This is a genomic window from Paenibacillus sp. FSL H7-0940, assembly GCF_037979415.1.
Taxonomy (GTDB): Bacteria; Bacillota; Bacilli; order Paenibacillales; family Paenibacillaceae; genus Paenibacillus; species Paenibacillus amylolyticus.
This window is the reverse complement of record NZ_CP150280.1, coordinates 3,806,315-4,037,000: the sequence shown is the minus strand read 5'-3', so window position 1 is coordinate 4,037,000 and position 230,686 is coordinate 3,806,315. Positions and strand designations below refer to the sequence as shown.

General features: G+C 44.9%; 248 protein-coding genes, 2 pseudogenes and 2 riboswitches (2 of these 252 cut by a window edge). Of the genes and pseudogenes, 204 read left to right on the top strand and 46 right to left on the bottom strand.

Annotation, left to right across the window (positions count from 1 at the left end; all coding sequences use genetic code 11):
* From cysA to clpP, 6 genes are all read left to right on the top strand, one after another.
* Nucleotides 1–209 carry the end of a sulfate ABC transporter ATP-binding protein gene (gene cysA, locus MHB71_RS17945; protein ID WP_036610770.1) on the top strand. It extends 856 nt beyond the left edge of the window, so 209 of the gene's 1,065 nt are visible here — the last part of the coding sequence; its start codon lies off the left edge, out of view; its stop codon occupies nucleotides 207–209.
* Nucleotides 210–235: 26 nt separating this feature from the next.
* Nucleotides 236–1,300 (top strand): sulfate ABC transporter substrate-binding protein, encoded by a 1,065-nt coding sequence (locus MHB71_RS17940; RefSeq protein ID WP_036610768.1) that lies wholly within the window; start codon nucleotides 236–238, stop codon nucleotides 1,298–1,300.
* A 156-nt stretch (nucleotides 1,301–1,456) separates the two neighbouring features.
* On the top strand, nucleotides 1,457–1,903 hold the full coding sequence (locus tag MHB71_RS17935) for a hypothetical protein (RefSeq protein WP_340027165.1): 447 nt from the start codon (nucleotides 1,457–1,459) through the stop codon (nucleotides 1,901–1,903).
* 284 nt (nucleotides 1,904–2,187) lie between these two features.
* A complete protein-coding gene (locus MHB71_RS17930; protein ID WP_340027164.1) occupies nucleotides 2,188–2,994 on the top strand; it encodes an MBL fold metallo-hydrolase in 807 nt (268 codons plus the stop codon).
* Between the two features lie 117 nt (nucleotides 2,995–3,111).
* Nucleotides 3,112–3,984 carry an RNA polymerase sigma factor gene (locus MHB71_RS17925; RefSeq protein WP_340027163.1) on the top strand — a complete coding sequence of 291 codons (873 nt, stop codon included), beginning with the start codon at nucleotides 3,112–3,114 and terminating at the stop codon, nucleotides 3,982–3,984.
* 18 nt (nucleotides 3,985–4,002) lie between these two features.
* Complete coding sequence (gene clpP, locus MHB71_RS17920) at nucleotides 4,003–4,584, top strand: ATP-dependent Clp endopeptidase proteolytic subunit ClpP (protein ID WP_017689971.1); 582 nt, start codon at nucleotides 4,003–4,005, stop codon at nucleotides 4,582–4,584.
* 71 nt (nucleotides 4,585–4,655) lie between these two features.
* On the opposite strand, the gene MHB71_RS17915 is transcribed toward clpP, so the two are convergent.
* A complete protein-coding gene (locus tag MHB71_RS17915) occupies nucleotides 4,656–6,077 on the bottom strand; it encodes a PLP-dependent aminotransferase family protein (RefSeq protein WP_340027162.1) in 1,422 nt (473 codons plus the stop codon).
* 120 nt (nucleotides 6,078–6,197) lie between these two features.
* Between MHB71_RS17915 and MHB71_RS17910 the strand changes: the two genes are divergently transcribed.
* Nucleotides 6,198–7,136, top strand: a complete 939-nt coding sequence (locus MHB71_RS17910; RefSeq protein WP_340027161.1) for an EamA family transporter — start codon at nucleotides 6,198–6,200, stop codon at nucleotides 7,134–7,136.
* A gap of 64 nt (nucleotides 7,137–7,200) precedes the next feature.
* On the opposite strand, the gene MHB71_RS17905 is transcribed toward MHB71_RS17910, so the two are convergent.
* The gene (locus tag MHB71_RS17905; protein WP_340027160.1) at nucleotides 7,201–7,770 is read right to left on the bottom strand and encodes a TetR/AcrR family transcriptional regulator; all 570 of its coding nucleotides are present in this window, start codon (nucleotides 7,768–7,770) and stop codon (nucleotides 7,201–7,203) included.
* A 156-nt stretch (nucleotides 7,771–7,926) separates the two neighbouring features.
* On the opposite strand from MHB71_RS17905, the gene MHB71_RS17900 reads away from it, so the two are divergent.
* Nucleotides 7,927–9,453, top strand: coding sequence for an FAD-dependent monooxygenase (locus MHB71_RS17900; protein ID WP_340027159.1), 1,527 nt, complete (start codon nucleotides 7,927–7,929; stop codon nucleotides 9,451–9,453).
* A gap of 327 nt (nucleotides 9,454–9,780) precedes the next feature.
* On the opposite strand, the gene MHB71_RS17895 is transcribed toward MHB71_RS17900, so the two are convergent.
* Together MHB71_RS17895 and MHB71_RS17890 are read right to left on the bottom strand one after the other, a co-directional pair.
* Nucleotides 9,781–10,584, bottom strand: coding sequence for a Cof-type HAD-IIB family hydrolase (locus tag MHB71_RS17895; RefSeq protein WP_062833159.1), 804 nt, complete (start codon nucleotides 10,582–10,584; stop codon nucleotides 9,781–9,783).
* Between the two features lie 289 nt (nucleotides 10,585–10,873).
* The gene (locus tag MHB71_RS17890; protein ID WP_133386795.1) at nucleotides 10,874–11,878 is read right to left on the bottom strand and encodes a lipoate--protein ligase; all 1,005 of its coding nucleotides are present in this window, start codon (nucleotides 11,876–11,878) and stop codon (nucleotides 10,874–10,876) included.
* Nucleotides 11,879–12,067: 189 nt separating this feature from the next.
* Between MHB71_RS17890 and cobD the strand changes: the two genes are divergently transcribed.
* The 11 genes from cobD to MHB71_RS17835 all read left to right on the top strand — a co-directional run bounded on the left by cobD (nucleotide 12,068) and on the right by MHB71_RS17835 (nucleotide 23,589).
* Nucleotides 12,068–13,219, top strand: coding sequence for a threonine-phosphate decarboxylase CobD (cobD, locus tag MHB71_RS17885; RefSeq protein WP_340027158.1), 1,152 nt, complete (start codon nucleotides 12,068–12,070; stop codon nucleotides 13,217–13,219).
* Entirely contained in the window at nucleotides 13,216–14,046 is an 831-nt protein-coding gene (locus MHB71_RS17880; protein ID WP_340027157.1) for an adenosylcobinamide amidohydrolase, read from the top strand. Before cobD ends, MHB71_RS17880 begins: the two co-directional genes overlap by 4 nt.
* Nucleotides 14,047–14,090: 44 nt before the next feature.
* Entirely contained in the window at nucleotides 14,091–15,071 is a 981-nt protein-coding gene (gene cbiB, locus MHB71_RS17875; RefSeq protein ID WP_340030189.1) for an adenosylcobinamide-phosphate synthase CbiB, read from the top strand.
* A complete protein-coding gene (locus tag MHB71_RS17870) occupies nucleotides 15,062–15,748 on the top strand; it encodes a histidine phosphatase family protein (RefSeq protein ID WP_340027156.1) in 687 nt (228 codons plus the stop codon). The genes cbiB and MHB71_RS17870 overlap by 10 nt, the downstream gene beginning before the upstream one ends.
* A gap of 148 nt (nucleotides 15,749–15,896) precedes the next feature.
* A riboswitch (cobalamin riboswitch) is annotated at nucleotides 15,897–16,046 on the top strand.
* A gap of 410 nt (nucleotides 16,047–16,456) precedes the next feature.
* Nucleotides 16,457–17,455: an ABC transporter substrate-binding protein gene (locus tag MHB71_RS17865; RefSeq protein WP_047842049.1), complete on the top strand. Its 999-nt coding sequence runs from the start codon at nucleotides 16,457–16,459 to the stop codon at nucleotides 17,453–17,455.
* Entirely contained in the window at nucleotides 17,452–18,498 is a 1,047-nt protein-coding gene (locus tag MHB71_RS17860) for an iron chelate uptake ABC transporter family permease subunit (RefSeq protein WP_036610733.1), read from the top strand. The genes MHB71_RS17865 and MHB71_RS17860 overlap by 4 nt, the downstream gene beginning before the upstream one ends.
* On the top strand, nucleotides 18,495–19,307 hold the full coding sequence (locus tag MHB71_RS17855; protein WP_036610732.1) for an ABC transporter ATP-binding protein: 813 nt from the start codon (nucleotides 18,495–18,497) through the stop codon (nucleotides 19,305–19,307). Before MHB71_RS17860 ends, MHB71_RS17855 begins: the two co-directional genes overlap by 4 nt.
* A gap of 45 nt (nucleotides 19,308–19,352) precedes the next feature.
* Nucleotides 19,353–20,474: a nicotinate-nucleotide--dimethylbenzimidazole phosphoribosyltransferase gene (gene cobT / locus MHB71_RS17850; protein ID WP_340027155.1), complete on the top strand. Its 1,122-nt coding sequence runs from the start codon at nucleotides 19,353–19,355 to the stop codon at nucleotides 20,472–20,474.
* On the top strand, nucleotides 20,471–21,031 hold the full coding sequence (gene cobU / locus MHB71_RS17845) for a bifunctional adenosylcobinamide kinase/adenosylcobinamide-phosphate guanylyltransferase (protein ID WP_047842052.1): 561 nt from the start codon (nucleotides 20,471–20,473) through the stop codon (nucleotides 21,029–21,031). The genes cobT and cobU overlap by 4 nt, the downstream gene beginning before the upstream one ends.
* Nucleotides 21,028–21,918 (top strand): adenosylcobinamide-GDP ribazoletransferase, encoded by an 891-nt coding sequence (gene cobS / locus MHB71_RS17840; RefSeq protein ID WP_340027154.1) that lies wholly within the window; start codon nucleotides 21,028–21,030, stop codon nucleotides 21,916–21,918. The genes cobU and cobS overlap by 4 nt, the downstream gene beginning before the upstream one ends.
* A gap of 126 nt (nucleotides 21,919–22,044) precedes the next feature.
* On the top strand, nucleotides 22,045–23,589 hold the full coding sequence (locus MHB71_RS17835; protein WP_340030188.1) for a cobyric acid synthase: 1,545 nt from the start codon (nucleotides 22,045–22,047) through the stop codon (nucleotides 23,587–23,589).
* A 126-nt stretch (nucleotides 23,590–23,715) separates the two neighbouring features.
* Here MHB71_RS17835 and MHB71_RS17830 read toward each other — a convergent pair whose 3' ends face one another.
* Nucleotides 23,716–25,416, bottom strand: coding sequence for a methyl-accepting chemotaxis protein (locus tag MHB71_RS17830; protein WP_047842054.1), 1,701 nt, complete (start codon nucleotides 25,414–25,416; stop codon nucleotides 23,716–23,718).
* 352 nt (nucleotides 25,417–25,768) lie between these two features.
* Between MHB71_RS17830 and MHB71_RS17825 the strand changes: the two genes are divergently transcribed.
* The 3 genes from MHB71_RS17825 (at nucleotide 25,769) to MHB71_RS17815 (ending at nucleotide 28,787) form a co-directional block, all read left to right on the top strand.
* Complete coding sequence (locus tag MHB71_RS17825; RefSeq protein ID WP_127544144.1) at nucleotides 25,769–27,166, top strand: L-cystine transporter; 1,398 nt, start codon at nucleotides 25,769–25,771, stop codon at nucleotides 27,164–27,166.
* A gap of 380 nt (nucleotides 27,167–27,546) precedes the next feature.
* Nucleotides 27,547–28,230 (top strand): queuosine precursor transporter, encoded by a 684-nt coding sequence (locus MHB71_RS17820; protein WP_340027153.1) that lies wholly within the window; start codon nucleotides 27,547–27,549, stop codon nucleotides 28,228–28,230.
* Between the two features lie 203 nt (nucleotides 28,231–28,433).
* The gene (locus MHB71_RS17815; RefSeq protein ID WP_340027152.1) at nucleotides 28,434–28,787 is read left to right on the top strand and encodes a hypothetical protein; all 354 of its coding nucleotides are present in this window, start codon (nucleotides 28,434–28,436) and stop codon (nucleotides 28,785–28,787) included.
* A 140-nt stretch (nucleotides 28,788–28,927) separates the two neighbouring features.
* On the opposite strand, the gene MHB71_RS17810 is transcribed toward MHB71_RS17815, so the two are convergent.
* The gene (locus MHB71_RS17810; RefSeq protein WP_340027151.1) at nucleotides 28,928–30,016 is read right to left on the bottom strand and encodes a Xaa-Pro peptidase family protein; all 1,089 of its coding nucleotides are present in this window, start codon (nucleotides 30,014–30,016) and stop codon (nucleotides 28,928–28,930) included.
* A gap of 262 nt (nucleotides 30,017–30,278) precedes the next feature.
* Between MHB71_RS17810 and MHB71_RS17805 the strand changes: the two genes are divergently transcribed.
* Complete coding sequence (locus tag MHB71_RS17805; protein WP_340027150.1) at nucleotides 30,279–31,490, top strand: PQQ-dependent sugar dehydrogenase; 1,212 nt, start codon at nucleotides 30,279–30,281, stop codon at nucleotides 31,488–31,490.
* Nucleotides 31,491–31,692: 202 nt separating this feature from the next.
* Here the strand turns inward: MHB71_RS17805 and MHB71_RS17800 are convergent, their stop codons facing one another.
* From MHB71_RS17800 to MHB71_RS17785, 4 genes are all read right to left on the bottom strand, one after another.
* On the bottom strand, nucleotides 31,693–32,556 hold the full coding sequence (locus MHB71_RS17800) for an IS3 family transposase (protein WP_340027149.1): 864 nt from the start codon (nucleotides 32,554–32,556) through the stop codon (nucleotides 31,693–31,695).
* A gap of 11 nt (nucleotides 32,557–32,567) precedes the next feature.
* Nucleotides 32,568–32,885 (bottom strand): transposase, encoded by a 318-nt coding sequence (locus tag MHB71_RS17795; protein WP_340027148.1) that lies wholly within the window; start codon nucleotides 32,883–32,885, stop codon nucleotides 32,568–32,570.
* A gap of 668 nt (nucleotides 32,886–33,553) precedes the next feature.
* Nucleotides 33,554–34,285: an MBL fold metallo-hydrolase gene (locus tag MHB71_RS17790; RefSeq protein WP_340027147.1), complete on the bottom strand. Its 732-nt coding sequence runs from the start codon at nucleotides 34,283–34,285 to the stop codon at nucleotides 33,554–33,556.
* A gap of 56 nt (nucleotides 34,286–34,341) precedes the next feature.
* Nucleotides 34,342–34,884 carry a hypothetical protein gene (locus MHB71_RS17785; protein ID WP_340027146.1) on the bottom strand — a complete coding sequence of 181 codons (543 nt, stop codon included), beginning with the start codon at nucleotides 34,882–34,884 and terminating at the stop codon, nucleotides 34,342–34,344.
* A gap of 104 nt (nucleotides 34,885–34,988) precedes the next feature.
* Between MHB71_RS17785 and MHB71_RS17780 the strand changes: the two genes are divergently transcribed.
* Nucleotides 34,989–35,852 carry an SDR family oxidoreductase gene (locus MHB71_RS17780; RefSeq protein ID WP_340027145.1) on the top strand — a complete coding sequence of 288 codons (864 nt, stop codon included), beginning with the start codon at nucleotides 34,989–34,991 and terminating at the stop codon, nucleotides 35,850–35,852.
* Between the two features lie 47 nt (nucleotides 35,853–35,899).
* Here MHB71_RS17780 and thrS read toward each other — a convergent pair whose 3' ends face one another.
* The 3 genes from thrS to MHB71_RS17765 all read right to left on the bottom strand — a co-directional run bounded on the left by thrS (nucleotide 35,900) and on the right by MHB71_RS17765 (nucleotide 40,891).
* Nucleotides 35,900–37,900: a threonine--tRNA ligase gene (thrS, locus tag MHB71_RS17775; RefSeq protein ID WP_340027144.1), complete on the bottom strand. Its 2,001-nt coding sequence runs from the start codon at nucleotides 37,898–37,900 to the stop codon at nucleotides 35,900–35,902.
* A 472-nt stretch (nucleotides 37,901–38,372) separates the two neighbouring features.
* Nucleotides 38,373–40,133 carry a HAMP domain-containing sensor histidine kinase gene (locus tag MHB71_RS17770; protein WP_340027143.1) on the bottom strand — a complete coding sequence of 587 codons (1,761 nt, stop codon included), beginning with the start codon at nucleotides 40,131–40,133 and terminating at the stop codon, nucleotides 38,373–38,375.
* Entirely contained in the window at nucleotides 40,130–40,891 is a 762-nt protein-coding gene (locus MHB71_RS17765) for a response regulator transcription factor (protein WP_340027142.1), read from the bottom strand. The genes MHB71_RS17770 and MHB71_RS17765 overlap by 4 nt, the downstream gene beginning before the upstream one ends.
* Nucleotides 40,892–41,111: 220 nt before the next feature.
* Between MHB71_RS17765 and MHB71_RS17760 the strand changes: the two genes are divergently transcribed.
* Both MHB71_RS17760 and MHB71_RS17755 read left to right on the top strand, forming a co-directional pair.
* Nucleotides 41,112–42,212: a M23 family metallopeptidase gene (locus MHB71_RS17760; protein ID WP_340027141.1), complete on the top strand. Its 1,101-nt coding sequence runs from the start codon at nucleotides 41,112–41,114 to the stop codon at nucleotides 42,210–42,212.
* 132 nt (nucleotides 42,213–42,344) lie between these two features.
* Nucleotides 42,345–42,848, top strand: coding sequence for a GNAT family N-acetyltransferase (locus MHB71_RS17755; protein ID WP_211084090.1), 504 nt, complete (start codon nucleotides 42,345–42,347; stop codon nucleotides 42,846–42,848).
* A 114-nt stretch (nucleotides 42,849–42,962) separates the two neighbouring features.
* Here MHB71_RS17755 and MHB71_RS17750 read toward each other — a convergent pair whose 3' ends face one another.
* Nucleotides 42,963–43,454, bottom strand: a complete 492-nt coding sequence (locus MHB71_RS17750; protein ID WP_340027140.1) for a DinB family protein — start codon at nucleotides 43,452–43,454, stop codon at nucleotides 42,963–42,965.
* A 287-nt stretch (nucleotides 43,455–43,741) separates the two neighbouring features.
* On the opposite strand from MHB71_RS17750, the gene MHB71_RS17745 reads away from it, so the two are divergent.
* The 10 genes from MHB71_RS17745 to MHB71_RS17700 all read left to right on the top strand — a co-directional run bounded on the left by MHB71_RS17745 (nucleotide 43,742) and on the right by MHB71_RS17700 (nucleotide 53,701).
* Complete coding sequence (locus tag MHB71_RS17745; RefSeq protein WP_036669157.1) at nucleotides 43,742–44,161, top strand: hypothetical protein; 420 nt, start codon at nucleotides 43,742–43,744, stop codon at nucleotides 44,159–44,161.
* The gene (locus tag MHB71_RS17740; protein WP_211084088.1) at nucleotides 44,158–45,447 is read left to right on the top strand and encodes an ammonium transporter; all 1,290 of its coding nucleotides are present in this window, start codon (nucleotides 44,158–44,160) and stop codon (nucleotides 45,445–45,447) included. The genes MHB71_RS17745 and MHB71_RS17740 overlap by 4 nt, the downstream gene beginning before the upstream one ends.
* A 149-nt stretch (nucleotides 45,448–45,596) precedes the next feature.
* Nucleotides 45,597–46,538, top strand: a complete 942-nt coding sequence (locus MHB71_RS17735) for a YwqG family protein (RefSeq protein ID WP_340027139.1) — start codon at nucleotides 45,597–45,599, stop codon at nucleotides 46,536–46,538.
* A 363-nt stretch (nucleotides 46,539–46,901) separates the two neighbouring features.
* Nucleotides 46,902–47,360: a DinB family protein gene (locus tag MHB71_RS17730; protein WP_083684499.1), complete on the top strand. Its 459-nt coding sequence runs from the start codon at nucleotides 46,902–46,904 to the stop codon at nucleotides 47,358–47,360.
* A 107-nt stretch (nucleotides 47,361–47,467) separates the two neighbouring features.
* Nucleotides 47,468–48,421, top strand: coding sequence for an aminoglycoside phosphotransferase family protein (locus MHB71_RS17725; protein ID WP_315372359.1), 954 nt, complete (start codon nucleotides 47,468–47,470; stop codon nucleotides 48,419–48,421).
* Between the two features lie 29 nt (nucleotides 48,422–48,450).
* Entirely contained in the window at nucleotides 48,451–49,155 is a 705-nt protein-coding gene (locus MHB71_RS17720; protein ID WP_026081203.1) for a response regulator transcription factor, read from the top strand.
* Between the two features lie 55 nt (nucleotides 49,156–49,210).
* A complete protein-coding gene (locus MHB71_RS17715; RefSeq protein WP_340027138.1) occupies nucleotides 49,211–50,344 on the top strand; it encodes a HAMP domain-containing sensor histidine kinase in 1,134 nt (377 codons plus the stop codon).
* A gap of 99 nt (nucleotides 50,345–50,443) precedes the next feature.
* Entirely contained in the window at nucleotides 50,444–51,184 is a 741-nt protein-coding gene (locus MHB71_RS17710) for a hypothetical protein (protein WP_340027137.1), read from the top strand.
* Nucleotides 51,178–53,046 (top strand): PBP1A family penicillin-binding protein, encoded by a 1,869-nt coding sequence (locus MHB71_RS17705; protein ID WP_340027136.1) that lies wholly within the window; start codon nucleotides 51,178–51,180, stop codon nucleotides 53,044–53,046. Before MHB71_RS17710 ends, MHB71_RS17705 begins: the two co-directional genes overlap by 7 nt.
* Before the next feature lie 109 nt (nucleotides 53,047–53,155).
* Nucleotides 53,156–53,701, top strand: coding sequence for a DUF2569 domain-containing protein (locus MHB71_RS17700; protein ID WP_340027134.1), 546 nt, complete (start codon nucleotides 53,156–53,158; stop codon nucleotides 53,699–53,701).
* Between the two features lie 140 nt (nucleotides 53,702–53,841).
* Here the strand turns inward: MHB71_RS17700 and MHB71_RS17695 are convergent, their stop codons facing one another.
* The 14 genes and pseudogenes from MHB71_RS17695 to MHB71_RS17630 form a co-directional block, all read right to left on the bottom strand.
* The gene (locus MHB71_RS17695) at nucleotides 53,842–54,300 is read right to left on the bottom strand and encodes a threonine/serine exporter family protein (protein WP_047842069.1); all 459 of its coding nucleotides are present in this window, start codon (nucleotides 54,298–54,300) and stop codon (nucleotides 53,842–53,844) included.
* 18 nt (nucleotides 54,301–54,318) lie between these two features.
* Entirely contained in the window at nucleotides 54,319–55,080 is a 762-nt protein-coding gene (locus tag MHB71_RS17690; RefSeq protein WP_036669533.1) for a threonine/serine exporter family protein, read from the bottom strand.
* A 233-nt stretch (nucleotides 55,081–55,313) separates the two neighbouring features.
* The gene (locus MHB71_RS17685; RefSeq protein WP_036669286.1) at nucleotides 55,314–55,619 is read right to left on the bottom strand and encodes a hypothetical protein; all 306 of its coding nucleotides are present in this window, start codon (nucleotides 55,617–55,619) and stop codon (nucleotides 55,314–55,316) included.
* 64 nt (nucleotides 55,620–55,683) lie between these two features.
* Nucleotides 55,684–56,727 (bottom strand): S66 peptidase family protein, encoded by a 1,044-nt coding sequence (locus tag MHB71_RS17680; protein ID WP_340027133.1) that lies wholly within the window; start codon nucleotides 56,725–56,727, stop codon nucleotides 55,684–55,686.
* A 111-nt stretch (nucleotides 56,728–56,838) separates the two neighbouring features.
* Nucleotides 56,839–58,158: a DUF4179 domain-containing protein gene (locus MHB71_RS17675; RefSeq protein ID WP_340027132.1), complete on the bottom strand. Its 1,320-nt coding sequence runs from the start codon at nucleotides 58,156–58,158 to the stop codon at nucleotides 56,839–56,841.
* Nucleotides 58,155–58,670, bottom strand: a complete 516-nt coding sequence (locus tag MHB71_RS17670; protein ID WP_340027131.1) for a sigma-70 family RNA polymerase sigma factor — start codon at nucleotides 58,668–58,670, stop codon at nucleotides 58,155–58,157. The genes MHB71_RS17675 and MHB71_RS17670 overlap by 4 nt, the downstream gene beginning before the upstream one ends.
* Nucleotides 58,671–58,887: 217 nt before the next feature.
* Nucleotides 58,888–59,415: an ankyrin repeat domain-containing protein gene (locus MHB71_RS17665; protein WP_340027130.1), complete on the bottom strand. Its 528-nt coding sequence runs from the start codon at nucleotides 59,413–59,415 to the stop codon at nucleotides 58,888–58,890.
* Between the two features lie 68 nt (nucleotides 59,416–59,483).
* Nucleotides 59,484–60,347 carry a helix-turn-helix transcriptional regulator gene (locus tag MHB71_RS17660; RefSeq protein WP_340027129.1) on the bottom strand — a complete coding sequence of 288 codons (864 nt, stop codon included), beginning with the start codon at nucleotides 60,345–60,347 and terminating at the stop codon, nucleotides 59,484–59,486.
* A gap of 18 nt (nucleotides 60,348–60,365) precedes the next feature.
* The gene (locus MHB71_RS17655) at nucleotides 60,366–60,818 is read right to left on the bottom strand and encodes an NUDIX domain-containing protein (protein ID WP_340030187.1); all 453 of its coding nucleotides are present in this window, start codon (nucleotides 60,816–60,818) and stop codon (nucleotides 60,366–60,368) included.
* Between the two features lie 159 nt (nucleotides 60,819–60,977).
* Nucleotides 60,978–61,466 (bottom strand): annotated as a pseudogene (locus MHB71_RS17650) (GNAT family protein); the annotation flags it as partial.
* Nucleotides 61,467–61,614: 148 nt separating this feature from the next.
* Nucleotides 61,615–62,025 carry a flagellar basal body rod protein FlgB gene (flgB, locus tag MHB71_RS17645; protein WP_036610664.1) on the bottom strand — a complete coding sequence of 137 codons (411 nt, stop codon included), beginning with the start codon at nucleotides 62,023–62,025 and terminating at the stop codon, nucleotides 61,615–61,617.
* Between the two features lie 183 nt (nucleotides 62,026–62,208).
* Nucleotides 62,209–63,024 carry an adenosylmethionine decarboxylase gene (gene speD, locus MHB71_RS17640; RefSeq protein ID WP_036610662.1) on the bottom strand — a complete coding sequence of 272 codons (816 nt, stop codon included), beginning with the start codon at nucleotides 63,022–63,024 and terminating at the stop codon, nucleotides 62,209–62,211.
* Nucleotides 63,025–63,181: 157 nt separating this feature from the next.
* Nucleotides 63,182–63,760, bottom strand: a complete 579-nt coding sequence (locus MHB71_RS17635; protein WP_340030186.1) for a DUF1273 domain-containing protein — start codon at nucleotides 63,758–63,760, stop codon at nucleotides 63,182–63,184.
* Between the two features lie 72 nt (nucleotides 63,761–63,832).
* Nucleotides 63,833–64,981, bottom strand: a complete 1,149-nt coding sequence (locus MHB71_RS17630; RefSeq protein WP_340027128.1) for an RluA family pseudouridine synthase — start codon at nucleotides 64,979–64,981, stop codon at nucleotides 63,833–63,835.
* A gap of 190 nt (nucleotides 64,982–65,171) precedes the next feature.
* Here MHB71_RS17630 and MHB71_RS17625 point away from each other — a divergent pair, with 190 nt between their 5' ends.
* Complete coding sequence (locus tag MHB71_RS17625; RefSeq protein ID WP_076327225.1) at nucleotides 65,172–65,579, top strand: hypothetical protein; 408 nt, start codon at nucleotides 65,172–65,174, stop codon at nucleotides 65,577–65,579.
* 217 nt (nucleotides 65,580–65,796) lie between these two features.
* Here MHB71_RS17625 and MHB71_RS17620 read toward each other — a convergent pair whose 3' ends face one another.
* Nucleotides 65,797–66,507, bottom strand: coding sequence for a GT-D fold domain-containing glycosyltransferase (locus MHB71_RS17620; RefSeq protein WP_100527935.1), 711 nt, complete (start codon nucleotides 66,505–66,507; stop codon nucleotides 65,797–65,799).
* A 312-nt stretch (nucleotides 66,508–66,819) separates the two neighbouring features.
* Between MHB71_RS17620 and MHB71_RS17615 the strand changes: the two genes are divergently transcribed.
* The 6 genes from MHB71_RS17615 (at nucleotide 66,820) to MHB71_RS17590 (ending at nucleotide 72,802) form a co-directional block, all read left to right on the top strand.
* Nucleotides 66,820–67,509 carry a glycosyltransferase gene (locus MHB71_RS17615; protein ID WP_340027127.1) on the top strand — a complete coding sequence of 230 codons (690 nt, stop codon included), beginning with the start codon at nucleotides 66,820–66,822 and terminating at the stop codon, nucleotides 67,507–67,509.
* A gap of 18 nt (nucleotides 67,510–67,527) precedes the next feature.
* On the top strand, nucleotides 67,528–68,517 hold the full coding sequence (locus MHB71_RS17610; protein WP_340027126.1) for an SDR family NAD(P)-dependent oxidoreductase: 990 nt from the start codon (nucleotides 67,528–67,530) through the stop codon (nucleotides 68,515–68,517).
* A 75-nt stretch (nucleotides 68,518–68,592) separates the two neighbouring features.
* Entirely contained in the window at nucleotides 68,593–69,996 is a 1,404-nt protein-coding gene (locus MHB71_RS17605; RefSeq protein ID WP_340027125.1) for a nucleotide sugar dehydrogenase, read from the top strand.
* Nucleotides 69,983–70,729 (top strand): methyltransferase domain-containing protein, encoded by a 747-nt coding sequence (locus tag MHB71_RS17600; RefSeq protein ID WP_340027124.1) that lies wholly within the window; start codon nucleotides 69,983–69,985, stop codon nucleotides 70,727–70,729. Before MHB71_RS17605 ends, MHB71_RS17600 begins: the two co-directional genes overlap by 14 nt.
* Nucleotides 70,730–71,180: 451 nt before the next feature.
* Nucleotides 71,181–72,311: a glycosyltransferase family 2 protein gene (locus tag MHB71_RS17595; RefSeq protein WP_340027123.1), complete on the top strand. Its 1,131-nt coding sequence runs from the start codon at nucleotides 71,181–71,183 to the stop codon at nucleotides 72,309–72,311.
* Between the two features lie 149 nt (nucleotides 72,312–72,460).
* Entirely contained in the window at nucleotides 72,461–72,802 is a 342-nt protein-coding gene (locus MHB71_RS17590) for a hypothetical protein (protein ID WP_340027122.1), read from the top strand.
* A 351-nt stretch (nucleotides 72,803–73,153) separates the two neighbouring features.
* Here MHB71_RS17590 and MHB71_RS17585 read toward each other — a convergent pair whose 3' ends face one another.
* The gene (locus MHB71_RS17585) at nucleotides 73,154–73,678 is read right to left on the bottom strand and encodes a DUF5412 family protein (protein ID WP_340027121.1); all 525 of its coding nucleotides are present in this window, start codon (nucleotides 73,676–73,678) and stop codon (nucleotides 73,154–73,156) included.
* Between the two features lie 23 nt (nucleotides 73,679–73,701).
* Nucleotides 73,702–74,595: a helix-turn-helix domain-containing protein gene (locus MHB71_RS17580; protein WP_339198055.1), complete on the bottom strand. Its 894-nt coding sequence runs from the start codon at nucleotides 74,593–74,595 to the stop codon at nucleotides 73,702–73,704.
* Between the two features lie 114 nt (nucleotides 74,596–74,709).
* Here MHB71_RS17580 and MHB71_RS17575 point away from each other — a divergent pair, with 114 nt between their 5' ends.
* From MHB71_RS17575 to MHB71_RS17375, 41 genes and pseudogenes are all read left to right on the top strand, one after another.
* On the top strand, nucleotides 74,710–76,530 hold the full coding sequence (locus MHB71_RS17575) for an ABC transporter ATP-binding protein (protein WP_340027120.1): 1,821 nt from the start codon (nucleotides 74,710–74,712) through the stop codon (nucleotides 76,528–76,530).
* The gene (locus tag MHB71_RS17570) at nucleotides 76,523–78,463 is read left to right on the top strand and encodes an ABC transporter ATP-binding protein (RefSeq protein WP_340027119.1); all 1,941 of its coding nucleotides are present in this window, start codon (nucleotides 76,523–76,525) and stop codon (nucleotides 78,461–78,463) included. The genes MHB71_RS17575 and MHB71_RS17570 overlap by 8 nt, the downstream gene beginning before the upstream one ends.
* Nucleotides 78,464–78,486: 23 nt before the next feature.
* Nucleotides 78,487–78,621, top strand: coding sequence for a hypothetical protein (locus MHB71_RS17565; protein ID WP_340030257.1), 135 nt, complete (start codon nucleotides 78,487–78,489; stop codon nucleotides 78,619–78,621).
* Nucleotides 78,622–78,934: 313 nt separating this feature from the next.
* Complete coding sequence (recQ, locus tag MHB71_RS17560; protein ID WP_340027118.1) at nucleotides 78,935–80,815, top strand: DNA helicase RecQ; 1,881 nt, start codon at nucleotides 78,935–78,937, stop codon at nucleotides 80,813–80,815.
* 405 nt (nucleotides 80,816–81,220) lie between these two features.
* Entirely contained in the window at nucleotides 81,221–83,263 is a 2,043-nt protein-coding gene (locus MHB71_RS17555; protein ID WP_340027117.1) for a B12-binding domain-containing radical SAM protein, read from the top strand.
* 371 nt (nucleotides 83,264–83,634) lie between these two features.
* Nucleotides 83,635–84,072: a phage integrase N-terminal SAM-like domain-containing protein gene (locus MHB71_RS17550; RefSeq protein ID WP_340027116.1), complete on the top strand. Its 438-nt coding sequence runs from the start codon at nucleotides 83,635–83,637 to the stop codon at nucleotides 84,070–84,072.
* Nucleotides 84,073–84,104: 32 nt separating this feature from the next.
* Nucleotides 84,105–84,749, top strand: a complete 645-nt coding sequence (locus tag MHB71_RS17545; protein WP_340027115.1) for a tyrosine-type recombinase/integrase — start codon at nucleotides 84,105–84,107, stop codon at nucleotides 84,747–84,749.
* A gap of 169 nt (nucleotides 84,750–84,918) precedes the next feature.
* Nucleotides 84,919–86,040: a hypothetical protein gene (locus MHB71_RS17540; protein WP_340027114.1), complete on the top strand. Its 1,122-nt coding sequence runs from the start codon at nucleotides 84,919–84,921 to the stop codon at nucleotides 86,038–86,040.
* A gap of 166 nt (nucleotides 86,041–86,206) precedes the next feature.
* Nucleotides 86,207–86,674: a hypothetical protein gene (locus MHB71_RS17535; protein WP_340027113.1), complete on the top strand. Its 468-nt coding sequence runs from the start codon at nucleotides 86,207–86,209 to the stop codon at nucleotides 86,672–86,674.
* Between the two features lie 184 nt (nucleotides 86,675–86,858).
* Complete coding sequence (locus MHB71_RS17530; protein WP_340027112.1) at nucleotides 86,859–87,977, top strand: DUF6602 domain-containing protein; 1,119 nt, start codon at nucleotides 86,859–86,861, stop codon at nucleotides 87,975–87,977.
* Between the two features lie 176 nt (nucleotides 87,978–88,153).
* A complete protein-coding gene (locus MHB71_RS17525; RefSeq protein ID WP_340027110.1) occupies nucleotides 88,154–89,128 on the top strand; it encodes a hypothetical protein in 975 nt (324 codons plus the stop codon).
* 213 nt (nucleotides 89,129–89,341) lie between these two features.
* A complete protein-coding gene (locus MHB71_RS17520) occupies nucleotides 89,342–90,298 on the top strand; it encodes a hypothetical protein (RefSeq protein WP_340027109.1) in 957 nt (318 codons plus the stop codon).
* Nucleotides 90,299–91,134: 836 nt separating this feature from the next.
* A complete protein-coding gene (locus MHB71_RS17515) occupies nucleotides 91,135–91,590 on the top strand; it encodes a DUF3024 domain-containing protein (protein ID WP_340027108.1) in 456 nt (151 codons plus the stop codon).
* Between the two features lie 139 nt (nucleotides 91,591–91,729).
* On the top strand, nucleotides 91,730–92,374 hold the full coding sequence (locus tag MHB71_RS17510) for a DUF3885 domain-containing protein (protein ID WP_036610627.1): 645 nt from the start codon (nucleotides 91,730–91,732) through the stop codon (nucleotides 92,372–92,374).
* A gap of 115 nt (nucleotides 92,375–92,489) precedes the next feature.
* Nucleotides 92,490–92,969, top strand: a complete 480-nt coding sequence (locus MHB71_RS17505; protein WP_036610624.1) for a hypothetical protein — start codon at nucleotides 92,490–92,492, stop codon at nucleotides 92,967–92,969.
* A 48-nt stretch (nucleotides 92,970–93,017) separates the two neighbouring features.
* Nucleotides 93,018–93,584 carry a histidine phosphatase family protein gene (locus MHB71_RS17500; protein WP_340027106.1) on the top strand — a complete coding sequence of 189 codons (567 nt, stop codon included), beginning with the start codon at nucleotides 93,018–93,020 and terminating at the stop codon, nucleotides 93,582–93,584.
* Between the two features lie 87 nt (nucleotides 93,585–93,671).
* On the top strand, nucleotides 93,672–94,022 hold the full coding sequence (locus MHB71_RS17495) for a hypothetical protein (protein ID WP_340027105.1): 351 nt from the start codon (nucleotides 93,672–93,674) through the stop codon (nucleotides 94,020–94,022).
* A gap of 46 nt (nucleotides 94,023–94,068) precedes the next feature.
* Nucleotides 94,069–94,665, top strand: a complete 597-nt coding sequence (locus MHB71_RS17490; protein WP_340027104.1) for an AAA family ATPase — start codon at nucleotides 94,069–94,071, stop codon at nucleotides 94,663–94,665.
* Nucleotides 94,666–94,819: 154 nt separating this feature from the next.
* A complete protein-coding gene (locus MHB71_RS17485; RefSeq protein ID WP_340027103.1) occupies nucleotides 94,820–95,329 on the top strand; it encodes a hypothetical protein in 510 nt (169 codons plus the stop codon).
* 180 nt (nucleotides 95,330–95,509) lie between these two features.
* Nucleotides 95,510–95,767 (top strand): hypothetical protein, encoded by a 258-nt coding sequence (locus tag MHB71_RS17480; RefSeq protein ID WP_036669338.1) that lies wholly within the window; start codon nucleotides 95,510–95,512, stop codon nucleotides 95,765–95,767.
* Nucleotides 95,757–96,128: a retropepsin-like aspartic protease gene (locus MHB71_RS17475; RefSeq protein ID WP_074094074.1), complete on the top strand. Its 372-nt coding sequence runs from the start codon at nucleotides 95,757–95,759 to the stop codon at nucleotides 96,126–96,128. Before MHB71_RS17480 ends, MHB71_RS17475 begins: the two co-directional genes overlap by 11 nt.
* A 409-nt stretch (nucleotides 96,129–96,537) precedes the next feature.
* On the top strand, nucleotides 96,538–97,578 hold the full coding sequence (locus MHB71_RS17470; RefSeq protein ID WP_340027102.1) for an iron-siderophore ABC transporter substrate-binding protein: 1,041 nt from the start codon (nucleotides 96,538–96,540) through the stop codon (nucleotides 97,576–97,578).
* 1 nt (nucleotide 97,579) lies between these two features.
* Nucleotides 97,580–98,356 (top strand): (2Fe-2S)-binding protein, encoded by a 777-nt coding sequence (locus MHB71_RS17465; RefSeq protein ID WP_340027101.1) that lies wholly within the window; start codon nucleotides 97,580–97,582, stop codon nucleotides 98,354–98,356.
* Between the two features lie 45 nt (nucleotides 98,357–98,401).
* On the top strand, nucleotides 98,402–100,123 hold the full coding sequence (locus MHB71_RS17460) for a helix-turn-helix domain-containing protein (protein WP_340027100.1): 1,722 nt from the start codon (nucleotides 98,402–98,404) through the stop codon (nucleotides 100,121–100,123).
* A 330-nt stretch (nucleotides 100,124–100,453) separates the two neighbouring features.
* Nucleotides 100,454–101,059, top strand: coding sequence for an oxidoreductase (locus MHB71_RS17455; RefSeq protein WP_340027099.1), 606 nt, complete (start codon nucleotides 100,454–100,456; stop codon nucleotides 101,057–101,059).
* Nucleotides 101,060–101,203: 144 nt separating this feature from the next.
* The gene (locus MHB71_RS17450; protein WP_340027098.1) at nucleotides 101,204–101,695 is read left to right on the top strand and encodes a GNAT family N-acetyltransferase; all 492 of its coding nucleotides are present in this window, start codon (nucleotides 101,204–101,206) and stop codon (nucleotides 101,693–101,695) included.
* 279 nt (nucleotides 101,696–101,974) lie between these two features.
* Nucleotides 101,975–102,661, top strand: coding sequence for a hypothetical protein (locus MHB71_RS17445; RefSeq protein ID WP_340027097.1), 687 nt, complete (start codon nucleotides 101,975–101,977; stop codon nucleotides 102,659–102,661).
* A 131-nt stretch (nucleotides 102,662–102,792) separates the two neighbouring features.
* Complete coding sequence (locus MHB71_RS17440; protein WP_340027096.1) at nucleotides 102,793–103,101, top strand: hypothetical protein; 309 nt, start codon at nucleotides 102,793–102,795, stop codon at nucleotides 103,099–103,101.
* A gap of 263 nt (nucleotides 103,102–103,364) precedes the next feature.
* A complete protein-coding gene (locus MHB71_RS17435; RefSeq protein ID WP_340027095.1) occupies nucleotides 103,365–103,694 on the top strand; it encodes a hypothetical protein in 330 nt (109 codons plus the stop codon).
* A 314-nt stretch (nucleotides 103,695–104,008) separates the two neighbouring features.
* Entirely contained in the window at nucleotides 104,009–104,518 is a 510-nt protein-coding gene (locus tag MHB71_RS17430; protein ID WP_340027094.1) for a DUF4279 domain-containing protein, read from the top strand.
* A gap of 171 nt (nucleotides 104,519–104,689) precedes the next feature.
* Nucleotides 104,690–104,920 (top strand): hypothetical protein, encoded by a 231-nt coding sequence (locus MHB71_RS17425; RefSeq protein ID WP_036610572.1) that lies wholly within the window; start codon nucleotides 104,690–104,692, stop codon nucleotides 104,918–104,920.
* An 81-nt stretch (nucleotides 104,921–105,001) separates the two neighbouring features.
* Complete coding sequence (locus tag MHB71_RS17420; RefSeq protein WP_340027093.1) at nucleotides 105,002–105,214, top strand: hypothetical protein; 213 nt, start codon at nucleotides 105,002–105,004, stop codon at nucleotides 105,212–105,214.
* A 6-nt stretch (nucleotides 105,215–105,220) separates the two neighbouring features.
* A complete protein-coding gene (locus tag MHB71_RS17415; protein ID WP_340027092.1) occupies nucleotides 105,221–105,637 on the top strand; it encodes a hypothetical protein in 417 nt (138 codons plus the stop codon).
* Nucleotides 105,638–105,741: 104 nt separating this feature from the next.
* Nucleotides 105,742–106,116: a hypothetical protein gene (locus tag MHB71_RS17410; RefSeq protein ID WP_340027091.1), complete on the top strand. Its 375-nt coding sequence runs from the start codon at nucleotides 105,742–105,744 to the stop codon at nucleotides 106,114–106,116.
* Between the two features lie 111 nt (nucleotides 106,117–106,227).
* Nucleotides 106,228–108,033 carry a serine hydrolase domain-containing protein gene (locus tag MHB71_RS17405; protein WP_340027090.1) on the top strand — a complete coding sequence of 602 codons (1,806 nt, stop codon included), beginning with the start codon at nucleotides 106,228–106,230 and terminating at the stop codon, nucleotides 108,031–108,033.
* 677 nt (nucleotides 108,034–108,710) lie between these two features.
* Nucleotides 108,711–108,869, top strand: a pseudogene (locus tag MHB71_RS17400) (tyrosine-type recombinase/integrase); the annotation flags it as partial.
* Between the two features lie 177 nt (nucleotides 108,870–109,046).
* A complete protein-coding gene (locus tag MHB71_RS17395) occupies nucleotides 109,047–110,048 on the top strand; it encodes a hypothetical protein (RefSeq protein WP_340027089.1) in 1,002 nt (333 codons plus the stop codon).
* Nucleotides 110,049–110,213: 165 nt separating this feature from the next.
* A complete protein-coding gene (locus tag MHB71_RS17390; RefSeq protein ID WP_340027088.1) occupies nucleotides 110,214–110,717 on the top strand; it encodes a hypothetical protein in 504 nt (167 codons plus the stop codon).
* A gap of 221 nt (nucleotides 110,718–110,938) precedes the next feature.
* The gene (locus MHB71_RS17385; protein WP_340027087.1) at nucleotides 110,939–111,277 is read left to right on the top strand and encodes a hypothetical protein; all 339 of its coding nucleotides are present in this window, start codon (nucleotides 110,939–110,941) and stop codon (nucleotides 111,275–111,277) included.
* Nucleotides 111,278–111,992: 715 nt separating this feature from the next.
* Complete coding sequence (locus MHB71_RS17380) at nucleotides 111,993–112,946, top strand: hypothetical protein (protein ID WP_340027086.1); 954 nt, start codon at nucleotides 111,993–111,995, stop codon at nucleotides 112,944–112,946.
* A 504-nt stretch (nucleotides 112,947–113,450) separates the two neighbouring features.
* A complete protein-coding gene (locus tag MHB71_RS17375; protein ID WP_340027085.1) occupies nucleotides 113,451–114,755 on the top strand; it encodes a hypothetical protein in 1,305 nt (434 codons plus the stop codon).
* A gap of 481 nt (nucleotides 114,756–115,236) precedes the next feature.
* Here the strand turns inward: MHB71_RS17375 and MHB71_RS17370 are convergent, their stop codons facing one another.
* On the bottom strand, nucleotides 115,237–115,482 hold the full coding sequence (locus MHB71_RS17370; protein WP_340027084.1) for a helix-turn-helix transcriptional regulator: 246 nt from the start codon (nucleotides 115,480–115,482) through the stop codon (nucleotides 115,237–115,239).
* 625 nt (nucleotides 115,483–116,107) lie between these two features.
* The gene (locus tag MHB71_RS17365; protein WP_249911404.1) at nucleotides 116,108–116,359 is read right to left on the bottom strand and encodes a helix-turn-helix transcriptional regulator; all 252 of its coding nucleotides are present in this window, start codon (nucleotides 116,357–116,359) and stop codon (nucleotides 116,108–116,110) included.
* A gap of 164 nt (nucleotides 116,360–116,523) precedes the next feature.
* Here MHB71_RS17365 and MHB71_RS17360 point away from each other — a divergent pair, with 164 nt between their 5' ends.
* Together MHB71_RS17360 and MHB71_RS17355 are read left to right on the top strand one after the other, a co-directional pair.
* Nucleotides 116,524–116,709 (top strand): aspartyl-phosphate phosphatase Spo0E family protein, encoded by a 186-nt coding sequence (locus tag MHB71_RS17360; protein ID WP_289391630.1) that lies wholly within the window; start codon nucleotides 116,524–116,526, stop codon nucleotides 116,707–116,709.
* 36 nt (nucleotides 116,710–116,745) lie between these two features.
* Nucleotides 116,746–117,072 (top strand): hypothetical protein, encoded by a 327-nt coding sequence (locus MHB71_RS17355; RefSeq protein WP_340027083.1) that lies wholly within the window; start codon nucleotides 116,746–116,748, stop codon nucleotides 117,070–117,072.
* Between the two features lie 105 nt (nucleotides 117,073–117,177).
* On the opposite strand, the gene MHB71_RS17350 is transcribed toward MHB71_RS17355, so the two are convergent.
* The 3 genes from MHB71_RS17350 to MHB71_RS17340 all read right to left on the bottom strand — a co-directional run bounded on the left by MHB71_RS17350 (nucleotide 117,178) and on the right by MHB71_RS17340 (nucleotide 122,841).
* A complete protein-coding gene (locus MHB71_RS17350) occupies nucleotides 117,178–118,857 on the bottom strand; it encodes an ABC transporter substrate-binding protein (RefSeq protein WP_340027082.1) in 1,680 nt (559 codons plus the stop codon).
* 134 nt (nucleotides 118,858–118,991) lie between these two features.
* Entirely contained in the window at nucleotides 118,992–120,602 is a 1,611-nt protein-coding gene (locus tag MHB71_RS17345; protein ID WP_340027081.1) for a response regulator, read from the bottom strand.
* A 427-nt stretch (nucleotides 120,603–121,029) separates the two neighbouring features.
* Entirely contained in the window at nucleotides 121,030–122,841 is a 1,812-nt protein-coding gene (locus MHB71_RS17340) for a histidine kinase (RefSeq protein ID WP_340027080.1), read from the bottom strand.
* Nucleotides 122,842–123,115: 274 nt separating this feature from the next.
* Here MHB71_RS17340 and MHB71_RS17335 point away from each other — a divergent pair, with 274 nt between their 5' ends.
* The 6 genes from MHB71_RS17335 to MHB71_RS17310 all read left to right on the top strand — a co-directional run bounded on the left by MHB71_RS17335 (nucleotide 123,116) and on the right by MHB71_RS17310 (nucleotide 128,894).
* On the top strand, nucleotides 123,116–123,973 hold the full coding sequence (locus tag MHB71_RS17335) for an ABC transporter permease subunit (protein WP_175623691.1): 858 nt from the start codon (nucleotides 123,116–123,118) through the stop codon (nucleotides 123,971–123,973).
* A gap of 16 nt (nucleotides 123,974–123,989) precedes the next feature.
* A complete protein-coding gene (locus tag MHB71_RS17330) occupies nucleotides 123,990–124,862 on the top strand; it encodes a carbohydrate ABC transporter permease (RefSeq protein ID WP_017689839.1) in 873 nt (290 codons plus the stop codon).
* Nucleotides 124,863–125,056: 194 nt separating this feature from the next.
* Entirely contained in the window at nucleotides 125,057–125,713 is a 657-nt protein-coding gene (locus MHB71_RS17325; protein WP_340027079.1) for a hypothetical protein, read from the top strand.
* 42 nt (nucleotides 125,714–125,755) lie between these two features.
* Nucleotides 125,756–126,223, top strand: a complete 468-nt coding sequence (locus tag MHB71_RS17320; RefSeq protein WP_340027078.1) for a GNAT family protein — start codon at nucleotides 125,756–125,758, stop codon at nucleotides 126,221–126,223.
* Nucleotides 126,224–126,343: 120 nt separating this feature from the next.
* A complete protein-coding gene (locus tag MHB71_RS17315) occupies nucleotides 126,344–127,960 on the top strand; it encodes an FGGY-family carbohydrate kinase (protein ID WP_340030185.1) in 1,617 nt (538 codons plus the stop codon).
* 292 nt (nucleotides 127,961–128,252) lie between these two features.
* Nucleotides 128,253–128,894 (top strand): FusB/FusC family EF-G-binding protein, encoded by a 642-nt coding sequence (locus MHB71_RS17310; protein WP_340027077.1) that lies wholly within the window; start codon nucleotides 128,253–128,255, stop codon nucleotides 128,892–128,894.
* Nucleotides 128,895–129,023: 129 nt separating this feature from the next.
* Here MHB71_RS17310 and MHB71_RS17305 read toward each other — a convergent pair whose 3' ends face one another.
* Nucleotides 129,024–129,611, bottom strand: a complete 588-nt coding sequence (locus tag MHB71_RS17305; protein WP_127544886.1) for an NAD(P)H oxidoreductase — start codon at nucleotides 129,609–129,611, stop codon at nucleotides 129,024–129,026.
* Between the two features lie 247 nt (nucleotides 129,612–129,858).
* Between MHB71_RS17305 and MHB71_RS17300 the strand changes: the two genes are divergently transcribed.
* The 4 genes from MHB71_RS17300 (at nucleotide 129,859) to MHB71_RS17285 (ending at nucleotide 132,251) form a co-directional block, all read left to right on the top strand.
* Complete coding sequence (locus MHB71_RS17300; RefSeq protein ID WP_036669406.1) at nucleotides 129,859–130,245, top strand: helix-turn-helix domain-containing protein; 387 nt, start codon at nucleotides 129,859–129,861, stop codon at nucleotides 130,243–130,245.
* A 36-nt stretch (nucleotides 130,246–130,281) separates the two neighbouring features.
* Nucleotides 130,282–130,758 (top strand): NUDIX domain-containing protein, encoded by a 477-nt coding sequence (locus tag MHB71_RS17295; protein WP_340027076.1) that lies wholly within the window; start codon nucleotides 130,282–130,284, stop codon nucleotides 130,756–130,758.
* Between the two features lie 60 nt (nucleotides 130,759–130,818).
* Nucleotides 130,819–131,208, top strand: a complete 390-nt coding sequence (locus MHB71_RS17290) for a hypothetical protein (RefSeq protein ID WP_340027075.1) — start codon at nucleotides 130,819–130,821, stop codon at nucleotides 131,206–131,208.
* 179 nt (nucleotides 131,209–131,387) lie between these two features.
* A complete protein-coding gene (locus MHB71_RS17285; RefSeq protein ID WP_340027074.1) occupies nucleotides 131,388–132,251 on the top strand; it encodes a DUF4085 family protein in 864 nt (287 codons plus the stop codon).
* Between the two features lie 146 nt (nucleotides 132,252–132,397).
* Here the strand turns inward: MHB71_RS17285 and MHB71_RS17280 are convergent, their stop codons facing one another.
* Both MHB71_RS17280 and MHB71_RS17275 read right to left on the bottom strand, forming a co-directional pair.
* Entirely contained in the window at nucleotides 132,398–134,014 is a 1,617-nt protein-coding gene (locus MHB71_RS17280; RefSeq protein ID WP_340027073.1) for an AraC family transcriptional regulator, read from the bottom strand.
* A gap of 111 nt (nucleotides 134,015–134,125) precedes the next feature.
* Nucleotides 134,126–135,133: an ABC transporter substrate-binding protein gene (locus MHB71_RS17275; RefSeq protein WP_340027071.1), complete on the bottom strand. Its 1,008-nt coding sequence runs from the start codon at nucleotides 135,131–135,133 to the stop codon at nucleotides 134,126–134,128.
* Nucleotides 135,134–135,416: 283 nt separating this feature from the next.
* Between MHB71_RS17275 and MHB71_RS17270 the strand changes: the two genes are divergently transcribed.
* From MHB71_RS17270 to MHB71_RS17230, 9 genes are all read left to right on the top strand, one after another.
* Nucleotides 135,417–135,854, top strand: coding sequence for an oxidoreductase (locus MHB71_RS17270; protein ID WP_340027070.1), 438 nt, complete (start codon nucleotides 135,417–135,419; stop codon nucleotides 135,852–135,854).
* Nucleotides 135,855–136,139: 285 nt separating this feature from the next.
* Entirely contained in the window at nucleotides 136,140–136,394 is a 255-nt protein-coding gene (locus tag MHB71_RS17265) for a hypothetical protein (protein ID WP_340027068.1), read from the top strand.
* A 43-nt stretch (nucleotides 136,395–136,437) separates the two neighbouring features.
* Nucleotides 136,438–136,986 carry an HAD-IIIA family hydrolase gene (locus MHB71_RS17260; RefSeq protein WP_340027067.1) on the top strand — a complete coding sequence of 183 codons (549 nt, stop codon included), beginning with the start codon at nucleotides 136,438–136,440 and terminating at the stop codon, nucleotides 136,984–136,986.
* A 20-nt stretch (nucleotides 136,987–137,006) separates the two neighbouring features.
* Nucleotides 137,007–137,480, top strand: coding sequence for an NUDIX domain-containing protein (locus tag MHB71_RS17255; protein ID WP_340027066.1), 474 nt, complete (start codon nucleotides 137,007–137,009; stop codon nucleotides 137,478–137,480).
* A gap of 91 nt (nucleotides 137,481–137,571) precedes the next feature.
* The gene (locus tag MHB71_RS17250; RefSeq protein ID WP_340027065.1) at nucleotides 137,572–138,435 is read left to right on the top strand and encodes a phosphotransferase; all 864 of its coding nucleotides are present in this window, start codon (nucleotides 137,572–137,574) and stop codon (nucleotides 138,433–138,435) included.
* A gap of 70 nt (nucleotides 138,436–138,505) precedes the next feature.
* A complete protein-coding gene (locus MHB71_RS17245) occupies nucleotides 138,506–139,060 on the top strand; it encodes a MepB family protein (RefSeq protein WP_340027064.1) in 555 nt (184 codons plus the stop codon).
* Between the two features lie 326 nt (nucleotides 139,061–139,386).
* A complete protein-coding gene (locus MHB71_RS17240) occupies nucleotides 139,387–140,427 on the top strand; it encodes a hypothetical protein (RefSeq protein ID WP_340027063.1) in 1,041 nt (346 codons plus the stop codon).
* An 88-nt stretch (nucleotides 140,428–140,515) separates the two neighbouring features.
* Complete coding sequence (locus tag MHB71_RS17235; protein ID WP_179088632.1) at nucleotides 140,516–140,899, top strand: hypothetical protein; 384 nt, start codon at nucleotides 140,516–140,518, stop codon at nucleotides 140,897–140,899.
* A 63-nt stretch (nucleotides 140,900–140,962) separates the two neighbouring features.
* The gene (locus MHB71_RS17230; RefSeq protein WP_340027062.1) at nucleotides 140,963–141,259 is read left to right on the top strand and encodes an SHOCT domain-containing protein; all 297 of its coding nucleotides are present in this window, start codon (nucleotides 140,963–140,965) and stop codon (nucleotides 141,257–141,259) included.
* Between the two features lie 141 nt (nucleotides 141,260–141,400).
* On the opposite strand, the gene MHB71_RS17225 is transcribed toward MHB71_RS17230, so the two are convergent.
* Nucleotides 141,401–142,384 carry a cation diffusion facilitator family transporter gene (locus MHB71_RS17225; RefSeq protein ID WP_076252671.1) on the bottom strand — a complete coding sequence of 328 codons (984 nt, stop codon included), beginning with the start codon at nucleotides 142,382–142,384 and terminating at the stop codon, nucleotides 141,401–141,403.
* A gap of 291 nt (nucleotides 142,385–142,675) precedes the next feature.
* On the opposite strand from MHB71_RS17225, the gene MHB71_RS17220 reads away from it, so the two are divergent.
* The 9 genes from MHB71_RS17220 (at nucleotide 142,676) to MHB71_RS17180 (ending at nucleotide 149,873) form a co-directional block, all read left to right on the top strand.
* Nucleotides 142,676–143,353 carry a response regulator transcription factor gene (locus MHB71_RS17220; protein ID WP_282322204.1) on the top strand — a complete coding sequence of 226 codons (678 nt, stop codon included), beginning with the start codon at nucleotides 142,676–142,678 and terminating at the stop codon, nucleotides 143,351–143,353.
* Complete coding sequence (locus MHB71_RS17215; RefSeq protein WP_340027061.1) at nucleotides 143,350–144,726, top strand: HAMP domain-containing sensor histidine kinase; 1,377 nt, start codon at nucleotides 143,350–143,352, stop codon at nucleotides 144,724–144,726. The genes MHB71_RS17220 and MHB71_RS17215 overlap by 4 nt, the downstream gene beginning before the upstream one ends.
* 67 nt (nucleotides 144,727–144,793) lie before the next feature.
* On the top strand, nucleotides 144,794–145,924 hold the full coding sequence (locus MHB71_RS17210; protein WP_340027060.1) for an ABC transporter permease: 1,131 nt from the start codon (nucleotides 144,794–144,796) through the stop codon (nucleotides 145,922–145,924).
* Nucleotides 145,921–146,598, top strand: coding sequence for an ABC transporter ATP-binding protein (locus MHB71_RS17205; protein ID WP_340027059.1), 678 nt, complete (start codon nucleotides 145,921–145,923; stop codon nucleotides 146,596–146,598). The genes MHB71_RS17210 and MHB71_RS17205 overlap by 4 nt, the downstream gene beginning before the upstream one ends.
* A 164-nt stretch (nucleotides 146,599–146,762) precedes the next feature.
* Nucleotides 146,763–147,323, top strand: coding sequence for an NUDIX domain-containing protein (locus MHB71_RS17200; RefSeq protein WP_340027058.1), 561 nt, complete (start codon nucleotides 146,763–146,765; stop codon nucleotides 147,321–147,323).
* Between the two features lie 22 nt (nucleotides 147,324–147,345).
* Nucleotides 147,346–147,858, top strand: coding sequence for a DUF4275 family protein (locus MHB71_RS17195; protein ID WP_243391489.1), 513 nt, complete (start codon nucleotides 147,346–147,348; stop codon nucleotides 147,856–147,858).
* A 58-nt stretch (nucleotides 147,859–147,916) separates the two neighbouring features.
* The gene (locus MHB71_RS17190) at nucleotides 147,917–148,510 is read left to right on the top strand and encodes a DUF4304 domain-containing protein (RefSeq protein WP_340027057.1); all 594 of its coding nucleotides are present in this window, start codon (nucleotides 147,917–147,919) and stop codon (nucleotides 148,508–148,510) included.
* 42 nt (nucleotides 148,511–148,552) lie between these two features.
* Nucleotides 148,553–149,560 carry a phosphotransferase gene (locus tag MHB71_RS17185; protein ID WP_340027056.1) on the top strand — a complete coding sequence of 336 codons (1,008 nt, stop codon included), beginning with the start codon at nucleotides 148,553–148,555 and terminating at the stop codon, nucleotides 149,558–149,560.
* Nucleotides 149,561–149,579: 19 nt separating this feature from the next.
* Nucleotides 149,580–149,873 (top strand): RNA polymerase alpha subunit C-terminal domain-containing protein, encoded by a 294-nt coding sequence (locus MHB71_RS17180; RefSeq protein WP_340027055.1) that lies wholly within the window; start codon nucleotides 149,580–149,582, stop codon nucleotides 149,871–149,873.
* Between the two features lie 19 nt (nucleotides 149,874–149,892).
* Here MHB71_RS17180 and MHB71_RS17175 read toward each other — a convergent pair whose 3' ends face one another.
* The gene (locus tag MHB71_RS17175) at nucleotides 149,893–150,831 is read right to left on the bottom strand and encodes a hypothetical protein (RefSeq protein WP_340027054.1); all 939 of its coding nucleotides are present in this window, start codon (nucleotides 150,829–150,831) and stop codon (nucleotides 149,893–149,895) included.
* 352 nt (nucleotides 150,832–151,183) lie between these two features.
* Here MHB71_RS17175 and MHB71_RS17170 point away from each other — a divergent pair, with 352 nt between their 5' ends.
* From MHB71_RS17170 to MHB71_RS16925, 50 genes are all read left to right on the top strand, one after another.
* Nucleotides 151,184–151,690 (top strand): DUF2569 domain-containing protein, encoded by a 507-nt coding sequence (locus MHB71_RS17170; protein ID WP_340027053.1) that lies wholly within the window; start codon nucleotides 151,184–151,186, stop codon nucleotides 151,688–151,690.
* Between the two features lie 127 nt (nucleotides 151,691–151,817).
* Nucleotides 151,818–152,432, top strand: coding sequence for a histidine phosphatase family protein (locus MHB71_RS17165; RefSeq protein WP_340027052.1), 615 nt, complete (start codon nucleotides 151,818–151,820; stop codon nucleotides 152,430–152,432).
* Nucleotides 152,433–152,473: 41 nt separating this feature from the next.
* Nucleotides 152,474–153,130, top strand: coding sequence for a pyridoxal 5'-phosphate synthase (locus MHB71_RS17160; protein ID WP_340027051.1), 657 nt, complete (start codon nucleotides 152,474–152,476; stop codon nucleotides 153,128–153,130).
* A gap of 81 nt (nucleotides 153,131–153,211) precedes the next feature.
* Nucleotides 153,212–153,787, top strand: coding sequence for a GNAT family protein (locus MHB71_RS17155; RefSeq protein ID WP_340027050.1), 576 nt, complete (start codon nucleotides 153,212–153,214; stop codon nucleotides 153,785–153,787).
* Between the two features lie 29 nt (nucleotides 153,788–153,816).
* On the top strand, nucleotides 153,817–154,449 hold the full coding sequence (locus MHB71_RS17150) for a hypothetical protein (protein WP_340027049.1): 633 nt from the start codon (nucleotides 153,817–153,819) through the stop codon (nucleotides 154,447–154,449).
* 167 nt (nucleotides 154,450–154,616) lie between these two features.
* Complete coding sequence (locus tag MHB71_RS17145) at nucleotides 154,617–155,573, top strand: radical SAM protein (protein ID WP_338708126.1); 957 nt, start codon at nucleotides 154,617–154,619, stop codon at nucleotides 155,571–155,573.
* A 429-nt stretch (nucleotides 155,574–156,002) separates the two neighbouring features.
* Nucleotides 156,003–157,016 carry a phosphodiester glycosidase family protein gene (locus MHB71_RS17140; protein ID WP_340027048.1) on the top strand — a complete coding sequence of 338 codons (1,014 nt, stop codon included), beginning with the start codon at nucleotides 156,003–156,005 and terminating at the stop codon, nucleotides 157,014–157,016.
* Nucleotides 157,013–158,026, top strand: a complete 1,014-nt coding sequence (locus tag MHB71_RS17135) for a bifunctional glycosyltransferase family 2/GtrA family protein (protein WP_340027047.1) — start codon at nucleotides 157,013–157,015, stop codon at nucleotides 158,024–158,026. The genes MHB71_RS17140 and MHB71_RS17135 overlap by 4 nt, the downstream gene beginning before the upstream one ends.
* Nucleotides 158,027–158,153: 127 nt before the next feature.
* Nucleotides 158,154–158,414, top strand: coding sequence for a DUF962 domain-containing protein (locus tag MHB71_RS17130; RefSeq protein ID WP_076252634.1), 261 nt, complete (start codon nucleotides 158,154–158,156; stop codon nucleotides 158,412–158,414).
* A 21-nt stretch (nucleotides 158,415–158,435) separates the two neighbouring features.
* Nucleotides 158,436–159,146: an AAA family ATPase gene (locus MHB71_RS17125; RefSeq protein ID WP_036611058.1), complete on the top strand. Its 711-nt coding sequence runs from the start codon at nucleotides 158,436–158,438 to the stop codon at nucleotides 159,144–159,146.
* Nucleotides 159,147–159,213: 67 nt separating this feature from the next.
* On the top strand, nucleotides 159,214–159,702 hold the full coding sequence (locus MHB71_RS17120) for a cysteine hydrolase (protein ID WP_340027046.1): 489 nt from the start codon (nucleotides 159,214–159,216) through the stop codon (nucleotides 159,700–159,702).
* Between the two features lie 32 nt (nucleotides 159,703–159,734).
* Nucleotides 159,735–159,971, top strand: a complete 237-nt coding sequence (locus MHB71_RS17115) for a hypothetical protein (RefSeq protein WP_036669455.1) — start codon at nucleotides 159,735–159,737, stop codon at nucleotides 159,969–159,971.
* 191 nt (nucleotides 159,972–160,162) lie between these two features.
* Nucleotides 160,163–160,684, top strand: a complete 522-nt coding sequence (locus MHB71_RS17110) for a GNAT family N-acetyltransferase (RefSeq protein WP_340019752.1) — start codon at nucleotides 160,163–160,165, stop codon at nucleotides 160,682–160,684.
* Between the two features lie 24 nt (nucleotides 160,685–160,708).
* The gene (locus MHB71_RS17105) at nucleotides 160,709–161,119 is read left to right on the top strand and encodes a hypothetical protein (protein WP_340027045.1); all 411 of its coding nucleotides are present in this window, start codon (nucleotides 160,709–160,711) and stop codon (nucleotides 161,117–161,119) included.
* Nucleotides 161,120–161,424: 305 nt separating this feature from the next.
* Nucleotides 161,425–164,136 (top strand): YDG domain-containing protein, encoded by a 2,712-nt coding sequence (locus tag MHB71_RS17100; RefSeq protein ID WP_340027044.1) that lies wholly within the window; start codon nucleotides 161,425–161,427, stop codon nucleotides 164,134–164,136.
* Between the two features lie 239 nt (nucleotides 164,137–164,375).
* Entirely contained in the window at nucleotides 164,376–164,858 is a 483-nt protein-coding gene (locus tag MHB71_RS17095) for a hypothetical protein (protein ID WP_340027043.1), read from the top strand.
* Between the two features lie 47 nt (nucleotides 164,859–164,905).
* On the top strand, nucleotides 164,906–165,541 hold the full coding sequence (locus MHB71_RS17090) for a hypothetical protein (RefSeq protein WP_340027042.1): 636 nt from the start codon (nucleotides 164,906–164,908) through the stop codon (nucleotides 165,539–165,541).
* 464 nt (nucleotides 165,542–166,005) lie between these two features.
* Nucleotides 166,006–166,458, top strand: coding sequence for a hypothetical protein (locus MHB71_RS17085; RefSeq protein WP_340027040.1), 453 nt, complete (start codon nucleotides 166,006–166,008; stop codon nucleotides 166,456–166,458).
* 33 nt (nucleotides 166,459–166,491) lie between these two features.
* Complete coding sequence (locus tag MHB71_RS17080; protein ID WP_340027039.1) at nucleotides 166,492–166,995, top strand: DUF4188 domain-containing protein; 504 nt, start codon at nucleotides 166,492–166,494, stop codon at nucleotides 166,993–166,995.
* A 25-nt stretch (nucleotides 166,996–167,020) separates the two neighbouring features.
* Entirely contained in the window at nucleotides 167,021–167,521 is a 501-nt protein-coding gene (locus MHB71_RS17075; RefSeq protein WP_340027038.1) for a hypothetical protein, read from the top strand.
* A 170-nt stretch (nucleotides 167,522–167,691) separates the two neighbouring features.
* A complete protein-coding gene (locus MHB71_RS17070) occupies nucleotides 167,692–168,090 on the top strand; it encodes a hypothetical protein (RefSeq protein WP_340027037.1) in 399 nt (132 codons plus the stop codon).
* A gap of 33 nt (nucleotides 168,091–168,123) precedes the next feature.
* Nucleotides 168,124–168,516, top strand: a complete 393-nt coding sequence (locus MHB71_RS17065; RefSeq protein ID WP_340027036.1) for a hypothetical protein — start codon at nucleotides 168,124–168,126, stop codon at nucleotides 168,514–168,516.
* Between the two features lie 5 nt (nucleotides 168,517–168,521).
* On the top strand, nucleotides 168,522–168,869 hold the full coding sequence (locus MHB71_RS17060) for a hypothetical protein (RefSeq protein ID WP_340027035.1): 348 nt from the start codon (nucleotides 168,522–168,524) through the stop codon (nucleotides 168,867–168,869).
* 310 nt (nucleotides 168,870–169,179) lie between these two features.
* Nucleotides 169,180–169,476, top strand: coding sequence for a hypothetical protein (locus MHB71_RS17055; protein WP_340027033.1), 297 nt, complete (start codon nucleotides 169,180–169,182; stop codon nucleotides 169,474–169,476).
* Nucleotides 169,477–169,535: 59 nt separating this feature from the next.
* Nucleotides 169,536–170,378 carry a hypothetical protein gene (locus MHB71_RS17050; RefSeq protein ID WP_340027032.1) on the top strand — a complete coding sequence of 281 codons (843 nt, stop codon included), beginning with the start codon at nucleotides 169,536–169,538 and terminating at the stop codon, nucleotides 170,376–170,378.
* Between the two features lie 220 nt (nucleotides 170,379–170,598).
* Nucleotides 170,599–171,090, top strand: a complete 492-nt coding sequence (locus MHB71_RS17045; protein WP_340027031.1) for an NUDIX hydrolase — start codon at nucleotides 170,599–170,601, stop codon at nucleotides 171,088–171,090.
* Nucleotides 171,091–171,104: 14 nt separating this feature from the next.
* Nucleotides 171,105–171,674 carry a histidine phosphatase family protein gene (locus tag MHB71_RS17040; protein ID WP_340027030.1) on the top strand — a complete coding sequence of 190 codons (570 nt, stop codon included), beginning with the start codon at nucleotides 171,105–171,107 and terminating at the stop codon, nucleotides 171,672–171,674.
* A gap of 93 nt (nucleotides 171,675–171,767) precedes the next feature.
* The gene (locus tag MHB71_RS17035) at nucleotides 171,768–172,283 is read left to right on the top strand and encodes a nucleoside deaminase (protein WP_340027029.1); all 516 of its coding nucleotides are present in this window, start codon (nucleotides 171,768–171,770) and stop codon (nucleotides 172,281–172,283) included.
* Nucleotides 172,284–172,309: 26 nt separating this feature from the next.
* Entirely contained in the window at nucleotides 172,310–172,852 is a 543-nt protein-coding gene (locus MHB71_RS17030) for a GNAT family N-acetyltransferase (RefSeq protein WP_340027028.1), read from the top strand.
* Between the two features lie 20 nt (nucleotides 172,853–172,872).
* Complete coding sequence (locus tag MHB71_RS17025; protein WP_340027027.1) at nucleotides 172,873–173,538, top strand: Type 1 glutamine amidotransferase-like domain-containing protein; 666 nt, start codon at nucleotides 172,873–172,875, stop codon at nucleotides 173,536–173,538.
* Nucleotides 173,531–174,424 (top strand): PhzF family phenazine biosynthesis isomerase, encoded by an 894-nt coding sequence (locus MHB71_RS17020; RefSeq protein ID WP_340027026.1) that lies wholly within the window; start codon nucleotides 173,531–173,533, stop codon nucleotides 174,422–174,424. Before MHB71_RS17025 ends, MHB71_RS17020 begins: the two co-directional genes overlap by 8 nt.
* Nucleotides 174,425–174,464: 40 nt before the next feature.
* Complete coding sequence (locus MHB71_RS17015; RefSeq protein ID WP_340027025.1) at nucleotides 174,465–174,917, top strand: GNAT family N-acetyltransferase; 453 nt, start codon at nucleotides 174,465–174,467, stop codon at nucleotides 174,915–174,917.
* 53 nt (nucleotides 174,918–174,970) lie between these two features.
* Nucleotides 174,971–175,549, top strand: a complete 579-nt coding sequence (locus tag MHB71_RS17010; protein WP_340027024.1) for a GNAT family N-acetyltransferase — start codon at nucleotides 174,971–174,973, stop codon at nucleotides 175,547–175,549.
* The gene (locus tag MHB71_RS17005; RefSeq protein WP_340027023.1) at nucleotides 175,506–175,820 is read left to right on the top strand and encodes a GNAT family N-acetyltransferase; all 315 of its coding nucleotides are present in this window, start codon (nucleotides 175,506–175,508) and stop codon (nucleotides 175,818–175,820) included. Before MHB71_RS17010 ends, MHB71_RS17005 begins: the two co-directional genes overlap by 44 nt.
* 23 nt (nucleotides 175,821–175,843) lie before the next feature.
* Nucleotides 175,844–176,434: an HD domain-containing protein gene (locus MHB71_RS17000; protein ID WP_127544656.1), complete on the top strand. Its 591-nt coding sequence runs from the start codon at nucleotides 175,844–175,846 to the stop codon at nucleotides 176,432–176,434.
* Nucleotides 176,435–176,479: 45 nt separating this feature from the next.
* Entirely contained in the window at nucleotides 176,480–176,935 is a 456-nt protein-coding gene (locus MHB71_RS16995) for an NUDIX hydrolase (RefSeq protein WP_340027022.1), read from the top strand.
* A gap of 175 nt (nucleotides 176,936–177,110) precedes the next feature.
* On the top strand, nucleotides 177,111–177,269 hold the full coding sequence (locus MHB71_RS16990) for a hypothetical protein (protein WP_340027021.1): 159 nt from the start codon (nucleotides 177,111–177,113) through the stop codon (nucleotides 177,267–177,269).
* A 108-nt stretch (nucleotides 177,270–177,377) separates the two neighbouring features.
* Complete coding sequence (locus MHB71_RS16985) at nucleotides 177,378–178,157, top strand: hypothetical protein (RefSeq protein ID WP_340027020.1); 780 nt, start codon at nucleotides 177,378–177,380, stop codon at nucleotides 178,155–178,157.
* Nucleotides 178,158–178,294: 137 nt separating this feature from the next.
* Nucleotides 178,295–178,975: a zinc dependent phospholipase C family protein gene (locus MHB71_RS16980; protein WP_340027019.1), complete on the top strand. Its 681-nt coding sequence runs from the start codon at nucleotides 178,295–178,297 to the stop codon at nucleotides 178,973–178,975.
* Nucleotides 178,976–179,078: 103 nt separating this feature from the next.
* Nucleotides 179,079–179,501, top strand: a complete 423-nt coding sequence (locus tag MHB71_RS16975) for a hypothetical protein (RefSeq protein ID WP_340027018.1) — start codon at nucleotides 179,079–179,081, stop codon at nucleotides 179,499–179,501.
* Between the two features lie 27 nt (nucleotides 179,502–179,528).
* On the top strand, nucleotides 179,529–180,089 hold the full coding sequence (locus MHB71_RS16970) for a GNAT family N-acetyltransferase (RefSeq protein WP_340027017.1): 561 nt from the start codon (nucleotides 179,529–179,531) through the stop codon (nucleotides 180,087–180,089).
* Nucleotides 180,090–180,220: 131 nt separating this feature from the next.
* A complete protein-coding gene (locus MHB71_RS16965; RefSeq protein WP_339188785.1) occupies nucleotides 180,221–180,718 on the top strand; it encodes a PH domain-containing protein in 498 nt (165 codons plus the stop codon).
* Entirely contained in the window at nucleotides 180,715–182,277 is a 1,563-nt protein-coding gene (locus MHB71_RS16960; RefSeq protein ID WP_340027016.1) for a PH domain-containing protein, read from the top strand. The genes MHB71_RS16965 and MHB71_RS16960 overlap by 4 nt, the downstream gene beginning before the upstream one ends.
* An 81-nt stretch (nucleotides 182,278–182,358) precedes the next feature.
* The gene (locus tag MHB71_RS16955) at nucleotides 182,359–183,135 is read left to right on the top strand and encodes a Cof-type HAD-IIB family hydrolase (RefSeq protein WP_340027014.1); all 777 of its coding nucleotides are present in this window, start codon (nucleotides 182,359–182,361) and stop codon (nucleotides 183,133–183,135) included.
* Nucleotides 183,136–183,244: 109 nt separating this feature from the next.
* Nucleotides 183,245–183,415, top strand: a complete 171-nt coding sequence (locus MHB71_RS16950) for a YHYH domain-containing protein (RefSeq protein WP_094030640.1) — start codon at nucleotides 183,245–183,247, stop codon at nucleotides 183,413–183,415.
* 94 nt (nucleotides 183,416–183,509) lie between these two features.
* Nucleotides 183,510–183,704, top strand: a complete 195-nt coding sequence (locus MHB71_RS16945; protein ID WP_340027011.1) for a hypothetical protein — start codon at nucleotides 183,510–183,512, stop codon at nucleotides 183,702–183,704.
* Nucleotides 183,671–183,970, top strand: a complete 300-nt coding sequence (locus MHB71_RS16940; RefSeq protein ID WP_340027010.1) for a GNAT family N-acetyltransferase — start codon at nucleotides 183,671–183,673, stop codon at nucleotides 183,968–183,970. Before MHB71_RS16945 ends, MHB71_RS16940 begins: the two co-directional genes overlap by 34 nt.
* Nucleotides 183,957–184,619 (top strand): HAD family hydrolase, encoded by a 663-nt coding sequence (locus MHB71_RS16935; protein WP_340027008.1) that lies wholly within the window; start codon nucleotides 183,957–183,959, stop codon nucleotides 184,617–184,619. The genes MHB71_RS16940 and MHB71_RS16935 overlap by 14 nt, the downstream gene beginning before the upstream one ends.
* A 240-nt stretch (nucleotides 184,620–184,859) precedes the next feature.
* Entirely contained in the window at nucleotides 184,860–185,399 is a 540-nt protein-coding gene (locus tag MHB71_RS16930; RefSeq protein ID WP_340027006.1) for an NUDIX domain-containing protein, read from the top strand.
* Complete coding sequence (locus MHB71_RS16925) at nucleotides 185,386–186,057, top strand: DUF3298 domain-containing protein (protein WP_340027003.1); 672 nt, start codon at nucleotides 185,386–185,388, stop codon at nucleotides 186,055–186,057. Before MHB71_RS16930 ends, MHB71_RS16925 begins: the two co-directional genes overlap by 14 nt.
* Before the next feature lie 300 nt (nucleotides 186,058–186,357).
* On the opposite strand, the gene MHB71_RS16920 is transcribed toward MHB71_RS16925, so the two are convergent.
* Complete coding sequence (locus tag MHB71_RS16920) at nucleotides 186,358–187,518, bottom strand: glycosyltransferase family 1 protein (protein WP_340027002.1); 1,161 nt, start codon at nucleotides 187,516–187,518, stop codon at nucleotides 186,358–186,360.
* Nucleotides 187,519–187,904: 386 nt separating this feature from the next.
* Between MHB71_RS16920 and MHB71_RS16915 the strand changes: the two genes are divergently transcribed.
* The 7 genes from MHB71_RS16915 (at nucleotide 187,905) to MHB71_RS16885 (ending at nucleotide 195,852) form a co-directional block, all read left to right on the top strand.
* Nucleotides 187,905–188,474 carry a hypothetical protein gene (locus tag MHB71_RS16915; protein WP_340027001.1) on the top strand — a complete coding sequence of 190 codons (570 nt, stop codon included), beginning with the start codon at nucleotides 187,905–187,907 and terminating at the stop codon, nucleotides 188,472–188,474.
* 27 nt (nucleotides 188,475–188,501) lie between these two features.
* A complete protein-coding gene (locus tag MHB71_RS16910; RefSeq protein WP_340027000.1) occupies nucleotides 188,502–188,786 on the top strand; it encodes a hypothetical protein in 285 nt (94 codons plus the stop codon).
* A gap of 235 nt (nucleotides 188,787–189,021) precedes the next feature.
* Nucleotides 189,022–189,477, top strand: a complete 456-nt coding sequence (locus MHB71_RS16905; protein ID WP_036669587.1) for a PTS sugar transporter subunit IIA — start codon at nucleotides 189,022–189,024, stop codon at nucleotides 189,475–189,477.
* Entirely contained in the window at nucleotides 189,477–189,794 is a 318-nt protein-coding gene (locus tag MHB71_RS16900; RefSeq protein ID WP_017689749.1) for a fructose PTS transporter subunit IIB, read from the top strand. Before MHB71_RS16905 ends, MHB71_RS16900 begins: the two co-directional genes overlap by 1 nt.
* 29 nt (nucleotides 189,795–189,823) lie before the next feature.
* Nucleotides 189,824–190,942 (top strand): PTS fructose transporter subunit IIC, encoded by a 1,119-nt coding sequence (locus tag MHB71_RS16895; RefSeq protein ID WP_340026999.1) that lies wholly within the window; start codon nucleotides 189,824–189,826, stop codon nucleotides 190,940–190,942.
* A gap of 211 nt (nucleotides 190,943–191,153) precedes the next feature.
* Nucleotides 191,154–193,832 (top strand): mannosylglycerate hydrolase, encoded by a 2,679-nt coding sequence (gene mngB / locus MHB71_RS16890; RefSeq protein ID WP_340026998.1) that lies wholly within the window; start codon nucleotides 191,154–191,156, stop codon nucleotides 193,830–193,832.
* A gap of 52 nt (nucleotides 193,833–193,884) precedes the next feature.
* Entirely contained in the window at nucleotides 193,885–195,852 is a 1,968-nt protein-coding gene (locus MHB71_RS16885; protein ID WP_340026997.1) for a BglG family transcription antiterminator, read from the top strand.
* Between the two features lie 168 nt (nucleotides 195,853–196,020).
* On the opposite strand, the gene MHB71_RS16880 is transcribed toward MHB71_RS16885, so the two are convergent.
* Nucleotides 196,021–196,794 carry a sporulation protein gene (locus MHB71_RS16880; protein ID WP_074094224.1) on the bottom strand — a complete coding sequence of 258 codons (774 nt, stop codon included), beginning with the start codon at nucleotides 196,792–196,794 and terminating at the stop codon, nucleotides 196,021–196,023.
* 181 nt (nucleotides 196,795–196,975) lie between these two features.
* Between MHB71_RS16880 and MHB71_RS16875 the strand changes: the two genes are divergently transcribed.
* From MHB71_RS16875 to MHB71_RS16770, 22 genes are all read left to right on the top strand, one after another.
* Nucleotides 196,976–197,653 carry a class I SAM-dependent methyltransferase gene (locus MHB71_RS16875; RefSeq protein WP_340026996.1) on the top strand — a complete coding sequence of 226 codons (678 nt, stop codon included), beginning with the start codon at nucleotides 196,976–196,978 and terminating at the stop codon, nucleotides 197,651–197,653.
* A gap of 6 nt (nucleotides 197,654–197,659) precedes the next feature.
* A complete protein-coding gene (locus MHB71_RS16870) occupies nucleotides 197,660–197,821 on the top strand; it encodes a hypothetical protein (RefSeq protein WP_340026994.1) in 162 nt (53 codons plus the stop codon).
* 97 nt (nucleotides 197,822–197,918) lie between these two features.
* Nucleotides 197,919–198,467, top strand: coding sequence for a hypothetical protein (locus tag MHB71_RS16865; protein WP_340026993.1), 549 nt, complete (start codon nucleotides 197,919–197,921; stop codon nucleotides 198,465–198,467).
* A complete protein-coding gene (locus tag MHB71_RS16860) occupies nucleotides 198,467–199,006 on the top strand; it encodes a GNAT family N-acetyltransferase (protein ID WP_340030184.1) in 540 nt (179 codons plus the stop codon). The genes MHB71_RS16865 and MHB71_RS16860 overlap by 1 nt, the downstream gene beginning before the upstream one ends.
* A gap of 47 nt (nucleotides 199,007–199,053) precedes the next feature.
* Nucleotides 199,054–199,578, top strand: a complete 525-nt coding sequence (locus MHB71_RS16855; protein ID WP_036610311.1) for a YfiT family bacillithiol transferase — start codon at nucleotides 199,054–199,056, stop codon at nucleotides 199,576–199,578.
* Nucleotides 199,579–199,611: 33 nt separating this feature from the next.
* Nucleotides 199,612–200,127 (top strand): GNAT family N-acetyltransferase, encoded by a 516-nt coding sequence (locus tag MHB71_RS16850; protein WP_340026991.1) that lies wholly within the window; start codon nucleotides 199,612–199,614, stop codon nucleotides 200,125–200,127.
* 50 nt (nucleotides 200,128–200,177) lie between these two features.
* Nucleotides 200,178–200,259, top strand: a riboswitch (ZMP/ZTP riboswitch).
* Nucleotides 200,260–200,319: 60 nt separating this feature from the next.
* On the top strand, nucleotides 200,320–200,922 hold the full coding sequence (locus tag MHB71_RS16845) for a DJ-1/PfpI family protein (RefSeq protein WP_340026990.1): 603 nt from the start codon (nucleotides 200,320–200,322) through the stop codon (nucleotides 200,920–200,922).
* Nucleotides 200,923–200,933: 11 nt separating this feature from the next.
* A complete protein-coding gene (locus MHB71_RS16840; RefSeq protein ID WP_340026989.1) occupies nucleotides 200,934–201,407 on the top strand; it encodes a GNAT family N-acetyltransferase in 474 nt (157 codons plus the stop codon).
* A gap of 175 nt (nucleotides 201,408–201,582) precedes the next feature.
* Nucleotides 201,583–201,966: a VOC family protein gene (locus MHB71_RS16835; protein WP_076327101.1), complete on the top strand. Its 384-nt coding sequence runs from the start codon at nucleotides 201,583–201,585 to the stop codon at nucleotides 201,964–201,966.
* A gap of 192 nt (nucleotides 201,967–202,158) precedes the next feature.
* A complete protein-coding gene (locus MHB71_RS16830) occupies nucleotides 202,159–202,905 on the top strand; it encodes a class I SAM-dependent methyltransferase (protein ID WP_036610302.1) in 747 nt (248 codons plus the stop codon).
* Between the two features lie 49 nt (nucleotides 202,906–202,954).
* Nucleotides 202,955–203,719 (top strand): SDR family NAD(P)-dependent oxidoreductase, encoded by a 765-nt coding sequence (locus MHB71_RS16825; protein WP_340026988.1) that lies wholly within the window; start codon nucleotides 202,955–202,957, stop codon nucleotides 203,717–203,719.
* 189 nt (nucleotides 203,720–203,908) lie between these two features.
* Entirely contained in the window at nucleotides 203,909–204,598 is a 690-nt protein-coding gene (locus MHB71_RS16820) for a response regulator transcription factor (RefSeq protein ID WP_017689733.1), read from the top strand.
* Nucleotides 204,595–205,599 (top strand): sensor histidine kinase, encoded by a 1,005-nt coding sequence (locus tag MHB71_RS16815; RefSeq protein WP_340026987.1) that lies wholly within the window; start codon nucleotides 204,595–204,597, stop codon nucleotides 205,597–205,599. The genes MHB71_RS16820 and MHB71_RS16815 overlap by 4 nt, the downstream gene beginning before the upstream one ends.
* 116 nt (nucleotides 205,600–205,715) lie before the next feature.
* Nucleotides 205,716–206,471: an ABC transporter ATP-binding protein gene (locus MHB71_RS16810; protein ID WP_076327097.1), complete on the top strand. Its 756-nt coding sequence runs from the start codon at nucleotides 205,716–205,718 to the stop codon at nucleotides 206,469–206,471.
* Nucleotides 206,468–208,393: an ABC transporter permease gene (locus tag MHB71_RS16805; RefSeq protein ID WP_340026985.1), complete on the top strand. Its 1,926-nt coding sequence runs from the start codon at nucleotides 206,468–206,470 to the stop codon at nucleotides 208,391–208,393. Before MHB71_RS16810 ends, MHB71_RS16805 begins: the two co-directional genes overlap by 4 nt.
* 198 nt (nucleotides 208,394–208,591) lie before the next feature.
* Nucleotides 208,592–209,137: a ClbS/DfsB family four-helix bundle protein gene (locus tag MHB71_RS16800; RefSeq protein ID WP_340026984.1), complete on the top strand. Its 546-nt coding sequence runs from the start codon at nucleotides 208,592–208,594 to the stop codon at nucleotides 209,135–209,137.
* Nucleotides 209,137–209,667, top strand: coding sequence for a CDP-diacylglycerol--glycerol-3-phosphate 3-phosphatidyltransferase (pgsA, locus tag MHB71_RS16795; RefSeq protein WP_340026983.1), 531 nt, complete (start codon nucleotides 209,137–209,139; stop codon nucleotides 209,665–209,667). The genes MHB71_RS16800 and pgsA overlap by 1 nt, the downstream gene beginning before the upstream one ends.
* Before the next feature lie 16 nt (nucleotides 209,668–209,683).
* Nucleotides 209,684–210,109 (top strand): GNAT family N-acetyltransferase, encoded by a 426-nt coding sequence (locus MHB71_RS16790; RefSeq protein WP_340026982.1) that lies wholly within the window; start codon nucleotides 209,684–209,686, stop codon nucleotides 210,107–210,109.
* 37 nt (nucleotides 210,110–210,146) lie between these two features.
* On the top strand, nucleotides 210,147–210,584 hold the full coding sequence (locus tag MHB71_RS16785; RefSeq protein ID WP_340026980.1) for a GNAT family N-acetyltransferase: 438 nt from the start codon (nucleotides 210,147–210,149) through the stop codon (nucleotides 210,582–210,584).
* 108 nt (nucleotides 210,585–210,692) lie between these two features.
* Nucleotides 210,693–211,115, top strand: coding sequence for a hypothetical protein (locus MHB71_RS16780; RefSeq protein ID WP_076252533.1), 423 nt, complete (start codon nucleotides 210,693–210,695; stop codon nucleotides 211,113–211,115).
* 178 nt (nucleotides 211,116–211,293) lie between these two features.
* Nucleotides 211,294–212,514, top strand: coding sequence for an RtcB family protein (locus MHB71_RS16775; protein ID WP_127544562.1), 1,221 nt, complete (start codon nucleotides 211,294–211,296; stop codon nucleotides 212,512–212,514).
* A 12-nt stretch (nucleotides 212,515–212,526) separates the two neighbouring features.
* A complete protein-coding gene (locus MHB71_RS16770; RefSeq protein ID WP_340026978.1) occupies nucleotides 212,527–213,714 on the top strand; it encodes a DUF4272 domain-containing protein in 1,188 nt (395 codons plus the stop codon).
* 118 nt (nucleotides 213,715–213,832) lie between these two features.
* Here MHB71_RS16770 and MHB71_RS16765 read toward each other — a convergent pair whose 3' ends face one another.
* Complete coding sequence (locus tag MHB71_RS16765; protein WP_340026977.1) at nucleotides 213,833–214,873, bottom strand: LacI family DNA-binding transcriptional regulator; 1,041 nt, start codon at nucleotides 214,871–214,873, stop codon at nucleotides 213,833–213,835.
* Between the two features lie 527 nt (nucleotides 214,874–215,400).
* Between MHB71_RS16765 and MHB71_RS16760 the strand changes: the two genes are divergently transcribed.
* The 10 genes from MHB71_RS16760 to MHB71_RS16715 all read left to right on the top strand — a co-directional run bounded on the left by MHB71_RS16760 (nucleotide 215,401) and on the right by MHB71_RS16715 (nucleotide 229,291).
* Nucleotides 215,401–216,780 (top strand): extracellular solute-binding protein, encoded by a 1,380-nt coding sequence (locus MHB71_RS16760; protein ID WP_100529658.1) that lies wholly within the window; start codon nucleotides 215,401–215,403, stop codon nucleotides 216,778–216,780.
* A 125-nt stretch (nucleotides 216,781–216,905) separates the two neighbouring features.
* Entirely contained in the window at nucleotides 216,906–219,833 is a 2,928-nt protein-coding gene (locus MHB71_RS16755; RefSeq protein WP_340026975.1) for an extracellular solute-binding protein, read from the top strand.
* 75 nt (nucleotides 219,834–219,908) lie between these two features.
* Complete coding sequence (locus tag MHB71_RS16750) at nucleotides 219,909–220,820, top strand: sugar ABC transporter permease (RefSeq protein ID WP_047842211.1); 912 nt, start codon at nucleotides 219,909–219,911, stop codon at nucleotides 220,818–220,820.
* Between the two features lie 2 nt (nucleotides 220,821–220,822).
* Nucleotides 220,823–221,686 carry a carbohydrate ABC transporter permease gene (locus tag MHB71_RS16745; RefSeq protein WP_017689719.1) on the top strand — a complete coding sequence of 288 codons (864 nt, stop codon included), beginning with the start codon at nucleotides 220,823–220,825 and terminating at the stop codon, nucleotides 221,684–221,686.
* 11 nt (nucleotides 221,687–221,697) lie between these two features.
* A complete protein-coding gene (locus MHB71_RS16740; protein WP_340026974.1) occupies nucleotides 221,698–223,164 on the top strand; it encodes an NHL repeat-containing protein in 1,467 nt (488 codons plus the stop codon).
* Nucleotides 223,145–223,765, top strand: a complete 621-nt coding sequence (locus MHB71_RS16735; protein WP_076209262.1) for a YIP1 family protein — start codon at nucleotides 223,145–223,147, stop codon at nucleotides 223,763–223,765. Before MHB71_RS16740 ends, MHB71_RS16735 begins: the two co-directional genes overlap by 20 nt.
* Before the next feature lie 14 nt (nucleotides 223,766–223,779).
* Complete coding sequence (locus MHB71_RS16730; RefSeq protein WP_340026973.1) at nucleotides 223,780–226,365, top strand: DUF5696 domain-containing protein; 2,586 nt, start codon at nucleotides 223,780–223,782, stop codon at nucleotides 226,363–226,365.
* On the top strand, nucleotides 226,362–227,261 hold the full coding sequence (locus MHB71_RS16725) for a sugar ABC transporter permease (RefSeq protein WP_076209260.1): 900 nt from the start codon (nucleotides 226,362–226,364) through the stop codon (nucleotides 227,259–227,261). The genes MHB71_RS16730 and MHB71_RS16725 overlap by 4 nt, the downstream gene beginning before the upstream one ends.
* 28 nt (nucleotides 227,262–227,289) lie before the next feature.
* Complete coding sequence (locus MHB71_RS16720; protein WP_081745928.1) at nucleotides 227,290–228,300, top strand: carbohydrate ABC transporter permease; 1,011 nt, start codon at nucleotides 227,290–227,292, stop codon at nucleotides 228,298–228,300.
* A gap of 28 nt (nucleotides 228,301–228,328) precedes the next feature.
* Nucleotides 228,329–229,291, top strand: coding sequence for a glycosyl hydrolase (locus MHB71_RS16715; protein WP_340026972.1), 963 nt, complete (start codon nucleotides 228,329–228,331; stop codon nucleotides 229,289–229,291).
* Nucleotides 229,292–229,438: 147 nt separating this feature from the next.
* On the opposite strand, the gene MHB71_RS16710 is transcribed toward MHB71_RS16715, so the two are convergent.
* Nucleotides 229,439–229,705 (bottom strand): hypothetical protein, encoded by a 267-nt coding sequence (locus MHB71_RS16710; RefSeq protein ID WP_017689713.1) that lies wholly within the window; start codon nucleotides 229,703–229,705, stop codon nucleotides 229,439–229,441.
* A gap of 223 nt (nucleotides 229,706–229,928) precedes the next feature.
* On the opposite strand from MHB71_RS16710, the gene MHB71_RS16705 reads away from it, so the two are divergent.
* Nucleotides 229,929–230,537: a DUF1349 domain-containing protein gene (locus tag MHB71_RS16705; RefSeq protein ID WP_340026971.1), complete on the top strand. Its 609-nt coding sequence runs from the start codon at nucleotides 229,929–229,931 to the stop codon at nucleotides 230,535–230,537.
* A 26-nt stretch (nucleotides 230,538–230,563) separates the two neighbouring features.
* On the opposite strand, the gene MHB71_RS16700 is transcribed toward MHB71_RS16705, so the two are convergent.
* Nucleotides 230,564–230,686, bottom strand: partial view of an MFS transporter gene (locus tag MHB71_RS16700; RefSeq protein ID WP_101313291.1) — the final stretch only. It continues 984 nt past the right edge of the window; the window shows 123 of its 1,107 coding nt (coding positions 985–1,107); the start codon falls outside the window, past its right edge — the gene reads right to left on this strand; it ends in the stop codon at nucleotides 230,564–230,566.

Below are 230,686 nucleotides of genomic sequence, written 5' to 3'. Positions count from 1 at the left end.
AACATCTTCATTTCCGCGGCAGTGAATGGATGGTAGAGGTGGATGTACAGGGTCATAAGTTAATCACATATCGTTCCCTGGAGAAAACGACATTGGAGATCGGTCAACAAATTCGCGTCCTTGTACACCGTGCATACCTGTTCAATGACTCCAACAGTTGGGTGGTTGAGAACCGACTGAAGGAAGATCCGATGCCGGTGATGATTTAGTATCAAGTGGAAGAAAGGGGCTGCCCATGCAGACGAGGAAGAAGAAAGCCATACTCTTATATGTTGCCCTCATGCTTCTGCTCGTCTGCATGACCGCTGGATGCAGCAAGCAGGAGGAGTCAAGCGAACAGAACGAGCCCTCTGGTAACGATTCATCCAATACGCTGGTGATTGGTGCTTATAGTGTAGCGAAAGATGCTGTAGGCGAATTGCTACCCAAGTTCCAAGAGGAGTGGAAGGCAAAAACCGGACAGACGATTAACTTTCAAGAATCCTATGAAGCTTCGGGCACACAGGCAAGAGCCATCGTTGGTGGATTCGAGGCTGATGTAGCCTTGCTCGCGATGGAGAGTGATATCGAGAAGTTGGTCAAAGCCGATCTGGTTAGCTCTGATTGGAAACAGACCCCTAATGAGGGCATGATCACCCGTTCAATTGTTGTTCTGGGCACAAGAGCGGGCAACCCGCTCGGTATTCGTGATTTTCAGGACTTAACCAAGCCAGGAGTGAAGGTACTGTACCCCAATCCAAAGACATCCGGAGGCGCACAATGGGACATTAATGCCATTTATGGTGCCGGATTGAAACTGTCGGAGGAGCAAGAGGGGAAGAAAGATCCTGCCGCAGCCAAGGCTTTTCTCGAACAGGTACATCGTAACGTTGAATCATTGGACAAGAGTGGGCGTTCTTCGATGGCGGCATTCGAATATGGTGTGGGTGATGTCATCGTCACGTATGAAAATGAATTGCTTGCCCGGATCGCCAAAGGTGTAGATTATGACATCGTCATTCCAAAAAATACGATCCTGATTGAGAACCCGGCAGTTGTGGTGAATAAATATGCCGATAAACATGGAAATCGCGAACTGGCAGAAGCCTTTGTCGCATATCTGCGTACACCAGAAGCGCAGCGTATTTTTGCCAAGCATGGTTTTCGTTCAGTAGATCCGGATGTATTTGCACAGACGGAGTCGACATTCCCAACGCCAGAAGGACTATTTGATATCAACTATCTGGGTGGATGGGACGAGGTACGCAGTACGTTGTACTCCAAACGCGGCGTGTGGTATCAAGTGCTCGCTGGATTATGAGTATTGCTGATGTAATCGAATAGGTAAGCGAGCATGTAGATACTAAACCTTCATTTCAATGGAAGTAGAGATGGAGGTTTTTTACTGCCAAAAGGTTATAATAGAGGTATACTGAATCATGATTGTTACATAGTACTAGCAGGAAGGTGTGATAGTATGAACACAGAGATCAAATTATCCCAAAGTACAGCGATTCGACTGGAGCAGGCCCGTGGTAAGGGTATGACTGAGGAAGAAATTTTAAAAGCTATTCAAGCGAAAGACGTTTCCGCTTTTGACGCCGTGTCTGAAGAGGAATACCGATATACCGAATTTTTCTCGTATGCGGATGAACATGGTGAAAATCTGGAGGCAGCAGTGAGAGACGGCTACCGGATTACCTTTAACACGCGTGGTGGACTCGGAATCTGGTTGGAGAAAGCCTTCAAGGTACAACCCGAGAAAGACTTCACAGTGGGTGAAGGAATCATCACCGGATTACAGTTGAAACCGGAGCAGGCAGAGGTACTGGCGAAGCGGCTTGCATCGAACTGGGTCATTACGGATTCGAAGGATGTACCTGCGGGTCAGGAACTGACGTTGAAGCTGCGGGCACTGGTATAGTTCCAGCGCGGAGTGGATGTGACTCGAATTAATTGGTCGTGGCCTGTTTAAAAGGTAAGGCCTGATCTTCATGCGGATGACCCGCTTATAAGGTTGCATCACATGCTGACGAAGCGTCGCTCCCGAATGGAGCGAAGCATGGAATTAAAGTCTGACGGTGAACGGTCAGACCACAGACTGTCCCGAATTGCAGTGGAGAACTGCAGCGGGATGGTCTTTTTTTTTTGCAAAAACAGAGGTTGACGATTACAATCTACATATCATTAATTCAGGGGGAATGCGGATTGAATCAGCTAACATTTCTGGGCACTGGCGATGCGATGGGCGTTCCACGTGTGTATTGTGATTGCGAAATATGTACAGAGGCGAGGCTTACGGGAGAGAATAAACGGAAACGCTCTTCTGTTCTGATTGACGGTGGTGGGGATGGTGCGGGTGAACAGTTCATGATTGACTGCGGACCAGACTGGAGATCACAGATGGAGGATCAGGGATTGCGTATGGTGCATACGCTGCTCATCACTCATGCGCATTTTGACCATATTGGAGGATTGCCGGAATGGGCGGATGCATGCCGCTGGTTGGGTGTAAAGGGGCGTTTGTATGCACCACGCGAAGTGATTGCTACCATTCAGGGACAGTTTCCCTGGTTGGGTCGTCATATGGACTTTCTTGAAACGGATGATGATATTGAACTAGGCTGCTGGAAGGTACATTCCTGGAAAGTGTGCCATGGACATAACGGGTATTCTTACGCCTATCGATTGGATCAGGGTGGGTATAGCTGGGCGTACTGTTCAGATGCTATTGACCTGAAGGATGCCGAGAAAGAGCCTTTGCACGGACTGGATATGCTGGTGCTTGGAACAAGCTTTGTGCATGAGCTTGCGGAATTCTCAACACGTTCCGTGTACGATATGCGTGAGGCGCAGGAGCTGCTGTGGGAACTGAAGCCGGGTCATACTTATTTTACACATATGTCTCATGACGTCGATGTACGGCAGAATTATAATCTGGATCAAGGTATTACGATTGCCCTTACCGGGATGAAGGTGCCGCTTGGAACATTAAAGCTGGAAACGAAAGCGTAACTCAACTTAACTAGCGTAACAAAATAAATTCAGAAGAGCGTATCCTTTACAAGGGGTTCTTCGTTTACATAGTGTAAGTCAAAATCAATCAGGAACCAGCAAAGGGGGGCCCCCAAGATGGCCTTTGTGAAGTCCGTGGATTGCAGAATCAACAGACCACATGATGATGGTAAACAAGATAAATTCAATATTGAATTTAATGGCAACGACAGAAAAAATCAATTGAACCCAAGCATCCATACCGTACTACCCGATCTGATGGGTTCGTTGTATGCGTATTGTCTATCTCTGACGAAATCAGTTCCAGACACGGAGGATCTGGTTCAGGAGACCTGTCTCAAAGTGTTGTCGTCGAGAGTGGTTGGAACTTCCGGGATGAATAAAGATATAAACTGGGAAGCTTATCTGATTCGTATTGCTCGCAACAGCTGGATTGATATCTTACGTCAGCGGGAGAGATTGGCTTATAAACTGGATAGCTTGAAGCCGCTCCTACACGAAATGGAGGAGGAAAGGCGATTCGAGGAATTGGAGTCTGCCGTACAACTTCTTGTAAATACGCTACCACCGTGGCAGCGAGTGATATATGTATTACGTGAATTAATGGGTTATAGGGCGGCAGAGACTGCGGAAATGCTGGATACGACTGAAGGCGCTGTGAAAGCAGCGTTAAGTCGTGCACGCTCTGCCATAGCTGAAGTGAGGCACAGGTTGGAACAATCGGACGCTGAATTGCAGTATGAGGAAGGCGCAGTGGAGGACAATCGGGAGGAACTGCGCAGCTATCTGCTGGCATTTCGTAATGGGGATACAGCCCGAATCATTGATCTGTGCCTGAACCGGACCGATGATCCGATGGCTGTGGCGGGCACGATTTTGCAGCAGACTTTGCCGTCTCCATCCATGCAGCCAATGATGTACGGGTACTCCACTTCTGGCATGAACTCGATGTCGTATGGAGGCGGATACACGGTCAACATGGTTGCCTAAACCGAGGAGGCGACACATATGAATGTAGTGCCGTATGTAGTGGAACAGACAGCTCGCGGAGAGCGGAGTTATGATATTTATTCACGTTTGCTCAAAGATCGGATCATTATGGTGTCCGGAGAAATTGAGGATCAGATGGCAAATGCCATCGTGGCCCAGTTGTTGTTTTTGACTGCAGAGGACCCGGAAAAGGATATCCAGATGTACATCAACAGCCCTGGTGGGTCGGTGACTGCGGGATTTTCGATCTATGACACGATGCAATTTGTGAAGCCGGATATCTCCACGATCTGTACAGGGATGGCGGCAAGCTTTGGTACGATATTGCTGGTAGGTGGAACAAAAGGTAAACGTATGGCGCTGCCCAACAGTGAGATCATGATCCATCAGCCACATGGCGGTACGCGAGGGCAGGCGTCGGATATGCTGATTCATGCTAACCGCATCATTCAGCATCGTCAACGTCTTAACAAGCTGTTAGCCGACCATACAGGACAGTCAATTGAGCGGATTGAGAAGGACTCGGATCGAGACTATTTCCTGACCGCTGCGGAAGCAGTCGAATATGGATTGGTGGATAAGGTCATATCCAGCTCATAATAGTAGCCCGGAAGGTCATGTGACCTTTCGGGCTTTTTTCGATTTATAACTAAACCTTACATTTCTTTACCTTACATTTCTTTCGCAAGCGTAATGAGCCTGCTCATCCCTTCCCGAATCTGCTGCTCATGTGCATAAGAGAAGGACAGGCGCAGCTTGCGACTGGCTGAATGATCCGAAGAATCAAATACCGTTCCGGGTACAAAGGCAACGGATTGTTCCATGCATCGGTGAAGCAGTCTCCCTGTATCCACACCCTCAGGAAGCTCTACCCAAAAGTTAAGTCCGCCCTCCGGCCGGGTCCACGTCCAGTCCGTTTCCAGCAGAGATTGTTCCATTACTTCCATCCGTAGCTGGATAGCGGTCCGTAGCTTGGACAGATGTTGATGCATACGTTCTGACTGAAAATAACGGAGAAAAAGCTTCTGGTTCAGAAGGGGCGATCCGTTATCTGTCAGTGATTTTACAGCCTGTAGTCCTGGCATGAATCGCTGGCGGCATATGATGGCTGCAATCCGTAGCCCGGGTGCAACATACTTGCTGTAACTGCGGATGTACAGAGTGTGTCCAGTAGTATCGTAGGTGAAAATGGGTGCAGGAGGTTTCTCCTTAAAATAGATATCATAGGTACTGTCGTCTTCGAGCAGAAAACAACCATACTGTTCTGCAAGTTCAGGTAACTGCTTACGCTGTTCTACGGGAACATTAAGGCCGGTTGGATTCTGAAAGGTCGGTGTCATATAAAAGAGGCGCGGCTTCTCACTCTTCATCAGATGTTCGATCTGCTCCAGATCATACCCGTCCGAGTGAATATCCGTAAAGATCAGACGAGCACCTTGTTTGCGGAAAATCTCCATTGCCGGTCCATACGTAGGCCGTTCCATCAACACCCGATCCCCGGGTTTGACCAGTGTCCTCGAGATGACGTCAATCGCTTGCTGGGCCCCCGAAGTAATAAGCACTTCGTCTGCAGAGAGATAGAAGCGTTCTTTTTTCGTTAGATGGCTTGCCAGCGCAGTTCGCAGTTCCAGATCTCCCTGAATCGTGGAATACGTTCCGAGCAAACGGGGATATTGATCCAGCAGATCACGCATTAGTTCACCCCAATACCGGTTGGGCAACAGAGAGGGATCGATTAACGATTTGGAAAATTGGTATTCTGCTTCAAGGGACTGTACCCGTGCTAGTGAATCCCAATGCAGCCAGGCAGACACGGCGGGATCATCCGCCTGATCCGTTACTGAGAAGGGAGTTGCTGGACTGACATAATAGCCGGACTTGTCCTTCACATAAACACTCCCACGTTCCTTTAACTCCTGATAGGCTTTGAATACGGTCAGACGATGTACGCCGAGTAGCTCGGACAGGCTTCGTACAGATGGCAGTTTTTCATGTTCGGCCCACTCTCCCGCTTCTATACGTACAACGAGATAATGGATTACTTGCTCATATAATTTCAGGCTGTTATCTGTCATCATCATGGTTCTGCCCACCCGGCTCACACTCCTTTTGAACTCTATTGTAACAGCTAATGGGAGAAAACTGTTCTGTTTTGTTCATTCTGTTCTGTAGACCATGAGATATGATGGAGAACAGATAAAGGAGTGGTTATCATGGTGGGGATTGCATTTACGGTCATGTGTCTTATTTTCGGTACAACATTTCTGGCTATTAAAATTGGAGTAGAGGCAGGCATGCCGCCTTTTCTGTCAGCCGGATTGCGATTTTTAATCGCGGGAGCGCTGATGTTTGCATGGATGAGGATGAAGGGCAAAGTGAGCTGGTCGCTCCTGTTCCGCAAGGAGATGTTGTTAACGGGAGCGGGGCTGACCTTCGGCACTTTTGCCACATTATATTGGGCTGAACAGCATGTGAGCTCGGGTGTGGGTGCCATTCTGTCAGCGACAGGGCCGCTGATGATTATGTTGATGCAGACGGCGCTGTTGCGGCAAAAAACATCTGCCCGTATGATTGTAGGCTGCCTGATCGGGTTCACCGGTGTGGTACTGGTTGTGTTGCCAGGTGTATCGCTTGGTGCAGGTTCCCTGTTCATGTGGGGTTGTATCGCGGTACTAGTGGGGGAGGTCTGTTATTCAGCAGGTGCATTGTACTCCAAAAAGGTCATTCATCAGTTCAAGGAGGCGAGTCCTGTAGCGATCAATGCGGTGCAGATGATGTATGGGGGACTGCTGTTATCCCTGCTCTCGGTCGGAACGGAATCGTGGAATATGTCTGCTCTGGACTGGGTGCCTGCCGTCTCGTCGGTGATCTATCTGACTGTTATTGGCTCCATGGTGGGGCATAGTCTGTTCTATTGGATTATGTCGCGTACCAACCCGTTATTCCCGGCAACCTGGTTATACATTTCTCCGCCCATTGCCGTGGGGCTTGGCGCTGTAGTCTATGGTGAGCATGTCAGCTGGGTTACGTGGGTCGGTGTGGTTCTGGTTGTTTCAGGTCTACTGGCGATGAATGAGAAGGTGAGCGGCTGGTTGAAGAAAAGAAGTCGTGCGAGGATGACAGTGCAGGCTTCCGAATCTGTTTTAAAATAGGTGAAGTTTGAAGGTATGCAGCTCAATCTCAAAATCAGCCCTTGATTTTAGGTTGAGCTGTTTGTTATTTCAACATGATATTTTCGTTAACCAGTAGGTAGTAATATTCATCCATCTGTTCTGCCGTAACATTTTCTTCGAAATGTTGTATCCACCACATCACAAGTAAACGAATCACCCCCGAGTGAAACTCGGCTACCAGTTCTATGGGAAGTGAAAATTGTTTACCTCTTCTCTTCAATTCCAGAAAATCTCGTCTGAATATCTCTCCGATATAATGTATGAAAAAGTTGTTAAACCCCTCATCTTTCTGCTGGTTCTGCACAATTGTCTCCAGTACATTTCCGAACAGAATTTTAGATACGCTTTGCAAAGGCTGCTGTAACCGGTCTTCTACATTCATGTGTAAATAATCCCGAAGGACCCAAGTTAGGGTGGTGGACAGTAGAGCAAATTTATCCTTGAAATGTTTGTAAAACGTTGTTCGGTGAACCATAGCTTTGTCACATATTTCATTAATTGTGATGTTGCTGAATAGCTGACCTTTCTCACATAACAGATCGAGTAGCGCCATCGTTAACAATTTATGAGTTCGGGTAACTCTCAAATCCACCTTTTTATCAATCATTTTCATCTACATCATTTCCTTATTGTAGTTTAGCTATATAGTATCAACACATTGATTCTTACATGATACGAGATTCCAAGTGTATATTGGTATTATAAGTAATTTTTAGATAGAGCTACAAGTGTAGATGAAATATGATGGATTGGAGAGGATGAAGTGGCAATGTCCGACATGAAAAAAGCTGTGGTAATTGGGGCAGGTATTGCAGGGTTAATCACTGCAAGGATGTTATCTGATTATTATGATGAGGTATGTATCATTGAGCGAGATGAATTGCCTTCTGAGCCGGCAAATCGGCAGGGTGTGCCTCAATCCTTTCATCCACATCGTGTATTACCGCGCGGCGGACTCATTCTGGAACATTACTTTCCCGGATACAATGATGAATTGGTCGCGCTTGGCGCCATTCCTTCGCATGAAGAGAAAATTGTGATTGCCAATCGCTATGGTACATTAGTCAATAAGGCGAATGCCGCTTCCTCATTCAAAATTGCATCGAGCAGCAGAGCACTGCTGGAATGGGTATTGCGTCAGCGAGTCCAGAGCATAGATCATATAAGCTTCTTAACGAGTACGGAAGTTACCGGGTTAATGGCATCAGAAGATCAGCGTTTGATTACAGGCGTGTATACCAAAGAAAGAGGTCGGGATAATCGGGAAGCAATGCTTGCAGCAGATGTGGTTATTGATGCCGCGGGACGTTCTTCCAAATTGATCAGATGGCTTGAACAGATAGGGTTGTCCGTGCCTGAGCCGGAAGTGCTGAAGGTGTCTCTTGGTTACAGCACCCGCTATTATAAGATACCATCCTCTATTCAAAATGATTGGGGAACGGTGATAACAGAGTCCGATCCTGTGCAAGGAACTCGTGCAGGCATGTTGTGGCGCATTGAAAATGATATCGCTGGACTATTACTGTTCAACGCAGGAGGAGATGAATATCCTCCAACCCATCCGGATGAGTTTCAAGAGCAAATCAAACATCTGTTTGCTTCGGATGAAATCGTAGCGTTGGCAGAACAGCTGGAGCCTTTTCAAGGACCGCGTGGATACCGTATTTCCGAGTCTGTCCGTCAACATTTTGAACTGATGGAGAATTGGCCCTCCGGGTTACTCGTCCTTGGCGATGCATTTTGCAGCTTCGATCCAATCCATGGCCAAGGCATGACGGTTGCTGCAATTGAAGCCGAGACCATAGCGAAATGTTTGAATGAGCAGCGAATGCATCCTGAGCCGCAGTTTGAGCGTCAAGTGCTGCTTCGTATGCAGCAGGCTATTGAACCGGCCTGGTGGCTTAGTTCTGTGGCTGATCTGCGTTGGAAAGGGGTCGAACATGTTGGGCCTTCCCGAATGAAAGGGGTTGCGTTTGCTCAGAAGTATATAAACTTGTTTACTAAGCAGGCGATGAAAAAGGCGAGTCAGGAAAATAATAAACATCTCTTTTTTACCCAGTTCCTGATGAATGCTCTAATCCTTCCTCCAAGTGAATACTTTAAAGGTGAAATCCTGAACATGATCCTGAACGACAACGGTTCCGAAGAAGAAATGGAGTTAAGAGCAGAGCTTGGTCTCCAAGATCCGGAGTTATTCCAGCAAAGAATAGATGAGATCATTCCGTCATTTCAACTGGAATGTGATGGGCAAATAAAAAAACTGCTTGAGTCTTTCCAGCATGCCATGAGCAAGTAAAACAATGAATCGTGGTGTGTGAAAGTAGGCAAAACATGAAACGAATAATTTTAAATTTCATAGCTAGCATTGTCATCTCATTTATTGTATTTTTTATTGTTTTATTTTTTGCCGATGTCCCAGATACTGATCGTGTCATCTTATCTATGGCGATTACGATTTCACTACAATTATCCTTGATTACCGCATTGTTGCTCTCTAAACATAAAAAATAACAGAAAAATATACCTAATATAATCGCTAAATAGGATAATGAACATATTTTTAAAATCAAAAAAACAGCCCTGCACGGCGAAATTCGCCGACTGGGCTGTTCGTTGATCTTATTTACTCTGCGTTCAGCACAAACTTCTCGATAACTTCTTTCACGCCGTCTTCGTTATTACTTGCCGTAATGTAATCCGCCAGCTCTTTCAGGGCAGGGATGGCATTTCCCATCGCTACACCAAGACCAGCAACTTCGAGCATCTCATGGTCATTCCAGGAGTCGCCGATGGCAATACACTCGCTGAGCTGGTGACCGAAATGGTCAGCCAGGAAGGTCAGGGCGTGGCCTTTAGTTCCTTCGTTGTGCATGATCTCCAGGAAGTAAGGTTTGGACTTTGTGATATGCACTTGAGGTCCGAGCAATTCACGCAGGTCAACGGCAACCTTATCCAAGTAGTCTGGCTCATCGATAATAAGCAGCTTTGGTGTTTTTTGTTCGATGACTTTGATGAAATCAGATTCGATGTAATATTGGGTGCCGTTTAATTTGGCATAATCACGCAGCTTGTCGTTTTCCTCACGGGCATACAACTTGTCGTCAATGTATGTTTGCAGGTGGAGATTGTTCTCCAGGCAGTAATCATACAATTTGCGGGAAGCTTCCTGTGGAACGTAGCGCTCATAAAGTACTTTTTCGTCCAGCAGGTTTTTCACCAAAGCGCCTTGATACGTAATGATCGGCACGTTAAGTCCGGTTTGACGAGCAAGCGCTTGTGCGGAAGCATAAGCACGTCCAGTCGCCAGCGTTACAGTTACACCATGGGCAACCGCTTGTTCCAGTGCAGTCTGTGTAGCAGGGGTTACTTCCTTGTTGTCGTTGATCAGTGTGTCATCAATATCGATTGCGATTAATTTGTAGGTCATCTGTATTTCTCTCCTTTTTTATCTGTATCTATCTGGTATCTATACCCGACTTAATCTATATCAGTTCAACTAAACGTTTTACACGAGAACGGAGAGGACAGAAAAAACCTGAAGAAGCGGAGCGTTCGCCTGAAAGCTTTCTAAAAGAAAGCTACATCGGAAGCATAAGCTATCACCGGATTTTCCCTTTGAAGAAGGGAATCAAAAAAATCTGGGGATAACAGCGATCGGAAGGTTATTCTGTCATCGGAGTGGCAGGTGTAAACATTCTTGGGTTGAACTTATATACTTACTCTTCCAGGAAAACAAGGCCGATAAAGTCTTCCAGCTCAAGGTTGCCGAAGTAATGTTTTACATCCAGGCCCTCAAGTGCAGTACGCACCTCGGATTCCTCATACCGCTTGCCGCGCAGCATATTTTCGATATCCGCCACATCACCTACACCGAAGAAGTCGCCAAAGATTTTGATATCTTCGATGCGTCCATCCTTGATGTTCATGCGCAGATCGATGATGCCTACAGGGAATTTGCGAGTGTGCTTCACATTGCTTTCCGGAGACAAGCCATAGTTCCAGTCCCAGTTGTTATAACGCTCAGCGGAGATTTCCTTGATTTTGTCCCAGTCTTTGTCAGTGAGGGTGTACTGTGGAACGTCCTTAGGCTCCATCCGGAAAATGTGACGTAACAGCTCATCGCGGAACTGCTCAATCGTCAGGTTGGTGTCAATCAGATCCCGTATGTTGGCGACCCGGCTGCGCACGGACTTGGTGCTCTTGGATTTGAATTTCTCAGGATTGACGTTCAGGGAAGCCTGAACATGCTCCAGATTCAGATCAAACATCAATGTGCCATGACTGAACATGCGCCCACGTGTGGAAAACTGGGCGTTGCCCGAAATTTTCTTTTCGCCGACTTGCAGATCATTACGCCCGGTCAACTCGGCATTTACACCAAGCTCGTGCAAAGCTTCAACCACAGGCTGGGTGAACTTGCGGAAATTGTGGAAGGATTGACCGTCATCCGCTGTAATAAAGCTGAAATTCAGGTTGCCCAGATCGTGATATACCGCTCCGCCTCCCGAAAGACGACGAACCACCTGCACACCGTTATCCTGAACGTACTCAATATTAATTTCTTCAATCGTATTTTGATGTTTTCCGATGATAATCGATGGACGGTTAATGTAGAACAGCAGATAGCTGTCATCCTCCATCGGCAGATGCTTCAGAATGTACTCCTCAATGGCAAGGTTTACAGAAGGATCTGTAATGCCCTGGTTGTCTACAAACAGCATGGTCATTCCTCCATTAATGTATGTGAGGGATTGCTAGTCCCTTATGTAGTGAACCTTGTATATCAAAAGGAACCGAAATTCCTCTTCTATTGTAAACGAATTATGGTTGGGACACAAAGAAAACAGGATTGACCCACACCTCCCGTGCCATCCATAATAAAAAGGACATACAGAAAGGATGACGGAAGAATGACCGGTTATATCGAAGTGTTCGGACATGGCGGGGACGTGGAGACGGCTGCGTCACGATTTGGGAGGGAAGCTGCTGATTTTTTGGATTTCAGTGCCAACATTAATCCACTCGGTCCGCCCAGAGGGGTGCTGGAGGCTATACAGCAAGGATCGCAGTCGGTGATTCGGTATCCCGATCCGGCGCACCGGGGATTCAAAGCACTGCTGAGCGAGCGTCTTGGTGTGATGCAGGAGCAGATTTCCGTGGGCAACGGCGCAGCCGAAAGCATGGCGCTCATTCTGCTTGGGCTTGCCCCGCGCAAGGTGGGTACGGTGGAACCGGGATTTTCGGAGTACCGGTCGTTGGCACGACAATTCGGTGCCGAGGTTGTACATACGAAGGGAAGAGAAGAACTGGTGTGGCGAGCGGAACCCGAGGACATCGAGCAGCTCATGGAAAAGGTAGACCTGCTCTTCCTCGGCCAGCCCAACAATCCAAACGGTGTACAATATCCACTTGAGGTATTACAAAGGCTTGCACGCAAAGCGGAAGAAACGGGAACCGTACTTGTCATTGACGAGGCCTTTATGGATTTTATTTCGGTAGACCGGCGTCAGTCCCTGGCAGCACATCTGAATGACTATCCGAATGTAATCATCATTCGCTCGATGACGAAGTTTTATGCCATTCCGGGCTTGCGTCTTGGATATGCTCTGGGCCGTGCCGAATACATTCAGGCGATGACAAAGAAACAGGTGACCTGGAGTGTCAACGGTCTGGCGCTCATGGCAGGGGAAGCCTGTCTGCGTAGCGGAGAACGGTACGAACAGGAGACCATGTCACAGATCACGCGGGAACGGGGGCGTCTCATCGAAGGTCTGAAGGCGTACGGATGTGCGGTGACACCGGGAGAGGCGAACTTTATTTTGGCACGTGTGCCGGCCCCTTGGACAGCGGCATCAATGCAAGAGGAGCTGGGCCGAAGGGGCATTCTGATTCGCAGCTGTGCCATGTATCCGGGGCTTGACAAAGGGCATGTACGTTTCGCGGTCAAGGATGCAGATGCCAATGCTACATTACTCGAAGTGCTGGGCAGCGTGCTGGAAACCAAGGGATATCCGAATGTTGATCAGACGAAAGATGAGGAACAGGGAGGGAAGCGGCAATGACACTCCCGTTTTATAACTACTTTACGAATGGAGAAACAGACGAGAATGAATATGCTTCCTCTTCCTGGCCGGGACTAAACATATCTGCACATGAACGACATATCAAAGCTCAGAGCCCAAGGTCTGCCCAAGCGCTGTCGAGTGCGGTATATGGCGGTGGGATGCTTGAACTGGATCGCATATTTAACATCTATGTGGACAGGCATTACCGCTGTGATGATCCGCCGCGTGATATCGAGCAAGCGCTGAAAGAATGGTATGAGCCACGCGATCAATGTGCCGGATTATTGACGGCCGTAAGGCTGGAGCATACCTCCATTCAGGAATATACAAGTGATGAATTTGGCCTTCTGTGCTGCACCACTGCGGGTGTATCAAATGCCGCACGAGCGGGGTCGGAGAGAACGGTATTTGATACGGCGGGAAATAAGACGATGTCTTCCAGCAGGGAGCGCTCTGCTCCTCCAGCACGGAATCTAACGATGCCCCCCTATGTCCCGGGTACAATTAACATTATGCTCTGGTTGAACGGACGCATGACCAGCGGGGCAATGGTGAATGCAGTACAGACGGCGGTGGAAGCCAAAGCAGCAGCGCTGGCGGATGCGGGTGTTCTGGATTCGGAGAACGGGTTGCCCGCCACCGGCACCACAACCGACGCCATTGTGATTGCGGTAGGTCAGGCAATGGAGGAACCTCAGCCGATGATTACTTATGCCGGGACAGCGACTACGGCAGGGGCGGCGATTGGCAGATTGGTATACGACACGGTAACGGAGAGCCTTCAGGCCGGACTGTTATGGAAAGAGAGGGTCAGGCACAAATGACTTTTGAGCTGGAGCATCTATGGACCTGGCCGTTCTGGACAGACATGGCGGGAGCCTGGATTATTATACTTGCGTACCTGTTGGACCGATGTATCGGAGATCCGCGCTGGATTCCCCATCCGGTGATTGGCATGGGAAAAGGCATCTCGGCGTTGGAGCGTGTCATTCGCTCGCGTGTACGCACAGATTCGGGGCTGAAGAGAGCCGGGCTTTTGTTCCCGATTGTGATTGCAGGGGGTTCTTTTGCCATCACCTGGGGACTCATATATGTGCTTGGGCTGATTCATCCTGTCATTGCAGCGGCAGCTGAAGTGGTGCTCATTGCAACGACCATTGCTTCAAAAGGGCTGAAGGATGCAGGTATGGAAGTGTATCGTCATCTGAAGCAGCAGGATTGGCCGGCGGCCAGACGTTCACTGGGCATGATTGTTGGACGTGATACGGCGCATCTGGATGAACCGGAGGTTGTGCGGGGAACGGTAGAGACAGTTGCCGAAAATATCGTTGATGCCATTGTATCACCGTTATTCTATGCACTCATTGGAGGCGCTCCACTAGCCATGGCTTATCGCGCAGTCAACACGCTGGATTCCATGGTCGGATATAAAAATGACAAGTATCTGCATCTTGGCTGGGCCTCGGCCCGTCTGGATGATGTGGCGAACTGGATACCTGCGCGGCTGACCGCGATTCTGTTAATCGTGGGTGCCTGGGTCATGAAGCTGGACGCCAAAGGAGCAGCACGCATGGTTGCACGGGATGCAAGACTACATCCAAGTCCGAATAGCGGTTTTCCCGAATCAGCGGTGGCTGGAGCACTGGGCATCCGGCTTGGCGGACATAACGTGTATCACGGCGTTGCTTCATTTCGTGCCTACATGGGTGAAGCCACACGGCCGATGGAGGCCGAGGATATTGTGCAAACGTCACGTCTGATGTTCTGGTGTGCAGGGGCTTTTGTGGTACTATGCGTGTTCATAACGCTGGGTGTGTGGCTGGCAGGAGGGACGCTGTTATGGCCGTAAATGAAGAGAATGCAGGCAATGAAGTACATAGGGATCAACCCGGGCCGCTGAAACGAAACATTCTGTGGGTCCGTCATGGGACAACGTTATGGAATGTGGAAAAAAGATATCTGGGGCATACCGACATCGGTCTGCTGCCAAATGCCAAAGAAGAACTGGCTCCGCTTCATGAACAATTGAGCGGTATTTCGTGGCACGAGGTATATTGCAGTGATCTGCTTCGCTGCCGACAGACGCTGGAGAAGATTCTTCCTGATGCCATCGGACAGGTGAAGTTCGACTCGCGCCTGCGCGAGAATGATTTTGGAGAGTGGGAAGGGCTGACGTATGATCAGCTTAAGGATAACCCTGTGTACCGAAGCTGGATTGATGCGCCGCAGGAGGTCACTCCGCCCGGTGGGGAATCGTGGCAGGAGTTTACCGGACGGTTGGATTCCTTTCTCCAAGAGATGTTGTTGGAGGGCCGTTCTTCGATGCACGTTGATGAGGGGCGCGAGTCAACCATAGTTGTGGTTACGCATGGTGGTGTCATCCGGTATGCCTTGTCCCGTCTGATTGCGGGGCTTGGGTTCTGGGATACACATGTCGTACCGGGACAGGTGATTCAGGTTCAGCTTGATCAACAGGGAAACCAGTGGTTTGGCAGCAGAGTTACTTTTCCGCCGATCGGGTTGTAAGGATGTACAATATACCCTATAATCACAACAGAAGTGTGACTTCAGCATGGATGCAGATTCGCTGTAGGCTGTGAAGCCTGAACGAGTATGTAGTATGCAGAAATTACACGACAATGGTTTACCATATCAGCGACCAAGGGTCCCGCGTGTGAAGGCTGTTTTTCACGGCAATTAGTACGAGTCATGAAACACACATGGGTGAAATGGGGAAGCCGGTGCAAATCCGGCACGGTCCCGCCACTGTAAAACAGGATGATTCCTGTAAGTCAGGTTACCTGCCCTGGACGTACAAACCGGTGTTCCTTCGAGGAAAGGACAGCGTTTCGGGCTATTCTATGCGCATGGACAACCCTTGGTTGAACATGTACAGATCGCCATATGCGAGACGTCATCCCTGATCCTGGACGTATGGATTGGGGATTTTTTATTGTTCATGTAAGCTGAACGAGACCAATTTTACACGAGGTCACTACGATTGCAGTACCATCTTCCGATCGCTGTTATCCCCAGATTTTTTGATGCCCTTTCTTGAAAGGGAAAATCCGGTGATAAAGGCGAACACTTCGTTTCTTCAGATCGGTTCTGCACTCTCCGTTAACGTGTAAATGTTGCAGTTCAAACCTTATACAGGAACACCAAGGCATGGGTAGTAAAAGTTCGAGCACGATGCAAGAAAATAGTACAAATAGAGAAGGGGAGAATAACAGAATGAATTTCAAAAATTGGAAAAACGTAGCGTCCCTGCTAAGTGCAGCGGCACTCGCACTGGCTTTGGCCGGATGTGGCAATGCAACAACAAACGAGGGCACAGGTACTTCACAGCAACCGGCACAGGAGCAGTCCCAAGGCCAGGCGCAGACGGACCTCAAAACACAATATCCACTGACAGTTACGGATGCAACGGGGGAATCGTTCACCTTTGAAAAGGCACCAGCCAAAATCGTATCCGTGTCTCCGGCTGAGACGGAATCCCTGTTTGCCCTTGGATTGGACGATCAGATCGTTGGTGTATCCGACTATGACGATTATCCGGAAGCGGCAACAACCAAAGCTAAAATGGGCGGTATTACCAAGCCCAATGAAGAGTCCATTATTGCCGCTGAAGCCGACATTGTCTTCACAGGTATCTCGATGAGTGAGGATGCGGTGAAAAAACTGCGTGAGCTGGGCATTACCATTTTCAAAACGGATCCTAAATCCATTGACGATGTAATGAACAATATCGAAACCTTCGGTAAAATCACCGATCATCAGGAAAAAGCACAAGAAATCATCACCCAGATGAAACAGGACGTGACGGATGTAACCGAAGCGGTGAAGGCAGTTAAACCGGAAGAGAAGAAAAAAGTATACGTTGAATTTTCCCCAGGCTGGACTGTGGGTAAAGGCGAATTCATGGATGAACTCATCACTGTAGCCGGTGGTAGCAATATTGCTTCGGACAAAGAGGGCTGGTATGAAATTAACGAAGAGAACGTGATTGCCTCCAACCCGGATGTGATCCTGTATGCCAACGATGTAATTGACGAAAACTCTAAAACACTGGATCAGATCATCAAGGCGCGCAGCGGCTGGGATCAAATTACGGCTGTGAAAAATGACGCGGTTATTGGCCTGGATGCCAACCTGCTGAGCCGTCCGGGTCCACGTGTAACTCAAGGGTTGAAAGAAGTAGCCAAAGCGATCTACCCTGACTTGTTCCAATGAGTAAAAAGCTGATCCTGTTCGGAACGACGGGCATGGTGCTGCTGGTGCTCACCGTGCTCATCTGCACGGGCATTGGTTCAGTAGCGTTGCCGATCCGGGATATTGCAGGCATCCTGATTCACAAAATTCCTTGGGTGGGCGATTGGATTACACCGGATTGGAATAAGGCAGCCGAACAGATTATCTGGAAAGTCAGATTCCCACGTGTACTGCTTGCCGTGCTCGTGGGCGCATCGTTGGCGATTGCCGGTACGGGATTCCAGGGGGTTCTTCGGAACCCACTGGCAGACCCGTTCACCTTGGGCGTGTCATCCGGTGCTTCGGTGGGTGCAGCCTTTCTGATTTTCTTCGGATTGCAGTATGCACTGATCGGAATCTGGACGTTGCCACTGGTGGCGTTTTTGACGGGTGTAATCACGTTATGGTTTGTTATGGCACTGGCTCGTGAAGGGCGTAAAATACCTACACACAGCCTCATTCTGGCTGGTGTGGTCATGCAAAGTTTCCTGGGCGCAGTTGTTTCCTTCCTGTCGACCATGTCGAAACAGACGATTAATGAAATTATATACTGGACGATGGGAAGTCTGGCTCTGCGTGGGTGGTCGTATACGGCCATCCTTTTCCCGTATTTTCTGTTAGGGCTGGTCTTTCTCTGGAGCCGCGCACGCTCGTTGAATGTGCTTGCACTGGGAGAACGTCAAGCCGCACATATCGGGATCGGAGTGGACAGACTCAAGCTGTCCGTGCTGGCAGTTGGCACACTGCTGACTGCTGGGGCTGTCTCGGTATCGGGTGTCATCGGATTCGTTGGATTGGTGATCCCGCATATGTTGCGGCTGCTGGTGGGACCGGATTACCGACTGTTGGTACCTTTGTCTGCCATTGGTGGAGCGATCTTCATGGTGTGGGCCGATACCATCGCAAGGTCGTTGCTGGCACCAACTGAGATTCCGCTCGGTGTTGTCACCGCCTTTGTTGGTGCGCCGTTCTTTGCTTACCTGCTGAACCGGAACAAAAAGTTGCAGAAGGGGATGATGCCATGAATTCCAGTACCAGTTCCAACTCGACTTCACTTATCTCCATTAAGGGAGCAGGGAAGTCATATGGCAATCATCAGGCACTGCACAATGTAGACTGGCATGTTGGCGAAGGTGACTGGTGGGGAGTTGTCGGACCAAACGGCAGTGGCAAGTCCACCCTGATCCAGCTTATTGCCGGAACGGAACAGTTAAACGAAGGTCAGATTCGTATCGATGGTCGAGACATCGGCTCTTACAGCCGTAAGGACCTATCGCGCATGATCGCTGTATTGCAGCAGGATGGCTTACCAGCCATCTCCTATCCCGTGCGAGACGTGGTGGAGATGGGGCGATATCCATACCAGAACTGGCTGGGGCGGGAAGTGGGCGATGGGGCACTTGTGGTGGACAGGGTGCTTGAAGACCTGGGATTGACAGAACTGGCGGACAGACCGCTGGATGCACTCAGCGGCGGGCAACGGCAGCGGGTCGCACTAGCCAAAGTTATGGCTCAGGAGCCGAGGTTACTGCTGCTGGACGAGCCGACCACGTTTCTGGATATTAAATATCAATTGCAATTCATGGAATTGTTATCGGCATGGCGACAGAGAAATAACATTACGATTGTGGCTGTGCTGCATGATCTGAATCTGGCCGCGTTATTTTGCGATCACATTCTGGCGCTGCGTGAGGGCATGGCGGTTGGAAAGGGTACACCTCATACGTTGATCAACGATGAGAATATCCAGGATATATTTCGCGTCAAACCCGCGATTGTCTCTCATCCCGACCATGCCATACCTCAACTGCTGCTGCGGCGGGACATCGATTAAATGAAACGGGGCAACCCATATTTTGATGAAGGAAGTGCTGGTTGTATGAATAATGAACAGGTGTTGGAGCATTTAACAAGTAAGATTACTGCTCCTGATCAGGAAGTGGCGGCAGAAACCTCTGCGCACGTGGATTCGTTGACGAAGCCGCCGGGGAGTCTGGGCAAATTGGAAGAGCTGGTGATCCGCCTAGCAGGCATGACTGGCAATGCACGTCCGCGTTTTGATCACAGGGCGGTCATTGTCATGGCCGCGGATCACGGTGTAGTGGAAGAGGGCATCAGTGCTTTTCCTGCCGAAGTGACCCCGCAGATGGTCCTGAATTTCCTCGCTGGAGGTGCGGCAGTGAATGTGCTTGCCCGTCACGCCGGAGCTGGTGTGATCTGTGTGGATATCGGTGTGAATGCCGATCTTGAACATCCTGACCTGCTTTCCCGTAAAATTCGCAAAGGCACGGCCAACATGGCCCGAGGGGCAGCGATGACCCGGGATGAGGCAGTTCGGGCTATCCTTGCAGGAGCCGAAGTTGTAGCGGCAGAGGTGGCGAAGGGAACACAGCTGTTTGTCACCGGGGAGATGGGAATTGGCAACACTACTGCAAGTGCTGCGGTAATGAGCGCGTTAACCGGAGTTGCACCAGCTGCCGCCGTGGGGCGAGGAACCGGCATTGATGATGCAGGCTTGCAGCGCAAGGCTGCTGTAGTCAGCCGGGCGCTTAGCGTAAACGCACCAAACCCGGAAGATGCACTGGATGTTCTGTGCAAGGTGGGTGGACTGGAGATTGCCGGACTCACGGGGGTTATCCTAGCAGCAGCTGCTCATCATTGCCCGGTCGTTGTAGATGGGTTCATCTCTACCGCGGCAGCACTGGTGGCGAGACAACTTGCACCTCTGAGTACAGCTTATATGATCGCTTCTCATACCTCACACGAAAATGGACATGAAGCGCTGCTGCGTGAACTGGACCTGAAAGCGATGCTGGATCTGGACATGCGTCTGGGTGAAGGCACAGGCGGCGTGCTTAGTCTTCATCTGATTGACGCAGCATGTCTCATTCTGAACGAGATGGCGACCTTTGCAAGCGCGGGTGTCTCGGACGGGGCAAGCCATGCTTCGGACTCTGCTGCGTCGGTGGATTCATCCCTGCAAGGAGAGAGTTCCCGATGAGCGTATTGGTGACAGGCGGCGCACGCAGTGGCAAAAGCTCCTTTGCCGAGCGACTCTGCATGCAGCGTTCCTCGGAGGCGTGGTATGTGGCGACAGCTCAGGCGTACGATGATGAAATGCGTGAGCGCATCGCCATGCATCAGCATCAGCGGGAGGCATCAGGGTATCTGTGGCATACAACAGAAGAGCCGATACATCTACCTGCTTTGATAAGCCGCATGGGTGAAGGGCATACAGGGACTTCTGCACCCACCATTCTGGTGGATTGCCTGACGCTGTGGCTGACAAATGTTTTGTTAGCGCATGAGCATGACGAGAAGCAGGTGTTACAGGCACATTTAGACGCGTTGGTTGAAGCGATTCGAACCTATCCCGGTTTGCTTGTTTTGGTTACAAATGAAGTGGGAGATGGGATCGTACCGGAATATGCCCTTGGCAGGAAATATCGGGATTTGGCCGGTGTACTGAATCAGCGTATTGCGGCGATATGCGGTGAAGTGTTTCTGGTGACCGTAGGCATTGCAATTGAACTAAAAAGCAAGGAGTACCGCTTATGAAGGATGGCACGCCTGCTCCTCAGCGCAAACATGCGGCGGCAGCTGCTTTTCAATTTTTGTCCCGTTTCCCTGTCAAAATGCAAATCGATTTTGTCCCGCCATTGCTGCGGGAAAGTGTAGTCTTTTATCCGTTGGTCGGTGCAGCGATTGGTCTGTGTGTCTGGCTCGCGGGAGCCTTAAGTGGTGCAGTGCTTCCGGCCTTTCCGGCTGCCGTCCTGACCCTGACGTTATGGGTATGGCTAACCGGAGGGCTCCATCTTGACGGATGGATGGATACGGCGGATGGCTTGCTCAGTTATCGTACCCGTGAGCGGATGCTGGAGATTATGAAGGACAGCCGTGTCGGGGCAATGGGCGTGATCGCCTGCGTGTTGCTTCTGATGATGAAGGCTGCGCTGATCGCCGATTTTATTGCCCGGGGCCAGTGGGTGTACGGTGCGCTGCTGATCCTGCCCATGATCTGGAGCCGCTGGTTCATGGTGTATGCGATGTCGGCCTGGCCGAATGCGCGCGAAGATGATGGACTTGCCGTATTGTTTAAAGGTCTGGGTGAGCGGAAGGAGGTCCAGCGTGCACGAAGTTCAGCTGTGGGCCTGACCTTGGTCGCAGGGGCACTTACGTTTGCCTCGGTGTGGATTTTCAAGCCGGATATGGGGATTGCGGATGCGATGGTGAGTGGGCTGGGAACACTGCCATGGTGGCTATACCCGGTGACGGCAGTTATTATACTGCCTGTGGCGTGTTATTATATCGGCCGATTCGTGGCTGCCCGGATCAGTGAACGGCTCGGTGGTTTAACCGGGGATACGTATGGTGCCATGAATGAGCTGCTGGAGGCGGCTTTGTTGACCGTGCTGAGTGTGCTTCAAGGACTGTTCTGGCTGTAACTTTTGAAATATGAAGCAGTATGGAAAGTGTTACCCATGAGGTTGGGAGTAAGGTGATCTGGATATAACATGGAGACAGGGGGAGAGAGCGTGGAAGATAAGCCATCACAACCAGCGGCGGTACTGATGTTGCAAGGAACGGCTTCCGATGTGGGCAAAAGTGTCATCACAACGGCATTGTGCCGGATTTTTAAGCAGGATGGCTTCAAGCCTGCTCCGTTCAAGTCACAGAATATGGCACTGAATTCCTATGTGACGGAAGATGGCAAGGAGATTGGTCGGGCCCAGGGGGCACAGGCCGAAGCCTGTGGTATTGAGGCGACAACCGATATGAATCCAATCCTGATCAAGCCGGTGAGGGACATGCATTCGCAGATCGTGGTACATGGTGTACCTTTTGCCCAGATGAGTGCATCGGACTACCGTCAGCATTTCCTGCCTGAAGCAAAGCAGACGGTGATGGATGCGTTGAATCGGCTACGGGATACCTATGATATTGTGCTGATGGAAGGAGCGGGCAGTCCGGCCGAGATCAATCTGAAGGACCGGGATATCGTTAACATGAATCTGGCAGGCTGGGCCGATGCGCCGGTGATTCTGATCTCCGATATTGATCGGGGCGGAGTGTTTGCTTCCATTGTAGGTACGCTGGAGCTGCTGGAACCCCATGAGGTGGCGCGAGTCAAAGGGTTCATTATCAACAAGTTCCGCGGTGATCTGTCCCTGTTGCAGCCAGGACTCGACTGGCTCGAAGAACGGACAGGCATTCCAGTATTAGGTGTTTTACCTTACATAAGAGATATTCAGATTGAAGCAGAGGATTCAGTGGTGCTGGACTCCATGCGTCATGGGAAATCCGGCAAAACCGAGCTGGATCTGGCGGTGATCCGATATCCGCGAATTTCCAACTTTACAGACTTTGATGCACTTTCCCGTGAACCGGATGTGAATGTGCGTTACGTGACCTCGCCAGAGGAATTGGGCAGTCCTGATGCCATTCTTCTACCGGGTACGAAGGACACCATAGGTGACCTGGCATATCTGCGTGAGTCTGGGCTGGAGCAGGCGATTGCCAGTCAGACCGAGCGTGAGCATGTTCAGCTCGTAGGAATATGTGGCGGATACCAGATGCTGGGACGTCATCTGAAGGACCCGTTTGCTGTGGAGGCGAATCAGATCCAGGAAGCAAAAGGACTTGGCTGGCTCCCGCTATCGACAACGTTTCTTCAGGAAAAGCAGACCGTCAGAGCTTCCGGACGGGTGCAGCCTGATCACCCGATTCGTCTGTATGGTGAGCAAGATGTAGCAGATGCTTCATTACCCATTAACGGATATGAGATTCATATGGGCGTTACGGAGTGTCACGAGCCTGAACGTGTAACGGCGTTGTTTGAAATCTCGCATCCAGGTGGTCAACCTTTCCAAGAAGGCTGGGGCTCAGTAGATGGCAGCGTGTGGGGAACCTACCTGCATGGTTTGTTTGAAAGTGATCAATTCCGACGTTCGTGGCTGAATGCCTTGCGTGCAGGAAAGGGACTGGCTCCACTTCAGGAGACGTATAGTGCGCTTGAACGTAAGGAGATGGAGTTTGATCGGGTAGCTGAATCGTTGCGTTCGGCATTGGATATGAAGCGTGTGTACGAGATTATGGGTGTTCAGGCACCCGAGTGAAACAACAATACCCCCATGTCCGACAAACCGTTCTATAGAAACGGAATGTTAGCGACATGGGGGTATTGTATATCCTATGATTAAATGAGGTTTAAAACAGGTGATGATAGGTTAATGGTTAACCTGTTAGTTTATTTTGAAATTTTTCATAGCGGATTGCAGCTCTACAGCTTGTTCATGCAGATGACGAACTGTATTGGAATGTGAATCCATCTCGCTGAGCTGCAGATCTGCTGTTGAAGCAATCTGTAACATGCTTTCACGGGATTTGGTCGTAATCTGTGCCGTTTCTTCAACGGATGCACTCACTTCTTCAGCACCAGCAGATACTTGTTGTGTAGAAGCCGAGACGGTCTGAATGGTCAGATTCACGTTCTGAATCAATTCATTCAGTTGCTGGAAGGCTGAGCCTGCTTGTTGAACAACAGTTGTGCCTGAACCAATCTCCTGGGTTACACGGTTCATGGCATCAACCGAGCGTTCAGCATCTTCACGAATGGTACCCAGATAATCCGAAATTTCTTCGGTGGCTGTCTTGGATTGCTCGGCAAGTTTGCGAACTTCTCCAGCAACAACAGCGAATCCGCGGCCATGCTCTCCGGCACGTGCTGCTTCAATGGAGGCGTTGAGTGACAGCATGTTAATCTGTTTGGTGATTTCAAAAATGGAAGCAACAATGGTGCCGATGGCTACCGAACGTTCATTCATAGTTTCAACATATCGCAACGATTCGCTTGCTGTCTGGCCTACACGCTCCATCTGCTCAATGGCATTCTGAGCCAGTCGGTTACCGTTAACTGCCTCGTTGGCTGCTTCACCAATCTGGTCAGACACTTCAGCAGAAGAAGAAGCAATATGCATGATACCTTGCGTAATTTCTTCCATAGCTCTGGCGTTCTCGGATGCGCTTGACGCAATGCTGATGCTGCCTTTTTCTGCATCTTCTGCAGAGCGGCTGGAGTTTCGAACCATACCGGACATCGATTCAACCCGCTGAAGCAGGTCATTGGAGCCTGATACAACTTCATTGGACGTGGACAAGGCACGGCTAATCATTTCTTTCAGGTTATGCGTCATCGTCTGGAAGCTTGCGGCAAGCTGGGCAATTTCATCTTTACCTTTGATCTCTAGTTCAGCGGTCAGATCACCCTGGGATATTTGTTTGCTATGTTGGACGAGCTTGATGATTGGTTTGGTCACTCTTTTGATCATACTAGTGGAGATAAGCCAGCCGAGCACAAACACTAATGCTGTAATCCCAAGGCACAACCAGAAAATCTGGGTAATCTTGTCTTGAATGAACTGGGCATCCATGCTCACAGCCATAATCATGTTACTTCCTGCAATGGGGATAAAGGCTGCTTTATGTACACCAAAGGAATCGGAGTAGACCTCGCTGATTACCATTTCTTTGTTCTCAATAGCTGCATTCATTGCGGGTTCTACACTAATCTCATCCTGGGCTTTCATGTTTGAAGAAGGGTTGGCCACAACGACTTTGGCTGAGCCATCTTGAATAGCAACAACGTAAGCCGCATCCAAATTATGTTCTTTTGCTTTATCTGCCAGGTACGATTCCACGGTCATGGCAGCACCTTCAGAACCGGCTCCGCCACTCTGTACCTGTAGGATTTTGGATGCTGAAGTATTCTTGTATATATCCTGAATGGACGTGTTTAGGACTTTGTCAAACTGCGGTAGCACGTAGCTTTGAATAATATTCATTGATACGGCATAAAAACTAATACTGAACAACAGGGAAGCAACCAGCAGAACGAGGAACAAGGTGCCTCTGATTTTACCGGCAACGGTGCGATTACGAAACATATGATCATCCTTTCACGTCAAGTTCATTAACATTGTCGCTTTTCCGTAATCCTAAGACCTATCTACCAATGAAGAAAGACCTAAATTGAACATTGAGAAAACTTGGGAATAAGCGGATATACCTATATTACAAAATTAACCGGAGGTTGAATAGAACAATTTTCACGATTTGGTGTATTTTTTTCAGAAATAGATGAATCTGTTACATGCATATTACATAATATCAATTAATACCTACCAGAATAGTTTGTTATATGTTATATTGTAAAATGTCTTTGTCGGAAGTACAAAAGATAGAAGAGAAAACCGGATATGTTCCGGTTACACACATGCCTGAGGAGGATTTAAAGAAATGGATACTTTTCTAGTCATATTGAATGTAGTGGTTATACTTGCCTTACTTGGTATCCTCTACTGGATGCAGAAAAAGCATATCTCCTTTACGAAACGCGTATTTGCGGGTCTGGGACTGGGGGTTGTTTACGGGGTTATTCTTCAATTGGTGTACACATCAGGTTCTGATGTAGTTACGAAATCAGTCGATTGGTTCAATCTGGTCGGTTCAGGATATGTTCGTTTGTTGCAAATGGTCGTGATCCCATTGATCATGGTGTCGATCATTTCGGCCATTATGAATCTGAAGGGCAAACAAAATCTCGGCAAGATGAGTGTTTCCATTATTGCCATTCTGTTGATCACCACAGCGATTGCCGCAGGTGTCAGCATTGTAACGAGCCTTGGCTTTAACCTGACTTCCATTGAGATTCAAGGAGGAGACCGGGAGAATGCGCAGATTCAGAAGGTGGAGGAACGGCTTGTTGATGTGAAGGATCAGACAATCCCGCAACAAGTGCTGGAATTCATTCCTTCGAATCCATTTGCAGATATGACAGGAGAACGTCGTACATCCACACTGGCGGTGGTTATCTTCTCCGCGTTCATCGGTGTAGCCGTACTTGGACTGGATCGCAAAAAACCTCAGCAGGCGGAGACGTTCCGCGGTATGGTTAATGCGGTATATGCGGTGGTTATGCGAATTGTTACGCTGGTGCTGAGGCTTACGCCTTACGGGATTTTAGCACTGATTACAAAGGTAACGGCGACAACCAATGCGGAAGAGATATTAAAGCTCATCAAATTCGTCATTGCGTCCTACGTGGCCCTCATCGTGATGTTTATTATTCATCTGATCATTATCTCTCTGTCCGGCTTCAACCCGGTTACGTATTTGAAGAAGGTGCTGCCAACACTGGTATTTGCCTTTACGTCCCGTTCAAGTGCAGCGGCGATCCCGCTGAATGTGGAGACACAGACGAAGAAACTCGGCGTATCGGACGGCATTGCGAACCTGTCTGCAAGCTTTGGGGCTACGATTGGGCAAAACGGCTGCGCCGGGATCTATCCGGCCATGCTGGCGGTGATGATTGCTCCGACGGTCGGCATCGACCCGCTGAGCTGGGACTTCATTGTGACTTTGATCCTCGTAGTCATGATCAGTTCGTTTGGTGTGGCTGGCGTTGGCGGCGGGGCAACCTTCGCTTCCCTGATCGTATTGTCCACCATGAATCTGCCTGTGGCTCTGGTTGGACTACTCATTTCCGTGGAGCCGCTGATCGACATGGGTCGTACAGCGCTTAACGTGAACGGGTCGATGACATCAGGACTCGTGACGAGCAGAATTTTGAAGGAAAACGATCGGGACACGTTTAACGATCAGAGCCGTGAGCTGGATTCTGCGGCTCAGGCTTAATACAGAATGGATTAGATAGAAGCTCACATTAAGATAGCTAGAGCCGTCTATTAGCCAAGTGAGAATAGCCGTCCTTCGGAGGAATCCGGAGGGCGGTTTTTTTTTTGTGTGGCAATCAAATTATACTGTGCACGGTGTGTGAAGCCGTCTTCTTTTTCGATACACGGTGCAAGGGGAATAGAGGTAGGAAAAACTAGTATGGTAGAGAGGGACATGGGAGGAATATAGCAGGGATCGTAGTCACTCAGGCACACTTGGAGTTATTTAGTTCTGTTCATGGGACGAGAAATGTGATAGAGTATTCATGTTTTGGCCCTGAGCCAAACCGCGGTTCGTAACCATCCCGCGTAATCAAAACTAGGAAGGCAGTGTATGTATTTATGTTTAACTTAGGGTGGGGAGCAGTTTTTGTTCTCGTAACTTATGGATTTTTCCTGTTGTGTTACCGCTTGTTCGGTAAAAAAGGTCTCTATGCCTGGATTGGTGTGGCTACGGTTATAGCCAACATTCAGGTGACCAAAACGATAGATATCATGGGAATTGTGCTGACGCTTGGTAACACGATGTATGTCAGCATGTACTTGACCAGTGACCTTCTTAATGAAAAATATGGACCAGGTGAGGCACGCAAAGCCGTATGGTTTGGATTCTTCACGCTCATCATGACAACGGTTCTGATGCAGATGGTGTTGTACTTTGACCCGGCACCGACGGACTTTGCACAGGATTCGATGAAAGCATTATTTGGTCTGCTGCCACGTCTGGCACTCGGAAGTCTGACGGCGTACTTCATCAGTCAGTTCCTGGATGTTCGATTGTACTCTTGGCTACGCAAGGTGGCTCCAGGGCGCAATCAGTTGTGGATTCGCACCAACGGTAGTTCGATCATCAGTTCATTCGTGGATACATTGGTGTTCTGCACGATCGCGTTTGCATTCATCTATCCTTGGGATGTTTGGCTGGAAATCTTCCTGACGACGTATATTATCAAATTTGTATTAACTGCGGTTGGAACGCCGTTTCTGTATGCGGCACGTAGCTTTAAGTTTAAGGATGAGGCTTAGACAATATTCAAAGAGTATCACTTAAAAAAAACCTCTGCGCAGTCCATTGTAATTCGGACTCTGCAAGGTTTTTTTTTCATAGAAAAGACCCGAAACAAGAAAAATCCTTTTTACATTTTTATGAAATAGTTATAATATAAACGACCTGTCGTTATGAGCGTGTATCAATAGGAACGATCATTTCATACAAAGGGGAATCGCACATGTACTCTACACTGCGTTATACACTGGAAAGCAATGGCACAACCTACGAGAATGATAGCATTAATGCCTCGTTATTGGTGGAGTTGATCTCCAATCTGGAATTGCAGGAATACGTAGTACTTCAACCTTCGGAGCTGGTGGAGGGAAGTATGTATATGCAGGCTGCTGCGCTTGAGGAACCAGGGCAGATGGTGGCGGAGATTCGTTTGCAGGAAGGCGAGGACGGTTTCCGACATTACAGCTGCAGAACAACAGATACGACTGGGATTATTCAATGGTTTCTGGATTACTGGGGGAAGCAACAGCTGCCACAGCTGGAGTCTTGGCAGGATATCACGCATGAGTTTGACTAATGGTAAATGAGTGAGCAGGAATAAAATTACGTAGAATGCAGACGGAGTAATTTAGGATATGCTTTGTATTAATTAAAATCCCGCAACCCATGATATTCATGGATTTGCGGGATTTTGTTTTTGACATAGATCCAATTGGATTAGTCAGTAAGGATTTGCAGTTCTTTTGGATATGTTGTCAGAACTTCGACACCCGTCTCGGTCACAATTACATCATCTTCGATACGGACGCCGCCTGCTGCGGTATAGATGCCCGGTTCAATCGTGAATACGGTACCTTCATGCAGGATGTCCATATTCTCTCCATGGAGAGAAGGATACTCATGTACGTCAATACCCAATCCATGGCCTACTCTATGCATAAAGCGCTCGCCGTATCCGGCTTCTTCCGTGACCTGGCGTGCTGCACGATCCACTTCGGCGCAGGTAATGCCTGGTTTCACGATTTGGATAGCAGCTTCGTTCGCTGCGAGCACAGTGTTATAGATAGTTTTGAGTTCAGGTGAGATATCACCAAAAGCGAATGTACGTGTGATATCCGAGGCATACCCTCCAGCATACACACCCATGTCAAACATCAACAGGTCACCATGTTGCAGTTTCCGTTCACCCGGTGTACCGTGTGGCAGACCTGTTTTGGGTCCCGTGAGCACCATGGTATCAAAGGAAGGACCATCGGCACCCAGCTTTTTCATCTGATACTCCATCTCGGCGACAAGTTCGATCTCGGTTACGCCTGTGCGAACATGAGAGAGTCCTTGACGCAATGTTTCTTCAATCAGATATATGGCGTGGCGAATGCGGGCTACCTCATCCGGTGTTTTTTTCACACGTAATGTGCGAAGCAGGGGGCCAACATCTTCAAAGCTGGCAGCACCTAGCGCGGCGGTTAGTTGTTCATAACGTGCGACCGTCACGTATTCTTTTTCGAGACCAACCCGGCCCAAGCGCCCCTGATAACGATCAAACAAAGCGTATGGATTATCCGTATCCGTGTGAGTAGCAATGTTGGATACCGAGGAAGCGGCTGCGGCAGCTTCAGCATCAAGCGCAGGTACAATCAACAGGGGCTCTTCGCCACGTGCGAGAACCAGACCGAGGAAGCGTTCATGCGGATTGCTCGCAAATCCAGTTAAATAGTAGATATGTTTTGGATCTGTGATCAGCATGGCGTCCAATCCTTGCCCGGACAGATCGGCTTCAAGACGAGATAAAGGGTTTTGATTCATAAGTGTAGTTGTCCACCTTTCCATTCATACTATCCTTCTATTATAAAAGATTATGATGGAATTCCAAACTGCGGTGATTTCATATCCTCGGAATACCTTGAATTCTCGGTTTAAGCGGCTGGTATGAAGGGTAATACAGGGCGAAACCGCTTTACAGATGAGTAATAACACCACAACAATAGAGAGCAATCCATTAATAATACGTTGAAGCTTGACTTATTTATTTTATACAGAAGAACGAAATACGAAGGGAGATGTAATCATGAATAATCGAGTAACCGTTCCGCTGTATGCTTCATTATTAAGTGTGGCACTGTTAACCGCGTCATGTTCTTCAGGCGAACCTTCTACGGGAGGAACAGAGCAAACGTCTCAGGGTCAGGGAACAGGTCAGGGACAGACGGCCAACGGAGGCAATACCGGTGCAAGTGGAAATGAGAGTGGAGCGCAGGGAGAGACGGTTATTCCGTATCAGGCGTCCGTTCTGGTTGAAGGATTGAATGCACCATGGGAGATTGTAAGTGTGCCTGATGGTCGGATGTTTGTAACGGAACGCCCTGGTGCAATTCGAGTCATTGAGGATGGAAAACTAGCCCCTGAACCACTGATTGAATTCTCAGCCCCATTTAATGAAGAAGGTGAGGGAGGTCTGTTGGGTCTTGCAGCTGATCCGGACTTCGAGGATAACGGTTATTTGTATGCATACCACTCCTACCTGGAAGGAGACGACATTGCGAATCGAGTGTTACGTCTCAAGGTGAATGATGGCAAAGCGGTCATAGATCAAGAGTTGCTTGGTAACATTCCAGGCGGAACGAATCATAACGGTGGGCGGATTAAAATTGGCCCGGACAAGTTGCTCTATATCACGACAGGTGAGCGTTATGAACCGGAATTGTCACAGAACGAAGATAGCCTTGGAGGTAAAATATTGCGGATAGGTCTCGACGGATCGATCCCAGCAGACAACCCATGGCCGAATTCACCTGTATATAGTATGGGACACCGTAACGCACAGGGACTGGCATGGAATCCGGACAACGGTTACCTCTATTCTACCGAACATGGTCAGCGAAATCATGATGAGATTAACCGGATTGTGGCCGGGGAGAATTATGGCTGGCCCGAGGTAGAAGGAGACGACGATGACAATGGCGCATATCAGGCTCCGCTTGCAAATAGTGGGAACGATACATGGGCGCCGTCTGGTGTAGCTTTTGTAGAAGAAGGACCTTGGGCTGGATCACTGATTGCTGCAAATCTGCGTGGAGAGCAGCTGCTGAAGGTTACTCTTTCGGAAGATGGCACACAGGTGGAGCAGGTGGAACCGATCTTCGAAGATGAATGGGGTCGAATTCGCAATGTGAGTGCTGGTGAGGACGGAAAGTTATACGTGCTTACGAACAATCGGGATGGACGAGGATCGCCACGTGATGGGGATGACAAGCTGATTGTACTTACTCCGGAGAGCTAAGTCGGGGTCAAAGGAGATAAAATCAGTGTTACAGGACAGCGTCGAACCGGATTGGTATCCCCGTAAGGTTGAGGATGGAGTAAGTTTAAAACGAACGGTTGCCGCTTAACTTTAAGCCAAAGCCCTGAAGTGCCCTAATCTGAATCGCTCTAAATAAAATTATTCTAACGAACCTGATGGACCTATGTCAAAAAAGTAGACACTACGCTGCGGATTTGTCCGTAAATTTCATCGCAAAACGAGCAGGGGAAAGATACCCTAGCGCGCCATGCATTCGCTTGCGGTTGTAATAGAACTCAATGTACTGGTAGATGGCAGTATACGCCTCTTCCGGCGTCTTAAAACGAGGGTTGCAGTAAATGAGTTCCTTCTTTAAAATACTGTGCCATGACTCAATACAGGCGTTATCATAACAGTTTCCTCGGCGGCTCATGCTTGATTCCATTCCGTATGATTTTAGTTGCTCCACGTATTCTTTTGACGTGTATTGAGAGCCGCGATCCGAGTGATGGAGTAATCCCGGAGCGGGGCGTTTGGCCTTGTAAGCTTCCTCCAGTGCACCCATCACCAAACTGGTTTCCATATGGTTATATAGACGCCAGCCTACAATTTCACGTGTGCACAAATCCAGAACGCTGGCGAGATATAGACGACCTCCTCGGCAAGGAATGTAGGTGATGTCGGTAACCCATACTGTATTCGGTTTGGACGTTCTAAATTGTTGATTCAGCGTATTCGGTGCAATGGGATGATCGTGTTTGGAATCCGTAGTTTGAACGCGATATTTGGGCATGACCACAGAACGTAGATTCATTTGACGCATGTATATACTGACGGTACGGGAAGAGATTCGCAACCCTTCTAAATGGAGCAGATACGTAATTTTAGGGCTTCCACACCGCATCCGGTGGTCGTAAAAATGATAGCGAATACGCTTCATGACCTCGTCTTTACGGTTCTGCCGCATGCTGGTTCGGCCCATTCGCCATTTGTAATATCCGCTCCGTGATACTTGAAAGGTTCTGCACATCTTCTCCAAAGAAAACTCGGAGCGATGATCTTCCACAAACTGAAATCTTAGCTCTTTGGTTTGCTGAAGATGTGCACTGCTTTTTTTACAATCGCCAGTTCTTCTTGTGTATGCGCAAGCGTGTGATCTTTCTCTTGAAGCAACCGGCGCATCTCTTGAAGCTCTGCTTCCAGTTCCTTCACTCGATCTACGCTGGCAACAGGCTCATGTTTTAGTTCGCGGTACTTACTCATCCATTGGTGCAACGTACTTTTTGGAATGTTGAGTTCTTCTGCCAAATCTCCAAGTGTCTTCGTCTGCTCTTGAATGAATTTGACCGTTTGTTTTTTGAACTCTTCGTTATATCGTTGCCGCTGTTCTCCCATGTGGACACCTCCGTTAGTCTTATTATCCTTCCGTCCGTTAACGGGTGTCCACTTTTTATTCTAGCTCCATGACGCACCTTAAATAGAGGTTTGGTGACGATCGTAGGATTTAAAGAACCTCAGCCACGCTATATCGCCAAAATTCACCAGAAACCTGCCGAAAAACCAATGAAATGAGTAACTAGGGTGTCTGGAGTTCGTTAGAAAAACTTGATACTCAAAATACTGCGTATAGGGTGTCTGAGATTCGTTACAAAACAACTATAGCGTTTAGACTGTGCCTAATTCATTAAAGGTGAAACTCTGTGAAGAAAGTAGACACTTACGTTACGGATTTTCCGGTGAATTGTTTTGCCAAACGGGCAGGGGAAAGATGCTGTGCACATGTCGTAGTTCAATATAAGATACTGCGTGCATACTGTATGAATAGCGTGCGCAATAGGTGCTACCATACGATCAACACCAGTGCAGTAGAGTAGTAGAAGTGCGTGGTTAATTAATTAAAGGAGCTGTCCCCGTCAAGTTCATGACATTGGGACAGCTCCTTGATTGTAATGTATGTGTCATCCTAATCTTGAATGAGCTACAACGCACAATGCCGCACGAAGAGAAACAGCGTTAATAGGATGCGTTATCGTTCCAAAAAACTCACAGCTCCGCGTTCTTTACTATTCTGCGCTCTCCGCAAGTGTGGCAATACGCTGAGCCGGATCATTCATGTACTCTCCACCGTGATAACAGAGAACCTTATTGAGCTTAAGGTTGGTCAGTTTCTTCAGGCTTCGCAGCGCTTCAGGCATGTCCGGTGTCGCTTGTGGTGCAGGGCCAACCAGTTCATCATCGACCACACGAAGTTCATCGGCAGCGAGCAGGAACTGTTGCTCCCCGAAATACAGGCAGATATGACCTGGCGTATGTCCCGGTGTATGAATGACCTGTGTACCACCTTGAAGGGGTAATATGTCCCCGTCTGCCAGCGTTCTGCTAATGTTCACTTCAGGCAACTGCAAGAGCAGTTGATCTGCCAGTGCCAAAACGGGCGCGGGCAGCAGAGCACGACGTTCAGGTGTGAATTTGATCAAAGGCTTCTCACCGGTTAGATATGGAATCTCATCGGCATGTGCCCAGATTTCCAGATCAGGGATGGCATCCAGCAGAGCTCCCAAGTTACCGATATGATCGATGTCCTGATGAGTAATAATCACACGTTTGACGTCCGAGAGCTGTACGCCCTCTTGTTCCAATGCGGATTGAAGTTCTGCAAATTGTCCGATCATGCCTGTATCGACCAAGGTAACGCCATCTACATCACGAAGCATGACGGGGAATATGGGGCTGTTCCCGGAAGGTGTGGGAATCTGAAGATTTAGCACAGTAATCGAAGTTGTTGGATGGCTCATGGTTATTCGGACCGTAGTCCGGTACACCTCCTTATATTTTTTAGCGATGATTGTTGTTATTCAGGGCGATTATATTTCAAGTGTTTTCTATATTTTTTTACCGTATGGAGCAGTGCTTCGAACGTTTCTTCTTCATTACTGCCATCCTTAACGATGGTGACAAATAAGAAATTATCATGAACAAGTTTGTTCCTCGTCTGAAACACCAGACTAAGGGCTTCAGCGAAGTGTTCTTTTTCGGATTCCAGAGCAATGAACTCTTTACTCAGTTCGGCCAGAATAATCTCCATGTTGGAGCGTGCACGGTAGGCAGGAGTTTTCATCAGCTGAGTCGAATTAAACTTTTTCTGATATACGTCTCTGTACAGTTGATGTAACATTTGTTCAATAATGGCGCATAGTTCGATGACCAGTGAAGCATATCTTCGGTTTTTACGTTTTCGGGTGAGCTCACGTGTTTCTTCTTTGTCCAAAATACCGTATTTTTCATACAGCGTAGAATCAACGTTCTGCAAGATTTCCTGATATTCCTGTTCGAGTAGTGCGATTTCAAGTTTGGCTTGTTTTTTAACTTTTTTAAAATCCTCTTTGGTCAGCATACTTGTCCTCCCATGGAAACCGAGATGTGATCCTATCATTATCTCATATTGTCCGTCGTCGCGCCTCTAATTTCGGAACCTCAGGTTCAGAAGGGAAGTACCTCGTGTCCAATCAGACAGCAGTTGTAACAGGAGCTAACTCAGGTATGGGGTTGGCAACCACCATTGAACTTGCAAGACAAGGATATCACGTAATCATGGCATGCCGCAGTGAGAAGCGCGGACAGGAGGCTCTTCAGGAAGCTGTGCGTCAGTCCGGTTCTTCTGCGATTGAATTGATGCTGTGTGACCTGGGTTCACTCGAAAGTATACGCCAGTTTGCCGGCACATTCCGCGAGCGTCATGATCACCTTGACGTTCTAGTTAATAATGCGGGGGTAGTGATGGTTAAGCGGAAGGAAACCTCAGACGGGTTCGAACAAAGTATCGGTATTAACCATCTGGGGCATTTCCTGCTGACCTTACTTTTGATAGAACCTCTGAAAGCTGCGAAGCAGGGACGGGTTGTGAACGTTTCGTCAGGTGCTTATAAGGCCGGCAAAATCCACTTCGAAGATCCACATCTGCACAAAGGTTATAATCCGATCAAAAGTTATGCTCAATCCAAATTGGCTAACGTGCTGTTCACTCGTGCACTGGCTCGCAAACTGTCAGGTACGTCTGTCACAGTGAACTGTCTACACCCTGGTGCGGTGGGAACGAGTATTGGCGTAGATCGTAATACCGGATTTGGCACACGCATTATGGCGTTTGCAGGTAAACTTCCATTCTTTCTGTCCCCTGAAGAAGGGGCGCGAACGGCTGTTTATCTGGCCACAAGCCCTGAAGTTGTCGGCATCACCGGGCGTTACTTCTATCAACAGAAAGAGCAGCAGCTGAAGGCACATGCCGTTGACGAAGCTTCAGCTGAGCGTTTCTGGACGTGGAGCGAAGAACAGGTGGGGCTAAAGCCTGACGAGAAGTTGTAATTCAGCACAAGCTGATGAGTGACTCATGAATAGAGTCGTTACATCTTTTATACTTTTGCCTTCACAGCTTGTTGGATCATTTCAATAACAGCTTCAATACGTTGGATGCCTTGATCTCCCTGACCGTATGCACGGACAGAGGCGGATGAGGCATTTTTCTCATTCTCACCAAGCACGAGCGAATAAGGCACTTTTTCCATCTGGGATTCACGGATTTTGTACCCGAGCTTCTCGCTGCGCAGATCTGTTTCTACCCGAATGCCCGCAGCACGGAGTTGGCTCTGTACTTGGAGTGCATAGTCTGCATAATGATCTGACACAGGTAGGAGCTTCACTTGTACAGGTGCGAGCCAGAGTGGGAACGCTCCTGCATAGTGCTCAGTCAGGATGCCGATGAAACGATCGATCGAACCATAGATGGCACGATGGATCACGACCGGACGGTGTTTCAGGCTATCCTCGCCAATGTAAGTGAGGTCGAATTTCTCCGGCATTTGAAAATCAAGCTGGATTGTTCCGCACTGCCAGCTGCGCTTCAGCGCATCGAGGATATGAAAGTCAATTTTCGGTCCATAAAAGGCACCGTCCCCTTCGTTAATGCGATACTCCACGCCCCGACGATCTAGTACATTTTGCAATGCGCGTTCCGCTTGATCCCACAGTTCCTCAGATCCCATGGAATCTTCTGGACGAGTGGACAATTCAATCTTATATTCGAATCCAAAGATATCGTACATACGTCCGATCAGTGAGATCGCCTGATTGATCTCGTCCTCGATCTGCTCTGGCATGACGTAGAGATGGGCATCATCCTGGCAGAATGTCCGCACACGCATCATGCCGTTCAGGGCACCTGAGAATTCATGACGGTGAACCTGACCAAATTCCATCATGCGAATGGGTAATTCGCGATAGGAATGAAGTGTATTTTTGAAGATCAGCATATGCCCAGGACAGTTCATCGGTTTCAGTGCAAAAGTGGCATCGTCCACTTCTGAGAAATACATATTGTCCTTGTAATGCTCCCAGTGACCGGATTGCTCCCACAGACGATTGTTCATCATGAGAGGAGTCCGAACTTCCTGATAACCTTCCTGTAATTGCAGCTCACGCGAGAATTGCTCCAGTTCAGTGCGAACAGTCATACCTTTGGGCAGATAAAAGGGCATGCCGGGCGCTTCTTCGGAGAACATGAACAGTTCAAGCTCTTTGCCAAGTTTACGGTGATCCCGTTTCTTCGCTTCTTCGAGCATGTGTAGATGTTCATCTAGCTGGGCTTTGTTCGGGAAAGCAGTGCCGTAGATGCGTTGCAGCATCTTATTATCCGATTTCCCCCGCCAGTACGCACCAGCTACATTCAACAGCTTGAACGCTTTGATCCGACCAGTGGATGGAAGATGGGGACCGCGACACAGATCGAAGAACTCTCCTTGATCATAGATTGAAAGTTCGGCGTCCTCTGGCAAATCCTGAATGAGTTCAAGCTTGTAGGGGTCCTGGATCTCTCCGAAGATACGGAGGGCTTCCTTGCGGTTAACGACCCGGCGACTGATCTTTTCATTCTCCTGAATGATTTTGTTCATTTCCCGTTCGATGGCAGCCAAATCACTGATGGACAAGGCATGCTCCAGATCAACATCGTAATAGAATCCATCTTCAATGACTGGGCCGATACCCAGTTTCACTTGTTCTGCACCGTAGATGCGTTTGAGTGCCTGTGCGAGCACATGTGCTGCGCTGTGACGATAACGATACAGACCTTCCGCACTTTCTAAAGTAACGATAACAAGTTCGCAATCTTGCTGGAGCATCCAATCGAGATCGACATTTTGACCATCTACAATACCGCCAATGGCCTGTTTTCCCAGACTTGTGCTGATGGATGAGGCAACTGCACCTACAGTGATGCCTGCTTCGTAAGAACGTATCGCGCCACCTTGCAGATGGACCTCAATGGAATGACTGGATGGTTGAAGATCATTTGCTTGGTTGTTTATTTCGTTACCTGATTTGTTGCTTGCTGAGTTACTGTTTTCTTGGTTGCTCATGTGAACCACTCTCCATTTCTTAAAATGAAAGCGCAAAAAACACCCGTCCCGGAAAAGGGACGAGTGCGCTTGGCTCGTGGTTCCACCCTAATTTTGGTTATGGTGCACCCTGCTCTCGGCCAGCCGCCGGAACAGAAAACATCATAACCCTCATTGGAATCCGTTATCGGGGATCAGGCGGTGAACTCTACTGGCAGCATGCCAAACATCCGAGGGAAGTTCGAAATGCTGAGGTTCGAGGTCACGGCTGCAGAGGGGTAATTCCGGTCCGTTCGCTGAAGAAGGTTTCACCAATCCCCTCTCTCTCTGGGCAGCACGCAATCGAAATCATGTCTCTGGTCATCGCCAAATATGTTAGGTCAACTCATTCAAATTATTCTGAAATGTGTTGCATTCAATATTAATATATTGGAACAGGTGTTATTGAGTGTCGATTATATAGACTGAAAATGGAAAGGTCAAGTGGAACATTTTAATTGGTTTCGGACGGCCCATCCCATATTAAGCGAATGATCGTTCCTTCACCAGGGGTGGACTGTACCTCAATACGACCATTCATGGCTTCGATCAAACCTTTGGTTACCGCCATGCCCAGCCCTGATCCAACGTCCGATGTACCTGTATCTGTACCGCGATAGTATCGTTCAAATAACTTCCATACCATCTCGGAGTCCATGCCTCTTCCATTATCGGCAAACTGAATGCTGAACTCATCAGCGTGTTCACCAGAATGCACACTGACAACCAGGATGGACTCGGGCGGATTATGAAGAAGGGCATTGGCAGTCAGATTATCCACAATTCGTTCAAACGACGGAATATGGACAAGTCCATACACAGGCACTTCAGAAGGTTGGAATACGATGCGACCTTCCCCATATGCCGGATTCCGTTCAGCGCGTTGGATCAGATCACGGAGTAACGTATTTACGTCAGTCTCTTCCACTACAGGTTGATATCCACCACTGCGTAATCGATAGGTCATGGCAAGGTCGTTGACAAGCCTGTCCATATACATGGACTTATCGAGCATTATGCCTGCGAATTCCCTGACTTCCTCCGCCGTCCAACTATACTTATCCGCCTCAAGCATATGAGCATATCCCTGAATGGAGGAGAGGGGTGTCTTCAAGTCATGTGTTATGCCAGCAATCCACTCCTCCCGCAGAGAATCGGTCTGTTTCCGAAGTTCTTCATCTTGCTTCAATGTGTGAGACAGGGCCTGCATGGAGCGAAGCACTTCAGCATAGACGTTGTATTTTCGCTTCCACTTTCCGTTACGACGCTGACTGCGAGGCACTCCAAAGGCTCCGGTAGGTTCCTCGTAATGTCCTCGTTCCAGACGCTGTAACCATTGGAGCATATGCAGCATGGGTGAACCGAAGCGGTTGGCATACCAGAAGGCAAGCAAAATGAGCAGAATGATGATGGACACGATCAATACAACCAATGCCGGTTCCAGAATAAAACTGTAGGGGTTTTGGTTTCCGGTCGCCAATGGATCACTAGGTATGCTAATCAGCCAGGTAGTTTCATTCTGTTCGTCGTACCACGTTGCAACAGACATACCTGATCGACTCGGATAGCGAATTTGCAGAACCAGTTCCTGAATGGTGTATTCGCTTGGTACGCCCATGGCCGGTTTGTTATAGGAGGAGAGTTCGCTTCCTGATGCGTCCAATACTTGAAGATAAGCATTGGCGGCACGGAGGGCCTCCTGTTGGTCGGGCTGAAGATTAAGCTTCCCGTTGGTGAAAGCAAGGTCTGAACGAATGTTATTCATTAAGGACTTGGCCGGGTTACTCTCGCCATATAACAAGGTGAAGTTCTTCCCGTTTTTCTCCCGGATCAGCATGACGATCTGATAAGGAAAAGGCTTCTGGCCTTCCCAGTATGCAATCAATTCCCCCAGTTTATAGTGAGTAGGAACATCGGCGGGTGTGTGGTATTCATCAATGGCGTAACCTTGTTCATCCAAAACTTGGAGCCAGCCTTGATATTTATCCACTTGCTTTAGCAATTCGGGGTCATATCGGATCGTATCATCCGGCATGATCTCTGCTGTATTAATTAATTGGTCCAGACCGTTGGCAGCAAAATCATCTACCAGATTCACTTCATTTACCTTTTGCACGACCCAGTAAGTCGCTACAGAACCAAGCAGGATGATAAGAACGACTGCACCGGCAAGCATCCCGATAAACCGGGTCATTAACCTGCGACGAATACTCATGGGCGTGACACATGTTCCGGCTGAATCAGTTTGTACCCCAGACCCCGGACGTTAACAAGAAACACCGGATTGGAAGGATCGGCTTCAATGCGCTCCCGAATGCGGTGAATATGAACCATCACGGTATTGTCATCGCTAATGGCTTCCGAGCCCCAGACCCGCTCATATAGATCTGATTTGGTGAAAATTCGATTGGGATGTTTGCAGAAAAAGAGTAACAGTTGGAACACAAGTGCCGGACAAGATACGGACTCACCTTCAACACGAAGTTCACCAGCCCACTCCAGCACTTGAAACCGTCCAAAGTCGTACACGCCTTCGGATGTGCTGGGAGATGACGTATTTACGTTAGATGGGACATGATCCGAGATCACTGCGGTTTTAGATGGTAAATAACGCTTCAGTAATGATTTAATTCGAGCAACGACTTCCAGCGGATTAAAGGGTTTGGCGACATAATCGTCGCCACCAACGGCGAATCCGGTTAATTTGTCATAATCGGTTGTTTTGGCCGTTAGAAACAGGATGGGCGCATCGGTGACCTGCCGTAGAAAAGGACAGATTTCCAGTCCACTTTTGCCAGGAAGCATGATGTCGAGCACGATGCAATGATACGTCTTGTTGTTACATGCCTCGATGGCAGCTTCGCCTGTTGTAACGGTATCAATATCGAGAAACTGCTCTTTGAGCAGAACGGTTTTGAGCATATGCAGAATAGCCTGTTCATCATCCACAAGCAGTAATGATACGTTATCCATAGTTTAAAAATGACCTCCTGATCCTTCCGTTGTGTGTATTGCTAATCATACCATCCAAGAAGGCTGTATAGCGTACGAGCTATCTTAACGGAATCTTAATTATGCAGCGTTAGAAGGCAAGACGAGTTTAGCTACTGGTAAGTTGGGGTTAGACGAAGGATAAGACTCATTCTGTACACTTAACTGGAAAGTATAACGATTAGCAGAAGGGATGTTGAAAATGAACAGAGAAGGTCATGTGAAATCAGAGCAACATACACATTCGAAATTACAGAATAAAAGGGGTTGGAAGGTACTTGCGATAACCCTTGGAGCTTGCGTGATACTGTCTGCTTGCGGCAACAGTAACTCCATTACTTCCGACCAGGCAGAGCAGCAGTCAGCAGAACAGGCGTCCAATAATGAAGCGAGCGAGAACTCCATTCAGGAGCAGAACTCAAGTTCAGAGGTGAGCGCGGTGGTTACACCGGACAATTTCATAGATACGCTGATGAACGGTTCAAAGGATGCAATCTATACTCAATTCTCTCCCGAGTTGAAGGGGACGTTAACGCTTGAACAGTTCAAAACGACGGCTGATCCTTTTCTGGAGGGTGTTGAATCGTGGGAGCAAGTGGTAGACGCCGAAATGAATCAAATATCTGAGGTGGCCTGGAAGGATCAGACTGGGACGAAAGGAATTCGAGCCTATTTTTCCGAAGAAAATCAAATTGAAGGTCTCTCGATCCAACCGCTGCAAGCTCATGAGGACACGGATGCTAAATTCACCAAAACCGAATTTAAATTGCCGATGAAGGGAGAATGGTATGTATTCTGGGGAGGTAATGATGTGTTGTCGAACTATCATTATGAGCACGAAACGCAGCGGTATGCGCTGGATATCGTACGGACCAAAGAGCAATCCAGTTATCAAGGTGATGCAAAGGAAAATCAAAACTACTATGCTTTTGGTGAACCGCTCTATGCAGCTGCCGATGGTACTGTCGTCGATATCAAAAATGATATACCGGACAATGTACCGGGTGTCATGAATCCGGAAGAACCGGCTGGTAACTACGTGGTGATCGACCATTGCAACAGTGAATACAGCATCACAGGACACATCAAGGAAGGCAGTGTTTCGGTCAAAAAAGGAGATAAGCTCAAGCAGGGAGACCCTATCGGTGAGCTTGGTAATTCGGGAAATTCCAGTGAAGCTCATCTGCATTTCCAGGTATCGGATGGCCCGGATCTGTTCACATCTCGCTCAATTAACATTCGTTGGGCAGACCAGAGTCAGCAGTTCACTCGTGGTAACACAATACAGGGACTGCCAGAGTAATGATGGCGGCGTATCGCCCGCGGTATTGATGAGTAATTCTCTGTCACAATGTTAGGGATGACGAAGGCTTCTATTTTCCATTATAATATCCTCTATGAGAATAGATCGATCTGAGATGATGGAGGAATAGCGATGAAACTGGAAGATGTGCAGATTGAATATGCGCGCCTTGAGGACTTGCCGAGGATTGTGGAAATTTATAATTCTACCATTGAGGGCCGTATGGCAACAGCGGATTTGGAGCCGGTGACGGTGGAGCAACGTGTTCCGTGGTTCGAGGAACATTCACCGGATCATCGTCCTCTTTGGGTGATGAAGCAGGCAGGACAGGTGGTCGCTTGGGCGAGTCTCAGCTCGTTCTATGGACGCCCTGCGTATAATGGAACGGTGGAAGTCAGTGTATACGTGGATCAGCAATGTCGCGGAATTGGGGCTGGTGGACGTTTGCTCGAAACGGTATTTGCGGCGTGTCCTGCACTTGGAATTAAGACCATTCTTGGATTTGTCTTCGGGCATAACGAACCAAGTCTGGGGTTATTGCGCAAGCATGGTTTTGAACAGTGGGGATATTATCCCGAAGTGGCCGTGTTGGATGGTGTGAATAGAGATCTGGCGATTTTGGGCAAAAAAATATAAGTGTCGTTCTTGTTCTCGAGATAAGAACATTGAAAACCTCCAACCTAGCTTATAGGATTGGAGGTTTTTTGTGGTACAAGTATATTCTTCGCTATGTGAAAGTGGGAGTTGTGCTTATACGCCAAGCTGATGTTTAATATCTTGAATCTGTCCCAGATGACGTTCCTCATGATAACTTGAAAAGTCAATCCATTGGGTAAGATCCATCTCTCCGAATACTGGATGAGGAAAGGACTTGCTGCGCAGCAGGTCAGGATCATGATCCAATGCAAAGTTGTTTAACGCTTGGTGAGATTCGTCCAGATCACTGCGTACGTCTGCGAGTGCTTCAGGCGCTGCTGGAGGCTGAAGATGGGGTGGTGCCTCGACGGAGCGGCTGCGGTCCAACGATAATTCATATGGTTTTTTGTCCACAGACACGGTCTGTTCCTTCTCGAGTGCCAGGCGGGCTTGTTTTCCAATTACATTTTCCATCAGATTCAGATGACGTAGTACTTGCATAATACTCCATTGTTCGGGTGAAGGTTTTTGGTTCAATTGTTCTTCTTCGAGTCCGGAGACTGTTTCCCAGATTTGGTTGCGTATGTCGTCATTACGAGTAAACATCGTGTAATCCTCTCCTTATATACGGGTTCTGTGATGCGGGTAGTCTGTGTATGTTCATTACCCAAAATGTGGATGCTTATTCTATAAGCATAGAGAATGGAAAGAGTGAAAGCGAATCCTAGGCAAAATTAGCCTTGTTAGATGTAATCTGTGCCAAATAAAAAAAGCCGTTCTCTGTGAACGGGTTCATTTCCATCCATACCAAGTCCAAAAAAAGATTGACGGGCAGACCCCAGCAAACTATAATCGGTACAAGTAACTTGATATGTAAGGAGTCCTGACATGATATGTTAGTAATCGACGAGGTGTATCACCATACAGCATTGCAAATATCATCGTCCGATTTATTGTACCTTATCGAACGGCTGAAGGTCAAAAAAGAAAACGAGATCGAAACGCTCAAGAAGAAGATTGAACAGTTCGAACAGAAGCGTCGAGCGGAAGAGGTCGCTTATCAATCGTTGTCGCCCGTACGCAAGTGGTTTGCGGGACGCCCCGCATCCCATCATCAGGCGGTGGAATATATGGTTCAGGTAAAGGAACGTTTTCGCAAGATGGAACAGATTCGCAGACGCATACGTGATCTGGACCAGATCGCAGAACGAATTAAGCATCCGGACAGCATTGAGCGGGACGAGATTGAGCTTGCGCCCGATACAATCCGTGAGCTCAGACAGCTTAGTGAAACGGAGGATGTACAAGCATGACTTTGGAGACGTTAAGCACCGGGATTGATACGGTCTGGGTCGTACTGAGTGCAGCAATGATTTTATTGATGGAGGGTGGATTCGCCCTGCTTGAGGCTGGCTTTGTGCGTTATAAAAATAGTGTGAACATTATTATGAAGGTTTTTGCTGACATTACGATTGGGACGTTGCTGTTCTATGCCATCGGTTTTGGACTGATGTATGGTTCGGACGTTGGCGGTTTTGTGGGAGTAACGGGATTTTTCCTGAACGGGGATTTGTCTCATCTGGACGTACCGGTATCCCTGGAGACATTTTGGTTGTTCCAGGCTGCCTTTACCATTGCTGTTATTTCCATCGTTTCAGGAGCGGTAGCCGAGCGGATCAACTTCCGTGCTTATCTTCTGTATATCATATTGATGACGGCGATCATCTATCCAATTGGTGGACACTGGGCATGGGGAGGCGGCTGGCTTAGTCAGCTGGGGATGCAGGACTTTGCCGGTTCTGCTGTCATCCATGCGCTCGGCGGATTCTCGGCACTGGCGGCTGCGATTATCATTGGTCCGCGTAAAGGCAAATACACGCCACTTGGCGTAAGTGCCATTGCACTCCCGAGCAATCTGCCACTGGCATCTGTAGGTGCATTTCTGTTATGGTTCGGCTGGTTTGGCTTCAATGCTGGGAGTACACTCAGCGCGACGGATGTAAGAATTGGTCACATTGCGATTGTCACGATGTTATCTGCGGCTTCGGGTGGTGCAGTTACGCTACTGTATACGTTATTCCGCTTCAATCGTTCAGATGCACCATCGGTCATTAACGGTTCGCTTGCGGGACTGGTCGGTATTACGGCAGGCTGTGCTTTTGTTGGCGATGTAGCAGCGATATTCATTGGGGCAGTATCTGGCTTATTGATGATGGCTGCAACCAACTGGCTGGACCGTCGGCAAATTGATGATCCAGTTGGTGCTTTCCCGGTGCATGCTGCATCCGGAATGTGGGGAACGATTGCTGTAGGTCTGTTTGCCACGGATGGTGGGTTATTCATGGGCGGTGGTTGGAGGTTGCTGGGTGTTCAGGCCCTTGGCCTTACAGCCCTGGTCATCTGGGGATTCGCCATGACCTGGATCGGGCTGAAGCTGATTGGCAAAATTGTGCCTGTACGTTCGACAGAAGAAGAGGAAGATCTAGGTCTGGATATCAGCTATCATGGGGTGATGGCAGCCCATCAGGCCCATGAATTCCTGGACGGTGAGGAGCATATGCGTGCTTACCAAGAAAAGTCTTCTGATCCAAATCGTTAAATGGAATATAGGATAAGGAAGTAGACTGACAGGGGATGTCAGTCTCTTTTTTTGCTAGAAGCAGGGAAAGACGTCCGGGCGGAAGAATATACAGGTGTGAACCTGAATATGTCTCAGCATAGGTGTATTGTCAAAAGGGGAGGATCTATATGATTAAGCCAGAACAATGTGAACGTCTGACCAGAAAAGCCCGTAAAACACTTGAGGAATATGGTTTGGGAGTTGCTGCCGATCTGCTGTTGTCCTCAAGCCGCTGGGGAATTCGCCTCGATGTATCCACACTGGACGAATATCGCAGAACAGGAAACTCACGTGTGGGTGGACATCCGGATTTGCCAAGTCGCATGGAATGGCCCGTAACACAAGAAGGAGTTCCAATGACTTTCCTGGCCCAACTGAACCTGGTGGATTTGTCGCCGTATACGCCGAATGATGGGCGCGGGACTTTGCCTGAACGTGGAATGTTATACTTTTTCATTGGCACGGATGAATCTGCTTGTCCCATTGAACATCGTGTGATTTTTGAGCCGAGTTCTCATAACCTGATAAGGCGAGAGCCTGAAGGTGATACCGCGCTGGATGGAGCCCCGTTTGTTGCACATTCGGTGACCGTGCTGCCTAATCTTGAGTTTCCTACATATGCATACATTGACGCCAACGCGCTGAATGAGCTCTCGCCGCTTCGGCTTGAGACCGATGAGACCGAATCTGAAGTAAGTCTGTATGACCGTTACCTTGAATTCGAGTCGAGTTGGAATCATCCAAGTACGCTGAATTGGGGCGGTATGTTTGGATATCCTGACGGGCAGCATCCGGATGCCGAGCATCGTGCCTTGTTACAGATCGCACTGGGAGAAGAGTACGATTATAATGAGCAGGAATGTGAGAAGAAGCTGACCAAGCATTACGGCGGTGATGAGGATCGGACACGGCAGGAACTATCCGATACGCTGCTGCTGTTGAAGATAGATACACATGATGCTATTGGTTTCCAATGGTGGGATTGCGGGGAGCTGCAATTTTTCATTCGCAAGTCTGACTTGGAGGCTGGACGATTCGAGCAAACGTATTGTTCGTTATACTCAAGTTGAGCAAAGATTTGAAAACAAATAGGCAACAAAATGTCCTGAATCCCGTCTATATGAAGGAGGAAGGACTTTTTTTGTTCTTAGATTGTTATATAAATTGAACTAAAGAATATTTACACTGCACACTCCGATGACAGAACAACCTTCCGATCGCTGTTATCCCCAGATTTTTTTGATTCCTTTTATAAAGGGGAAATCCGGGGATAAAGGCGAACGCTCCGCTTCTTCAGGTCCTTTCTGTCTTCTCCGTTTTGTGTAAATGTTTTGTTCAATTTATATAGATTTGGGGTATAAATTAGGGAGGGATATCTTGGTTGATAACCGATCGTATGTTCTGTATAATGGGATAAAAAGGAAGTGTATCTGTTGATTCAATCTGCGTTTAAACATATTGACGTGGCCGTAACATCGTTAATTGATATATGTGATCAGTTGTCGGAAGAAGATTTGGCTTTGACTCCAATTGAAGGTAAACGACCTGTTGGAGAATTACTAGCCCATCTGTCTGTGATCTGCCGAGCGGATGTTTATATTTCCGAAGGTGCATCGGAAGAAGAGATGGCTCAATTCTATGCAGAGAATCAGCTGCATTCGCTCCGTGAGATCAAGCAGGCTCTGATTGATAACCAGATGTATCTATACCAACGGTACAGGCAGTTTAACACGGAAGAGTTATTACATGTGACGGATTCGTACTGGGGAGCTTCCTATAGTCGGCTGGAGTGGTTACTTGAGATTATGGGGCATGTATATCATCACAGAGGACAATTGTATACGATGCTGACCCTGACGGGCAAAGAACCCGAATCAGTACTTTTTAAATAGAAACGGATAGAATACATATAAGCATGTTATAGGAAATATCATGGGTTAAAGTGGGAATAGACCGACGATACTACACGCCATACGTGAAATAACGGAGGATTCGGGACGTGGAACAACACGATACATGGAATGCATCGATGGACAATACGTTAATTGACAGGTTAAAACAGATTCCTGAACTTGGTCAGGCCACGCGGATTGAACCTGTTATGAAGGGTTATTCAGCAGATACTAAATTCAAAATGTTTATCCCTGGTCAAGGCCATGTGCTGGTGAGGGTGTATGATATTGCTGAGGAATGGATGAAGCAAAGGGAATATCAATATTTGCAGAGCATGCAACAATTAGGTGTACTGTGTCCAGCAACGTTGGGCACAGGTAGATTGGATGAGAAGAACGGATATATGATTCTTAGCTACATTGAAGGCGAAGATGCTTCCGAGAGACTGCCTCAGCTGAATGAACAGCAGCAGTGGGCGGTTGGTTTGGAAGCAGGAGCGCAGCTACAGCTGATTCACCAGTTGCCGATGGAGGGACAGATCGAATCATGGTACATACGCAAGAGCACCAAGCATCAACGTTACGTGGAGCGCTATAAACAGTGCCCTATTGTGATGAAAGAGGATCATGTTATTCTAACGTTTATTGCAGACCATCTCGGTTGGATGAAAAATCGTCCAGATGGATTTCAACATGATGACTTTCACCCGAGCAATCTTGTCGTTAAGCAGGATAAACTCGCAGGAGTGATTGATTTTAATCGTTATGATCAAGGTGATCCCATTCATGAATTTTTGAAGCTGGGTTTGTTTGCTTCGGAGATCAGTATTCCATATTCCATAGGTCAAATTCAGGGCTATTTCGATGGCAATGAACCGGATGAGTTATTCTGGAGACTGTATTCACTGTATACGGCTATGGCGCTGGTGTCTTCTGTGGTGTGGATTCAGCAGGTGAAGCCTGAAGAGACGCTTGAGATGATGGCCAAGATTGAGCGTGTCCGTGAAGATCACGATGATTTTCGCAGTTTCATCCCTCGGTGGTATACTTTGAACAGGTAAGGAATTATGGAAGGGAAAGGAATAATGCCGTGGCACAGCCAGCAACCATTCTGCTTGTGGATGATGAGCAGGAGATTATTAAACTGATGGAAATTTATTTTGGCAACGAGGGTTATCGGATTCTCACCGCTAATGATGGGCTTGAAGCACTGGAACAATTGAAAAAAGAGTCGATTGATCTCATTATTCTGGATGTCATGATGCCAAATATGGACGGAATCGAAGCTTGTATGAAAATTCGGGAAGAGCAGAAAATGCCGATTATTATGCTGTCCGCCAAAAGTATGGATATGGATAAAATCACAGGGCTAAGCATCGGTGCCGATGATTATGTGACCAAGCCGTTTAACCCGCTTGAACTTGTCGCACGGGCGAAATCCCAGCTGCGCAGGTATCATACCTTCAATGAAGGTCGGGAGAACAAAGAGCACGAGTGGGTTATTGATGATCTGGTCATAAATACCGATACACATGAAGTTTGGGTGGATGAGCAGCCGGTTCGTCTGACTCCGCGTGAATTTGCTGTTCTTGAATTACTGGCTCGTCACCAAGGTTCAGTACTTAGTATGGAACAGATCTATCGTCAAGTCTGGAAAGAAGAATTCATGGAGTCGAATAATACAGTCATGGTACATATTCGCAAGATTCGTGAGAAGATTGAACTCGACAGCAAACACCCCAAGTTTATTCAGACCGTATGGGGTGTTGGTTATAAGATGATCAAACCGCAATAAACATGTACATTCACAGGATGTCGTGTAACATGAACACATTCAGGGAGTTCCTACTATGAATTCAAAGTTGATTAATACAGTCCGATGGAAATTTATCTATGCATTTCTGCTGAGCGGTATATTAACTGCAGTTATTTTGTACGGGGGTAGTAAGGTGGGGCAGACCATCCTGGAAGCTCAGGCGTATCCGGATTATTCCATTCCAGCCCAAGGGATCAGGTGGTTGGTGAATAATATTGGTTCGGTGCCTTTGATGATTGTGGTAGGCGTGCTTGGTTTTGTGCTGTTTTTTTTCCTGTTCTCACGCAAGGTGATGCGGGTCCTGGATGAAATTACGGCGGGGATTCAGGAGGTTGCCAAAGGAGAGTTATCCCATCGTATCGAAGTGAAAACCTCGGATGAATTCGGAGTGGTTGCTGCAAGCATTAATCAGATGGCTGAACAATTGCAGTTATCGCTTCAGGAAGAGCGTAATGCAGTTGCTGCCAAAAACGATCTGATTACGGGGATATCACATGATCTGAGAACACCACTCACTTCTATTCTGGGATTTCTGGAGTACATCGAGAAGGATCGCTACCAGGATGAGATTGAGATGCGCTATTACGTTAGCATTGCCTATGAGAAATCCTTGACCCTTCGTAAGTTAATCGATGACTTGTTCGAATATACGCGTGTGAGTGGCGGGAGCCTTCCGTTAAATCTGCAAGCGTTGAACCTGAATTCGTTTCTGATGCAGCTGGCTGAAGAGTTTGCTCCCATGCTGGAGGATGCTGGCATGACCTACAAGATCATCGGCGGGCAAGACCCACTATGGATACAGGCTGCTCCGGGGGAGCTTGTAAGAGCATATGAGAATCTGTTCAGCAATGCCATTCGGTATGGTTCGCAAGGTAAACTAATGGAGATTGGGCTGGCCCTTGAAGGTAAAGAGGCTGTAGTCCGCATCAGTAATTATGGTGATCCGATTCCGGCACAAGATCTGCCACATCTATTTGATCGATTCTATCGGGTAGATAAATCCCGTTCCCGCGATACGGGAGGTACCGGTCTCGGCCTGGCGATTGCCAAATCGATGATTGAATTACATCGAGGAAGTATCGTTGCTTACAGTGAAAATGGCAGAACGGATTTTGTTACCCGTTTCCCTGTAACCGCTGCTTCACCAAGTAATTACTCAGAGGAATAAAAATTAAGAATTTGGTAAGAAGTTAGCCACTATCTCATTAAGAAATATTCGGTATTCTACCTCTATTACCATATTATTGTATAGAGGAGGATACCGAATATGAAGTCTCAATTTAGTACAGTAAGACTAAGATACATATACATTGGAGGAGCAAGCGCGTTACTGAGCGCAGCGCTCCTTTTTGTCGTTTATCACGTGCTACGGTTTGCCCACAATCACATCCTTCCAGATGCAGCATGGATAACGCGTATGATGAACTGGGGAATCAACCATATCGGAACAAAGCCGCTCTTTATCTTCATTGGAGGAGCCATGTTTGCGATCTTTTTCTGGATTCGATCCCAGAAGATTGCGGAAGATCTCAGTCAACTTGCACGCGGAACAGCCGAACTTGCATTGGGCCACAATCCTGGAAGAATTGATGTTCTAAGTGGTGGTGAACTACGACAAATTGCTGCAAATCTGAATAGGATTGCTATTCTCCAGCATGAGGAAGGACTGGGCAGATCAGAACCGAAACATGAGAGCAGAGAGGCAGAGGGAGCGTCTATTCAGCATGAGCAACCCGGCCTTCAGCAACATAATGAAGAAGACAAGGAGAATACTCAAACTATTTCTATACAGGTTGACCTACCGATAAAACTTACTCTCTACGGTATTCAATCTTCTCTGGATGAGATTATCCAAGGGCGGTGTCAGGACGAGATGGAAGTTCAGCATTGGGTCAAGTTGGCGTATGAACAGACATTGCTGCTTCATCATGCTCTGGAGATTACACAACGAGATAGACAGGAACACGAAGTTTCAATTGAACGGGTACACAAGGAGCCTGAATGTTGAAACACGTGAGCAAGCGATGGATGTATTACGTTTTTGATGCCGCGGTGGTTGTAGTTTTGCTATTGACCCTTTTCTATCTCTATCTGATTACTTATGGCGAAGGAATGCTTCGCAATCGTCCAGAGGCCATGCAGGTGGCCTCTTCAACCATTATTACGAATGCAGAGGGGACCGAAATTTCGAGGTTGCATACGCAGACCAAAGGGTATTCCGAATATGCTGAACTGAACGCTATGCCAGATTTATTAAAGATGGCTTTTTTGGCTACAGAAGATCGACGTTTCTACAACCATGATGGACTAGATTTCATCGGACTTGGCAGAGCCATTATGCAAGACATCTTACATATGAATCTGAGTCAGGGAGGAAGCTCCATTACGCAACAACTGGCAAGAAATCTGTATTTGAATGGGGATAAAACGTTGAGTCGAAAGGTGAATGAGATATCGATTGCGATGGCCCTGGAGAAGAAGTATAGCAAGGATGAAATTCTGGAAATGTATCTGAATCAGATCTACATGGGACGCCAGCAGTATGGTGTAAAAGCGGCAGCCTGGCGGTATTTCGGAATTAAGGATATGCACCAATTGAAACTATGGCAGATTGCTACATTAGCTGGAATGCCCAAAGGTCCATCCATATACAATCCAGTAGATCATCCTGAACTTTCCAAACAAAGACGTGCCGTTATCCTTGGACTAATGCATGAACAGGGACTAATTACACGAAAGCAGATGCTCCAAGCCCGTGACGTCGATTTCACGCCGCCTGAAACCGTATTGAATGCAACAACTTCACCGGGCTTGAGCGAGCCCGCATATGTGTCTGCCGTGGATGCTGTGATTCAGGAGGCTTCTCGGCTCACAGGTAAAAGTGAAGCAGAGATTCAATCGGCAGGTTGGGTTATTCAAACTGGGCTAGACGAACAGGCACAACTGGCGATGGAAGAAACATTTGCAGAAGCTACCCGATTCCCCGATGATCGCCAAGACGAGCAGGTCCAGGCAAGTATGGTTATTATCGACCAGCACAACGGTGAAGTGAAAGCGATGATGGGTGGACGTAATCCTTTAAAAGGGGGCATCAACCGGGCGATTATGGATGCAAGGCAGCCAGGTTCATCTTTTAAACCGATTATTGCATATGGCCCTGCGTTGGAGTCGGGGAAGTTCAAGCCAGAGAGCATACTACCGGATAAACGCATGCAATATGGCAGCTATCAACCTTCCAATCTCGGTGGGCGTTACAGTGGTTCAATAGCCATGTCCCAAGCCTTGCAAAAGTCTATCAATGCCCCAGCCGTATGGCTGCTTCATGAGACAGGACTGAACGATGCACATCAATTTGCGGCACGACTCGGTATTGAACTGGGGAAAGAAGATCTAAACCTCTCAATTGCCTTGGGAGGTGTGCATCAGGGAGTGTCGCCAATGAAGATGGCGCAGGCCTATACGGTGTTTGCGAATCATGGCAAATTGAATACAGCCCATCTGATACGCGAGATTACAGATTCACAAGGACGGACAATATTTGCTCATAAGTCGGAAAATAAGCAGGTAATGTCCTCCAGTACGGCGAATGCCATGACCAGAATGCTGCAAAATGTAGTCAGTCAGGGAACAGGAAGCCGGGCACAACTCGGTCAGCACAAGGTAGCAGGGAAAACGGGAACAACACAGGCTGCATTACCTGGTGTGGGAAGAGAGGCCAATCGGGATCTATGGTTTGTGGGCTATACGAGCAGCTGGACTGCGGCGGTCTGGATGGGATTTGATCATACGGATGCAAAACATTATATGAGGTCAGGAAGTGGTGTTGCAGCGGAGTTGTTCGCAACAGTGATGAGACGTGCTACCCAATAGAATGCAAGAGAGAGACCTTAGTCCAGATGGTTCTTTCCTTCTCTTGGATAACACAGAATATAGCTTCTAGTGTATAATATGTGTCTTATCTATCGTAAACGGAGGCTAAATGAACTATAAATATAGGGACTCGGAACTGGATACAAGTTCGCTGCAGCCTAAAAGTGGTATCAGACCGGAACGGCCTGGCATCTCCGGATTAGGCGGATGGCTTATATTAATTCAGATTGGCCTGTGGGTCACACTGGTGCTTCTTATTGCGGATATGTCGCAGGTAAATGTCATTATGGATCCGGTGAGATGGGAGGGTGTCCGTGGTGTTGATTCGGAACTTTATACTGAAGGGATACGCCCGCTCCTTTGGTTCGGAGTCATAAGCAGCGTCATGTTACTATTGCTCGTTATCGTGAATCTCGTACTGCTGCATAAGAAAAAAAGGCAATTTCCGCGCATGATGATTATTCTGTACATTGCAAATGTATTCATTGGAGTCGTGACATGGATCTTGATCGCACGAATTGAGATTCCGAGAGAGCAACATGTGCTCGATCCAACATCAGCATTTAATTTGACGATACGATCCATTCTGACATGTTGTATCTTTATCCCGTATTTCCTACGGTCGGTACGTGTGAAAAATACGTTTGTGAAGTAAATAGACTTCTTTAATTGTCTCACTGCACTATGCACTATAGTGCTCTATAGGATAGTGACACGTAAGGCCCGTAGGTATACAAGATTTCATCCTGTATGCCTAACGGGCCTTCCACGTGTTGAATATTATGAAAAGGATAATCATTTCGATGATGATTTTGTCCGTAGTGAGGCGGGAATTCGGCGTATCATCTGGTTTAATACCTCTGACAGCACGAGGCCTACGGCAATAGCGCCGGATAACATGAGTGCCTTGGCGGCCATCTCCATAGCGGCACTGTAGTCATTTTGCACAAAACTTCGCATCGCATTATACGCCAGTCCACCTGGAACCAGAGGGATGATGCCTGCGACGCTGAAGATGATAACGGGTGCGCGAAACATGCGAGAGAATACCTGGCTGATGACACCTACGGCTATGGTCGCTGCAAGTGTAGCAGGAACCGCATCCGCTGCATATTCAAGCACGATATAGATAATCCAGCCGATCATGCCGACAAATCCACCGTGGAGCAGCATGCGCCGTGGTGCGTTGAAGATGATCCCAAACGCGGCTGAGGCGACAAAACTGGTCAAGGCTTGTTCAATAAAATGGAGCATATCCTGCATTCCTCCGTCTTACATAAAAAGTGAAAATACAACTGCAATGCCTGTACCTATAGCAAAAGCAGTCAGAAATGCCTCGGCTCCCTTGGATAATCCGGAGACGAGATGTCCGGCCATCAGGTCGCGTACAGCATTGGTAATCAGCAGCCCCGGAACCAGCGGCATAACCGAACCAATGATGATTTTGTCCCGTTCATGACCTACTCCCATATAGATCAGGAGAAAAGCGAGTAAGCCAATGACAAAGGATGCCGTAAGCTCGGCAAAGAATTTGACCCGCACCAACCTGTGAAAGGCAATAACGGCTGCATAACCTATGCCCCCGCAGATTAACGCCGGAAGAAAGTCGCTCCAGCCCCCGCCAAACATAATGGTAAAACAACCACTGGATAACGCTGCGGCTGTAAGCTGCACAGCCGTTGAATAGGAGGAGGGCTTTCCTTCGATCTGTATCAACAGATCATGGGCTTCCTGAGCGGATAGCTCACCTTGTCCGATACGACGGGAGACCGCATTCACCTCGGACACCTTGTCCAGATCCGTCGTACGCTCGGAGATACGAATGAGCTTGGCAGGTTCGGTTGCATCAACAGAGAAGAAGATGCCTGTCGGAACAACGTAACTGTGCGAATGGGGTAAGCCCAGCGCAGCTGCCATACGTTTCATCGTATCTTCCACACGGTAGGTTTCACCACCGCTTTGTAGCATGATTTTGCCTGCGAGCAGACAGATTGCAATCACGCGGGATTGTTCAGTAGGGTTGCTGCCAATCATACCCGGCTCGGCTTGTGATACGGGTGATGAATCATGACGTATGTATTCCAACCGGATCAAGCTCCGTTTCATATGAGATATGGGGTGGTGCGACACCATTGTATCATATTTCACACGCTCGCAAGGAATCATACCGCACCATCGCCAAGACGATAAAAAAGCCTCGTTCCCAAGACTTGAAGATCTCAGGAGCGAAGCATCTTGGAACAGGTTCGGATATAAAGGCGCAATACCTACATCAACAGTGTGATAACCAACAATTCATACAGCACAAGCGGCAAAATGGTTGGTCCAAACAAAGCGCGCGGTTCAGGATATCCATGCATCGGGGTAACCTGGAGATACAAAATTCCCCGGTCTGCACTGATGACGACACCTTCCCACACTTGCCCATCGATATTCTGGACTTGTACCTTCTTGCCTATATGCTGCCGAGCTGTATGATGAAGCATATTCCGCACATTTTGCACGGATTGAAGCATCGGTTGATTGGCTTGATACACGACACGCGTGGATGGCGTGGATGTAGATTCAGACATGATGCACAACCCTTCCTCAAAATAAGTTCTTACTTCAAGGTATGCATCTGCCTATAAAAGGTGATTACACAAACGCCATCTCAAGGCTCCCGCGTCCATTTTCATAGGCTACTTTGCCCAATGCTCCATTCACAAAGGTGAGCTGCGGTGGAACATGGCCGAGATCCACATCGTACAGTACAGGGACATCCAGATCCCCAAGTGCAGAGGATAGAGCATCGGTAAAATTAAAATCCGCTGTATCGGAATAACCCGCAGGTCGGCCGAACATGAAACCTTTTACACCTGCAAACCAGCCAGCCTGTTTCATCTGCCACAGATGACGGTAGATATCCCCCGCATTCATCTCACAGCTTTCCAGATACCAGATCGTTCCTTCGTCTGCACAGTACTGATCCAAATACGATTGGACGGGTGCATACGGCGTACCAATCAGACTAGTGATCGTATCCATACAGCCACCGATCAGCCGACCGGAGAACGACACAGCGGTATCTGCATCTTCCGAGTGGCCGAGCTGTTTCCATTGCGAAGGTGTATCCAGGTTAAATCCAGGAGATTCCGGTTTCCATGCCGATTGATAATGTGTGGAAGACCATTGTGTGATCTGTCCGCCGTATTTGGTCTGTAACACATCAATCCAGCGCGCAGTCACGGGATCGAGGGCGTTTGATCTTAGATCAACATAATTGGTGCCATGTGCGGATGCTGTTCCAGTGATCAGGGTATATGCGAACAGGAACGTACTGATATCCGAATATCCCATGACCCATTTGGGCGGTAATGTTTTCAAAGCTTCCCAATCCAGCAGGGGGAGGATATCCATCAGAAATTCCCCGCCCCATGGAGGGATAATAGCTTGAATATTTGGATTGTGGAAAAATTCATTCATCTCTGCAGCGCGTTCCTCTTTGGAGGCACTCACACATTTGATGTTGTGGCGGAGCGATGGGCTTTCCAGCACGTCAAAACCAAGGCGCTCCATATTGCGTTTGCTCTCCTCAAGATAATGGTATAGGGATTCGCCTACACCGCTGGAGGGGGCTGCCACACCGATCATGTCCCCTTGCGCGAGTGGTTGCGGATAACGGATAGAACGATTATTCATTGTGGAAACACCCTTTCCTGTGAACATATCGATTTAATGTAGCTGTTTAATATTTTCATTATAGTGCATGAATACGTCGTGTGGCTTGCAATTATGGCTGTTACATTTTCTTTAGGGAGTCACAGGAATTTCAATAGAGAACGGTGCACGAATTTGATCAGGGTAAGAGAATATTTCCATTGTCAGATTTCCTTTGGCCGCGGCTCCATTTTTAATGACAACTCTTGCTTCAAAGACGGAAGGGCTCCAGCCTACTTCATTAATGTCGAAAGGGTTTCCTTTACTGTCCTCAATGTTGGTAAATGATAGCCCCGAAGTAGCATTTTGAGCATCTGCAATTGAAAACTCGAGGATCAGATTTTTGCCCTGGACCGTGCTTTGCAGCAATTTCAAACTGGATGGGCCGCCTTGTATTTCACCTGAAGATGGATCGATGCTGATAACCAGTTCTTCCTTATCCACCGCTGAAAGGCCAGACCCTTGCAAAGTCAGTTTTTTCGGAGTGGAGAAGTACATGCTTTCGAAAAAGACGGAACTTCCAGAGCCTGAGATAGAAGATGAATCTGTTCGCCATGCTCGGCCTTGCTCATCTACCAAGTGCAGATCACGAATGTTAAAGATTGTTTTGGTATTGTTCCGATCATATTCGATGTCAAGTACAAAGCGAGTGGGATACAGAACGCCCTGTTTCACATGGATACGCTGCCCGTCCACGGTCATTGTTTGGTTTACGGGAATGATTTTTTTCATGCCTTTTGTTAAGCTGTGATCCACGGGGAAGGTGACTTTCCACTTATTATTCGGTTCCTTACCTCGTTCCTTAAATATAACGGTCAGCTCATGTGGCGGTAAAGATTCTATGAATGAGATATCGATTTTATCCTCATAAATTCCACTTTCTGAAGCTGGATTTAGAGAGGAATAGCTAAATGCAACAGGAAGGTCTTTACCGTTCTCATCCAGCAAATCAATGTCATAGTTGAATTTCTTGGGATCTTTCATACCTTTCATCGTGTAAAAAATAACCATACGTGACTCGTCTGTGATAATGCCTTCAACGGTCAAGGAAGTACCATCATGCTCGTCGGTGACACCGACCTGCTGTAAGAGGGACTTATCGATGGCCATCATTAATCCTTTGTCCTGGCGAATCATACTCACAATGCCCTCCATTCCGGGCAATTGCTCCACGAAGGATGCAAAAGCGGGAGAGACACGGATACATCCGGTAAACAGCAGGATGAGGGCCGCTGCCGAGATGGAACTCATATACCAGCGTAGCCGGGACTTTCGCTTTCGGGCAGCCTGGCGGATTCCGGACTGCACAGCCTGATAGGCAGCAGCATCGGGCACAGGCATTGTTTCGTACTCTGTCTTGCGAGCATTCAGACGTTCTTCCAATGTGTCGAATGATTTTTGTTCATCCGTCATGAGGATATATCTCCTTTCGTTTCAAGTTGATCACGGAGCTGTCCGAGTGCCCGATGTAATCGGGATTTTACGGTTCCGGTCGGGATTTCGAGAATATCGGCAACTTCAGTTAAGGAGAAACCTTCGAAATAACTCAGAATAATAATCTGTTTGCAATCCCGGTCAAGGGTGGATACGGCCGCAGCAAGATCGGGGTCCGCAGGACGATCCCAGCTGCTGGATTCATGAATCTCGGTGACGGGACTGAACCGACTTTTGCGTTTGCGTTCGTCCGCACAGTAGTTGAGCAGAATGCGGATGAGCCAAGTGCCAAAGTAGGAGGGCTCTTTTAATTTTTTGAGTTTATGGAAGGCCCTGAACGTTGATTCCTGAATCGCTTCGAGCGCATCACCTTCGTTATGCAGGTAGGCATAGGCGATACGGTACAGTTGACTCTGATGTAATTCCATTAAGGCTGCAAAAGCCTCGGCATCCCCTTTTTGTGCGGCGATGGTGAGCTGAAGAGGGGTCACATGGCTCCTCCTTTCATGGATATGTTGAGTATTAGACCGCGTAAGGCACCAAACGGTTCTTATTTTCTTAGAAAATATGTATATACCTGATTTCTATATAGTTGAACTACGTATGAATACGTGAACGTAGAGGACAACAAATAACCGTCAGACCTTCTCTTTGTACTCCAAAAAGAGTCTTGACGGTTATTCGCGTATTACTCACGTTATCTAATCATTATTGCTGATGCGCTGTAACGGCTGCTCGCAGACATGAAGCTGTAGACGTGTTACCACGTTCAAGTGAAATATCCAGAGCGGTCTGGCCTGCTGAGTTCAGCACGTTTGGATCAGCTCCATGCTGAAGTAACATCTCGATAAGTTCGATCTGATCCGTATGAAATGCTGCGGAGTGCAACGCATATTGTCCATCGCTGTCCAGAATACTCGTGGATGCCCCATGTTCGAGTAAAAGGCGGATAACTTCTGGCGAACGTTCTCCGGCAAGTGCGGCATGCAGTGCAGTATTGGACGGGATAAAGGAAATCTTGGAATGAGAAAGGGTGTTAACATCTGCTCCATGCTCCAGAAGGAGACGAACTACTTCTGCTTGTCCATAATGAGAGGCATATCCCAGCGGAGTTAACCCATCCTGATTTTCAATATTTGTGAGTTCCGGGTGAGAAGCGAGCAATAATTGCAGGTTGGCCACATCTCCAGACTGTGCAGCCTGGAATAGTTGATTAATCTGTTCTGCATGATTCATAAGGAATACCTCCATCTGATGAGATAATGTAATTATAGATGTTCCTCTTCAGAGGTTCTTCTTCATAATCACCTTTTTGCCCGCAGCTGGGAAGGAGAGCTATGGAAGCGTCTAGTGAATAATGAACTGAACGAACCGAGGCTCTCGAAGCCCACATCATAACAGATATTGGTGACAGACCTGTCCGAATCAAGCAAAAGCTGCTTCGCAGCCAATAGTCTACATTGAGTCAGATAACGATGGGGTGAAGTACCAAACAACTTTTTATAACTGCGTAGAAAATGATTCACGGATAGTTGTGCAGCCGATGCTGTCTGTTCTAGCGTTAACGGCTGATCATAGTAGGCGGAGATATACTCATGCCCGATATAGACTCTTCGGTACAACTCTTCTCGGGTTGAACGTCTGATCATATCCAGTTCGTTGATCTCTTGCTGAACGTTACGGTGTAGATCCAGCATGTGAACAGCAAGCTGATGAAGCTGCTCCGCTATTGCCCAGGAATCCAGCCTGTCTTGACTGTAGAAATTACGCAAATGATTCAGGGCTGCGCCAAGCCGATTATCCATCGCGTATGTACGTTCTACCCATTCCATCTTGCTTGAGGGTGAATAACTATACGGCTCATCAAGTAGCCGAAGATCACTGGTCATTAGATTCCGACCAATCTCTTCCACATAACCGGGAGGGAAGAAGATACAGAAGGATTCAACTGGAGTAGATGAATCAATGTGAAGACTATATTCCTGGCCCTCATTCAGAAGCAGATAGTTCTCATTATTGACTGCGAAGTGACCGCGTCCCGCTTCATAGAGCGTTTTTCCGTTACGGAATGTTTTCAGTGATAGCAAGCCGCTGCCTTTCCAATCGAATTGGGAACTCGATTCATGCAGAATGAAGGGGACAGGTCGAGGAAGAGGAATCTCCAACACTTGCAAGCACCTCCAAGCTTAATTCTGGTTATACAGCTTCTTCGCAGCTTCCAGCCCAGGTACGGCAAAGCAGGCGAGTGGAGAGGGAAGATCATTCAATGGGAACCAACCGATCTCACCGATGGCTCCGCCTTCTTCCAGATTACGAGCATGACCGCCAATCACCTTGGTGGAATAGAGCACGGATATCCAATGTTCCTTCTGTTGTGGCTGGATCGTCTCCGCCGTGCAGAGCAGACTGTCAATGGCGATATCCAGATTCACTTCCTCCTTGATTTCACGGATGACGGCAGTTTCCAGTGATTCATAGGGATCGACTTTCCCGCCGGGAATACTCCAAGTATGCTGTTCGGGCTGGCGATTTCGCCAAGCGAGAAGCACTTCGCCCCGTTCATTCAGGATGACCGCACCTACGCCGATGCGAGGTGAAATTTCAGATTCACCTTTTGGAACAGAACTTAATTCCGACATTGACAGCGCAGCTTGTTCGTTCCCATTAGGTTGTGAAAAACCACCCGCTACCATATCCCCAGATTGAGGAGTACGAGTAGACTGGAATGACAATGGAAGCCCAGCCTGTGCGGACCATTCTTCGGCAAGGATACTCATTGAGATCAGGTCGTAATGCATGCCATCCCGCAAAACTGCAGAACGCTGGCGACCCTCTTCCCGGAATCCGGCTTTTAGGTACGCACGTCTCGCGGCTTCATTGTATTCAATGACTTCTAGCGCAATCCGGTTCAGGTTCAATTCGTGGAAGCCATACCGAAGAATCAGAGCCAGAGCGTCGCTTCCGTAACCTTTACCTCGATCATTTTCTTCGCCGATACCAATGGCCAGACGAGCCGACCGATTGTTCCATTCAATTCGGTAGAGGGCTGTGAATCCAATGAATCGGTTTCCCTCCAGTGTACGTAATGCAAATTCAAATCCGTTGTCTCGGCGGACAGAGGAGGACCCTGTCTCATCCGGCGTTAACGGAATAGCGATATCGGTATCCATGTTGCGTAAATATTCATAATCATCTGTGAAGCGGGAGAGACGCATGCAATCTTCCGGACATGGGGCCGCTAATCTGACTTTGGAACCTAGAAAACCATTTAAATGACGTGGAGACATGTTGCACCTCTTTTATTCGATATGAAATCAATCGTTTCTCCCCATTATACTACGAACAGGAGAGGATACCGAAAAATGGCACCAAACGAGCTACACTCAGGGAAAAACAACAAAAAAAAGCAGCCGTTTCGGGCTGCTTGTACATTCATTATTTCAGATCATTCAATAAATTCTTCATTTTTTTGTAATGTCCACTGACCCGATCAACCATGTAGTTATACATGAGCTGATTCTCCGAAAGATTCGCCATTTCCTTGTCAATGTCAACGTTATTGTTGTTATTGTTCATGGCTGTTTCGTTGTTCTCGACAATTCGGTACTGTACGATCGAAGAATTGGGATCACTGATAGGAAAGTGTTTGTCATGAGTCCGCTTCATGGCGAGCTGATCTGTTTTGCCATTTTCAACGATACGTCTCAGCTCTTCCTGAAACTCTACCGTTTTCTTTTTGTAGTTGGGCGTGTCTGCATTGGCTATGTTGTTGGTGATGGCATTGTGCTGTGCAGTAAGCGCTTGTAACAGTGATTCGTTACGTCTTGTCGTATTCGTTTCGATCACGGGCTCAGTCTCCTTCACTGTAGATTGTACAGTTACTTCTATAATAAGAAATAAAGTTGCACACTGTCAACATAACAAAGAAAAAGACAAGCACATGCCGGAGGTCCCCCGATAAGAAGAACCCTACCTTCATGAAATCTTGTCTTAGATTTTTCCCTAATGGATCAGCGTTGAACAACCTCTTTAAGAGGGACGATTAATATTTTTGCCGTAATAGATCTCGTCCATCTCCAGCTTCAGCCACTCCGTAATCTCCTGTTGTTCCTTCTTGCTGAGCTTATCCTTGGTGTACCCAAACAGATAATTGTCGAGATCAAATTCCCTCAGTTTACATTTGGTGTGAAAAATATTCTCCTGATAGACGTTCACGTCAATCATGTCAAAGCTGCTCTTGATCTCATCCGGAATATAATTCTGAATCGAGCCGATCTCATGGTCAATGAACAGCTTGCGTCCGCTCGTATCCCGCGTAAAACCACGCACCCTGTAATCCATCGTCATAATGTCCGTATCAAATGAGTGGATCAGATAATTCAGCGCCTTAAGCGGTGAGATCTCACCACAGGTGGAGACATCAATGTCCGCACGGAAAGTACTTATACCTTCACTAGGATGAAACTCAGGGTAGGTGTGCACAGTGATATGGCTTTTATCCAGCTGCATGACAACGTTATCGGGTAGAGGGCCGGGAGATTCATCGAGTGATTCTTCGGGGATCTCCACAATTGGACCTTCCGAGACAAGCATCGTAACACTCGCACCTTGAGGCACGTAATCCTGCTGGGCAACATTAAGAACGTGGGCTCCGATGATGTCGGAGACGTTGTTCAGAATTTTACTCAACCGGGCGGCGTTATACTGTTCATCAATATATTCAATGTAAGCTTCGCGTTCGTCTTTGGTTTTGGTATAACAAATATCGTACATATTAAAGCTGAGCGACTTGGTCAGGTTGTTAAATCCATGCAGTTGAATGCGCTGCTCTGGCGTAATTGTCATGGTTGCAGTTCCCCTTATCCCATACGACATATCATCGCAGTTATAATACTACTTATACCCAACCTGCCTCGAAAAAAAACATATGTACGTCATTCAAAATACGATTCCCCTCTGATGAAAGCTATGCATGAATGGACTTCAGATGATCTACATTTTTTCAGAATGAAGAATCGTCGAAGTCCGCAATATCGTTCATGCGCTCATCCTCAGCTACAGATTGAATATCCTCTGAAGTGACACTGATGATTGTATAGTCCTCGTTCTGCTGTTTCTTCACGGCTTTTTCCTTCACAAAACGGGGACTGCCTTCACCGGCATCTTCGTCATAGACGAGCAGAAGACCGTCGCTTTTACGCAGCAACAGGTCATCCCGTGCAGTGAACTGCCACGGCCCGATATAAGGTTGATTGCTAATCGCACCGTAATAGTCCACACCCGAGAGGATGGAACGGTAATACTCCTGCTTGTCTTCTTTCCATTGCTCCTCCGGGTTCTGAAAGGCAGTGATGATCGACAGTTTCAGATATGGATACGTCTTCTTCAGATCAATGACCACTTCGCAGGCCCACAGGTCCACACCGTACTGTCCCGGGGTCAGCACCCATTCCAGACCATCCTCGACAAGAGGTGTGAGACGAGAGGAGATGGCTTTTTTGATAAAAGGAATACCTTCATGTTTCTGTCCAAAAATCTGCAATTCATGTGCCCGGTAACCGGTGATTAACAGGTTTTTCAGTGTCCGTTCCTCCTTTCAGGCATGATCAATCGATCAGTGAATTTTCTATATATGCACACATTAGAGGTGCGGTTATTTCGCAGGTGGAGTTTCTGCACGGAACGGATACAGGAATGGCTTTGGAATATCCGTTTCGAATGACATTAACTCATCCGTTGTGGGATGGATAAACGAGAGTATACGTGCATGAAGTCCAAGACGGCCAAGGTCTCTTGTGCGTGCACCATATTTTCTGTCACCGGCAATCGGATGTCCGAGATCTTCCATATGCACACGAATCTGATTTTTACGCCCTGTCTCCAGACGCACTTCCAGCAAGGAGAACTCACGGTTCGATTTCAGACGTTTGTAATGTGTGATGGCATGTTGTCCATCATTCGGACGAGAGCTGGAATACATTTTCAGCGTTTTGGTTTCCTTCAACCAGGAAGAGATGGTGCCTTCTTCTTTGGCTACTGAACCTTCAACAAGGGCAACGTAGACGCGGTCCTGTACATTTTCTTTCCAGTTGTTTTGCAGCTTCTGCTGCACCTCTTCACTTTTGGCAAACATCATCACACCCGACGTATCCCGATCCAGACGATGGACAACAAAGATCCGATTGAGCGGATTGGTGCGGCGTACATGCTCTGTCAGTTGGCGATAAGCCGTCAGGTCATCCGTCTTGTCAGCGGCAATAGACAATAGACCGGCTTCCTTGCGGATCACAATGATATCATCGTCTTCATGCAAAATGTTAATACCCGTCAAGGATGGAGCAGCGACTGCACCTTCTTTTCGAATGTAGACAATCTGACCTGGCGTCAGCGCTTCATTAAACTTGGTTACAACCTTCTGATCCACGGATACCTGTCCACGACCCAGAATGGACTTCACTGCGTTCCGTCCTGATTTCAAATGCTGCAACAGGAAATTCAACAGTTCATCCGGTTCGGTCACTTTGTACTGGCGTGGTGGTTCCTGCTTGCGATAGTAGGAATTGCCTGGTCGTTTGGATGCGCTGGCATTTTTGGGTTTGTTGCCTCCAGCTTTCTTGGGTGCACCCGATGATTTCGCGGTTATTGGCTTCTTATTCTCCTCCGTATTACGTGATGCGGAAGCACCTGATGTTTTGGCAGATGAGAAGTTGGACTTACCGGACCGTGCTGAAGATGAACCTGCATAAGATTTCCCTTTGGCCGAGGCCGATGTCTTGCTGGTTGGACGTTTGCGTTTATTCATGAATAGTAATCTCCTTCTGAACAGCCTGTACCGCTTGTGTGCATACGATCCGTTCATTTTCGTTATGCAGTTCAATATACCATTAACAGTCGACAAATAAAAATAGGTTCATACAATCTGCTATACATCCAATCATAAGAGTAGTGAGATTCATAGGATAGGGTATCCCATAGCATTGGAGGTGTTACTCATGGGCGTGTTTCTCGATATGAGAACTTCGATGAACTCGGCAACCGTAGGACAGCCCGGTTTGTCACTGTCAGATTCCCCGACAGCTTTTGGCACCATTGGTCTACAGACGCAGGGTGTGGTGAATCCCATTATTACGTTGAACGGGACAGTAGGTGTTACGGGAGAACTGGGAGATACCTTTGTTGTGGAGCTTGTGCGGGGTTTTTTATATGATCCTTTCTATATCATCTACCGTGCTGAAGGTACGATTGGACAGAACGGAGGTGCCGAATTCCATTCGTTCACAGCTCAGGATCTGTCTGCACCACCAGCATTGGAAAGTGTGTATACTTCGTTCATCTCGGGGGTGTCCACAGCAGTAAGAACCGGGCCGGAGATGTTATACGGTATTGCAGCCACCGGTTAGTAGTGAAAGGCGAAATATTACAGGCAGAGTGCATCGTTATCACTTCTGTTGACGGCAGAGTTCGCTTCATACCCCAGAGACGCAAGACAATGCAGTGATAGGTTTCGACTAGCGCTCAGCAAAAAACCCCCGGCTCAAGAAGTCGGGGGTTTTTGCCGTACAAGCATCTGCACGTTTCAATACAAATCACGAATCTAAAGTTTGAAACTGTCCAGGATCAGTTGGCACGGCCTTTCAGAATGATGTTGTTGGCTTTGCCAAAGTCGATGGCCACTTTGCCTGCGAGTGCAGCTGTTCGCTCCGCAAGGATAACCGCGTTGACGCCACAGGAGAAGAGAGCGACATCAAAGGTATGTTGATTATTCTGAATCCAGTGCAGCGTTTCATCCATTTGATCATAGCTGTCGAAGGGCAGGGCAGTCACAATGTTCAGATTATACGGATCACGTTCGAGCATGACACGCAGTGCCTCAATCTCACGAGTAACGAGTAACACACGCTTGCCTGCAAGCATCTGCCAGAAACGCGGGTTCTGCGCCAGTTCCCGATTAACACAGGCGTGACAAGTCATCGGAGGAGAGATGCCAAAGTGTGCAAATACCATGTCGGTCAGGGGTCTTTTGAGATAATCGGGAGCATTAATGGTGCTGTCACCACGAGGAAGAATGCCCACGATATCGGCACGTTGCAAGGAAGCGGCGACTTCATCCCGTAGTTTCGGGTTGGGAAGACGAAGTCCCTTTTGCCCTAGGTTGGCTTTCTTGGCCCAACGCTCCTGAAGGACCTGTTCCGTGGGCCATACGGTTTCTTGAGACATGACGATATTCTCGCCATCACCGACTCTTACAAGAGACAGCGGTCGGTGTTCCCGAAGTGCCGCTTCGAGCTGATCAAGCACACCTTCCATTTCAAGATAGATCGAATTCATGTGATGGGTTGCCTCCTTTGAAAATTGAACTGTTCTATTCTATGTTGCGACTACCGTAACGATATGTACGTTCGACCCAAAGGGCGCCATCCTTGGTTGAATATCAATCTATTTATATGAAAGTTAGTACATCTGTCGGTACCGCTTCTATCAACGTTTCATACGATATAGAGTGCTGGATTCACAAGCGAGATGTCGCTTGTAAGCGATCAGATAGATAGAAGATGGTTTTCGTAGGAAGACGGCATCAAAACTATGAAAACAGTCTGTATCCGACAAACGGAACTTGCAGCGTTCATGAGGAGGCATGTTATGTCCAGGAAAGTTGTGATTGAGATTAACTTCAACAATTATGGGATGGACCCGCAGCGATTAACGCGGGAATGGCTGGAGCGTCGGATGAGCATCTTCCGCACGTTCACATTGCATTGCCTGAAGGCGCAGACGAATCAGGATTTTCTCACAGTGGTGAAGTTGTCCAAGGAATCCGGGGAATTAATGCAGGAGATTCTGGCGGGTCAGGAGCCGCTTCCTTTCAATATTCGTTTTGGAACCAATATGGAGAGTGTGCGTGCCATTTTGGCGTTTGCCAATGGTTCGGAGCAACTCTATATTGCCCGTCTGGATTCGGATGATTTATACCATAAGACCTTTGTTCAACAGCTCTACGATATTCAACCACAGCAGCAGACGATGGCATTGATTAACCAGAACGGATATCTGTGGGACAGTGTGAATAACGAGATGGCCCCAGCGTTTCACCGTTCTCCACAGTTCTATGTCTACTTATATAAGACAGCCGAATACGCAGCAGGATACCGGGTCAAGCTTCCGGGCAGAGGTACACATGGCAATGTCATTGAACTTCCGCACGAACTGCTTGCTCCGCGCAATTATGTCAACATCGTACATTCGAGCAATACTTCAACCAAAAAGGTACCGCCCAAAGACCGGTTAAGCCGGGATGAGATGGCACAGGTACTACGCGAATTCATGATCTGATCAGGGAGGGATTCATCCATGATTCAAGGACAAACGATTCTGATCACTGGAGGCACGGGCTCCTGGGGTCAAAAGCTGACTGAGGTACTGCTGGAGCAGGACCCGGCTGAGATTCGCCTTCTGTCACGTAATGAATACGCCCAGATTGCGATGCAGCGAGAGTTCAACCATGATCCGCGTCTGCGATTCATCATTGGGGATATCCGCGATTATCGGGCAGTGGAAGATGCATGCAGAGGTGTGGATGTGCTCTTCCATTTGGCTGCGCTGAAGCATGTTCCGGTCTGCGAGGACCAGCCTGATGAAGCGTTCAAGACTAATGTGATCGGTACCCAGAATATTATTCGGGCTGCAATACGTATGCAGGTTGCCAAAGTCATCGATGTGTCCACCGATAAGGCGGTAGATCCGATTAACGTATATGGCATGACAAAGGCTTTGGGTGAAAAAATGATGATCCGTGCCAACTGGCTAAGTGAAGGTACCCGGTTTGTCTGCATCCGCGGGGGCAATGTGCTTGGAACCAGCGGCAGTGTCGTGCCCTTGTTCCGTCGTCAGATCAATGAAGGCAAAAGCCCGACCATTACGGATATAGGCATGACCCGTTTTTTCCTGACGCGTACCGAAGCTATACATTTACTGCTTAAGGCGGCTGAGGCGGCCGTGGGCGGAGAGACTTTTGTGATGAAAATGAAAGCTTGCAAGATGACGGAACTTGCATCCGTCATGTTGGAACAGGCAGGTCGTCCATCCTTCGATTATAAGGTGACGGGAATACGTCCAGGCGAGAAATTGCATGAAGTGTTGATCTCGCCCTTTGAAGCGCCGCGTACGTATCAATATGATGCGCAGTATTATGTCATCCTGCCGGAGCACAAGGACAAGAGCCTGACGGATCAGTACAGCAGTCTGCCACGTGTGAACTTCTCCGAGTATCGCTCGGACAGTGCCATGATGAACAAACCAGCGATTGCCCGGTTTTTGCGTGAAGGTGGCTATATCGATTAGGGTGTATCTCAAAACTCGTTCGGAGTTTTCAGACACGCCCACCGAGGGGAGGCGGAGCGTTTGGAGGTGGTAGGAATGGAAGAAAATCATCAGCACAACCAGCACGAAGGTAATGAAGAGTTACAGCAACGTACCCTAATACAACATATTAATGACCGCTCCCTAAAAGCTGTTGTCATTGGTCTAGGCTATGTTGGTTTACCCATGGCTGTAGAGATAGCACAGGCCGGTTATCAAGTCCACGGGATTGACATCGATACTTCCAAGGTAGCCAAGCTGAACGCCGGGAATTCGTATGTCATAGGTATAGAAGATGATGTTGTGCAGTCGCTTATGCAGGCTGGATTATTCACGGCAAGCACCGATTATGCAGCGGTGGCACAGGCCAATGTCATTGTAATCTGTGTGCCCACTCCGCTGACTGCCGAGCATCAACCGGATATCTCGTATATCTCGGCCGCGGTGGATGGCATGACTCCGTATTTGCAGGAAGGCAGCCTGGTTATATTGGAAAGCACGACCTATCCGGGCACAACGGAGGAACGTGTGAAACAACCGATTGAAGCGGCAAACGGCTGGCGAGCTGGAGAACAGTTCTACGTCTGTTATTCTCCAGAGCGGGTAGATCCGGGCAGTGTGCATTATGGTGTGAAAAATACCCCAAAGATTATTGGCGGTTCGACACCCGCTTGTCTGAATTATGGTAAACAGTTCTACGGCTCGTTCCTCAACGAAGTTGTTCCGGTAAGTTCAACAACGGTAGCGGAGACAGCAAAGCTGTTCGAAAATACATTTCGCAGTGTCAATATTGCACTCGTGAATGAGCTGACCCCAGCCTGTGAACAGATGGGGGTAAACATCTGGGAAGTACTGAATGCGGCGGCAACCAAGCCGTTTGGTTATATGCCATTCTACCCAGGTCCCGGCATCGGCGGGCACTGTATCCCAATCGATCCGATCTATCTGTCCTGGGCTGCAAACCGTCAGGGATCGGAGCTGCAATTCATCCAGCTGGCGGATGCAACCAATCGGCAAATGCCAGAGAGAGTGGTGAAGCGTGCCTCGGAGCTGCTGGAGCAGAATGGTGTAACTGTGCGAGGAGCACGTGTTGTACTGGCGGGTATGGCTTATAAAAAAGACATTGACGACTTGCGTGAATCGCCAGCGCTGGACGTTTATCGGCTGCTGAGCGCAGCGGGTGCAGAAGTGGTTTTTACAGATCCAATGGTGCCTGTCTTCCGTAAGGATGATGGTACAGTGCTGCACTCTTGTCCAGCGGTGCCAGAATTATGGACAGGAGCTGATCTGGTGATCATCACCACGGATCATTCGGGATTCAATTATCAGGAGATGGCAGATCATGCAAAGTTGATTTTTGATACACGCAATGCAACGGCCGGATGCCTCGGGGGAAATATTGTGGTGCTGGGTCAGCCGGTTCACCGGGTGAAAACGGGAGAAACCTATGGCCAATCATGATCGAGTGAGTGAACGCTATTACGGCGAGATTAATTCGGAAGATTCTCATGAAGCGACGAGAACGCGTATCCACTGGATGTGCCGTGAGGCGACAGGCAAACGCATCCTGGATGTTGGGTGCAGTCAGGGCATTACGTCCATTCTGCTGGCACGTGAAGGATTTCGTGTGACAGGGATTGATCTGGAAGAAGAAAGTGTTCGATATGCGCAAGCTGAGCTTGCCAAAGAGTCTAGGCCAGTTAGGAACAATGTGGATTTTAGAATGCTGGATATTACGCAATGGAAAGTAAGGACTACCTTTGATACTGTGCTGCTTGGAGAAGTGCTGGAGCATTTTGCTCATCCGGAGACGTTGTTGATCCAGATTTATCGGCTGTTGCAAGAAGATGGGACGCTAGTGGTAACCGTGCCGTATGGGTATCACCCGTTCTATGACCACAAGCAGACCTTCTATGCGGGAAGTCTGGCGATGACCCTAATGCCGTATTTCGAAGTCTTGAAACTGGAAGTTCATCATAAATATCTATGTTGCGTGGCCCGCAAACGGCGGAGTACACAGCTGCATATATCGCCGACTTTGGACCAACTGCTGGAGTGGATGGAACTGGATCATGTCCATTTTGCTGAGGTGGAACATCAGCACCTCCGCGTAATGAAGCAGCGCAAGAAGGCACTGGACAGTGCGGTGGAGCAGGTGAAACGACTTCGTCGTCAGGAGAGTGGGGAAGGGTAACGGTGAAGGTAGGGACAGTGGCAAGGGCAGGAGTATTCTAACGAATCTCACACGTCTTATTTTGATGATTTTGGAGAAATGAGAAATGTAACGAATCTCAGCGACGTTATTTCATCTGAAAGCTGCGATAAACGACGAATGGATGCCTATAATGCGAGAATAGCGGGTCTCAGATTCGTTACATTTTCCAAGTGGCTGAAATAAACCAAATAGCGTCACCTCAGTTCGTTAGCCACAGTGAAAATGAAATGAATTCTTTATTGAACTTTGAGATTTGGGAGAATGAGTGTGAAAGCAGCCTCTTGTAGTGGTAGCGCTGATTCTTGGTTTACAAGTTAATCGTAAGTTTGAAGAGAAAATTGGAGTGGCTTAGTACCAGTACCTGGTCAATGAAAGAACAAACCCGTTATGACATTTCGCAATACGCGTACGACAGGAAGGGGCTCAAAACGTGATCACCATCAGTCTGTGCATGATTGTGAAGAACGAGGAACGCATGCTGGCGCGCTGTCTGGACTCGGTTGCCGGCATCGCGGATGAGATCATCATTGTGGATACCGGTTCATCGGATCGCACGATGGACATCGCTGCGCAGTATACCGACCATGTCTACACATATGAATGGAAGGAAGACTTTGCCGCAGCGCGGAATGAGTCATTCGCCAAGGCCACGCAGGAGTATATCCTGTGGCTGGATGCGGATGATGTGCTGCTGCCCGCGGAACGGGCGAAGCTGGAGGTGTTGAAGCAGCAGCTTCCGTCCGGGGGGAAGACGGAAGCTGTGATCTTGAACTACACGCTGGCCGAGGGAGCGGAGGGGAGTCCACTTGTGACGGACCGACGCCTTCGCCTGGTCAAGCGGGATGCCGGGTGCCGCTGGCATGGCCGGCTGCACGAGCAGCTTAGCTTTCCGCGGGGCGAGGTCATTACGGCAGATATTGCCGTCACGCATCGCCGCGAAGCGGGACATCATTCGGCGCGAAACGTGCGCATTCTGCGCAAATGGATCGCCGAAGAGGGCGTAGCCAAAGGTCGCCTGCTGTTTTATTATGCAGGCGAATGTTATGACCGCCAGCGTTATGCGGCGGCGGCACGCGGTTACGCGAAGCTTCTGGAGCAGCCAAGCGGTTACCGCGAGGATCGCCTGATTGCCTGCGCGCGGCTGGCGGAATGTTATGAACGACTGGGTGAGCCGGGCCGTAAGCTCGGAGCATTGCTGCAGTCATTCCAGTATGATCTGCCACATGCCGACTTCTGCTGCGCCATTGCGGCCTGTTTTCATGAACGGCAGGAACCCGTCTCGGCGATCTACTGGTATATGCAGGCGGTGGACGTGAGCAGCCGCGATCCGGGTCTGCGCCCGGTGCCTATGGCTTGCCGTACATGGCTGCCACATGCCCGTTTATCCCTTTGTTATGCTCATCTGGGCAACTGGGAGCAGGCACTCATGCATAACACCAAAGCCCGTGAGTACTTGCCCAACGATCCCGGGTTGCTTGCCAATCGCCAGAAGCTCGAAGTTGTGGTACGCAAAGAGATGAAAGAGCGGGAAGAACGTGGTGAAGTGTCACCGCGTAAGTAGGGAGACGAACTGGGACAGATGAGTACAGAAGGGTTTGAAGCGGGATTAGGAAATAGGGGAAATAAATTGAAGTAGAAGTGAAATAACAACAAAAACTAATCCGTTGCTGGTAGAATGCGATAGGGCGGATCAGTGAAAATAAGGGTTGAGTGGAAATAGAGTGTAAGGCACAATTGCGAGCAGAAGCAGAAGCAGAAGCAGAAGCAGAAGCAGAAGCAGAAGCAGAAGCAGAAGCAGAAGCAGAAGCAGAAGCAGAAGCAGAAGCAGAAGCAGAAGCAGAAGCAGAAGCAGAAGCAGAAGCAGAAGCAGAAGCAGAAGCAGAAGCAGAAGCAGAAGCAGAAGCAGAAGCAGAAGCAGAAGCAGAAGCAGAAGCAGAAGCAGAAGCAGAAGCAGAAGCAGAAGCAGAAGCAGAAGCAGAAGCAGAAGCAGAAGCAGAAGCAGAAGCAGAAGAAGCAGAAGCAGAAGCAGAAGCAGAAGCAGAAGAGGATTAAGAGGTAGAGTAGATATAATAGATAAATTAGAATGCTGCCATATGTTTAAAGTCCGATAGCTACGATATTGTTAGTGACTGAGCTTATGCAGACCACAATGAAGTATAAGTAAATAAACGATAAAATGCAGAACAAGAGCAGCCCCGCTCAACCGAAAGAGTCGGTGAGAGGGGCTTTTAATGCTTCTCGTGCCGCGTGTATCTCCTGCCATGGTGTAATGAAAGTAGCATTTGGTGAAATTTTCACAAGGCATACAGAGCATTGGGACTTTTGACATGCGGTGCAGTGAGGATTACTCATCAAGATGAGCCGTCGAGTGTTCAAGGCCATCATATTAGCTGTTAAGTTATTTTACTTTTCGGGTGCTAGGCATCGCACATACTGGTCCTTCATTAGTAAGCTTTTACATGCCCAGCCCCATCCATCATATATTTCGTCATCGATGTTGAGGGTCATGGTCTCATCCGTATATTCATTCCAGTTTTCAATCCGGAGTATGTTTTTACTTTCCCATTCGAGATGGTTATTTCCGTGGTGCTTGGCACGATAGATCGTTTTTACCGTGGTGTCCTCAGGGGAATTTGTCTTCTTAACATCGACCCAGATTGTAACGCCGCCTGCCGCACCACCGTAAGGTACACCGTAAATTTCGGCAGTATAGTCACCATTACGTGAAGGCATGGAATAGCTTAATTCTCCTTTCTCAGAACGGTCAAACGTGGAGAAGTAAGGACGGAGCCAGAAATACAGGAATACAGCGGCAAACAGTACAAGAATCAACAATGTAAATGTAGTGAGAATAGGGTGTCTACGTATCCAAGGTTTGCGAGAATCTGTATGAGATGAACTTGAATTAGCTTGAGTATTTGAGTCCATAAGGTTGAACCTCCATTTGCAACTTACAGTGAAATTTGCTTTGCAGGAATATAAATGTCCATTTCTCCGTAGTGGTCCTGAGCCAGACTGCCATCAATTCTTTCAAAATAGTAGGGATCACTCTTCTCGTACCCCGAATGGCTCTGCCAATATTCATCGATAAATGTCCAGACACTGTCCAAATGATCAATATTGATCAGACTTGGATGGAAATCACACACAAATTTGAATACGGCATACTGGTTGGCCGGGACCTCAATTCCGTCCAGTTCTTCAGGGATATGATCCAGACTGGTGACCTCTACAGACGGCTGATATGTACTGTAATCCTCGTTAATTTCATTGGTAAATCCGATATATACGTTGGGTTGCAGCACGTTAGGAATCGAATGAAAGTGTTTTTCAAAAAAGTCGTTGCCTGCTGAATTGGCTTCATAGTGTTCTTCATTGTCTGCATACCGAATGTGGGATCGTTGCCCAATGAGTTTCATAGCCGGTTTTCGTACATACGTTGGTTTGAAAATATATCCATATGGAAGCGTCGTGATCATGGACGAAGTCATGCGGGCTGTGAATTCAAGGTTTCCAGCTCCCTGTTTGCGATACTGCAGGGGTGTAATGCCGAAGGCTTGTTTGAAAGCACGTATGTAGGATTGTTCATGTTCAAAAGCGTAATGTCCGCTGATATCGATGATTTTCCAATTCAGGTTCACCAATTGCTCCAGGCTGCGTGCCAATTTGCGTGAACGAATGTATTCTCCAGGCAGTTGTCCGCTGACATGTTTGAACATGCGATGCAGGTGGAATTTGGATATATGAGTCACAGATGCCAGATGATCCAGCGTTAATTTGTCTTGAATATGGTCTTCTATGTAGTCGAATAGCTTATCCAGTGTGTCTAGCAGATCGTGTTGCATATCAATCTCCCTACTTCTAATAGTACTTACAGCAATAAATGTTCATTTTTTCCTTATCACCGATGATATCATAACCAAGTACATAATTTAATGACAAGATTGGAGAAAGCATCCATGTTTGCTGACAAAAAAAATTATACAACGTTAGGCATGTTAACTCGATTATGGACACTAACGGGCAAGTACCGTATGTTCATCATTCTGTTACTTTTCGCCGCATGTATGGTCTCCCTGATTGAGGTCGGTTATTTGGAATCGATCCGAAGACTGGTCAAAGGCGCGACTGAAGCACAGTTTTCGTTACTCTACTCAGGGTTGATCATAGGCGTTAGCATTGTAGTATTACGATTGATTGTAACCGCATTCATGACGAGGGTCGAGACGTTATTCCAGCAAAAGACATTATTGTCTGTGCAGTCTCTACTCCTCTCATCCTTTAGCAACACAGAGACACGTGATCTGGCGCATTATCATACGGGTGACCTAACCTCTAGGGTCTGGACTTCAGCCAAGGAAGCACAGAAGGGGATCAACCAACATGGCATTGAACTCGCCAAAAATATCATTCAGCTGATTCTTGCCTTTGCTTACTTCAGCTGGGTGAACTTGCCGCTGTCGTTGGCTATCATTGCATTCACATTGATCTATCCTCTTGTAACGGTAGGACTTGGTAAACGTCTACAAAGACAGCATGATCAGTTGAATGCCAGCGCAGCGTCAAGAGATGAGATACTGACTGAAATCATCCAAGCCCCGGTTGAGATCCGAAGTTACGGACTCGCGGGTTATGTACACCATCAATTTAAAGGTCGAATGGATCAGGTGTTCAGACATACGATGTCTGTATCTGTGTTACAACGACTTTCGGAAGCAGCCGGACGGGTCTCCACGTATGGTGGCATGATTTTGATTCTTTATCTAGGCGGCATGCAGGTCCTGAATGGACATATGGATGTAGGAGGACTGGCAGCTTTTCTGGTAGCAAGCAGTCAGTTAACACGTCCGATTGAATCGTTATCTGGGTTGTGGAATGATTTTATTGGTTCGGCTTCTCATGCGTCCAGAATCTTTGAGGTGCTGGATTTGGAGAGAAAGAACACGGTTGCTAATACCGGTACAAATACATATGTACGGTCCGATACGCATTTAGGCCAGCTTGAAAAACAATCTAAACCGGCTGGCATCAGCGTGCAGCATGTGTCTTATAGGTATGCGGAGCAAGAAGAAGTGTTAACAGATATTTCTTTTGAGGCCAAGCAAGGAAAGCTTACTGTAATCACAGGGCCAAGTGGATGCGGGAAAACCACGTTATTGAAATTAATAGCTGGATTAGATAGACCTGTTACTGGTTCGATCCAGGTCATGAATCAGAAGAATTCACTAAAGGATATGCACGAAGTTCAGACAGGGAATGTCAATCAGGTGTATGTTCCGCAACAAGCCTTTATTTTCACAGGAACAGTGGAAGAGAATATTGTTTTTGGACAAGAAGGGATATCTGCCGATCAAGTAAAGGTTGCGGCCCACATGACGCATGCACATGACGCGATTATGCGTCAATCGCTCGGTTATGGGACAGAGCTTCAGCCACAAGGCGGGACGATGTCGGGTGGTGAGCTTCAGCGTATTAGTCTAGCCAGAGCGATGCTGAGGAACCCGGATATTCTATTGTTGGATGAACCGACGTCATCTCAAGACCCGTGGCATGAGCAACGATTGAATGATCTCTTTGCCCGAATCACTGCTGACAAAGGCACAACGGTTATTGCAATTACTCATCGATTATCGCTGATAGAACGGGCAGATCAGGTCATATATATTCAGAAGGGACGCGTCGAAGATACGGGGACTCATCGTGAATTGCTGGATCGTCCAAACGGATATCGAAGTTATATTGCGGAGCAGGATACGGAAGTGGAGGAACAGCATGAGTAACAAGATTGAAGATGCAGCCGATGACGTTGAAATGAAAAGCAGTCATGAGAAAAGCGGAGCATATGAGATAAATGAAAATAATGAAAATGAAGCTCATCATCAGATGAACGAAAGTGATGTTCCAGATGACCCAAAACAAGCTGTATCATTGGCAACGGTATGGCCCGTTATTTTTCGCTGGATGAAGCCTTATGGATTAGCTGTAGCGATCTTGTTCATTTTTATCGCAGCAGATGCGGTCTTTGATTGGGGACTAGCCTTTGTACAGGGATTCTTCGTGGATGCTATTCATGATGGGGGACAGGAACAGCTTAATGCCACCGCAATGATTTTCATCGCCATTCTGGCAGGATTTATTGTATTGCTCGCGATGCATCGTTATGTGCTGGTATGGCTCAAGGAATCAATGCAACGGGATATGTCCATGGATCTGTTGAAACTGTTAAACCGGATGCCCTATTCCTGGGTGCGCAGACAGAAGTCCGGGGATGTGATGCTTCGCATCAAGGAGGACACGAAGCATGGTGCAGAAGTTGTGGAGGCTATTGCAGAGGGTGTTACGGTTGTATTCATCATTGCTCTATCGCTGGGTTACTTGTACAGAGCAGATGCATGGGTTGCAGTTATCGCCTTGGTAAGTGCAGGGGCAATCTGGTTCACGGCGAGGTTGTATGATCAGCGAATTGTACATCTGTCCGATGAGGTCGAATCCAGGGAAGGCGAGTCCCAGGAACAGATCCAACAGTATGTTGAAGGGATACCGGTGATTCAGATGTATAATGCTTCACCGTGGTTTCTCGCTCGTTTTCGGACACAACAGCAAGCACTGAATCGTGTTCAGGCCAAGTTGCAGATGACCCTGAGCATGTCGGATAACGTGGCGATGGCGGTGTTTGGTTTGGCTCAATTGGCAGCGTTGTTCCTTATTGCTTTGTCAGCGGCTAGGGGAACTTTGTCTCCGGGCATGGTTGTTGCAAGTAGTCTGCTGTTTGAACTGGTGGTGTGGCCAGTACTCGGCTTGTCCAGCCAGTGGAGTCAGATGCAAGCCAGCGTGGGTGCATTTGGACGTATCTCTGCATGGTTGAAATTGGCGGAGAACAAGAAGACAGACGCATCCAATACTAAGCACGAAGAGCTTGCACAGGGAATTTGTAACCAAGATCAAGGGAGTACACAAAAAGGGGCACATAAAGAGTACGAAGTTGCTATGCTACGTCTTCAACAGGTTACGGTAACCGATGAAGAGAGTGGTCGGAAGATTCTGGATCAGATTACGCTTAATCTGGTTCCTGGTGAACTGGTTGCGGTAGTTGGCGCCAGTGGTGCTGGCAAATCTACACTGTGCCAAGTGTGTACAGGGCTGATCGAGCCAACAAACGGAAGCGTATTGCTGGGTGATAAACATGTTGCAGAGTATATAGAGATGGATAATCAATCCAGACTGACGTATATGCCGCAGACACCAACTTTTTTCACAGGAACGATTGAAGACAATATCCGTCTGAGTTCAGACGTTACATTGGACAGAGTGAAGCTTGCGGCAGAGCAGGCAGGTTTGCATAAATATATTGAGGCACAAGAAGGACAATACGCAGCAATGTTGCATGAGAAAGGGGCCAATCTATCTGGAGGCCAACAACAGCGACTGTCGCTTGCCAGACTCTTTACGAGGTCATCTGATCTATATATTCTGGACGAACCAACGTCATCATTGGATATTCAGACAGAACAGAACGTAATGAATCACTTGCTGAACTTTATGAAAGGCAGAATAGGATTGCTTGTCACACATCGCATGGAGGTTGCTCGTCAGTGCTCTCGCATCCTTGTGATGGAACATGGCCGAATTGCCGAGGATGGAACGCATGAACAACTGATGCAGAGGAAAGGATTGTATTATCGTATGAATGCAAAAGGCGATGATACAACATGAATGAATCTGGGGTTAAGATAGTAATGGATACGCTGGAGTTCTTGAGTCAGGATCGGGAAGCACGTCGTTTGTATGAAGAGCGGAAGAAGTATTTGCATGACGAAGCTTCTATGATTGAGTGGCTAACTGAGCCTGAGATACAGTCATTGAAAGGCTAGGAGCGTATACAATACAAACTAGTTGTTAATTAAGCTCTTATTGTATGTTGAAATGAATGCAATCGTTTTGTCCAACTAGGGCAGGACGGTTGTTTTTATTTTGATGAAGGGGCTTCAAACGTTTTACAGTAAAACGCGGTTGCTCATTCCGGGCTGGGCCGTTAAACTAAAGGGAGCGGCGTTTGCTTGACGGACAAGTCATGAGAACGCCATTTTGTTGTCAAGGATGCGGGATATGAGCCGCTTTCGGATGTCAGAATCGGATCGGACCAAGCTGGTGGAAAAACGCCGGTGATAAGTAAGGAGTCTTTACATGAGTGTGCAAACACCTACATTAGAAGAAGCGCAGGGTCTCCTGCAAAAATATTATGGCTACCCCGACTTCCGTGAGGGACAGAAAAAGATTGTAGCCAGCCTGCTCGAACGTGAAGATACGTTGGGTATTATGCCAACCGGGGGCGGTAAGTCGATCTGTTATCAGATCCCAGCTCTGTTATATTCGGGTCTGACACTTGTGGTCTCCCCGTTGATCTCATTGATGAAGGACCAGGTCGATGCGTTGACGACCGCCGGAATTGCTGCCGCGTATATTAATAGTACACTGAGCGGCAAAGAAGTGAATGATCGCATCCGCGCGGCGCAGCGCGGTGAGCTGAAGTTGCTCTATGTCGCGCCTGAGCGACTAGAGCTGGATTGGTTCCGCGAGGAGATGGGCTATTTGCCGATCTCTTGCGTTGCCGTGGATGAGGCCCACTGTGTATCGCAGTGGGGACATGATTTTCGGACAAGCTACCTGGCGGTAGCGCCGTTTGTGGATAGTTTGCCGGAGCGGCCGGTGGTTGCGGCCTTTACGGCGACAGCGACGCCCGAGGTCATGGGCGATATTCTGCGGTTGCTGCGTTTGCAGGACCCGCAGACATATGTGACCGGACTTGGGCGGGATAATCTGGCGTTTAGCGTGCTGCGCGGCGAGAGCAAGAAGGATTTTGTTTTGAATTACGCGCGCGAGCATGCCAGCGAGCCGGGGATTATATACGCCGCGACCCGTAAGGACGTGGACGATCTGCATCAGCGTTTGTTGCAGGCGGGATTGCCCGCAGGACGCTACCATGCCGGGATGTCGGACGATGAACGGTCCCAGAGCCAGGAAGCTTTTTTGTACGATGATATCCGAGTGATGGTGGCGACCAATGCGTTCGGGATGGGGATTGATAAGTCGAACGTGCGTTACGTTATTCATAACAGCATGCCGAAAAATATGGAGGCATACGTGCAGGAAGCCGGACGTGCAGGCCGGGATGGAGAGCCAAGCCAGTGTATTCTGTTATTCGGGGCACAGGACATTATCACCCAGAAGTTCCTGATTGAGCAGAATCCGATGGACGGCGACCGCAAACAGAACGATTACCGGAAGCTGCAACAGATGGTGGATTACTGTTACACGACGCGTTGTCTGCGCAGTGCGCAACTGGATTATTTCGGTGAGGTGCATGACGATACACCTTGCGGTACTTGCAGTTCCTGTACGGACGACCGCGAGTTGGTAGACATGACGATTGATGCACAGAAAATATTCAGCTGCATTCACCGCATGCGTGAACGGTATGGTGTATCGCTGGTCGCTTCAGTGCTCAAAGGCTCACGTGCCAAAAAAGTGCTCGATTACGGCTTCAACTCTCTGCCAACCTACGGCGTGATGGGTAATCGGACAGAGCGTGAGATATCGGAGATCATCAACGTGATGGTATCCGAAGGATATCTGATACTGTCTGAGGGACAGTATCCGGTTGTGCGTCTGCAACCACTTGCGGTGGAAGTGCTCAAAGGCCAGCGTGAAGTGATGCAGCGTGTCGTCCGCAAGACAGCGGCAACGACTTTAGGTACGAACTATGGTGGACGCCGCGGACGCGATGCGATGCCATCTGCGGTTAATGAGACGGTATTTGAACAGCTTCGTCTGATTCGGCGCGACTTGGCGGCGAAAGAGCATGTACCTTCGTACATTATCTTCAATGATGCGACCCTGCGTGAGATGAGTGTGGTATGTCCACAGACAGAACGTGACATGCTGGATATCAAAGGGGTCGGTGAGGTCAAGTACCGCAAGTACGGACTGCCGTTCCTGGAGTTTTTCCAGAAGCAATCGGGCGAAGAAGTGGATACGGATGATGATGCGTTTTACGAGTATGAGTGAGTATGAAATGAGTAAGAGTAAGAGTGAATTGAGTATGAATTGTTAATTTTCACTTTCTAATCTTTGAAGTTGGTTGTCGCGTCTCTGTAGAGTGGACAAATGGTGGCGAATTGTCTTTCAAAGGGTTGACATTGGCGTTAGAAATGGCTGACCTTATAGCATACAGCATGTAGTTTTATTATGTGTGTTTCATACTGTATGTTGTGGTTCGGGTTTGACGGGGTGTATATGTCTTTTTGAAAAGAAAGTCCACTCTTTGAAAGACAAAAGTTAGATATGTCCATGAGAGATGGAATGGCTAGTTCAAAAGAGGTTTAGATGAACAGCATCCGGGGCAGGATGGCTGTGCAGCTTTCCTTTTATCAAAAAAATATGGTCTGGGTGTCCAGGCAAAGGTTGTGAACCATGAAGGTTATTCTTTCTACATTAAATGCAAAGTACATCCATACCTCTTTGGCGTTGCGGTGTCTGAAGGCGTACAGTGAGAAGGATTTTGATATTGACCTGGCGGAGTATACGATTAAGGACCCGGTGATGAACATTGTATCTGATCTGTACCAGCGTGGGGCGGACGTGATTGGGTTCTCGTGTTACATCTGGAACATTGAAGAGACGATCAAGGTCATTGATAATCTGAAAAAGGTTATGCCGAACGTGAAAATTCTGCTAGGCGGGCCGGAAGTATCCTACGATACGGAATATTGGATGAACCGGATTCCCAATGTCGATTTTATCGTCATGGGTGAAGGGGAAGAGACGCTGCATCAGCTTTTGATGGAGCTGGAAGGAAGCAAGAAGTTTCACTTTGTCTATGGACTGGCGTATCGCAAAGGGGAAGAGGTCATTCTCATGCCAGGACGGCCGAAGGCGGATCTGAACGATCTGCCGTCACCACATCGATTTGATGAGGATATCCCAGAGCTTGGGAAGCGGGTTGTTTATTTTGAGACCAGCCGGGGGTGTCCGTTCAGTTGTCAGTTCTGTCTGTCCAGTATTGAGGTCGGCGTGCGGTATTACGATATTGAGCGGACGAAGTCGGATATTCTGTACCTGATTGAGAAGGGCGCGAAGCTGATCAAGTTTGTGGACCGGACGTTTAACATCAAACGGGATTATGCGCTCGAAATGTTCAAATTCCTGATCGAGAATCATCAGGGGACGGTGTTTCAGTTTGAAATTACGGCGGATATTATGCGTCCTGAAGTACTGGACTATCTGGCAGAGAATGCGCCGCCGGGCACATTCCGGTTCGAGATCGGGGTTCAGTCTACGAATGATCCGACAAATGAACTGGTGAAACGCCGCCAGAACTTTACCAAGCTGAGCCGTACGGTCAACAAGGTCAAAGCTAGCGGAAAAATCGATCAGCATCTGGATCTCATCGCCGGACTGCCCGAGGAAGATTACAATACGTTCCGCAAAACGTTTAACGATGTGTTTGCACTGGGGCCGGAAGAGCTTCAACTCGGATTCCTCAAAATGCTGCGTGGTACAGGTCTGCGTCTGGATGCGGAGAAGTATAACTATACGTACATGGATCACGCACCGTATGAGATTTTGGGTAGTGACGTGTTGCCGTTCAGCGACATCGTGCGCTTGAAGCGGCTGGAGGATGTGTTGGAGAAATACTGGAACGCACACCGGATGGACCATACGCTGAAGTATCTGATGGAGCAGGAATTCAACTCACCATTTGATTTCTTCCAAGCATTCGGGGATTACTGGGAGGGACAGGGTTGGCAGAAGATTGGTCACCAACTGGAGGATCTGTTTACTCGTTTGCACAGCTTCCTGGAGTCGCGGAACACGCCGCATATGGATATCGTGCTCGGCCTGATGAAGCTGGATTATTTCCTCGGCCACAAATACAAACCGCGCAAAATCTGGTGGGAAGATCCGCTTCAAAAAGACCAGTGGGCGGGTTATATGAAAACGTTGGCCGAACGTCCGGAAGACGTTCGACTGCCACGTGTTGCCGGCGCCGCAGGCACGGCATGGCTGGAAAGCAGCGGCACGGGTCCAAGTGCCGCTGCGGGAAGTTCGGTTGCTGCCGGAGAAGACTCTGCCGCAGATGCGGCGGGTGTGATCGGCAGCGAAGCCGGGGGTGCAGCGTCGCTCACTTTGGGCGACGCAACAGGGTCCGCCGCGGATGGAGCGGCGGACATGGTGGACGGCAACGCTTCGCGTGCGTTGCCGATGACCTCGGCCATGACCGCACAGACGGTCATGGGTGCCCGTGCTTTCGCCGACCTTGGTCTCGGCGAAAAGGAACTGCAGAAGCACACCGTATTGGATGTGCTTCCGTTCCGGCTTGAGCGTGTGCTAGCTGGCGCCAGCCCGCTCGCCGCGAAAGGCCGGACGCTGCTGGTCGTTGTGTACCAGCAGCATGAAGGGCAGCAGGCGCAGTATTACACGCTGCCGCTGGGAGAAGAAGCCGCTGCCATGTAGGTTGCAGTGGCCTGACACGAGCTGCATGGCCTATTGGCATCATTCAGCAGGAAGATGTGCCACGGCTTTACGGTCCGTGGCACGTTTGGGGCAGGCATCACCGCTATGTGCGGGGGATGCCCGACTTGATGAGCACCGCGCTATTGACCGCGGTGCTTCTCAATGAGGTGCTGCCCATTGGGCGCAGCACCTCATCCTTACGCGGCTTGTCATTGCACAAGTCGCGCTCCGTACTACTTTTTACAACAGCATATATGTTCCGAAAGCATCGGAAGGCCGTCTGATTCCCTAGGGGATGAAGAAGGGCCTTCCTTTTTGTTTTTCAGAATGATAGCAATAGCATAATCAATCCAATCGAAGGAGAGTTTCCTATGAATGAACATGCTACTACCACAGAGACGATTACCATAACAAAAGGTTCCGCTAAATTACTGCACATCTACATCCCGTATAACCCTGCATATATTGAGCGCATTCGTCGGATTAAGGGCAGAAGGTGGGAATCCAAACCAAAAGTGTGGATCATTCCTTACACCACAGCTGCTATACAGGAGTTCATGAATCAATTTGATTCAGAAGATGTCCAGATTGCCCCGGAGTTGTGGGTGGAAAGCGAGGATTTACAGCAATGGAAAACTAGCAAGGGAAGTAATGTATGGAGTAAAGAGTCACTTCAGAAGGCATTAACATTACGAGGATACAGCCGTAAAACGATCAAAGCCTATTGTAATCAGGTCGAACGTTTTCTAAAGAGCATTCCTCGTGAAAGTACAGATATGACTGCATCCAATGTGCAGACTTATTGCTAGGTTCGCTAGAGCAAGGGATCTCCCATTCAAGCGTGAATCAAACGATCAGCGCAATTCGCTTCTATTGCAAACATGTACTACATCATCCTACAGATATCCAGTATATTCGTCCCAAAAAGCAGATAAAATTACCTAAAGTCATGTCAGAAAAAGAAGTTGCTCAACTGCTCAAATCTGTTACCAATCTAAAGCATAAGACGATTCTGTTTCTTACGTATTCTTCTGGTCTTCGTGTTGGCGAAGTCGTTCGTCTTCAATGCAGCGATCTGGATATTGAGCGTCAGACACTTATTGTACGGCAGGGAAAAGGTCAGAAGGATCGGAGAACTCTTCTCTCTAACCTAGCTTGGGAAATTGTGCAGGAATACATTACGGAGTATAGACCCAATCGTTGGTTATTCCCGGGACAATCTTCGGATCGGCATCTTACCGAGCGCAGCGTACAGAAGGTTTTTGAAGAAGCTAGACAACGCGCAGGTATTGTAAAAAAGGTTAGTATTCATGCCTTAAGGCACTCCTTCGCTACACATTTACTGGAAAACGGAACAGACTTGCGCTACATTCAGGAGCTACTTGGTCATACGAGTGCACGAACAACTCAGCGATATACGCATGTGAGTATGAAAAATATTCAACGTATTCAGAGCCCGCTGGATCGTTTGGATCTGGGAGAGTGAGTTCTCCTATAAATCTACCTTTTTCACCAAATTCTTCTTCGCAAATACTACAGCATCGGTTATCATAGACGTAGTTCGGATATCATGCAGGATCTGTGGTATTTACGAAGTACATAAATTAGATGTTATGTGAAATCCCCTGAATATTAAAAAGGAGAATCAATAAATTATGATTAGGGTTTATTGTGATATTAAAGAATCAACAAAAGCTGAGATTAATAAGACAATAAATGATTATTTAGATTTACATATGGATTTCTATAGAAATCTTGGTCCAGAGGCGTTTTCTTCATTTTTTCCACAGTTTCTATGGGTAGAAAATGAAGAACTATGCATAAAGACTATGATTGAATTAGATCTTTGGACCTCTGATAATTATTTACACACTCTTAAACCGATTCATGAATTTGCTTTGTATATATTGTTGTGTGATTCAAAAGATAGAATTGAAGATATGGGAAGAGAAAAAAGTACAACAGATTTAGATTATGAAGTAGAACAAACAGATGACGAGTATATATTATCTGATTTGGATAATATGGATCTTTATCTTGAAATATTATTTCAAGATTATGATTTTTTGCGGGTCTCTGAGTATGTAAAATATTTTATACAGAATCCATTTGATTTCCAAGGTACATTTAATATGAATCTTACTGAATATGAAGATTTAATGCCAAATGATATAAGAAAAGAATTTAATGATCTTAAGCAATCAATTTATCCAACGGAAATTATAAAACAACACAGTAACGGAATAATAAGAGATATGAATGTGAAAGACTTTTTCTTACATATTGAAAAAATCATAGATTACTTTAGTCATTCTTTGACTTTAAAAGGCACTCACAAATTATTATGGAATGAGAATGGCCTTCCAAAGAAGGAAACAAGTGCTCAACAATTATTAGAAAGTATAAGTAGATTATATTGTGAAAGTAATAATATAGATATTACACCTGAGGCTGAAACAGGTAGAGAACCTGTTGATTTTAAGTTCTCATATGGGAATAAATTAAAGACAATTTTAGAGATAAAGAGAGGTTCTAATAAGCTAGAACACGGAATTGAAAAACAAACAGTACAATATATGTTGTCGGAGAAAGTTGAAACTGCATATTTTATCATAATTATCTTATTTGAAAACGAATTTAGGAAAGTTGATAGAATATTTGAGTTAGCAAAAACTATAGAGGTAAGATATAACTTAATAATCAGGCCGATAATTATTGATGCTAGAGCCTCAAAGTTATCAGCATCAAAGATTCAGAATGTTGAATCAGTGAAGTAGGGGGAATCACATAACATAATATTCACGCTGCGGGCATACGCCCTTGATTTAGCATTCGCCGGATACCCGACATATGTCGGGTCGTGAATACAGGAACGTTATAGGAAATCAGAAAACACATAAAGAAAACTTATTTTATTCAAGATTTTTTAAGGGAAGTGATTGAGTGAATAAAGACATTCTACTTGAGTGGGACAGTAAGCATAGTGCGATGAAGAACACGAAAGAAAACTATTGGAAAACCTATAGGAAGTGGCGTGACGAGAACAAAAGCGATTATCATGATACTTTCATGGGCAAATTATATGATGAATTTATAAGCATTGAAGAGCGAGCCATATACCTAAAATATAGTTTTAATACAACAGAAGCCGTAGTATTTTGCTCGATTAATATTTTTTACATAGAAGAGCACATAGGAACTTATGATATAGAGTTCTTTTTGAATGGTGAGATTGCTGATGATTATCTGGATTTTGGAGACGCATTACTTAAAGATCGGATCATTAAAGTAAAGCATAATTTGAAGACTGCAAGAAGCGCTATAAAACTAGGAATTGAAGTATCAGATATTTCGAAAATCACAGAAATTCCACTCAAATATATAGAAATATTAAAAGAAAAATATAGTTGATATAAAGGGAATGTTACAAGAGGGATAAGCAATTCAAAGAAGCTGCTGACATCCTATAACATAATATTCACGCTGCGGACATTCGTCCTTGGTCCGGCATTCGCCGGACACCCGACATACGTCGGGTCGTGAATAAAGGAACGTTAGCTGAAATCAGACTAGGGTATATTTAGGAGGAAAAAATATGATAGTAGATTCGTTAAAAGCAGCAGCCAAGAAGATGATGATTGACTTTGAAGATGTAACTTCAAAGATAGAACATAAAGGAGAACGTGGAAATAGCCGTGAAGAACTCTTATTAACTTATCTAAGAGGGTACTTCCCTAATAAATATCAAATATCCAAAGGAAGTATTATTGATATTAATGGTACACAAAGTAAACAACAAGATTTCATTATATATGATGCTTTTAATAGTCCAATTTTAATGAATATGGATTCAACTAAAATTATTCCTATTGAAAGCGTATATGCAACAATCGAAATTAAATCATCATTAAATAAATCAACTCTTCTTGAGAGTATTAATAATGTTAAAAGTGTAAGGATTTTACCTAAACATACTCTTAACCAATTTATGTCTCCTACAGCTGGTTTCATTTTTGCATTTACATCAGATACTTCACTTGAGACATTGGTAGATAATTTGTATGAATTTAATAAAGATGTACATTTTATGGAACAAGTGAGTGTAATATGTGTTTTAGATAAAGGATTAATAGTAAACATCGGAATTGAAGGTTTGGATTCTATACATCTTTTACCTTCAGAAAATACTGTACCAGCAATTATTCAAAATACTGTCGAACATAATTTATTATTTTTTTATTTGTTTATAATGCAATTTTTAAACAGTGTAATTGCTTCTCCACCAAATCTGATCAAGTATCTTGAGGTGGAAGGTCTTGCAAAATATAACTATACAATTGATGGAAAGTACCTTCCCGCAAATAGTACATATAATTTTGATGGAAGACAAATAGACATTAATGAAGCACAATTATTATTAAAAGATGTTGATAGAATGAAATATATTTTATCCGGTAAGGCAACTACAAAAGAAGTTATGGATTATTTTTCTGATAATCTTGAAAGAATGATTAGTATATCAGGCCTTTCAGATGAAAACATATTTAAGGTTAATGATAAGGAATATACTGCCGGATATCTTAGGGAATTGATAAAAATATATGGGAAAGTGAAAGAAGGGTTAAATGTTTCAGAAGCTGAATTAGAATTTTATAGTTTAGGAGAAGAAGACCTCATAACGCAGATTCGAAGAGGGAAGTCTGACATCAGCTAACAAAGTATCTTCGCCTCATAGCTGTCGCTCCTTGGTCTGCCAGAGGATATCGAGGAAGTAGAATCAGGCAGACAACCCTGCAAGGCTAAGTGGCGGAACCACAGCCGCTGCGCTCTTTTAAGCCTTTCGGGTTCGTAGATACCTGTGCAATTGAAAAAACTATAGGAGGAAAAGATATGGAAGAACAATTCAAACAACAATATGATAGTTTGTTATACAATTTTAACTGCTTGAAAGACGAAGCATTGTACATCATAAATAATACGCTTTTGAAGTCGCTTATTAAATTAAATAAGATTGATTCACGAATAAAGACCTTTGACTCGTTATTGGAAAAGGCTGAAAGGAAAGAAGTTAAAAACTCTATTCTAGAAATAAGGGATATTGTCGGTATAAGATTAGTTTGTTTATTTTTATCCGATATTGCTACGATAAAGGATATCATACACCGGGAGTTTATTGTTTTAGAAGAAGACGACAAAATAAATGGTAATGTAAAATATGAATTTGGGTATATGTCACTTCACTATATTGTAAAAATAAAAGATTCATATACAGGACCAAGATACGATGGGATCAAAGACATTGTATTTGAAGTTCAAATTAGAACAATGGCTATGGATGCATGGGCGAATATTTCACATTATTTGGACTATAAGACTGAAAAGGATGTTCCAGAAGAACTGAAGCGGGATTTTTATGCATTAAGTGGGTTGTTTTATGTAGCAGACAAGCATTTTGAAATGTTTTATAAGTCTAGGGAGAGTAACATTGAGCAAATTGAGGAAAGTATTGGGCAAAAAAAGAATTATCATCAATCTATAAATATCGACACATTAACAACCTATTTACATACAAAAATGGAAGATAGAGAAAGGAGTACTTCTAGTGCGATATCCGAACTAGTTAATGAATTAATATCAGTAGGTTACGAGAAATTGGATCAGCTTGATGAAGTACTTGATAAGACTTACAACGTATTTTTATTATATGAGAAAGAAAGGCCTCCTCATACAGAAAAAGGTGGCAAATTTGCCGAAGTTGGTGTTGTAAGAGTTTCATTGGAAATTGCAGATGAAAATTTTTATCAGATCAGAAATGAAGGCAGTGACGGTAGTAGCATAAGTAAGTATAGGGAAATGCTTAATTAAGCAATTTCGAAGAAGTTGCAACAGCACATAACATCATATCCACGCATCGAAGCCTGATGGCTCCTCGGTCCGCGAGAAGCAATCCGCAAGGAAGTAGATTCAGCGGACACATCCACATCGCGGCCGGCTGCTGGCGCAGTCTTAAATTGTTGGGACGTCGTGGATACAGTAACGTTATCGGAAAATCCTCAGAAAATCTTTAAGGAGAAGAGTATGAAAGATATTTTAGAACTACTAAAAAATATAAATAAAAGAATTTATCTATTTTTTTTATTCATAGTTATTCTGCTTAATTTTGGTATATGGAAAGCACTTAAAACAAATAAAGAGTTCATAATAAAAACTGGTAATTTGTTATTGGGAAGTGCGTGGAGTTTCGTGTTTGTAATTGTACTAATAATAAGTGTCTTGCTCTTAATGAAAAAGAGTGATCGAGAATCAAATAAGTATGTTCATGAACATTTATTTCAACCTAGCAAGTATGAAACGGATGGAAATATTGTTAATGCTAGTTTTATTAAGGCATATAAAAATAAAGGGTCTAACGAAATTGTTGGATCAATTAAGGTGAAGATCAATAACTTATCGGAAGATAAGATTGATTTAATTAAAGGTCGAGTTTTTTTTTATAAAGAAAAAACTCGAATGAAGAGAATAGACTTTGAAATTGTTGATCTAAATGCAGGTTTTAGTGAATTAATTTTCTTCAGTCATGTTAACGACGATATTAACTATTTGTTGGATTGGGAATTCTTCGAACTAAGTATTATTGAGTTGAAAAGAAATCAATCAGTTGTGACTAATAAGACATATAGAAGTGAAACTTTGTATAAAACGAATTATTTCATTTTAAACATTGATAAGTTTTTAGATTATAGAATTCTTGGAATTAGGTTGAAATATAACTTGGCATGGATAAAACGAAAATTAAGAACGGAAATAATACCAAGAATTACTTTTCTATATAAAAGAAAAACTTATTATTTAAATAGTAAGCCACCATTTTTAAAAGAACTATTTGCTTTATTACAAAGATTTATTGCATTTACCATTGTATATGCTTGTGTAATTTTCTTTATAATTTTAATAATCTATGCATTATACGACATATATAGCTTTATAAATAATATGATTAAGTTGTGGGTCCCTATTGTAGCTGCAAAGATATAGACTTATAAGTTATTCGTGAAGTCTGGGGACATTCGATAACATCATATCCACGCATCGGGCCTTATGGCCCTCGGTCCGCTGGAAGCAATCGACAGAGAAGTGGAACAAGCGGACACATCCGCACCGACTAAGGGCATCGCGCCCGGCGACTTAGTCGCCTTTAGTCGATGGGGCGTCATGGATACAGAAGCGTTATCCAAAACCTCATATAAAAGAGTGTATTGAATACAAAGGAGAAGATAAATGAAAGATGATGGGAAGAAGAAATATATAAATATACTCTGGATGTCCTTGTTAATCATAGCTTTACTTCCATTTTTAATAGTACATTTGATTTTTAGAAATGAGATTTATTCTTCACTTTCTAATGGAGAGTGGGGAAGAATTCTTAGGAAGTTACCTGGGAGGCATAATTAGTGGAATCGGAACTATAGCAACTGTTTGGGTAACAACGAAAGAAACAAGAGCTATACAGGTATTCGCCAGACACTCAGCATATGCTGAGTCGTGAATACAGGAACGTTATACGACAGACTCAAATGAGAAGACAGCCGTTTAGCTCTCAACTATAAAATATATTTAGTTCATACTATGTTATTGAAGAGTATACTTTAACCCTTGTAAGTAGATTTCAGGTTCTGATATTGTATGAATAGAAATGTCTGCGTCATCATAAAGAAATAGAGCGCTACGACGATGAAGTCGCGGCGCTTTTTTGCCTGTATCACGGCAACTATCATGATGCACGAAGTGTTGCCATTACGGAAATGTGGTTCTGATGGCGGCATGAGCACCGCGCTAATGTACGTGGTGCAAATCCAAGAGGTGCTGCCCCGTTGGGAGCAGCACCTCACCCTTACGCGGCTTGCCATTGCACAAGCCGCGTCCCGTTTTACCTTTCACAAGCCAAACAACATGATATAATCAAAGCAAAACAGATCAAGGCAGGGGAGTTCGAGAGCATGGATGATTTTACGAAGAAGCGGATTCAGAAGATTATGGACCATTACACCGAGAATGCTGTACCCGAGCATGTGAAAAGTCAGATGAAGATTAGTTATAAAATCAGAGGTAACCATGTGACATTGATTGAAGAAAGACAAGCCTTTCAAAGCGATAAATGGGTACAATTGCCGGTAGCACAATTCAGAATGGATGAGAAGGTATGGAAAGTGTATTGGCAGGACAGTAAAGGAAAGTGGCATTACATCGATGATATCGATCCGAACGAAGATTTTGAAACACAGCTCAAGATCGTGGACGAAGGTCATAACGGAATGTTCTGGGGTTAATTTTTCTGAAAAGGCGTTGGGGGGGGGAAGTAACCCAATTAATATTAAAAGATCTGAATATCAAACCGCAAACCTTTGAAGAGACGGATACCTTCTTTAAGCTGGCGCTCATCTTTAAAGTGAATTTGGAGGCCACAGAATGGACCTGAAGACGTATCTCGCAGAGCATTTTCCAAACCTGACCTTAGAACCGCCTCTTTTTTATAATTGGGATGTTGCAATACGATTCGAACTTGGTAATCTTCTGATGTTTGGAACGAATACGGAGCATTACATGGAACAAGTGTATCATCGATCAGTTGAACTATTTAAGGCTCTTCATGATCAAGAAGATGAAATCCTATTAATAACTCAAGCTTATTTTGCAGATAAGGCTAAACACAAAGTGAAGAAATTGAACCTGTACAGAAAATATATCAAGAAGAAAGGGCCGATTAGAGCCTTAAGACTTGAGATATTTCCAGGTTTGGATTGTGAACCGGATGACATCCTAGACCCAAGGAACAACATGTATAGGTACTGGACTAAATGTAGAGTTGAGGACTTGAAATATAATCAGTTAATCAAAGCTATATGTAATCATGATGTTGGAATTAAGCCAAAGATTTATCATAGGGTGTACATCATTAATATAAGTCAGAAAACGATATTTCATATCTATGATGATAGAGGTTGCGATGTTATTTCAGCATCAAGACAAGCACTAACGGATATCTATACAGAATATAACGATTGGATTTTAGATTATGATCGAGACAGAATTAACAATGTATTTCTAGGATAATGGGGTGGATGTTCCAAGACAGTTCTCGGATGTTGATTGAGCAGGGATTATGTATTATTTGAAATACAGGTTTGGAAAAAACTATAAGAGTGTTCCGATGTAAGGAGTATGGATTATGGATAAAAAAGAGAAGAAGATTATTATTGCTATAATTGTACTTGCTGTAGTTGTATTAGGAGTTATATGGTACCTAAAAGTAGGCTATCTATTAAAGAAACCGGAGATGCCCGAAGCAAATATTGCAATTCAGACCCAAATGGTGGATGGTGGTGCGATCAGTTTACGAAATGCTGATTACACGGAAAATCAAATCAAGATTGGATATGAAGTGAAAGGGTTTAGTTTGGAGGAATATAATATTGCTTGTGAGCTTTATCGTGACGGACATTTGATTTCAACTTCTGGCTCAACAGGTGGAGGTTTGATAGAACTGGACGAAAAGCATTATTACTTCATTGGTTATGAGAATATAACTGAAATGAATCTGCCTGAATCTATACATCTAAACGTGGAGATTAAAGTGATACCCAATGATTTTAGACAAAAATCGATAACTTCAACATTTGACGTTAGTCTTGATAAAGAAGTGAAATAGATTAAAGAGGGCAGTAAATTTTGATAGAAGAAATTCAAGGAGGGTCCTATGAAGACCATCGTTTATATGGTAAGGCATGGGGAGTCACCGTATACGGAAGGAACGGAAAGAACGAGGGGGCTTACTCTGGAGGGCAAGATGAATACAGAACGAATAACGGAAATATTAACGAATGAAGGAATACATTCCATTGTCTCAAGTCCTTATGCCAGGGCTATTCTGACCTTAGAGGGTGCTGCAGCAGCGTTAGAATTAGATATTCAGATCATGGAGGATCTGCGGGAAAGACATTTTTCAGATAATATGATTGCGGATGAAGAGTTCGAGCCTGCTTCGAAGAAGATGTTTGATGACCCGGATTATGCATTGCCAGGAGGCGAGTCGAACACGGTTTGCCAGAATAGAGCAGTGGGCGTGTTGAAACAGATTTTAGAAGAATACAAGGGTAAAAAAGTGGCGATCGGCACACACGGACATGTAATGACGTTGATGATGAATTACTTTGATTCGAGTTACGGATTGGATTTTATGAATCAAACCAAGAAACCGGACATTTATCGATTAGAATTTGACGAGATGGAATTAGAGAACGTGACAAGGCTATGGAGCGAATAGGGTGAAAGTGAATAGGCGATAACGCTTGTTCATAATTTTGGTTACAGGTAAAGTATAGATATAATTGAATTTTAAGGGGTGACTCCAATGACGTTACAAAACTTGTTTCATCAAAAACCAACGAAGTTATGGAATGAAAGAATGATTGAAGGCGGAGATGAGCTCTTCACAGAAGAGAGATTACTCAAGTCTGATCAAGCCCTGGATACATATTTACACCAATTAATAGCATTACAAGAACCGAAAGATTCTGAGCGCATGATGAAGGCTGTAGAAGAAGTTGTGCTTAGGTTTAATGAAATGAATGAGGCCAATGGTTACTTTATTGAGACGATGGAACGTGAAGAATTGGCTGATTTTATAGACAAGGCGGCTAGGCTGGCTGGGTTAGACATCCAGGAGGATGAAGATATTACGGAAGAATGGAGAGAGTGGTAATTCGGCAGAACAGTGTTTTCCAATTTTATAGATAAGGGTGATGAATGTGGAACGAGGACTCATTATATTTTTGAACGGAACATCAAGTTCGGGGAAGACGAGCATTGCGATGGAAATGAAAAATCAGGGAGACATTCCGTTTCACCATCTATCTGTAGATCAATTTCTGCATAATTATGATCAGTTTATCGATACTACATATCCAGATATGAAACCAACAAGAGAAGTAGAGCACCATGTGATGACAGATATCCTGTTCGACCCGATCAATTCGATGTACTGTGCAACCATTAAACTGTTTTCGGAAATGGGTTTGAATGTCATCGTGGATACGGTCATCAGCAATGACAAGTGGTTTAATGATTTTTATGATTTACTATCGGATTATCCGATATTGTTTGTAGGTGTGCAGTGCTCGAAAGAGGAACTCACCAGAAGAGAGCAGAGCAGGGGAGATCGCGAGATTGGACTTGCCCATTCCCAGTTCGACTACATCTACTCCTATGATGAATATGACCTGGAAGTAAATACGGAAGAGCTTAGCTCAGTTGCATGTGCGGAAAAGATATTAAGTTATATGAAGTCTGATCAGGAATACATGGCATTAAGGAAGCTAAGCAGAAGAGAGGTAAAAACACCGTAAAAGAAATGAATTCAAGACCAAGGCTGGTAAGGTGGTCAAAAATTGGAGATGGAGGATTAGACCTCAAGACAAAGTCTGTATTTTGCAAACAAATTTGGATATAGTTCGCTTGAAGTAGTTTATAATCAGATTAAGGAGCAAGGAGGAGTCGAGCATGATTATTTTCAAAGCAACCCAACTCACATTAAAAGATCTTCATGCCAAACCGGAAACCATCCAAGACAGCAATGCCTTCTTTAGTTGGCATGTAAACTTCTTCACGTTGTATGGCAGAAAACACTATGTTTTTATGAATGATTTGTCCAGATTAAGCTTAACGGTCAATGGGATTAGAGCAAATCAGGCGAGTAAACTGGCAGGAATCTTTAAAAAGAATTTAGAGGACTATTTGGCCGTTGAGAAGCTTCCTGATCACCTGGTGAACTATTATTTGGAAAAATGTAACGAGAGCACGATCACCAAAACGGATAGTCGAAGTGTTATAAGTACCATGAATGAAATCATGCTTGTGATGAAGACGCTTGAAGTTGAAGATAATGATTTTCGTGATAAAGATGAACGCCATATGTGGAATAATAGATCTATGTATAAACCCATCGACTATAAAGAACCCATTGAGGTATTTGTTAAAGAGCTTCAAACACGGTTTGAAATGGAGAGTTAGAGAAACTGGATTTTCATCGGAGACCTCTGATGCCAGTAACAGTATAAGATGGATTATGGTGTGTTATTCCAGCAAACCACATCTGATCAAGTCAGATGTCATGAATACGGTGAAATGAGATCAGGAGATATGTTAAAATTACAGAAAGTAGAACTAACTCAATAACAGGAGGTAGAACACATGAAATGGCAAGAAGTTAGAGAACTGTTCCCTGACCAATTTGTTCTGGTTTCTATCATTCATTATCATGAGGAAGACAACAAAAAAATAGTAGATGAAGTTGCACCAATCCGAACCATATCAGAACGAGATGTAAATAAAGAGTTTTTTCAAGTAGAGCCTGGTAACGTCGTGTATCATACTTCAAATCAAGACTTTGTGATCAATCTTCGCAGAGATCCATTAATGAGAGTGAGACGTAATACGAATGAAAATTAACTATGATGGTCAGTTAATTACAACTTCACTCACCGTTACATTTAGAGGCAGAGTATTAAGAATAGATGATGTAATTATAGATACAGGATCCTCACATACGATCATTAGTCCTGATGTTTTAGAGGAAATCGGTGTGACCTATGAAACCGGCGATTCGATATATGAAGCATACGGGATTGGAGGAAGTATTCCTTTCTACACCAAAGTCATGGACAGGATTGAAATAGGAACAAAAAGCATTGGGAATATAGAAATAGATGTAGGCATATTACCTAAAGAACATAAAGGGCTTCTCGGATTGGATATTCTGAAACAACAAAATTTTATAATTGATCTGAAAACATTAGAATTACATTATTGAAAATAAAATTGTAGTAATGAATGAGACCTATCTATAGTGCGTTTCGGATAATAAGATACATATACAAGTGGTTTTTACCTAACAAATTTTGTTGGGTTTTTTTGTTCTAGATCCTACGCGCTTTTCAACAGTTGAATTATGCTCTTATCCCATTACTCTAATCCGTAACCAACACTAAACATAAGCACGATTCGCTGCCATGAAACCGATTGCCCGTTCTCCGGTTTGAGCACAAGAAGCATGGTTTATTTTCTTCCAAGAAGCTATTGCCTTTCTCCGCACCATGTCGCATTAGTCCGGCTCAAATGTCGCAAAAGTACATGGTAACGCGATGCGTAGATCGTATATACTCTCTTTATGTTTCGATAATGAAAATCATTATCAGTATTATACATAAGGGGGATTCATCATGAATCAAGGAACAAAGAGGCAGGCTGCCGGAAGCAAGGCATATGCTGCTCACAAATCACGATTATTCATGGGCTTGATGTTGGCCCTTATTCTTGTCCTGACGGCTTGCGGTGCCGCAACAGGTACAGATAGCGGTAAACAATCTGGGGCAACGCCAGCGGAGACAGCTGCGAATGCGGAAACGCAGACGGACGGAGCTTTTCCCGTAACGATCACACACATGAAGGGTGAGCTGACGCTAAACGAAAAACCACAGAGAATTGCAGTCCTTGATGTTAAGTTTCTGGATCAAATGTTAGCGGTTGGTGAGAAGCCGGCTGGCAGTGTTATCGCTGGAGGTAACACCGATTATCCAGAATACTTAGGCGATCAGCCGAGTGATGTACAGGTTCTGGGTACACGGGACGAGCCTAATCTGGAAGCGATTGTAGCCTTGGACCCGGATCTGATTATTATGACGGATTTCCAGGAGAAGCAGTATGAGAGTGTAAGCAAAATTGCACCTACTCTCGTACTGGACTTCTACGAAGACTGGCGTGATACGTTAGCCACAGTTGCTAAGATTACAGACAAGCAGGACGAGGCGGAGAAAGTGCGCACAGCATATGAAGAGAAAGTTGCTGGACTGAAGGCGAAGCTTTCAGAGAAAATGGGAGATGAAACGGTAGCTCTTATTCGTCCGAGAAAAGAAGGCATTCGTGTTCATGGGATCGAGCATCGCACAGGCGGCATTCTGTATCAGGATTTGGGTTTGAAAATGCCTGAACTCGTTAAGGAAATCAAGGATGATACCTCCGTTGAGATCTCGATGGAGAAAGTCCCTGATATTAAGGCAGATCGTTATTTTGTGCTGTCGGATGAGCTGTTTGCGGCAGAGGCAGAGGCTATGTTAAGTAATCCCGTGTGGAAGTCCCTTGATGCTGTGAAAAATAACCGCACGTATGACGTTAACTCAACATTGTGGATTGCATATTACGGACCTCTTGCGATTAATCTTATTGTAGATCAGGCATCGGAAGCCCTGCTCGGATCGAATTAATATGAACCCATATCTCTCGACAGACTTATGGAAAGAGACAGTGGAGGATTATTCGATCTTGCTTGGTGAGCCGCCTGAACATAGTGTCCGTACCATTGCTCTAGGTGAGTTGCATGACGAAGCGGCATGCCGAGAGTATATCAGTTGGTTTCAGGAGTACATCGATGCCCCTGACATGAAGGTTGCCGCTTCGATGTTAGCCAAACGGATTGGTTATCTGTGGACCGCTCCGCTGGTGACCGCGATGACTTTTCATCATCAGCATGTTTCGTTTCAGCTGGAGAACAGCTTTCTCTATCATCCGGCGCTCTCAGATCATGAGGGAGGCACACGATTTCCTTTTCTAGCGGTGAATGGACTTCAGGCTGAAGGACTAACGGGAGACAGGGGAGTATGGCGGGAAAAGGTGCTCGAGGAGATGTTTGCGGTACAGCTTACACCCCTGTTAAAGACGCTTGCTGCAATTGCACCACTTTCGATGAGTATTCTCTGGGAGAATATCATGGTACGCATAGGCCGACTATTCGCTCCTGATGAAGCCGAGACTGAGCAGGAAAGTAAGATCATTCAAGAGGACTTTTCATATCTGACGCAGGTGGCATCCGGGGAAGTGTTTGGTGAGAGGAAGAATCCGTTAACCCGCTTCACCGTTTGTAAGGACAATGTGCATATTGTCAAAAGCGAGCGAATTACCTGCTGTTTCTATTATCAGATGTCAGGCGAATATTGTCTCAAATGTCCGAAAATTGACAATGAGAAAGAATCTCAACTAAAATGACAACAGCAACAAATTTACCTTTGCTATTGTCAGGAGATGAGAAAAATGCCGCTGCAAGAACAGACAAGTCTATGGAGTGATACGGCGATCAAGATGCTTGACGGGTATAGCGGTACTTTGCAGACAGGTAGCGTTTTACACGAAACGGATTTAACTTCAAATGTGCTGCTGCTGGCATATGGAGGGGAAGGGGAGCTTGCAATGGATGGCGAGGGTTGCCACATTGGAGCTTCTTTTGCCTGTCATGTGGTGAAGGGATCATCCTTTACGCTGACGGCCAGATCAGAGGACATTCATTATATTGTCATTATGTACAAGGCTTCTTCCATAGAGGGTGCCTCACTTGTTGTACCTTCATATCGCAAGCATCCGCTGCGCAGGTCATTTGTTCAAAACTCGGCAACCCATGCGGAATGGATCGAAAACGCCGAAAAAATCGTTGCCAAATGGCGCCGCGGTGAAGGACTGGAACGTTTCTATGCCAACGCTTTGCTCCAAGGAATGATCTACGAGCTGATCATGGAGTATGAACGTGGTCAAGGGGGAGCGGAGTCCGACATGGTGGATGTAGTCGCTTCTTATATCACATCGCACTATCGTCAAAACTTGGAGCTAAAAGAGCTGGCAGCCCTGGCGGGCTGTAGTGTAAGACAGCTGCAGCGCCGCTTCAAACAGGAGAAGCAGCTCGGACCGATGGAATACGTTATTCAGCTGCGTATGGAAAGTGCCTCACGCATGCTGCGTCATACGGATGCTTCCATCGGTGAAATTGCGGACAAAATGGGCTATCGCGATATGTATTACTTCAGCAGAGCATTTAAAAAATATAATGGCGTCCCACCGCTACATTACCGGCATGCCGCCGCTTCGAGAAGAGATGCGGACTATGCGAATGCCTTGCTGCAAAATCGTACAGCTTCTTCCTATGAATCAGCCGAAGGCCCGGTCATCTGCCATATGCGCGGGGAGTACACCGTCACCGAGATACCACAGCGTATCGCTGTCCTCGATGTGCAATATGCTGATCATTTGCTTGGACTGGGCTTGTCTCCGGTAGGAAGTGTCGGACTAGGAAGTACCGTGTTAACGTTCCCTCAATCACTCCGGGCAGGACTCCAGCCTACAGCATTACTTGGTACGTATGAATACCCCGATCTTCCGGCGGTAGAGCGACTTGCACCGGATCTGATTATCTGCACCGAGGTTCATGAGCAGTATCTTGAACGGTTAGGTAGGATCGCTCCAGTGCTGATGTTCAAGCGTAATGAAAACTGGCAGACCATCCTGAGTCTATTCGGTGAACTGACAGACAAGCGAGCCGAGGCTAAGCAGATTATCGCGGATTATCATCGCCGAACAGCTTTGCTGTCCGAGGAATTGTCCTCTGTACTGGCAGGGAAAAGTGTGGCATTGATTCGTCCACTGGATTCCCTCGTGCGCGTCCATTCTGCTGCTCATCGCACAGGCGCTGTGCTGTACCGTGATCTGGGTCTGCCCGTTCCGTTGTTTGTAGCAGATACCGCCGACACGGCCTATCATATCTCGGTTGAGAGATTACCGGCAGTACAAGCTAGCCACTACTTTTTACTGAGTAATGAGCTTATGCAGGATGGGATATCTGCGACAGAGCAACGTGTCTGGGGGATGCTTGATGCGGATGAGCGACAGCAAATACACTCGGTAGATGCTGCAACATGGATCGGCTGTTATGGGCCGACAGGTATTAATGGGATAGTGGATCAGATTGAACAGGCGTTGTTGGCTTGATAGGTAGTTGTTGGCGCTAGCCCGCTTGCAGCGAAAGTTGGTACGCTCTACCTTTTTTAAAGTTGATATGTTCCAAATGCATCGGAAGGTCGTCGGATTCCCCATGGGATAAAGAAGGGCCTTTTTGTTTTATTACTATACGGAAGGTTCCAATGCATACTGGTATCCTGTACAACCCTGCATATATTCAGCGTATTCAAAGCCCATTGGATCGATTGGATAAGGGGTTGAGAAAACTAATAAATCTCCCTTATTCGCCAATTTCCTTTCGCAATTGTAACAATATGGGTTATCATATACGTAGTTCAGGCACTATTAGGAGGGGATTCATTGAAAAAAAATATAGCAATAATCATACTAATGGTTGGATTGGTAATAAGCATGTACTTCAACTATCAATCCAAAGCGTACAAAGATAATCAAGAAGTTGAATACACGGTTAAACTAAATCATGGAACTCAAATGGGTATAAAAGAATCAATCTTTAATTTAGATAATGTGATAAAAAGCTTAGAGGACGGCTCTTCCAAGGAAACAGTCATACATGCCTTAGGAAATGTGGCGGTATCTTTGAAAGTTGGTGAAGAATCATTTGTCTTTCTGAATTCCGACTTCAGGGAAGATCAATTATCATCAACTTATTTAATCTATAATGTGTTTAGAGATATGTATACGTATATAAGAGTAGAAATCATAGACCAAATTCTATCGAATATGATATCGCTAGAAAAAGAATCGAGAAATCAACTGATTAAGGATATTGGAGTGCTTAAACAAGATTTGGAGTATATTGATAGTCAATTTAACGAGGATATTCTGAAAGAACAAAGTCCTAAGTGGATTGAAAACAAATGGAAAGAGTTAATTGGAGAGATTGTAAATCGAAATACGGATTATAAGTTATATGAAAGAATGAAAACGAAATACAATTTATAATGAGTTCGTGAGAGACTATGGATATAGGCGGATAACCCCGCACCAACTAACTGTGCTCATGCAGCCGCACCCTTTCGGGTGCTTTTAAGCCGGTGGTGGGTTAGCATCTACGAAACGACATCAAACCATAAGGAGGCCAATTACGTGATTAGATTGTGTAAAAGCATGGATACGGATGTAATGTATCAGATTATTAATGATGCAGCAAAGGCATACAAAGGAGTAATTCCTGACGATAGGTATCATGAACCTTATATGACATTGGAAGAGCTAAAGTGCGAAATGAACGATGGTGTAGTATTTTGGGGGTTTGAAGAAAAAAATCAATTATTAGGAGTTATGGGAATTCAAGATAAGGGTGATGTATGTTTAATTAGACACGCATATGTACGAACAAACCAACGGAATAGCGGAATAGGGACGAAGCTTTTATCTCATATGGTGGCTTTAACAAATAAACCCATCTTAATAGGGACATGGGACTCAGCTGAATGGGCTAAGAAATTTTACTTAAAGAATGGTTTTAAACTGGTATCACCTGATGAGAAGAAAAAGCTATTAAATACCTATTGGAATGTTCCAGAAAGACAAATTGAGACCTCTGTAGTCTTATGCGATAGCAAGAGGGATACTTGACAAAATTACCAGAATATACAATTTAAAATTAAATTAGAAGTGGTTTCTTATAATATCATATTCCCGCGTAGGGGCTTGCGCCCCTTGATCTGCCCGTAATATTTCTGTGAAATGATAAGCAGGTACATCCATTCCCTAAGATAAGGGCTATCTAAAGGGCCGTCGTGATGCTGGAACATTCCAAAAATTAATAAATCAAAATTTGAAAAGAGGTTTTTTCCTAAAAGCGCTTATGTTTAGTTCTGGACGCTTAAGTGAAAGACTATAAGGAGGGACATAATGAAGCTTTTTTGTGGAAAAGAAGCCTTAATTCAAGGGACTGATCTTATAAAGCCTTTAATATATACGCCTCTTGGAACAATTGAACTCTCTCTTGTTGTCTCCAGCGAATGTTATCTTCCTACTCACTGTTCTCAGCTCAAACATGGCGGATTGCTCTACCAATATTACTACGACTCGTTTGATTGCGAGTTAGTGCTCTGTAATCTGAACCACAATCTTTCTTCACCTCAGGAAGTAGACGAATGCTGGGGAGCCGTATTTAGAATCAAACCCAATGCATATCATCAGATAAGCACTTGTAGCTTTTCTGCTTTGTGGAAAGAGGGATACAGCTGGGAAGATTACGGATCTGACACGGGAGAAAATCTTGAAGCTGTCGAATATGAGAATGAACAGTATTGCTTACACATAGGAACCCAAGAAGAACCACTGATAATGGGAAAAAGAAAACAAGGTGATAGGACTCCTAAATCTCTTGCTTTGAACTTTGCTTTTGAGAAGTGTAGTTTTGTCTTACATTCTGATCAAGGCATTGAAGTATCTATGACAGAGATTAATTCCCACCAGATATGCCAAGTACATTTTTTAATAGCTTGGAAGAGAAAAATAGAAGAGGATATTTCTACTTGGTTAGCTGTAGACCAGACTACGAAAGAAATCTTAAAGGGAGAAGATATTTGGTAAACGATAAACGAAAAAAGTCTATAAGGACCAAGAGATACAACTTTGAGCAAGTGGTGGAAGAGTTGTAGTACTTTACATAAAAATAGAGGATGAATTTTGATATACGTCTAAGGTAGAAGGAGAGGATGTAATTGAACAACATAAACTCTCATAATTGCAATCTAAATATAAGATATGACCTGCCTGATGAGGTGTGGGCTAAAGTTTCTAAAGTATATGAGCGGATGCCAGGGTGGATTGGTTATAAAAGTGGAATTCCATATTGGTTTGGAACTGAAGGGGATGATGTTTTCATTGAAGCATCCGTTGAGCCTAGTGGATTATCATTTTATGCACAGATGAATAGCGATGTGTGGATGTCTTGGATAGAAACATTTAAGTTGGAAGCGACAAAAGTGTTGGGTTTTGATGTTGGTGAACCTGAAGATGGATATATGTGATGAATGAACGAGGGTGTGAGATTCATGGGCAGTGAATACCGCCGCAGGATGGCATAGGTGTCTGGATGTGTTGGTGCAGATTATGAATGGTAAGCTCATTCAGTGGCATGACAACTCAACTGAGCTGCGTAAATCTATAGTGAAGCATTTAAGTTTGAGGATCTAAACAAATAAAATGATCTAAAGAGGATTAAAAGAAAAAAATGATAAACTCTATTAGCATTGATGAACGGAATGGGAACACATTTAATGAAGAGATAGTTATGAACCCTACATGGGCAGACAGTTTACGTTTTTTGAAAAAACTCGATGGAGATAAATTTACATTAGTTTTTTTTGAGGTATCTGACACAGGTTCAGCATTAGTTGGAGGCGGACCGGAATATTTTGTAATGTCTATTACAATTGATGAACATATATTTACGCTCATGAACGATAAGCAGGGAAATAGTGTAATTTCTCTAGTTATTGGTGGTCAGTTAGGAAATTATTGCGATAACATTTGTATAGAATTAATACCCATGCTTGAAGTGCTAAAGTATTTTTATGAAACTGGTAAACTACACGACTCACATCAATGGATGAAAGAATAATTACTGGTCAGTTAGGGTTCTCGGGCTCGTGAACACCAAAGGTTATGTGCAATTGTATTAAAATATCCTAACACCGGGTTAGGCAGGATTATAAGCTTGCCCATGACCTTTATGATGAATGGTGTGATTATTCTGATCTTATCTAGTTTAGTTTATTATTTGCTTAGATACACCAGATTTAGAGTTGTTGGGCGAGTTATTCTAGGATTAACGATATGTTTAACTCTTATCGTAACAGTATGGTTGTATCCGTAGGATTCATCCAAACATATTTCAAAAACTATAGTAGAAGATATCAAGAGTTTATGGAGTAAGTGAGGAATTCGCTTGGTATATATTTTCTGATTAATTATTATTTCCAAAAAATCCATACATCAATTCTTAAAGAGGTGAAACTCCTGAAAGACAAAACCAAAGTGATGGCCTATTTTTGTTTGTTTGGGGATGAATTCGATCCGAATCATGTAACTTCAATACTTAGAATCGAACCTACCAATACGGCTTACAAAGGCGACATAATTAACAAAAAGCATCGAATAAAAGAAACATCATGGACATTAGGTACGGATTATGAAGAATCATTAGATGTAAATCACCAATTAATAAAAGTAGTCGATATGTTAAGAAACAAAGTAAAAGAGATCAACTCGATTCGAATTGAACATCAATTAAAAACAAAATTTTTCATTGTAATAAGAATAGAAGAGGGGAAAACGCCTGCTCTTTATTTCGATTCTGATTTTATTGAATTTGTTAATATGATTCATGCTGAAATTGATGTTGATTTGTATGCAAATCCATATAATGATGAAAAATTGGAATAAGAAAATAAAGTTTGTAAGACACGCTTTGAAGGAATGGACATCAGATAACATTATGTAGGAATAAACGAACCTTAAGGCTCATCAATATCGGATAACAAAGTGTTTATGATGTGGGACAAGTATCCTTTTTGTTGAAAATAGTGGTGTTTTTCTTAAAGGAGGATTTAAATAATGAGAAAACGACATTCTATTGAAAAAGCGGAGTGGTCAGAAACAAGAGAGACCCATTATCACAAAGACTGCAAGGATATTGTATTTTCATTTGGCGATAGACTCATTGAAGTGGATGGCACGGTTTATTTGAAACGAAAAGAAGTCGAGATTAAGGTAATAAAACCTCTTAAACGAAAAACATTCTGGTATGAAACTTGGCTAAAGATCAAAGAAATCTACAGTACATAGTCTAATGAAATTCAACATGATCGCTTAAGAGCCAGTGAAGGTTGATTAATCATTTGGTGAGTAATACCTGGAGGTAATTGAATGACGATAATTTGTCTCGAAGGTGCCAGTTCCGTAGGTAAAAGTACCACTTGTCAGCAGTTCGCTACACAATATGATGCATTTATTGTCCCAGAAACAGGGTTCCTTTTTGAAGCTCCTCAACTTGAAGGTAAGGAACTTATGATGTGGTTGCTGGAGAGACAAATCGATAGATGGCATATAGCATATGAGAAGAATCAACAACATGAGTAAGTGAATTTGGATGGCGATGTATTTAAGATTTGGTACAGCTGGATATATGGTTATGAGCACCTATCTTTAGATGAAACAGCGAACTTTTTTAGAGAGAAGTTATTGAAGAATGAAATATCATTACCGGATGCTTATGTACTATTCTGGGCTGAAGAAGATGAGCTGCGCAAGCGAAAGGAGATGGATCAGACAAGATCCAGAAGAAATTTTGATAAACATCTGCGCATGATTGAACCTCAAATGAGATACTTCCATTATCTTAATGAACTGGTACCAGGATATGTGGGGATTCATAAAGCAGAGACTGTAGCAGATAATATACATCATATCGTAAAGCATAGCGAGACATTACCGGACATAAAAAAACGAGAGAGCGAGATCTTTGATAAAGTAATTGATTTCTATAAAAGTAATACTCCTTAATCTTAGTGTGATTCTAATAACAGATCCCAAAGCTGCTCTAGCTGTGTCTTGGATAACTGACCAAATACTGCGAACCAAGGAAAAAGGAATATGTGAGGTGAGTTATGGGCGTAAGAAAAAAATATAAACGTAAAATCGTTCGCTCCAATCGATTATTTTATTGGTATGTTGAACCGGATATTGACGATGAAGGGATAATCAAATTACATATTGTTTCTGAGGATAAGAGGTTAATCGTCACTTATGAAGTGGGACAACACAGTATTAAGAACAAGATCCCATTTATAGTCATCATCGGAGAAGAATTCGAAGGCTGGACAACAGAATATATAGGATACAGAAGAGTATTAACACCGCAATGGAGCGATGAGATCATCACGCCAAAATGGATAGGTGAAATCATTGACTGGTGCCTCTTGAAAGATAAAGAAATAAACATCATTAATTGGAAAGGTGAACTTCTCCGACCTCTCTCTTGAATGGAGTGTAATTGCATTTGAAAATAATTTAGAGTCATGTGGACTCTTTTGAAAACGCATACGTGAAAACAAGAGATGTAATTAACATTTAATATAAAAGGAGAGAAGCAAATGCAGATGAATCGTGGATATCACACGGTAAAGAAAGTAATCGCTTGTATTCTGTCATTCATATTTATCATTATGGCAATAGCATTACCTGCCCACGCTGATGAGAAACAGGTTGAGACTACACCTTCCAGGATTCCTTTATCCAATTTAGAGGAAACAATTGATGCTTATGTTGCCTCGTATGAGAAGTATACCGCTGCCGTTGTGGTTGTGGCTATCAAAGACGGTGAAACCATTGTGAATAAGGCATATGGTTACGCAGATATTGAGAATCAGCGAAAGGCGGATACCTCTACTGTGTTTGAATGGGCTTCGATCTCTAAACTGTTGGTCTATACGAGTGTGATGCAGCTTGTCGAACAAGGAAAGCTTGATTTGGAGACGGATATCCAGGAATATCTGCCAGAGGGATTTTTCAAAAATCTGAAATATGATGATCCAATTACCCTAATGAACCTGATGCATCACAATGCGGGTTGGGAAGATCAAACAGCGGCCGAGGTGTTTTATTACTCCGAGGATGAAACGTTAGAATTAGGAGAAACGTTGCGTAAAAATGAGCCGAAACAGATATATAAACCGAATAGCATAGTGGGTTACTCGAACTACGGTGTTGGTCTTGCCGGTTACATCGTGGAAGAGATAAGTGGCCAACCTTTTTATGAGTATGTCAATCAACATATTTTTGAACCTCTTCATATGAACGACACTACGATTCATCCAACGGGGCAAGATCGTCCAGACGTAGTACAACGAAGGGATGAGATTGAAGGGTATACCAAAGATTTGAAACTGATCCCTGAGAACAGAGTATACGTTACGTTTTATCCCACAGGAGCAGCCATAGGGACAGCAGAAGATTTAGGGAAATTCCTTGCTGCGTTGATGCCTGTGGATGATAGCAATGTATTATTTAAGAAAAGGGATACGTTAAACGAAATGTTATCAACAAGTCTCTATTATGACGGGACCTCTACTCCGCGATTTGCGCATGGGTTCGTTGAGATGGAATACTGGGTGCCTACACTGATGCATGAGGGGAATCTGAAAGGGTTTTCCAGCAAACTTGTCTTTGATCCCAAATCTAAATTTGGGATGGTAGTTATGACAAATCAGTCTTTTGAAGAGATTTATTATTATGGGCTTACTAAAGAGATTTTCGGTGATAACGTCAATTCTAATAGAGTTACTTCTGAGGGGGGAGGATATTTTCAATCCGCACGACGGGCGGCCTCTAGATTTACTAATTTATTTACAGCCCTTGATATAAGGAAATTCACAAAAGCTGATCTAGCAAAGTCTTATAATGTTGTCGAGCATAATGGTATTGTTGAGAAAATTTCAGTCACTCCTTACATGGATTACTTGCCTGTATCGAATGTAAAGGTAAACTTGATTAAGATATCTCTTATTCCAGTTGCGATAGCCATCGTTTTCAGTTTAATTGCTTTGATCGGCTATCTAATCCGGATGCTTCTTAACAAGCTATATAAACGAGGAAATCCTAATACCAATTTTAATAAATATCATCTTGCAATTAACTTTGCAGGTGTGGCACTCCTTCTTAATCTTTTCATCATACAGACGAAGATTAGTTTTCCAAATTATCCTGGTTATTCTTCGTTACGGATCAATTTAATGTTTAATCTACTTTATGTGGTTCTAGCAGTGGTGTATCTTGGCTTGCTTATGTACAAACTGCGGAAGAGAAGTTATAGCAAAAAGCAAAAGGTTATGTACATCATGTCTGGCATCTCGGCTTTCATATTGGCTGCTTTTATTGTGGGGTGGAATTTGTATGTTTAGAAGATTAAACGCTGAATATAGATATTGAAAGCATTGCAATGGCTCGCGGATGACTTCTGGGACTGCTGCCTTTGTGTTAGTATGTCTTTTGGCAACGTGTGCCTCGGCATATTGAAGGGGGATCAAGATCATCCTATTTTTTGTCTCTTAAAATAAATATTTTAATGGAACTGTAAATGAGCACTAGAATATTCAATAATAATAGACCTATATATCCATTCGTTAACTTTGTTCGTTCAATCCACTTGTTCACTAACTCTCCAGAGAGAGCTTGTTTTCCTAAATATTTATCTATATCATTCGGATGGATTTCATCCATATATATAAGTGGAAACTCCATGCTGTTGGAAGAAGCGGCTAGCGGAGGATAGAACTCTACCCATTTCTGATCTGCCCATCGATCATACTTATAATGAAAGTCTGCGCTGGATTCAAGATTGTCCCACCTGAGAAAACCCAATATGATTAGAATACAAAGTGTGATGACGCTAATTATTAACTTCTTGTTATTCAAATAAACACCATCCTTATGTGTGTACTACTAACAATATCACTGTGTGAAAACAACTCATCATTCGTTAATTCTAACAGCATTTTCCGTTTATCTGTAAGTAGATTGTTTCAATGAAATGCTAATAAGGTAACCAACCCTAAGCATAAGGCCATATATTTTCTGACCTATTTTTCCGGGCCATGCCCTGAGCCACTCTTTCCCCACTCATTTACTGGAAAATGAGACAGAGCTACGATACATTCAGGAGCTACTCGGTCATATGAGTACACAAACAATTCAGCGTATTCAAAGCCCACTGGATCGTGTGGACATGGGAGATTGAGTAGCCCAATATATCTCCCTTTTTCACCAAATTTTTCTTCGCAAATATCACCGCATAGGTTATCATATACGTATTCAGATATCTGGCAGGATGTGAGGTATTTACGAAGTACACAGATTAGATGTTATATGAAATTCTCAAAGTAATGGAAATATAAAAATATTAGGAGTGAAAAAGTTGAAGCCAAGATACGAAGAGGCAACATTATTATCAGAAGAAATACTGAAGAATTTTGAATTAACTGAAATCCCTACACAGAATATTGTTCTAAAATGTTTAAGATTGGCTCGTTTGATAAACGACTTTGATTCCGTAGAATGGCTTAAAAATGAAGCTAACGGATATGAGACAAGTGAGCAAGGGTTCCTTACAGCTACTGCTTGGAAAGCTGCTGCAAAATCAGGTAGAAGATACTTCATTGACGATCCTAATAGCAAAAAAGATAAAAAAGAAAAGGTTGAAAGGGCATTTACTGATACTATTGCTGTGATGGAAGCAAATGTAAACGCAGCTAAAGCTAGAATGGAGGTTGCATACGATCGAAATGTATCTCTTTCAAGTCATTCTACTTTTGCTCCATCTATTCCTCCAACTAATGCTTCTGAAAGAAACTCCATATTCAAAATTATTCAAGACAATACAGGAAAGATCGAAAAAGTTAAGTCACGTTTATATCAATACGTATTTGATGTGAATTACGAATTGAAGTTTGCAGATATTACGGAAGATATATTTACTCGAAAGCGTAATACTGTCGATAGTAAGTTAAAAGATATTTGTCCTGAAGCGATTCAAAAATTCATTTCAGTTTATGAAAATTTGAAATCAGATAACGATGAAGATTGGGCAAATGCTGTTCATACATGTAGAAGAATTATTAAAGAAGTTGCAGATTCACTTTACTCTCCTTCAGAAAATTTAATCGAATTACCAGGGGGTAAGAAGTTGAAAATTGGTGAGGATCAATATATCAACAGGTTGATCCAGTATATCGAAAGTAAATCAACTAGCGATAAATTTGCTTCAATCGTTGGCTCTCATTTGAAATTTATTGGTGAAAGATTGGACGGTGTCCATGAAGCTGCTAATAAAGGGACTCATGCGGAAGTAACTCTTGAAGAAGCAGAAAGATATATTATATATACTTACTTAGTCTTAGGTGATATTTTGTCACTTTGAAATTAGAACAAATTAAAAACAATGAGAACATCATATAACAAGATATTCACGCTGCGGGCATACGCCCTTGATCCGGCATTTGCCGGATACCCGACACGTCGGGTCGTGAATACAGGAACGTTAGACGAAAGAACGAGGCAATTTACTAAAGAAAGGAAATGAAAAATGTCATCCAGCTCGTACTTAAAAGTATTGGGATTCTCTTTTATCGTAATAGCATTACTTAGTATTAAGAAGACTATAATACTAAATGACTATTTTTTGTTGAGTTTTTCAGTTTCAGCATGGTGTTTTGCTTTTGCGGACTTTCTCAGATTTAAACCATTTATAGGTGATAGAGAAAATGAAACTAGATTTATAAAGCTAGTAAATAATGTACTAATATACGTGCAAAGTCAAATTGGTAAGCTAAATTACATATTAGATGTATTAGCAATATTGAGTCTAATTGTATTGCCTCATACACTTTCAAAGATGTACCCAGATTTAGAACTTGTAAACTCTTTTATGGTTCTGATGAGTATGGCTTTAATTTTACTTATGATAGGATTTAGAGATAAAAAGAAAGAAATGATTCAAAGCTATAATTTGCGAAAAAAAATGATCGAATATGAGCTCGAAATATCTGAATTAAAGAAGCAAATCGAAATGTTTAATGAAAAGGTTTGAATGTGTAGCTCTGTTCCTTCGTCTAACATCATATCTACGCTTTGGAGCCTGAGGTCTCCTCGGTCCGCCTAAAAAAGATAGCAGAGAAGTGGAATAAGACGGACACATCCGCCTCTGGCAGGGCTTAGTCGGGGGGACGTTGTGGATACTGGAAAGTTATTAGAATTAGTAAAACATTAGATTTGATCTAATTAGATAGAAAGGAGAAGTGATGAATAACGATGATATTTTTATCATCAGTTAAAAGGACCTTTAAAGCGAATAAACTCGCAAAACGGATGAGTCAACCTGTACGATCCTTTGCCGATTTGAAGAATGATTCCTCTGACAAAGCAAGAGAAGAATTATTTGATTTAATTTTGCATGAATACGATGATTCAAAGCCTATTGTAGAAGAATACGCTATTGATAGCGATGTGTTGGATAAGTTATATACAAAGCTAATATTAGCAGGTGCTGGGCAGTGGGTTCGGGGACAATTTGTAGCTGTTTCTGCATTAATCTTCCCTGATACATTAGAATATTGTGTCACTATGAACAACGAAGAGAACGTAGAGTGAAGTTTCATATAGATTGATTATATTTTAACCGTAAAGAAGAGTGATATAGATCTAAGATAATGGATTTAAGAATTCAGTATAAACAGACTTCTTCACCTTCTGATGATGCAGATATAATGTACAAATTAAATAAATGGGTGACAGTACTGAGACATGAAGAGCGATCTTCTCATTTAACTATGGATATCCTAATATTCTCCGACAATCTATGCTCATATCCTGCATGACTCAAATGGAATTAGCTCTTAGGTCTTTATATACCGATCTGGAGACTGGAGTTTATAAAATTTATCTATCAGTAAAAGAGACACTGGGTCTGGAATTACGAAGCGATTTACAGCGATAGGTAGGGATACACCACTTGCAAAAATTAACTCCAGATCATAGCGTTTTGATGGCTAATTTAGGGTTGGATATCAGGATTCGTAACGTCATAGTGCATAATGCCCGAATTTCTTCAATTGAAGATCAGAAGTATAGAAGTCTTCTTAAACAACTTAGCGAACATTCACTTGTAAAAAGACGAGCTGTATCAATTCAGGATGACCTGATCATTCTTTCACCGTTAATTCTTAGAGAAGGTTATTCAAGACTGCGCACAGATTATGCGAATCTTCGGAAAAGTTCTCGAGGAAAATGGAGTACTTAAAGAATTCACGTTAGAGTCTTGTTTTGAAGAACGATTTTGAATATACGACATAAAGGAGAGACTCAAATGACTCAAAACCAAGCTACAAACACTGCTCTAATAACTTTGTTGAAAGGTGATAAGACTAAATTTAACGCAATGCCTTTAGAAGATACCTTAAGATGGCTGGCAGAGTACGGAGAGTTTTTAGCAGAGAACGTTGAATTTTTGAAGGATTTTGAGTCTTCTGAACACTTAGAAAAAATGAATGAACTATTATCTCCTGAAACCATTACTCGTTATAAGGGAGTTTCTCTTACTCTAGAGTACCCGTACAAGAATTTCAAGGAAATGAGTAAGAGATTGGATGCTGGCACTTTGGAAAAAGTAGAACAGGGATTACTCATTCAAAGCTGGTCATCTTTAGGTTCGTTCCTAGAAAGTACTCTTCAAATGTTTCTATCATTCTATTATCGCTTCTATATACAAAGCACTTGGAACACTTGGAACGCAGCTGCTATAGTGCAACTTCAAAAAATAATGAATCAAGACTTGAAGCAATCATTAGACTTGATTATTAGTCAAACTGCTAGTCAAGGTGGTACGGGTGTTACTGGGGATATTCGACGAAGCTTTTTAAAAAGAGTAAAGGAAATCCTTAAGGATAAAGAGGCTCTTTCTCCAGTAGAAGAAATGACACTTACTCCTCTCATCGATTTCTATTTTTATGAGAGAATTTTTGCAGAACGAGAATATACGTTTGCAGATCTACGAAAATTAGCTAGATACCGAAATGCCATCCATGCCTTTAAAAAGAGAGAGAGTGGCTCGTGGGCAGAATTGAATGAACATGCTAAAAATCTAATTCTCTTGATAAGAGATATTATAACTCGTTTACCTGCTATTTGGGATATCCCGGATACTCCTATACCACAATGGTATTATGATAAAGAAACGATGTTGACAATGAAAGAACATGAGTGGTTTAGATTCCAAATGAAATTGCATTTTGACGCAGATCAGTTTAATGAAGGCCAATAAGAGTGACGCATAATATCGCTAAGTTGTGGCTAGGAAGGTTAGACAAAATTTAATCTTATTTTTTTAATTTGTACATAGATCGAGATATTGTTTGTCCCATGTGCAGATAGGACTTAAAAAGTGTTAAATTTAACTCCACTTCTACTCATAAATATCAGAAAGTGAGTAATAGGATATTCAAGCAGCTGTTCATACACCTTTTGTAGCTTCATGAACAGAATTTGAATTACCTTTTGTGTTAATGACTACTATAAAGAAGTTCTGATTATAATATCTGTAGCAAGATCGGCTTTTACTAAAGGTTTAGCTATATGTTTGAGCATAGTAGAAAAGTCTTCTAAAAGTTTTCCGGAGCTCCATCTTCCAGATAAACAACTTAGAGTTGGTCCATTCCAATGAAATGATAGTCATAGTGATAGTATGAAGTTAAAGCGATTTAAGATAATTCGTAATTAATGGATTCAAGAATAAGCAGACCATCATTAGAACTGGAGGAGTATTTAAATGAAGAAATGTGCATATTGTGGAGAAGAACGAAAAATGACAAGAGAACATGTAATACCAGATGGGTTTATTCGTTCGATGAATTTAGACAGACAAATTATTTGGTTAAACAAGGCACCTACAAGGGTTATAGAAGCTGAGATTATAATTAAGGATGTATGCGACACTTGTAATAATGGAAAATTGTCACAATTAGATAATTATGCTCTTAGTTTAATTAAAAACAGTAACTCTAAAATCGAAAAACACACTCCAAAAATTTCTTTCAAATACGATTATGGCAAACTGACAAGATGGTTAATGAAAATTTGTTACAATTCTGCTAGAACAAATAATGCAATCTCTGATATTGAAATTTATAAAAATAGTGTTGATTATATCCTAGGTAAAGAGCAGGCACATAACAAATTAAAGTTTTATATGGGTTTTTTGGATTTAACTATGCCTAATGTTAAAGACCATGAGTGGTATCATCTACAAAGTAAAGGTGAATATGAGATTGATGGTTTTAGAATTTGTTTGTTTAGGTTGAAGGACGAATTTATGCATAATTGTGCTGCAAGAGCAATCATAATTAATTCGTTTGCTTTTTTAATTTTGGCATACACTGAGAAGACTACAAATGTAGAGATTCAGAATATAGAAGATAATTTAACTGATGCATATCCACAGTTTGAATCAATGAATCCAGGTAGAAAGTTATACTTGAAAAAAGATAAGAATTTTTGGTGGCATAGTTTAGTTACTTCCGCCAGCCTTCATGATAAATTTTTAGAGAGAAGAAACCCATCAGTTAAATCATTTTCGGAGGAGTATCAGCTTTATATTGTAACTATTTCAAGAGAAGAGATAGTATCTATGGATTTCTCTCAAATTGATAGTTTGAAATATATGGTTACTGAAACAAGAGATAGTGTGATGAATTATTATCAGAAAGTTGAGATTCTCGTAGATGGCTATGATGAAGAACAAAGAGAACTGTTTCAGAACGAAGAAATTCAAAAATATGTGAGACTATTTATAAAAAGAGTTCCGGAAATAATATGGTTCTTGAATTTAGAAAATCCCATGGGGTGTTTTTCATTGTTATTGTCCTCTTTCATAAATAATAATAAAGTTCATGATAAAAACGATAATTCAACCTTAATTAAAGTCAATCACGATAAGCTAGTAGAATTTACAGAAATATGTCTTAGCGGCATTAATAAAATTATCAACGATAATGTTATAGATAACAAATACAATTCAATAATTAGCTCCAAGTTTTTCACAGCGTTACAGAAACAAATAGGAATTGGTCAATAATATGTTCTAAAACTACTGTTGATGCTAAGAATTAATGATGAGAATAAAGAAATTAATCTGCGAGCAGGTACCTTACAGGATAGGGGAGGAGTGGTTAACTTTATTTATTGTTGTTTTGGAAAATACTAAATAATTATGAAACTTATAGATGATTTATATAAATTCAAAAATCAAAAGATTGGTAGAAATGAGCCGTGCTTATATGGAAAAAATGCTACTATTAGAGACAGTATGATATGAAAGCTAAAAGCTCCAATTGACATAATATCGAGAGCGAATTACTGAATAAAAAATTTAAAATTAAACATCCCACTCAAAATAAGTGTGCTTATTATAGTTATAGTGTCTGCCTACTAGGCAGACTTTTTCTATTATAAATAGATGCTGGAAGGTTTATAATCTAAGTGATATTAGTTTTGCATATGATGCGTTACATTTGTTTAGAAGAATTAAAAATATATGGGTTAAATTGTAAGAATGCTTACTCTTCACTAAGTAAATAACCCACTGAAACCTCTAAAGCTTTCGCAATTATCACCACTTCATAATCTTGAACGAGACGATATTGCCCCTCTAAACGCGAAAGACTGGTCTGACTGATATCCAAACCCAATGTTTGCAATCTGGCTAGGAATTCTCGTTGTTTGGTTCCTTTACTTTTACGAATAGTTACGACTCGGGAGCCGATTATGTTTTTATCGCCAGGCGGTTCTTGCCTATGTTTCATTATTTTATGTCCCCCCTCATTTCAACCAAATTGTATGAGAAATAAGGTTTTTTTAATGCATATATCGAATTAAAATGAAATAAACCGATAATCACATTAAAAATGGCTGCTTACTTCTAGCGTTAACAAGACATGACGCAGTTTAGACCCATCGGAGGGAGGAATGGTGAGCCGGTTGTTTTACTTGTTTAAGGAGGAAAGGCGTAAGCTGAACCAGTCGATTCCGTTGCCCGATAATTCTGAGGTTCAGAACAGAACCGAAAGTTGGATGAGCTGCTTGCCCAATATGGCCACATGAAGGCGAAGCGTAATCTTGTTTTCGATGAATACGGTACATTAAGGTAAAGCAGGGAAGGCGAAGCAATGGAATTCCTGACGTGGTTGCAACAAACGATTCTAGGGAGAACTTGATGAATTGTCTGCACGGATCGAATATGATCGAATTGAGTCAGTTGTGTGAGTAGGTAGATGAAGCGCTCGAAGCGTTATTTGCAGGCGAGAATTTGGGGCAGCGCCTGAATATGCCGAATGAGGAAAATCGTTATATTGTAAGCAACAGAATGAGTGGTATGCCGTCAAATATGTTGTCGTATACGAGACGGTAGCGTTACTACACTACCCCGCTTCATTTAGTTTCTTCCCCAAGCAAATACCCCACAGAAACCTCCAAAGCTTTCGCAATCATGACTACTTCATAATCTTGAACAAGACGATATTGCCCCTCCAGACGTGAGAGACTGGTCTGACTTATATCCAAACCCAGTGTTTGCAATCTGGCGAGGAATTCCCGTTGTTTGATTCCTTTACTTTTACGAATAGCTACGACTCGGGAGCCGATGATGTTTTTGTCGCCAGGTGGTTCTTGTCTATGCTTCATTATGTACACCCCTCATTTCAACCAAATTGTATGAGAAATAATGATTGTTTTAATGCGGAAATCGAATTAAAATGAAATAAACCGATAATCGCATTAAAAATGGCTGCTCACGTCTAGTTTTAACAAGACCTGGCGCAGCTTAGACCCATCAGAGAGGTGGATGTATGAGCCGGTTGCTTGACTTATTGGAAAAGGAACGGCGCAAGCTTAATCAGCTTGGTGAGGCATCCTTGAAGCAAGCGATTCCGTTGTGGGACAATCTCGAGGTTCAGGAACAGAGCCGAAGGGTAGATGAACTGGTGGCACGAGTGAGTGAAATGAAGGCGAGACATAACCGAGTTGTACGATGATGAGTGAGGTACATAATGCGCAAGGGAGGATGAGCAATGAATTTTCCACCGTGGTTGGAACAAGCGATTCAGGTAAGGCTGGATGAGGTGTCTGCCCGAATCGAGCATGACCCTGTATTGAGCCGTGTACGTGAAGAAAAGGACGAAGCGTTCAAGGGATTGTTTGCTGGCAAGGATATCGAGCAAACACCTGAATATACTGAGTGGGAGAGCCGATACATTGTCAGTAAAGGAATAGAGAATGAGCGGTTGTATATGCAAGGGCTGAGGGATGGGATTCAGCTCACAGTATCCTTACTGGGCCAGTCGATGCTGGAGGAGAGCAATACAAAGGCTCATCAACCCTCTAACGCGAACCCATAAGACAGGGGAAGCGACCTTAATCTCTATCTAAATAAAAACAGCCGAAGCGTATAACTTACCGCTTCGGCTGTTTTTTTAATTCTCTACTTTTCCAAAATCAAAATCTTACTTCGCACTTACCGATTTAAACCAATCATTCACTTCTTGCGTGATCTGATCTCCGCCATTGGATTTCCAATTCGCAACGAATTGGTCAAAGGCATCAATTGGCAAATTGCCGTAGATGATTTTGTTGAAGGTTTCCATCTCGGACTGGCGGAGCAGGTTCCATTTGGATACCATGGTTGGTGTGGCTGCGCCAGTAAAATAGTTTTGTTTACGGACGTCGATCTGGGACATCACGACTTTACCAGCATACCAGTTTTCTGGTTTACGGAATTCGGCCATTTGTTTCTCGTAAGGTGTTTCAGGCTTCTCGCCGTTGGCCAGCTTCACGAGTGTTTTCATGTACAGATCCGGGATACGTGCTGGGCCGGTCAGGAAAGGGAATTCGTTGGAGAAGTCTTTAATCTTCTCTTTGTCACTGGTCGGTTGTCCGTCAATGATATCCCAGTCGTAACCTTTGGCGAAGCCGTATTCATACTCACTGCCCGCTTTCGGGTTCGCAAGGTTATCTAACAGGTAGTTGTAATACAGGAAGATGGCTTCTGGATGCTTCGCATCCTTGTTGATCATGATACTTGCGTTGACACCAGAGTTCTGCCACTTCGTACCGATCTTGCCGTCTGGGCCAGCTGGAACAGGGTAAGCTTTATACTTTGAGCCAGGTACGTTCTTCAGCAGGTCCGGTGCAGGCCAGTCTGGTACCCAGTTTGCGCCTGGCAGAATGCCCGCTTTGCCCGCTGTCCAGCTTTCAGCGGATTTGCCTTCGTCCCACAGAGCGGAGTCAGCGTGGATATAACCTTTATCCATCCATTCAGCCAGCTTGGCAAGGGCTTGTTTGGCACCCGGGTTAACGGAGCCGTACTCGAGGTTGCCGTTTGCGTCTTTGTTCCATTGCTCCTCGATTGTGCCGTATGCACCGAACAACCAGTCGAGCTGACCCATCCAGGTGTTGGTGTTATTTTTCAGCGAGATCGCCAGCGGGAATACTTTGTCTGGAGACAGACCGTCCGGGTTCTCGTTCTTGAATTTGTCCATGATGTTCTCAAGGTCTGCGATAGTTTTCGGAGCTTCCAGGTTCAGCTTCTCCATCCAGTCCTCGCGGAGCCAGAGCAGTGTATCATCGTTATCGGTGTACTCCATGATCGGCATGTTGTATTTCTTGCCGTCCTTCGTGAACGGATACCACAGTTCAGGATGTGCTGCTGCGTGATCTTTCAGGGTCTGACTCGCGTACTTGTCAAACAACTCATCGATGGCGATGAATTGACCGGAGTCGATTAGCTGATTGGTCAGTACCGCATTGGTGGGTACGGTGACGAAATCAGGGAGCTTCTCGCCAGAAGCGATAGCCAGTTGAAGCTTTTGTCTGTATTGGTCGTCATTGGCTGGGTACCAGGTATCTTTATGCTTCATACCCAGCGTTTCGAGCATCCAGCGATCGTGCACGTTATTTTCTTTGGTATCTCCTTGCACGTATTTCTTCGGCATCAATACCGAACTGAACTCGATGGGTGGATCGTATTTTCCTTTAGCAAAAGCAGCTTCTGCTTCAGCTGAGCCGACAGTTCCCGGCGTATTATTACCATTGTCACTGGCTGTCTCGCCACTGCCGCACGCAGTGATCGTGATGAGCGCGATAACCATGAGCAGTGACCACCATGTTTTTTTGAATTTGATCATTGTTCAATCCCCCTACGGTGTATGATCTTTACAGTGTAACTGTACCAATTTGTGCGGGAGTGCATCTATATGAGTTTGTTAGTTTCGATAGGACTCTATTAGTGAATGTTCAAAAAGATCGGTTTTCAGTTATGTTATTTGTGCTGGTCTCGGTATTCCTGCGGCGTAACGCCAAACTGGCGTTTGAACACTTTGATAAAATAAGCTGGGTCCATATAACCAATCTCCATGCTGATTTCGTACACTTTTTTGGTGGTCGTGACCAGCTTGTGGCAGGCCCGATCCATACGCAGGCGCGAGATATAATCACTGATGCCTTCGCCGGTTTCTATCTTATAGATCTTGGACAAATGGGTCGGGTGCAGGTTGACATGGTCAGCCAGTACACGTAAAGACACATCCAGATGCAGGTTCTTATCTGTAAAATCCTGAATCTTCTTCACATACTCGGAACGAATGTCCTTGATCTCGTTGGACGTGCCTTCCTTGAGTTTGCCAAGCACACTGAGTGACCATTTCCGCAGTTTGCTGATGGTAGCGAAAACTTCCCCACTTTGCAAATCCTCGACATCATTTCCCATTAAAGTGGTCAGGGTCAGCTTGTTCCGGTGAGCAATGTTGGTGAACGATGCTGTAATGAGAAAACCAGCCTCCATGCAGTGCTCCCATGATTCTGACCATTTCGCATCCAGCTCGGCGCAGACTGCGAGGATTTTCTCTTCGGCGGCATCCCACTGTCCGCTCTCTAGCAAACTAATAAAGGTGGGCGGGGTGTACAGCACGTCCAAGGGACCTTGTGCCGCAGGTGTCTCTACATCGCTGACACGCATGACAAATTCGCGTTCGTCTCCGACGATCTGCCGGAAATAAGCGGAAGCCTGACGGAAACGATCGTAAAGCTGATCCGGAAAGGTGAACCACTCGGTGATAACGATGGAGAGGGAGCCTTTCAGAAATTGTTTTACTTTGGATTGAAGCTGAATGGAGAGCTTCTCCAGAATGGTTTCTTTCCCAATATCGCCTTTCCGATCTTTAAACTGAAGCAAAAACACTAGATATCCGTGCTCCTCCTTGACGCCCCACACTTCCATAAACTCACCCATAATCTCTTCCGCCATATTGATGATCGCATATTCGATCAGGGTCTGATCATTGCTGTCATAGTGTCCGAATTCTTCTTCCAGCCTTACGAGCATTAATGCGGCATCCCCGGTATGAAAGGGCAGAGCGTAATTGGCTAGCTTCCGATCCCATTCCGCAGCGGCAATTCGTTGTCCCTGTAACGCCCCAAGAAGCAGTCGTCCCTGCAAATGGGGGAGATTCTCTCGCAACGTAAACTGGGTTCGTGTCAGTGAACTGACAATTTCCCATTCGTTGTTCAATTGATCGATGGCTTTCTGGACAGCGCCCATTAATTCATCGTCAGTCGGGGGCTTGAGCAGATAGTCTACGGCCTCAAACTGAATGGCTTTTTTGGCGTAATCAAATTCGGAATAACCGGATAACAGGATACATTTTATTTTTTTGTCCCGGATGCGGATGCGTTCAATTAGTTCAATACCTGTCATTTCGGGCATCTGGATGTCCGAGATCACGATATCGATGGGGTGAGTGTCAATCATTTGTAGTGCTTCGTGGGCCGAGTATGCTTTATGCACATGTTCGATCCCCAGTGTGTGCCAGGGCTTGGTCATGGACAGGTTATCGACCCAGTGTGCTTCATCGTCTACGATCATCATTTGCATGGTGTATTGTCTCCCTTGGTGGTTGGTATATAAGGCCAATAATCAAAATCAAAGGATACGTGAAGTGAACAAAATCGCTACGGATTTGAAGGGTTCTTTCGATCGCTGTTCAAGCCCCATTTTCTGAATTAGATGATTATAAGGTTAAAATGGTGCTTGAAAGGCGAACACTTCGTTTCTACAGAATCCCTTCAATCCTTCGCTTTGGTTCACGTAAAGTATAACCCTTTATTTTAAAACAAGCCCTATATAAAGGTTGAATTTGTAATAAAAGCGAAGCGTATGCTCCGATGAGGCATTCTTTCCAGAATGGTTTTCATGAGAACACTTCCGAACACTTCGTTTCTTCAGGTTTTTTCTGTCCTCTGCGTTATCGTGTACATGATCTTGTTCAAAATTAAATCGTCAATTTATTGTTTGTATCGTATCAATTCGTATCGGTATTATCTTTATCGGAATCGGCGTCCTCTTTTGGTATCTCCCAGATGATTTCGGTTCGGAATCCGCCAAGTGGGGATGGGCCGAATAGGAGGTATGAGTGACTGCCGAACAGGTGCGTGATTCGTTGGTGCGTATTCCAAAGGCCGCAGCCCATTTCTTCTTGTAAAGGTTCCTGCATTTTCAAGTTCAGTGCTTCGTACTGTTCCGGGCTTAAGCCAGGACCATCGTCGTCGATGTATATTCTGCCAAAACCGTTCAAGCGCTCCCCGGTAATTCGGATTTCCCCGGATGAATAGGACTTCGCCACGCCGTGTATCACGGAATTCTCGACCATCGGTTGAAGCATTAATCGTGGCACCGACTGGGCAAGCATATCCTCAGGAATATCGATGTGATATTCAATTCGCCCATTGCGCAGCTTCTGAATGTCGAGATAGTTGATCAGCAGCTTGATCTCTTCTTGTAGCGATGACGTCTCCCGTTCCATACGGGTGGTATAGCGATAATACGCACTTAGGTTATGCGCCATGGACACCACGGCTTGTTCGTCTTTCATCTGGGCCATGTTGATGATATAACCTAGACAATTATATAGGAAATGCGGATTGATCTGCGCTTGTAATTGCTTCAGCGTAGCTTCCCGGGCTCTAATTTTCTCATGGAAAACATTCTCGATCAGATCCTGAATCTGATGGGACATATCGTTGAATCGGCGGAATAGGAATGAGAACTCGTTCTGGTTTTTGCTATACAGTCGGACGGAATAATCCCCTTGCTCTACACGGCGTAAGCCTTTGATCAGCTTTTTGATCGGATATTGCACATTTCGGTACAGCAGGATTGAAGCAGAGATGCCCACCACCAGCAGCAAAATCATACAGGTGTAGAACAGATTCTGACTCAGCGAGATGGGTTTCAAAATCTGATACAGTGGAATCACATCAACCAGATGCCAATCCAGATAAGTGGACTTCACGGAACTAACCAGATAGTTCTTACCGTTCAGCTCTACGACATCCTGTGTAGTATCTTCCGGAGAATGCGTGTCCAGATACTGAATGAGTTCTGCGGATAATTGCTTGTCCGCGCTGCGATTGAGAATGGGGGAATTTCCTTTGTGATACAAGAAAGGATCGCCTTGTCCGCCCGCTTTATAAGTATCCAGCATATTTTGAATGTTCTCGTAGCTGAAGCTGGCTTCAATCACCAGATTACTACCCGTGAGCATCCCCGGCTGTGCCAAGGAATCGGTATAGAACCAATAGAAGGAGTTCAGTTCGTCCTGTGATGCGGAACCCTGATCCCCATAGGTCCATCGTCCACTCATATTTTTTTTCAAATACTCTTCATCATATCCTGTCGTTTGGTTGTAGTTGGCGATGACATCCTTATTCTGCTGTGAATGCACCGCATATCGGGTGGGCCATATATCCGTAACGCCGGTTTGCAGCGTCATCTTCTCTTGTATCACATAACGGGTCTGCATCCGGTCATATCGATCATCCCACATGTTAAGGCCGTTGAATGCTCTGACATTGGGGTCTCGGGAGAGAATCAGGCTGAAATCCATCATCTGATTGATACGGGAGTCGATCTGACTGGACAGAAACGTGAGCTGTTTTGTGTTGGAGATCTGCAGTTCTTTGCTGACGACATCATAGGTGACGTTATTCGAGTAGGTGTACATGATTAGAATGGGGATGAACAAGACCACAATTAACAAGTTTATTTTGGCAAAAAGACTGAATGGGGATCTGGTTTTACCTTGAAAAGGCATTAAGCGCTTCCATATATACATGAAAAGTCTCCTTCTAATTCGTGTGTAAACTACCTCTTCTGATGATACCCTAACAAAACACTATCAAGCCTAACAATGTTATATAGCAGACCTCAGAATGGCTTGATACTATTTATATCAGAGAACCCGATCACACACAAAAACTTTTTTTGGGAACAGGAGAAGCGCTATGGAGGCTAAATTGGAGGGTAAGCGGATCCCGCAGGCAAACGTTGGGAACAAGCTGGATAAAAAGAGAAAAAAACGCTACAAACAGCCATGGATTCTGCACTTTATGGTGTTGCCGGCGGCCATTATGGTCTTTATATTTTCATACATTCCGATGTCCGGGATTTTGATGGCATTTCAGGATTATAAACCTGCACTGGGATTCTTTAATTCCGAATGGGTAGGACTAAAGCACTTCAGGTACATGTGGGAAAATGATTATTTCCTGCAAATTACGTGGAACACGTTATTTTTTGCCTGTACGAAGATCGTCATGAATCTGATAATTCCGTTTATCTTTGCCTTATTGCTCAATGAGGTACGGAAGATGGCGCTGAAAAGAACGATTCAAACGCTCGTGTATCTTCCACACTTTCTGTCTTGGGTTACGTTATCAGGCATTCTGATCGACATTCTGGCCCAGACGGGTATTGTCAATCAGTTCCTGGTTTCCGTATTCGGCATCAAACCGATCTTCTTCCTGGGGGATGGCAGCTGGTTCCGATTCACAATTATTGCGAGTGATGTCTGGAAAGAGTTTGGATTCAACACAATCATCTTCCTTGCGGCACTGTCTGGCATTAACCCTGCACTTTATGAAGCAGCTGAAGTAGATGGGGCAGGACGCTGGAAGCAAACGATGTATATTACCATCCCGGCACTGATTCCCATTGGGATCGTAATCGCAACCTTGGCACTGGGTAATGTGCTTAACGCCAACTTTGACCAGATCTTTAACTTATATAGTCCGTTGATTTATCAACAAGGAGATATTATCGATACGTTTGTGTATAGAGAAGGTCTGCTTAGTGGGCAGTTCAGTTTCGCTACCGCTGTGAATCTGTTCAAATCGGTCATCAGCCTGATCCTGATTGTGATCTCGTACCGACTGGCTTACCGATTCGCCGGATATCGAATTTTCTAGAAAGGATGACAAACGAATGTACCATAAAACGATGCCTTACCGCATATTCAGCATATTCAACAATGTGTTATTGACCATCCTTTCACTGCTCTGCTTGCTGCCTTTGTATCACTTGCTCATGGTATCACTTAGCGCATCTGCACCTGCAAATGCTGGTCTCGTCACGTTCTGGCCAATTGGATTTACACTGGAGGCGTATGCCAAGACATTTGCCAATACCAACTTCCTCTCCTCCTTATGGGTATCTGTGGAGCGGACGGTACTTGGTACTGGACTTGCGTTAATCGTTAATACGATTGCAGCCTATGCGCTTTCCAAAGAGACGCGGGTGTTCCGCGCACGTAACATCTATCTGTGGTATTTTGTCATCACGATGCTGTTCAGCGGTGGCCTCATTCCAGGGTACATCCTGATTCTAAAGCTGGGACTGATGAACACATTGCTGGCCTTGATCCTGCCAGGATTGGTTGCGGTGTTTAACATTATCTTGCTGCTGAATTTCTTCCGTACCGTTCCGAAGGATCTGGAAGAAGCGGCATTTATCGATGGCGCAGGGCACTTTAAGACGTTTATCAAAATCTATCTGCCTGTCTCCGTACCTGTTATTGCAACGGTTTCGCTCTTCATGATGGTTGGGCATTGGAACGCATACTTTGACGGGATTATCTACATCCGTGATGCGGAAAAACTGCCACTCGCGACATTCATGCAGACGATCATCGTGCAGGCCGATATGTCGAAGCTTGATCCAGAAGCGGTGAAGAACCTGTCCCAACGGACCATTCGGGCTTCGCAGATCTTTATCAGCGCACTGCCGATCCTGCTTGTGTATCCGTTCCTGCAACGGTATTTTGTTACTGGGATCGTGGTTGGTGCTGTTAAGGAGTAGTTGAATGTAGGGGTTAGAATAGTGTTGTGAAAAGGAGTCATTGAACTGGGGAAGGCCAGGGAGGTGGCTTCTTTTTTGTGTATGGATAAAGAAGGTTGCATATATGTAGTGTATTACCTTTATTTGAATAAAATGGTACGATGATAGCTGATTGAAAGTTATCTTTATTATTCATATCAGAGGGTGTGTACGAAGTGAAAAAAATGATAATTGTTACTCTTGCTTTGTCGTTAGTAAGTGCTTCTCTTGCTTTTGCAGCGACAGGCGCATCACAGAAGATAAGTATAGTTCTGAATGGAAAAGAACTAAAGACCAGAGCAGGGACAGAAGTCAAAATAATTGATAATCATGTTTATATCCCGGCCAGTGTTCTTCGTGATGCAAGATTTGCGGTAGAGTATAAGAACTCCAAGCTTAATCTAGTGAATAGCTATTCTCATTACACTAAAAATTTAATAGAGATGCATCTTTCCAATCATGAATTTACAAGCAAATTTAACAAGATCGAGCAAGAAGTGGTTGATGTTCTTAGTAAAGTAATATTAGAAGAGCAAGTTGACATCTCCAGATTACAACAGTTAATAAAGGAAGCCGAATCTAAGGGCTGGATCCGTCCAGAGGTGTTTACTCCAGTACAAGACTATAATTCCTTTGATTTTTCTGATGCGGGTTATAGTGTGGAATCATATAAAAAAGCGAGTACTGAGTTAATAGCCTATGTTAATACCGGGGACAAGGAAAGATTAAAGTCTTTCCACGAAGAGAGAAAAAAGGCGCTTGAGTATTACGATTCTTACACATATATGTATGATCGTATTTTTAAATTGAGCTATATTAGTGCAACAAAATAGGAAGAAAATAGTAATGATGATAAGTGCGGGAGGGAATTCAAAATGGAATTTAGAAGAATAACTTGGGATAATTTTATCGAATGTATTGAACTTAAAGTCACTCCAGACCAACAAAGGTTCATATCCTCGAACCAACATGCACTTGCTGAAGCGTATGTTGCCTCAGATGAGGGGCAGATTATTATTACTTTTGCAGTCTATAAGGAAGACAATATGGTAGGTTTTATTTCGATGTACTATGATGACGGAGATGGGAATTTTGATTATAGCAGTTATGGTATCTTCAAGATGATGATTGACCAGCGAGACCAAGGTAAGGGATATGGTAAAGAAATGGTAGTAAAAGCAATCGAGTATGCGAGAACTTTTCCACGTGGAAAAGCCAAAGTTGTAGAACTCACCTACAAACCTGAAAATGTAGTTGCGAAGAAGATCTATGACTCTCTTGGCTTTATTCAAACTGGTGAAATATTGGCATGTGGTGAAGTACAGGCGGTATTAACTTTGTAATTGTCCGTTGCAGTTCCAATCCTGCTCTTTCTTCATGAAATTTACACCTTGATTTGGGCTATTTAGATCATCTATTCCCGAATCAGGTGAATTCCAAATTCAGAGAGGATGAATACGATGATGGATCAAAACTTGATACAAGCAATAGTCAGGGGAGAAACTTCGCTAGGCATTGAATTTGGATCCACACGAATCAAAGCTGTACTCATGGATCACCATTTTAATACCATCTGTTCCAGCTGTTATGAGTGGGGAAATCAATTGATTGGCGGTTACTGGACTTACCATATGGATGAAATGATTCATGGGTTGCAACAAACCTATCATCAATTAAAGCAAGAGATTGAAAAAAATTATGGTGTAACGATACAAAAAATTGGCTCAATCGGATGTTCTGCTATGATGCAGGGTTATATTGCACTTGATCAAATTGGGGAGTTATTGGTTCCGTTTCGTACATGGCGTAATGCCACAACGGGGAAGGCTGCATCAGAGCTAACCGAGAAATTCCAGTTTAAAATTCCAGAGCGCTGGAGCATCGCACATTTGTATCAAGCGATTTTGAACGGAGAAGAGCATGTTACGAACATCAATTATATTACGACACTATCAGGTTACATACATCGGCTGTTAACTGGCAGTAAAGCTATTGGTATAGGGGATGCCTCAGGCATGTTCCCAATTGATGAATCCACACTGGAATACCATGAAGATATGTTGAAGAAGTTTGACGATATAATTGCCGACAAAGGCTACACGTGGAATCTTAAAGATATTTTACCTAAAGTGTACACTGCAGGTGAACATGCCGGATATCTTAGTGAAGCTGGTGCCCGACTGTTAGATCCATCAGGTAACTTGGAATCCAATATTCCACTTTGCCCTCCGGAAGGCGATGCTGGAACAGGCATGGTCGCTACGAATAGTGTCCAAAAACGTACGGGTAACATTTCCGTAGGTACATCGATTTTTGCCATGATTGTATTAGATAAAAACCTATCTAGGGTATACCCTGAGATTGACATCGTGACTACACCTGATGGCAATCCTGTGGCTATGGTTCTTGCGAATAACTGCTCCAGTGATATTAATGCCTGGGTCGACTTGTTCCGTGAGTTTTATGAGGCGATGGGACAGAAGTCCGATATGAACCAGTTATTCAGTGTGTTGTTCAATGAAGCACTGAAAGCTGACGCTGATGGCGGTGGCTTACTGAGCTATGGCTACTATTCAGGCGAGAACATTACAGGAATTGCAAAAGGTCGTCCGTTGTTCGTACGTTCTCCAGAGAGCCGCTTCAACCTGGCAAACTTTATGAGAGTCCATCTGTTTGCTGCGTTTGCTGCACTAAGGCTCGGGCTGGATATTCTCACACAGAAGGAGCACGTAACGATTGAGCACATTTGGGCGCATGGCGGATTGTTCAAAACCCCACGAGTCGCTCAAAAAATGTGCGCATCCGCACTGAATATTCCCGTGTCGGTCATGTCTACCGCTGGTGAAGGCGGCGCATGGGGAATGGCTATTTTGGCTTCCTACATGGTTAATAAGCAGCAGCACGAGGGTTTGGCGGAGTACCTTACTACCAAGGTGTTTATTGATGCAGAAGGACAAGAGGTTTCTCCAAATAGCGCGGATGTGAATGGATTTGCCTTGTTCATGGAGCGTTACACGGAAGGACTGGCCATTGAGCAGTCAGCAGTAGATCATTTCGTGGAAAATGCGAAGAAAGCCTGAGAATCATATTTCTTGAACAGAGGAAATTGGAACGAAGCCCGTTGCCTACACTATGCTGCCCTGCTATAATTTCGATATATCTATCGTATTGGGGGTTATGACGTGGCAATATGGATGATGCCGGATTGCTCGTTCGCTAGAAAGCCTTACGCAAAGCCTGAATAGGGGCGGACTTTGTGTAGGGCGCGACAAAAATGAGATTGTTGCCCTGAAATTAATATCAACATAATGTTACATCCCGCAGGCTTTGCACCTTATTTGTTCTTCCAATAAAAATAAGGGGCTGAACGCCATGCAAACACCATTTATTCAGAATCATCAATTTAATTATATTCAAAAACAAGCTGATTTCCTGCTGAAAACGCTACGCTCGGTTGTGGATCCCAAAGTATTGGAAACCGTCCGTTATACGGTCGGCACAAATGCGGTGAGCATCTTCAATGAACTCACTTCGGAGCAGAAGCAACTGCTGGAGCAGTTATCCACGTATGAGACGACACATGAATTGCAGACGTATCTGAACGGGCTGGAATCATATCTGATTCCATATCCGCAAGTATCAGCGAAGCAGATTCAGAAGTTGTTTCCAAAGGCCAAGAAGCTTAAAGTGCCGGATCTCGAATCCATCGATTACGCACATACAACCTATCTGAGATGGACTGACATTGCGACGAGTCGTTTGTTCATCGTGTACCCGCACGAAGGCAGATTCCTCGGTATTGAGGGACGGATTACACCCACGAACAAAAAAGGGTACTGTATGTTCTGTCATCGTCATCAGGAGCTCGGATTCTTCAACGTGAAGACCAAGGCTCATTCGCCGGACAACTTTTCTTCCATTGCCCAGTACGTATGCATGGATAACACAGCTTGCAACCATAGTATTACCGATATCACTATGTTGGAGAAGTTTCTTCTCTCGACAGTAAAATAATGAAAGACACACAGGCAGGGTCGCTCTTCGGAGCGACCTTTTTGCCGTGTTCAAGCGTAGTGATTCGCCATTGAACGTACCACTAAACTTGAGAATTCATATTCGGTTCATACCTTTTTTCTCATACGATCATGGAGTCGGAATATCGTTGGCATAGTTCAGTCCCAAGTGATGTGCATGGTTCAGCAGTGTCTCATAATGCTCAGGCTTGGATTCCAACGTTTCATATAAAAACTCAACCCTCGATTGGGACACGCCGCAGTAATCGGCAATTCCCACATTGAGCAGGTTGGCGATCGATTGACCATAGTTGCGCTTATGCATCTGTTCTTCCGTCACACCCGAAAGAGAGATCCACAATATCTGCTGATGAGAGAGCTTGTTCGCGCCGTAGGCAAATCCGTTGTTCATGACACGATCCACATAACCTTTCAACATGGCTGGCAGATGCCACCACCAGAGAGGAAACACAAAAGCCACAGCATCGTGTTTCTTCAACCGCTCCATCTCCGTCTCAACCTCAGGCGAGAATACCTGATTTTCTTGGGTATAGTCTGGTTCATCCATCTCTCTGAGAATTGGGTCGAAGCCAATCCCATGCAAATCCAATATCTCATAACCGTGACCAGCATCGGTAAGACCCTGTGCAAAACGTTGAGCTACCTGAAAGGTCAAGGAGTCTTTTCTTGGGTGGGATACTACAACGAGTACGTTCATATTATCTTTCACTACCTTTCTGGATTGCAGTCTTGTAGCCATAAATCAGTGGCTGATGCTATTATAAACAGGTATGAAAACATCTGGAAGTACGCACTTTGATGTTCTATAGGAAGAATGAAGTGCCATAGGAACATTAAAGTACCCTAAATGGATGGCTCGAAATGGGCTTGAATAATAGAAAGAAGAGTAGCAAAAAGTTTATATTTTCACTTGGGATACAGCCTATTTATGGAGGGGTTCAAAAATGACAGAACATGGAGAAACGAGTGCTCCAAAAAAATATAAAGTAGGCGTGGAAGCGGCCTTGGAAGTAATGGGTGGGAAGTGGAAGCCTTTGATTATTTATCATTTGATGACAGGACGGAAACGCACGTCGGAGCTTCGGCGGTTAATACCGGACATTACACAGAAGATGCTGACAACGCAGCTCAGAGGACTTGAAAAGGATGAGATCATACAGCGCAAGGTATATTCAGAGGTACCTCCCAAAGTGGAATATGAGTTGACGGACTACGGATGGGGACTCAAGCCCGCGCTGGACCATTTATGTTATTGGGGAGAAGAGCATCTGGACAAAATCCACGGGGATAAGTTTAAAGTATTGGAGGATTTCGATTCTCAGGAAAGTTGAAGAGAGGGGCACGAGAAGGTGGATGGTACAGAGCACATGAAACAGGTAGTTCCCATTCGTTGTGAAGGCATTGCTGTAGTTCTATTGAAGAAAAGCCTCGATCAATACCGTGTACTGATGTTGAAACGGGCTGGTCGTATGTTGCATAACGAGTGGTGTTATGTTGGCGGCGGGATAGAAAAGGGCGAGAAGGCATGGGAAGCTGCACTCAGAGAAGTTCATGAGGAAACAGGTATTACGGAAGTCCGGTTGTATTCTGCCAATCAATTCGAACAATATTATTCACCCATGGGGGAGTATATCTATACCGCTCCCGTATTCGTAGGATATGTGGATGAAAGCCAGGTTGTCCGGTTAAATCATGAACATATCGAGTACCAATGGATGACGTTTGACGAAGCCAAAGAAAATGCGGCATTGCCTGGAATTGATAACATTTTGGATTTTGTTGAAAAGCATTTTGCCAGAAAAGCCCCTTCCGAGTGGCTTCGGATTAATGGTCAGAATAATTAGGAGGTGGAACTCATCACATACAAGACGATTTATCCAAGAGCATGGTTGAGCCTATTATGTATGTTGGTCATTGAAGCTATGTTTTTCAGAAATATTATTTATGATGAAAATGGTATTATGAAGTACTTCCTGATCGTTATATTGACCTTTATTCTCGGTTATATCGTTTTTCTGCTCTGGCGTTTGTTTTTCACTAAACCCAGTATTACGCTGGAAAGCGATCATGTGATTTCTACGAAAAACCAGAGATATGATGCATCTCAGATTGAGTGTATTTATATGAATTACAGACGGATTGGCATCAAACTCTATGGTAAACGGTTAGTGCCGATGGATCTATGTTTTTATTTTCAACGAGGTCAGGAGTCCGCAGGCGTAGAAGCTGTGCATGAATGGGCGGCGCGAAACGACAAAGAAATCAAACATAAATTTTTTCAAACCGTGGGGTAGAACAGTGTGTTTGTTGAGTATAAGGAATCGTTGAGGTTGAAGATTTTTGGGGATGCAAACAATAGAGCAATTTCTAACGAGATCGATCTGAAGTGGTCGAGGTGTTAGGCTTTACGAGATCTGTTATCGCTAACACGATTATTGACATAGATTTGTAAAAACCAGTAGGAGAGATGCCCATGAGATATCTAACGAAAGAATGGTATGAGCTTTGTCAACAGACACATCTTCATTTTGGTTTAAGAGTACATAACGGAGCTAACGAGTCAGATGAGAATCTATTTTTAAGGCTGTATAAAAGAAAGGAAAAAGCACATGTGAAGCAGGAGCGAGAGCTATATAACTTGGACCCACGTTTCATGCTGGAGCATGATGGACAGGTGCTTACTCGTGTAGACAAAGCTTTCGGTGAGGAAGAAGTGACAGAAGAGGATCAGATCGTTTATCACATGCCTCCGGAAGAACGAGCGCATATCGAGAAACTCATTGCAGAATATGATGTGCGCCCTCCTTTTGATGAGAAGAAATGTAAGGAAGAGTACAAAGAATCGATAGAGTGGAATTTTCAATACAAGGCGGAGAATTTGCCACAGGAAATCGTTGAACAAATTGCGGATATTCGTGTCTTTACGTTGGGTTATTGCACGAGAGAAGTTATGCTCCAGCTGAATAAACAGAGTGCAGAGAACAGAAGAGAAATGGAACGCATATCGAAAGAATTTAGAGAAGTGATGACGGCACAGGATATTTCCGATGAAATACATGGGCGGATTCAATACCATGATTGTACAGTGGCAGAACTGCTGACGGGTGATGAAGTGGTCATTCGTTTTGACACCCGTGGGGGCTTCACCAACATAAATAAACTTACGCTGGTTGCGCCCGAAATCATCAAGCAAGACGGTGGGATTGTAGGCAGTTACTGGCTGTATCAAGAGCTGTATCGGATCGATAACGGATATGAGCTTCATGTTCTATTTGATGGAGAAAATATGCCTGAGCTGATTGTTCGCTGTGCTGATATTCTTGCCGAAGAGGAGTAAGGTGCAGTGATGCTAAGCAAGAGTCGTCAATTTGGTAAAATAAGTGCGCACCACGAACTCTACCAAAAAAGTAACGACTCTGATGAGAAAGGTAAATATACAATCCGGTGTATCTTGTAATCGATTTGAAGCATGTAGAACACGTATCATCGTTTTGCGAGTATATTAATCCCGTCATCCAATTGTCCTGATAGTGATAGAACATCATAATAGATCCATTTTTCCGAATCAATGGTTTGCACTTTACCTTGACGGACAGCGGACAACTGCCTCCATACAGGGTTCTGCTGCAGTTGCGTATAGGTTAGGGCAGCTTCGGCCCCATAGACAATGACAAATAACCGGTCTGCTTCATATTGCCAGAGCTGTTCGACTTCTACTTTTCTACCATACTGGTTAGGGTGCTCTACAAGCAAATGTTGAACAAGTGGCGGTGGTTGCAAGCCGAAGGAACGGTACATAATCTCGCCCGCATTCCGGTCTCCCAGCACATATATTTCTGACCCTTCAATCAGGAGCAGGCCAACGGTCTCATCCTTACTTACATAATTTTTGATTTGCTGGTGTGCCATTTCACGCTTCAATTCGTAATCGTTAATCCAGCTCTTTGCTTGTTTCTCCATCCCAAGTACATCACCAATGGCTTGTAAATGTTCTGTGGCATGAAGATCCATCCAAGGGATCGTCACGATGGGAGCGATATGCTCCAGTTGTTGTTGTGTTTCATAGTCTAGCGTGTCACAACTGATAATAAGATCCGGTTTCAGAGCTTTCATTCTGTCATAATAAAAGATCGATTTGTCTCCAATGTTCGTAATGTTCTCTCCTAAACGCCCAGCATAATAACCCAAATGATAGGCAGGTGCGCCAATCGGTTTGATGTCAAGTGCCAGTAGCGCACATACATAACTCATCGACATGATTTTGTACTGTTTCGTGTTCACATATACTCGCGGCGGGACGCCTGTGATCTGCTTAAAACGACGGTTAAAATAATAACTGTCCCGATAGCCGACCTGTTCTGCAATTTCAGCAAGCGGTTGTCTGGAAACGATCAGCAGTTCCTTTGCCCTGCGTATACGAAGCGTTGATATATATTCATGAGGCGTTACGCCAGTGATTTGTTTGAACAAATGAATAAATTGCTTGACACCAATCCCGGCCTGTTCAGCCAATTGTTTCATGCTAATCTCTTCATTAAAATGGTCTTTCAAAAATAAAACGCTCTGTTCCACCGCTTGCAAAGATGTTACGGTTTCAGATTTAATTATATTTTGCTTAAGTAATGTATGAATCCATTTCTGGAAACGGAAATGGTAGCTCAGCTGTGCTTCTTCGCTCTCAGGATGCTTCAGGGCAATTAGCTTGCGCAGCACTGCAAGTGTACGAACAAAAGGAGCAATGGTAATTTTGCTATTCGCGAAAGGATTCCGCATATCGTTGTCAGGCAGAGCAGAAATGATGTCAAAGGTTACACCAAAATAAAGCATGTCTTTCTTTTCTACAGTTGAACTGACGATAAGCTTAGCGCCAGGAGAGACTGCATAACAATCACCAGTGACAGCATGGTAACAATTGTCGTCTATATATATGCTGCCTGAACCTTCAGATACAACAATCAGCCTGTAACTCAGACTGACATCGGGGAGTAGCTTAGGCGTAGTGCTAATTGTTACAGATTCAATATCAACAAACCTAAAGAAATATGAGTGAAAGGCGGTAGGAGGGAGGGGGGAGTTGCTATGCGCAGTACGTTTGTTCATGAAGTCACAGATTCCTCCTGCATACAATGAGAATTATTATCATTATATTAAATGACAAAGAAGAAGCTAGTCAACCATTAGGTGAACTAGCTTCTTCTTTGTGAATGTTTATTAGTTAGGAATGATCGCCTTCATGACATCTTGCATTTTTTTCTCATAAGCGAGTGGACCATTTGTGATCCATACATCACCACGGACTTCATAGACATGACCTTGTTTAACCGCGGGGATTGTCTTCCATAACTTGCTTTCTTTAAGCTCCGTAGCCTGTTCTTCTCGTCCTTCATCTACAGCGAGGAAAATATAGTCTGCATCGATCTGTGAAATAGTTTCCATCGAGATGGCTTGAATATCCATATCCTCTCCCCATGCCAACTTGCGTACAATCGGGGCAGGCTCTAATCCAAAGTCGCCATATAATGCTGTGCCTACTTGACCTCCGGGACCTCCATATAATCGCATTTCTTTACTGGCATGAATGCGAATCATAGCTGCTGTCTTGCCTTTAGCGGCGACCTGTAATTGCTCCTTGGCAAGCTTCGTTTCTGCTTCACGCTTCTTGATTACGTCTTGTGCTTGTTCTGTCCTTCCGAGTAGATCAGCTACAGTAAGCAAGTTCTTTTTCCAGTTCTGCGGGTATTGAATTTCACTACCTGTAAATACATAGGTGGGAGCAATTTTAGACAATTTCTCATACGTACCGCCATCTGCCCAACCTTGGAAGCCCAGAATAATGAGATCTGGTTGCGCCGCCATGATTGCTTCAAAGTTAAATGCAGCTGTGTCGAGCTTCGGTACATCTTTTAAATAATCCTCAAGATAGGTCTGGTAATAGGTTCCGCTTGAGTATTGCATGATTGGTTTAACACCAAGAGCACTCATCTCGTCTTCGACGAATAATCCAAGAACGCGCTGAGGCTCAGCAGGTACTTCGATTTTCCCAAGGATATGCTCCACAGTACGCGGCCCCCTAAGTGTATCTTCAGATGATGCCGGTGTTTGTTCTGTCTGTACCGCCCCAGCCTCTTCCTTCACAGTTCCCCCGGCGCATGCAGTAAGTACGAAGATAAGCACAAAGATCATGCTAATTATAGAAAAACCTTTTCTAGTAAATGTCATTCATCTGCCACTCCTTCTACTGATATCTATTCTCATTTAGGTGCTTTGCTTATCTTAAGTAGCAGGACGGATTAATTCAATGGACTTTTGAGTAAAAATGATCCTTTTTCGAAATATGTCTTAAATGTACATTTAACAAGAGACGGTTCGTTAATGAATTAAAAAAGCATATTTCCTTTAGTTTAAACTCAATAAAATGGTACTATTAACCAATGATCGTTGTGCTGACATTCTCATAGTGGAAGACTGAGAGAGCTCAAGAGGCAAAATAGGAGGGAATGTAGTGAAGATTAGCACCTTAGAAACCAAATTAGCTTCAAGATACAATGAGTTCGATCCTGAACAGGATGGGAATAAAAATACGAAGTTCTCTGACATTATTATTGATGGTACATCGCTCTATCAAAGGCTGAAAAAACATGATTTGGTACCTTGTCTCGGATGGGGAAGCGATGAATATCAAAGGCTTCTTATTGATTATTTTTTACTTAAGAAATCACATGAATCCATGTATTATAGATTTCCCATTTTAGTGTGTCCCTGGTGTGGGGATGAAGAGTGTGGATTTATTTCTGTAAAGATTGATAGGGAAGATGATGTTGTGATCTGGAGAGATTTCATATTGAACGACAAGAAACTACAGGTAGGCCCGTTTTATTTTGGTTGGGAAAATTACAAACAGGCCATCGAAAATACTTTTGGTACGGCAGGAATTCAGTAAGGAAAAAAAGGGGGATGGAGAAAATAGAGATGGAATGGACCACCAGTACGTTTGGTTATTTATCTACTCCCGTATTTGTCGTGGGCTTTGCATGTTACTTCTTTCCTGATTTTCTATACAAAATATTTGTCCTGATGAGATATCGAGAAATTAAACCGAATTACGAGTTTGAAGATAACCCACCTAATAGTGATATCCCTAAACATATCGAAATAATATTAAAAGTACTAGGCACCATAATGGTTATATTAGGGATGATATGGTTTTGGTTTTCGAAAGAGTTTTATGACTTATTATTTTGACAGCAAGGAGTTGGACACCATTTTTGAATTTATCTGGACTGTAGTGATCTCAATTATAAGTTTTATTGTGGTTCTTATCTTTGCTGCAATTGTACGTTATGCGATAGATTCATCCAAAACATCGAAAAAGCTGGATGTACTAATTAAAGAAGTGCACTATCTGAAAACTGAAATTAAAAAGCAACAACACCATAAGCAGCAAGATGGCAGCAAGCATATTATCGATGAGAAAGTATAGATGAACGACACGACTTGAAATTTTTCTAAGAAGGGAACAGACCATGATGAAACCACATGTGAACGTACAAGCTGTTTTTATAGACAGAGATGGAACAATTGGTGGTACAGGTCATTTTATTCATCCGAGAGATTTCAGGTTATACCCCAATGCTCAAGAAGCAATTATGCATTTAAAACGAGAAGGAATTATGGTACTGGCTTTTACGAATCAATATCGAATCTCACGTGGAGAAGCGAGTGTTGAGGATTTTGAAGAGCAATTTCGCGAGTACGGATTCGATCACTCCTATATATGTCCGCATGAGCAAGAATGCAGTTGCAGAAAGCCTAAACCCGGAATGTTATTACAGGCATCAGAGGAACTTGGTCTGGATTTATCCAAATGTATCGTTATTGGAGATGTAGGAGATACAGACATGCTTGCTGCCCATGCCGTAGGAGCGACCAAGATCATGGTGCGAACAGGCTGGGGGGAATCTTCATTAACCAAATTCAGAGACAAATGGATGGAGACCGAACCTGATTATATCGCAGAAGATATTTGGGATGCCGTACAATGGATCATTGATGGAAGGGAATTTAGAAAATAAAAGACAGGAGGTAACTGTGTATGGGCATGTCAGACTATTACAAAAACCTGAGGGAAAAGATCGGCAACGAGCTTGTTTTTATGCCGGGTGTAGCTGGGATTATCCGAAATGAACAAGGGGAGATTCTGTTCGGTCGTAAACATAACGAATCAACCTGGGGGCTGATTGCCGGAGCAATTGAGCTTGGTGAGACACCGGCGCAAGCGATGGTAAGAGAGGCACTGGAAGAGACAGGTCTGGTTGTTGAACCGGAGAAGATTATCGGAATATACGGGGGTGAAGCCAGACGGTTTACATACAGCAATGGCCATCAGGTTGAATATTTGACTATCGTATTTGAATGCAGGATCAGATCTGGACAACTTACGCCCGATAATGAAGAGATGAAGGATCTGCAGTTTTTCCCGGAGGATCAGCTTCCACCCATGGCAAACCAGTATCCAGATTATATGTTTAGCTCCAAGCAAGAAGAACGAGCCCATTTTGAAAGATAATTCAACCGACTGTGCGATTGAAATCTAAACTCACCTTATGTTTACCATTTACCAAATGAATTCAGATCCTAGTTATTATGAGGAGAACCATATGTTAATTAATCCAACGATTAATGAGATCAATGACTTATTCAAGATGCATTCTATCAACGAAGAAATATCTGAAATTCAAAGTTTGTCAGGTACCACAGCTGGACGTATTTATCGGTTGAGTACGGGTCTGAACAGGCACTATATTCTGAAATCAGATGAACCCGAACAGATTCACATCGCCCAGCAGTTTTTGGATACGTATAAGAATTCTTCGTTATTGCCTGAAGTTTTGTACACTGACCCGGCTAACACTTATTTTATTTATACGTATATGGAAGGTACGACCCATTTCAACCGGGGCCTGAAGAGAGAATGGTTAACTCGTCTGGTGAAAGAGTTATTCAATACATATGTGCTTTCTACAGATACGAAATCATGGGGCAGAATAGAGCTCCCGCAGAGGACATGGAAAGAATTCAATCAGATTAGTATTCATGAAGCAAAGATGAATATCGGAAGTTTTTTAACGACAGATGATTATAATCTGGTTCAATCCAAAGTGGATCGTCTTTTTCATGAGGAAGAAGAAAAGTTTCTTTTACATGGCGATACGGGGGTTCATAATTTTGTATATGATCAAAATGAACTCATCGGCGTTATTGACCCATCTCCAATGGTTGGACCTATCCTCTATGATTTCTTGTATGCTTTTAGCTCTTCGCCGGATGATATCAACACCGAAACATTATTTGCTACGTTCGAACTTTTAGAGCAAGTAGATATGGATAAATCCAGATTGATAGAGGAAGCTCTGGTCCATCTATATTGCCGAATTGGGCTGAGTAACAAGCATCATCCTGATGATCTGCCTGAGTATTTGAAGGCTTGGCATGAATGGAAACGACTATGTCATGAATTTTGAACTAGCAAAGCTTTAAAGCTATTGCAAATGCCGTAGTTCAGACTATACAAGACAGGAGAGATATCACAAGTTGGATAACAAAAATAGTTTGCATAGTCCGAATGGATGGACCTCCGATATGCTTCATGGCGACTTACTTGCCAGTAAAGAACTTATCTATGACAAGTGTGGCTTTGTATGCTCACAACCACATGAAGAAACACAAAATGCTGAATATGGTGCATATGTGTTCACCATAAATGCTCTCTCCATTCGATTTCGCGTCGCCAAAACCACGCCAACCAAGATCGGACAATTTGTTACCCTATGGCAGCGGAGTGAGGATGGAACGACACAGCCATATGATGTATCAGATCCAGCAGATATGTATGTCATTAGTACGCGCGCAGGTAGCCACTTTGGGCAATTTGTATTTCCGAAGAATGTATTGTTACAGCGAGATATCATATCGGATCAAGGCAAAGGTGGCAAGCGTGCAATTCGTTTATATCCGCCTTGGGACAAGCCAATAAGTAAACAGGCTGTAAAAACGCAGCAATGGCAGCTGGAATACTTCTTGAAAGTATCTTTTACCGAACCGTTGAACTGTGATCAAGCTCGGGTACTTTATGATAAACCATTATAATCACCTATGATTTAGGAGTGTGGTCATGATCGTATTAACGTCAGCAATCGTATTCACCTTCCTGATCCTAATCGTTATTCTCTTTCAAGTTGCTTTAGTGGTAGGTGTACCGTGGGGTGAGTATGCTATGGGTGGGAAGTTTCCCGGGAAATACCCTATCTCCAATAATCATTGCCATTTCATAACAATGAGCAACAATGGAATATACTAAACTAGAGCCCTGGCATGTATGCCAAAGGGCTCTATTAATAACTGCCGTTCCTCATTTATACTAATGATAGTTTAACCCTACATAGAGAAGATCAACGGAGAGGAGCGGTTATATTATGCCGATCTACTACTACCTTGCAGCAGTTTTATTAGTTGTAACAGCCTATTTGGTTCGACGTAAGTTCAAGATTTTCCGTCCAGCAGCAGGAAGACGCAGAAAACAGATGAAAGTTACGTACAGACGAAAAAAAGCACCATTGAATCTTGGACTTCGAGAAGAAGTCTCCTATCAGCAAACCATTCTTCAATTGGAGAAGAGTTACAATAAGCATTTTGCCAACAAACTCAAGATCCGAATTCAAAAGGAATATCCTCACATGAAAACGCTGGAGTATCGGTGGAAATTGATAGAGCTTAAGCGATATTTCATTATGGCTTCATTACTTAAGCAGGTGCCCATGTTCAGTGATGAAGTTGATGATTTGTGGCATGAGATGCTGATGTTCACGAAATCTTACGCTGATTTTTGTGCAGAATTCATGGGTTCCACGGTGCACCATGAGCCGGCAATCACCCGCCGCGAAACGCCAGGAGCACGTGCATGGTTTGATTGGGTGTACTGTCAATTATTTGAGTTCACTCCCTACAGTGCTGCAATCTGGGGTGATTTTTTCACTTACCCATTAACCAGTGATGTACAGAAGCTGATCGCACAGGGAGATCAATCTGAACTGGTGAATGAACTGTTTCATGCCAGACGCAAGCAGGAAGATCCTGAAGCTGCTCAGGTGATTGCCTACTTGATTGATCAACTACGTAGATCCGCAACGCTAAGTGAAGAAGAGCTATCTCCAGCATTTTCCGGAAGTAGCGATGTAGCTCTCGTCATGGCTAGCGCCATGGTGTATTACTCCATGCATAGCGAGGCGACATATGGGCTACACATGGGGCGGCTAGAACAGGAAATTCTTCCACAGGAAAAGGCAGCCTATGGTTCCTCGTCAAGCAGTGGCTGCACGAGCAGTTCCAGCTGTTATGCTGATCAATGTACTGACAGTAGTAGTTCCTCGGGAGGATCTGGATCATCCTCGGGGTCATCTTCCGACTCTTCTTGCAGCTCATCCAGCTGTTCATCTTGTGGTGGTGGCGGAGATTAATGAAGTTGAGTATTTGGGCTACAGTGACTCTGTAATCTTGAATGAAACAGTCACAAGACCAATGGAGATTGCCGGAAAGGAAGATCATATGCGAAGCGACAAATTTACACCGTATTTAAGTTTTATAGGTTTTGGTTTAGTCATTCTGACCCTGAGTGTGCATATAAGTTTCAAATTAGGAATTGAGAAAGGTTTGGAAGAAGGTTCCCTTATGCTGTTGTCAGTTGCTAATGCAGTGTTGCTGGTATATCCATTGGCATGGGGAGTATTTGCTATACTTGAGTTCTACATGTTCTGGAAAGAAAAACAAAATATGAAGTCCAAGCTGGAACGCGGAAAAATGAACAAAGAAGACTACTTGGATCAGATCAAGAAAGTTAAGACCAGTTTGGGAATCAACATCAGTTATATTGTCATCCTGTTGTTTCAGCTTGGATACGTCATTATAAACTGGGACGAGGTTAATGTTTAGTCTTCTGACCGACCTTTCCTGAAGTTTGAATAGAACATACATAACATTTAGGAGGAATATTCATTGAAAGCATTATCAATCGTTAGCCTTATTGGGTTCTTACTCAATTTTTTATTAATCGTAGTTTTTATAGATGGTTCGCAAGAAAGTGCGGAGGTAGCGGCAGGTTTGGGGATTTTGGGTGTCCTGTATGGTCTGCTTTTCTCAATTTTAGCCTTGATCATATCAAGCAAGAGAAAAAAGACCCCTGTGAATGTTCATGAACAACTGCTGCAGTTGGGTGAATTAAAAGAGAAAAATATCATATCAGAATATGAATTCGATCAGAAGAAAGAGAAGTTACTCGCCAGATACAGGTAGTCCAAAGCCTGCTGCGATAAGGTAGAGGTCATTCCATTTTCTATTCATGCAAAAAATGAAATTCTCTAAACAAAAAAACAGGGCGTTCCCCTTAACGGGAATCTGCCCTGTTTTTGTTATAACTATATGTTGTTACCCATCTCAATGGTGATGATGCGCGTGGGCATCTGGTGCGTCGCCTTTGACGGTACATAGTACCGAGGTATCGTGCAGATGTTTTTCGGACTCTACTTGGAGCGTCACATGTTTGATTTCTTTATGTTCCAGCATATGCTCAATCTTCTGAACCAGGATCTCGGATGCATAAACATCCATCGTTCCATCGACTACGATATGTGCGGTCAGCGCATTCAGGTTACTGGTAATGGACCAGACATGCACATCATGAACGCCTTTGACGCCATCGACTTGTTTGATGGTCTGCACCAGTTCATTCACATCCACATTGGCTGGAGTGCCTTCCATCAAGATATGCAGGGATGATTTGGTGACATAGAACCCACTACGCAATACCAACGCCGCGACAATTACACTCGCCAGTGGATCGGCCCAACCCCAGCCAAAGAACATCATGAGCAGGGCTGCCGCAATGGCCCCAACCGATCCCAACATGTCACTGATGACATGGAGATAAGCCCCGCGCATATTCAGGTTATTCTCTGTATCGCTACCACGCATCATGATCCAGGCCACCAGAATATTGATGAGCAATCCAATGACGCTGATGATTAACATGCCTACGGTTGCGACTTCTGGCGGGTTGATAAAACGCCCAATCGCTTCGTAGAAAATGTAGAGTGCAATGGCGATTAACGTAATTCCGTTTAACGTAGCGGCCAAAATTTCAAATCTTCTGTAGCCGTAGGTTTTGCCGGTATTTACTGCTTTTTCACCAAAGGTGAACGCCAGCAAAGCGATCCCGAGCGCAATGGAATCGGACAACATATGACCTGCATCCGAGATAAGCGCGAGACTGTTAGTGATGAATCCACCAATGGCTTCAACTATCATATAGATGGTAATAATAATGAAGGAAAACAACAGGACTTTCTTGTTATTGGTGGTGTGAGCGTGATTGTGTCCATGATCGTGCCCATGGTTCTGATCGTGATGATGTCCGGACATATAAATCCTCTCCTTTGGAGCCTTGCTCCGTTATGTAATATGGTTTCTAGTGGAATATAGATGATTCTTGGCAATGTGTGATCATCTACAAATGAATATATGAGCGTTCGTTCATATGTTATGGTTTTATTATAGTTGCGCCTCATAATAGTGTCAACCAGATTCATGGAAATGTAAACATGGCCGCGGTGTTTCCGGGAATGTGTGCTGGCGAATGAGATTGCTTTTATGCTACCATCTGTGCAGGATCAAAGTGAGATGTACTGGTTACATAGAAGGGCGGACAACCATATGAAACATCTGCTGCTGGCAGACGATGATGCCAATATTCGAGCACTCCTGCGGCATGTCATGACCAAGGAAGGGTATCGGGTCCATGAAGCGCAGGATGGATTGGCAGCGGTCAAACTGATGCAAGAAACGCCGATCGATCTGGCGATCCTCGATGTGATGATGCCAGGTATGGATGGACTGGAGTTATGTGATTACATTCGGCAGCATTACGACATTCCAATTATGTTGCTGACGGCACGAGATCAGCTATCTGACAAGAGAGACGGTTATCTGAAAGGAACAGATGAATATGTGACCAAGCCATTTGAACCTGAAGAACTGGTCTATCGGGTAAAGGCGTTATTTCGTCGGTACCATCGCACATCCAGCGATATCATCCGTATGAACCGGATTGTCATTGACCGTAACAATGTTGAGGTTACTGACGGGCAATCCATTCTCTTTTTGCCGATGAAAGAATTTGAATTACTCTCACAGCTTGCCCAGTTTCCAGGGCGGTTGTTCTCGCGGGATGAGCTCATTCGGCTCGTTTGGGGAGCAGATTACGAAGGAGATGACCGTACCGTTGATGTGCACATCAAGCGGCTGCGTGATCGTTTTGCCGATTATACGGACGATTTCATCATCCAGACTGTGCGGGGCATCGGTTACAAGATGGAGGTGAAAGCACCTTGAGGACCTTGTACGTCCGGGTATTCCTCATTACAATTGCCGTGATTATGGTCAGCGGCATGCTTGGTTTTCTTTTGTCGAATATCTACTATCATGCAAAGCTCAAGGATTTTAATGATGAGAAGCTAGTGGGCATCGCGACGCAAATGAAACAGTTTGTGGAGCAGCAACCCGGCACGATGGAGCAATATTTGAACAATGCTGCCGCACTTGGGTACGAAATCTATGTGACAGATGGAAAGGAAAATGATCGATTCTACGGCCGCGAATTTCGAGAGAAAGATCTGGACAAGCAAGCTGTAGAACTGGTGCTGCGAGGTGAGGTATACCATGGTGTCGCGCAGTTTCCAAGCAAGCCGTTCATTACCGGTTTTTTCGATAATCAATTAAGTAACACCGTGGGTGTTCATCTACAGTTGGGCAATGCCAATTACGCTCTCTTTATGCGTCCGGATGTAATTCTGCAATTCGGTGAGCTGCGGATCTTTTTTGCGCTGATTGGAGCATTGACGATAGGTATTAGTATCCTGATCTTTCTGATCAGTACCCGCTATCTGGTCAATCCGATTGAACGTCTGTCCGAGGCGACCAAACGGATTGCTCAAGGAAAATATAATCTGAAATTGCCTACCGCACGGCGTGACGAGATTGGGCAATTGGCCCAGCATTTCATGACCATGAGTCGTGAATTGGAGAGGGTAGATCAGGCGCGGCAGCAGTTTGTATCGAATGTATCGCATGAGATTCAATCACCGCTGACCTCGATTCAGGGGTTTGCCCAATTGGTGGCGGATCGGGATCTGCCTGAACAGGAACGGGAGCACTATGCATCAATCATTGAGGAGGAGAGCCGTCATCTCTCTTTGCTCAGCAAACAACTGCTACTCCTGTCCTCCCTAGAACAAGGCAACGAAGATCTGAGCAAAGTAAAGTTCTCTCTGCGAGATCAATTCCGGCAAACCGTTCAGGTGCTGCAATGGCAATTGGAAGAAAAAGAACTGCTGCTTCGGATTTCGGTACCCGAATCCATCCAGCTAGTCGGTAATGAAGTGCTGCTCATGCAAGTTTGGATGAATCTACTGGGAAATGCAGTGAATCATCTTCCACAGGGAAGAAGCATTGAGATTCATGCCGAGCAGACGGATAACCAGTGTGTGATTCAGATTCGGGATACAGGAGACGGGATTGCTGCGGAGCATCTGCCTTTCCTGTTCGATCGATTCTATCGGGTGGATCGTGCGCGGGAACGTTCTTCCGGACGAACCGGGCTTGGACTTGCCATTGTGCAGAAAATTATCCGAATTCATGACGGTACAATCGAAGTTTCCAGTTCGCCTGAGGGTACGGTCTTCACCGTGACCCTTCCGCAGATGTAATCTGTTATTCATTTGCCGTTCATTTTCGCCTCCTATACTTGGGTTATCAAGAGGGAGGTCACAGAACATGTACTTGGCTATTCGGGAAATGAGGTATGCCAAAGGGCGCTATGCCTTAATTGCTACAATCATGGTGCTGGTTTCATTTCTGGTACTGTTTGTTACAGGTCTTGCACAGGGGCTGGCGTATGATAACGCAGCTTCGGTCAAAAATATGGCAGCAACCCACTTTGTGCTGGAACAGGATTCGAATCATCGGTTTACCCGGTCACAAGTGGATCAGGATCAACTTAATCAAGCTCGCTCCGTGGTAGGGGAAGAGAACGCTGAGCCACTCGGTGTGAAAATGACAACGGTCAGTCCAACGGGCGACACAAAAAAGATCGATGTCACGCTGTTCATGGTTAATCCGGAAGGTTGGCTTGCTCCAACCGTTACCGAAGGATCTCCGATTACAGATCAGACGAACGGGCAGGTTGTGGTGGACCATAAGCTATCTGAATCTGGCGTCACGATTGGTACCGTCCTGGTTGATCAAGCTTCGGGAACCGAGTGGACCGTTGGTGGATTTGTACAAAATGAATCCTTCAGTCACTCCCCAGTAGTGTTCCTGAATGAACAGGAATGGCTTACGCTTCAAGGAGGTTCAAGAACTTCGCAAGGTTCAGCAGGCACCAATGTTAATGCTCCGGTGTACAATGCTATTGCGATTAAGGATGGGGGCGATCAGGTAGACCGCCTGAGTGTTGCATTGTCTAATACGGAAATCATAACGAAGTCGGATGCCGTATCGGCCATTCCTGGATATAAGGAAGAGCAGGGATCGTTGCTCATGATGATCGCTTTTCTATATGTCATCTCGGCGTTTGTGCTTGCGGTATTCTTCTATGTCATCACGATTCAGAAAACGAGTCAGTTCGGTATATTAAAAGCCATCGGAACACGGAATGGTTATCTGGCGGGTAGTGTTTCGTTACAAGTTCTGGTCTTGTCAGTTGGTAGTCTGGTCATTAGCGTACTATTGGTTCGACTGTTCGAGTCCATCTTGCCAGCATCAATGCCATTTCAATTAAGTTTTTCCACCCTCGCACTGACCTGCGTATTATTCATACTCATGTCTGTGGCGGGTTCATTGTTCTCGGTGTGGAAGGTTACCAAAATTGATGCACTTGATGCGATTGGGAGGACTGCAGCATGAGAAATCGATTGGTATTACAGGGAATTACACAGACCTTTGAAGATGGTGGCAGTAAACGGACGATTCTGGACAAGTTGGACCTTGAGGTTGCTGAAGGGGAACTTGTCGCTGTGATGGGGCCTTCCGGCTCGGGCAAAAGTACATTCCTGTCTATTGCAGGCGCACTTCTCGAACCGACGGAAGGACAGGTTTTGCTGGACGGGGCTTCTATTTTGGGCAAAAGCAAACAAGATATATCCGATATGCGGCTTCAGCAGCTTGGTTTTATTTTTCAAAGTGCCAACCTCATTCCGTATCTGAAAGTAGAAGAACAACTCATGGTCGTTGCAAAGCTCGCCGGATCGGATAAAAACAAGGCGGAGAAACGAGTGGATGAGTTGTTGGATACGGTAGGGTTAACCCATCGGCGGAAGGCGTATGCGGAGAAGCTGTCTGGCGGGGAACGTCAGCGGGTCGCCATTGCACGGGCCTTGATGAATGATCCGGCTGTTCTGCTCGCGGATGAACCAACAGCCAGTCTGGATGCGGAACGTGGACTGGATATTGTCGGCATGATTGCACGGCTCGTGAAAGAGCAGGGCAAGAGTGCAGTGATGGTTACGCATGATGAGCGGATTTTGCCGCTCTGTAGCCGGGTTCTTTTTTTGGAAAATGGGAAACTGGTGCAGCATTAGAAGGAGAATGGTCTGAGAGTCTGGAGAGAACACTGATTCAAGGCTTAAGGGCAGAGAGCGTAAGAAGAGGGTCACGTATTCCCCGGTGGGAAGGTGGCCTTCTTTCTGTGTTTTCGACTATAATTGGAAGAATAGTGGAATTAGATAGAGAGGATCGGGTGCGGATGAGTAGCTTGAGTGCGGAACTATTTCCAGCGCTGAGTACGTCAATTCATTGGGGAATTATTGAGGCGGAGTTCAGATTGAACGACATCGTGGATGAAAAGCTGGTGAGTAATATTAGCATCATTCCGTTTGTCGGGGATCAATGTGTTGTCTTCCAACTGGATAATGGAGCCTGGGAGCTGCCTGGGGGTACGCTTGAAGCAGGTGAGCATTACATGGATGGACTGAAGCGTGAACTGATGGAGGAACTTGGGGCAGACATGCGGTCCTATCAGATCTTTGGTCAATTCTATTGCACATCCAGTGCTTTGGAACCGTATCGGCCGCATATTCCGCATCCCCATTTCGTACGAATCATCGGTTATGGAGATGTTGAACTTGTCGGTGATCCGCTGAATCCGGAGGATGGTGAGCAGGTAGTTGCAGTGGAAGTGGTAGAGATTGATGAAGCGATCCAAAGATTCCAGAAACAGAACAGACATGACATTGCGGAGATGTACAAACTGGCTTATGTACTGCGAAATGAAGCTAAACAGTCAGGCAAGGGCCAGGTATTATAATTCCAGATAACTTACGGAGGTAATGATGATTCGAGATAAAATTAACGAGCTGCTGGATGCGTTACCCGAAATGGAACTGAACCGAGCATATTGGGGGATTGAGCGTATCCATCAGGAATATATGTTCAAGAAGAAATTGCAGGATAAAGGGGTTGTCGTATCCGAACTGTATGAGGAATCCGAAGGGATTGTACAGCAATGGGACAGCGTATTTGCCCATAATATCGATGATGTGGTCAAAGAGTCTATCCATTATAGCCAGTACAAGTGGCATATGTTCAGTTATGAACAACAGAAATGTCTGACACATGATGAAGCACGAGATGCTTTCGATGCCGAGCCGAAAGATGAAGTATATGTGATGTATGAAAGTGGTGGTTGGGTGCTTTTATACGAAAACGCGAATCGGGTCATTGCAGCTGATTTTGATTCGGAGCAGGATATCTATATCTTCGACCGAGCGTTTACATGGACGTACGTGTATACGCACGAATCCATGTGTGGCCCTTATTTTTATAAAATAGAACAAGCATGATTCTGAACAAAAAAGGGTAACAACGAATTAAATAAACTTTGCCTTGGGAGTGATATCAATGCAGGAACTTTTTAAGAAGATCATCAAAACAGACGTCAAACCCGTATTTGCCAAACACGGCTATTCGAAGAAAAATCTGAATTTCTACAAAGCGGATGGAAACCTCGCATATAAGTTCAACATTCAAAGAGCAAAGTATAACACCAGTAGACAAGTCCAGTTTTATGTTAATTGTGGTGTTCATTCCACCGAACTTGCGGAGTTGCATTCCGTTGGATTGAATGGAGACATATTGGAGTTCACATCTCATTTTACCTGCCGAATCAGAGAAATAGCCCCTTCCGCTCCGGCCCACTATACCTTAACGCCTGATATCGATCCAGACGCTTTATCGAAAGAACTGGTGTCACATTTGGAAGAGGGCATTTCATTCCTACACTCGCTGACAGGGGCCAGAGATATAGTCCATTATTATATGGATAAGACAGCGCTACATTTAAGCGAAGTAACCTTCCGCTTCCTGCTAAAAGCCGGCGATACGGAAGAAGCCAAGCAATATTTACAGCAACTGCACGCCAAATACGGAGCCGAAAAGCGCTGGGCCATATTAGAAAAGAAATATGCAGCCGTTTTTGCCGAGTACGGAATGTAAGCTTTGCTCCAGACAAATAGCCAAAATGAGAGGGGATAACATATGAACGATACTCAATATAATTTAAATTTTGAGAAACTGTGTAATGAATTACAGCTTGGTGAATTGATCAGTTCGCCCAAACCGATTTCAGGTGGACTTCTTCATCGAATGTACGCCATTGAAACGACGCAAGCTAATTATGCAGTTAAGGCATTGAATCCCCAGATCATGATACGACCTGCTGCTGTGCAAAATTATATTAATTCAGAAAAAATAGCAGACGTGGCAGCTGAACATATCCATGCTCAACCTGCAAAAAGGTTAAAGGGTGCTTCTATACATAACATTGATAATCAATTCTATCTAATTTTTGATTGGATTGAGGGGCAACGTTTGGAACAAGATGAAGTTACTATCAATAACAGTTCTCTGATGGGAACGATCCTTGCAGATATCCATAAAACGGATTTTAGACAACTAGAATTGGATAGTCCACAGGCGACTAATTCTAAAAAAATAGATTGGATGTTTTATCTGAACAAAGGAAGAAATGAGAATTCGGAATGGATTAAGATTTTGGATTCCAATATGGATAAGCTGTATGAGTGGAGCATGAAAGCTAAGAATTCATCTTCAATGTTAGCATCCAATAATGTTATTAGTCACAGAGATCTGGAACCTAAGAATGTGATGTGGAGACAAGACATACCTATTATTATAGATTGGGAATCGGCAGGTTATATTAATCCGATGCATGATCTGGTAGAAACAGCTGTGTATTGGTCAGTAGATAGCGCTGGAAGTATAAACGAGGAAAAGTTCTTGGCTTTTATAAGTGGATATAAGAAGCGAGTGGGGAGTCTAACAGCCAATTGGGAAGTGGTTCTGGATATTGGTTTTGCTGGAAAGTTGGACTGGCTCGAGTATAGTCTTAAACGGTCACTGTGGATTGAATGTACGGACATAGAGGAACAGCTAGTAGGAACATCCCAAGTCATTAGGACTTTAGAGGCTTTGAAACAATACGAAAATATGATTTCAGATATAAAGAACTGGTTGAATACTTAATCCAGGAGGGGATGCCCATATGGCAAACGATAAAGGAACACTTAGGACGTGCGAACAAGGACATTTGTATTATAAAAAGAGTGATTGCCCAACCTGTCCGACGTGCGAAGCTGAACATAAACCGACAGAAGGATTTCTAGCCTTGCTGTCAGCTCCCGCCAGACGTGCCTTGGAGAATGAAGGCATTACAACACTACTGCAACTTGCGGAGTACACGGAGAAAGAAATCCTGAAGCTGCACGGAATCGGGCCATCTGCCATGCCTAAACTTCGAAATGCATTGGAAGAAGAGGGATTGTCTTTTAAGAAATAACCCTCTTCACCCCTTTCCTCTAATCCAAGACGGAAGTAATCTCCTCCATCGTTACCCGATACAACAAGTTACCTTCACTAAGTAGAAGACGATGTTGGCGAAAATCCTGCCGTGCCTGCTTGAAGAGCTGATCTTCCTCATTTAACAAATCAATCTTTTGCCCCTTGTTCAATCTACCGGGTTTCTCCATTTTTTTAAGCACAAACGACCCATGTTTACCATACCCGGCATCAAACAAGAAATGATAACCATCCGTACTGAAGCCAGAGGAACCGGAGATGTTTGGATTCATAAATGTAACTTTGGGTTCAGTGGTGCCCCCTGAGATACAACCGAGTTCAAAATCGGTATAGAAGTAGAACCAGACCTGCTTCTCAGTCACCACATTGAGTGCGTAACAATCCGCAATATCAGCTTCACGATTTTCATACAGTTTATTGCCATGTTCATCCCAGGCCAGCAGACCGCTTGATCCAATTGGCTCGCTCCATCCGTAGTTACCAAAAACCCCTTCATCAAAGTAACTGGTCCAGATCGTTCCCTTCTCTGTGACCTGTACACTTTGGATACCGTCTCCCAACAGAAACTCGCGGATCGTATTTCCGTCTAAATCACACACTTTGGCGTTCAGATCAAACTGTTCATTTCCGTAATTCGCACACCGTGCTCCGACGAGCAGCAGATGATCATGCAATGGTTGTACGTAATGATAATTGAACGTCTGTCCCCAGATGACAACTTCCTCGATAGTTTGATCTGTCACAATAAGCACTTTGTACGTATAGCTTTGATTCAATTTACTTTGGACGAACATACCTCGTTCTCTTTCGGGGATCTGATTCATCAAAAGCACATAAACAAGGCCATCCCCGCCCCACTGGGTGGAAACGATATCGAAGCCCTCGACATAGTTTGAAATGTCGGCAAAAGGCAAAAGTTTTACTTTGGGATTGGTCATATCCATATCCTCCTTTGTAGTCAAATGCAGAGTCACCATCTGCATCTGTATAAGAGGATTATGACGTACGTGTACTTTACTGAACATGGCGGAAGTATAGCGAAGGTCTTTCTTTGGCTTTTACAGTGGATGAGTATGATGTTTGGTAACCTGTGCCTTGACACTCGTAGTACAATAAGGAAGTTGTGTAAAATTCTATATAATAGGAGGGCGGAGAGATTGCTATAAGGAGAGTGTGAAAATACATACAACGCACGTGAATGAAGGGGTAAGAATCACCCGTAGATTCAATTTACAATTACGAGGAAGACTCATCTCAGAAAAACAAAACTAGTTAAGGAAGTGTTAAGAGGTGGAACCACATATTATAGAGCAAAAAACAGACTACCGTCCACTAGGCGTATCGGGCTTAGGTGGTTGGCTGATTCTCGTCCAGATTGGATTATTTCTTACGTTGATTTTCCTGGCGCTCCAATTGGTTATGTATTGTTTGCCCATGCTTACAACAGAGACTTGGGAGTTGCTAACTTCGAAGCAATCTGAATATTATCACCCGCTATGGGGACCGGTCGTTATTTTTGAAACGGTATATAACGCACTGTTTTTAGTGTTTAGCATATATACTATCATTGCTTTGTATAGTAGAAAATCGATCTTTCCTCGTCTTATGATCATATTTTATAGTGTCAGTCTAGCCGTTAGTATCATTGATTATCTATTGTTGCTTCAGATTCCGATGGCGAGAGAACTTGAGGATGGAAACTCGTTAAGAGATATTGGCAAGTCGGTACTTACTTGTGCCATCTGGATTCCTTACTTTATCAAATCCGAGCGAGTTCATAACACATTTGTAAGATAAATGGTAAGCAGGAAATACCTGATCTTGGATAGAAGCTATCTGAGATCGGGTTTATTGTATATATGCCGGGCTAGTCATACAGTGTAAGATATAGTGTTCATTATAGAAGTGAAAAGGAGGAGAGATCTTGAAAATTTATCTGGTAAGGCATGGGATGGATGAGGAAGGGTATCGAGGCGGATGGAGTGATCGTGGACTTACGGAACAGGGAATCAATCAATCCAGGAAACTGGGAGAGCATTTGCATCATCATGCTGAGGAGTACAACATACATACGATTATTAGCAGTGATCTTCCTCGTGCAGTGCAGACTACACGGGAAATTGAGAAGAAATTAAACATGCAGGCTAGCTTAATGAAAGATTGGCGTGAGATGAATAACGGAGATTTGGCAGGCATGCTCCATAAGGATGCTGAAGAACATTACCCAGGAGTTTATTACAACACCCTTGAAATGGATTCACCTTTTCCGAGAGGAGAAAGTCCAAGGGATTTTTATAACCGGATAAGCATATCTTTCGAGAATCTTCTTAGAGATATAGAGGAACAAACAGTCAAGTCCAATGTTCTATTAATTACTCACGGCGGAGTGATTAACATCCTGTATTACCTGCTTGAGAAGAGGGAGTGGAGTAATAAGTCCAGCTTTTATCCCATGGACAACACCAGTGTACATACCGTTGAAAAGGGAAGGCATGGTTGGAAACTTAGCAGCGCAAATGTGTTAAGTCATCTACATTAGTTGTTTTCATGATAGATTAAAGAGAAGATGGAGGCGATGACATGAACGATCAACCCATTAAACTGCTACAACATTTGAAGTCTTTATCTGGACCATTTCCAACGTGGGATATGGGGCAGTTGCCGGAGCGGCCGGGGAAGTTATTTTTGGAGTGGTTGAGATTGGCGGTTGAGAACGAAGTGAAGGAACCTCATGCTATGATAATCTCCACCGTGGATCAAGATGGTTATCCTGATGCGAGAGTATTGATTTTGAAAAACGTAATTGATGAAACGTTCTATTTTGCCTCCAGTTCGGAGAGTCGAAAAGGGCAGCAGTTGAAGGAGAATCCTCATGTCGCTCTGACATTCTACTGGCCTTCACTTGGAAGACAGATTCGGATAAGGGGAATTGCCGAGGATCGGGGATATGAAGCGGGCGCTGATGATTTCCGCAAACGTTCAGCTGGAGCAAGAGCAGTTGCTATGACAGGGCATCAGAGTGAGGTTTTGGATAGCGAGGAAGTGCTGGATAGTTCCATTGAAGCTCAGAAGGAAAAGATAAGACGTGACCCCAGTGTTGTTACACCTCATTGGCGTTTATATGCCGTGAATGCACAAGAGGTGGAGTTTTGGCAGGGAGATTCGGAGCGCAAGCATGTACGAGTCCGATATGTGATGCAAGATGGGCAGTGGAAGACACTCAGATTATGGCCTTAATTTTACAACAGATGAGGTAGGCAACACGGACCGATCTGCTGTGTGTTTCTTTTTCCTAACAATCTGAGGGAGGATAAATCTATGAAAAGAATTGAAAGTTTCTTCGAACCATTTCCGGTGTTGGAAACCGAACGGACGTTACTCCGACCTCTTACCTCTGATGATCTGGAGGATATGTACAGTTACTGCGTTGTACCTGCTGTATCGGAGTTCACCACCTGGGACGCGCATCAGAGCAAAGAAGACACCAAAGCTTTTTTAGATTTTGTCATGAGTCGCTATGAGACGGATCTAATAGGCCCATGGGGGATTGAAGATAAACACACCAAGAGGCTGATCGGAAGTTGTAACTATCTAGGGTGTGATAGCGATAACAGGAGAGTTGAGCTGGGATATGTGTTATCTGATCAATTTTGGAATCAAGGCTACATGACCGAGGTAGCGAAACGAATTATCCAATTTGGATTTGACGAAGTGGGGCTTGAGCGAATCCAGGCCAGATGTTTGGTGAAAAACACAGGTTCCGCTAAGGTCATGGAGAAGGCAGGCATGCAATTCGAAGGTGTGCTGAGGAAGTACATGAGGGTGAAAAATGAGCTTCAGGATCTGAAGATGTATGCTATCGTAAAAGAAGACTTCTATACTCGTGTTAAATAAAGAACGTATTTTTGAAAGGGCGATCGAGGTTGAACAAAGGAATTCTGTATCTTATGTTATTCATGACTTTTTTAAGTAGCTCAGAAGTGACATACAATCGTAATGCCGTTTCAAAAGAACCTCCTGCATCTCATGTAACAAAGATATTTACTGAGGATGAATTCCAATTTCAGATTAAATCCAAAGATATTACGATTAAATTAGGAAGTACTCGTGAAGAGGTTGAGCAGCAACTTGGACTCCACGTGGATTATTACTACTACACGAATGTCTATCAGTACAAAGATATGAGAATTCATTACAAAGATGGAATTGTGGATGGCATTATGATTGATGGCCCGGCAAAGTTCAAAACGTACAAAACGCCAAGCGGGATAGGTTATGGAAGTACAGTTCAGGAGGTCTTCCAAAAATATGGCAAAAAAGCTTTTATAGATACTAAAACAGGAAAAGTAAAAAGTATTACATATGTCATGGAGGAAAATAAACAAGGTAATTACCATGTCATACCGTCCTTTGATCATGCAATATTGGAAGGAGGATTTGAGAACATGAAAGGGTTGTCCATGAATTTTGATCAAAAGGGTCGTGTGTCATTCATTATGTTGGCGAGCCATGAGTTTGCCTATAATCCTGAGATCAACAAGGATGACATACAATAGAGGATTATGGGATTACCTTACATCACTCCCGATCGTTGGGGAAATAGATTTATGTTGTTTTTAACAACCAACGTACATAATGTCATATCTTGAACCAGGTGCCTTCCGCTATAATCTTCAAGTTATTAAAACATGGATTGAATGAAGGAACCAGGAGGTACAACGAATTGACGACCAAAAACAAATATAAATCACTCGAACTGGAAACCCCCGGCGTGTATGAGCTGGAAGGGCTTGAAGTGGGAGTGACATCGAACTGCAATTATAAATGCGACTATTGCTGCGCCTACAATCGGGATGATGGAGCGTGTATCAATAGTCAGGAAGTCATCCGTATTATTAGTGAGCTTCCTCGTCTCAAGAGAGTGCGATTGTCAGGGGGAGAAGTTACTCTGAAATATCAGGATTGCCTGGAGATTGTGACGTACTGTGCGGCACATGGCATCGATACACAATTGAACAGTAATGCCAGTCTGCTGACTGAAGAACGAATCATCGCGTTGCGTGATGCAGGCTTGTCCAACATTCATATCTCGTTCAATTATACGGATGCGGAGTCTTATGCTGCGTACTACCGCGTGCATCCTCGCATGTATGAGAGACTGGAGCAGAATATCCGTTTGTGTACAGAAGTCGGTCTGGAGACGGTATTGGAAACGTTACTGTTTAAAGGCAATCAAGCGAACATGCAGGCCATTAGCGATAAGGTGTATGATCTGGGTGTGCGCATCCATGAGATCCAGAACAGCATTAAGATGCCGAATACCGACTGGACCCAGATTGTATCCAAAGAGTCCCTTGTTCGATCTGTTACGGAGCTGATAGAACATAAGAAGCCAGATACAACGCTCTATTTCACCTGTATGGATCGGTTCGCTGAACAGTTGAATTTGCGTGAACAACCGGGTGTGTATTTCTCTAATTGTGTGGATGGCACGAAACAGCTGCACTTGCACGGCAACGGGGATATTCTCATCTGTGAGTTATGCCACCCTGTCGTGATTGGCAACATCTATACTGGAACGTCTTTGAAGGATATTTATGCCCAACAGCCACCGGCGTTAACGGAATTTTTGGAAAAGCGGCCTTGTCCCGCGTACGATGCTCTTTTTGCAGACGCATAACAGGAAGACCTGATGAAGATATGTGATATGAATGTTGAACGAAATATGTACACGATAACAGTGACATTTAGGGTTCTATAGATTAAAAAATCAAGGTGATCTGATTTCCTTAATAGGAAAACGGATCACCTTTTTTGATTGAACTATTCATTTACACAATAACGGAGAGGACAGAAAAAACCTGAAAAAGCGAAGCGTTCGCCTGAAAGCTTTCTGAAAGAAAGCTGCATCGGAAGCCTACGCTATCCCCGGATTTTCCCCTTTAGAAAAGAGAATTAAAAAAATCTGGGGGTAACAGCGATTGGAAGGTTGTTCTGTCATCGTAGTGTCAGTGTGATAATCTCTAGTCCAATTCGTGTAGTTTCAGATTCATTTAAGCTACCCGGCCTAATATGGCTTTAAGAACTTAGATGAAGAGGTGAGCTTCACATGATGAAGATCTATGAGAAACCAACCCGGAAAGAACCACATAAACGACCGATCTCTCCAAGAAAGCGCAGATGGCTCATCATCACACTTGTCATCTTGCTTGTGGTAGGTGGAATCCTGTACTGCCTGGCTGACCGTTACCTGATCCGGCATGTGCAGGTGGTTGTGGAGGATGAGAACACGGCAACGGCAACAACGAACAACGCCAATGATTCCACCAACACTTCAACCACAGCGACTGAGGTGAGTGTAACGTTAGATGATTGGAATTATTCGAGTGATGATATGAAAGTCAGTATTGAAAAGGTACAGACTGGTTCAGGCTCGGATCAGATTACGTATTATGTCGCTGATGTTCAGCTAACGGATGCAAGCAGCCTGCGAACTGCGCTGGCGGACAACAGCTTTGGAACGAACATTACCGAAAATACGTCAGAGATTGCTGCTGCCAATAATGCGATCTTTGCCATTAACGGTGATTATTACGGATTCCGCGACGATGGTGTCATTATCCGAAATGGAACGTTGTACCGGGACAGCCCAACGCGGGATGCACTTGCCCTGTTCAACGATGGTACGATGAAAACATATAACGAGAACGAGATTACTTCCTCGGAATTGCTGGCCGAAGGTGCAACCAACACACTATCTTTTGGGCCAATTCTGATTCAGGATGGCGAGATCGTCAGTGATTTTAGCAGTGTAAAAATCGATAACAACTTCGGTAACCGCTCCATCCAGGATACCAATCCAAGAACAGCGATCGGCATGATTGCTCCGAATCATTACGTCTTTGTGGTGGTGGACGGACGGCAGGACAACAGCCGTGGCATGACCTTGGCAGAACTGGCTGATGTCATGAAAGGTCTGGGAGCAACCGAAGCCTACAACTTGGACGGCGGGGGTTCATCCACGATGTATTTTATGGGCAGAGTTGTCAATAATCCGCTGGGGCGTAATCAGGAACGTGGCGTAAGTGACATTTTATATCTGACGGAGGGACAAGGATCATGACGATGTTAATTCCATCATATGAACCAGATGTGCGTTTACTGAATCTCGTTTTGCAACTGCAAACCTTTAAACTTGGACCCATTGTGATTGTGGATGATGGCAGTGGCCCCGGTTACCGTGGAATTTTTGAAACGGCAGAAGCGTATGGCTGTACGGTCCTGACACATCCCGTCAATCTGGGTAAGGGCAGGGCCTTGAAGACTGGCTTTCAGTATATTAAGGAGTATGGACCTCAGGGTGGTGTCGTGTGCGCAGATAGTGACGGACAGCATCTGCCACATGATATTAAGCGTATCTTCGAAGTATTGCTTGCACAAACGACACCAGGAATTGTACTCGGCAGCCGTCGCTTCAGTGGTAAAATTCCAGCACGTAGCCGTTTTGGCAACACCGTCACACGGGCGGTCTTTTCCCTCACAACAGGTACCAAAGTATATGACACGCAGACGGGTCTACGCGGTTTTCCTTACTCCATGCTGGACTGGCTGAACCAGATTCCCGGGGATCGGTTTGAATACGAGATGAACATGCTGTTAACGGCACACAAGGAAGGGTATGAGATTACGGAGGAGTTTATTGATACGGTGTATCTGGATCACAATGAGTCCTCCCATTTCCGCCCGCTGGTTGATTCATTCCGGATCTATATGCCAATCCTGATGTTCAGCACATCTTCGGTGCTGTCCGCTCTGATTGATTTTGGACTATTATTTGTTATTCAGTATTTCACACACAATCTGTTTCTGTCGGTTGTCGCAGCAAGACTGTGTAGCTCCATCTTCAACTATACGATTAATCGGAAGTACGTATTTTCCGCTGGACGAACCTCTAAGGTTCGGCAGTCTTTGCCCAAATATTTCTCACTTGTCCTACTGGTGCTGTTATTAAACTACGGTTTATTGTATTTTTATAATGAAAAACTAATAATCCCGCTACTCGCAGCTAAGCTGCTGACCGAGGTATCCATCTTTGTATTCAGCTATTGGGCACAGCGCAGATTTGTCTATTAACTCTGAAGAGAGAGTAAGCCTATGGCTTGCTCTTTTTTGGTTGAAACGGTTTCATATGTACCCCGAAATAGGTTACGATGGAGTGGGAAATAAGGAGCCTTATTTTATGTGAAATGGATGTGGGCTGATGTTGAATCGTGTGCGCAAGGACTTGCGTTATTACCTTCAGGAGCATCAGGATCGGAAAAACCGCATTTTGCATTACTTCGCGTTTTTGTCGGCGTTTGTGGCATGGATTTTTTTGTTTATTGATATCAAAGTCACGCTCCTACTCGCTGTAACCCATTACGCTTTATCCTGGATGGGGCACTTCTATTATGAAGGCAATAAACCCGCAGCTTTTCGTTATCCTCATAATTGTAAATATTCTTTAGTTGAACTTATATAAAATAAATATGGGAGGATGATTATGTATCTTCGAAGTGTGGAACTCCTGTCGGCCAAGATCGAGAATCGGAACCAATATCCTTTTGACATCCCCGCGATCCGGTCCTTGGAACGATTGGAGCTCACGAATAACGTTACTTTTTTTGTAGGTGAAAATGGTTCAGGGAAATCTACGCTGCTCGAAGGCATCGCTCATCAATGTGGATTCAATACCGCAGGGGGCGGCAGGAATAATACCTATGAGACACATGCTTCGGAATCCTCGCTCGGGAATTATCTCAGGCTGGCATGGTTACCCAAAATAACGAATGGCTTCTTCATGCGCTCTGAATCGTTCTATCAATTCGCATCACATGTCGATGAGATGCCGGCGTCGCTTCAATATTATGGCGGGCGTTCATTACATGAACAATCACATGGGGAGTCTTTTCTCAGTCTGTTCGTCAATCGCTTCAGTTCCAAAGGCATCTATCTGCTTGACGAGCCCGAAGCCGCTTTATCTCCAGCTAGGCAGCTCTCCTTATTGCGTATTCTTCATGATTTGTCGGGCACTTCACAATTTATTATTGCGACGCACTCACCCATTTTACTGGGGTATCCGGGGGCAGAGATTTTAAGTTTTGACGATAGCCATATTCAAGAGGTAGCCTATGAGGAGACCGATCACTATCAGATTACCCGCAGCTTTCTGGAGAACCGCGACCGGATGCTGAATGAATTATTTAAAGATTAAGTTCTCAGTTTAACAAGGGAAGTCACTCAACCATGCGACATGAAATTTATTTATGAGGAGAGATTGGATGAAAGTAGGTTTGCTGATTGTTGATATGCAGGAGAGTATTGTGCGTAAAAAGATGGACCAGACTTCGATAGACCATGCCTGTGAGTACATTAACCATGTGGCTAATGTGCTGCGCTCGAATGATCATACGGTCGTTCACGTGCAGGATGTGGAGGGCATGGAGGGGGCAGCGTCAGATGAGTATCGCATCATTCCCGAGATGGATGTGAATGAGAAGGATCTCACCGTTACCAAGGAAGCCTCCAATGCCTTCTGGCAAACTGACTTGGAGCAGGTGTTGAAGAGTCATGGAGTTGAATTGGTGATCATCGCCGGTTTTGCCGCAGAGGAATGTGTTCTATTCACCTACAACGGAGCGATGGAGCGAGGTTTCCGGCCGGTGATGTTGCAAAATGGAATTCTTAGCACACATCCCGAAGCAGTGACTTCAACGTACAGAGATCGCAATGTGATCTCATATCCGGTGGTTGATTATCTGATTCAATAAGTGTTGGCTACATGCCAGTGGAGGTGATGGTTATGAACGTGCTTAACGTTGCTTTTGTCCTATTGATCTCATTGGCAGGAGTTGTTTTCGGTGTTCAGGGGTTGAAGAAAAAATCTCCAGTCATGATGTATATCAGTGTAATATTTATTTTCGTTCCTATACTTCTTTTCATGGATTGGTTGACGTTCTTACCTTTTATCGCTCCCGCAGCGCTTGCCAGTGGATATTTGGTGAAAAATAAAGACAAGACCAATAATCGGACTCTTTAGGGAGTCTTTTTTTGTCCAAATGTTCATGTCCACTGTGAAAGTAAGGTTACTCCATGGTTTAAACCAAACTTTGCCTATATCTGCTGTGGTTGAAAGAATATATTGAGAACAGGGCACAGCAAACTCGTTGTGGAGATCGGTAATGTCATGTATGGACCACTAGCCAACTCATTAACTAAGGGAGATGTGCAATGAAGATGGATGTACAAATTACGAGTATTTTGGCAGAACAAAAGGAATTGTTCTTCAACCTGTACAACTTGTACTTATATGATCTGTCCGAATTTTCTGGCGAGGATCTACTTGAAGAGGGGAAATATGATCCAACGAACACCTATCTATATCTGGAACGCGATGAATTACATCCGTTTTTGATTCAGTATGAAGGAAAGGTTATTGGATTCGTACTGGTCTGCTCACCTCCATATGTGCCGGAAGGTGTGGATTATACCGTGCAAGAGCTGTTCCTGGTCAAAAAGTATCGCGGACAGGGGCTGGCAACACAAACGGTTGACTTGGTTTTTGCTCAATTTGAGGGTACATTCAAAGTAGAACAGTTCGCTAACAATGCGACAGCAGTTTCATTCTGGAAAAAGTATTATGAGCAACATCAGATTGAATACACTGAGTCTGAATATAACATTGAGATTGACAACATCACTGGTATCCACCAGATTTTGTCTCAGACTTTTGTACGTGAAAGAGAGAAATAATATTTAAATTAGAAGGTGATTAGTATGTTCATTATCGTAGCAACCAAAGGGAGTTCGAAGTGGGTCTCAGGTGTATTCCAGGCAGAAGAGGTAGCTAGGCAGTACATGGATCTCATACCTGATGAGCTTAAGGTGTACCATGAATTCATTCAGATAGAGAACATCACATATCCATTTTATATTATAGAGCGTCAGGATTCTCCATTTAGGTTTCTTGGTAAAGATGAAGTGATTTCACTTTTTGATAAAACAGATGTGTCAGAGGATGAAGATGAGGTGCACTTCAATATCTACACGATTGATTCAGATTATAGATCGAACAAACCTGGAACAGATTATATGGGAGCACTGAGGCATGATCATGTGACCAATGAATCTATAGAGATGTACCGAGAAGAAGGAACAGCGTTTCTGATTGAACGAAGGATTTTATGAATGCGAGAATTGAAGAAACTAGTGATCCAGCACTTTAGTTCACCACCTAATTTAATACACGAGGATACCTATGGATGCGACAATGAGGTGTCCTTTTTTGTTATATTTCGGCTCTGATTTTGTTAGAGAGGAGCAGAATGAAATGTATACTGTATACATCCGAATTTGGGCTGTAAACTCTTTAACAGACTGGGTTTTGCAGCCATATTTCATGTTCAGTATTTTATGTATACTATTGCTGATCTTTGTGATAAGTTGAGCGAATAAGATCCAGTAATCATACTATGAGTGAGAGGACTAATATCATGAATTGTGCTAAAAAGCTTGTGACCACTCTATTGATTACAGTTATGTTGTTTTCATCGTTTAATGTAGTATTTGGTGCCGCCGAATCTTCGGCATCAGACATCGAGGGAAACTGGGCAGAAAGCCAAATTACGAAATGGATCGACAAAGGTTTTATTCATGGTTATGAAGACGGCAGCTTTAAACCGAACAATACTATAACAAGAGCAGAATTTTTCTCATTGGTTAATCGTTCATATGGATTTACTGAAACAGCATCTGTATCCTTCAAGGATGTTAATTCATCTAACTGGGCATATGCTGAGGTTTCCAAAGCTGTGAAAGCTGGATACATAAAGGGTTATAGGGACGGTACAATCGGTGCCAATAAACCCATTACTAGACAAGAAGTTGCAGTTATTATCAATGATCTTCTGGATCTATCGAATGAAGCTAGTACTGGAAATCACTTTACGGATTCCAATATGATAGCCTTATGGGCTAAAAATTCGGTAGATGCTATAGTGGCTAAAGGGATTTTACAGGGCTACGATAATAACTTCAATCCGAATAAACCGATCACTCGTGCTGAAGCAGTCGTTGCGCTGGATCGTTCAGTGAATGCAAGAGCAACGGATTACAGCTTAGCTGGAACATATGGCCCTGAGGCGGGGACGCAGACCATTGATGGGGATGTGCTCATTAGCACGGCTGGGGTTACATTGAAGAATATGATCATCAAAGGAAACCTATTATTTAGTGAAGGTATCCAAGAAGGAGATGTACACCTTACGAATGTTACGATTAAAGGTGTGACACGGGTAGAGGGTGGGGGCGTTAGTACCATCTATTTAAAAAATACCGTAACATCTACCCTTATTGTTGATAAGAAAAAAGGAGCCGTTCTCATTATTGTAGAAGGTTCAACGACAGTTGGAGAAGTAACCATTCACTCCCCTGCTACGCTACAAGAAACGGATATTACGGGGAATGGCTTCGGCAAGATTACATTATCCGAGCGGTTACCTGCGGGTTCAAAAGTAGGTTTGAAAGGAACATTTGATTCCTTAATCATTAAAGGCAGTGGGGTTCAGGTGGATATTCCTGAAGGTCGTATTAAGGACGTTATCGTAGCAGTTACAGCAACGGGGACGACTCTTAACTTAGGCACGGATGCAACGATTGTAAACCTTTTCTTAGATGCAGTCGCTAAAATTCTAGGCACGGGTACTATTGAAAAGGTGACGCTGAGTTCCGTTGCTAAAGGTGGTACGACTTTTGAAACTACAATTCGACTGTTGGATAAAGTCATAAATACAGTGACTCCAGCTACTCCAACTGCTCCTGTGACTTCACCTTCCACTGGAGGAACGGATACAATCGCTCCTACTCTGTCCAATGTAACGAGTGGTCATATTGCAGGTGGAGATCCTGTGGTGGGTAGAAGCAATGAAAATGGGTATCTGTATTTGGTTCCTTCCGCAACACCAAAAACAATCACTAGTCTAAACCAATCTGTTGCAGGGTTGTTTGGCAAGAAGCAGTCGGTGACAGCAAACGTAGATACGACAATGAGTACAGCGGGTTTAGTGTCAGGTACGTATGTCTTATATGCCGTTGATCTCGCGAACAATATATCGATGGCTTCGGCAGAGATCGTTATTGGTACAAATCAGTTAACCGTTTCGGCTCCAGTACTCTCAACCGAGAAAATGTACGATGGAACAGCATCGGCAACAGTATTAGCGGATTCACTAACCGGAGTTGCTGTTGGAGACCATGTAACCGTAAGTGCAGCAGCCACTTACAATGATGCAACAATAGGCACAGGTAAAACAATAACTGTAGTTTATACGTTAGGCGGAGCAGATGCAGCCAAGTATATTGCGCCTTCAAACTATACAACCCATACAGGGGCCATTACAGCCGCACAGTTGACGATCGGCGAGCCGATGTTGACTGTTATTGAGAAGAGAGATGGAGATTCATCGGTAGTCGTATCTGCAGGTTCCTTAGTTGGAGTTGTTCCAGGTGAGGATGTGACCGTGAGTGCAGATGCGGTATATGATACAACTTCCCGGCCTAATTCGGCGCTTGTAACTGTGGCTTACACGATAGCTGGTACGGATAGTGGCAAATATATTGCTCCAGCTAATAATACGAACTACACTGTTTATGTACAATACACCGGACATACTGGGATTATCCTAGACCTGATAACAACTTCCAAAGAGTATGATGGAACTTTAGCATCAAATGTAGCAGCGGGTTCTAGAGAAGGGGCTTGTCCAGGTAGTGGAATTTGTCCAGGGGAAGACGTAACGGTAGGTGCTTCAGGAGCTTATGATGATACACATGTAGGAACAAATATGAAGATAACCGTATCGTACACTCTATCGGGTAATGGTGCAGGAAATTATTTACCGCCAACCAGTATCGAAGTGAATACAGGTGTGATCACTGCAAAGCAATTGATGATCACGGCTCCAACATTAATACTCTCCAAAGTATATGACGGAACTCTTGCAGCAAATGTAACGGCAGGTGCATTAACTAACGTGATCTCTGGGGATGACGTACAAGTAAATGCTGTAGCGACATACAATAATGCAGCCGTTGGTACCAGTAAAGTAATAACAATTAAGTATACTCTTACAGGGGATGATGCAGGAAATTATATTGCCCCAGCAACGCAGATGGTTGGTACGGGGGAGATTACTGCTACACCCTGATATTTATGTAGAAGACTATTGTCTCATTAACGACTTATCTGCTGAAAGTTCAGAAGCAAATAGAGTCTCCACTGTCGAATAAGACTGTGGAGGCTTTTTTGATTTTCTGAAAAGAGTAGAATATAAATGGTAGAGTTCAATGCTCAAAATGATTTCGCATTTACCAATACATGGGTTATGATGAATTAAGAGGATTGAACAGATATTGAAGCATGGGGAACTGTAACGGAGGTGCGGGTATGTCGAATCATCATTTTGTTATTGAAAACAAATCGCAAGTAAACGAAGATATCTATACTTTCTATTCTTGGGACTCTAACGGCGTGATACATGGAAATGGATTAACCACAGAGAATCATGCGACCTTGGAAGACGAATTCATTGCGTACATCTATGATTCCCTTTGCTGGTTGGATACATGGAATCCATCTACCTGTATGAGATGTAGTGGACTGAACAACTATGGATTAACCGTTATTGAAGAGCAGGATGTTTTGTTGAAGTTTCATCAACTGATTCGGGCCTGGATGGATCTATTTAGCCATGCGACTGATCCGATCGTTCTTACAGGGAGTTACTGTGTTGATGGAGAAGAACAAAAGGGCTACTACGAGAAACTCGTGTACAACAAAGTTGAATTATTCAACGAATTACATAAGCTTGCGAACATGGCAAAGTATGCTGAGATAAATGGGAAATGCATTGTGCATTTCGGGATATGAAATTTAACTCTTTTAAGACCAATTGACTAAAGAAAGGAGTTTTTACATTGCCTTGGCCGATGGTACATTTTGCAATTGCATCCGAGTTGATATCCGAGCCATTCCCTGAATTGTTATTGGGGAGCCTTGCTCCTGATTCGATCCATGTAAGAACTAATCTTCGTACAGAAAAGGCGAAAACCCATCTCATGCCAGAGGCAGGAAGATTTGCAACAGACGAAGAACTTAAAGACTTTTTTGAAACCCAAAAGAAGTTAGCCTATAGTGATCCCAAATTCCTGCAATATCTGTGCGGTTACATCGCCCATATCTATACGGATCGCGTGTGGACATTCGATATCTATCCTGCATATGAAGTCCATCCTATCGGAAGAAGCGTGTATACACAGGATGTCACAAAACTAGAGTTTATGATTTTACGAAATTGGAACAGGGCCAACGATTGGTTAAATGAGCTGAAAGTGGGGAGAGCATTTGATCTAGGCGGATTGCTGGAATCTGAAGTGTATCAGTATAGAGGAGAGAAAATTGAGTTTTTAGTTAACCCTGACAACGAACCTTTGGGTGATTTAAATATGTTATCCATGGAAGCTATGGAAGAGTTCATACATAAAACGGCGTTAGCGCTAAAAGAATTGTATACAAAATGGAATGTGTATGAAGATTTACGCAGCACTGTGTAAGCAAGGGAGAGATATACCTGAAGGTATACAGGAAACAAGTACGCAAAATTGTAGTGAATGATACACTGTTCCTGTACGTTGTGGATGAGCAAGCTTACGATATCGTCATTCGGGTTTATTCGAATGCACTTAAATCTACATTTGTAGAGTTCGATGTTGCTTGGGAAGATACATGGGATATATTTGTCTATGAACCCAAACTGATATCCAACCTTATTCAATATGCTATAAAACAAGGGTGGGACTACCAACAGAAGAATAACAAAATGAAATTTAACAATGCGACCAGCATTGTAAGGATTCTAATGGCAGAGAAACAAACACGATCATAAGGAACTTGAACACAAATTGAAAGCACGTCTACTGCTCCACAACTCACCTAATTTTAAATTAGAAGCTATATGTACTGAAAGACATGATCTCCAGTTAATCTGCTTCATAGAATTGCATAAAGGAGGATGACTATGGACATCGTTATGATGCTTGAACCGCACGGATGGCTGGATATCCTGGTTCTCCCTGATCAGGGAGAACAGATTGAGATTCCGGTTTCTTTTTTGTCCGATGCGGTTGAGGAGATAACACGTCAATTCGTAGCATTGCACAAAGGAGCCACGGAGGTAACCATGACCATGCAGACCGAACCTGGAGAATATCGCTTCTGGATCAAGAAACGTTCGCAGGTAATCGTTCAATTCATGGTGTATGAGATGAGTGATAACTTTAGCACGGAAGCCGTTACAGAGGGGCGATTGCTTATGTCTGAGGAGTTATCCTTGGTCAAGTTGACTAAGCTATTTTACAGAGAATTAAGCAAATTGAAGGAAATGGGACTGGAGGAATATCACAAACGGTGGAGTTTTGAGTTTCCTCTGAATGCCTATGAGCGGATAGGAAGGGTCGTCCAGATCCGATGAAATCGAATGTGTTTGACGAGAAGGAGGGGTGACATGGCGAACATACATAAGGGAAGATACTCCGCTCAGATTGAGGGAGAATTTGTTGTTTTTATCATCGGAATGAGGATCAATCGTCTGTGGGCTATACACAAATGGTTGCCTGTCTTTAAGTCCATGGGACCGATGATTAAAGAACTGTATATGAATCCGGAGACTGGATTTCTGAGTACAGAGTATTTTATAAGCTGGCGTGGGGTGACGTTACTACAATACTGGCGTTCTTACGATGAATTGGAGAAATACGCACGAGGTGGATTGCACTTGGAAGCTTGGAAAAAATTCAACCGATCCATTGGTACTGACGGAACAGTAGGAATTTATCATGAAACATACAAGGCTCAGTCGGGTTCCTTCGAGACCATATACGCTAACATGCCAAAATTCGGATTAGCTAAAGCTTCTGACCATGTGCCTTCGACAGGCAAGATGGAGACATCCAGACGCAGAATGGGCGGAGAGAATGACCCGGCAGTGAAAGCACCAGAGAATCCTTAAAGTGGTGAATAGAGAGGAGCATGTTATGAAGGCTAAACTTCGACCAGAAGATGTACATTCTAAGCAGCTTAGCTGGTTGTGTATTAAACCGATGCTTGTTTCTGTACGGGGCAGAGATATGGCAGCTAAAACAGAGATATACCGAAAGTTACACGAAGGGCAACAAGCTTTATTTCTGTTCTATTCCTATCACAATCACACGAAGAGTATGGCAGAGTTTTATTGGTTTTCGGCCTATAACATCATCGAGATCAAGAGCTGGAATGGAATTAAAAAAGGGATGCACTTTTTTCATTTAGATGAAATGGTAACTGTACTGGACCAGATAGAAATTCTGATCACGGACAAAAACAGAGTGGATGAAGTGTGGCGTGAGGTACTGCCAACGGATCTGGAGAAGGACCCGATCTTGCTCCAGAGAACAGAGGCATTATATGCTGCATATCAGACTGTGACACAAGTAGCTATTGCACACATGAATGAGATAATCCTGCAAAATCAGGAGATGTATCTGGAGATTGAGTAAGGTTATATGGATGTATGAATGCATAGGGGCTACTCATGAGTGAGTAGTCTTTTTATCATGTATGAGAACATTGGCTGCACATCATCGCTTTTTATTTTTATGCTAGAATGGATAGCAGGAAAAAAGCGGAAGAGTTAAATAACATTCTCAAGTAGGTAAGGAGAACAAGTATGAACGAGGAAGAACTGCTACAGTTATACGGATTGGAGCCTGATGACATCCATCGAGAGCCGATCCGAGAACTATTGAAGCAAGAGATTGAGAACCGAAAGTCAGAAGATAACGAGGTTCTAAAACTGTTGTGCATCATGTTATTCTGTATTGGAAATGTAGAGGACTCCCAGCTAATATGGCGGGCCAAACGAAAGAATCAGGATACGGGCAGTTATATTGATGTGCAGTTATTATGTGGTTCAGGGTATGAGGAGACATTGTTTTACCTGGAAAATATGGACGGGGAACAGGCGCACAAGGAGTTGCTTTACCTTAAACAGTGCGAGCCGTATGATTTTGTTAATTTCTCCAAAGTGGAATGGGTCTCAGACTATAAACAATATTATGGTGTTTGATTCGGATTTATAAGGTATGGGAGGAGGGGGACTATGCCAAGTTTGCATGACAACATCATATTAAGTTACGAAGTTGATTTAGAGAACAAAAAAATCAGGATGCGCACACGTTCAAGTCATACTGTACCGAAAAATATGGATGTTTTATTCTCTGGTGTAATGGCCCATGCGTTTGATACACCGCTGCATGGCAGCATTATTTTGGATCTGGATGAGTGGGATATAGAGCATTTTATCCCTTATAATCGAGAGTTGTTAGAGCCGGGGAAGGGCTATGGTTGGCCTGTCAGCTATGATTCTTATGACGAATTGCAAATCCGGCTGATCGAGGAGAAATACAAGTACATGGTGATCTCATCCTCGTATGGACTGAGTGGTTGGGTTTTGGCGAAGAACGTAGAGATTACTGTTCAAGAAACGGGGTGAACGGGATGAAGGGTGAAAACACACAGCATGGTGGCAAGAAGGGCGCAGGACTCAGAACGGGCATTGTTGTTCTTGTTGTTCTGCTCGTTATTCTAGTAATGACCAATCCAAACGAAGAAGATTTTGTTGCGTGGCTCGCAAGTGAACATGACATCCATTCTTCGTATGATGTGAATGAAGGCAGGACGTTTACGCAGACGATCGACGGTGAGGAAAAGACGCTTCATTATAAAGGTGGACATATACTGCATATGGGAATCTTTTCAACATATAGTTACCTTTTCTTGGATAATGAAGAAAAAGAGATCCAGATTGAAGCGGTCGGCATAATGAATATGCTATTTAGTAGGTAGCTAGATTGATTGTGGACAGTTACAAAAGTTGAATGAAAGTTCTGCTGATAACCACGCGCTTTGCATGATATAACTCGTGCAGAGAAGCGTGGTTTTTTGCGCGAAATGCGATAGAAACAGAGATGGTTAACTTCGTTTATTCGCAAATTCCACATTATGGGTTATGATGTACCTTGAGAGAAAATTTTACATACATAGGAAGTCTTTATTTAAATAAAAGGCACAACAGGATGAAGAAATATCGACATCCCAAGAGAATGAAGACATCCCACCAGAGTATCTTGATGAAACAAACTATACCGGTGACAAATTGGAAATCGTCAAACTTATGAATGCTCGTATGCGTTATTTATACGAAGAGGATGAAAAGCGATATATGAATCTTTTTGATCCAAAATCTCCTATATCAGGTATGGGAAGATACAAAGTTCTCAAGGTTACTCCCATGAGCGACATAACTATACGGGAGCAAAGGAAGCTCTACCAGGCAGTGGTGACGGTTAACGAGTTAAAAGAGAACAATGAAGAGTCTAACAATATGATGGTGTTTTGGAAAAAGAAAGAAGATGGCGATAAGGCGCAATGGGTTATTGCAGATATTGATTAATAACATAGTGTCTGACACATGGAAGATCCATATCTTCACACAAAATAAAGGATGATGTAATGATGGCAAGGCGTTTAATACTGATTGAAGGATTACCGGGTTCAGGCAAGTCAACGGTTGCCGAGATGGTTTCCGAAATTTTGATAGGACAAGGCAAGGAGGTACAACTATTTCAAGAAGGGAACCTGGATCACCCTGCTGATTACGAGGGCGTATCTTTTTATTATGCTGGAGACTTCGAGGCTTTATTAAAAACACATGAAGAATACAGAGAGATTCTGGAAAGCAATGCGACTGCTCATGATCAAGGTTTCCTGATTCCATACCGTAAGATGAAAGAGCAATGGGGAATAGAGATTCCCGATCACATTGTACAGGATATTTTCAGCCGAGATATTTACGAAATTCCTTTTGAGCAAAATGTTAAGCTGATCACCGGGAAGTGGCAAGATTTCACCCAAAACGTGTTAAGCACGAATGATGACTGCATCACGATATTTGAATGTTGTTTTATCCAGAATCCACTAACCATGGGTCTTGTAAAATGCAATCAATCCAAAGAGCAAAACGTGCAGTATGTATTGGAACTTGGGTGTATCATTCATGCTCTGAACCCGCTTCTCATCTATATCGACCAGAAAGATATATCCTATACATTTGATAAGGCGGTTAGTGAAAGACCAAAAGAATGGTCAGAGGGATTCATTAATTACTATACGAACCAGGGTTTGGGGCAGGCACAGGGTTATCAGGGTGTTGAGGGTACGGTACAGGTTTTGCAGGAAAGAAAGAAGCTGGAGTCCGAAATCTATGGGTTACTTCAGATGGATAAGGTATGGCTGGATAATTCGGATTATGACCGCGAGGCTTGTAGGCACAAGCTAGAAAAGATTCTGCAGTAACCTTAATGAAATACGAATACATACCGGAGGTCAGTTTTATGACATTTTATGGAGTAGCCTTAATTGCAATAACCGCAATCTTAATTATTATAGGTGTTCGAAGCAAACGGAAAGCAATTCTTAGATGGGGCATAGGCAGTTTAATTTTATTGCTCGTACTCATCATTCCCTCATTCATCATGGGATTCATAGACGGATTTGCTGATGGGTGGTCAGCGAGATGACCACTGCAGATAACAATAATATATCGTATGAACAAAATAACAACAAATTCAACTTCCGTGTGGCAGGTATTGTGATGGATGCGGGAAGAGTTCTTTTGCATACGACTGAACAGGACGATTTCTGGAATCTGCCCGGAGGTCGGGTGAAATTAAACGAGACAACAGAAGCAGCTATTGTGCGAGAAATGATGGAGGAACTGGGTGTTCATGTAGAAGCGCAAAGGCTCGCATATGTTAGTGAAGATTTCTTTGAATATGATGGTCTGAAGTATCATGAAGTTGGCTTTTATTATCTCATCACATTGCCGGAAGCCCATAAGCTATATAGTGAAACTGAATTCAAAGGTTTAGAAGATAACGGGAAGTTAACTTTCCAATGGTTTTCCTTGGACGAACTGGAGCAGATGGAAGTATATCCTGTGTTTTTGAAAAAGGAACTGACTAACCTTCTTGATGCAAAAGGCATCAAACACTTCATTCAGAAATAGAGGAATAGGTGCCTATGGACATTACATTTATTCGTCATGGTCATGGCGAACACTTGATGGATTACCCAAATCAATTAAATTGTCAGCATCCGGGCCTCACTGAATTGGGGAAAAGTCAGGTTATAGCGTTGCGTAAACAAGTGGTTTTTGCGCCTGAAGACGTCATTTTGATTAGTCCAACGAAACGTACTATTGAAACAGCACAACTCCTAACCCCTAACAAAAATCTTGCGTTCTTCAGCCCACTGGTTGGCCCAAGAATGTTTCCTCAGAATCCAGAGTTTGTTCCTTTCGTCTGTGATCAAATCTATTCCAAGGAAGAGCTCAGTCATCAGTATACTGACATAAGAATGCTTGATTTGGGTTTGGATTGTTGGGAAGAAATTATTAATCAGATGGATGCAGATCGGTTCCAGATATTAGCTGAAAAGCTTCTTGAATGGTGCAGGCAACAGAGCGGCAATACGTTTATCATTTCACATGACGGTACGATATCGAACTACAGGATTTTACTCGGAGAAAAAGGGTTAACCAAAAGTGATTTTCTTGTTGAAGCAGGGCAGTATACGATCAGGAACTTTTAACGATCTAAGGAGATCCCATCAATCTCTTTTACTACACATTACACAAGGGATCTGCTTTATAAGCGACTATAACTGCACTTAGGGGGATTTTAAATGAAGTTATCGGATTATGAATATTTAACTTTGGCTCTGGAAGAAGCAGAACAATCACTTTTTGAAGGGACATATCCAATTGGTGCGATAATCGTGGATGTCGATGGGAATGTCGTGAGTAAAGGCCGGAACCGAGTCTTCTCGGATTGCGATCCTACAGCACATGCTGAGGTGGATGCCATTCGTCGGGCAGGAAAACATTTGCTGGATGTAGACAAGAAGAGATTCATGAAGAAGAAAGAACTGACGCTCTATACTACCTGTGAACCTTGTCCTATGTGTTCTTGTACCATATTAATGTCGGGTATTAAAAAGATTGTATGGGCAGCGGATGATGAAGAATATGGCGGACTTCGACGGTTCAAGGAAGGGCCTCATTTTATCCATATGTTTGACACGTTAACCTGTGTTGCAGCACCCTATCTTGATCTGGAAAACAGACAGAGAGCTTTGCTCGCCAAATGGAATATTGGTAGAGGTGTGCTTAATACAGAGTGGGAGATTCCCAAGCAATGATCTTTTTATAAAGGAGATGAATCCACATGGAATTCGTGGGAGAGAAGGTAAGAATAACATCAGTCACAGAACAGGACCTCGACTTTATAGGTCAACTTGAATGTGACACAAACATATGGAGCTTTGAGGAAACTGTTGAAACGGATGAGGAAAAGGTCCGCGAGAAATATCGCAGCCATTTTGCTCTCGCAGATGAGAAACCATATGCCTATGATTTCGTTATACGCCGCATAAATGATCCGGAAGATACCCCCATTGGTATAGTTCAGATGTGGAGTTATGTGGATTACCGAAAAAGCTGGGAACTTGGATTCGCTGTACTTTCAGAATACGCAGGCAACGGATATGGGAGCGAGGCTACACGTCTTTTGTTACAATTTGCGTTTCAAGAGTTACAAGCTCATAAGGTTGTCGGCATGTGTAATTCACAAAACGTTCGCTCAGCAGCACTGATGCAGCATGTGGGTATGACACGGGAGGCCATCTTCCAGGAAGAGCTATGGTGGAACAATCAGTGGACAAACCAGTACTTTTTCTCGATTTTGGATAGAGAATTTAAGTCAGTCTAATAGGTACGGGAGGAAATAAGATGACTACGTTGGTTCTGTTAAGTGATTTGCTCTTCGAGTCTAATGATAAATTGGATCAGAGAATACGAAGCTTATTCAACAGTGAACAGCCTTCCATCGGATATATCCCTTCGTGCTCTGACCCGGAGCGAAAGTATTTTGAACACACTAGACGTTACTATAATAAATTAGGAGTAGATAACATTCAATATTATGATCTTGATCTGGAGTATGAGGAGAGCACATTTGGCGCTATTTTCGAATGTGATGCGATTCATCTATCCGGCGGAAATACGTTTTATTTTCTAAGTTTATTACAGAAGAGAAATGTGCTTGGTTTGCTGCGTTCCTATGTGAAGAGTGGCGGCATTCTGATCGGGGTCAGCGCAGGAAGTATTCTGACTACACCTACCATAGCTATAGCGGGATATGGGGAAGATGCTGATGAAAACAATGTAGATCTGAAAGATATGCAAGCACTGGGACTCGTTGATTTTGAGTTTGCACCGCACTGGGATGGTTCGGAAGACACCCTGAATTCATTAAGAGAGTATCCCCGTGTTAATCGTACGGCTGTTTATGTGTGCCAAGATGGTGGCGGGCTTGTAATGGATGGTGAAAGCGTAGAGTTATATGGAAATGTGAGTCTCGTAGATTACAGAGAGAGTGGGTCTGTTGATGAGTAATATTACGGTCTATCATTATGATGCTTTCTCTACCGTACCGGGTCAAGGTAACCCGGCAGGAGTGGTTTTTGATGCTGATCATTTCAGTGAGACGGAGATGCAGCAGATCGCTTATAAGGTTGGTTTTAATGAGACGGTATTTGTGTTGAACTCTGAAGTAGCTGACGTCAGACTACGTTATTTTACACCGGGGCATGAGATTAATCTGTGTGGTCATGCCACAATGGCATCACTGTATGGTTTGAAGACGCGTGGGATGTTAAGTGACAAAGAGTTGATCACAATTGAAACCAATGTAGGTACATTACCCATACGATTTGAGCGCAATGCCGACACCATTTACATGGAAATGAAACAGGATCAGCCGCAGTTTATACCGTTCCAGGGGGATATCGAGAAGCTGGTAAGCGCCATCAATCTCACTCTGGATGAGGTTGACCTTTCAACTCCAATCGTTTATGGAAGTACGGGAGCCTGGACGTTATTAATCCCGATTCGTGAACTGAACTCCTTTATGAAAATGAAACCGGATTCTTCCCTGTTCCCAGGAATTTTAATTGATAATCCCAAAGCTTCCCTACACCCCTTTTGTTTTGAAACCCGTGATTCCGATGCGATGATGCATGCCAGACATTTCTCTTCACCGTACTCAGGTACTACAGAAGATCCAGTGACTGGAACAGCCTCCGGGGTAATGGGTGCCTATTATCTAACGTATGTGAAACCGGAAATTGATGAGGTACAGTTTGTGGTAGAGCAAGGGCATGAGATTGGAAGAGATGGAAAGGTTCAAGTGAGTGTGATTCGGGATGGTGAGGATATGGATGTTAGAATGAAGGGGACAGCTGCTTTTGTGCGTGAACTGAATGTTGAATTGGACATTTGATCATATACGAAAGCAAAAAGCGCGAAGGGAGATTAACATTTTGCAAATTATTGATATTCGGCAGAAGCCGGACGTGATGCAAGAAGCAGTACAGTATTTCTGGAAACAATGGGGCTCGGAATCAAGCTTCCATTTCTATCGGGATTGTATAGAGCGTTCTGTGGATACAGAGAGTGATGTGCCAAGATTTTATGTGATGTTGGACGGAGACCGAATTATCGGTGGGTACGCTTTGTTGCGAAGTGATCTGAATAGCAGGCAGGATCTCTTTCCCTGGTTTGCATGTCTTCATGTTGATCCAGAATATCGGGGCCAGAATCTGGGTGGACAACTTCAGACCCATGCATTAAATGAGGTGAAAGCAAAAGGGTATGACAAGCTGTATTTATGTACTGATCTGACTGATTATTATGAAAAAAATAACTGGGCCTATATCGGCAAAGGATATCTGCTCGATGATGAAGAGACGAGAATCTATGAATATACGATTTGATAGAGGTTACACACGCTTTATGGCTTTGTCTTGAATTCGGGAGGAATGAACCTATGATTACCGAGATTAATAAACATGATTTCCACAAAGTAAAACATCTCACGGACTCGTGTCAGAATATTGAAGTCAAGGCGGTGGCGTCTGGCTTGAACCCGGGACGGATCTATGTAGATGATGCAGAGAATATCACAGCAGCTCTAATTTGGATACATGGACAATCTGGTTTTCAGTTGATCGGAGATTCTCGAAGTGAACCCTTTCTGAATGAATTGAAAGAGTACATGCGGGAACGTATTGAACCTGAATTATTAAACTTACATATGCATGCCGTTGAAATTGGTGTGGTGGACGAAGCCTGGGAAGATGTTCTTCGGCACATCTCCGGGAAAAGAGATATCTCCAGTGATATTCAGCATGTATTCAAGTTGAATCCAAATTCGATAAGTCAGCAAGTACCTCTCGACATATGTGCTTCACAGGATGAGAAAGTCAGAATTCTCAGGATAGATGAAGTACTATTAGGAGAGAAAAGATATAACAATTCTCCATTCCTGAAAGATAAAATCTCTCACTTTTGGAAGACAATAGATGATTTTTTTACAACATGGCTTTGGCTATATTGCAGTGCATAACGATGATATCGCGAGTGTTTGCTTTTCGGCATTTATCGCAGATCAGACACATGCGGTTGATATTGAAACGGTTGAAGTCTACAGAAGAAGGAATTATGGTGCGATGGTGGCAAAAGCTTTTGTGGAAGAATGCAGTCGTGTAGGTATACATCGTATACATCCGTATTGGGATTGTTCACCGGACAATGCAGGCTCAATTCGTCTGGCACAAGGTGTGGGGATGTCACTCGATTTTAACTATAGAGTTTACTGGTATGATCTATCCACATAGATGGGTATGAAGGAGGATGTGCTGTGAGCGAATCATTACAGGATCAGATTCACTTTCTCATTGAGATTGATAAACTCAAAACGATTGAACGAAAGACGAGAATTATGCACGGTGAGAGACTTGAAAATGATGCGGAGCATTCCTGGCATCTGGCGATGATGGCCTTGGTTTTGCAGAGTCATGCCAACAAGGATGTGGATATCCTCAAAGTCATTAAGATGCTTCTCGTTCATGATCTGGTCGAGATTGATGCCGGAGATACGTTCGCTTATGATACGGTGGGACACACGGATAAATATGATCGTGAACTCAAAGCAGCTCATCGGCTGTTTGGTATATTGCCTAAGGAACAGGCGGAAGAACTACTCTATTTATGGTTAGAGTTTGAAGCAAAGCAGACGCCTGAAGCACAATTTGCCTCATCTCTGGATCGGTTGCAGCCTCTGATCCATAATCATCAGAATGAGGGAGATACGTGGCAGAAATATAACATTACAAGTGATCAGGTATTAAACAGAAACCGTGAGATTGCGAACGGTTCCGAAACATTGTGGGAGTATGCGCAGCAGCTTATTCAGAAATCCGTAGATCAGGGAATCTTGACCAAATCATAAGGGTAGGTTTCACGCATGCACTTTGAAGATGGGGGAGAAGCATGGATGGGATATATCATGGAGCTAAGAAAACTGGTGGGCCCGCGTCCTCTAATTATGGCGGGCTCATGTGTACTCGTGTTCAACGAGGAAGGTCACCTGTTGCTACAAAAACGTACAGATAGCTTGGATTGGGGGACACTTGGGGGATCCATGGAACCCGGGGAGTCTTTGGAGGAAACAGCTGCGCGGGAATTGTATGAAGAGGCCGGACTGAGAGCGGAATCGTTCAAACTCATTAGCATTTTTTCAGGTGAGGACATGTACTATCAGTATCCACATGGTGATGAAGTTTACAACGTCATGGCTGTTTATGAAGCTTCAGGTATCAAGGGCAGCCCAACCATTATGGATGATGAAGGGCTGGAACTCCGATATTTTGATCTGAATCAGCCGATCCCTGAGATCAATCCGTTTACGGAATATGTGTTGAAGAAGGCAGGATATATCAGAACTCACTAGCTGTATCCGGATTATAAATCTTCCACCTTTAACATACGGATCTGGGAGATTTTTTCGTTTTTCAACCAATAAGCACGCTAAGCGACTCTCACATCTACCCAAAAAGTTAACTGAGGAAAAATATGCTAGAATAGGGAGCGGTAGTTTAATAGGTTCATTAGGAGGAATAATAATAATGATGGTTGGTTCTATAGTTACGATATTTGCAATGTTGATTAATGTGTTGTTATATGGACTGGGCGTGTATGCGCTGATCCTGTTTATTAAGCTAGCCCGACGTGGGATTCAGGCACTGGATATCTACCTGTATGAGAAACGGGGAGAGGGTTTTTAACGTTCACCATCTCACACTCGAACAGAATTATCATTTTTCTCTCAGTGTTTTATCTTTCCTGATCTAGTATGATTAACGCATCAATCCAGTAAAGAGAGGGTTAATGACATGGATGCTTTTTTAGAGCAAATTAACGAGTTAAACGAGCTTCAGAAAGACTTGGTTAGCCTACATCCTTTGTTTGCAGAACATTATCCAGTCGTTGTAGCCTATGAAGCTTTATTATATATCTATGATTATTCGTCCAAAACGCAGCAATATGAGTGGGTGAAGACGGTACCGGACGATTTATATATTCCAGATGAATGCCTTGCTGCGATGCCGGTGCATCATATGAACGGACGAATGTGTGCGATTGTAACGGATACAGCGTTCAAAGATCTGGAGCAGAAAGTTTATCTGTTCCACGAATATGTTCATTGTTATGTATATGAGAAATATGATGAGCGGATCGTCAACCGTCTTCAAATTAAGCATAAAATGGACCAGCTGAAGCGCGTAACATGGGAACTGGATTATGAGTTTCCGTATGAAGATGAAGTCGTTGTGGAACGGATTAACTCATTGTTGTCTGCTTTGAAGAGTAAAGACCTGACACAAGTACAGACAGCTAGAAAGGCGTTGTTCACTTCATTAAATGAAGAACAAGCCGAGTATTGGAGCTGGTTGGAGTGGAACGAGGGTTACGCGCGTTATATTGAGAATCTGATTCGGGCAAAATTTGGGCAGGAAAGCAACCATTTTGGAGATACTGCTCCGTTTAATCGTCTAGTATTCTATGAATGTGGATCGGAATACATTAGTCTGCTTGTGAAGGAGCACCCGGAGTACCATACGGATCTGGAGCAGCTGTTTGACCGCATGCAAGTGGAGAGAATTCAGGGTTAATCACGCATCTACGGTGAAAAAAAGGTGGAACCTAGCGAAGTCTCACTATTCCAGTGATCTGCGTTGCACCAGTAGGTTATATCGTTTCTTTTTACTAAGTATAGTAGAATACTTCCCGATAAAAGGAGATTAACTCTATGCCGTTACCTATGGTTCATCTCAATATCGCTAATCTGATTGCAGACTCGCTGCAAATGCAGACTGATCGAGGTTCATTCTATCTGGGGAACATCGCCCCGGATTCCATACATATGCGCGAAGGTACAACCAGAGATGATAAGGAATACACCCATTTTAACCCGAAAGATGATGGAGATTATGTTGGTGAACTGAAGGATCTCTACTCAAGCTATATGCAACAACTTACCGATGAAGGATGGAAGTGGTTTGTGCGAGGATACTTTATGCATGTGCTAACAGACTATTACTGGTTCCGTAGTGTGCATCCCGAATTCGTCGAACGGGTCAACAAGGTAGACCATCATACAGGCAGTAGCAGATCGAAGGATGAACTAGCGCGTTTATATTATCAGGAGACGGACCAGATCGATTTCAATCTCTATCAAAGTTCAAGCTGGAGCGAAGAGGTATGGCAGGTGCTCAACAGCTCACCGGGTTATGACATGACGGATCGTTTAACTGCTGATGAGATTGTACGCTGGCGGGACCACACGTTTTCTTTTCTTAATGGGGAAGAACCGGGAATTACTCCTGAGTTCATCACGGGTGAGAGAGTTCAGGTATTTGTGGAAGAGACCGTAGAGCGACTGATCTCTATGTTGCCTTCATGGGACCCGGAGTTACGTAACTTGATATGAATATAGATAGTTAGTGCAGTTGAGTCATTTCATTATATACTGTATTTATTACTTCTCTACTCATTACTAGTTTATTTAATACTAAGTCAGGGAGGCACGCAGTATGGTGAAATATGTAGGAATGTTGCTCGTATTTGTCATTGCCACGTTCATTGCAGGGTGTAGCAAACCGAATGAATCGAACGCGGAAGAAGGGCTTCCTGTACTGATCACTTTAACGTGTAATCCCAACCTTGCCTTGGAACCATGCCAAGATGTTGTGTTTGATCGATCTGACGAGATTCGAATCATGATGGATGCAATACATAAGGCCGAGCGTATGCCGGGTATTCTCAATTATAGTGCACAGTACGACCTGAGCATAACGAATGCGGACAGCTCGATAACACGGTATGATTTTTCATTAGGAATGGATCCCAAGATGCAAGGCCTGTTAGTAAACCTTGAAGACACGAACACTGGATATAGCATTCCTCTTGAGGATGCGAATCAACTAAGAAGGCTGATTCAGCGACGTACAGATTAAGAAGGTAAATGGAACGGAGAAGAACCTGTGGATGACAAAATTACCATTGAACCTTTGACGCGATCGGATGCAGATGGAGTGTATCAGGTGTTCGAGACAACCATTCCCGCAGCATTTGATCAGGAGGGAATAGGCTCGCTTCTGGATGATATTCAGGATGAGATAACACAGAAAAAAGCGATGATTCACAAGGCATTGCAAGCAAAGGACAACATCAAAGCAAGTGTATTTTTCCTCGTTGCTAAAATGGGGGATGTTATTGTAGGCACAATCTCGTATGCACCGTGTGGTAAGGAGATTCGAGAATGTACAGAGGGCCGGCTGAACGGTATCGGAGAACTGGGTAGCCTGTATGTGTTGCCCGAGGTTCAAGGACAGGGGGTTGGTTCGGCGCTCATTCTTGCTCTGGTTACTGAACTGCAACGGCTGGGAATTCAGCAATTTTGCCTGGATAGCGGTTACCAGATCGCACAGAAGAAGTGGCAACGCAAATTCGGTGAACCCTATGTGGTGGCGAACAACTATTGGGGCGAAGGAACAGATCATATGGTATGGCTGTGTGAAGTACAGGATTTTATAGTAAAATGAATGAACAAAAGAGATGACGACCTGTATTGTATAGGGGTCATCTCTTTATCTTTTTGCATCGATCGTGGACGATTGTTCGTACAGTGTACCATGTGTATTTTTATGTACCCGAGGAAAAAAGGAGTGAACATATGTCAATACAGTGGAATACACCCAAACAACGGCTGTCCCCTCACGCGGTAAACTTGTGGAGAATTAGCGCCATCATATGGAATGTAATAGGTTTCCTGATCCTTGCCGTACTGTTAATACTCGACTCCATCTATGGATGGAAGACGTGGATTGGTTGGATTTTGTGGGGCGTTACGGCCATATCGGTGCTCTATGCGGTGTGGGACATTTTCATCCAGCCGTCATGGTTATACAAGCATTGGTACTATGATGTGAATGAGGAGTTCCTGCAACTGAAGCGTGGGGCGCTAACCAAGGTACATCAGATCATCCCCATGGCGAAAGTGCAATCGGTTACAACAAATCAGGGACCTTTAATGCGAAAATATGGACTCTATTCCGTATCGGTTGGCACGATGGGTTCATCGCATGAAATCCCGGCATTGCCAGAGGAAGTCGCACTTGCACTCCGTCATCAGATTGCGTCCTATGCGCGAATTAATGAGGTGGATGAATGATCGATATGAAGCGACATCATCCATTAACCATGCTGTGGAGCTTGTGGAAACGGGTAAAGAATTGGTTTGCCATCGTCCTTTTTTTGTTTGTTTTCCGTCAGGGCTCGGAGTCCCAATGGATATTCTATGGAAGAATCGCTTTTTATGTAGGTGTCTCCCTTAGCATCCTGTCCATGATCCTGAAGTGGTTCACCTCGCGTTATGCAGCAGACGATACAGCCTTTCATATCTATAGTGGTGTGTTTAACCGTACTCGAAGAACGATACCTTATACGAAGGTCCAGAATGTGAATCGTCATACAACGTTGTTTCATCGGTTATTCAGGGTGACGTCGATTCGATTCGAGACCGGAATTAAGGGAGAAGATGCTACCTTTCAGTTACACGTTGTTTCACTTTCCGAAGCGGAACAGCTGGAGAAGATTGTAGCAGGTCATATGGCTGAAGAAGCAGAAACAGTAGGAGCAACAGAGGAACATGATACGTTGGATGCAGTTCAGGTTATGGAAGAGGGAGAGGCGCAATCCGAACCTGTTATAACTGATGAAGTCATGTCTCTGCCTGCAAAAGAAAAACAGGAACGGGTTGTTCATTATCATTCCACCCGCAAGGACATATTCAAAGCATCCTTTACCTCGCTTAGTTTTCTTGTACTGATTCCGGTCCTGGCTACGCTCTATTCCTGGGTGAAGGACTTCTTCCCTGATGAAGAAGTAACGGAAAGTTTGTTATTAACCTGGCTTGATTCCTGGTGGATTGCCGGTTTGATGATCTTAGTTTTATTGATCATATCTATTGCTCTGGGCATAGTCAGAACCTTCGTAAAGTATGGTAATTTCCAGATCACCTCGGATGCCAAACGGATCTATATCTCGAAGGGCATGATGGAGAAAACGTCATTTTCAATCTTGAAAGAGCGAGTCCAGGCCGTGAAAATTACACAGTCACCGATGAAAAGGTTGCTTGGATTAGCGGAAGTAGAACTGACCACTGCAGGTAGTCTGGGGGAATCCGAGCAGGAGGTGAACTCGCTCTATCCTTTCTTGCCTGTGAAGCAAGCCTATACCCTGATTGAGGAGATCCTGCCATCCTATCGGGTTACGCAGGAGATGGAAAAGCTTCCACGAATATCACTATGGCTGCGCCTGCTCAAACCAAGTTGGGGATGGATCATGATCACGGGTTTATTGTGGTATTTCAAACCATTGGTGTTTGGGCAGAAACATGCCTGGTGGATGATTTCCGCGATTCTGCTCGTGTGGATTGCAACATGCAGAGTGATGGACTTTTTCCATACCCGATACATTCTGCATCAGAATTTCATTCAACTTCGAACCGGTGCGCTCACTTCAACACTCTTCATCTCCAAACGTGAGAAAGTCATCGAAGTGCAGATCACCCGTAATGTGTTACAGCGTTGGTTTGGTGTGGCTTCCATTCATACGGTAAACCGCGCCAAACCAGTACTGCATCATCGGGCACATGACATTTCCCTGGATACGGCCAAATCATTTCAATCATGGTATATGGGACGTACCCAAGATGTTCAGACCCGTTAATTGTAGAGCAAGTGCAGGAAGACCAAACAAGGTTATTCTGTACTTGCTCTTTTTAATTGAAGACAGAGGAGGAAGAACAATTTGATTAAAGCTGTGTTCTTTGATGTGGACGGTACGTTGCTGAGCGAAATAGATCGGAGTTTATCACCGCGTACAGCTGAGTCGATCCGGGAATTGATTCCTAAAGGCGTTCAAGTTGTACTCGTCACAGGCAGGCCCTATAATTTATGCGAAGAATTCAGAAATCTCGGAATCGATACGATCATTTCGGCTAATGGGGCATTGATCAAAGCAGGTGATGAAGTGATACATAAGTCTGTACTTTCAGCACAGATGGTTAGAACATTTAGTGAGTTTGCCGAGTTGCAGGGGCACAGTATTTCATATTTTACAGAGTCATTTGATACGAACGGGTTGTGTACAGTAGATGGTCGTGTTACTGATGCCTTAAGAGATACGCTTGGACTCATGGATGCGCCGCAGAAAATCGGTACGTTGGAACAGGACGTATATTGCATTTGTTTATACGCGGATGAAGCGGAGACGGAGAAATTCCAATCCAGATTTCCTTCCTTACGATTCGTGAGATTCCATCCGTATGTAGTGAATGTGCTGGAAGCGAGCGAAGTCAGCAAATCTATAGCCGCAGAGAAAGTTCTCGACTACCTGAAGATATCCAGAGAGGATACAATGGCCTTTGGCGATGGGGAGAATGACGTGGATCTGCTAGTGTATGCGGGAATCGGAATTGCGATGGGAAATGGCGGAGAACGGATTAAACAAAGCGCTGATTATGTCACCCTGCGGGCAAGTGAAGATGGAGTCACCCATGCATTGAAGCAATTTAAGATTTTATGAGAATGGATCGGCTAAAAAGATGAAGGATATCCAAATTGTGGATTTTCATGTAGAATGATATAGCACGTATTAAGCCCTAAAGCATAGGGTGTTGATCGAAGGGTGACTCATGAAAAAGGTTGTTATCGTAATCCTGTCTCTTGTCGTACTTGTTGGTGTATCCTCTTCCGCTTATGCTCATCCAGGCAGACTGGATAAGAACGGTGGACATAACTGTTCAGCCAAATCCAAACAAAAGGGTCTGTGCACAGGTTATCACTATCACAAAAAGAAAAAATGAGAATGAGCTGTACAAGATAAACCCGGCCATCATTCAATGTATGGTTGGGTTTGCATGTGTACCATTGATTTAAAATGATGGAGGCGGTTACACCATGCAGATACAGGAGATATCGGTGTGGAATCATGACGATTTAGTGGCGATGCTGGTCGAAAGCTCCAGTGAGGGGTTCAGACATATCGAGCGATTAATCCATGAATATGAGACAGGAATCAATACATTCGAGCAAGAAGATGAAGCGCTTTTGAATGCAGAGTGCACGATAAGGTGGTTGGGATCTGCGGTCTGAACAGAGATCCTTATTCTGAAGTGACTGATACAGGAAGAATTCGCAGGCTTTATGTGATGAGAGAATTTCGAAGACATGGGGTTGGGCGCAGGCTGATGGATGCGGTTATTCATAAAGCGGAAAAACATTACGCTCGACTGGTTCTGTACACGGATCAACCGGTTGCTGGATTTTTTTATCGCGACTTGGGATTTAGAGAAGTGACGAGTATGGAGAAGATAACGCATGTACTGGAATTGGGGGAGAAGGAAGATGGATCATATTAAAGCCGTTATTTTTGATTTGGACAATACAATTCTGAACAGAACTATGACCTTTGACAGCTTCGCTCGGAGTTTGATTAAAACCTACTTTGCCCATCTTGAGTCCACGGAGGATATCCTCAAAAGAATCATTGAGCTTGATGAAGATGGGTATAAGGACAAACCCTTTCTGTTCAACGAGTTGCTGCATGAACTGCCTTGGGCAGAGCATCCACCACATGCAGAACTGATGGAGTTCTATGGCAGAGAGTATGTGCGAAGTTCAGTTCTGATGGAACAGGCGCGAGAAGTCGTTCAGCATCTGCGGGGGAAATACCAAACAGGGTTAATCACCAATGGGCAGACCGATATTCAGTATGGAAAAATCGATCAACTCGGTATCCGGGAGGATTACGACCATATTATTGTTTCAGAAGAGGCTGGAGTCAAAAAGCCCGATCCACGCATATTTCAGCTTGCGCTAGATCATTTCGGTCTAAGCCCTGAGCAATGCATCTACATTGGCGATCATCCGGTGAACGATATTGAGGGAGCGGCAAGCGTAGGCATGAGCACCATCTGGATGAAGGTCAACCAGCCGTGGCAGGACAGGATTACGACTAGTCCTTTACATACGATTGAGCATCTAAGTGAGCTAAAGGAATTGCTGTAGAAGGCGGTTATATAAATTGAATATAACATTTACACAAAACGTAGAGGACAGAAATAACCTGAAGAAGCGGAGCGGTCGCCTTTATCCCCGGATTTACCCTTTAGGAAAGGAATCAAAAAATCTGGGGATAACAGCGATCGGAAGGTTGTTCTGTCATCGGAGTGGCTAGTGTAAATATTCTTTAGTTCAGTTTAAATAGATAAGGACTACTATAACCCCAGTTTGGAAAGCGAGGAACATATGGAAATTAGACAGATGGCTACAGCGTTTTTGAGCAATGGCTCAGACATGCTGATGATGAAGAAGGCGGGTAGCAGATTGTTTGATTTTGAATTCTGGGGTGGCATTGGCGGACATCTGGAACAAGGGGAACTGAACGTACCCATGAGCGCCAGCTATCGGGAGATTGAAGAAGAGACCGGGTTCAAGCAAGAGGATGTCGAACACTTTCGGCTTCGATATATTCTGTTGGAAGTTAACGGTGGTGAGATTTGGCAGCAGTTTGTATATTTCGGAGAGACCACGCATCGACATTTTGTGCCCTCAGATGAAGGCGAGTTATTCTGGATACCACTGGATGAGGTGCTGGACTTACATTCGTCTATTCTGATCAAAGCAACGCTCAGGCACTATTTACAACATCCGGGCGCAGAAGACATCTGGATTGCCAACGTTCAGAGCGGAACAGACTTAAAGGGCACTCCACAGGTAATATGGAACAGAATGCAGGAAACGATATCATTTGAGCCAAAGGGGGTTATCGATAATGTTGAAATATAGAATCGAAAGAAAAAAATTGAGATGGATAAATTACCTGTTGATCACTGTACTGATTGCTATCATTCTTCCGAGTAGTCATGTGGAGGCAGGCAGCACGATTACAGTGAAAACGAAGGTCCAATATTACAAAGGACAGCCATACATACATTTAACAGGTGAAAATAAATCTGTGACGGATAAGCTGAACAAGACATTTAAACTTCACGCAGTGAAAGCAGCTCGCTTGGACAAAGAAGAAAAGAAATCAAACAAAAAATATTTCTACATCACCATGGCCAGTGTAAAATACAATGCAAAAGAAAAATTATCTGTGGTATATGAAGATCATGTGTACACTGGCGGAGCACATGGAATGGATGCGACAAAATCATATAACTATGATTTAAGAACGGGGAAAGAACTGAAGCTAAGCGAGTATGTTAAAGACGATACTCAGATGGAGAAGGTGGAGAAATCAATCTCCAACAGTCTATTAGCCATGTATAATGCAGGAGTTTCTATTTTTGAAGAAAATATTTATGATTTTCAGCTTGATCAAACATCTGAATTCTTTTTATATGACAAAGGTATCGTCATCCGATTCCACCCTTATGAGGTTGCACCCTACGCTAAAGGGTTTGTAGATATCAAAGTCCCGTTCAGTAAATTCAACCAATAGATTGTTTGCAATAAAAGGCATGATCCAGTTCAATGAGATCGTGTCTTTATCTATATATACAATCATTCAAAATACTCTAAATAATTTCAATAACTTCGGCTTCTATGTTTCTACATACCGTGTAAATAGCTTAACCCATTCCAAGAAGGAGGTTTTGTTATGAAACGTATTGGAAACATGTTTCAGGCTGACCGTAGCAGAGTGTAAATGCTATGGCAGCCTGAACGAGCGAACCGGTTTAATTTAGCATAGGACAGAGGCGGTAGTTATGGGTTGTTGGAAGAAGATGATTTCATCAGACTACGCTGTAATAATTCGATCTTTCGTTTGTCTGTTCCGATGTTCTATAGCCTCCTCATAATCCCCGATTAGTGTGTCAAAAATATGCTCCCACGACCGCTGCTCAGCCAGCTTTCTGCCTTCCAATCCCATCATCCTCAATTGGTTCCCGTGATTTCCCCAGAGACATATCTCCCGAATCAGTGCATCAGCCTGACCTGGCTCGAATAACACACCATTGCGGTGAGGGGATATCAGATCCTTTACACCTCCAGCATTGGCCGCCACCACAGGGAGTCCTGAAGCCATCGCTTCCAGTACCACATTGCCAAATGTCTCCGTAGAGGAAGGAAACACAAACAGATCTGCCGAAGCATACATAACAGCAAGTTCTTCGCCATGCATATAACCTGTAAAGGTGACATTGGGTGGGGTTTGCAGACGCATTTTGGGAAGAGATGGGCCGTCACCAACGATAATCCAGTGCACACGGGACTGCATTTCCTGGGGCAACTGCTGCATGGTAGTTGTGAGCGTAGCGATGTCTTTTTCCGGGGCAATGCGTCCAACGTAGAGTAGAATAAGGGGAGCGGTGATGTGGTATCGTTCACGGATATCCGGGCTGCGTTTATCAGGGGAGTACAGGTTGCAATCAATCCCGCGAGACCAAAGTTTCAGACGCTGAATGCCTTGGGTTTGCAGGGTGTTTAACGTTTCCTGCGATGGAGTTAGGGTTGCATCACAGGCACGGTGGAACCACTGGATATACTTCCAGTAGAGAGGAATCATACTTTTCAACCGGTAGTATTCGAGATAACGATCGAAGTGGGTATGGTAGGAAACAACATGCGGAAGATGGTGTTTGAGCGCATACCTCAGACCAAGCAGCCCCATATTAAAAGGCGTAGCGATATGCAACAGATCGGGTTGAAAGGTTTGTAGTTGCTTGTGTGTGTCTGCTCTGTTGGGTAGAGCAATGCGGCATTCGGGATACAGAAAAAAAGGGATGTTGGCAACCGATCGGACTTGAGTCTCATGGCTTCCTTCAATGACGGAGTTCGGAGTAAACAGCAGATGTTCAATTCTTCTGCGGTTCAGATGGTTACTCAAGCGGTGGAGCGTGCCAGCAACACCATTGGTTTCCGGAAGATAGGTGTCTGTGAACAAGGCCAGGCGCATCATTACCCCTCCCAAGACTCGTGATGCCAAGATCATAACAGCGGAACATTTTCCAGAGGTCAAGTGCATGTTAACTTGACGATATTCCCTGTAAATTGTTAAAGGATATACCATACCAACTTCCATAAGTTAAACTTATATAGCGTATTCTGATATGATGTAATAACGTGTCGGCGTAGTTGAACTTGAAATTTACACGAAACGGAGAGGGCAGAAAAAAACTGAAGAAGCGGAGCGTTCGCCTTTATCACCGGATTTTACCCTTTAATAAAGGGATTGAAAAAATCTGGGGATAACAGCGATCGGAAGTTTATTCTGACCGCGTAGTGGTCCAGTGTAAAAAACACGTTCAAACTATTTAGACAGAGAGATACAGGAGGCAGAGAAAGATGAACAAGTTACAAGAAGAATTGCAGGAGTTGTTACCACTTGATCAGCTTGAAGAGATGTCAGGTGAAGAAGTGGTGGGGAGTATTGCCATGGACCTTTATCGGGCTGAATTTGCGACGATTCGAGAAAGTGGGCCGGAACTTCCGCAAGTATTGAGAGATATCATTCTAATCATTGATCTGGATACCGAGCTGTCCATGAACGGGATGACCGGTTTCCTTGAGAATTCCAGCGGACAGTATCTGGGTGAGACGATAACAGCTATGGAGCGGATCGGCAATGATGCAGATGCCGTGATCCTGAAGAAAATAGAGCAGATGTTGTCCGAGAGCGGCGTAACGCACGGGCAATTACGAGATAATGTGAATGGCCTGTCCGAAGATGACATCACGACAAGCCTGCAAACACACGGGGAACAGATTCATGAGGTATTACAGCAGATTGAACTGGAAGCCGCGAATTTGAGCATGCAATCGGATAACGAAGAAAGCTTTGACCTGCTGTATCAATATGTGGACGAAAATAAAGAACGTTTGAAACAGGAGATGCAACACGTTTTGTCTAATTGAGTGGGAAGAGGAGGCAAAATGACAATCATGAACAAACGATTAGCGCTGGAATCCTTTTTGGTTACCTTGTTATTCATCATCGGTTTTGTAGCTTGGAATGTCGTTCAAGGCATGATCATGACCATGAATTATGTACCTGATCTTACGAACACCGCTTCTTCTGTTACCCCATTGCAATCCAAGATTGCTTTTGGAAGCCGTGTTCAATGGGATACAACATCCATGATGATGGCTGTTGCCGGATTTATTTTGCTAGCCGCCGCATATTACGGTCTTCGATCAGGAATGCAGCGTTGGACACAGCGTTCTTGATGTTTTATCCGCTTAGAGTCCATGTTCTGTACTTACTTACGCTGCCTTTGCAGCATATCAATTGAAACTCATTTACAACTGCCCTGAGTCTATTAGACTCAGGGTTTTTGCTATGGCTAATGTTTTTCCGCTTCGAAGGGGAAATTTTCTAGATCCAAGGTCAAGGAAGAATCCGTTACAATGATCTTGTAAGCGCTTATCGTTTTGGATAGAGAGAGGAGGAGAGACAGAGATCATGATTACAACCAATCAGATTTATCTCGATCAGACATTGCATAGTAAAGAGGATGTATTTGATTTTATATCTGCGGAGGCAGAGCGTTACAGCATCACTACAAACCGTGTACAACTTGCGGCTGATCTGTGGGAACGCGAACGTGTCTACTCCACCGGACTTCAGGATCACTTTGCAATTCCCCATACCCAGAGTGAAGTTGTAACACGTCCGGCAGTAATGGTCATTCGATTGCGGGAGCCCATTGATTGGGAATCTCATGACGGCAAGCCGGTAAAATATATTTTTGCCATCCTTGTGCCTAAAGGTCATGTAGACGTATCCCATCTGCAAATTATCTCTTCACTTGCCACCTTATTGCTGGAAGATTCATTCAAAGAGGCCATCGCGGAAGCGGTGCAGCCGGAAGATGTATATGCGTTGCTTCATCAATATACGGAAGGACTGGTGTCATAATGAAAATCGTAGGTGTAACGTCATGTATCGCAGGTCTCGCCCATACCCCGATGGCGGCCAAAGCATTGGAGAAAGCTGCTCAGCAACTGGGATATGAGATTAAAGTGGAACAGCAGGGAGCCATGGGGCAAGTCAACAAGCTGACGGAAGAAGATATTGCTGCAGCGAATTTTGTCCTGATTGCAGCGGATCAAACGGTGAAGGACATGGATCGGTTTGGCGATAAAAAAGTCGTACGTGTCAAAATTGGTCATGCCGTAAGTCAGGCAGAAGCGGTATTAACCAAAGCCGTCGAGGCTGTGAACGCACAAGCTTAACCCCACCTTCCACATGAGGAGAGAGTACGATGAGAAAATGGTTTGGTGAAGCAAAAACACATCTAATGACAGGTATCTCCTATCTGCTGCCGGTCATTATCGCGGGTTCCCTGGTCGTTGCCATCTGTAAAATTATCGCACTAACGATGGGCATTACTGATCTTGATCCGTACAAAGATGGAAGCGGATTCTTGCATATTTTATATCTCGTGCAAAATGTAGGGTGGAGCGGCATTGGACTATTAACGATTGTCCTGTCCGGTTACATCGCGTACTCCATTGCCGACAAACCTGCGCTGGCCGCAGGTCTGATCGGGGGGGGGCTGGCACAGCAGACCAACGCCGGTTTCTTGGGCGCGTTGATCTCAGGCTTCTTTGCCGGATACATCACCTTGTGGGTTAAAAACAAAGTTAAAATTACAGGTCCGGCCGCTGGCTCGGTACCGTTAATCATTTTGCCGCTGATTACCGTTGGTTTAACCGGATTTCTGATGGCGGTCATTCTGGGTGGCCCGCTGGGCGCACTGAATGAGTATCTCATTGCTTGGGTTCAAAACATGAGCCAGAGCGGAACCAATACCGTTGTGCTTGCCATTATTCTGGGAGCAATGATTGGATTCGATCTCGGCGGACCCGTCAACAAAGCGGCATGGATGGCAGGCAATGCCCTGTTCCTGTCCGGTGTCTATCTGCCAAATATTTTCATTAATATTGCCATCTGCATTCCGCCGCTTGGTTATGGTTTGGCAACATTGCTGATGAAGAAACGTTTTTCCAAAACCTATCAGGAAGCGGGAAAAGGTGCAGTGATTATGGGTGTGATCGGTATCACGGAAGGTGCAATTCCGTTCACACTGCGTAACCCTGCCAAAATGATTCTGGTCAACATGTTTGCCTGTGCAACGGGCGCTGCCTTGACTGCACTGCTGGGAGCACATATCATCATGCCACCAATTGGCGGCTTATATGGAGCTGTGTCAGTAGGTACCCCAATCGCGTACCTTGCCGGAGGCATTGTCGGCGCACTGATCGTGGCGGGTGGCACCATGTTGGTGAACTTCCGCGATGAAGAAGAGAAACAGCCTGCCAAGACTCAGGAAGCTTCAGTGAAGAAAAACGGGGAAGAAATCGAACTCGTTTTTGACTAAAAGTACATGTTCAAAAAGATCGGTTTTCAGTATCGAGAAGATGGGATGAAGGTAGAAATGGAGTAGCGGAGCGTAGGGGAAACTACGTGAGCAACGGACATTTCGGCTGAATTCCATCTTCGATGCTGATGATGCCAACAGGCATCCCTCGTAATCAAAAGCGGACTTTTTTTGAACAACCTTTAAAAAGCATCTGGAGGGATATAGAGATATGAGTGAAAGAAATCGTACCAAAGTACATGTGATTCCACATACACACTGGGACCGGGAATGGTATTTTACGACCTCCCGTTCCAAAGTGTATCTTGTCAAACACGTCAAGGAAGTATTGGATGCACTGGAGAATATCGATGGATTCCATTATTACCTGCTGGATGCACAAGGCTCTCTGCTGGATGATTACATCCGCTGGTGTCCCGAAGATGAGGAACGGATCCGCCAACTGGTTACAGCCAAACGACTGATGACTGGACCCTGGTATACACAGACGGATCAATTGGTGATTTCCAGTGAATCCATGGTCCGAAACCTGTATTATGGTATGAAAACAGCACAAAAGTACGGACATGCGATGAAGGTTGGTTATGTCCCGGATGCATTTGGACAATCGGCACAGATGCCGCAGATCTATCGGGAGTTTGGCATTGAACGTTTCCTGTTCTGGCGTGGTGTCTCGGATAATACGAATCCACATACCGAGTTTACGTGGGAAGGGTCGGATGGCAGTCGTGTATTTGCTGTACAGATGCCATTCGGGTATTACTACGGTGGTAACATTCCGGAAAATGAAGAAGATCTGATCCCTTATTTGGAGAAACAGATTGGTGCGCTGGAACGCAAAGCCTCCACCAAACATATCTATTTCCCCAATGGGTTTGATCAGGCGCCTGTGCGATTGAATCTGCCGGAGTTGATTAAACGGTTCAATGCACTGGATACAGAACGCAAATATGTGATGAATGAACCGGAACGTTTTCTGGCGGAGATCGAAGCGGATAGTCAGGATCTGCCTGTACTTCGGGGTGAATTAATGGAAGCCAAGCACATGCGGATTCACAAGTCCATTTTTTCCACCCGTGCGGATCTCAAGCAACAGAATAACCGAATTGAGAATCTGATTGCTAACACGCTAGAACCTGTACTTGCGATTAGCCATTCTCTCGGACATGACTACCCGCATCGTATTGTGGAGGATATCTGGAAGCTGTTGTTTGAGAATGCGGCACATGACAGCATCGGTGGTTGTAACAGTGATACAACAAATCAGGACGTTGCGTTTCGTTACAAACAGGCCTATGATATCGCACTCAATCTGCTCGACCTGCATATGCGGATGATTGCTTCAACTATACAGCAGGAGGAGACATTTGCGTTCACCCTGTTCAACACGCTACCGTATGTGCGAGGCGGGGTTACTGAGATTGAAGCTTATATTCCGGAAGAATCCTTTGTCATTCGGGATACGAAGGGACGCGAGCTGGATTACACCATTGTAGAAAAAACAGATCAGACCGATTATGTGCTTGGACAACACATTGACCTGAATCCAAGTCGCAAAGTGCATCTGCCAGAACGCGTATATCGCGCCAAATTGCTGGTGGAACTGCAAGAGGTCCCGGCGATGGGTTACACCCAGATTGTTTTTGATTTCAGTCAGGGCGCTGCACCTGTCATTGAACGACGTAACGTGGACACGATTGAAAATGAACATTTCACTATTGCGCTGCAAGCAAACGGTACCTTGCAAATTACAGAGAAGCGATCTGGGCAGGTGTATGCGGATCAAATGATCTTCGAAGATAATGGGGATGACGGAGATTCCTACAATTATTCTCCACCCGAGCGGGACCTGATTGTTTCTTCGGCAGGCAGCCAGATGAGCACAACGACCACCCAAACATCTGTATCCCAGACATTATATCTTCGTTTCACGCTGGATGTGCCCTATGATCTGGAAGAGCGGGCCGCAGGCATCACGTCGGGAGCCTTGCCAATGCAAGTGGAGATATCTCTTCGCAAAGGAGAGAAGCTGATCCGCTTCCACGTTCAGGTGCAGAATGAAGTGTTCAGCCACCGTCTGCGTGTCCTTTTTGATACAGGAATTGCTTCCGCTCTATCCATTGCAGACCAGCCATTCGGTGTCATTGCTCGTCCAACCTCATTGCCAGAAGTGGACGTATGGGAGCGCGAACAATGGCAGGAGAAACCGATCACCATTGAAGCGATGCAGAGTTATGCCGGATTAAACAATGGTTCGCATGGTATGGCTGTGATGACGGAAGGTGTACGTGAGTACGAGATTATTGGTGAGCAAATGGATACCATTGCCCTGACCTTGTTCCGTACTTTCGGTTTCATGGGTAAGGAAAACCTGTTGTATCGTCCTGGCCGGGCCTCCGGTGAGAAAATTGTGGCTACACCTGATGCGCAATTGCTTGGCGAGCTCTTCTTTACCTTTGGCCTGCATATCCAGGCTTCCGGATTCGACGAAGCGAATGTAGCTCGTGCTGCACGTGAATATTTGACACCGATCAGCAGTTATCAGCAATGCGACTTTTTGAACGGACGTCTGATCTTTGCTTTCCGCGATGAGGAACGTGTTCTTGATACAGACTACAGCCTGATGTCGTTCAGCGACGATTCCAACGTGGTGTTAAGCAGTTTCAAGAAAGCAGAGCAGAGTGACGGATACATTGTACGTGTCTTCAATCCGTATTTGTCACAGTCTGCTAACGTGAACATACACTTTAATCAGCCTGTACATGCAGAGCGTGTATCCCTTGCGGAACAACCACTGGAGCCTCAGCAGAGGTTAACCGAGGGAGAAGAGGTCGTTCGTTTGCCGGAACTCGCACATTGTAAATTAATGACGGTACTTGTATCCATATAAGGTGAGCTTTAGTTTGACACAATCCTGATCAGAAGGGAGGTCGGATATCGGTATGATTTTTCCAACTAAACGGTTGAAAAAGCTGTTCCACCTCATTCATGGTGAAGGACAGGAACAGGCTTGGACGAGCCAGGCACTTGCAGACAGGCTGGAAGTTACTGTACGTACTATTCGGGATGATCTGAAAAAGCTGGATCATATCCTTGCTGGGCATGGTGGGAGCCTGGAATCCAAGCGTGGGCGGGGTTATTCCATTCGTGTGCATGATGCGAAGCGGTATACTGGGCTGTTGGAGGAACGGAAGGATGATCGGCAAAAAGGTGCGCCAGTACCTGGATCGCCTGATGAGCGTATCCGGTATGAATTGTTCAAGCTGCTTGGTGAACCGGGTCATATCAAGATGGAAGACCTCGCTGATCAGCTGTTTATAAGCCGTGCAACAATGAACAATGATCTGAAAATCATTCGTCAGATTCTGGAGAACTACCAGCTTCAGCTTCAGATCAAGCCAGGATATGGTGTGAAAGTTGTCGGGGACGAGCACAGGTTCCGCTATTGCCTTGCCGAGTACGCCGATTCGCGAGATGAAGAACTGGGCCCCGAAGGAATGACCGTTGCACAGGAACGTTTGTTGTATCCAATTGAACCCGCGCACATCCGCGAGATCGTTATTCGCCATGTAGGCCAACAGGATGTTCGTATTGCAGATGTGGCACTGAAAGATCTGATTACGCATCTGGCTGTTATGGTATTACGTATTAAGCAGGGGCATGAACTGGAGCGATTCGAGAAAGTGGAGGCGAATGTTCAGGATCAGCAACTTGCACAGCAGATTATTCAGGATCTGGAGTTGTTATATTCCATTCATTGTCCAGTTGGAGAGCGAGATTATCTGCTGTTGCATATTGTTAGCAAAAAAATGACCACTACCGATTGGAATGGACTTCGAAGTGACCCGTTATATCTTGCTGTACAGCAAATGTTGGGTCATATCTATGATCGGTACACCTATGATCTGCGTGATGATGAACGATTGCCGAATGATCTGTATGCCCATCTGAAGCCCATGATTACTCGCCTGGAACATGGCATGAATATGCGGAATCCACTGCTGGGACATATACGTAAATATTATCCACTCGCCTATGAGATTACGATAAGTGCAGTGAAACAGCTACAGACATACGTACCTCATGAGATCAATGACAGCGAGATTGGTTACTTGGCTCTCCACATTGGTGCAGCTTTGGAACGTAAATACCAGATTCCTCATCGCAAACGGAAATCCGTATTACTCGTCTGTGGGTCAGGATACGGCACAGCCCGTATTCTTGAATCCAGATTGCGTTCTTTATTTGCAGAGCTGGAAGTCTCACGTGTAGTTTCGCTACGGGAGTACGAGGAGATGGGGAGTGTGCCCGAAGATTTGGTCATTTCTACGATCCGGTTACGGGAGCCCAAAGGCAAGCCGTCGGCTGTCATTGCTGCGATTCCATCGGAACGAGACATGGCAACGATCACTCATCTGGTGCGAACTAGTGATGAGCAGGAGGAAATGACGCTGCTGCGTTACTTTGATCCACAGTTGTTCATGTTTCGGTCCGATCAGCCTGACAAAATGACACTTATGGCTGAGATGAGCGGGGCGCTGTTGGAGAAGGAAATTGTAACGGAGCAATTCTGGCCAGCTGTGCAGGAGCGGGAAAAGATGGCTTCAACCGCGCTTGGAAGAGGTATGGCGATTCCGCATCCCATGGAGCTGAGTTCAACTCGTACGACCGTATCGGTATGTCTGCTCGAGAAGCCGATTCCGTGGGATGAGGAGAATGAAGTACATGCTGTATTTATGTTATCTATCTGCAAAGAGGATTACGAACAGGCAATGGGGATCTATGATCTGTTTGTAGAATTGATCCGGCAGGAGGAGAAGTTGGAAAGCCTGCGCTCCTGTGGCAGCTTCGATGCCTTTGCCCAACTTGTATGTGAAACGTTGAGTCTGAAAAGTACCGAAGTGTATTAATATATAAGTTCACTAAGGGTAATTCCACTGACACTCCGAGTACAGAACAACCTTACGATCGCTGTTATCCTCCAACTTTTTTTAATTCCCTTTTTGAAAGGGAAAAACCGTCCTTCATCAGATTTGTCTGATAGAGGACGGTTTTTATTCGTTAACACAAACTATAGATTAGATATGTTTGGAAATGATTTCTTCTAGTCCTTGAGCGACAGAATGCGCCCCTCGCGCCAGATGTCTTTCATACAGATGCAGGCGGACAAAGCTCTCATCCGTACCCATGGCTTCGGAGAATATTCCACTGAGTCCACGAGCGCGGCGATCGATCTGTAATAGCAGCTCCAGCGAATCGCCCATGGGATAGAACAGCACTTCCAACTCATCCAGATGCCCACGAAACTTGTTTGTTGGTACAAATTCGAATTCCTGCACAAATGGCAGATTACCGCCCAGCTTCGGCGCATAGTCATTGGTTACTTCACGGAGCTTGAAACCAAGGATATCAATTGCATCGAGCACGGTGTTCATGTCTTTGCTAGGAACAACATGGAGTCTGTCCCGGTCTGAGGGGTCTACAGCACTTGAAATATCGAGGCCCGTCTCCACCCATACCTCTGCACGATGCAGTGTAATTGGCAGATTTTCTGGGAGGTCAAATGAGAAGTCTTTCTCCAATTTGGCTCCAGGCTGTAATGTGAAACCTTCGGTGAGCAGATATTTGGCTATAACGGCTGTTTCTTTTACTTTACGATCATCGTGCTCCCGTATGTAATGGGTTTTGATTGAAAGATAGATTCGATCTACGTTCTGTTCCACATCTCCACCTTCAATGTACACAACCCCCGAGATGATTCCTCCAGGCGTGACCTCTGGTGTATGCAATTCCGTATTTACTTTGGCTGCTCCAACACCTACACTGGCTAACATTTTCTTGAAAAATGACATGCGCTCAACCTCCGGATCAGATGGTTTATTATATGGGATACATACGGCTTCGACCTTAATACGGAAGCTGGAAGAGAAGCGTTTCATATTTTAGCAAAGATATATCGTATATCCAAACAGGAGAATCGACGTACCTATGTCGAATGTTTAAATAAAGGGAATTTTTGTCAGGAGGAACTCTATGAGCATGGAATGGTACGATATGATTGCACAACGTAATGGGGGATACAAGGGTAGAGCTTTGTATACGTTGGAAGGTAACTCTGCTGAAGATATTTTTGAAGAGCGGTTGATTAAGCTTCTGCCTCAGTATACATCCGTGCTCGATGCAGGTTGTGGACATGGGGAGTTTACGTTGAAAATGTCGGAATATACCGATCACATTATAGGGGTTGATAATTCGGAAGAGATGATAAAGATAGCCCAAAACAGTCTTCATTCAAGCACGATAACAAATGTGGAATTTGTCTGCGTCAGCACAAAAGAAAAGATGCCATTTGAAGATAAACAATTTGGTCTGATCTACGATCGCAGAGGTCCAACTTCCATTATTGAGCATGGGAGATTGCTGCAAAAGGGTGGAGTCATGATTGGTATTCATACGGATATAACAAAGGTACGTGAGCGTTTGGAAAGAAATGCTTTTAAGGAGATCAAGATTGAGGAATATAACGAGGCACTTATGATTTTCTCGGATGAAAAAGAGTTTGCCATCTTTCTCTCCGATATCCCCGGAAACCCGGATTATACACAGCCTGAGTACCGGGAACAGCTGGAAGTCAAGCTGAAGGAGAACCGGGTTGATGGTAGAATTGCTGTAAGAGAATGCAAGTATATTTGGCAGGCCATAAGGAGCTGAAGCCGATTGAATACAGAATTTTCAGAACAGAAATATGGTGAAATGGGTGTCAAAACCAGCTTCGAGCAGATGGCGAACGGGGAGCAAAAATATAAAATGATAACAGAAGATGGCAGTTATTATTGTAGCGATACATACCATCAAGCATGGATTGAACACCTCCAGTGATTGGACGGCATCCCCTGAGTTGGATAGGTTAACTCAATCTTTAACAGAGAAGGAGCTACTCCAGAAGTATGATTAACCAGACGGGAGGATCAGACAGATGCGTAAAAGTACAATATTTTGGATTACGGGAGTAACGATAATTCTCTTGGTGACTCTGCTCATATACAGCTATGTTATTCCAAGTGTGAGTGCCCAGGATGTTGTGATGGCAGGCACAATCAGGCAGATTGATACGGATGTAGTTGAGGTAGAGTTAGAGATAACGCGAAAAAGAGAAGACAAGGATCAACATATGGTGTATCCCGTTGTCCCTGGATGGGAAGGGGTCACATTCACTGAAGAACAAGATGATGCGTGGTACATGCCTTCGTCTGTTGGCAGCTCCTATCTTGATCAAGTCATTTTGGAAAAGTATCTGAAGGCGCAGGGGAAAACCATGAAATCAACTGATAATCTGATAGGGTTTGCGATACCTGATGAGATAGGGAGCTACAAGTTGCGGTTAACGCTCAGATCTTTGGATGGAACGACTCAGCCGCTTGAGAATCCCGTGGTGTATTATGTTCACAACGAGCATTTGTTAGGGAAGGATCTGAGTTGGGTTACGAGTGAGAATCTGGAGATCAATAAGGAGTATTCAGAATGATGAATGTATATGAATCGAATGAAATCACTGTACGTTTCTTGGACTCAGAAGATGAACAACATCTGGTGAAGTGGCTGTCAGACCCGGAAGTTCTTCAATACTATGAAGGGCGTGATCGGCCGCATGATCTGGAACAGGTGAGAGAGCATTTTTACAATCAGAAAGAAGGTGCTACTCGTTGTATCGTTGAGTATGGAGGACATCCGATTGGATACATTCAGTTCTATGAGCTTGAGGAAGAAGAGCGAACGGAGTATGGTTATGGAGACACGGATGAGATCATCTATGGAACGGATCAGTTTATTGGTGAGGTAGAATACTGGAATAAAGGCATTGGTACACAGTTGATGCAATCCATGCTGGCTTATCTGATTAATGAAAAACAAGCCCGTAAAGTGGTTATGGACCCTCAATCCTGGAACTTAAGAGCGATATCCTGTTACGAGAAATGTGATTTCCAAAAGATTAAGCTGTTGGAGAAACATGAGCAGCACGAAGGACAGATGCGAGACTGTTGGCTTATGGAATATGCCCTGTAGATCCTGCTTAAAGTTATTTAAATCATGTAAACAAGGAGGAATAATGGATGGATGAAAGATTTCCGATAGGACCATTTGTACACACGGGTGAAGTTACTTTGGCACAACGGGAGAAGTGGATTCAGGACATTGCTGAGTTGCCTGAACGCGCACGAGAAGCGGTAAAGGGATTGAGTGAAGAGCAATTAAGTCTACCGTATCGAGAAGGTGGATGGATGCTCAAACAGGTTATTCACCACATGGCAGACAGCCATATGAACAGTATGATTCGTTTCAAGTTGGCGCTGACAGAGGATACACCAACGATTCGGCCTTATTATGAAGAGCGCTGGGCTGAACTGAGTGATTCAAGAGACCTGGATGTCGAATTCTCGCTTCAGATTCTGGATGCCCTCCATCGTCGTTGGGTGTTTCTGTTAAACGCGCTGACAGATGCAGATTATGCCAAACAATTTTATCATCCCTCATCGGAAGAAACGACAAGACTGGATTACAATCTGGGCATGTATGCTTGGCACGGCAAACACCATGTTGCTCACATCACATCGCTTCGGGATAGATTGGGAATATAGCTATTAGAAATATCTTTTAAGGAGGATTCATCAATGAGTGTACATATCAGACTATTAAATGAGAACGATCCTGTAATCATATCAAAGGCGTTTCAGGAGCAGGGTTGGGGGAGATCCCCTGAGCAGTATCTTCATTACTTGGCTGAACAACAGTATGGGGAACGCGTAACCTTGGTAGCCGAGTTGAATGGAGAATTTGCCGGATACGTGAATGTATTGTGGAATTCCAGCTACCCGTCTTTCAGGGAACAAGGAATTCCCGAAATTAACGATTTTAATGTACTAATGAAGTTCCAGCGCCAAGGTATTGGTTCACGGTTGATGGACCGAGCAGAGGAAGTTATTCTGGAACGAACGGATGTAGCAGGCATTGGTGTAGGTGTGTTTTCCGATTATGGCAAAGCGCAAGTTCTATATGCCCATCGCGGGTACATACCAGACGGTCACGGTGTACACAAACATGATCATTACATTCAGCCGGGTGAAGAAACGATTATGGACGACGATGTTGTACTTTATCTTACGAAGAAGTTAAAAGCCACGCAATAATTTCATAATATATACAATATGAAAGATGTCATGTATATTAGTTGTAAATATCTGTTATGTGTGACTGGCGTAAACGTGGAGTGAACCACTAGGGAGCACATATATTATATGCCGTACGCCTGGGCAAAGTGTTTGATCTTTTGATCAAACACTTTATTTATTATTCAGGGAACGAAAGGACTGGTGGCGGCAATGAAAATGGCGTTTGTTTTATTTGATGGAATGACAAGCATGGATTTAGCTGGATTTTATGAAGCAGTGACTTGGCTAGCGATTCTGAAAGTAAAGGAAAACGTATCATGGACATTCTGCGCAGATAAGGAGGAAATTTCAGATGACCGCGGGCTGAAAATGAAATCCGATGCAGTATTACCTCATCTAGGGGATTTTGATCTAGTATTTTTTCCTGGTGGATTATCAACTAGAACGCTTCGATTTGATGAGGATTTTATGCGATGGGTCCGAACGGCAGAAAATGTCACTTATAAAATATCTATTTGTACCGGGGCTCTACTGTTGGGGGCAGCAGGTTTCCTAAAAGGAAAAAGGGCTACTACCAACTCATCTGCTTATGATTTATTGAATCCTTATTGTGCAGAAGTAATCTCAGCGCGTGTAGTGCGTGATGGTAATACGGTAACGGGTGCGGGGGTTACGGCTTCCATTGACCTGGGACTATACTTGGTCGAAATGTTAACGTCTACGGAGATCGTCCTTCAAGTTCAACAAAAACTAGAGTATCCATATTATGAAGCTGGTAACTTAAAAGATGTCTACATGCACACTAAAAGGTAGGGGATAAAAAGATGACTATTCGCCTTTTTCAAGCGATTGATCAGCCAGCGGTGCTGAAAATGATGACGGATCATGATTTTCAATTCCCTTCGTTTATACGCGATCAGTATCCTGCGCGCTGGGATTTATTTTTAAAAATGACGGATGAACGTATCAGTGCTTATTATGTCATGGTTGACGAAGCAGATGTTGTCATAGGTCATGCTGGTTATATCTTTCATCCTACTGTTAACCGATATGAAATCGTTGGCGTTGTTACATGCAAATCACACCTTCGACAGGGAGTAGCACGTGGACTAATTACAAAAATATGTATAAAAATAGCTGAATTCGGCAGTGGTGATGTCATGCTTTACACACTTGATCATGAAGAAAATGAAGCAGCGCTCCTATTTTATGAACGAATGAATTTTCAAAAAGAAGGTGTTGATATGAACTATTATACCTCGGGGTTTCATAGAGTTTCACTTGTTAAAACATTATAAGGAAACTTCAAAAAACTAATTGAAGTGGAAGCATAAAAGTGTACTTCAGTTTAAGTTGCATGGACTTGCAAAGAAAGATGATCAAAAAGCTGTCCTGCATGTTATACTCTATTGGAATTTGAGGAATGATAAGCAGGATGTTAAGAGATTAGATGATCAGAGGAGTGAATGATGCATGTTTAGCAAAGTCGGCCAGATTATGTTGTATGTCAACAATCAGGATGAATCACTGGCATTTTGGACGGAAGTTGCAGGATTCCACATTGTGGATGAAGTAAACCTTGACGAGGGCATGAGATGGATTGAGATTGCGCCTACCGCAGACTCGCAGACAAGCATTATACTCCATGACAAAGAGTTCGTTGAACGGATGTCGGCGGGTGTAAATCTGGGCACACCTTCGTTAATGTTCTTCACCGAAAATCTGGATCAGTTATATGCCGACTTGGCTGGTAAACATGTAACGGTTGGAGAGATTGTCGAGATGCCAACGGGGCGTGTCTTCAACTTTGCTGATAACGAAGGAAATTACTTTGCAGTTTTGGAACGGGCGAAGTAAGTTACAACTTAAAACAGCACCATTGCAAGCGGTCGACATTCATGTCGGTCGTTTTTTTGTTGGGAAAAAGCTTATGTTTTGGAGTAGAAAAACACAAGAAAAATAGAGAACTACTGGGTAAAAATGTTATAATAGAGTGTGGCTGATTTATTGAAAATGACGAGGAGTGAATAGTCTGAAATGAAGGTTTGAATGGAGCAGTTAAGGAGGAATGTGGTTGTGGAAAAGACGATTAAAAGTGTACAGGATCTATATGATATGCTCGATGCGGATTTCAGATCTGCCAAGCAGTTTTGGGAACCTTTCTATGAGGATCGGAACAGACCAATCCCCTTTTTCCCAAACAAACCGGATGAGAATCTGGTAGCGCATGTGAACGAAGGTGTGCTGAGCGGCGGTAAGGCACTGGAACTGGGGTGTGGCCCGGGCAGAAATGCGTTGTATTTAACCCGCCAAGGATATCAGGTAGATGCTTATGATCTTTCGGAGACAGCTATTGCTTGGGCTAAAGAGAGGGCGGCAGAGGAGCAACTGGACGTGCATTTTGAATGTCGATCTGTGTTCGAATTATCCCCAGAGCAAGAATATGATCTTGTCTACGACTCGGGTTGTCTGCACCATCTGTTGCCACATCAGCGCATTCCCTACATAGAGATGATCCACAATGCACTCCGGCCTGGAGGATACTTTGGAATGACTTGTTTTGCTCCTGGTTTTGGCGATATTGGTGGGCCTGAGATCGTTATGAATGATTGGCAGGTGTATCAAGAGAAGTCGATGCGCGGTGGTCTTGCGTTCACGGAGGAGAAGCTTCGCTACATGCTGGAAGATGGCTTTGAATGTGTGGAGTTCCGTGCAATGAAGTCGCTGGAGCAACATGAACCGTATTTTGGTGTACCTTTTCTCTGGGCCACGTTGTGGAGAAAGAAAAACTCGTAAGAATAGTGAAATAAACATGCATTGAAAATAGAGGAGGAGTGGTATCGGAATGGGAACAGAAACAGGAAAAAGACACTTTATCATTACAGGCACATCCAAAGGGATCGGTTTACAACTTGCAGAGTTATTATTGGCTAAGGGGGATTACGTTTACGGTATTTCACGCGGGGGTTCGGATCTGTTGGAATCAAGCGAGGAATGGAGCGGGCGTTACCGCCATGTTCAGTATGATCTTGCCGACCTGAATGGGATCGATGATTTGATTACACACATATTGGACCAAATACCTTCTCAGGAAGCTGAATTCATTGGACTCATTAATAATGCAGCGATGCTGGAGCCTCTAAAACCTATCAATCAATGCAGTGCGGCAGAGATAAGTCAGAGTCTTAACATCAGCCTCGCAGCACCAATGATATTAAGTTCCTCTTTTATTCAACAAACAAATCATCTGTCCGCCAGACGTAAAATTGTCAATCTCTCATCGGGTTCGGGAAGTTATCCGGCGCCTTCAATGGCAGTGTACTGTACATCCAAGGCAGGTATGAACATGTTCACCCAATGCGTATCTTTGGAGCAAACGGGCCAACAGAACCCTGTTGAGATTATTGCTTTTGATCCGGGGATGGTCGATACGGAATTGCAGGCTGTTGCACGAGGCAAAAGTGCAGAGGAGTTCGCTCTTGCAGGTATGTTCAATCAAGTATATGAAGCAGGACAATTAAGATCGCCACGAGACGTAGCGATGCAGTTGATCGAGCGGATGGACGAAAATAGTGATTCAAGCCATGTTATACACACTGTTGAGAGCTAATATGATATACGATACTTCTTTCAGCTCGTTTTCTTACGAAGTATGGATACCTTTTGATATAAGCCCAACTTCCCTGTACACTGGAATCAGCGATCGGAAGAACGATTCGTAACGGTAAAGGTGATCCTGCAACAACGGAGTCTAATTACCTTATTCAACCTTAGAAGATCAGAAACGTGGTGAAGTCTCTTGTTTAAAATTATGCTCATTGAAGACGACGAGTCGTTATTCAGTGAAATCAAGGAACGTTTGTCCCAATGGTCGTATGACGTGTATGGTGTGCAGGATTTTGGAAAGGTATTGCAGGAGTACAGCGTAATTCAGCCGCAACTGGTCATTATAGATATTCAGTTACCCCAATATGACGGGTTCCATTGGTGCCGGATCATTCGTTCGCACTCCAATGTGCCGATTATCTTTTTGTCCTCACGGGATCATCCTGCGGATATGGTTATGTCCATGCATTTGGGGGCAGACGATTTTATCCAGAAGCCTTTTCATTTCGATGTATTGATTGCCAAGATCCAAGCGACTTTGCGGAGGGTGTATAACTATAATACAGAGCATATTGAACTTCGAACCTGGCGCGGTGCGGCTATTGAATATGTGAAAAATACACTGACCTGCGGGGATGAATCTGTCCTGTTGACCAAAAACGAAATGTTCATCCTTAAAGTGCTGGTCGAGCACAAAAATCAGATTGTTACCCGTGAGGACCTCATCCGGAGCTTGTGGGATCATGAGCATTTCGTGAGTGACAATACGCTAACGGTTAACGTTAATCGGTTACGGAAGAAACTTGAACCCATCGGCTTGGAGCGGTACATTGAAACCAAAGTAGGGCAGGGGTACATGGCAACGGAAGAGGCAGAAGCATGATCGGAAAGTACATACGAGAAAGGGCTAGTTGGTTATGGCTACTGGTAAGCATGCAACTTATTATTTTATTGGTGGCCTACCTGGACTCGTCCATTCCATTCCAATCTGTGATGTATATCGTAGGACTGAATGTGGTGGTATGCCTTGTTTTTATCTGGGCGAGATACCTGAAAGAGACCCGTTTCTATAAAAAATTGAGCATCTGGGATCATACCTATGATCTGGGAGAACTCGATATCGCCGAAAGTCCATATGAGCAGATTGTACATGAGGCCGTCAGTTCCCAGACACAGCGGTATCGTAAGGAGTCGTCACATCATTTTATCGCTCTGGAACAGGAGAAGGACGAGATGTTGTCCTGGATTCATGAGGTGAAGACCCCACTGACAGCGTTGCAACTGATGATCGAGCGCTTGCCAGATGACAAGTTACAGAGCCAAATGACATATGAATGGTTACGAATTCATCAGTTGCTGGATCAGCAGCTTCACCAGAAGCGTATTCCGTTTATGCATAATGATCTGTTCATCGAAGAGACGGAACTTGAACCGGTATTGAATAGCGAGATACGAGCACTGAAATCGTGGTGCATCTCCAAAGGCATTGGCTTTGATGTGTCTTTAATCGTATCGCGCGTGCTCACAGACAGCAAATGGTTAGGCTTCATCCTCCGGCAGTTGTTGAGCAATGCGGTGAAATATAGCGATTCATCGGACATCCTCATTGAAAGTCGGGAACAGGATGGACACATCATACTCATGATTCAGGATCACGGGCGAGGGATTGAGACTCAAGATCTGCCGCGTATATTTGATAAAGGATTTACGTCTACCCGAGGCAGAATGGATGGAGCGGCTACCGGGATGGGGCTGTATCTGGTTCGTCAGGTGGTCCAGACGCTTCATGTGAACATTCATGTAGAATCTTCTCTTGGCGAGGGCACAACCGTCACACTTACTTTTCCGCGAAAAAACGACATGGTGCATCTTGCAGGCGTGTGACAACAATGTCACATGCTTTTTGGTTTTGTTCGGTGAATCACACGATAACACTGCACATCCCGATTATGATATAGACACGAGCATTTTGCAGAAGATCTAAGAGGAGTGAGCGGGATATGTGGATACTGGAAGCCAAAAAAATTCATAAAGTCTATGGTAATAAATTAAATAAACAGGAAGTGCTGAAGGGAATAGATCTTGGGGTAAGCAAGGGAGAGTTTGTTGGTATTATGGGGCCTTCGGGTTCGGGTAAAACAACGCTGCTTAATGTACTTTCCTCCATTGATCGGGTGAGCCAGGGCACGATAGATATTGAGGGCAAGGAATTCACCGGAATGAAGGAGAAACAGCTGGCTGAATTTCGCAAACATCATCTGGGCTTTATTTTTCAGGAATACAATCTGCTGGATACCCTTACGGTAAAGGAAAATGTATTATTACCGCTCTCGATTACGAGCATTCCAAAGCAGGAGGCACACCACAAGTTTGAACAGATCGCACGTGAACTGGGAATCTACGAGTTGAAAGACAAGTATCCATCTGAGATTTCAGGGGGTCAGAAGCAGCGGACTTCGGCAGCACGAGCATTTGTCCACGAGCCGAGTATCATTTTTGCGGATGAGCCGACAGGAGCGCTGGATTCCAAGTCCGCTTCGGATCTGCTCGGCAAGTTAAGTGATATGAACAGCGCCCGCAAGGCGACTATTATTATGGTTACCCATGATCCGGTTGCCGCAAGTTATTGCAGCAGAGTGATCTTTATTCGAGATGGTCAGATCTACACCCAGTTGAATAAAGGAGACGAGTCACGGCAATCGTTCTTCAACGATATTATCAAAACCCAGGGCGTATTGGGTGGTGTGCAGCAATGAGCTTGAATTATATTATCTTCCGCAATCTCAGGAAAAATCTGAAGAATTATTATCTCTATGTATTTGCGCTTGTGTTCAGTGTGGCATTGTATTTCTCCTTTGTGACGTTACAGTATGATCCTTCCATGGATGAGGTAGCTGCTTCAACAAAAGGTGCGGCGGCTATAGGCGCATCTTCGGTACTGTTAATCGTCATTGTTGGTATCTTTTTGCTCTATGCCAATACGATCTTTATCAAGCGGCGTAGCAAAGAGATTGGATTATTTCAATTGATCGGACTGACGAAAGGCAGAATTTTTGGTATTTTGAGTGCGGAGAATAGTATTCTTTATTTTGGCTCCATGGCTATCGGTGTGTTAATTGGGTTTCTTGCGTCCAAGCTGGTATTGATGATATTGTTCAAAATTCTCGGTGTGGATGCGATTACGAAACTGTATTTCTCTCCCATGGCACTGATGCAAACGGTGATTGTTTTTACGATCATGTATCTGCTCATCATGCTGATGAACTACACTTTTATCAAGAGACAGAGCATTCTCTCACTCTTTCGGGTGTCGGCCACTTCGGAGCAGCAGGTGCAGAAGATGTCTGTCGGACAGATGATTGTTGGCGTCTTGGGCATTGCTCTGATTGTGTATGGATACTTCATGTCTGCACGGCTGTTCAGCGGTGAGGCCATGGATATGCAGCAGTTGATGTATACGATGATCCTGATTCTCTTCTCGGTCATACTGGGGACATACCTGTTCTATAAGGGTTCGGTAAGTTTTATCTTTAATCTGATTCGCAAAAGTAAAAACGGATACCTTACCATTCATGAGGTGTTGTCGTTATCTTCAATCATGTTCCGCATGAAATCCAACGCATTGCTGCTCACAATTATTACAACCGTGTCGGCGCTTGCTATTGGCATGCTGTCACTCAGTTACATTTCGTATTATTCCGCAGAGGCTCAGGCGAAAGAAAGCTTGCCGGAGGATTTCTCTTTTGCTCAGGTTGATGTGAAAGATCGCTTTGTAGCCGAGTTGAAACACAAACAGATACCATATGAAGAGAAGCACAGAGAGCCTATTTATATTGAAATTGATGCTCACGAAGTGATGGATGAGTCCATGACGGAACAGTACCTGTTCAGTAGTGTGTTGAGTGACAACATGGTAGATAACATTGATTTGCAAGCGGGTGAAGTGGTCTTCATGGGATATGGAAATGCCCTTCAGCAGTTAATTTCCATTCAGGAGAAAGGTCCAATCGTCTTGAGCGGGTTGAAACATACGCTGGCACAACAACTGATCGGAACAACCAAACTTGGAGTTCTTCCCACGTATTATACTGGGGGCACGCCTGTAGCGGTGGTAGATGAGACGGTATACCAGCAGCTGCGGCAGGATCTCAATCCCAAGCTGCAAAAATCCGAGTGGGCTGATTACTATGGTGTACGTATTCTGAACGAGGGGCAGGCTGAAGAGGCATATGCCGTATATAAGGAGCTGCAGTTGGAAGCACCGAGCTTCTCCCAGATTGAGTTCAGAAATAACCAACGTAATAATATGGGACTGATTATGTTCATTGTTGGTTTCCTGGGTTTGACGTTCTTGATCACATCGGGATGTATCCTGTACTTTAAACAAATGAACGAGAGTGAAGAGGAGAAGGGTAATTATACCATTCTGCGAAAACTCGGATTTACACAAGGCAATCTGTTGCGTGGAATTCAGATCAAGCAGTTGTTTAACTTCGGTATTCCGCTTGTGGTGGGATTGAGTCATAGTTACTTTGCCGTGAAATCAGGTTGGTTTTTCTTTGGTACGGAGCTGGCGACACCTACGGTCATTGTCATGATAGTCTATACATTGTTATATTCGATCTTTGGTCTGTTGTCTGTGTGGTACTATAAACGAGTGATTAAGGAAGCTTTGTAGAATTGGGATCAGGACTATGCTGATATAGCAAAATAGGTTGAGTAAAGGGCAGCTGTATTGTTTACAGACTGCTCTTTTTTCTTTTTCTAACTATAATGCCTCATGAAAAAAAGGATGATTATGGAATTGAGTCGAAATGATGATAGAGTCCATGCTTCTGATTCATGTATAACGGTGAAACGAGGGGAGTGGAGTAGCTTGCCTGGAGTTCTATATGCCTCGAAGAAAGAGTTAAGTGAGACGATTCGACGCACCTATGAATTGTTTGAGGGTGAATTCAATGACATCCATAACAGCGACAAAGATAAGTGGGTTGAAGGTGTAGATAAGACGCCTGCCCAGATGATCGCGTACCAGTTAGGATGGATGAACCTGGTGATGGGTTGGGAGCGAAATGAACAGTTGGGAAATGAATGTCATATGCCGGCCCCAGGATATAAATGGAACCAACTAGGGTCATTAAATGAATCATTTTACGAAAAGTATTCAGGGTGTACGCTGGAGGAGCTGCGCTCTTTGTTTCGGGAGATAGAACAACAATGGCAGAACTGGATTGACTCGCTGAGCGAAGAGGAGTTATTTGTACAAGGGATAAGACAGTGGACGGGGACCAAGCCCGGATGGGCTATGGTGAAGTGGATCCAGATTAATTCTGTAGCTCCTTTTAAATCCTTTCGGACCCGATTACGTAAATGGAAAAAAGGTCACTTAGCCAACATGGATGAGGGGAGAATGGGTGTCTAATGAATCTGGCAAATAAAATCACGTTGGCTAGAATCGCGTTGATTCCATTGTTTATGATCTGTTTTCTCAATCAGCAAAGCGTGATGATTGCACTAATTATTTTTGCAGGAGCAGCTGGTACGGATAAATTGGATGGATATGTGGCGAGAAAATATAATCAGATCACGAATCTGGGAAAGTTGCTTGATCCACTGGCGGATAAACTGTTGATTGCGGTTGCGCTGGTCATGATGGTTCAGGGGAATATGATCAGTTCATGGATTGCTGTAATCATTATAGGACGTGAAATTGTGATTACAGCTTTACGAATGGTAGCCACAGAGCAGGGCATTGCTCTTGCAGCAGATCGGTATGGAAAAATCAAAATGGTACTTCAGGTGGCAGCCATCATTGCCATTTTGTTGAATAATGTTCCGTTTAGTTTGCTGACTGATATCAGAGTGGATATGGCATTACTATGGGTTGCAACAGGCGTTACTCTCTTATCCGGAATGAATTACATTATCGTAAATTATAAACTGTTGAGATAAAAGGAGTGATTAGGAGATGTCTAAAGGAAATATAACCCCAAGTACCGAGCAAGATTCAGAGTATGTTCGCCAGCAACTTATCGCATTTAATGCTGCACATGTGAGCGAGGAATTAAGGCATCGGTACGAAGAACTGAATTTCAATATCAAAAATGAGACTGGTGAGATTGTTGCAGGTGTGCTGAGTACACTTTGCTGGAACTGGCTGGAGGTTGATATTCTTTGGGTGGATTCTGAACAACGGCATCGGGGATATGGTTCCCGGTTGTTGCTTGAAGTTGAGCGAATTGCGCGAGAGAAATCTTGTGATTTTGTCATGTTGAACACCTTCTCATATCAAGCACCGGAATTTTACAAGAAACATGGCTACCAATTGATCACAACGATCGAGAATGCACCGACTGGACACAGTCATTATTATTTTAAAAAGGACCTCATGTAAGACAAAGCATGCGAAATAGGACAAAATCAGGAGGGTTATGATGGTTATCATTAAAGGAATCGAACTTGAAGATTTACCGGCACTAAGCCAGCTATACAATGAGTTGATGGGAATGCCTACCAATGAACAGCAGATGAAAAAGATGTTTCATTACATACAGCAGAATGGTCATTATCATGTGCTTGGGGCATTTTACAATGGCAAACTGGTTGGGTCCGTTATGGGGGTTGAGTGTATGGATCTGGTGGGGCCATGCAAACCGTTCATGGTTGTGGAGAATGTGATTGTATCGGATCAGGTACGCAGGCAGGGCATTGGGCAGAGGTTAATGCTCCAGATTGAGCGGATTGCAAAAGATATGGGTTGTGGTTACATGATTCTGGTGTCTGGCGATCAGCGTAAGGAAGCACATATATTTTATGAGAAGTTAGGTTTCAAGGATGAGAAGGTTCAGGGTTACCGAAAGCATCTTTAACAGACAGTTCAAGTGAAAATTTCTTACACAAGTGGAAGGATTACTTAAGGAACATGGCGAATAAGGCATAGTCTTAACAAAAGAAACGAATAAGAGGGAGGCACTCTCGTGTTCAAAAAATGGGCTAATGTTTTCATGGTTCTGAGCCTGGTATTCGCCGTATGTTCCCCAACCTCCTATGCTGCCGCCAAAACGGTCAAGGTAACCGTGACGTTGGTGAGCGCAGAGCTTGTCGAGAATAACTCTGTCGGTAATGAGTGGGCCATCGGAGCAAGTGTGAACGGCAAAGATCTGGAAGAGGGTTCGTCAGTCACTTTAAACCTGAAATCCACGGGTACATTGAAACTGGAGGCCATCGCCGAAGAACAGGACAAAATTCCCGATTACGGGGATAAAAGCGCCAACGTCAAACTATCTTCGTTCTCCAAATCAACCAACAAGACACTTTCCGTGGTGGTGACCGAGAACAGAGGCCGATATTCTGGTAACACAGCGACTTGGGCGTTCAAGTTTAAGATTAGCAAGAAGTGAATAGGAACCAACCGTGAGAAAAGAGAGCTGAGCTCTCTTTTTTTATGCGTAAATAATTGTTGATCTAAAGTAAGGCGACGTTTCTAGCCACGCTAATCTTTGTTAAACTAATGAGAACAACAGTATAGAAATAAAAGATGTATTTTCAAAAAAAAGTACATAGGAGGTTAACACAATTATGCGTATCGTAGATAACATTAAAGTCTGGGGGGAGCCGCTGGAGAACGCCGTAAGTCAGGCGGTGACTTGCTCGCAATATGGAGATGTATTGGGTGTGGCTCTGATGGCCGACCATCACAAAGGTTACTCACAACCCATCGGTGGTGTTGTCGCTTATCGGAATATGATCAGCCCGTCAGGTGTCGGATATGATATTGCCTGTGGCAACAAGGCTGTGCGTACAAATCTGATGTGGGAAGATATTCGGGATCAGATTGTAACGATCATGGATGACATCAATTCGACCATTTCTTTCGGCGTGGGTCGTAACAATCCAACACCCGTGGATCATGAGCTGTTCGACGACGCGAGCTGGAAGCTGTTTGATACCATTGAACCGGGATTACAACATAAGCTGAAGACACTCGCACGCAACCAACTTGGAACCGTAGGCAGTGGCAATCATTTCGTGGATATTTTTGTAGAAGAGGCAACGGGAAAGGTGTGGATCGCAAATCATTTTGGCAGCCGCGGGTTCGGTCACAAAGTGGCGAGTGGGTTCCTTAACCTTGCCGCAGGGCGTCAGTTCAGTGGCAAAGCGCCGGGCGAATCGATGGATCAACCGCCTACGTTGTTTGACCTGAACAGCGAAATGGGTGATATGTATTGGGATGGAATGACTTTGGCGGGCCGATACGCCTATGCAGGACGTGATTATGTCATTGAACAGGTGCTCGGAATTCTCGGGGCAAGTGCTGAATACGCCGTTCATAACCATCACAACTTTGCCTGGAAAGAACAACACATGGGTGAAGAGGTAGTTGTGGTCCGCAAAGGCGCAACGCCATTGGCACCCGGGCAACTCGGTTTTGTCGGAGGCAGTATGGGGGATATCTCGGTAATTGTGGAAGGGATCCACAGCGAGGAGAATACCGAGTCATTCCGCAGCACCGTACATGGGGCAGGGCGCACGATGAGCCGGACCCAGGCGGCTGGCAAAATGAATTACAAGCTACGCACACGCATGGGCGGCGAGATTAGCGAAGCACAGATGCATGAGGCGATTCGTGCCTATGGTGTCGAACTGCGGGGAGCGGGCACAGATGAAAGTCCGTTTGTGTACAAGAAACTGCAAGACGTGCTGAACGCACATGCGAATACGTTGAAGATCAACCATGTGCTGCGTCCCGTTGGTGTCGCCATGGCCGGAGGTAATGAATTCGATCCATACAAGGATTAGTCAGAAAAGAGGGTGAACTTCATAAGAAATTGTGCGATATATAGCTCTCAGTTTGACCTGGATCAGCTGTTTGAAGTGATTCAATCCATTTATCCTGAGGGTACGATTGAACGCCGGGAAGACAAGACCCATATTCAAGTGACTCAGAAAAAATGGCTCAGTAAGAAAACCAAAGGCTTTAATATCATGACCAGCCAGACACATCCTGAGGAATTTACGACAATGATTCAGGGCATGCTTGGATTTTTGAGTCAGATTGAAGGGCGCAATGCTTCGCTCCAGGAAAAGGTATTGATCAAATGTTCCACACTTAATATGGTGGTTGGTATTGAGACGGAAGAGGATATATCGGAAGAATTCTTCGGCGAATTGTTACGGTTGGCGGATGCGCTGGATGCCGTCATCTTCTGGGGAGGTGGATCTCTGCTGAATGCACAAGGCCAGTTATTGCTGGATGTGAATGGAGAATCTGAAGTGGAGGATTACACGGTGACAGCGCACACCAGTTTCCTTGACGGTAACAGACCGCAGTCGGAGTCGGGCATTCAACGTAAAGCGCGGTCAGAGCAACGGTTGACTGAACAAGGCATTCCGTATAATGCGAACTTGCCCGTAAGGGCCGGAGACGAGCACACCACGATTCGGAGTAAAGAGGAAGTCGCGCGTCGTGCGGTTGCCCTATGTCTTGCCGCGCTTAAGGGTGAGTGTCTGGGAGCCGGCGAAAGTGCGGATGATACCGCAGCACTGGTTCAGGAAGTGATCGACAAGTATGAGGCTGAATCCTTTTTCTCACCCGCAGAGAAGAGGTTTATCGACCAGCACGGAGCAGAGCAGCAGGAGATCATCTCCTTCTCTTGGGGATATGAAGCCTACCACGTAATGTTGTGGGCGCTTGGTTATGTGAAAGAACTAGGCGCACCAACGGAGTTATGTAACGTAGGGAAGGATGTCGGTTATTTGCAGCAGAAGGATAGTTTTACCGACTTTCTCTCCGATGCATCTCTGCGTAACAAAAGCGAGATTCTGGATGAAGCAGATCTGATCTACCGTTATAACTGGGTGTGCGTGGATAGTCGTGTGAATGACAAAACACCTCCCGCTGGCCTGAATGGTGGAGTGGCTTATGAACGTCACCGGGCATTGAACTGGCTGATCTGTTATCTGGATCAGGCGTGGGATGATGTGCGTACAGACACGTAGAACAGGATGATGTGATGGCCTATTGTAAATAAACAATAAATATTACACAACATACAACAATGCAAATACCCCTTTAGCCGCACAAATACGGTTAAAGGGTATTTGATATTCTGCCATATTACCCACTATGTCTGCCAAACTGTTCACGAATAATGACATCAGCAAGAATCAACTTTTTCTCGACGTTGCTCTCTGGATTCGCAATGCGCCATAACATCTGATCCACTGCACGCGCACCGAGTAACTCCTTGTTCACATTAACTGTGGCAAGTAATGGGATATTGTCGTATAGATTATCAAATCCCGTGACAACACACTGATCGGGTACACGAATACCCATACTCTCAAGGGCTTCTATGGTGTATAGCCCATAGAAATCATTCGCACATACAAACACTTCAGGCAGGTTATCCTCACTGATCACCGAAGTGAACGTCTGGCGGAACTCATCCAATGCCTGATTACTCAGCTCGGGAATCTGATGTATTTCCATCCCATGACCCATAAGCACAGAAGTATAAGCAATCCAGCGTTCATAGAAGCTATGAGCATCCCCGATATTGCCAACGAACTGGAATGTTTTGAAGCCCTTGCGGAGCAAATAGAGCATGATCTCTCGCATGGATGCAAAGTTATCGGTGAATATGCTGTCACTGTGAAAAACAGGGTCCAGATGATCCACCATCACAACCGGAATACTGAGCCGCTTGATTTCAAGCAGAATCGGGGTCGAGATAGAGCCAACGGTAATGATCCCTCGAATGGCATCCGGGTTGAGTAGGGTAAATAGCTGGTCTGCTGAGGGTTCCGTTAAGGTCAGAATATTAATCCCTTTTTGGTTCAGCTTGGAAGAAATCCCGTTAAAGACGGGTCCCCAGTATACGGAGTCTTGATTTTGGTACCGAACATTGGGAAACAAAATCAAGATCGTTCCGCTTGAACGTGTGTTCTTTGGTTCCTGAAGTTCATGGCTGTTATACAGTTCACCAGACAACATGCTATTATCTTTGAAATATCCAAGTTTGCCAGCGGCCTTGAGAATGATATCCCTCGTTTGATCGCTAACTCCCGATTTTCCAGACAAAGCTCGTGACACCGCGAATTTCGACAAACCCGTAAAATGTGCAATCTCCTGAATTGTTACCTTTGTCTTCATCATACCATCCTTACACTCGTAGTTCTGCCGTATTCCTTATTTGGAGCGATATCCAACGATTCTAGTATAGCATGATGTATTTCTCTTAATCTAATAACGGACAGAGAATTCAAAATGTTAGTGATGCACAGTATTTTAGGATGAACGTTCAACGTGACGGTAAGCATATTTTCAGATAGTATGACGAATTTTGTCTACTGAATTATTATTTTGTTATTTTATAAAAATAACAAAATAAACAAAGTTATAATTATGGTTTAATAAGTTTGTACTTAGAGTCCAGGATATTGAATAAGCTGTGATACAGGCATATCACAGATTAATCAGCATTTTATCAGAGAAATTAGAAAATGTTGACAACAAAAATGTTGACGCTTACATTTTGCTGTGTTAAATTTTGTTTGTCAAAAGCAAACAAGAAAATAACAAATGGTGGTGGTTGTTTATTTTCGATTGGTTGATGAATGGGGTTAACGATTTAGGGTGAACCATGATTGGTATACACATTCGGGGAGGTTGTTAAAATCATGATGAGAAGATGGAATGTTCTACCTCTGATGTTATTGGCTGTGATGCTTTTTGTATCCGCTTGCAGTGGTGGGGGGACAGCGCAGACGGGGACCGAAGCAGAGGGAACAACGAACTCAGGTAACAGCACCGAGGTCGCTGAGACAGAGAAAGAGGGCGAAGCGGAAGAAGCTGTGGTTAATGTGCCTGATCTGGGTGGGCGTGTCATCAAGGTCGCGGCCTGGTGGGACTTGAAACCGGCGGGAGAGACGGCCTCCGATAAGGCCAGACTTGATAAAATTGCAGAGGTCGAGAAGAAATACAACGTAAAACTGGAGTTTGTTAACGTACCTTTTGAAGAATACATGAACAAATTCACAACGTCTGCACTGGCTGGCGAACCGTTCGCCGACATCGTTCAGATGGAGTACAAATCCGCACTACCCGCCATCCTCAAAGGGCAACTATTGCCCATCTCCGAATTCACTACACCTGAGAATAACATCAACCAAGAGGCTAACCTGATTGCAAAATTTCCTGCCATTGCAGGCAACGAATATGCCTTCGAATCTCCAACCAGCATTGGTCTGGGACTTCACTATAACCGTGACTTGTTCAAAAAATTATCTTTGCCTGATCCTCAAGAACTGTATAACCAAGGTAAATGGGATTGGGATAAATTCATGGAACTTGCCAAACAGGCAACCAAAGATACCAATAACGACGGCAAAACTGACGTATACGGATTTTCTGGCTGGGCGCTTGATGTCGTTCGTCATTTTACCGCAGCCAATGGTGGAACAATCGTGGATGATACCAATAGCAAAGAAGGATTGTCTGATCCGAAAACGATTGAAGCTGCCGAATTTGTCAAACGCCTGTATAACGTGGAAAATGTCGTGAAGGTCAAAACCGGCGACAAAACCAATTGGGAGGAAAGCAATACGTTCAAAGATGGAGATGTAGCTCTGTTCACCGCTGCTGAATGGCAGTTGGGCGATCTCACCTTTGCTGTTGGTGTTGTGCCGATTCCGAACGGGCCACAGGGTAGCAAAGAGGTAACGTATGCAAACAATGCAGCATCAGCGAAGTTCATTCCAAAAGGTGTGGAAGATCCAAAGATCGTCTACCAAATCTATGAAGAGACCTTCGACATCCCGCAGATTGAAGAGTATCCAGGTCAAGATTATCTGGAGAGTCGTTATACCGACGAGAAGGATATTGCGATCATTCGCGAGCACATTGCCGGAACGGGCCGTATTTTGCTGGATGATGCCTACACGGGATACCCATTCGGGGATTATGTGAACGATATCATCAAAAACAATGCTTCCGTGACAGCAACAGCCGAGAAATACAAAGCACAGGCACAAGCCGCCATTGATAAACTCGGCAAACAATAACAACACTTATCACCAGCAAACGATTCAGGCAGGGGGCTCGTGTCGGCAATGTTGCACGGAGCCCCTTTTCCTGAACCACCAAATCGGCATTGCTGGCATCAGCCTTGATGAGGAGGACTCGTAGGATGGCTGGAATTCTACAACGTAAGACATGGATATTGTCCACAGTAATCATCGTGGCGGCAGCCTGCATCATTCTATATGTAACTTCCGGCGCTGATGGAAAGAGTGCAAACATTCCACCTGGCAGTCTGCCTGCCATTGAAGTGGATGCAGTCTTGCAGCAGACCCGGCAGAAAAAGGGATACGAACAGTATCGATCCGGAACGGATCAGGCTACACAGCCGAATGTGGACATCACCATTGAAGCAGGAGATTACATAAAAGCCGAAGGTGAAGACGTCCGCAAACTGACTAATTATGAGGGAATGGATGGTGTATCTCTCCATACCGGAGAGACCGGACAAGTCGATTGGACGATTAATGTGCCGGAGACCGGGCTGTATAACCTGTCCGCAATCTATTTTCCCGTAGAAGGCAAGAGTTCGGCCATTGAGCGTGCATTGTACATTGATGGTGAACTTCCTTTTGCGGAAGCCGCCTATTTGCAGTTTGACCGGGTATGGGCGAATGAGAAAGATGTCGTTGAACAGGATAACCAAGGCAATGACCTTCGCCCGAGACAAGTGGAGCAACCACGCTGGCTGGAAGAAACGTTTCAGGACTCCGACGGGTACGAACAGACTCCATTCAAGTTTTATTTGGAAAAAGGGGAACACACGCTAACGCTAAAATCATCGCGTGAACCCATGGTGATTCGGTCCATTCGTCTTTTTAATGAGAAGACAGCTGTTCCTTACGCGGAAACTGCAGGGGCACAACAATCGGACTCCTCTGGGCAGCCGAAGGATGTACTGATTCGCATTGAAGGAGAAGCCGCGATTGCCAAATCTTCACCTACGTTATACCCGACAAGCGAACGGTCAAGTTCTGCTGTATCTCCTTATAGCGCTTCCCAGGTACGCATCAATACGATTGGTGGCTTTAACTGGCGTCTGCCAGGGCAGTGGATTGAATGGGAAGTGGATGTGCCAGAGAGCGGACTTTATCATATCGGTTTTACCGCACAGCAGAATTTTGTCAAAGGCATCTATTCTACGCGCAAACTGACCATCGATGGTGAAGTTCCGTTTGCAGAGATGGCGAAAGCGCCTTTCCGTTATCAAAGTGACTATCGTATTGACGTGATGGGCGGCAAGGAAGCATACAAGTTTCACATGGAAAAAGGAAAACATGTGCTGCGGCTGGAGAACAGCCTCGGGGATTTTGCACCGCTTATCCGCAATGTGGAGGACAGTCTGTACAACTTGAACTCCATGTACCGACGTATTCTGATGATTACAGGCACCAAGCCTGATGAATTCCGTGATTACCGGGTGGAAAAACAGATTCCGAACCTGCTGGAAGTATTCAGCGGAGAAAGTAAACGTCTCAAGGACGTGGCCGCACAGCTTCGTCTTCTGTCAGGACAGTCCAGCGATCAGGAAGCACTGATTAAGACGATGGCGTTGCAACTGGACGAGATGATTGACAAGCCAGATACCATTCCAAGACGGCTTGCGGCTTATAAAACCAATACAGGCGGTCTCGGCACATGGGTGCAGCAGGCACGAGAGCAGCCCCTTGAAATCGATGCACTGTACGTCACTTCGATTGACCGCGATATTCCTGGAACAGGTATGGGGCCACTTGCCAAGCTTGGTCATGAAGCGAAGATATTCTATCATTCGTTCTTCATTGATTATAACCAGATTGGTAATGTAGCTACATCTGAAGATCAGCGTACGGTAACCGTCTGGATTGGTAGCGGACGTGATCAGGCGAATACGATGAAAGCGATGATTGACAAGACCTTCACACCAGACAGTGGTATCAATGTCAATCTGAAGCTGGTGAATATGGGAACCTTGTTGCCAGCGACTTTGTCCGGTGAAGGACCAGATGTAGCGATGCAGATCGGCAATGATCTGCCGGTGAACTTTGCGATGCGGAACTCGGCTGTAGATCTGACGCAATTCAGTGATTATAGCACCGTGGAACAGGAGTTCAGGGAAAGTGCAATCGTGCCGTATGCCTATGATTCAGGCGTATATGCCCTGCCGGAAACGCAAACTTTTAACATGCTGTTTTATCGTAAAGACGTGCTCGAAGAACTCGGACTTGAAGTGCCTCAGAACTGGGAAGATGTCGAAGCTCTGCTCGCGATTCTGAGCAAAAATCATATGGAATTTGGTATGCCGATTGTGACCCAAGCGAATATGCAGGGTGTCAATATTCCGCCGAACTCTCAGTATGCCACGATGCTGCTTCAGAACGGCGGCGCCTTCTATCGTAACGATGACAAGGAGTCGGATCTGGATTCAAGGATCGGAATTGAGACGTTCAAGCAGTGGACGGAGTTCTATACCGATTACAAGTTAGAGCGGGAATATGATTTTGCCAACCGTTTCCGGACAGGACAGATGCCTATCGGACTAACGGATTACACCATGTACAACCAATTGTCCGTATTTGCACCGGAGATTCGCGGACTATGGGGATTCGTTCCTGTCCCGGGAACCGTTCAAGCAGATGGTACCTTGAATCGGGACGTACCGGGTGGAGGTAGCGCAGTCATGATGCTGGAGGGTGCCAAAGATCAGGATGCGACGTGGGAGTTCATGAAGTGGTGGACCAGTACACCGATTCAAGCTGAATTCGGGCGGGAGATGGAAGGGCTGATGGGTGCCGCTGCCCGGTATCCAACGGCCAACATCAAGGCGCTGGATTCCCTGCCGTGGCCTGCGGAGGATTACGCCAATCTCAAGGCACAATTCGAAACGGTGAAGGGCATTCCTGAAGTACCCGGTGGTTATTTTACAGGCCGCCATCTGTTCAATGCATTTTACAAAACCGTTGTTGGCCAAGTGGAAGCCAGGGAATCCATCATGGATTATACCCAATATATTCAGGACGAGATTCGCGTCAAACGTAATGAATTTGGTCTTCCGTAAGCAGAGGGAGGGTTAATCGTGCCACAAATATCACTCCGAGACGGACAAAACAGTCCTCCTGAGAAAGCGTCAAGGATGGGCATGAAATCGTGGTGGAGCTGGAAGCTCCAGGAAATGAAGGCCAGCAAACATTCCTATGTTCTGCTTGCACCTTATATGCTCCTGTTCCTCATGTTTACCGTGATTCCGGTTGTCATCTCGATCATACTCAGCTTCACCTACTTTAACATGCTGGAATTCCCGCGTTTTATTGGCTGGCAGAACTATACTCGCCTGTTTCTGGAGGATGATGTATTCCTGATTGCAATCAAGAATACGTTGTTGTTCGCCATCATTACCGGACCGATCAGTTATATTGCTTGCTTTGTCTTCGCGTGGATCATTAATGAGTTAACACCGAAATGGAGAGCGTTCATGACGCTGATCTTCTACGCGCCTTCCATTTCGGGCAATGTGTATTTTATCTGGCTGATGATCTTCTCGGGAGATCGTTATGGTATTGCCAATGGGTTGTTGATCAAATGGGGTTTTCTGCTGGAGCCAATCCAGTGGCTGAAGACGGAAGCCTACATTATGCCTATTCTCATTCTCGTGCAGCTATGGCTGAGTCTCGGAACCGGATTTCTTGCGTTTATCGCTGGTTTGCAGACGGTGGACCGGACATTGTACGAAGCGGGAGCGGTGGATGGGATCAAAAATCGCTGGCAGGAACTATGGTACATTACCTTGCCTTCGATGCGTCCACAGTTGATGTTCGGCGCAGTCATTCAGCTGACAACCTCGTTTGCCGTGGCCGATGTGTCGATCGCACTGGCCGGGTTCCCAAGCGTGAACTATGCAGCAGAGACGGTGGTAACCCATTTGATTGACTTTGGTACTACGCGGTTTGAGATGGGATATGCATCAGCAATTGCTACCGTACTGTTCATGATTATGGTGGGCACCAACTTGCTGGTACAGAAACTGCTTCGAAGGGTGGGAGAATAGCTATGGCTGCAATTGCGACAGGCAAAAAACGCGTGAATCGCTCGCTATCGGGAAGCCTCTCCCTGTTTGCCCTTCTGCTCGTATTTGGTGCCTTCATGGTGCTGCCGTTGATCTATGCAATCAACAATGCATTCAAACCATTGGATGAGATTTTCACCTTTCCACCAACGCTGTTTGTCAAAAATCCCACGTTCAGCAACTTTACAGATCTGCTGAATCTGCTGAGTGACTCGTGGGTGCCGTTCTCGCGTTATATATTCAACACGGTATTTATTACAGGTATCGGTATCGTAGGCCACGTACTGCTAGCTTCCGCAGCGGCGTACCCACTTGCCAAACACAAGTTTCCGGGCAAAGTATTCATGTTCCAAGTGGTCGTACTGTCACTGATGTTCACACCTGCGGTAACGGCAATTCCAAACTATATGATCATGTCATGGCTCGGATGGATCGACACCTACTGGGCCGTCATTATTCCGGCATTTGCCTATTCACTCGGGTTGTATCTGATGAAACAGTTCATGGAGCAGATCCCGGATGCACTGCTGGAAGCGGCCAAGATTGATGGTGCCAGTGAATACCGGATCTTCTGGTCCATTGTCATGCCCAATGTGAAGCCAGCCTGGCTTACATTAATCATTCTGCTGTTCCAGATGTTATGGGGCAGTGATGGCAATGGGTACATCTATAGCGAGCAGCTCAAGACCCTGCATTATGCAGCAGGGCAGATTATTCAGGGCGGAATATCCCGGGCAGGAGCTGGTGCTGCGGTAGCACTGATTTTGATGAGTGTGCCGATCACGCTATTTATTTTCTCTCAGAGCCGAATCATTGAGACGATGGCGAGCTCGGGCATGAAGGATTAAGGGGGAACGATATGGCACGCACAGTGAAAAGATGGCTTGTTCTCCTGGCGGCAGTATCTCTGCTGCTGGTGAATGCCGTGCCTGCGGCGGCCTCCCCGGCGCCGTATGAGAGTTATAACTACAACTACTGGAAAGAGGCTGTTCCTTCACCAGATGCCTATCTGCCCGAGCGTACCATATCAGGCCGTGATCTCGGCATTAGTGAGTTTAAAGACCCTGGTGATGTGAATGTTTCACCTTCCGGGTTGATCTATATTTTGGATAGTGGCAACAGCCGAATTGTTGTATTGGACCCAGGCTTTAAGCTGCTGCGCGTCATTGATGGATTCATGATGGATGGTAGCAAGGAGACCTTCAACCTTCCGGGCGGATTGTTCGTGGATGAGCAAGAACGCATATACGTCGCCGATACAGGCAACGGTCGTGTGGTTGTCCTGGATGGAGAAGGGACACTGATTCAAACCATCACGAAGCCCAAGTCGGATATCCTGTCGACCCAATTCCAGTTCCAGCCTTTGAAGCTGACGGTGGACCATGTAGGCCGAGTGTATGTTGTGGCGCAGGGGGTCTACGAAGGGATTATGCAGTTTGACGAGAGTGGGAAATTTATCGGATATGTCGGTACCAACAAAGTGGAGCGGGACTACGGCGAATATATCTGGCGCATGTTATCAACCAAAGCCCAGCGCGCACAGATGGTTCTCTTTGTTCCAACGGAGTTCTCCAATGCGGATATTGACCACAAAGGATTTGTGTATGCAACGAATATTGATCCCGGCTCAAATGAACCGATCAAACGGCTGAATCCGTCTGGTGAAGATGTACTGAAGCGGTTTGGTTATTACGATGTCAAAGGCGATATCCGGTTCCGCAACAATCCGGGTCCATCCAAACTGATCGATGTGAAAGTGCTGGGCGACGGCATGTACAGTGTATTGGATGCGACACAGAACCGGGTGTTCACGTACGACGATGAAGGTCATCTGCTCTACATATACGGTGGCAAAGGAAATCAGGTGGGCACGCTCAAAACACCTGTCGCGATTGAACAATCGGGTGAGCATCACTTGGTTCTGGATCGGGGCAAGAACAACCTTGTCGTTTATGCGCCAACCCGTTTTGGTGCCCGTGTGAATGAAGCGGTGGTACTCCACTATCGGGGCGAGGACACGGAGGCCGTGAATATATGGAGAGAAGTGCTGAAGCTGAATGCCAACTATGACATCGCTTATATCGGTATCGGCAAGTCCTTATTAATGGAGAAGAAAAACGAGGAAGCGCTAGGTTACTTTGAACTTGGGATGGATCGCAAGAGTTATTCTGTGGCGTTCAAGAGGCATCGGCGGGAGATGATGAAGGAACATTTTGGTACATTCCTGACCGCTGTAATCGCGCTGATTGTCATTCTGATCCTGACCCGGGTGACGGTTAAATGGAGACGGAGGAGGCAGGTTGATCGTGAAGCAGGATTTCATTAAGTTTCCGCTGCATCTCATTTTTCACCCCATTGATGCATTCTGGGACCTCAAGTCAGATAACCGGGGACGGCTGTTTGTTGCTTTTGCAGCATTGGCGCTTACCATTGTTATGATGATTTTGCAAAAGCAGTACGCAGGATTTCTCGTTAATTACATCGATCCTCGTACGATTAACAGCATCATCGAAATCGCCACGGTTGCAGTACCTTTCTTTCTATGGTGCATGGCCAACTGGGCGGTAACAACTTTGATGGAAGGGGAAGGCAAGTTCAAGGAAATCGTTCTGGCGACAGGTTACTCGCTCATTCCGGTTATTCTGATCTATGCCCCAATGATCGTGATCAGCCGTTTTATGGTGCAGGAGGAGACTGCTTTTTATTATCTGTTCAATAGTATTGCGTTCTTCTGGTTTGTACTGCTTCTGTTCATTGGCATGATGACGGTACACCAGTACACGGTGATTAGAACAATCATTACGATGGTGCTGACGCTCATTGTGATGGGCATTATCGTATTCCTTGGCGCACTGGTCTTCAGCATGCTGCAACAGCTGTACGAATTCGGTTATAACATTTACCGCGAGTTGATTTTTCGGACCTAAAGGAGGCGGCATCCGTGAACAAAAGGCAACGATTATATACGGTGCTGGCTGGTGGTGTAGCTGTAATCATGATTGCAGCCGGGCTGCTGTATATAAACAACAGGGGAGTTCCTGCCGTAGAAGCCGCGGCTTATCTGGATACGACAACCAAAGCCATGCCCGTCACGGAGGAACCGTTGCAGTTCCTTAGCGACTCCTCGCAGGGTGTGCCTGGTATGCAACTGGTCGCTGAAGATCAGGGACTCGCCCTGTACTATAACGAGGAGACCACGGAAATTGCAGTACGTGACGGGAAAAGTGGAGAGATCTGGTATAGCAACCCGAAAGAACGGGCTGAGGACGGTCTTGCTTCCGCGTATGAAAAAGAGGTGCTGTCCTCCCAGTTGAATGTGTCTTTCCGGGATGCGATGGGCACACTGGAGAACTTTCCGAATTTCAGCTCCAGCATTAGCAACAAACAATTCACAGTGGGCCACATCGATCAGGGGATTCGGGTGAACTATACGCTTGGGGATACGTCACTTGGCATTGATGCGCTGCCCAAACTGATTAGCAAGCAGCGGCTGGAGGAGAGAGTGCTTTCCAAGCTGGATGCTACTGTCGCAAGGTACACATCTGCCCGATATTATCCAACCAAGAGCAATCCGGATATTCTGGAACGGCTGGATGGACAGATTTCGAAGCAACTTGTGCTGAACAAGATGCTGGGTGCCTTTGAGACGGCGGGGTATACGGCGGACGATCTGGCTTTTGACAATCAGGAGAACGGAGTCGAAGGCGGAGGTGTGTCGGATAAGCCGAGCTTCGTCATTTCTGTGGAATATCGACTTGAGCAGGGGGCACTCGTTGTGACTGTACCTCTAAGCCAAATAGAAGAAAGTGGGCAATACCGCATTCGGAACATTGATTTGCTCGCTTATTTTGGTGCTGCGGATACAAAGGGTGAGGGTTATATGCTCGTACCTGATGGTTCCGGCAGTCTGATCCATCTGAACAACGGAAAAACCCAAGAAGAGCAGTATGTACAGCGTGTCTATGGCGCAGATCCAAATGATAATTCGCTCAGTCGTCCTCAGGTTAGTGAATCCGCGTATATGCCTGTGTTTGGTCTGAAGAACGGGGAGAATGCCTGGTTTGCGGTGATTGAAAAAGGGGACGGCATTGCCAGTATCTCTGCGGATATTGGAGGCAGACAGAATAGCTACAACCATGTACACGCGACCTTCTCCCTGCGCGGGGAGGATGAATTGGAAATGTACACCTCGCAGAAAATGCAGGAGATTCAGCTGCTTAGCGAAGAGCCTTACCGTGGAGATATTCAGGTCCGTTATCATTTCCTTCATGGAGAAGATGCCAGTTACTCGGGTATGGCCCGCCTGTATCAGCAGCAGTTGATAGAGCAGGATGTACTGAAGCCGCTCCCAGAACAGACGGAGTTGCCGTTTTATGTGGATGTGCTTGGTGCAGTGGATAAAAAGGCTTCGTTCCTGAGTGTACCCTATCGGACCACTTTAGCCATGACCACGTACGAACAGGCTACAGAAATGGCAGCGAAGTTACAGCAGGATGGTGTTGAACGTGTACAAATGCGGTATCAAGGATGGTTTGGCGGCGGCATCAGTCATCATACGCCAACCCAGGTGAAGTTGGACAGTGAAGTGGGCAGTCGTTCCGAACTGCAGGCGTTGTCCACCAAGCTGGAGCAGTCGGGTGGAGCTCTGTTCCCGGATGTGGCTTTCCAGCACATGTATCACGATGATATGCGCTTTGCTCCTTCCTCGGATGCAGCGCGGTTTGTAACAAAGGAGACAGCAGAATTGTATCCGTACAATCCTGCACTTAATCGCATGGATCAGAGTAGGGACAGCTATTATTTGCTCTCAGCGGCCAAGCTTCCTTATGTAGTGAGTGAGTTTGCTGACAAATTCAATAAATTGGATCTCGGCGGGTTATCCCTTCGTGATCTCGGGCAGGTCCTGACTTCCGATTATCGGGATAGTCGGGTGATTCATCGGGAGACGGCGAAGAACATTGTGAAGGAGCAGCTGGGCAAGCTGGAACAGTCCTATCCGAACCTGATGGTATCCGCAGCAAATAGCTACGCTTGGGGAAGTGCGCAACATGTTGTAAATGTGCCCGCAGGATCGAGTCGGTTCAATATTACCGATGAAGAAGTTCCTTTTTATGGGATGGTCATTCATGGATACATGAACTATGCGGCATCTCCGATGAATACGTCGGGGGATCAGGATCTCCGCAAACAGTTGCTACGCAGTCTAGAACTCGGGGCAGCTCCGTATTTTCAATGGACCTATGAACCATCATCCAGGCTAAAGCTGACGAATTATGATTCGGCCTACGCAACGGAGTATGCATATTGGGTGGATGATGCCGTTGCTTTGTATAAGCAGGCCAATGAAGTGCTGGGAAATCTGGCGAATGAGCAGATTTTCAAGCATGAACGCATTCAGGATGGCGTTGTCCGGATCACCTATACTGGGGGTACATCCATCCTTGTGAATTACAATGCGGATGCAGTAACCGTGGATGGAACAACGGTTGGCGGGACGGACTATGTGGTGGGAGGAGTGAACCGATGAGAACCATTCGATTATCGCTGAAGTCACGGAGAGCGCTGCTTGGACTTGCATTTATATCGCCGTGGCTGATCGGTTTCATCTTCCTCTTTGCCACACCACTCCTGCAATCAATTCGGTTCAGTCTGAGTAATCTGTCCGTTGCTCCGGGCGGGTACGTTCTGGAATACGTTGGATTTAAAAATTTCAAGGATGCGCTTCTGGTTGACGCGACGTTCAACCGGATTCTGGTCGACTCGGTTGGAGCGATGCTACTGAATGTGCCGATGATTTTGTTCTTCAGTCTGTTTACGGCCACACTGCTTAACCAGAAGTTCAGAGGCAGAACGATGGCACGTGCCATCTTTTTCCTGCCGGTTATTCTGGCTTCGAGTGCAGTCGCAGCAGCTGAGTCTGCGGGATTAATCAATCTGATGGGGGATGCGAGTGCGGTGGATGCATCAGCCGATGGCGGTGCTTCGTTCAACGTGGTATCCATTGTGCGGATGCTGGCGGATGTGGGATTACCGATGGCCTATGTGGATTACATTGTAGAAGCCATCATGCGGATCTATGAGATTATTAGTAGCTCAGGTGTTCAGATTCTGATCTTCCTCGCCGCGCTGCAATCGGTACCGGGATCGATGTATGAGGTTGCGAAGATCGAAGGGGCGACAGCTTATGAATCATTCTGGAAAATTACATTTCCCATGGTCAGTCCGTTGATTCTGACAAATGTCATCTATACGATCATTGATTCATTTGCCGGGAGTCCAGTCACACAGGCCATCTACCAAACCGCATTCAAAACGCAGAACTTTGGCTTAAGCTCGGCGATGTCCTGGCTGTACACACTGGTTATTGGCCTTGTACTGATCGTAGTGGGCTGGGTATTGTCACGGCGGGTTCACTACAACTGACGGTTAACATTAAGGGAGGCTTCAGATTATGGCTGCATCAGGGACAGATCGCATGGTGGTAGTTCCGAAGCAGAATTATCACATGCATCGGGTGCGAAACAAAACATCGGACCTTCTCTATTCCATATTCAGATATGCACTGGTCATCGGCATTTCATTTATTATTTTGTACCCGTTATTTCTCAAAGTGTCAGTTGCGTTTAAGGATAAACAGGATATCTACAATCCAACGATCTATATGATTCCCCAGCACTTTACATTGGATAATATCCGGCTAGCGGCGCAAGTGATGGATTACCTGCCTCTGCTGGCGAACACGTTATTGTTTGTTACCATCACAACGCTTCTGACAGCGATATCCTGTGCACTTGCCGGATATGGCTTCGCCCGGTTTTCGTTTCCGGGTAGTAATGTACTCTTCATCCTTGTGATTCTGACGATTCTGGTGCCGACAAGCACACTTATGGTGCCAATGTATCTGCATTTCCGCAGCTTTGACTTTATGGGCATCATCCAGTTGTTCTCTGGAAAAAATGGTATCAATCTGCTGAATACGTATTGGCCTTCCATGATCACGGCTGCTACAGCGGGAGGGCTGAAGGCGGGGCTGTTCATCTATATTTTCCGTCAGTTCTTCAAGGGCATGCCAAAGGAAATCGAGGAGGCTGCATTGATTGACGGCGCAGGTGGATTCAAAACGTTTGCTCGAATCATGCTGCCCAATGCAATCTCGCCGCTGATTACGGTCATTTTGTTCTCGTTTGTATGGCAGTATAACGATACCTTTTATTCGGCATTATTCATGAGTGAAAGTCCACTGATATCGCTGAAAGTGGCTTCCTTACCTGCTCAGGCGAACCAGTTGATTCCGCAGCTGATGGGCTTTGGCTCGAACTCGGGCATCAAGGCCGATCCAAACTATGTGGCGATGATTGTGGATACAGGCATTTTGCTGGCTATTGCACCCCTGATCATTTTGTATCTGTTTGTGCAACGTTATTTCGTGGAGAGTATCGAACGTTCTGGTGTAGTGGGTTAACATGTTAAATCCAATTGGAGGTGTAGAGATGACAGTGCGTGAGATCAGCAGAGTTCCGGTGAATAAAGCAGCGACTCCCGAAGCAAAAGAACTGATGGCGTTCCTGGTAGAGCGTTATCAAAAAGGGATGTTGTCAGGCCAGCAGGATTATAGCAATCTAAACTGGATTAATGAAAATACAGGACGGAAACCAGTTGTGATTGGCTTTGATCTCATGGAATATTCGCCATCAAGAACAGAGCGCGGTGCGGTCTCCCAGGAGATTCGGGATGCGGTAGACTGGCACAAACAAGGCGGGATCGTGACGCTATGCTGGCACTGGAACGCACCGACGGATCTGATCGATGAACCGGGTAAAGAGTGGTGGCGGGGGTTCTATACGGACGCGACAACCTATGATCTTGCCTCCGCGATAGCTGATACTGAATCGGAAGCATATCAGTTATTGATTCGGGATATCGATGTTATTGCTACACAGTTGCAAGAGTTGAAGGATGCTGGTGTGCCTGTATTATTTCGACCACTTCATGAAGCGGAGGGTGGCTGGTTCTGGTGGGGAGCGAAAGGCCCCGAACCTGCCAAACAGTTGTATCGTTTGTTGTATGATCGATTGGTTCAAGAACATCAGCTGCACAATCTTATCTGGGTCTGGAACTCGGAAAAACCGGAATGGTATCCAGGGGATGATATCGTGGATATTGTGAGTGTAGATGTATACCCGGAAGCGGGAGATCACAGCCCGCTGGCGGCACGTTACACCAACCTGCGAGAGCTTGTGAAGGATAGTAAAATCATTGCACTGGCCGAGAACGGCTCCATCCCTGACCCTAAGCAGATGAAGGAACAGGATGTACACTGGAGTTGGTTCTGTACCTGGACAGGTGGATTCCTGAGAGACGGGACGCATAATGAACTAACGTTTTTGAAGGAATTGTACCATAGCAAAGAGGTCATTACGCTCGATCAGTTACCGAAGTGGAGTTGGTTATAAGAATCCTACGTCCAACTTGAATTGGAATCAATGAAGCGTTAGTATTCGCTGTAAGAATTCATGCGAATACTAACGCTTCATTTGTTGGTAGCGCACATTTGTTAATGGAACCCATCACCCCTGAAACATTAGAAGTTGAACAACCATTTAGTTTGACGGGTGTAACATAGCTTGGATATTGGTATGTAAAGTCACGCTGGAAGTGAATAAAATATACGATTGATTCACTGTGCGGATCAGAATCCTCTCGCTTGTGCCATTGACTGGACCGATCCGAATGGCGGATGGTTCGCTTCCACCGTACGTATCATCCAGGGTGACCGATGTGATATGTGTGATGGGAATTTCAATTTTGGAAAACTGCCACCGGATGACCAGTTGATCTTCTACTTTTTTCACGTTAACACCAAACATAGGATGACCTCCTGTTGTGATTCAAATTATTGAAGTAATCTCGTATGTCCAGTTTATCATATTTTGGATAAAATTACCTTATTAATAATAAAGAGTGACGATTTCTATCAACTGATATCAGGGATGGGAACTTGATGTAAAACCTACAGGATTAACCATGACACATACCGAATACCAATAGAGAAGTTAGAAAACTTAAACTCCAACACAAAGGGTGTGCCACATGACGAATCTATTCGAACATTGTTCAGGTCAAACATTATCCGCCAACCTGGGATGGCTGAACGAGCCAACAGATTGGTCCATTGAAGACGGCAAAGTAACGATAACTGTTTCGCCGATCAGTGACTTTTTCATTGATCCGGGTGGTGAGCCGGTGAAAGCTTCAGCTCCATTTTTACATACGATAGTCAAAGGAGATTTCAGCATCGTCACTCAAGTACAGGTGGACATGAAAGAACAGTATGACTCCGGGTGCCTGATGGTGAGGGTGGACGATACGAATTGGGCTAAAGTCTGCTTTGAGTATTTTGAGGAACAGCCGTCCATTCTTAGTGTTGTTACTCGTGGTAACTCGGATGATTGTGTATCTGCACCTGTAGACGTTAATAAGCCTTATTTACGTGTAGCCCGGGCAGGCAACAGCTTTGCTTTCCATTATTCTCAGGATGGAGAGAAGTGGAAGCTGGTTCGTTATTTCGGACTCGACTGCGCGGAAGAGATCAAAGTTGGCATTGTGGCCCAATCCCCCATTGGGCAAGGGACCACGGTTACTTTTACAGACGTACAGCTTCAACATGGAGTGACCGGAAGTGTTCGCCGGGTAAAATGACAGCGATCAGAAGGTTGTTCTGTCATTTATTTCACCCGAATTAACATTCCGAACAGACCGAGTATAGCAAAGGCCAGAAATGCCGTTGTATTGGAAAACACTTCGATCGTATAACCTGCCATAGATGATCCAAGGAATTGCCCAACACC

What these genes read in the sequence shown, in the direction of transcription:
- MHB71_RS17940 (WP_036610768.1), top strand. Translation starts at nt 236, where the DNA reads ATGCAGACGAGGAAGAAGAAAGCCATACTCTTATATGTTGCCCTCATG.
- MHB71_RS17935 (WP_340027165.1), top strand. Translation starts at nt 1,457, where the DNA reads ATGAACACAGAGATCAAATTATCCCAAAGTACAGCGATTCGACTGGAG.
- MHB71_RS17925 (WP_340027163.1), top strand. Translation starts at nt 3,112, where the DNA reads ATGGCCTTTGTGAAGTCCGTGGATTGCAGAATCAACAGACCACATGAT.
- clpP (WP_017689971.1), top strand. Translation starts at nt 4,003, where the DNA reads ATGAATGTAGTGCCGTATGTAGTGGAACAGACAGCTCGCGGAGAGCGG.
- MHB71_RS17910 (WP_340027161.1), top strand. Translation starts at nt 6,198, where the DNA reads ATGGTGGGGATTGCATTTACGGTCATGTGTCTTATTTTCGGTACAACA.
- MHB71_RS17905 (WP_340027160.1), bottom strand. Translation starts at nt 7,770, where the DNA reads ATGAAAATGATTGATAAAAAGGTGGATTTGAGAGTTACCCGAACTCAT.
- MHB71_RS17900 (WP_340027159.1), top strand. Translation starts at nt 7,927, where the DNA reads ATGTCCGACATGAAAAAAGCTGTGGTAATTGGGGCAGGTATTGCAGGG.
- MHB71_RS17895 (WP_062833159.1), bottom strand. Translation starts at nt 10,584, where the DNA reads ATGACCTACAAATTAATCGCAATCGATATTGATGACACACTGATCAAC.
- MHB71_RS17890 (WP_133386795.1), bottom strand. Translation starts at nt 11,878, where the DNA reads ATGCTGTTTGTAGACAACCAGGGCATTACAGATCCTTCTGTAAACCTT.
- cobD (WP_340027158.1), top strand. Translation starts at nt 12,068, where the DNA reads ATGACCGGTTATATCGAAGTGTTCGGACATGGCGGGGACGTGGAGACG.
- MHB71_RS17880 (WP_340027157.1), top strand. Translation starts at nt 13,216, where the DNA reads ATGACACTCCCGTTTTATAACTACTTTACGAATGGAGAAACAGACGAG.
- cbiB (WP_340030189.1), top strand. Translation starts at nt 14,091, where the DNA reads ATGGCGGGAGCCTGGATTATTATACTTGCGTACCTGTTGGACCGATGT.
- MHB71_RS17870 (WP_340027156.1), top strand. Translation starts at nt 15,062, where the DNA reads ATGGCCGTAAATGAAGAGAATGCAGGCAATGAAGTACATAGGGATCAA.
- MHB71_RS17865 (WP_047842049.1), top strand. Translation starts at nt 16,457, where the DNA reads ATGAATTTCAAAAATTGGAAAAACGTAGCGTCCCTGCTAAGTGCAGCG.
- MHB71_RS17860 (WP_036610733.1), top strand. Translation starts at nt 17,452, where the DNA reads ATGAGTAAAAAGCTGATCCTGTTCGGAACGACGGGCATGGTGCTGCTG.
- MHB71_RS17855 (WP_036610732.1), top strand. Translation starts at nt 18,495, where the DNA reads ATGAATTCCAGTACCAGTTCCAACTCGACTTCACTTATCTCCATTAAG.
- cobT (WP_340027155.1), top strand. Translation starts at nt 19,353, where the DNA reads ATGAATAATGAACAGGTGTTGGAGCATTTAACAAGTAAGATTACTGCT.
- cobU (WP_047842052.1), top strand. Translation starts at nt 20,471, where the DNA reads ATGAGCGTATTGGTGACAGGCGGCGCACGCAGTGGCAAAAGCTCCTTT.
- cobS (WP_340027154.1), top strand. Translation starts at nt 21,028, where the DNA reads ATGAAGGATGGCACGCCTGCTCCTCAGCGCAAACATGCGGCGGCAGCT.
- MHB71_RS17835 (WP_340030188.1), top strand. Translation starts at nt 22,045, where the DNA reads ATGTTGCAAGGAACGGCTTCCGATGTGGGCAAAAGTGTCATCACAACG.
- MHB71_RS17830 (WP_047842054.1), bottom strand. Translation starts at nt 25,416, where the DNA reads ATGTTTCGTAATCGCACCGTTGCCGGTAAAATCAGAGGCACCTTGTTC.
- MHB71_RS17825 (WP_127544144.1), top strand. Translation starts at nt 25,769, where the DNA reads ATGGATACTTTTCTAGTCATATTGAATGTAGTGGTTATACTTGCCTTA.
- MHB71_RS17820 (WP_340027153.1), top strand. Translation starts at nt 27,547, where the DNA reads ATGTTTAACTTAGGGTGGGGAGCAGTTTTTGTTCTCGTAACTTATGGA.
- MHB71_RS17815 (WP_340027152.1), top strand. Translation starts at nt 28,434, where the DNA reads ATGTACTCTACACTGCGTTATACACTGGAAAGCAATGGCACAACCTAC.
- MHB71_RS17810 (WP_340027151.1), bottom strand. Translation starts at nt 30,016, where the DNA reads ATGAATCAAAACCCTTTATCTCGTCTTGAAGCCGATCTGTCCGGGCAA.
- MHB71_RS17805 (WP_340027150.1), top strand. Translation starts at nt 30,279, where the DNA reads ATGAATAATCGAGTAACCGTTCCGCTGTATGCTTCATTATTAAGTGTG.
- MHB71_RS17795 (WP_340027148.1), bottom strand. Translation starts at nt 32,885, where the DNA reads ATGGGAGAACAGCGGCAACGATATAACGAAGAGTTCAAAAAACAAACG.
- MHB71_RS17790 (WP_340027147.1), bottom strand. Translation starts at nt 34,285, where the DNA reads ATGAGCCATCCAACAACTTCGATTACTGTGCTAAATCTTCAGATTCCC.
- MHB71_RS17785 (WP_340027146.1), bottom strand. Translation starts at nt 34,884, where the DNA reads ATGCTGACCAAAGAGGATTTTAAAAAAGTTAAAAAACAAGCCAAACTT.
- thrS (WP_340027144.1), bottom strand. Translation starts at nt 37,900, where the DNA reads ATGAGCAACCAAGAAAACAGTAACTCAGCAAGCAACAAATCAGGTAAC.
- MHB71_RS17770 (WP_340027143.1), bottom strand. Translation starts at nt 40,133, where the DNA reads ATGAGTATTCGTCGCAGGTTAATGACCCGGTTTATCGGGATGCTTGCC.
- MHB71_RS17765 (WP_340027142.1), bottom strand. Translation starts at nt 40,891, where the DNA reads ATGGATAACGTATCATTACTGCTTGTGGATGATGAACAGGCTATTCTG.
- MHB71_RS17760 (WP_340027141.1), top strand. Translation starts at nt 41,112, where the DNA reads ATGAACAGAGAAGGTCATGTGAAATCAGAGCAACATACACATTCGAAA.
- MHB71_RS17755 (WP_211084090.1), top strand. Translation starts at nt 42,345, where the DNA reads ATGAAACTGGAAGATGTGCAGATTGAATATGCGCGCCTTGAGGACTTG.
- MHB71_RS17750 (WP_340027140.1), bottom strand. Translation starts at nt 43,454, where the DNA reads ATGTTTACTCGTAATGACGACATACGCAACCAAATCTGGGAAACAGTC.
- MHB71_RS17745 (WP_036669157.1), top strand. Translation starts at nt 43,742, where the DNA reads ATGTTAGTAATCGACGAGGTGTATCACCATACAGCATTGCAAATATCA.
- MHB71_RS17740 (WP_211084088.1), top strand. Translation starts at nt 44,158, where the DNA reads ATGACTTTGGAGACGTTAAGCACCGGGATTGATACGGTCTGGGTCGTA.
- MHB71_RS17735 (WP_340027139.1), top strand. Translation starts at nt 45,597, where the DNA reads ATGATTAAGCCAGAACAATGTGAACGTCTGACCAGAAAAGCCCGTAAA.
- MHB71_RS17715 (WP_340027138.1), top strand. Translation starts at nt 49,211, where the DNA reads ATGAATTCAAAGTTGATTAATACAGTCCGATGGAAATTTATCTATGCA.
- MHB71_RS17710 (WP_340027137.1), top strand. Translation starts at nt 50,444, where the DNA reads ATGAAGTCTCAATTTAGTACAGTAAGACTAAGATACATATACATTGGA.
- MHB71_RS17705 (WP_340027136.1), top strand. Translation starts at nt 51,178, where the DNA reads ATGTTGAAACACGTGAGCAAGCGATGGATGTATTACGTTTTTGATGCC.
- MHB71_RS17700 (WP_340027134.1), top strand. Translation starts at nt 53,156, where the DNA reads ATGAACTATAAATATAGGGACTCGGAACTGGATACAAGTTCGCTGCAG.
- MHB71_RS17695 (WP_047842069.1), bottom strand. Translation starts at nt 54,300, where the DNA reads ATGCTCCATTTTATTGAACAAGCCTTGACCAGTTTTGTCGCCTCAGCC.
- MHB71_RS17690 (WP_036669533.1), bottom strand. Translation starts at nt 55,080, where the DNA reads ATGATTGGCAGCAACCCTACTGAACAATCCCGCGTGATTGCAATCTGT.
- MHB71_RS17685 (WP_036669286.1), bottom strand. Translation starts at nt 55,619, where the DNA reads ATGTCTGAATCTACATCCACGCCATCCACGCGTGTCGTGTATCAAGCC.
- MHB71_RS17680 (WP_340027133.1), bottom strand. Translation starts at nt 56,727, where the DNA reads ATGAATAATCGTTCTATCCGTTATCCGCAACCACTCGCGCAAGGGGAC.
- MHB71_RS17675 (WP_340027132.1), bottom strand. Translation starts at nt 58,158, where the DNA reads ATGACGGATGAACAAAAATCATTCGACACATTGGAAGAACGTCTGAAT.
- MHB71_RS17665 (WP_340027130.1), bottom strand. Translation starts at nt 59,415, where the DNA reads ATGAATCATGCAGAACAGATTAATCAACTATTCCAGGCTGCACAGTCT.
- MHB71_RS17655 (WP_340030187.1), bottom strand. Translation starts at nt 60,818, where the DNA reads ATGTCGGAATTAAGTTCTGTTCCAAAAGGTGAATCTGAAATTTCACCT.
- speD (WP_036610662.1), bottom strand. Translation starts at nt 63,024, where the DNA reads ATGACAATTACGCCAGAGCAGCGCATTCAACTGCATGGATTTAACAAC.
- MHB71_RS17630 (WP_340027128.1), bottom strand. Translation starts at nt 64,981, where the DNA reads ATGAATAAACGCAAACGTCCAACCAGCAAGACATCGGCCTCGGCCAAA.
- MHB71_RS17625 (WP_076327225.1), top strand. Translation starts at nt 65,172, where the DNA reads ATGGGCGTGTTTCTCGATATGAGAACTTCGATGAACTCGGCAACCGTA.
- MHB71_RS17620 (WP_100527935.1), bottom strand. Translation starts at nt 66,507, where the DNA reads ATGAATTCGATCTATCTTGAAATGGAAGGTGTGCTTGATCAGCTCGAA.
- MHB71_RS17615 (WP_340027127.1), top strand. Translation starts at nt 66,820, where the DNA reads ATGTCCAGGAAAGTTGTGATTGAGATTAACTTCAACAATTATGGGATG.
- MHB71_RS17610 (WP_340027126.1), top strand. Translation starts at nt 67,528, where the DNA reads ATGATTCAAGGACAAACGATTCTGATCACTGGAGGCACGGGCTCCTGG.
- MHB71_RS17605 (WP_340027125.1), top strand. Translation starts at nt 68,593, where the DNA reads ATGGAAGAAAATCATCAGCACAACCAGCACGAAGGTAATGAAGAGTTA.
- MHB71_RS17600 (WP_340027124.1), top strand. Translation starts at nt 69,983, where the DNA reads ATGGCCAATCATGATCGAGTGAGTGAACGCTATTACGGCGAGATTAAT.
- MHB71_RS17585 (WP_340027121.1), bottom strand. Translation starts at nt 73,678, where the DNA reads ATGGACTCAAATACTCAAGCTAATTCAAGTTCATCTCATACAGATTCT.
- MHB71_RS17580 (WP_339198055.1), bottom strand. Translation starts at nt 74,595, where the DNA reads ATGCAACACGATCTGCTAGACACACTGGATAAGCTATTCGACTACATA.
- MHB71_RS17575 (WP_340027120.1), top strand. Translation starts at nt 74,710, where the DNA reads ATGTTTGCTGACAAAAAAAATTATACAACGTTAGGCATGTTAACTCGA.
- MHB71_RS17570 (WP_340027119.1), top strand. Translation starts at nt 76,523, where the DNA reads ATGAGTAACAAGATTGAAGATGCAGCCGATGACGTTGAAATGAAAAGC.
- MHB71_RS17565 (WP_340030257.1), top strand. Translation starts at nt 78,487, where the DNA reads ATGGATACGCTGGAGTTCTTGAGTCAGGATCGGGAAGCACGTCGTTTG.
- recQ (WP_340027118.1), top strand. Translation starts at nt 78,935, where the DNA reads ATGAGTGTGCAAACACCTACATTAGAAGAAGCGCAGGGTCTCCTGCAA.
- MHB71_RS17555 (WP_340027117.1), top strand. Translation starts at nt 81,221, where the DNA reads ATGAAGGTTATTCTTTCTACATTAAATGCAAAGTACATCCATACCTCT.
- MHB71_RS17550 (WP_340027116.1), top strand. Translation starts at nt 83,635, where the DNA reads ATGAATGAACATGCTACTACCACAGAGACGATTACCATAACAAAAGGT.
- MHB71_RS17540 (WP_340027114.1), top strand. Translation starts at nt 84,919, where the DNA reads ATGATTAGGGTTTATTGTGATATTAAAGAATCAACAAAAGCTGAGATT.
- MHB71_RS17530 (WP_340027112.1), top strand. Translation starts at nt 86,859, where the DNA reads ATGATAGTAGATTCGTTAAAAGCAGCAGCCAAGAAGATGATGATTGAC.
- MHB71_RS17525 (WP_340027110.1), top strand. Translation starts at nt 88,154, where the DNA reads ATGGAAGAACAATTCAAACAACAATATGATAGTTTGTTATACAATTTT.
- MHB71_RS17520 (WP_340027109.1), top strand. Translation starts at nt 89,342, where the DNA reads ATGAAAGATATTTTAGAACTACTAAAAAATATAAATAAAAGAATTTAT.
- MHB71_RS17510 (WP_036610627.1), top strand. Translation starts at nt 91,730, where the DNA reads ATGGACCTGAAGACGTATCTCGCAGAGCATTTTCCAAACCTGACCTTA.
- MHB71_RS17505 (WP_036610624.1), top strand. Translation starts at nt 92,490, where the DNA reads ATGGATAAAAAAGAGAAGAAGATTATTATTGCTATAATTGTACTTGCT.
- MHB71_RS17500 (WP_340027106.1), top strand. Translation starts at nt 93,018, where the DNA reads ATGAAGACCATCGTTTATATGGTAAGGCATGGGGAGTCACCGTATACG.
- MHB71_RS17495 (WP_340027105.1), top strand. Translation starts at nt 93,672, where the DNA reads ATGACGTTACAAAACTTGTTTCATCAAAAACCAACGAAGTTATGGAAT.
- MHB71_RS17485 (WP_340027103.1), top strand. Translation starts at nt 94,820, where the DNA reads ATGATTATTTTCAAAGCAACCCAACTCACATTAAAAGATCTTCATGCC.
- MHB71_RS17480 (WP_036669338.1), top strand. Translation starts at nt 95,510, where the DNA reads ATGAAATGGCAAGAAGTTAGAGAACTGTTCCCTGACCAATTTGTTCTG.
- MHB71_RS17475 (WP_074094074.1), top strand. Translation starts at nt 95,757, where the DNA reads ATGAAAATTAACTATGATGGTCAGTTAATTACAACTTCACTCACCGTT.
- MHB71_RS17470 (WP_340027102.1), top strand. Translation starts at nt 96,538, where the DNA reads ATGAATCAAGGAACAAAGAGGCAGGCTGCCGGAAGCAAGGCATATGCT.
- MHB71_RS17465 (WP_340027101.1), top strand. Translation starts at nt 97,580, where the DNA reads ATGAACCCATATCTCTCGACAGACTTATGGAAAGAGACAGTGGAGGAT.
- MHB71_RS17460 (WP_340027100.1), top strand. Translation starts at nt 98,402, where the DNA reads ATGCCGCTGCAAGAACAGACAAGTCTATGGAGTGATACGGCGATCAAG.
- MHB71_RS17445 (WP_340027097.1), top strand. Translation starts at nt 101,975, where the DNA reads ATGAAGCTTTTTTGTGGAAAAGAAGCCTTAATTCAAGGGACTGATCTT.
- MHB71_RS17435 (WP_340027095.1), top strand. Translation starts at nt 103,365, where the DNA reads ATGAACCCTACATGGGCAGACAGTTTACGTTTTTTGAAAAAACTCGAT.
- MHB71_RS17425 (WP_036610572.1), top strand. Translation starts at nt 104,690, where the DNA reads ATGAGAAAACGACATTCTATTGAAAAAGCGGAGTGGTCAGAAACAAGA.
- MHB71_RS17420 (WP_340027093.1), top strand. Translation starts at nt 105,002, where the DNA reads ATGACGATAATTTGTCTCGAAGGTGCCAGTTCCGTAGGTAAAAGTACC.
- MHB71_RS17410 (WP_340027091.1), top strand. Translation starts at nt 105,742, where the DNA reads ATGGGCGTAAGAAAAAAATATAAACGTAAAATCGTTCGCTCCAATCGA.
- MHB71_RS17405 (WP_340027090.1), top strand. Translation starts at nt 106,228, where the DNA reads ATGCAGATGAATCGTGGATATCACACGGTAAAGAAAGTAATCGCTTGT.
- MHB71_RS17390 (WP_340027088.1), top strand. Translation starts at nt 110,214, where the DNA reads ATGTCATCCAGCTCGTACTTAAAAGTATTGGGATTCTCTTTTATCGTA.
- MHB71_RS17385 (WP_340027087.1), top strand. Translation starts at nt 110,939, where the DNA reads ATGATATTTTTATCATCAGTTAAAAGGACCTTTAAAGCGAATAAACTC.
- MHB71_RS17380 (WP_340027086.1), top strand. Translation starts at nt 111,993, where the DNA reads ATGACTCAAAACCAAGCTACAAACACTGCTCTAATAACTTTGTTGAAA.
- MHB71_RS17375 (WP_340027085.1), top strand. Translation starts at nt 113,451, where the DNA reads ATGAAGAAATGTGCATATTGTGGAGAAGAACGAAAAATGACAAGAGAA.
- MHB71_RS17370 (WP_340027084.1), bottom strand. Translation starts at nt 115,482, where the DNA reads ATGAAACATAGGCAAGAACCGCCTGGCGATAAAAACATAATCGGCTCC.
- MHB71_RS17365 (WP_249911404.1), bottom strand. Translation starts at nt 116,359, where the DNA reads ATGAAGCATAGACAAGAACCACCTGGCGACAAAAACATCATCGGCTCC.
- MHB71_RS17360 (WP_289391630.1), top strand. Translation starts at nt 116,524, where the DNA reads ATGAGCCGGTTGCTTGACTTATTGGAAAAGGAACGGCGCAAGCTTAAT.
- MHB71_RS17355 (WP_340027083.1), top strand. Translation starts at nt 116,746, where the DNA reads ATGAATTTTCCACCGTGGTTGGAACAAGCGATTCAGGTAAGGCTGGAT.
- MHB71_RS17350 (WP_340027082.1), bottom strand. Translation starts at nt 118,857, where the DNA reads ATGATCAAATTCAAAAAAACATGGTGGTCACTGCTCATGGTTATCGCG.
- MHB71_RS17345 (WP_340027081.1), bottom strand. Translation starts at nt 120,602, where the DNA reads ATGCAAATGATGATCGTAGACGATGAAGCACACTGGGTCGATAACCTG.
- MHB71_RS17340 (WP_340027080.1), bottom strand. Translation starts at nt 122,841, where the DNA reads ATGTATATATGGAAGCGCTTAATGCCTTTTCAAGGTAAAACCAGATCC.
- MHB71_RS17335 (WP_175623691.1), top strand. Translation starts at nt 123,116, where the DNA reads ATGGTGTTGCCGGCGGCCATTATGGTCTTTATATTTTCATACATTCCG.
- MHB71_RS17330 (WP_017689839.1), top strand. Translation starts at nt 123,990, where the DNA reads ATGTACCATAAAACGATGCCTTACCGCATATTCAGCATATTCAACAAT.
- MHB71_RS17320 (WP_340027078.1), top strand. Translation starts at nt 125,756, where the DNA reads ATGGAATTTAGAAGAATAACTTGGGATAATTTTATCGAATGTATTGAA.
- MHB71_RS17315 (WP_340030185.1), top strand. Translation starts at nt 126,344, where the DNA reads ATGGATCAAAACTTGATACAAGCAATAGTCAGGGGAGAAACTTCGCTA.
- MHB71_RS17310 (WP_340027077.1), top strand. Translation starts at nt 128,253, where the DNA reads ATGCAAACACCATTTATTCAGAATCATCAATTTAATTATATTCAAAAA.
- MHB71_RS17305 (WP_127544886.1), bottom strand. Translation starts at nt 129,611, where the DNA reads ATGAACGTACTCGTTGTAGTATCCCACCCAAGAAAAGACTCCTTGACC.
- MHB71_RS17300 (WP_036669406.1), top strand. Translation starts at nt 129,859, where the DNA reads ATGACAGAACATGGAGAAACGAGTGCTCCAAAAAAATATAAAGTAGGC.
- MHB71_RS17295 (WP_340027076.1), top strand. Translation starts at nt 130,282, where the DNA reads ATGAAACAGGTAGTTCCCATTCGTTGTGAAGGCATTGCTGTAGTTCTA.
- MHB71_RS17290 (WP_340027075.1), top strand. Translation starts at nt 130,819, where the DNA reads ATGTTGGTCATTGAAGCTATGTTTTTCAGAAATATTATTTATGATGAA.
- MHB71_RS17285 (WP_340027074.1), top strand. Translation starts at nt 131,388, where the DNA reads ATGAGATATCTAACGAAAGAATGGTATGAGCTTTGTCAACAGACACAT.
- MHB71_RS17280 (WP_340027073.1), bottom strand. Translation starts at nt 134,014, where the DNA reads ATGAACAAACGTACTGCGCATAGCAACTCCCCCCTCCCTCCTACCGCC.
- MHB71_RS17275 (WP_340027071.1), bottom strand. Translation starts at nt 135,133, where the DNA reads ATGACATTTACTAGAAAAGGTTTTTCTATAATTAGCATGATCTTTGTG.
- MHB71_RS17265 (WP_340027068.1), top strand. Translation starts at nt 136,140, where the DNA reads ATGACTTATTATTTTGACAGCAAGGAGTTGGACACCATTTTTGAATTT.
- MHB71_RS17260 (WP_340027067.1), top strand. Translation starts at nt 136,438, where the DNA reads ATGATGAAACCACATGTGAACGTACAAGCTGTTTTTATAGACAGAGAT.
- MHB71_RS17255 (WP_340027066.1), top strand. Translation starts at nt 137,007, where the DNA reads ATGGGCATGTCAGACTATTACAAAAACCTGAGGGAAAAGATCGGCAAC.
- MHB71_RS17250 (WP_340027065.1), top strand. Translation starts at nt 137,572, where the DNA reads ATGTTAATTAATCCAACGATTAATGAGATCAATGACTTATTCAAGATG.
- MHB71_RS17240 (WP_340027063.1), top strand. Translation starts at nt 139,387, where the DNA reads ATGCCGATCTACTACTACCTTGCAGCAGTTTTATTAGTTGTAACAGCC.
- MHB71_RS17235 (WP_179088632.1), top strand. Translation starts at nt 140,516, where the DNA reads ATGCGAAGCGACAAATTTACACCGTATTTAAGTTTTATAGGTTTTGGT.
- MHB71_RS17225 (WP_076252671.1), bottom strand. Translation starts at nt 142,384, where the DNA reads ATGTCCGGACATCATCACGATCAGAACCATGGGCACGATCATGGACAC.
- MHB71_RS17220 (WP_282322204.1), top strand. Translation starts at nt 142,676, where the DNA reads ATGAAACATCTGCTGCTGGCAGACGATGATGCCAATATTCGAGCACTC.
- MHB71_RS17210 (WP_340027060.1), top strand. Translation starts at nt 144,794, where the DNA reads ATGTACTTGGCTATTCGGGAAATGAGGTATGCCAAAGGGCGCTATGCC.
- MHB71_RS17205 (WP_340027059.1), top strand. Translation starts at nt 145,921, where the DNA reads ATGAGAAATCGATTGGTATTACAGGGAATTACACAGACCTTTGAAGAT.
- MHB71_RS17200 (WP_340027058.1), top strand. Translation starts at nt 146,763, where the DNA reads ATGAGTAGCTTGAGTGCGGAACTATTTCCAGCGCTGAGTACGTCAATT.
- MHB71_RS17195 (WP_243391489.1), top strand. Translation starts at nt 147,346, where the DNA reads ATGATGATTCGAGATAAAATTAACGAGCTGCTGGATGCGTTACCCGAA.
- MHB71_RS17190 (WP_340027057.1), top strand. Translation starts at nt 147,917, where the DNA reads ATGCAGGAACTTTTTAAGAAGATCATCAAAACAGACGTCAAACCCGTA.
- MHB71_RS17185 (WP_340027056.1), top strand. Translation starts at nt 148,553, where the DNA reads ATGAACGATACTCAATATAATTTAAATTTTGAGAAACTGTGTAATGAA.
- MHB71_RS17180 (WP_340027055.1), top strand. Translation starts at nt 149,580, where the DNA reads ATGGCAAACGATAAAGGAACACTTAGGACGTGCGAACAAGGACATTTG.
- MHB71_RS17175 (WP_340027054.1), bottom strand. Translation starts at nt 150,831, where the DNA reads ATGACCAATCCCAAAGTAAAACTTTTGCCTTTTGCCGACATTTCAAAC.
- MHB71_RS17160 (WP_340027051.1), top strand. Translation starts at nt 152,474, where the DNA reads ATGAACGATCAACCCATTAAACTGCTACAACATTTGAAGTCTTTATCT.
- MHB71_RS17155 (WP_340027050.1), top strand. Translation starts at nt 153,212, where the DNA reads ATGAAAAGAATTGAAAGTTTCTTCGAACCATTTCCGGTGTTGGAAACC.
- MHB71_RS17140 (WP_340027048.1), top strand. Translation starts at nt 156,003, where the DNA reads ATGATGAAGATCTATGAGAAACCAACCCGGAAAGAACCACATAAACGA.
- MHB71_RS17135 (WP_340027047.1), top strand. Translation starts at nt 157,013, where the DNA reads ATGACGATGTTAATTCCATCATATGAACCAGATGTGCGTTTACTGAAT.
- MHB71_RS17130 (WP_076252634.1), top strand. Translation starts at nt 158,154, where the DNA reads ATGTTGAATCGTGTGCGCAAGGACTTGCGTTATTACCTTCAGGAGCAT.
- MHB71_RS17125 (WP_036611058.1), top strand. Translation starts at nt 158,436, where the DNA reads ATGTATCTTCGAAGTGTGGAACTCCTGTCGGCCAAGATCGAGAATCGG.
- MHB71_RS17120 (WP_340027046.1), top strand. Translation starts at nt 159,214, where the DNA reads ATGAAAGTAGGTTTGCTGATTGTTGATATGCAGGAGAGTATTGTGCGT.
- MHB71_RS17115 (WP_036669455.1), top strand. Translation starts at nt 159,735, where the DNA reads ATGAACGTGCTTAACGTTGCTTTTGTCCTATTGATCTCATTGGCAGGA.
- MHB71_RS17110 (WP_340019752.1), top strand. Translation starts at nt 160,163, where the DNA reads ATGAAGATGGATGTACAAATTACGAGTATTTTGGCAGAACAAAAGGAA.
- MHB71_RS17105 (WP_340027045.1), top strand. Translation starts at nt 160,709, where the DNA reads ATGTTCATTATCGTAGCAACCAAAGGGAGTTCGAAGTGGGTCTCAGGT.
- MHB71_RS17100 (WP_340027044.1), top strand. Translation starts at nt 161,425, where the DNA reads ATGAATTGTGCTAAAAAGCTTGTGACCACTCTATTGATTACAGTTATG.
- MHB71_RS17095 (WP_340027043.1), top strand. Translation starts at nt 164,376, where the DNA reads ATGTCGAATCATCATTTTGTTATTGAAAACAAATCGCAAGTAAACGAA.
- MHB71_RS17085 (WP_340027040.1), top strand. Translation starts at nt 166,006, where the DNA reads ATGGACATCGTTATGATGCTTGAACCGCACGGATGGCTGGATATCCTG.
- MHB71_RS17080 (WP_340027039.1), top strand. Translation starts at nt 166,492, where the DNA reads ATGGCGAACATACATAAGGGAAGATACTCCGCTCAGATTGAGGGAGAA.
- MHB71_RS17075 (WP_340027038.1), top strand. Translation starts at nt 167,021, where the DNA reads ATGAAGGCTAAACTTCGACCAGAAGATGTACATTCTAAGCAGCTTAGC.
- MHB71_RS17070 (WP_340027037.1), top strand. Translation starts at nt 167,692, where the DNA reads ATGAACGAGGAAGAACTGCTACAGTTATACGGATTGGAGCCTGATGAC.
- MHB71_RS17065 (WP_340027036.1), top strand. Translation starts at nt 168,124, where the DNA reads ATGCCAAGTTTGCATGACAACATCATATTAAGTTACGAAGTTGATTTA.
- MHB71_RS17060 (WP_340027035.1), top strand. Translation starts at nt 168,522, where the DNA reads ATGAAGGGTGAAAACACACAGCATGGTGGCAAGAAGGGCGCAGGACTC.
- MHB71_RS17050 (WP_340027032.1), top strand. Translation starts at nt 169,536, where the DNA reads ATGATGGCAAGGCGTTTAATACTGATTGAAGGATTACCGGGTTCAGGC.
- MHB71_RS17045 (WP_340027031.1), top strand. Translation starts at nt 170,599, where the DNA reads ATGACCACTGCAGATAACAATAATATATCGTATGAACAAAATAACAAC.
- MHB71_RS17040 (WP_340027030.1), top strand. Translation starts at nt 171,105, where the DNA reads ATGGACATTACATTTATTCGTCATGGTCATGGCGAACACTTGATGGAT.
- MHB71_RS17035 (WP_340027029.1), top strand. Translation starts at nt 171,768, where the DNA reads ATGAAGTTATCGGATTATGAATATTTAACTTTGGCTCTGGAAGAAGCA.
- MHB71_RS17030 (WP_340027028.1), top strand. Translation starts at nt 172,310, where the DNA reads ATGGAATTCGTGGGAGAGAAGGTAAGAATAACATCAGTCACAGAACAG.
- MHB71_RS17025 (WP_340027027.1), top strand. Translation starts at nt 172,873, where the DNA reads ATGACTACGTTGGTTCTGTTAAGTGATTTGCTCTTCGAGTCTAATGAT.
- MHB71_RS17020 (WP_340027026.1), top strand. Translation starts at nt 173,531, where the DNA reads ATGAGTAATATTACGGTCTATCATTATGATGCTTTCTCTACCGTACCG.
- MHB71_RS17010 (WP_340027024.1), top strand. Translation starts at nt 174,971, where the DNA reads ATGATTACCGAGATTAATAAACATGATTTCCACAAAGTAAAACATCTC.
- MHB71_RS17005 (WP_340027023.1), top strand. Translation starts at nt 175,506, where the DNA reads ATGATTTTTTTACAACATGGCTTTGGCTATATTGCAGTGCATAACGAT.
- MHB71_RS16995 (WP_340027022.1), top strand. Translation starts at nt 176,480, where the DNA reads ATGGGATATATCATGGAGCTAAGAAAACTGGTGGGCCCGCGTCCTCTA.
- MHB71_RS16990 (WP_340027021.1), top strand. Translation starts at nt 177,111, where the DNA reads ATGATGGTTGGTTCTATAGTTACGATATTTGCAATGTTGATTAATGTG.
- MHB71_RS16985 (WP_340027020.1), top strand. Translation starts at nt 177,378, where the DNA reads ATGGATGCTTTTTTAGAGCAAATTAACGAGTTAAACGAGCTTCAGAAA.
- MHB71_RS16980 (WP_340027019.1), top strand. Translation starts at nt 178,295, where the DNA reads ATGCCGTTACCTATGGTTCATCTCAATATCGCTAATCTGATTGCAGAC.
- MHB71_RS16975 (WP_340027018.1), top strand. Translation starts at nt 179,079, where the DNA reads ATGGTGAAATATGTAGGAATGTTGCTCGTATTTGTCATTGCCACGTTC.
- MHB71_RS16965 (WP_339188785.1), top strand. Translation starts at nt 180,221, where the DNA reads ATGTCAATACAGTGGAATACACCCAAACAACGGCTGTCCCCTCACGCG.
- MHB71_RS16960 (WP_340027016.1), top strand. Translation starts at nt 180,715, where the DNA reads ATGATCGATATGAAGCGACATCATCCATTAACCATGCTGTGGAGCTTG.
- MHB71_RS16950 (WP_094030640.1), top strand. Translation starts at nt 183,245, where the DNA reads ATGAAAAAGGTTGTTATCGTAATCCTGTCTCTTGTCGTACTTGTTGGT.
- MHB71_RS16945 (WP_340027011.1), top strand. Translation starts at nt 183,510, where the DNA reads ATGCAGATACAGGAGATATCGGTGTGGAATCATGACGATTTAGTGGCG.
- MHB71_RS16935 (WP_340027008.1), top strand. Translation starts at nt 183,957, where the DNA reads ATGGATCATATTAAAGCCGTTATTTTTGATTTGGACAATACAATTCTG.
- MHB71_RS16930 (WP_340027006.1), top strand. Translation starts at nt 184,860, where the DNA reads ATGGAAATTAGACAGATGGCTACAGCGTTTTTGAGCAATGGCTCAGAC.
- MHB71_RS16925 (WP_340027003.1), top strand. Translation starts at nt 185,386, where the DNA reads ATGTTGAAATATAGAATCGAAAGAAAAAAATTGAGATGGATAAATTAC.
- MHB71_RS16920 (WP_340027002.1), bottom strand. Translation starts at nt 187,518, where the DNA reads ATGATGCGCCTGGCCTTGTTCACAGACACCTATCTTCCGGAAACCAAT.
- MHB71_RS16915 (WP_340027001.1), top strand. Translation starts at nt 187,905, where the DNA reads ATGAACAAGTTACAAGAAGAATTGCAGGAGTTGTTACCACTTGATCAG.
- MHB71_RS16910 (WP_340027000.1), top strand. Translation starts at nt 188,502, where the DNA reads ATGAACAAACGATTAGCGCTGGAATCCTTTTTGGTTACCTTGTTATTC.
- MHB71_RS16905 (WP_036669587.1), top strand. Translation starts at nt 189,022, where the DNA reads ATGATTACAACCAATCAGATTTATCTCGATCAGACATTGCATAGTAAA.
- MHB71_RS16900 (WP_017689749.1), top strand. Translation starts at nt 189,477, where the DNA reads ATGAAAATCGTAGGTGTAACGTCATGTATCGCAGGTCTCGCCCATACC.
- MHB71_RS16895 (WP_340026999.1), top strand. Translation starts at nt 189,824, where the DNA reads ATGAGAAAATGGTTTGGTGAAGCAAAAACACATCTAATGACAGGTATC.
- mngB (WP_340026998.1), top strand. Translation starts at nt 191,154, where the DNA reads ATGAGTGAAAGAAATCGTACCAAAGTACATGTGATTCCACATACACAC.
- MHB71_RS16885 (WP_340026997.1), top strand. Translation starts at nt 193,885, where the DNA reads ATGATTTTTCCAACTAAACGGTTGAAAAAGCTGTTCCACCTCATTCAT.
- MHB71_RS16880 (WP_074094224.1), bottom strand. Translation starts at nt 196,794, where the DNA reads ATGTCATTTTTCAAGAAAATGTTAGCCAGTGTAGGTGTTGGAGCAGCC.
- MHB71_RS16875 (WP_340026996.1), top strand. Translation starts at nt 196,976, where the DNA reads ATGAGCATGGAATGGTACGATATGATTGCACAACGTAATGGGGGATAC.
- MHB71_RS16865 (WP_340026993.1), top strand. Translation starts at nt 197,919, where the DNA reads ATGCGTAAAAGTACAATATTTTGGATTACGGGAGTAACGATAATTCTC.
- MHB71_RS16860 (WP_340030184.1), top strand. Translation starts at nt 198,467, where the DNA reads ATGAATGTATATGAATCGAATGAAATCACTGTACGTTTCTTGGACTCA.
- MHB71_RS16855 (WP_036610311.1), top strand. Translation starts at nt 199,054, where the DNA reads ATGGATGAAAGATTTCCGATAGGACCATTTGTACACACGGGTGAAGTT.
- MHB71_RS16850 (WP_340026991.1), top strand. Translation starts at nt 199,612, where the DNA reads ATGAGTGTACATATCAGACTATTAAATGAGAACGATCCTGTAATCATA.
- MHB71_RS16845 (WP_340026990.1), top strand. Translation starts at nt 200,320, where the DNA reads ATGAAAATGGCGTTTGTTTTATTTGATGGAATGACAAGCATGGATTTA.
- MHB71_RS16840 (WP_340026989.1), top strand. Translation starts at nt 200,934, where the DNA reads ATGACTATTCGCCTTTTTCAAGCGATTGATCAGCCAGCGGTGCTGAAA.
- MHB71_RS16835 (WP_076327101.1), top strand. Translation starts at nt 201,583, where the DNA reads ATGTTTAGCAAAGTCGGCCAGATTATGTTGTATGTCAACAATCAGGAT.
- MHB71_RS16830 (WP_036610302.1), top strand. Translation starts at nt 202,159, where the DNA reads ATGGAGCAGTTAAGGAGGAATGTGGTTGTGGAAAAGACGATTAAAAGT.
- MHB71_RS16825 (WP_340026988.1), top strand. Translation starts at nt 202,955, where the DNA reads ATGGGAACAGAAACAGGAAAAAGACACTTTATCATTACAGGCACATCC.
- MHB71_RS16815 (WP_340026987.1), top strand. Translation starts at nt 204,595, where the DNA reads ATGATCGGAAAGTACATACGAGAAAGGGCTAGTTGGTTATGGCTACTG.
- MHB71_RS16810 (WP_076327097.1), top strand. Translation starts at nt 205,716, where the DNA reads ATGTGGATACTGGAAGCCAAAAAAATTCATAAAGTCTATGGTAATAAA.
- MHB71_RS16805 (WP_340026985.1), top strand. Translation starts at nt 206,468, where the DNA reads ATGAGCTTGAATTATATTATCTTCCGCAATCTCAGGAAAAATCTGAAG.
- pgsA (WP_340026983.1), top strand. Translation starts at nt 209,137, where the DNA reads ATGAATCTGGCAAATAAAATCACGTTGGCTAGAATCGCGTTGATTCCA.
- MHB71_RS16790 (WP_340026982.1), top strand. Translation starts at nt 209,684, where the DNA reads ATGTCTAAAGGAAATATAACCCCAAGTACCGAGCAAGATTCAGAGTAT.
- MHB71_RS16785 (WP_340026980.1), top strand. Translation starts at nt 210,147, where the DNA reads ATGATGGTTATCATTAAAGGAATCGAACTTGAAGATTTACCGGCACTA.
- MHB71_RS16775 (WP_127544562.1), top strand. Translation starts at nt 211,294, where the DNA reads ATGCGTATCGTAGATAACATTAAAGTCTGGGGGGAGCCGCTGGAGAAC.
- MHB71_RS16765 (WP_340026977.1), bottom strand. Translation starts at nt 214,873, where the DNA reads ATGATGAAGACAAAGGTAACAATTCAGGAGATTGCACATTTTACGGGT.
- MHB71_RS16760 (WP_100529658.1), top strand. Translation starts at nt 215,401, where the DNA reads ATGAGAAGATGGAATGTTCTACCTCTGATGTTATTGGCTGTGATGCTT.
- MHB71_RS16755 (WP_340026975.1), top strand. Translation starts at nt 216,906, where the DNA reads ATGGCTGGAATTCTACAACGTAAGACATGGATATTGTCCACAGTAATC.
- MHB71_RS16750 (WP_047842211.1), top strand. Translation starts at nt 219,909, where the DNA reads ATGGGCATGAAATCGTGGTGGAGCTGGAAGCTCCAGGAAATGAAGGCC.
- MHB71_RS16745 (WP_017689719.1), top strand. Translation starts at nt 220,823, where the DNA reads ATGGCTGCAATTGCGACAGGCAAAAAACGCGTGAATCGCTCGCTATCG.
- MHB71_RS16740 (WP_340026974.1), top strand. Translation starts at nt 221,698, where the DNA reads ATGGCACGCACAGTGAAAAGATGGCTTGTTCTCCTGGCGGCAGTATCT.
- MHB71_RS16725 (WP_076209260.1), top strand. Translation starts at nt 226,362, where the DNA reads ATGAGAACCATTCGATTATCGCTGAAGTCACGGAGAGCGCTGCTTGGA.
- MHB71_RS16720 (WP_081745928.1), top strand. Translation starts at nt 227,290, where the DNA reads ATGGCTGCATCAGGGACAGATCGCATGGTGGTAGTTCCGAAGCAGAAT.
- MHB71_RS16715 (WP_340026972.1), top strand. Translation starts at nt 228,329, where the DNA reads ATGACAGTGCGTGAGATCAGCAGAGTTCCGGTGAATAAAGCAGCGACT.
- MHB71_RS16710 (WP_017689713.1), bottom strand. Translation starts at nt 229,705, where the DNA reads ATGTTTGGTGTTAACGTGAAAAAAGTAGAAGATCAACTGGTCATCCGG.
- MHB71_RS16705 (WP_340026971.1), top strand. Translation starts at nt 229,929, where the DNA reads ATGACGAATCTATTCGAACATTGTTCAGGTCAAACATTATCCGCCAAC.